Origin of the sequence: Streptantibioticus cattleyicolor NRRL 8057 = DSM 46488 (assembly GCF_000240165.1) — a bacterium.
Taxonomy (GTDB): domain Bacteria; phylum Actinomycetota; class Actinomycetes; order Streptomycetales; family Streptomycetaceae; genus Streptantibioticus; species Streptantibioticus cattleyicolor.
Genome location: NC_017586.1, coordinates 454,573 through 685,258 on the forward strand (window position 1 = coordinate 454,573; position 230,686 = coordinate 685,258).

The 230,686-nt window shown below is 71.4% G+C and carries 167 protein-coding genes and 1 pseudogene (2 of these 168 running past the window's edge); 50 read left to right on the forward strand and 118 right to left on the reverse strand.

Features of this window, described 5'->3' with window-relative positions; translation table 11 throughout:
- Nucleotides 1–22 carry the 3' end of an MFS transporter gene (locus SCATT_RS01855; protein ID WP_014141175.1) on the forward strand. 1,409 nt of this gene lie to the left of the window's left edge, so the window shows 22 of its 1,431 coding nt (coding positions 1,410–1,431); its start codon lies off the left edge, out of view; it ends in the stop codon at nt 20–22.
- On the opposite strand, the gene SCATT_RS01860 is transcribed toward SCATT_RS01855, so the two are convergent.
- From SCATT_RS01860 to SCATT_RS01870, 3 genes are all read right to left on the reverse strand, one after another.
- A protein-coding gene (locus SCATT_RS01860; protein WP_014141176.1) for a serine/threonine-protein kinase crosses the window boundary here: on the reverse strand, nt 1–1,556 show its 5' portion. The gene continues 28 nt to the left of window position 1, outside the view; the window shows 1,556 of its 1,584 coding nt (coding positions 1–1,556); it begins with the start codon at nt 1,554–1,556; its stop codon lies off the left edge, out of view. The two genes, SCATT_RS01855 and SCATT_RS01860, sit on opposite strands and share 50 nt — an antisense overlap.
- Before the next feature lie 113 nt (nt 1,557–1,669).
- Nucleotides 1,670–2,179, reverse strand: coding sequence for a C40 family peptidase (locus tag SCATT_RS01865; RefSeq protein WP_014141177.1), 510 nt, complete (start codon nt 2,177–2,179; stop codon nt 1,670–1,672).
- Between the two features lie 250 nt (nt 2,180–2,429).
- Nucleotides 2,430–3,233, reverse strand: coding sequence for an alpha/beta fold hydrolase (locus SCATT_RS01870; protein ID WP_014141178.1), 804 nt, complete (start codon nt 3,231–3,233; stop codon nt 2,430–2,432).
- Between the two features lie 143 nt (nt 3,234–3,376).
- On the opposite strand from SCATT_RS01870, the gene SCATT_RS01875 reads away from it, so the two are divergent.
- The 3 genes from SCATT_RS01875 to lysA all read left to right on the forward strand — a co-directional run bounded on the left by SCATT_RS01875 (nt 3,377) and on the right by lysA (nt 6,214).
- Entirely contained in the window at nt 3,377–4,252 is an 876-nt protein-coding gene (locus tag SCATT_RS01875; protein WP_014627313.1) for a helix-turn-helix transcriptional regulator, read from the forward strand.
- A gap of 211 nt (nt 4,253–4,463) precedes the next feature.
- A complete protein-coding gene (locus tag SCATT_RS01880) occupies nt 4,464–4,880 on the forward strand; it encodes an SAV_915 family protein (protein ID WP_014141180.1) in 417 nt (138 codons plus the stop codon).
- Nucleotides 4,877–6,214, forward strand: coding sequence for a diaminopimelate decarboxylase (gene lysA / locus SCATT_RS01885; protein WP_014141181.1), 1,338 nt, complete (start codon nt 4,877–4,879; stop codon nt 6,212–6,214). Before SCATT_RS01880 ends, lysA begins: the two co-directional genes overlap by 4 nt.
- A 3-nt stretch (nt 6,215–6,217) precedes the next feature.
- On the opposite strand, the gene SCATT_RS01890 is transcribed toward lysA, so the two are convergent.
- Nucleotides 6,218–6,868, reverse strand: a complete 651-nt coding sequence (locus SCATT_RS01890) for a response regulator (RefSeq protein ID WP_014141182.1) — start codon at nt 6,866–6,868, stop codon at nt 6,218–6,220.
- Nucleotides 6,865–8,004 (reverse strand): sensor histidine kinase, encoded by a 1,140-nt coding sequence (locus SCATT_RS01895; protein ID WP_014141183.1) that lies wholly within the window; start codon nt 8,002–8,004, stop codon nt 6,865–6,867. Before SCATT_RS01895 ends, SCATT_RS01890 begins: the two co-directional genes overlap by 4 nt.
- Before the next feature lie 132 nt (nt 8,005–8,136).
- Here SCATT_RS01895 and SCATT_RS01900 point away from each other — a divergent pair, with 132 nt between their 5' ends.
- The 4 genes from SCATT_RS01900 (at nt 8,137) to SCATT_RS01910 (ending at nt 13,193) form a co-directional block, all read left to right on the forward strand.
- Nucleotides 8,137–8,865 (forward strand): class I SAM-dependent methyltransferase, encoded by a 729-nt coding sequence (locus tag SCATT_RS01900; protein ID WP_014141184.1) that lies wholly within the window; start codon nt 8,137–8,139, stop codon nt 8,863–8,865.
- A 155-nt stretch (nt 8,866–9,020) separates the two neighbouring features.
- A complete protein-coding gene (locus SCATT_RS40540; RefSeq protein ID WP_322972949.1) occupies nt 9,021–9,407 on the forward strand; it encodes a DedA family protein in 387 nt (128 codons plus the stop codon).
- 394 nt (nt 9,408–9,801) lie between these two features.
- Nucleotides 9,802–10,974: an RICIN domain-containing protein gene (locus SCATT_RS01905; RefSeq protein WP_014141187.1), complete on the forward strand. Its 1,173-nt coding sequence runs from the start codon at nt 9,802–9,804 to the stop codon at nt 10,972–10,974.
- Nucleotides 10,975–11,015: 41 nt separating this feature from the next.
- The gene (locus SCATT_RS01910) at nt 11,016–13,193 is read left to right on the forward strand and encodes an SMI1/KNR4 family protein (protein WP_014141188.1); all 2,178 of its coding nucleotides are present in this window, start codon (nt 11,016–11,018) and stop codon (nt 13,191–13,193) included.
- 61 nt (nt 13,194–13,254) lie between these two features.
- Here the strand turns inward: SCATT_RS01910 and SCATT_RS01915 are convergent, their stop codons facing one another.
- From SCATT_RS01915 to SCATT_RS40230, 18 genes are all read right to left on the reverse strand, one after another.
- Complete coding sequence (locus SCATT_RS01915; protein ID WP_014141189.1) at nt 13,255–15,366, reverse strand: hypothetical protein; 2,112 nt, start codon at nt 15,364–15,366, stop codon at nt 13,255–13,257.
- A gap of 97 nt (nt 15,367–15,463) precedes the next feature.
- Nucleotides 15,464–15,712 carry a Smr/MutS family protein gene (locus tag SCATT_RS01920; protein ID WP_014141190.1) on the reverse strand — a complete coding sequence of 83 codons (249 nt, stop codon included), beginning with the start codon at nt 15,710–15,712 and terminating at the stop codon, nt 15,464–15,466.
- 179 nt (nt 15,713–15,891) lie between these two features.
- Nucleotides 15,892–22,641, reverse strand: coding sequence for a hypothetical protein (locus SCATT_RS01925; RefSeq protein WP_042507549.1), 6,750 nt, complete (start codon nt 22,639–22,641; stop codon nt 15,892–15,894).
- A gap of 3,898 nt (nt 22,642–26,539) precedes the next feature.
- Nucleotides 26,540–69,235 (reverse strand): WXG100-like domain-containing protein, encoded by a 42,696-nt coding sequence (locus SCATT_RS01930; RefSeq protein ID WP_014627318.1) that lies wholly within the window; start codon nt 69,233–69,235, stop codon nt 26,540–26,542.
- Nucleotides 69,236–69,513: 278 nt separating this feature from the next.
- Nucleotides 69,514–70,320: a type VII secretion system-associated protein gene (locus SCATT_RS01935; protein WP_014141193.1), complete on the reverse strand. Its 807-nt coding sequence runs from the start codon at nt 70,318–70,320 to the stop codon at nt 69,514–69,516.
- Nucleotides 70,321–70,377: 57 nt separating this feature from the next.
- Nucleotides 70,378–70,746, reverse strand: coding sequence for a hypothetical protein (locus tag SCATT_RS01940; protein ID WP_014627320.1), 369 nt, complete (start codon nt 70,744–70,746; stop codon nt 70,378–70,380).
- Nucleotides 70,739–71,182: a YbaB/EbfC family nucleoid-associated protein gene (locus tag SCATT_RS01945; RefSeq protein ID WP_014141195.1), complete on the reverse strand. Its 444-nt coding sequence runs from the start codon at nt 71,180–71,182 to the stop codon at nt 70,739–70,741. The genes SCATT_RS01940 and SCATT_RS01945 overlap by 8 nt, the downstream gene beginning before the upstream one ends.
- A 147-nt stretch (nt 71,183–71,329) precedes the next feature.
- Nucleotides 71,330–74,722: a hypothetical protein gene (locus SCATT_RS01950; protein ID WP_014141196.1), complete on the reverse strand. Its 3,393-nt coding sequence runs from the start codon at nt 74,720–74,722 to the stop codon at nt 71,330–71,332.
- A gap of 57 nt (nt 74,723–74,779) precedes the next feature.
- The gene (locus SCATT_RS01955; protein WP_014141197.1) at nt 74,780–76,369 is read right to left on the reverse strand and encodes a WXG100 family type VII secretion target; all 1,590 of its coding nucleotides are present in this window, start codon (nt 76,367–76,369) and stop codon (nt 74,780–74,782) included.
- 241 nt (nt 76,370–76,610) lie between these two features.
- A complete protein-coding gene (locus SCATT_RS01960) occupies nt 76,611–77,147 on the reverse strand; it encodes a coiled-coil domain-containing protein (protein WP_014141198.1) in 537 nt (178 codons plus the stop codon).
- A 46-nt stretch (nt 77,148–77,193) separates the two neighbouring features.
- Nucleotides 77,194–77,484 carry a WXG100 family type VII secretion target gene (locus tag SCATT_RS01965; RefSeq protein WP_014141199.1) on the reverse strand — a complete coding sequence of 97 codons (291 nt, stop codon included), beginning with the start codon at nt 77,482–77,484 and terminating at the stop codon, nt 77,194–77,196.
- Nucleotides 77,485–77,535: 51 nt separating this feature from the next.
- A complete protein-coding gene (locus SCATT_RS01970) occupies nt 77,536–77,877 on the reverse strand; it encodes a WXG100 family type VII secretion target (RefSeq protein WP_014627321.1) in 342 nt (113 codons plus the stop codon).
- A gap of 62 nt (nt 77,878–77,939) precedes the next feature.
- Nucleotides 77,940–81,281, reverse strand: a complete 3,342-nt coding sequence (locus SCATT_RS01975) for a right-handed parallel beta-helix repeat-containing protein (RefSeq protein WP_014141201.1) — start codon at nt 81,279–81,281, stop codon at nt 77,940–77,942.
- Complete coding sequence (locus SCATT_RS01980) at nt 81,278–84,400, reverse strand: hypothetical protein (protein WP_014141202.1); 3,123 nt, start codon at nt 84,398–84,400, stop codon at nt 81,278–81,280. Before SCATT_RS01980 ends, SCATT_RS01975 begins: the two co-directional genes overlap by 4 nt.
- A gap of 1 nt (nt 84,401) precedes the next feature.
- Complete coding sequence (gene eccB, locus SCATT_RS01985) at nt 84,402–85,727, reverse strand: type VII secretion protein EccB (RefSeq protein WP_014141203.1); 1,326 nt, start codon at nt 85,725–85,727, stop codon at nt 84,402–84,404.
- Between the two features lie 10 nt (nt 85,728–85,737).
- Nucleotides 85,738–87,147 carry a type VII secretion integral membrane protein EccD gene (gene eccD / locus SCATT_RS01990; protein WP_014141204.1) on the reverse strand — a complete coding sequence of 470 codons (1,410 nt, stop codon included), beginning with the start codon at nt 87,145–87,147 and terminating at the stop codon, nt 85,738–85,740.
- Between the two features lie 56 nt (nt 87,148–87,203).
- The gene (locus SCATT_RS01995) at nt 87,204–91,166 is read right to left on the reverse strand and encodes a type VII secretion protein EccC (RefSeq protein ID WP_014141205.1); all 3,963 of its coding nucleotides are present in this window, start codon (nt 91,164–91,166) and stop codon (nt 87,204–87,206) included.
- 184 nt (nt 91,167–91,350) lie between these two features.
- On the reverse strand, nt 91,351–94,224 hold the full coding sequence (locus SCATT_RS40230) for a helix-turn-helix transcriptional regulator (RefSeq protein WP_014141206.1): 2,874 nt from the start codon (nt 94,222–94,224) through the stop codon (nt 91,351–91,353).
- A 195-nt stretch (nt 94,225–94,419) separates the two neighbouring features.
- Here SCATT_RS40230 and SCATT_RS40235 point away from each other — a divergent pair, with 195 nt between their 5' ends.
- Nucleotides 94,420–97,287 carry an AAA family ATPase gene (locus SCATT_RS40235; protein ID WP_014141207.1) on the forward strand — a complete coding sequence of 956 codons (2,868 nt, stop codon included), beginning with the start codon at nt 94,420–94,422 and terminating at the stop codon, nt 97,285–97,287.
- Nucleotides 97,288–97,330: 43 nt separating this feature from the next.
- Here the strand turns inward: SCATT_RS40235 and SCATT_RS02010 are convergent, their stop codons facing one another.
- From SCATT_RS02010 to SCATT_RS02030, 5 genes are all read right to left on the reverse strand, one after another.
- Complete coding sequence (locus SCATT_RS02010; protein WP_014141208.1) at nt 97,331–98,320, reverse strand: zinc-dependent alcohol dehydrogenase family protein; 990 nt, start codon at nt 98,318–98,320, stop codon at nt 97,331–97,333.
- Nucleotides 98,317–99,180 carry a carbohydrate ABC transporter permease gene (locus tag SCATT_RS02015; protein ID WP_014141209.1) on the reverse strand — a complete coding sequence of 288 codons (864 nt, stop codon included), beginning with the start codon at nt 99,178–99,180 and terminating at the stop codon, nt 98,317–98,319. The genes SCATT_RS02010 and SCATT_RS02015 overlap by 4 nt, the downstream gene beginning before the upstream one ends.
- On the reverse strand, nt 99,177–100,148 hold the full coding sequence (locus SCATT_RS02020) for a carbohydrate ABC transporter permease (RefSeq protein ID WP_014141210.1): 972 nt from the start codon (nt 100,146–100,148) through the stop codon (nt 99,177–99,179). Before SCATT_RS02020 ends, SCATT_RS02015 begins: the two co-directional genes overlap by 4 nt.
- On the reverse strand, nt 100,148–101,512 hold the full coding sequence (locus SCATT_RS02025) for an ABC transporter substrate-binding protein (RefSeq protein ID WP_014141211.1): 1,365 nt from the start codon (nt 101,510–101,512) through the stop codon (nt 100,148–100,150). Before SCATT_RS02025 ends, SCATT_RS02020 begins: the two co-directional genes overlap by 1 nt.
- A gap of 107 nt (nt 101,513–101,619) precedes the next feature.
- Complete coding sequence (locus tag SCATT_RS02030) at nt 101,620–102,381, reverse strand: DeoR/GlpR family DNA-binding transcription regulator (RefSeq protein WP_041824999.1); 762 nt, start codon at nt 102,379–102,381, stop codon at nt 101,620–101,622.
- A gap of 448 nt (nt 102,382–102,829) precedes the next feature.
- Between SCATT_RS02030 and SCATT_RS02035 the strand changes: the two genes are divergently transcribed.
- Nucleotides 102,830–103,459, forward strand: a complete 630-nt coding sequence (locus tag SCATT_RS02035; RefSeq protein ID WP_231905020.1) for a response regulator transcription factor — start codon at nt 102,830–102,832, stop codon at nt 103,457–103,459.
- A 54-nt stretch (nt 103,460–103,513) separates the two neighbouring features.
- On the opposite strand, the gene SCATT_RS02040 is transcribed toward SCATT_RS02035, so the two are convergent.
- Complete coding sequence (locus SCATT_RS02040) at nt 103,514–104,458, reverse strand: amidohydrolase family protein (protein ID WP_014141215.1); 945 nt, start codon at nt 104,456–104,458, stop codon at nt 103,514–103,516.
- Nucleotides 104,459–104,517: 59 nt separating this feature from the next.
- Here SCATT_RS02040 and SCATT_RS02045 point away from each other — a divergent pair, with 59 nt between their 5' ends.
- On the forward strand, nt 104,518–105,033 hold the full coding sequence (locus SCATT_RS02045; RefSeq protein WP_014141216.1) for a MarR family winged helix-turn-helix transcriptional regulator: 516 nt from the start codon (nt 104,518–104,520) through the stop codon (nt 105,031–105,033).
- Between the two features lie 389 nt (nt 105,034–105,422).
- On the opposite strand, the gene SCATT_RS02050 is transcribed toward SCATT_RS02045, so the two are convergent.
- Both SCATT_RS02050 and SCATT_RS02055 read right to left on the reverse strand, forming a co-directional pair.
- The gene (locus SCATT_RS02050; RefSeq protein WP_014141217.1) at nt 105,423–106,013 is read right to left on the reverse strand and encodes an SMI1/KNR4 family protein; all 591 of its coding nucleotides are present in this window, start codon (nt 106,011–106,013) and stop codon (nt 105,423–105,425) included.
- A 158-nt stretch (nt 106,014–106,171) separates the two neighbouring features.
- On the reverse strand, nt 106,172–107,005 hold the full coding sequence (locus tag SCATT_RS02055) for a helix-turn-helix transcriptional regulator (RefSeq protein ID WP_014141218.1): 834 nt from the start codon (nt 107,003–107,005) through the stop codon (nt 106,172–106,174).
- Between the two features lie 117 nt (nt 107,006–107,122).
- Between SCATT_RS02055 and SCATT_RS02060 the strand changes: the two genes are divergently transcribed.
- The gene (locus tag SCATT_RS02060; protein ID WP_014141219.1) at nt 107,123–108,187 is read left to right on the forward strand and encodes an aldo/keto reductase; all 1,065 of its coding nucleotides are present in this window, start codon (nt 107,123–107,125) and stop codon (nt 108,185–108,187) included.
- 6 nt (nt 108,188–108,193) lie between these two features.
- Here the strand turns inward: SCATT_RS02060 and SCATT_RS02065 are convergent, their stop codons facing one another.
- The 7 genes from SCATT_RS02065 to SCATT_RS02095 form a co-directional block, all read right to left on the reverse strand.
- Entirely contained in the window at nt 108,194–108,952 is a 759-nt protein-coding gene (locus SCATT_RS02065) for a fumarylacetoacetate hydrolase family protein (protein ID WP_014141220.1), read from the reverse strand.
- Between the two features lie 10 nt (nt 108,953–108,962).
- Nucleotides 108,963–110,165, reverse strand: a complete 1,203-nt coding sequence (locus SCATT_RS02070) for an enolase C-terminal domain-like protein (protein WP_014141221.1) — start codon at nt 110,163–110,165, stop codon at nt 108,963–108,965.
- The gene (locus SCATT_RS02075) at nt 110,162–111,061 is read right to left on the reverse strand and encodes an alpha/beta hydrolase (RefSeq protein WP_014141222.1); all 900 of its coding nucleotides are present in this window, start codon (nt 111,059–111,061) and stop codon (nt 110,162–110,164) included. The genes SCATT_RS02070 and SCATT_RS02075 overlap by 4 nt, the downstream gene beginning before the upstream one ends.
- Before the next feature lie 48 nt (nt 111,062–111,109).
- Nucleotides 111,110–112,810: a GH3 auxin-responsive promoter family protein gene (locus SCATT_RS02080; protein WP_014141223.1), complete on the reverse strand. Its 1,701-nt coding sequence runs from the start codon at nt 112,808–112,810 to the stop codon at nt 111,110–111,112.
- A gap of 94 nt (nt 112,811–112,904) precedes the next feature.
- Nucleotides 112,905–113,846 carry an NAD(P)-dependent oxidoreductase gene (locus SCATT_RS02085; RefSeq protein ID WP_014627325.1) on the reverse strand — a complete coding sequence of 314 codons (942 nt, stop codon included), beginning with the start codon at nt 113,844–113,846 and terminating at the stop codon, nt 112,905–112,907.
- Between the two features lie 97 nt (nt 113,847–113,943).
- A complete protein-coding gene (locus tag SCATT_RS02090) occupies nt 113,944–114,711 on the reverse strand; it encodes a class I SAM-dependent methyltransferase (protein WP_014627326.1) in 768 nt (255 codons plus the stop codon).
- A gap of 379 nt (nt 114,712–115,090) precedes the next feature.
- Nucleotides 115,091–116,044: a helix-turn-helix transcriptional regulator gene (locus SCATT_RS02095; RefSeq protein WP_014141226.1), complete on the reverse strand. Its 954-nt coding sequence runs from the start codon at nt 116,042–116,044 to the stop codon at nt 115,091–115,093.
- A gap of 496 nt (nt 116,045–116,540) precedes the next feature.
- Here SCATT_RS02095 and SCATT_RS02100 point away from each other — a divergent pair, with 496 nt between their 5' ends.
- Complete coding sequence (locus SCATT_RS02100) at nt 116,541–117,992, forward strand: MFS transporter (protein ID WP_014141227.1); 1,452 nt, start codon at nt 116,541–116,543, stop codon at nt 117,990–117,992.
- 64 nt (nt 117,993–118,056) lie between these two features.
- Here the strand turns inward: SCATT_RS02100 and SCATT_RS02105 are convergent, their stop codons facing one another.
- Nucleotides 118,057–118,596: a DUF1707 SHOCT-like domain-containing protein gene (locus SCATT_RS02105; protein WP_014141228.1), complete on the reverse strand. Its 540-nt coding sequence runs from the start codon at nt 118,594–118,596 to the stop codon at nt 118,057–118,059.
- 169 nt (nt 118,597–118,765) lie between these two features.
- Between SCATT_RS02105 and SCATT_RS02110 the strand changes: the two genes are divergently transcribed.
- Together SCATT_RS02110 and SCATT_RS02115 are read left to right on the forward strand one after the other, a co-directional pair.
- Nucleotides 118,766–119,206 (forward strand): MarR family winged helix-turn-helix transcriptional regulator, encoded by a 441-nt coding sequence (locus SCATT_RS02110; protein ID WP_014141229.1) that lies wholly within the window; start codon nt 118,766–118,768, stop codon nt 119,204–119,206.
- 100 nt (nt 119,207–119,306) lie between these two features.
- Nucleotides 119,307–120,392, forward strand: coding sequence for an FAD-dependent oxidoreductase (locus SCATT_RS02115; protein WP_014141230.1), 1,086 nt, complete (start codon nt 119,307–119,309; stop codon nt 120,390–120,392).
- On the opposite strand, the gene SCATT_RS35900 is transcribed toward SCATT_RS02115, so the two are convergent.
- From SCATT_RS35900 to SCATT_RS02125, 3 genes are all read right to left on the reverse strand, one after another.
- Nucleotides 120,393–120,905, reverse strand: coding sequence for a transposase (locus tag SCATT_RS35900; protein WP_014141231.1), 513 nt, complete (start codon nt 120,903–120,905; stop codon nt 120,393–120,395). It abuts the gene before it with no gap.
- A gap of 38 nt (nt 120,906–120,943) precedes the next feature.
- The gene (locus SCATT_RS02120; protein ID WP_014627329.1) at nt 120,944–121,738 is read right to left on the reverse strand and encodes an SDR family oxidoreductase; all 795 of its coding nucleotides are present in this window, start codon (nt 121,736–121,738) and stop codon (nt 120,944–120,946) included.
- 267 nt (nt 121,739–122,005) lie between these two features.
- Nucleotides 122,006–122,713: an SDR family NAD(P)-dependent oxidoreductase gene (locus SCATT_RS02125; protein WP_014141234.1), complete on the reverse strand. Its 708-nt coding sequence runs from the start codon at nt 122,711–122,713 to the stop codon at nt 122,006–122,008.
- A 103-nt stretch (nt 122,714–122,816) separates the two neighbouring features.
- On the opposite strand from SCATT_RS02125, the gene SCATT_RS02130 reads away from it, so the two are divergent.
- The 4 genes from SCATT_RS02130 (at nt 122,817) to SCATT_RS02145 (ending at nt 126,633) form a co-directional block, all read left to right on the forward strand.
- On the forward strand, nt 122,817–123,665 hold the full coding sequence (locus SCATT_RS02130; RefSeq protein WP_014141235.1) for a helix-turn-helix transcriptional regulator: 849 nt from the start codon (nt 122,817–122,819) through the stop codon (nt 123,663–123,665).
- A gap of 502 nt (nt 123,666–124,167) precedes the next feature.
- Nucleotides 124,168–125,271 (forward strand): polyprenyl synthetase family protein, encoded by a 1,104-nt coding sequence (locus tag SCATT_RS02135; protein WP_014141236.1) that lies wholly within the window; start codon nt 124,168–124,170, stop codon nt 125,269–125,271.
- Nucleotides 125,268–125,564: a 4-hydroxy-3-methylbut-2-enyl diphosphate reductase gene (locus SCATT_RS40545; protein WP_014141237.1), complete on the forward strand. Its 297-nt coding sequence runs from the start codon at nt 125,268–125,270 to the stop codon at nt 125,562–125,564. The genes SCATT_RS02135 and SCATT_RS40545 overlap by 4 nt, the downstream gene beginning before the upstream one ends.
- Before the next feature lie 295 nt (nt 125,565–125,859).
- Nucleotides 125,860–126,633 (forward strand): terpene synthase family protein, encoded by a 774-nt coding sequence (locus SCATT_RS02145; protein ID WP_157894799.1) that lies wholly within the window; start codon nt 125,860–125,862, stop codon nt 126,631–126,633.
- A 30-nt stretch (nt 126,634–126,663) separates the two neighbouring features.
- On the opposite strand, the gene SCATT_RS02150 is transcribed toward SCATT_RS02145, so the two are convergent.
- Nucleotides 126,664–127,503, reverse strand: coding sequence for a LysR family transcriptional regulator (locus tag SCATT_RS02150; protein WP_014141240.1), 840 nt, complete (start codon nt 127,501–127,503; stop codon nt 126,664–126,666).
- 129 nt (nt 127,504–127,632) lie between these two features.
- On the opposite strand from SCATT_RS02150, the gene SCATT_RS02155 reads away from it, so the two are divergent.
- Nucleotides 127,633–128,829 carry a YbfB/YjiJ family MFS transporter gene (locus tag SCATT_RS02155; RefSeq protein WP_014141241.1) on the forward strand — a complete coding sequence of 399 codons (1,197 nt, stop codon included), beginning with the start codon at nt 127,633–127,635 and terminating at the stop codon, nt 128,827–128,829.
- A gap of 28 nt (nt 128,830–128,857) precedes the next feature.
- Complete coding sequence (locus SCATT_RS02160; protein ID WP_014141242.1) at nt 128,858–129,886, forward strand: nitronate monooxygenase; 1,029 nt, start codon at nt 128,858–128,860, stop codon at nt 129,884–129,886.
- Nucleotides 129,887–129,914: 28 nt separating this feature from the next.
- On the opposite strand, the gene SCATT_RS02165 is transcribed toward SCATT_RS02160, so the two are convergent.
- From SCATT_RS02165 to SCATT_RS02180, 4 genes are all read right to left on the reverse strand, one after another.
- Nucleotides 129,915–130,664 (reverse strand): dienelactone hydrolase family protein, encoded by a 750-nt coding sequence (locus SCATT_RS02165; protein WP_014141243.1) that lies wholly within the window; start codon nt 130,662–130,664, stop codon nt 129,915–129,917.
- A 218-nt stretch (nt 130,665–130,882) separates the two neighbouring features.
- Nucleotides 130,883–132,088: an alpha/beta hydrolase gene (locus tag SCATT_RS02170; RefSeq protein ID WP_202446590.1), complete on the reverse strand. Its 1,206-nt coding sequence runs from the start codon at nt 132,086–132,088 to the stop codon at nt 130,883–130,885.
- 382 nt (nt 132,089–132,470) lie between these two features.
- Nucleotides 132,471–133,133 (reverse strand): hypothetical protein, encoded by a 663-nt coding sequence (locus tag SCATT_RS02175; protein ID WP_231905022.1) that lies wholly within the window; start codon nt 133,131–133,133, stop codon nt 132,471–132,473.
- Between the two features lie 239 nt (nt 133,134–133,372).
- On the reverse strand, nt 133,373–133,720 hold the full coding sequence (locus SCATT_RS02180; protein ID WP_014141248.1) for a hypothetical protein: 348 nt from the start codon (nt 133,718–133,720) through the stop codon (nt 133,373–133,375).
- Between the two features lie 231 nt (nt 133,721–133,951).
- On the opposite strand from SCATT_RS02180, the gene SCATT_RS38425 reads away from it, so the two are divergent.
- The 3 genes from SCATT_RS38425 (at nt 133,952) to SCATT_RS02195 (ending at nt 135,941) form a co-directional block, all read left to right on the forward strand.
- Nucleotides 133,952–134,137, forward strand: coding sequence for a hypothetical protein (locus tag SCATT_RS38425; protein ID WP_014141249.1), 186 nt, complete (start codon nt 133,952–133,954; stop codon nt 134,135–134,137).
- 6 nt (nt 134,138–134,143) lie between these two features.
- A complete protein-coding gene (locus SCATT_RS02190; protein ID WP_014141250.1) occupies nt 134,144–135,445 on the forward strand; it encodes a hypothetical protein in 1,302 nt (433 codons plus the stop codon).
- A 298-nt stretch (nt 135,446–135,743) separates the two neighbouring features.
- Complete coding sequence (locus SCATT_RS02195; protein WP_231905023.1) at nt 135,744–135,941, forward strand: hypothetical protein; 198 nt, start codon at nt 135,744–135,746, stop codon at nt 135,939–135,941.
- A 250-nt stretch (nt 135,942–136,191) separates the two neighbouring features.
- On the opposite strand, the gene SCATT_RS02200 is transcribed toward SCATT_RS02195, so the two are convergent.
- From SCATT_RS02200 to SCATT_RS02215, 4 genes are all read right to left on the reverse strand, one after another.
- The gene (locus SCATT_RS02200; protein ID WP_014141253.1) at nt 136,192–136,656 is read right to left on the reverse strand and encodes a hypothetical protein; all 465 of its coding nucleotides are present in this window, start codon (nt 136,654–136,656) and stop codon (nt 136,192–136,194) included.
- A 25-nt stretch (nt 136,657–136,681) separates the two neighbouring features.
- The gene (locus SCATT_RS02205) at nt 136,682–140,605 is read right to left on the reverse strand and encodes a polymorphic toxin-type HINT domain-containing protein (protein WP_161271872.1); all 3,924 of its coding nucleotides are present in this window, start codon (nt 140,603–140,605) and stop codon (nt 136,682–136,684) included.
- Between the two features lie 184 nt (nt 140,606–140,789).
- Nucleotides 140,790–142,361, reverse strand: a complete 1,572-nt coding sequence (locus SCATT_RS02210) for a S1 family peptidase (protein ID WP_014141255.1) — start codon at nt 142,359–142,361, stop codon at nt 140,790–140,792.
- 94 nt (nt 142,362–142,455) lie between these two features.
- Entirely contained in the window at nt 142,456–142,932 is a 477-nt protein-coding gene (locus tag SCATT_RS02215; RefSeq protein WP_014627336.1) for a hypothetical protein, read from the reverse strand.
- Nucleotides 142,933–143,752: 820 nt separating this feature from the next.
- Here SCATT_RS02215 and SCATT_RS02220 point away from each other — a divergent pair.
- The 3 genes from SCATT_RS02220 to SCATT_RS02230 all read left to right on the forward strand — a co-directional run bounded on the left by SCATT_RS02220 (nt 143,753) and on the right by SCATT_RS02230 (nt 146,700).
- Entirely contained in the window at nt 143,753–144,439 is a 687-nt protein-coding gene (locus SCATT_RS02220) for a DUF4328 domain-containing protein (protein ID WP_014141257.1), read from the forward strand.
- A 456-nt stretch (nt 144,440–144,895) separates the two neighbouring features.
- Nucleotides 144,896–145,615 (forward strand): RNA polymerase sigma factor, encoded by a 720-nt coding sequence (locus SCATT_RS02225; protein ID WP_014141259.1) that lies wholly within the window; start codon nt 144,896–144,898, stop codon nt 145,613–145,615.
- Entirely contained in the window at nt 145,612–146,700 is a 1,089-nt protein-coding gene (locus tag SCATT_RS02230) for a CU044_5270 family protein (protein ID WP_014141260.1), read from the forward strand. Before SCATT_RS02225 ends, SCATT_RS02230 begins: the two co-directional genes overlap by 4 nt.
- A 273-nt stretch (nt 146,701–146,973) precedes the next feature.
- Here the strand turns inward: SCATT_RS02230 and SCATT_RS02235 are convergent, their stop codons facing one another.
- Both SCATT_RS02235 and SCATT_RS02240 read right to left on the reverse strand, forming a co-directional pair.
- Nucleotides 146,974–147,183 carry a hypothetical protein gene (locus tag SCATT_RS02235; protein WP_014141262.1) on the reverse strand — a complete coding sequence of 70 codons (210 nt, stop codon included), beginning with the start codon at nt 147,181–147,183 and terminating at the stop codon, nt 146,974–146,976.
- A 580-nt stretch (nt 147,184–147,763) separates the two neighbouring features.
- A complete protein-coding gene (locus SCATT_RS02240; RefSeq protein WP_014141265.1) occupies nt 147,764–148,159 on the reverse strand; it encodes a nuclear transport factor 2 family protein in 396 nt (131 codons plus the stop codon).
- A 116-nt stretch (nt 148,160–148,275) separates the two neighbouring features.
- Here SCATT_RS02240 and SCATT_RS02245 point away from each other — a divergent pair, with 116 nt between their 5' ends.
- Entirely contained in the window at nt 148,276–148,815 is a 540-nt protein-coding gene (locus SCATT_RS02245; protein WP_042507550.1) for a TetR/AcrR family transcriptional regulator, read from the forward strand.
- 238 nt (nt 148,816–149,053) lie between these two features.
- Here the strand turns inward: SCATT_RS02245 and SCATT_RS02250 are convergent, their stop codons facing one another.
- From SCATT_RS02250 to SCATT_RS02255, 3 genes and pseudogenes are all read right to left on the reverse strand, one after another.
- Nucleotides 149,054–149,500: a hypothetical protein gene (locus tag SCATT_RS02250; RefSeq protein WP_014141267.1), complete on the reverse strand. Its 447-nt coding sequence runs from the start codon at nt 149,498–149,500 to the stop codon at nt 149,054–149,056.
- A 29-nt stretch (nt 149,501–149,529) separates the two neighbouring features.
- A pseudogene (locus SCATT_RS37845) lies at nt 149,530–149,712 on the reverse strand (IS5/IS1182 family transposase); the annotation flags it as partial.
- Between the two features lie 37 nt (nt 149,713–149,749).
- Nucleotides 149,750–150,697: a helix-turn-helix transcriptional regulator gene (locus tag SCATT_RS02255; protein ID WP_014141268.1), complete on the reverse strand. Its 948-nt coding sequence runs from the start codon at nt 150,695–150,697 to the stop codon at nt 149,750–149,752.
- Between the two features lie 279 nt (nt 150,698–150,976).
- On the opposite strand from SCATT_RS02255, the gene SCATT_RS02260 reads away from it, so the two are divergent.
- Both SCATT_RS02260 and SCATT_RS02265 read left to right on the forward strand, forming a co-directional pair.
- Nucleotides 150,977–152,395, forward strand: a complete 1,419-nt coding sequence (locus SCATT_RS02260) for an MFS transporter (protein WP_014141269.1) — start codon at nt 150,977–150,979, stop codon at nt 152,393–152,395.
- A 547-nt stretch (nt 152,396–152,942) separates the two neighbouring features.
- Complete coding sequence (locus SCATT_RS02265; RefSeq protein WP_014141270.1) at nt 152,943–153,671, forward strand: tyrosine-type recombinase/integrase; 729 nt, start codon at nt 152,943–152,945, stop codon at nt 153,669–153,671.
- Nucleotides 153,672–153,681: 10 nt separating this feature from the next.
- Here SCATT_RS02265 and SCATT_RS02270 read toward each other — a convergent pair whose 3' ends face one another.
- From SCATT_RS02270 to SCATT_RS02280, 4 genes are read right to left on the reverse strand one after another with little or no spacing between them, the layout of a single operon-like run.
- Nucleotides 153,682–153,960: a DUF6881 domain-containing protein gene (locus tag SCATT_RS02270; RefSeq protein WP_041824354.1), complete on the reverse strand. Its 279-nt coding sequence runs from the start codon at nt 153,958–153,960 to the stop codon at nt 153,682–153,684.
- Between the two features lie 2 nt (nt 153,961–153,962).
- Nucleotides 153,963–154,601: an HYD1 signature containing ADP-ribosyltransferase family protein gene (locus SCATT_RS37850; protein ID WP_322972950.1), complete on the reverse strand. Its 639-nt coding sequence runs from the start codon at nt 154,599–154,601 to the stop codon at nt 153,963–153,965.
- Nucleotides 154,592–154,978 carry a Hint domain-containing protein gene (locus tag SCATT_RS38805; RefSeq protein ID WP_014141273.1) on the reverse strand — a complete coding sequence of 129 codons (387 nt, stop codon included), beginning with the start codon at nt 154,976–154,978 and terminating at the stop codon, nt 154,592–154,594. Before SCATT_RS38805 ends, SCATT_RS37850 begins: the two co-directional genes overlap by 10 nt.
- The gene (locus tag SCATT_RS02280; protein WP_014627346.1) at nt 154,975–157,155 is read right to left on the reverse strand and encodes a ricin-type beta-trefoil lectin domain protein; all 2,181 of its coding nucleotides are present in this window, start codon (nt 157,153–157,155) and stop codon (nt 154,975–154,977) included. Before SCATT_RS02280 ends, SCATT_RS38805 begins: the two co-directional genes overlap by 4 nt.
- Here SCATT_RS02280 and SCATT_RS40240 point away from each other — a divergent pair.
- Complete coding sequence (locus SCATT_RS40240) at nt 157,154–157,285, forward strand: hypothetical protein (protein ID WP_014141275.1); 132 nt, start codon at nt 157,154–157,156, stop codon at nt 157,283–157,285. The genes SCATT_RS02280 and SCATT_RS40240 overlap by 2 nt on opposite strands.
- A gap of 99 nt (nt 157,286–157,384) precedes the next feature.
- On the opposite strand, the gene SCATT_RS02285 is transcribed toward SCATT_RS40240, so the two are convergent.
- A complete protein-coding gene (locus SCATT_RS02285; protein WP_014141276.1) occupies nt 157,385–157,840 on the reverse strand; it encodes a DUF4442 domain-containing protein in 456 nt (151 codons plus the stop codon).
- 116 nt (nt 157,841–157,956) lie between these two features.
- Here SCATT_RS02285 and SCATT_RS02290 point away from each other — a divergent pair, with 116 nt between their 5' ends.
- On the forward strand, nt 157,957–159,231 hold the full coding sequence (locus tag SCATT_RS02290) for an MFS transporter (RefSeq protein WP_014141277.1): 1,275 nt from the start codon (nt 157,957–157,959) through the stop codon (nt 159,229–159,231).
- Between the two features lie 18 nt (nt 159,232–159,249).
- Here SCATT_RS02290 and SCATT_RS02295 read toward each other — a convergent pair whose 3' ends face one another.
- The 3 genes from SCATT_RS02295 to SCATT_RS02305 form a co-directional block, all read right to left on the reverse strand.
- Nucleotides 159,250–160,095 carry a spermidine synthase gene (locus SCATT_RS02295; protein ID WP_014141278.1) on the reverse strand — a complete coding sequence of 282 codons (846 nt, stop codon included), beginning with the start codon at nt 160,093–160,095 and terminating at the stop codon, nt 159,250–159,252.
- A 23-nt stretch (nt 160,096–160,118) separates the two neighbouring features.
- Nucleotides 160,119–160,730 (reverse strand): flavin reductase family protein, encoded by a 612-nt coding sequence (locus SCATT_RS02300; RefSeq protein ID WP_014141279.1) that lies wholly within the window; start codon nt 160,728–160,730, stop codon nt 160,119–160,121.
- A 215-nt stretch (nt 160,731–160,945) separates the two neighbouring features.
- Nucleotides 160,946–161,839: an oxygenase MpaB family protein gene (locus tag SCATT_RS02305; RefSeq protein ID WP_014141280.1), complete on the reverse strand. Its 894-nt coding sequence runs from the start codon at nt 161,837–161,839 to the stop codon at nt 160,946–160,948.
- A gap of 306 nt (nt 161,840–162,145) precedes the next feature.
- On the opposite strand from SCATT_RS02305, the gene SCATT_RS02310 reads away from it, so the two are divergent.
- Both SCATT_RS02310 and SCATT_RS02315 read left to right on the forward strand, forming a co-directional pair.
- Nucleotides 162,146–162,589, forward strand: a complete 444-nt coding sequence (locus SCATT_RS02310) for a GNAT family N-acetyltransferase (protein ID WP_014141281.1) — start codon at nt 162,146–162,148, stop codon at nt 162,587–162,589.
- A 202-nt stretch (nt 162,590–162,791) separates the two neighbouring features.
- A complete protein-coding gene (locus SCATT_RS02315; protein ID WP_014141282.1) occupies nt 162,792–163,229 on the forward strand; it encodes a winged helix-turn-helix domain-containing protein in 438 nt (145 codons plus the stop codon).
- Nucleotides 163,230–163,376: 147 nt separating this feature from the next.
- Here the strand turns inward: SCATT_RS02315 and SCATT_RS35910 are convergent, their stop codons facing one another.
- From SCATT_RS35910 to SCATT_RS02375, 13 genes are all read right to left on the reverse strand, one after another.
- Nucleotides 163,377–164,747: a tyrosine-type recombinase/integrase gene (locus SCATT_RS35910; protein WP_157894800.1), complete on the reverse strand. Its 1,371-nt coding sequence runs from the start codon at nt 164,745–164,747 to the stop codon at nt 163,377–163,379.
- The gene (locus SCATT_RS35915; RefSeq protein WP_014141284.1) at nt 164,744–164,947 is read right to left on the reverse strand and encodes a helix-turn-helix transcriptional regulator; all 204 of its coding nucleotides are present in this window, start codon (nt 164,945–164,947) and stop codon (nt 164,744–164,746) included. Before SCATT_RS35915 ends, SCATT_RS35910 begins: the two co-directional genes overlap by 4 nt.
- 90 nt (nt 164,948–165,037) lie before the next feature.
- Nucleotides 165,038–166,045, reverse strand: a complete 1,008-nt coding sequence (locus SCATT_RS02325) for an AAA family ATPase (RefSeq protein WP_014627351.1) — start codon at nt 166,043–166,045, stop codon at nt 165,038–165,040.
- Nucleotides 166,042–166,911, reverse strand: coding sequence for a bifunctional DNA primase/polymerase (locus SCATT_RS02330; protein WP_014141286.1), 870 nt, complete (start codon nt 166,909–166,911; stop codon nt 166,042–166,044). The genes SCATT_RS02325 and SCATT_RS02330 overlap by 4 nt, the downstream gene beginning before the upstream one ends.
- 104 nt (nt 166,912–167,015) lie before the next feature.
- Complete coding sequence (locus SCATT_RS02335; protein ID WP_014141287.1) at nt 167,016–167,252, reverse strand: hypothetical protein; 237 nt, start codon at nt 167,250–167,252, stop codon at nt 167,016–167,018.
- Nucleotides 167,253–167,265: 13 nt separating this feature from the next.
- On the reverse strand, nt 167,266–167,994 hold the full coding sequence (locus SCATT_RS02340; protein ID WP_203232771.1) for a hypothetical protein: 729 nt from the start codon (nt 167,992–167,994) through the stop codon (nt 167,266–167,268).
- Entirely contained in the window at nt 167,991–168,341 is a 351-nt protein-coding gene (locus SCATT_RS02345; RefSeq protein WP_014141289.1) for a hypothetical protein, read from the reverse strand. The genes SCATT_RS02340 and SCATT_RS02345 overlap by 4 nt, the downstream gene beginning before the upstream one ends.
- Before the next feature lie 367 nt (nt 168,342–168,708).
- Nucleotides 168,709–169,158, reverse strand: coding sequence for a hypothetical protein (locus tag SCATT_RS02350; protein WP_014141290.1), 450 nt, complete (start codon nt 169,156–169,158; stop codon nt 168,709–168,711).
- Nucleotides 169,139–169,375: a hypothetical protein gene (locus SCATT_RS02355; RefSeq protein ID WP_014141291.1), complete on the reverse strand. Its 237-nt coding sequence runs from the start codon at nt 169,373–169,375 to the stop codon at nt 169,139–169,141. The genes SCATT_RS02350 and SCATT_RS02355 overlap by 20 nt, the downstream gene beginning before the upstream one ends.
- The gene (locus SCATT_RS02360) at nt 169,375–169,848 is read right to left on the reverse strand and encodes a hypothetical protein (protein WP_014141292.1); all 474 of its coding nucleotides are present in this window, start codon (nt 169,846–169,848) and stop codon (nt 169,375–169,377) included. The genes SCATT_RS02355 and SCATT_RS02360 overlap by 1 nt, the downstream gene beginning before the upstream one ends.
- The gene (locus tag SCATT_RS02365) at nt 169,845–170,141 is read right to left on the reverse strand and encodes a WhiB family transcriptional regulator (protein WP_041825001.1); all 297 of its coding nucleotides are present in this window, start codon (nt 170,139–170,141) and stop codon (nt 169,845–169,847) included. The genes SCATT_RS02360 and SCATT_RS02365 overlap by 4 nt, the downstream gene beginning before the upstream one ends.
- 80 nt (nt 170,142–170,221) lie before the next feature.
- Complete coding sequence (locus SCATT_RS02370) at nt 170,222–171,466, reverse strand: hypothetical protein (RefSeq protein WP_014141294.1); 1,245 nt, start codon at nt 171,464–171,466, stop codon at nt 170,222–170,224.
- Between the two features lie 80 nt (nt 171,467–171,546).
- Nucleotides 171,547–172,023, reverse strand: coding sequence for a hypothetical protein (locus SCATT_RS02375; protein ID WP_014141295.1), 477 nt, complete (start codon nt 172,021–172,023; stop codon nt 171,547–171,549).
- A 1,024-nt stretch (nt 172,024–173,047) separates the two neighbouring features.
- Between SCATT_RS02375 and SCATT_RS02380 the strand changes: the two genes are divergently transcribed.
- The 16 genes from SCATT_RS02380 to SCATT_RS02455 all read left to right on the forward strand — a co-directional run bounded on the left by SCATT_RS02380 (nt 173,048) and on the right by SCATT_RS02455 (nt 191,043).
- A complete protein-coding gene (locus SCATT_RS02380) occupies nt 173,048–173,449 on the forward strand; it encodes a DUF4259 domain-containing protein (protein WP_014141296.1) in 402 nt (133 codons plus the stop codon).
- 272 nt (nt 173,450–173,721) lie between these two features.
- The gene (locus SCATT_RS02385) at nt 173,722–174,936 is read left to right on the forward strand and encodes a helix-turn-helix domain-containing protein (RefSeq protein WP_014141297.1); all 1,215 of its coding nucleotides are present in this window, start codon (nt 173,722–173,724) and stop codon (nt 174,934–174,936) included.
- Between the two features lie 108 nt (nt 174,937–175,044).
- A complete protein-coding gene (locus SCATT_RS38430; RefSeq protein ID WP_157894802.1) occupies nt 175,045–175,182 on the forward strand; it encodes a hypothetical protein in 138 nt (45 codons plus the stop codon).
- 95 nt (nt 175,183–175,277) lie between these two features.
- Nucleotides 175,278–175,403 (forward strand): hypothetical protein, encoded by a 126-nt coding sequence (locus SCATT_RS40245; RefSeq protein WP_014627355.1) that lies wholly within the window; start codon nt 175,278–175,280, stop codon nt 175,401–175,403.
- Between the two features lie 457 nt (nt 175,404–175,860).
- Nucleotides 175,861–176,499, forward strand: a complete 639-nt coding sequence (locus SCATT_RS02400) for a hypothetical protein (protein ID WP_014141301.1) — start codon at nt 175,861–175,863, stop codon at nt 176,497–176,499.
- 135 nt (nt 176,500–176,634) lie between these two features.
- Nucleotides 176,635–177,537, forward strand: a complete 903-nt coding sequence (locus tag SCATT_RS02405; RefSeq protein WP_014141302.1) for an endonuclease/exonuclease/phosphatase family protein — start codon at nt 176,635–176,637, stop codon at nt 177,535–177,537.
- Between the two features lie 191 nt (nt 177,538–177,728).
- Nucleotides 177,729–178,385 carry a hypothetical protein gene (locus SCATT_RS02410; RefSeq protein WP_231905024.1) on the forward strand — a complete coding sequence of 219 codons (657 nt, stop codon included), beginning with the start codon at nt 177,729–177,731 and terminating at the stop codon, nt 178,383–178,385.
- A gap of 11 nt (nt 178,386–178,396) precedes the next feature.
- Nucleotides 178,397–179,230 carry a hypothetical protein gene (locus SCATT_RS40250; protein WP_014627357.1) on the forward strand — a complete coding sequence of 278 codons (834 nt, stop codon included), beginning with the start codon at nt 178,397–178,399 and terminating at the stop codon, nt 179,228–179,230.
- Between the two features lie 122 nt (nt 179,231–179,352).
- Nucleotides 179,353–180,498, forward strand: a complete 1,146-nt coding sequence (locus SCATT_RS02420) for a methyltransferase domain-containing protein (protein WP_014141305.1) — start codon at nt 179,353–179,355, stop codon at nt 180,496–180,498.
- A 215-nt stretch (nt 180,499–180,713) separates the two neighbouring features.
- Nucleotides 180,714–181,991 carry a methyltransferase, FxLD system gene (gene fxlM / locus SCATT_RS02425; RefSeq protein WP_014141306.1) on the forward strand — a complete coding sequence of 426 codons (1,278 nt, stop codon included), beginning with the start codon at nt 180,714–180,716 and terminating at the stop codon, nt 181,989–181,991.
- A gap of 14 nt (nt 181,992–182,005) precedes the next feature.
- Nucleotides 182,006–182,203, forward strand: coding sequence for an FxLD family lanthipeptide (locus tag SCATT_RS02430; RefSeq protein WP_014141307.1), 198 nt, complete (start codon nt 182,006–182,008; stop codon nt 182,201–182,203).
- Nucleotides 182,204–182,280: 77 nt separating this feature from the next.
- A complete protein-coding gene (locus tag SCATT_RS02435) occupies nt 182,281–185,343 on the forward strand; it encodes a lantibiotic dehydratase (RefSeq protein WP_014141308.1) in 3,063 nt (1,020 codons plus the stop codon).
- Nucleotides 185,340–186,566 (forward strand): lanthionine synthetase C family protein, encoded by a 1,227-nt coding sequence (locus tag SCATT_RS02440; RefSeq protein ID WP_014141309.1) that lies wholly within the window; start codon nt 185,340–185,342, stop codon nt 186,564–186,566. Before SCATT_RS02435 ends, SCATT_RS02440 begins: the two co-directional genes overlap by 4 nt.
- Nucleotides 186,548–188,596 carry a thiopeptide-type bacteriocin biosynthesis protein gene (locus SCATT_RS38870; protein WP_014141310.1) on the forward strand — a complete coding sequence of 683 codons (2,049 nt, stop codon included), beginning with the start codon at nt 186,548–186,550 and terminating at the stop codon, nt 188,594–188,596. The genes SCATT_RS02440 and SCATT_RS38870 overlap by 19 nt, the downstream gene beginning before the upstream one ends.
- 902 nt (nt 188,597–189,498) lie before the next feature.
- Entirely contained in the window at nt 189,499–189,816 is a 318-nt protein-coding gene (locus SCATT_RS35920) for a PadR family transcriptional regulator (protein WP_014141314.1), read from the forward strand.
- A gap of 1,020 nt (nt 189,817–190,836) precedes the next feature.
- Entirely contained in the window at nt 190,837–191,043 is a 207-nt protein-coding gene (locus SCATT_RS02455) for a hypothetical protein (protein ID WP_014627360.1), read from the forward strand.
- Here the strand turns inward: SCATT_RS02455 and SCATT_RS02460 are convergent.
- The 41 genes from SCATT_RS02460 to SCATT_RS02660 form a co-directional block, all read right to left on the reverse strand.
- The gene (locus SCATT_RS02460) at nt 191,024–191,755 is read right to left on the reverse strand and encodes a protein phosphatase 2C domain-containing protein (protein ID WP_014141317.1); all 732 of its coding nucleotides are present in this window, start codon (nt 191,753–191,755) and stop codon (nt 191,024–191,026) included. The two genes, SCATT_RS02455 and SCATT_RS02460, sit on opposite strands and share 20 nt — an antisense overlap.
- Before the next feature lie 122 nt (nt 191,756–191,877).
- Nucleotides 191,878–192,183 carry a hypothetical protein gene (locus SCATT_RS02465; RefSeq protein WP_014141318.1) on the reverse strand — a complete coding sequence of 102 codons (306 nt, stop codon included), beginning with the start codon at nt 192,181–192,183 and terminating at the stop codon, nt 191,878–191,880.
- Between the two features lie 122 nt (nt 192,184–192,305).
- Nucleotides 192,306–193,703: a hypothetical protein gene (locus tag SCATT_RS02470; protein ID WP_014141319.1), complete on the reverse strand. Its 1,398-nt coding sequence runs from the start codon at nt 193,701–193,703 to the stop codon at nt 192,306–192,308.
- An 11-nt stretch (nt 193,704–193,714) separates the two neighbouring features.
- The gene (locus tag SCATT_RS02475; RefSeq protein ID WP_014141320.1) at nt 193,715–194,158 is read right to left on the reverse strand and encodes a hypothetical protein; all 444 of its coding nucleotides are present in this window, start codon (nt 194,156–194,158) and stop codon (nt 193,715–193,717) included.
- Nucleotides 194,159–194,220: 62 nt separating this feature from the next.
- Nucleotides 194,221–194,394: a hypothetical protein gene (locus SCATT_RS38875; RefSeq protein ID WP_014141321.1), complete on the reverse strand. Its 174-nt coding sequence runs from the start codon at nt 194,392–194,394 to the stop codon at nt 194,221–194,223.
- Complete coding sequence (locus tag SCATT_RS02480) at nt 194,391–194,732, reverse strand: hypothetical protein (RefSeq protein ID WP_014141322.1); 342 nt, start codon at nt 194,730–194,732, stop codon at nt 194,391–194,393. Before SCATT_RS02480 ends, SCATT_RS38875 begins: the two co-directional genes overlap by 4 nt.
- A 73-nt stretch (nt 194,733–194,805) precedes the next feature.
- On the reverse strand, nt 194,806–195,219 hold the full coding sequence (locus SCATT_RS02485; RefSeq protein WP_014141323.1) for a RapZ C-terminal domain-containing protein: 414 nt from the start codon (nt 195,217–195,219) through the stop codon (nt 194,806–194,808).
- A gap of 81 nt (nt 195,220–195,300) precedes the next feature.
- Nucleotides 195,301–195,714, reverse strand: coding sequence for a hypothetical protein (locus SCATT_RS02490; RefSeq protein ID WP_014141324.1), 414 nt, complete (start codon nt 195,712–195,714; stop codon nt 195,301–195,303).
- A 10-nt stretch (nt 195,715–195,724) separates the two neighbouring features.
- On the reverse strand, nt 195,725–196,267 hold the full coding sequence (locus tag SCATT_RS02495) for a hypothetical protein (RefSeq protein WP_014141325.1): 543 nt from the start codon (nt 196,265–196,267) through the stop codon (nt 195,725–195,727).
- A 39-nt stretch (nt 196,268–196,306) separates the two neighbouring features.
- Nucleotides 196,307–199,606 carry a hypothetical protein gene (locus SCATT_RS02500; protein WP_231905026.1) on the reverse strand — a complete coding sequence of 1,100 codons (3,300 nt, stop codon included), beginning with the start codon at nt 199,604–199,606 and terminating at the stop codon, nt 196,307–196,309.
- Between the two features lie 128 nt (nt 199,607–199,734).
- On the reverse strand, nt 199,735–199,977 hold the full coding sequence (locus tag SCATT_RS02505) for a hypothetical protein (protein WP_014627364.1): 243 nt from the start codon (nt 199,975–199,977) through the stop codon (nt 199,735–199,737).
- Nucleotides 199,978–200,077: 100 nt separating this feature from the next.
- Nucleotides 200,078–203,527, reverse strand: a complete 3,450-nt coding sequence (locus tag SCATT_RS02510) for a phage tail tape measure protein (protein ID WP_014141328.1) — start codon at nt 203,525–203,527, stop codon at nt 200,078–200,080.
- A gap of 61 nt (nt 203,528–203,588) precedes the next feature.
- Nucleotides 203,589–204,032: a phage virion morphogenesis protein gene (locus SCATT_RS02515; protein ID WP_014141329.1), complete on the reverse strand. Its 444-nt coding sequence runs from the start codon at nt 204,030–204,032 to the stop codon at nt 203,589–203,591.
- A gap of 225 nt (nt 204,033–204,257) precedes the next feature.
- Nucleotides 204,258–204,605 carry a hypothetical protein gene (locus SCATT_RS02520; RefSeq protein ID WP_014141330.1) on the reverse strand — a complete coding sequence of 116 codons (348 nt, stop codon included), beginning with the start codon at nt 204,603–204,605 and terminating at the stop codon, nt 204,258–204,260.
- Between the two features lie 16 nt (nt 204,606–204,621).
- On the reverse strand, nt 204,622–205,860 hold the full coding sequence (locus SCATT_RS02525; protein WP_106433157.1) for a phage tail tube protein: 1,239 nt from the start codon (nt 205,858–205,860) through the stop codon (nt 204,622–204,624).
- An 11-nt stretch (nt 205,861–205,871) separates the two neighbouring features.
- Complete coding sequence (locus SCATT_RS02530; RefSeq protein ID WP_014141332.1) at nt 205,872–206,213, reverse strand: hypothetical protein; 342 nt, start codon at nt 206,211–206,213, stop codon at nt 205,872–205,874.
- 39 nt (nt 206,214–206,252) lie between these two features.
- On the reverse strand, nt 206,253–206,699 hold the full coding sequence (locus SCATT_RS02535; protein WP_014627366.1) for a hypothetical protein: 447 nt from the start codon (nt 206,697–206,699) through the stop codon (nt 206,253–206,255).
- A gap of 83 nt (nt 206,700–206,782) precedes the next feature.
- Nucleotides 206,783–207,703, reverse strand: coding sequence for a hypothetical protein (locus SCATT_RS02540; RefSeq protein ID WP_202446592.1), 921 nt, complete (start codon nt 207,701–207,703; stop codon nt 206,783–206,785).
- Nucleotides 207,704–208,198: 495 nt separating this feature from the next.
- Nucleotides 208,199–208,372, reverse strand: coding sequence for a hypothetical protein (locus SCATT_RS38435; protein WP_014627368.1), 174 nt, complete (start codon nt 208,370–208,372; stop codon nt 208,199–208,201).
- Between the two features lie 277 nt (nt 208,373–208,649).
- On the reverse strand, nt 208,650–208,913 hold the full coding sequence (locus tag SCATT_RS02550; RefSeq protein WP_014141337.1) for a hypothetical protein: 264 nt from the start codon (nt 208,911–208,913) through the stop codon (nt 208,650–208,652).
- Nucleotides 208,914–208,992: 79 nt separating this feature from the next.
- Complete coding sequence (locus tag SCATT_RS02555; protein WP_014141338.1) at nt 208,993–210,738, reverse strand: hypothetical protein; 1,746 nt, start codon at nt 210,736–210,738, stop codon at nt 208,993–208,995.
- A gap of 75 nt (nt 210,739–210,813) precedes the next feature.
- Complete coding sequence (locus SCATT_RS02560) at nt 210,814–212,622, reverse strand: hypothetical protein (RefSeq protein WP_014141339.1); 1,809 nt, start codon at nt 212,620–212,622, stop codon at nt 210,814–210,816.
- Between the two features lie 32 nt (nt 212,623–212,654).
- The gene (locus tag SCATT_RS02565; RefSeq protein WP_157894803.1) at nt 212,655–215,303 is read right to left on the reverse strand and encodes a phage portal protein; all 2,649 of its coding nucleotides are present in this window, start codon (nt 215,301–215,303) and stop codon (nt 212,655–212,657) included.
- A 371-nt stretch (nt 215,304–215,674) separates the two neighbouring features.
- Nucleotides 215,675–217,135, reverse strand: a complete 1,461-nt coding sequence (terL, locus tag SCATT_RS02570) for a phage terminase large subunit (protein WP_014141342.1) — start codon at nt 217,133–217,135, stop codon at nt 215,675–215,677.
- Between the two features lie 63 nt (nt 217,136–217,198).
- The gene (locus SCATT_RS02575; RefSeq protein WP_041824366.1) at nt 217,199–217,486 is read right to left on the reverse strand and encodes a hypothetical protein; all 288 of its coding nucleotides are present in this window, start codon (nt 217,484–217,486) and stop codon (nt 217,199–217,201) included.
- A 208-nt stretch (nt 217,487–217,694) separates the two neighbouring features.
- Nucleotides 217,695–218,285: a hypothetical protein gene (locus tag SCATT_RS02580; protein ID WP_014141344.1), complete on the reverse strand. Its 591-nt coding sequence runs from the start codon at nt 218,283–218,285 to the stop codon at nt 217,695–217,697.
- Complete coding sequence (locus tag SCATT_RS02585; protein WP_014141345.1) at nt 218,282–218,602, reverse strand: hypothetical protein; 321 nt, start codon at nt 218,600–218,602, stop codon at nt 218,282–218,284. Before SCATT_RS02585 ends, SCATT_RS02580 begins: the two co-directional genes overlap by 4 nt.
- 11 nt (nt 218,603–218,613) lie before the next feature.
- Nucleotides 218,614–219,204 (reverse strand): GTP cyclohydrolase I, encoded by a 591-nt coding sequence (gene folE, locus SCATT_RS02590; protein WP_014141346.1) that lies wholly within the window; start codon nt 219,202–219,204, stop codon nt 218,614–218,616.
- Nucleotides 219,201–219,908 carry a 7-carboxy-7-deazaguanine synthase QueE gene (locus SCATT_RS02595; RefSeq protein ID WP_014141347.1) on the reverse strand — a complete coding sequence of 236 codons (708 nt, stop codon included), beginning with the start codon at nt 219,906–219,908 and terminating at the stop codon, nt 219,201–219,203. The genes folE and SCATT_RS02595 overlap by 4 nt, the downstream gene beginning before the upstream one ends.
- A complete protein-coding gene (locus SCATT_RS02600; protein WP_014141348.1) occupies nt 219,905–220,333 on the reverse strand; it encodes a 6-pyruvoyl trahydropterin synthase family protein in 429 nt (142 codons plus the stop codon). Before SCATT_RS02600 ends, SCATT_RS02595 begins: the two co-directional genes overlap by 4 nt.
- 222 nt (nt 220,334–220,555) lie before the next feature.
- Nucleotides 220,556–221,227 carry a 7-cyano-7-deazaguanine synthase QueC gene (gene queC / locus SCATT_RS02605; protein WP_014141349.1) on the reverse strand — a complete coding sequence of 224 codons (672 nt, stop codon included), beginning with the start codon at nt 221,225–221,227 and terminating at the stop codon, nt 220,556–220,558.
- Nucleotides 221,224–222,129: a hypothetical protein gene (locus SCATT_RS02610; RefSeq protein ID WP_014627371.1), complete on the reverse strand. Its 906-nt coding sequence runs from the start codon at nt 222,127–222,129 to the stop codon at nt 221,224–221,226. Before SCATT_RS02610 ends, queC begins: the two co-directional genes overlap by 4 nt.
- Nucleotides 222,114–223,031: a hypothetical protein gene (locus SCATT_RS02615; RefSeq protein ID WP_014141351.1), complete on the reverse strand. Its 918-nt coding sequence runs from the start codon at nt 223,029–223,031 to the stop codon at nt 222,114–222,116. The genes SCATT_RS02610 and SCATT_RS02615 overlap by 16 nt, the downstream gene beginning before the upstream one ends.
- Nucleotide 223,032: 1 nt before the next feature.
- On the reverse strand, nt 223,033–223,938 hold the full coding sequence (locus tag SCATT_RS02620; RefSeq protein ID WP_014141352.1) for a hypothetical protein: 906 nt from the start codon (nt 223,936–223,938) through the stop codon (nt 223,033–223,035).
- Nucleotides 223,935–224,528: a ParB/RepB/Spo0J family partition protein gene (locus SCATT_RS02625; protein WP_014141353.1), complete on the reverse strand. Its 594-nt coding sequence runs from the start codon at nt 224,526–224,528 to the stop codon at nt 223,935–223,937. The genes SCATT_RS02620 and SCATT_RS02625 overlap by 4 nt, the downstream gene beginning before the upstream one ends.
- A gap of 138 nt (nt 224,529–224,666) precedes the next feature.
- Nucleotides 224,667–225,062, reverse strand: coding sequence for a hypothetical protein (locus SCATT_RS02630; protein WP_014141354.1), 396 nt, complete (start codon nt 225,060–225,062; stop codon nt 224,667–224,669).
- Complete coding sequence (locus SCATT_RS02635; protein ID WP_014141355.1) at nt 225,059–225,376, reverse strand: hypothetical protein; 318 nt, start codon at nt 225,374–225,376, stop codon at nt 225,059–225,061. Before SCATT_RS02635 ends, SCATT_RS02630 begins: the two co-directional genes overlap by 4 nt.
- A gap of 1,164 nt (nt 225,377–226,540) precedes the next feature.
- Nucleotides 226,541–226,987 (reverse strand): hypothetical protein, encoded by a 447-nt coding sequence (locus SCATT_RS02645; protein WP_014141359.1) that lies wholly within the window; start codon nt 226,985–226,987, stop codon nt 226,541–226,543.
- Nucleotides 226,988–227,232: 245 nt separating this feature from the next.
- Entirely contained in the window at nt 227,233–228,846 is a 1,614-nt protein-coding gene (locus SCATT_RS02650; RefSeq protein WP_014141360.1) for a hypothetical protein, read from the reverse strand.
- Between the two features lie 284 nt (nt 228,847–229,130).
- Nucleotides 229,131–229,544, reverse strand: coding sequence for a hypothetical protein (locus SCATT_RS02655; RefSeq protein ID WP_157894804.1), 414 nt, complete (start codon nt 229,542–229,544; stop codon nt 229,131–229,133).
- A 139-nt stretch (nt 229,545–229,683) separates the two neighbouring features.
- The gene (locus SCATT_RS02660; RefSeq protein ID WP_014141362.1) at nt 229,684–230,553 is read right to left on the reverse strand and encodes a hypothetical protein; all 870 of its coding nucleotides are present in this window, start codon (nt 230,551–230,553) and stop codon (nt 229,684–229,686) included.
- Nucleotides 230,554–230,686: the final 133 nt, after the last annotated feature.

Consider the following 230,686-nt stretch of genomic DNA (forward strand, 5'->3'; position numbering starts at 1 on the left):
TGGTCGTCCGCGCCGCCCTTGAGGTAGACGTCGCTGACGTACACCCCGCTGTTGCCGCTGTCGTCGTCGGTCCTGGCCCACCACACGTTGGTCCACTTGCCGTAGCTCTCACGGCGGCCCAGATTCGCCTGGCAGTAGAAGTAGTTGGTGCCGGCGTTGAGCGTTCCGGCCCGGGCGCCGGCGGCGGTGTACGACGGAGCGGCGCGCCACACCGAGCAGTTGACCTTGCCGCCGCCGATCGGGGTGCACGCGGGCGCCTGCGGCGGCGGGGCCGGCGAACGCTCCGGGGCGGTGGAGTGCCCGGGGGCGGACGGGTGTGGTGACGAGGGGGGCGCCGACACCGACGCGGCGGATGCCGGGGTGGACGGCCGCGCGCTGGTCATCCCGTGCTTGGGCTCGCCGGGGGCGACGCCTTCGCGTGCGGTGCCGGAGGGGGCGGCGACGGCGACGCCGTGTGCCGCCGGCGACGGGGGGCCGGTGTGGTACAGCCCGTATCCGGCGGCGCCGGCGACGGCCAGCACGACGGCGGTGGCGGTGGCCGCGAGGAGGACACGGCGGCGGTTGCCGCGCCGGGGCGCCGCGGCGGTGGCCGGCGGGGCGGGCGCGGCGGTGGGCGTCGGCACCGTCTCCGGGGCGGGCGGTGCCATAGGTGGCGGCGGGCCGAACGCGGCCGAGGGCCCCGGGGCGGCGGGGAGCGGGTGGCCCGCGGCGACCGCCGTCAGCATCTCGGCGGCCTGCCGCGCGGTCGGCCGGGCCGCCGGGTCCTTGGCGAGCATGGCCTGGAGCACCGGGGTCAGCGGGCCGCAGCGGTGCGGCGGCGGCAGCGGTTCGGTGACGATCGCGGTGAGCGTGGACCACACCGAGGTGCGCTGGAACGGCGAGCCGCCCTCCACCGCCACGTAGAGCGTCATGCCCAGCGACCAGACGTCGGAGGCGGGGCCGGGGTCCTGGCCCTGGGCGCGTTCGGGCGGCAGGAAGTCCAGCGAGCCGACGAGTTCGCCGCTGCGGGTGAGCTTGGTGGCCGCGTCGTCGCCGGGGGCCTCCATGCTGGCGATGCCGAAGTCGGTAAGAACGACCCGGCCGCCCCGGTCGAGCAGCACGTTGCCGGGTTTGACGTCCCGGTGGAGCACCCCGGCCTGGTGGGCGGCGTCGAGGGCGGCCATCACCTCGGCGCCGATCGCGGCGGCGGAACGGGGGTCGAGCGGGCCGCGGTCGCGCAGGACGTCGTCGAGGGAGGGGCCGTCGATCAGTTCCATGACGATCACCGGGCGTCCGTCCTGCTCGGTGACGTCGTGGACGGTGATCACGCCGGGGTGGCGGACGCGGGCGGCGGCCCGTGCCTCGCGCTGCATCCTGGTGCGCAGTTCGGCGAGTTCGGCCGGGCCGGCGTCGCTGTAGGCGCGCAGGACCTTCACCGCGACCTCGCGGCCGAGCACTTCGTCGACGGCACGGCAGACCACGCCCATGCCGCCCTTGCCGAGCCGTTCGGCCAGCCGGTACCGGCCGCCCAGCAGCGTGCCGGTCGCTTCGCCGTCGTCCGCTTCCCCGGTGGGCACCACTCGCTCCGTTCCGTATCCGACGCCGGCCGGTCGCGGAACCGCGCGTACCGGCCGTTGGGCGGCACCAGGTTAGAGGTTGCCGGCGGCGGGCGTGTCCGGCCGACCCGCCCTCAGGTGTCGGCGGCGAGCAGGTCGTACAGGGCCATGGGCGTGACGTAGCCGGGCCAGCGGCCGTCCGCGAAGAGGCGCACGCCGGCGTCCTGGTAGCACTGGTCGGCCAGTTGGGAGCAGATCATGTGGCCGGTGCCGGCGATGTAGCGGCGCAGCCCCGGCACCCACAGCCGGAAGCGGTGCAGCGCGATGGCGAGGTAGTCGAGGAACGAGTACGGCACGCCGACGTACGCGCGGGCCGCGGCGCACACGGCGGTGCGCTGCTCGTCGGTGAGCCCGGGCGGATACACGTAACGGACCACGGCGCCGTCGTACGCGGTGAGCGGGCGCACCCGCGCGCCGCCCGGCTCGGCCTCCAGTATCCGCTCGCCGGGCAGGACGACGAACGCGTGCTCGTAGTCGCCGAATCCGTTGCCGTTGAGCCACTGTCCGAGCCGGATGAGCTTGCCGACGGCACCGGAGATCGTGGTGAGTCCGATGTCTCCTGGAACGGGATGGGGGTGGATCACGCGGCGGCTCCTCATGGCCGTGCCACGCGCCGGCCGGTCACGGACGCCAACAGCCGTGCCGACGCGGCGTGATGGGATGACTCCATTGTGTCACCATCCCGCTGCGCCCGTCGAGGCCCCGGACGGGTCGTTGGCCGAGCCGTTGCGGGAACGTTGCCGGGCCGGAGCCGGACGGACGGGGACGGGGTCCGCCGGGAGCCCGTCGCGGTAGCTCCACAACGGGCGGCCCTCGCCGCCCCGGTGCGCGTCGTCAGCGGCGGACGGCCGTGAGGACGTCGCCGAGGGCGGCGGCGACGGCGCCGGGGGCCTCGACGGGGATGAGGTGGCCGGCGCCGGGGACGGTCGTCAAGGTGGCGTGCGGGATGTGGGGCAGGAGGTGGTCGCGCAGCACGTGCGGCGGCTCCACCACGTCGTTCTCCCCGGCCAGCACGGTCACCGGGACCTCGATCCGCCGGGCGGCCACCGTGATGTCCGCCGCGATGCCGCGCAGCGGCCACTCGGTCCGGGCCTCGTCGTCCGCGGCGAGGCTGTCGCGTTCCGCGGTGGCCCGCGCCGTCCCGGACAGCGGGGTGGCGGTCAGGACGTCGTCGAGGGCGTGGCGCACCGTCGCGGGCGAGTCGTAGGCGTGCGACAGGCCCTGCCGGTACTCCTCGGTCACCAGGGCCGGCGGCTGCGGCGGCGCGGGCGCGACGAGCACCAGGCCGGCGAGTCCGGCCGGCCGGCGGGCCGCGAGGAGTTGGCTCACCTTGCCGCCCATCGAGTGGCCGACGAGGACGAACGGCCCCGGGGCGCACGCCTCGACGATCCGGGCGAGGTCGTCGGTGAGCCGGTCGAGGCCGTAGGGGCCGGGCAGCGTCCGGGAAGTGCCCCAGCCGCGCTGGTCGTAGCGGATCGTCGCCTGCTCCGGCGGCAGTTGGCCGATCACGTCGTTCCAGGTGTCGGCCGAGCCGCCCCAGTAGTGGACGAACACCAGCGCCCGTCCGGCGCCGCCCGCCACGCGCACCTCGATGGACCCGTCCGCCACCGGCACCGCCTTTGTCGTTTCCGTCATCATCGCGCCTCTCCCATCGGCCGCGGAAAGCGGCTGCCGCCGTCTCGCCGCGGCTTTCGCACCAGTAGCCTGAACTGTCTGCCAGGCACGACACCGACGGTATGCGCGGGGCGGCGCGCACCCTGGCGGAAAGGGACGGAGTGCTTGTGGAAAACGGACACACCGCAGTGCGGCAACTGCGTTATCTGCCTGCCGTGGGAGCGACGTACGGGGTGGAGGTGCTGGACTTCGCCGCGCTGCGTGCGATGGACGCCGAGCGCCGGCGGATCCAGCCGCAGCGCCCGGACTTCCACGTCTTCGCCCTGGTCGCCTCGGGTCGCGGCAGTCACGAGGCGGACTTCCACGGCTACCGGCTCCAGGAAGGCAGCGCCGTGTGGATCCGGCCGGGCATGGTGCACCGGTGGAGCGGCATCGACGGCTGCGACGGGCCCCTGGTCCTCTTCCGGCCCGGATTCCTCCCCGGTCTCACGGCGGCGGAGGCCACCGCCCCGGCGTGCTGGCACCTGGACCGGCAGCGGCTGTCCCTCGCCCTGCTCGCGGCCGGACACCTCGGCAGCGAGCACGACGCGGCGGTGCGAACGCCGCGCCTCGCGTCCCCCGCGCTCCTGTCCCACCTGCTGGCGGCGCTGATCCTGCGCGCCCTCCCCGAGGCACCGGCCCCGTCCGGCGCGACTCCCTCCGGCGACCGGCACACCGAGGTGTTCCGCGCCTACCGGGCCGCCGTGGAGGAGCACTTCACCGACCGGCACCAGGTGGCCGACTACGCGCGGGCGCTCGGCTACGACGTCCGCACCCTCACCCGGGCGACGCGGGCCGCCACCGGCACCGGCGCCAAGGCCTTCCTCGACCAGCGCGTCCTGCTGGAGGCCAAACGCCTGCTCGCCCACACCGACCTGCCGGTCGGCGGCTGCGCCCGGCGCCTCGGCTTCCGGGACGCCGGGAACTTCACCACGTTCTTCCGCCGCCAGGCCGGCACCTCCCCCGCCGCCTGGCGCACCGCGTACGGCACGCACCGCCCTTGACCCCCGCGCCACGGTGTTCATCCGAAAGGGGAGCGCCACCGTCGGCGGCAGCGTCGGTTTTCCGTCAGCGGAGCGTCAATTCGGCGCCGTTGACTGTCAACTTCCCATCAGCGGCGGGCCCGAGGGGTGCGGCTCGGGCAATACCGTCGGAGAGGCGCCCCGGGCCTCACGGTCCGGCCCGGGGCCGACGACCCCCGCTGGAGGAGACCTCATGAGCGAGCACCTGTACGGGGACGACCCGGAGCCCTCCGATCGCCCCCCGGCCGGACCGCTGTACGTGCCCGTCCGGCCGGGCCCCTCGGGCTGCGCGGCCCGTATGTTCCGTACCCCGCTGGGCGGTCGCACGGCCGTCGGCTTCACCACCCGGCAGGCGCTGGCCGCCACGCTCGGCCCGGGTCAGGAGTGGATCAGGCTGGCGGAACCGGCGTTGCGGGCGCTCGCCGAGCCGTTGGGGGTGACCACGCTCACCGTCGACCCGCAGTTCGCCGCGCCCGGGGTCGGTGCGTCGGCGCGCGGTGCCGGACGGGTGCGGGACCCCCGGCCGGCCGGGATGGCGCGGGTGACCGGGGCGGCGGCCCTGGTGGACGTGGTGTGCGGCGCCGAGCGGCTGCGGAGGGCGTCGTCATGACCGTTTCGCTCGCCCCGGAACCCGCCCGGTCCCCGAGCCGTGAGCTGTCGGTGTGGCCCGCCTCCGCGCGTACCGCGCCGCACGGGGACGTCACGGTGGCCGGCGTGGCGCTGACCGAGATCGCCGAGCGCTTCGGCACCCCCGTCTACGTCCTGGACGAGGCCGAGGTGCGCCGGCGCTGCCGGGCGTACCGGGCCGCGTTCCCCGACACCGACGTGCTCTACGCGGCCAAGGCGTTCCTGTGCCGGGCGATGGCGCACTGGGTGCGGGAGGAGGGCCTGGGGCTGGACGTGTGTTCCGCCGGGGAGCTGGAACTCGCCGTCACCGCGGGCTTCCCGCCGGAGCGCATGGTGCTGCACGGCAACGCCAAGAGCCCGGAGGACCTGCGGGCCGCGCTGCGGCTGGGGGTGGGCCGGATCGTCGTGGACAGCACCGGCGAGATCGCCCGGCTGGCCGCCCAGGTTCCGGCCGGGACCCGGCAGAAGGTGCTGCTGCGGATCACCCCGGGGATCGCCGCGGGCAGCCACGCCGCCGTCCGTACCGGCACCGACGACCAGAAGTTCGGCCTCTCCCTCGCCGACGGCACCGCGCAGCACGCGGTCGCCCGGGTGCTGGGCCAGCCGCGGCTCGAACTGGCCGGTCTCCACTGTCACTTGGGCTCCCAGATCGACTCGGTCAAGCCCTATCTGTCGGCGGTGCGCCGCCTGGTGGGGCTGCTGGCCCGGATCCGGCGGCAGCACGGCGTCACCCTGCCCGAGCTGGACCTCGGCGGCGGCCACGCGGTCGCCTACCGCCCCGGCGAACGCGCCCTGGACGTCGCCGCGCTGGCGGTACGGGTGCGTGCCGAGCTCGCCGCGTCCTGCGCCGCCGCGGATCTGCCGGTGCCCCGGCTCGCCGTCGAGCCCGGCCGGGCCATCGCCGCCCCGGCCGGGGTCGCGCTCTACCGGGTGCCGTCGGTCAAGCGTGGCGGCGACCGCACGTTCGTCGCCGTGGACGGCGGGATGAGCGACAACCCCCGGCCCGCCCTGTACGGCGTCGGCTACGCGCCCCGGCTGGTCGGCCGCCGCTCCGGTGCCGCCCCGGTGCCGGTGACGGTGGTCGGACGCCACTGCGAGGCCGGTGACGTCCTCGCGGCCGACGTGCCGCTGCCCGGTGACATACGCGCCGGGGACCTCGTCGCCGTCCCGGTCTCCGGTGCCTACCAGGTGTCGATGGCCTCCGGGTACAACCTCGTCGGCCGCCCGCCGGTGGTCGCCGTCGCCGACGGCCGTGCCCGGCTGCTGGTGCGCCGGGAGTCGCTGACGGACCTCAGCAGCCGGGACGTCGGGCTGTAGTGCTCACGGCGTGAGCCCGGCGTCGCGGGCCAGGAGGGCGGCCTGGACGCGGTTGGTGACCTCCAGGGCGGTGAGGATGCGGCTGACGTGGGCCTTGACGGTGCTTTCCCGCATGCCCAGCCGGGCGGCGATCTCCGCGTTGGTCTCCCCCTCGGCGAGGAGGGCCAGCACGTCGCGTTCGCGTGGGGTGAGCCGGTCGAGCCGGGTCCGGGCGGCGGTCGTCCGGGCCCCGCCGGCCTGGTGGTAGCGGTCGATGAGGCGGCGGGCGGCGCTGGGGTGGAGCATCGCGGAGCCGACGGCGACGAGGTGGACGGCGCGCAGGATCTCGGCGGGGTCGGTGTCCTTCAGCAGGAAGCCGTCGGCGCCGGCGGCCAGCGCGTTGTAGACGTACTCGTCGAGGTCGAAGGTGGTGAGGGTGATCACCTTCGGTGGACGGGGCAGGGCGCGCAGCCGGGCGGTGGCGGTGATGCCGTCCATGCGCGGCATGCGGACGTCCACCAGGGCGACGTCGACGCGGTGGGCGGTGGCCTGCTCGACGGCGTGCAGGCCGTCGCAGGCCTGGGCGACGACCTCGATGCCGGCGTCGCCGTCGAGGAGGTCGGCCAGCCCCAGCCGGACCAGGGCGTCGTCGTCGGCGATCAGGACGCGGATCATGTGCGGGTGCCGTTCTGTTCGGGCGGGTGGGGGATGCGGGCGGTCAGCCGCCAGGTGCCGGCGCCGGCGGGTCCGGCGTCGAGCCGGCCGCCCAGGGCGGTGACCCGCTCCCCCAGGCCGACCAGCCCGAACCCGGAGGTGACCGCGCCCGGAGCCGGGGCGCCCGCGGCGTTGGCGACCTCCACGGTGGTGGCCGGCGGGCGGTAGCACACCCGGACGTCCACCGGCGCCCCGGCAGCGTGCTTACGGGCGTTGGTCAGCGCCTCCTGGACGATGCGGTAGACGGCCAACCGGTGGGCGGCGGGCGCCTGTTCGGGCCGGCCGTCCACCTCGGCGTGGACGCGTTGTCCGGCGTCGCGGGCCTGCTCGACCAGTTCGTCCACGTCCCGCAGTACGGGGGCGGGGACGGCGGAGGCGGGGGTGGTGTCGGTGTCGCGGAGGGCGCCGAGCACGTCCCGCAGGTCGGCCAGGGCCTCGGTGGAGGCGGTGCGCAGCAGGGCGAGGCGTTCGCCGACCGGTTCGGGCAGCGTGCCGCCGCGGGCGGCGAGGACGCCGGTGTGCAGGGCGATCAGGCTGAGCCGGTGGGCCAGGACGTCGTGCATCTCGGCGGCGATCCGGGAGCGTTCGGCGGCGCGGGCGGCCTGCTCGCCCAGTTCCCGTTCGATGCGCAGGTGCTCGACCTGGCCGGCCAGCGCCTCGACCAGCCGGTGGCGGCTCCCCAGCCACAGCCCGCCCACCACGGCCAGCAGCAGGAACAGGGAGGCGCCGTACTGCTGCGGCATCCACAGCGAAGTGGGCGGCCGGGAGACCAGGTTGGCGCCGAGCGCGACCGCCGCGCAGCCGAGCGCCACCCGGGCGCGCCGGTTCGCGGCGAGGTCGAAGAGCGCGACGAGCAGCAGCGGCAGCGGCGGCCACCCCCACACGCCGACGGTCGCGGTGGTCATGGCCGGCGCGACGGCCCACGGCAGCCGGCGGGTCAGCAGGGCCGCCCCGCACAGCACGGTCACGGCGCTGCCCGCGGTCAGGTAGTGGCCGCCGGAGACCGAGGCACCGTTCTGCACGGAGTTGGCGGTCAGCAGCGCCACCAGGCAGCACCGGCCGACCGCGGCCCACCGGGTCTTCTCTCGCCAGCTCACCCCTCGGATCCTAAGCGGCCGTCCCCGCTCGTCCCTTCGACGACCTTCGCCGCTCTCCCCCTACTTTCGTCGGGGGAGACGGTCGCACATCGGCCCCTCCGCGGGCTCCGGCGGGCTTCTAGCGTCGCCGTCATGGACGACTGGATCACCTCGCACGACCGTGTCCGCGCTCAGCGCCATGCCGAGGGCTGGATGTTCCTGCTGGAGGCCGCCCGTGACATGCGCACCACCGGCGCCGTCGCCCCCAGCGGGACGGCGCTGGCCCGCGCGCTGACCGCGCCGGTGGACGCCTCGGCGCGGTGGCCCCTGACCGTCCTGGAGGCGGGGGCCGGCACCGGTGCGGTGACCCGCGTGCTGATCCCCCGGTTGCCGCCGGGCAGCCGCCTGGACGTCGTGGAGGCCAACCCGCGCTTCGCCGACCGGCTGCGCCACCGTTTCCGTACCGACCCGCGTCCGGCGGCGGCGCACCGGGTCGATGTCGTGGAAGGGCTGATCGAGCACCTGGAAACCGGCCGCCGCTACGACGTGATCGTCTCCGGACTCCCGCTGACCAACTTCGGCCCCCGCCGAGTGGAAGCGATCATGGATCGGTACCTGGAGTTGCTCCGCCCCGGCGGCACGCTGACGTACTTCGGCTATCTCGGCACCCGTCGGGCGCGCGTGCTGTTCTCCTCGCGCGCCGAGGCACGCCGTCACCGGGACGTCGAGGAGGTGCTGGCCGGCTACCGGCGCCGGTACGCCACCGGCTGCCGGACGGTGTGGGCCAACCTGCCGCCGGCCAGGGTGTGGCGGCTGGAGCGCCCCGGGGTCCCGGGCCCGGTCCGGGTGGTGGACGGCGCGGTGGCGCGGGCCGGGCGGTGACCGGCGTCCTCGCGGTCGTCGGCGGTGTGCCCCCGGCGGCCGTCTACCTCGTCGTGGCGGTTGCCGTCCTGGCCGGGTCGGTTCTGCTGATCGGTGCCTTCGTGCCCACGTTCACCTTGTTGCTGACCGCGGGGGCGCTGGCCCGTGGCGGACAGGTGTGTCTCCCGGGGGTGATCGCGGTGGCGGCCGGTGCGGTGGTGGCGGGTGATTTCGCCGCGCATCGCACCGGGCGGCTGCTCGGTGCCCGGCCGCTCTCCGGCCGCCTCGGCGACCGCGTGCGGGCCGGTGTGTGGCGGCGTGCCGACGCGCTGATGGCCCGCCGAGGCGGACAGGCCGTCCTCGTCGGGCGTTTCGTGCCCGTCCTGCGTACCCTCGTCCCCCCCTGGCCGGGGCCACCGGGTTGCCCTACCGCCGCATCGCCCCCTACAGCGTTCTCGCCGCCCCGGCGTGGGCCACCGCCGAGGTCGGCGCCGGTTACGCGGCAACGGCCTTCTCGCGCCGTGTCCTCACCGTCGGGGTTCCAGTGCTCGTCTGCGTCGTGATCGCGGCGGCGGTGACCGGGGCGGCCGTCCGGCGGGGAGAACGGAAAAGGGTGAACGGCGGTCAGGGAAAAGCCGGTTGCCGCGCGCGGATTCCTCAATTGTGGCTGGCGCCGGCGCCGGACGGAGGACGTCTCGCGGACTCTGCCTGTCCGTACAGCCGCCGATGCATTTCCGTGCACCGGACGAAAGCGGACCCGACCGCCGTGAAATGCGAGGGAATTCCCCGGCACACCGCGCTGACCAGCGATGCCGCCGCGATCGGCGGGGCGAGGCGCCACACGGAGGGAAACCTGACGGGTACCGGGGGCGGGCGCAGCCGCTAACATCCCAGCAGACAAGGATGATTCCGTCTCGATCCGCGACCTGCCCCTCACATTTCCCAAGGAGGCGTACCTTGTCCGCGCAGCGAGAAACCGACGGGAACGACAGGAATTCGGGGGTCCGGCGGGCGGTTGCGCTGCCGGCGGCGAACACCGAGGCGTTCTCCGGCCTCACTCCGGGGCGGGACGCCGGTGGCCGTCCGGAGGCCGGGCAGGCCGGTGCCCCGGTGTCGGCTGCCGACGCCCCGGTTCCGGCCGCCGGGGCCCCCGTTCCGGCGGCGAAGACCACCTCCTCCGTTCCGGCCGTCGCTCCGGCGAGCGGCGGGGGGAACGGGGGCGGCGGCGCGCCGGCGGTGTGGGCGGCCGAGCAGCCGGCCACGGGTGACGACGGTGAGGCGGGCGAGGCGTCGCCGGGGCGGCCGAAGCGGGTGGTGATGGCCGCCGCGGTGGGCGGGGTGGCGCTGCTCGCCATACCGTTCCTGCTGGTGGGCACCGGCTCGTCCAAGGAGAAGACGCACCCGACGGCCGATGTGGGCAACGCGGCGCTCGGCGGCAGCGCCCAGCAGCCGCAGGCGCTGGTGTCGGTGAGCCCCCTCCCCTCGACGTCGTCGTCGGGCTCCCCCTCGCCGTCGGCGTCGGCGTCCTCCGGCGCCCCGTCGTCCCCGGCCGCCGACAGCCCGTCCACCGCGCCGAGCACGGCGAAGCCGCCCGCGACGGAGAAGCGGGACGACCAGTCGGCGGACCAGCAGCGGTCCGCCCCGTTCCCCGTGGTCTTCGCGGGCGCGGGGCACGTGCTGCTGAAGAACGCCGGCACCGGACTCTGCGCCGATATCCCCGGGTTCGGCTCCGGTTCGGTCAACGGGCCGGTCAACCAGTACTACTGCCAGCCCGGCGACGGCGACAACCAGATGTGGGCCCTCCAGGTGGTCGACGCCGGCCACGGCCCTGGCGGCGAGAAGCTGTTCACCATCCGCAACACCAAGGACAGCCTGTGCATGGACCTGCCGAACTACGGTGCCAACCCGGCCGGCACCGCGGTGTCGGAGTATCCGTGCGCCCCGACCACCGGTGACAACCAGCTGTGGTACCTGGCCTCCGGGGACGGCGGCTCCTACCAGATCCGCAACCTCGCCGCGCACGGGCTCTGCCTGTCCGTCCGTGGCGGCGCCGGAGCCGGCCACGACGCACGGCTGATCATCGACCCCTGCGACTCGTCCGCCGACGACTGGACCTGGCCGTCCGGCTGAGCCCCGAGAGCAGAGTGCGACCGAATCGCGAGGGGCACGAGGTGGAGCGGGTCTTCGTCTTCCGTACCGAGCGGCGTTGGGACGGCGCGGACGCGTGGGAGCCCGGCCCGTGGCTGCGCGTGGGCATCGAGCGCGACGAGCGTCCGCCGCTGGACCGGCTCGGCTGGCGTACGTACGACGGCGCGGAGGCAGCGGTCGGGTTCCGGGCGGCGATGGAGGGCTTCTACGGGCACTACCGGGCCGCCGACGGCGCGCCGGCGGAGTATCGCGGCGAGCTGGAACGGTGCGAGGCCGTCCAGGAAGCCGCGGTTCACCGGTTCCGCACGCAGGAGAGCCAGGGGGCGGACTGGCAGGCGGCGGGTGACTGGTGGCTGCTGCTCGAGGACGGCGACGCCCACGTGGAACGCCTGGACTGGCACGACCGGGCGGGCGCGTCCGGTTCGATCACCCTGCGGGCGACTTTCACCGAACCCGACGGTACGCGTGAGGTCACCGCCCTGGTCTGCACGGTACGGGCGCACCACGAGTACGAGGCGGTCGGCGAGATCGCCGACAACCTGCTGAACGACACGCACGCCAAGTGGCTGGGCGACTGGAGGACGGGCGCGTGGCTGAAGTTCCGTCTCGTGCGGCCGACTTTCGTCCAGTATTACGTGCTGGCCTCGGCGAACGACTGCCCGGACCGCGACCCGACGGCCTGGACGCTGTACGGGTCGAACGACGGCCGGCGATGGACCGCGCTCGACTCCCGTACCGGTGAGGTCTTCACCGGGCGACACCAGCCGCGAGGCTTCGCCGTGACCGGCACGGCCGGCGTGGGGTACCGGCACTACTGCCTCGAGATCACCGCGAACGCCGGTGCCGAGCACGTCCAGCTCTCCCAGGTCCGGTTGTTCGATACCGGTCCCGTCGCCGCGTACACCGGCTTCTTCGGCTACCGTCGGCGGGCGGGTCAGAGCCCGTCCGGTTTCCGTGGCACGCCGCCGGCATCCGCACCGGAAGGCGCGGGTTTGCGCACCGTCGAGGAGTGGCGTGCCTATCTGTCCGACTACAGTGCCGACATCATCCGGGTGACCCAGGGCCGCGAGCTGTGGAACGTCAGCGACGAGCAGCGGGCCGCGGGCTGGCTGGGATACGAGGGCGCGAGCGAAGAGCGGCTCGCGGCGCTGGAGGAGCGACTCGGCACCCGGCTTCCGCCCAGCTATCGCGCGTTCCTCGGCGCCTCCGACGGCTGGCTGCGACTGAGTTCGTTCATGTGGGAGATGCGCACGACCGACACCGTCGCCTGGCTCACCGAGACGGACGCCGCCCTGGCCGACTTCTACGACGAGGACGACGAAGAAGGCGCCGTCCTCGGCCGCTCGCTGCTGATCTCACAGGAGGGCGACGCCCAGTACTGGCTGCTCGATCCCGGCGACGTGTCCGACGACGGGGAGTGGGCGGCGTACATCTGGGCGAGCTGGTACCCGGGCCTGGGCGAGCGGCACGCGTCGTTCGCCGAGCTGGTCCGGGCGGAGCGCGCCGTCTTCGAGAGGCTCGAAGGCCACCGGGGCCACGGCGTACACCCGGAGGGCGCCGAGGACCTGGTCGCCCAGGGCCGCGAGCAGGCGCTGCGGGGCGAGGCCGAGCAGGCACTGGCGAGTTTCGAGCGCGCCGCGGTCAAGGGCTCGGGCGTCGGCATGTACCTCAAGACCATCCTGGGCGCCTTCCTCGACCTGGGGTCCGCCCACCACGAGATCCGCAACAACGTCTTCGGCCGGGACCACGTCATCGCAGCGATCGGCGAGGACCAGGTGCGGGCCGAGGCGCTTCCGCTGTACCTGCGCCGTACGGTGGAGGAGCACGGGCCGCTCGTCGGGCTGCCGCGGCTGGAGATCCTCGGTCGGCTCGTCCCCGAACTGGGCTTCTCGGCGGGCGAGTCCAACGACGACTGGATCGACCGCGCTGCCGCCCACGTGCCGCCCCGGCTGCCCGAACCGCCGGCCTTCCAACAGGCCCTGGACCTGGCCCGGTCACTCGCCGCGCGGGGCGACGACGAGGAAGCGTGGGCCGTCGTCGAGGCCGCCCTGCCGCACTGGCACTCCGACGACCCGCACCGCATCGCCCCGGTCATCCTGCTGACGGACCCGGTTCTGCGTGGCGTGGTCACTCCGCACCGGGCCCAGCTGATGGTAAGGATCCCCCGCGGAAAGGCCCTTGGAGGAGATACGCGCTGCTGACCAAGTGGCCCCGTTCGCGGGTATGCCCTCCGGCCCCCTCCCCCAGGCCCGGTCGGCGCGGCTACGCGGTGGCCGTCTCGCCCGCGCGTTCCCCGGCCGGCCCGGAACGTTCGGTGCCGGGCGGGCGGTAGGGGGCCGCGACCTCCGTGGCCGCGTCCTTCGTGGGCGCCTCCTCCGTGGCCGCGTCCTCGGCGAGCGTGGCGGCGTGCCGTTCCGCCGCGGCGCGCAGGCGACGGGCGGCCTCGCCGCGCAGTTCGCCGTGGAGCGCCAGGACGGCGGGGGCCAGGCGGCGGGCGGTCGCCGGGTCGGGGGCGGCCCGCCAGCACGCGTCGGCGTTGGAGGCGGCCCGTACGGTTTCGGGGTCGTCCGCGCCTCGGGTGGCGAGGAGGGTGAGCGCCACGTTCCGGTAGAGCTCGACGGCGAGTTCGTGGTCGCCGCCGAGCCGGGCGACGTGGGCGCGCAGTCGGCGCATCTCCAGCGAGACCGGGGCGTCGGGGCCGTGGACGGCGAACACCTGGCGTTCCAGCGTCTCGGCGAGCGCGGCGGCTCTGGTGTGGTCGGCGGCCTCGGTGGCGCGCACGATGCGGGCGACGGCGGGGCGGTACTCGACGGGCAACTCCCCGTCGCCGGTGGTTCGTTGGGGCTCCGGGGCGGCGGTCACCGCGCGCCGGGGCGGCGGGAGGGCGGCGGGCGTGACGGTGGCCGCGGGGCCGACCGCGACAGCGGTCCGCACCTGCGGCACGGGCTGGGCGGCGGGCGTGGTGGGCCACAGCAGACGTACCCCGTGCTGCACGGCGATGCGGCGCAGCCGCCGTCCGCCGTCCGAGGGGCGCCCCAGTGCCTGGAGGGTGATGTATTCGCGCAGGGCGGGGTCGAGGTCGAGCAGGAGCCGGGAGAGCACGGGGAAGACCGAGTCGTCCAGTGGTTCGCCGGGGGTGCCGAGGTCGATGGCGAGGTGGTCGGCGGTCACCGGGCGGGCGTAGAGCGGGGGTTGGCGGTCCTTGCGGCCCAGGTGGAGGCCGGCCCGCAACACGGTGAGCTGCCAGTCGTCGGAGAGCTGGATGGTGCCCTGCCGGCCGTTGCCGAAGCCGGGGACCGGCGGGCGCCAGCGCAGCAGCAGCGGTTCGGGGGGCGACTGGGCGTCGTCGGCCGCCGGGCGGCAGGTCACGGCCTCCACGAACGGCCGCCAGGTCAGGGCGGCGTCGCGGCCGACGAGGGCGGGGCGGACGGCTTCGGAGGCGTCGTCGACCAGCGGGAGCCCGGTCAGCAGTTCCACCTCGATGCCGAGCGAGTCGGCGACATCCTGCGCGGCGGGCAGCAGGTCCCGGTGGTTGCCGGGGGCCAGCCGCACCTTCTCGCGCAGGGAAGCGGGCAGCGCGGCGAGCAGGGCGCCGAGGTCGTCGGAGGGTATGTCCGCGGTGTCCGCCGCCCCGGGGACGCCGACCACCACCAGCGGGTGGTCGGGGTCGACGGGTGCCGAGTAGCACAGGTCACCGGGGCGCGGCGGACGGGCCCGGGGGGAACGCACCAGCACCCCGGCCGGGATCTGCTCCACCACGCAGCCGGACGCCGTGGTGGCCGGGAGGCGTCCCAACTCGGGCTGCCAGGTCGGCGCGGGGTGGCGGGGTCCGTACGGCTCGGGTTCGCCGCCGGGGGTGAACAGCCGCCAGCCGCGCAGGCCGGTGAGGTGTTCCGGGGCGAACAGCGTGCCGCCCGGCACGATCACGGCCGGGCCTTCCGGGGCGATCACCCGAAGCTGCCAGGCGTCGGCCATGTGCTGGGCCAACGCCGGGCGGTCGGGGCCGCCGGCACCGGCGCCGGAGAGCACCAGGCGGACGGTGCCGACGCCGTCGGCGCGCAGCACGTCGAGGGTGTCGGCGAGCCGCCGCCACAGCGCGGCGGGTGCGTCGCCGTCCACCCCGATCACCACGGTCGCCGTCCGGGCGGCGTCCTCCTGCGCCGCCAGTGCGCGGGCGAGTTCGGCCACGTCCTCCGGTCCCGGGGTGGCCGCCGGTGAGCAGCGGAAGAGCAGCAGTCCGTCCCGCTGGTCGACGAGGACGGGGGGGTCGTCGTCCGGTGCCGTCCCGGCCGTTCCCTGGTCGGGCGTCTCCTGCGGGGTCGTCTCCCGGTCGCCGCGTGCGCGGCGGGAGAAGACCGCGGGCCATCGCGTCATCGGCTGCCTCCGGTGACGGCTGCGGTGCGGCGGTGGTCGTCCCGGTCGCGCGGACCGGGGTCGGCGCCGGGCCCCGTTGACACGGGGTGTGCGCGGCTCACCTGAAGTGGACGACGATCCGGCCCTCGTTGGACGGATCGGCCTCGAAGCGCGTGTAGAGCTTCTTCAGGTGCGGCTGGCGCAGCATGGCCAGCACGCGGGCCTTGAGTTTGCCCGTCCCCTTGCCCGGGATGATCTCCACCCGGTCGGCCTTGGTCGCCGCCGCCTTGAAGATGACTTCCCGGACGGCGCGGTCGACGTCGCGGTCGCTCCGGTAGAGCGGGTGCAGGTCGAGCGTGAGAGTCATCGGTGTCTCCCGTCCGGCTGGTGCCTCGAACACCGCGGTGACAGTTGTGTTGCCGTGGGCAAAAGTACCCTACGTCCGGTGTGGATTCCGCAGGCCATCGGCGCCCTTGATGGGAAACCGGGGGTAACCGGCACGCGCGGGCAGCCGCTGTTGCACGGACGGGCAAGGGCGGCTCGCGTTCACCGGAGGGCCGGTTGCCGGGGCGGTGCGGCCACACGGACGACCGGGCCTTCGCCGGTGCCGTGGCGGTGGATCCGGCCTTCGGGGTCGGACACCTCGACGGTGACGCCGAGTTCGCGGGCGGCCACGGTGGCGGCGACGGCGGTGACCGGTGGCGCGTCGGGGGTGAGGTGGAGCGCCAGGCGCAGCCGGTCGGCGGTGGTGAGGCCGGCCTCGCCGGGTGGGAGGCCGCCTTCCAGGACCGCCTGCAGTTGCTGGGCGCCGGTGAGGGTGATCCCGGCGCGTTCGTAGGTTTCGGCGGGGACGGCCCGGTCGGGGTCGATCAGGTCGGTGCCGGCGGGGAGGTCGTCGTCGCGTATCCGGGCGGCGAGCAGGCGGTACAGGGCGTCGGTGGCGGCCTGACGGGGGCCGGGCGGCACGAGGCCCGCGTCGCGCGCGGCGGGCAGCAGGGCGGCGCCGATCCCGTCGGGGACGGCGAGCCGGTAGCGGCGGTCGTGGTGGCCGAGGACGAGGTGTGGTTGCCCGGTGCGGTCCGGCAGTGCGCCGAACTCCTGGAAGGTGCCGTCCGCGCGGACCACGGTGACCCGGGCGCCGAAGGCGCGGGCGGCGAGTGCGGGCAGCAGGTCGGCGGCGGAGTGGTCGAGGCCGGGGCCGGGCCGGCGCAACTGGGCGGCGGCGAGGGCGGCCCGGGCGTGGTCGTCCAGCTTGAGGGTGTGCGGGATCAGTCCGCCGAGTCCGTCGAACTCGCGGCGGGCCGGGGTGTCTTGGCCGAGGGGGAGCCCGGCGGCGTCGGCCTCGGCCGGGGTGAAGGTGTCACCGGTGTCGGGGGCGGTGAAGGCGAGCAGGTCGGCGTTGGCCGGGTCGGTGAGGGTGGCGGCCAGGAGGTCCGGCAGTCGGGCGGCGACGGTGGCGGGGTCGGCGGGGTCGATCCCGGCGTCGGTGAGCAGCGTCGGGTGGTCGCGGCCCAGCCACGCGGCGAGGGCGTGATGGAACGAGCCGCCGTCGGCGGGGACGTCGTGCAGGGTGTAGCTGGTGTGGTCGGGGGCGAGGAGCCTGGGGTCGGGGCCGCCCGTGGTGGTGTAGGCGGGCGCGGCGGGCTTGGGTGGTTTCGGGGGTTTCGGCGGGGCGTCGTGGGTGACGTGGGGTGGTTCGGGGAGGCCGTCGAGGAGGCGGCGGCCTTCTTCGGTGGCGTTGAGCCGGTGCCAGCGGGTGAGTTGGTCGGTGGCGGCGCGGACGCGGTGGTAGTCGCCGGCGGCGCGGTCGGCGGTGGCGCGCAGCGTGTCCAGTTCGGCGCGGCGGGCGTCGTGGGCCGCGCGGGCGGCGTCGAGGCGGGCGGTGGCGGCGTCGAGCCGTCGGGTGGCCTCCGCGTAGGCGTCGTGCGCCGGGGTCGTCGTGCCGGAGCGGGCCATGACGGTGTCGAGGTCGCGTAGGGTGCGTTGCGCCCAGTCACCGTCACCCGACGCCTGACGGTCCGTCAGTTCCGCGACGAGTTCACGGCGGGCGGTGTCGGCCGCGCGGCGGGCCTCCTCGACGGCTTCCCGGGCGGCGTCGGCCTCCTCGCGCAGCCGTAGCGCGCCGCGGCGCTTTCCCCAGTAGGCCTTGTCCGCGTCGGTCCAGGCCTTGGCGGCGGCGCCGACGGCGTCCCATGCCTTGCCGACGTGGGCGGGGAAGTTGGTGTCGTCCACCAGCCCGAGGTCGCGTGCGATGTCCTCGCGGACCCAGGCGACCGTGTACGCCTCGGCGGCGACGTCCCGGGGGCCCGGCCTGGCGTGGCCGAAGGTGCCGAGGACCAGCTTGCCCAGGGCGGAGTCCTTGACGCCCCGGTGGACGTCGGCGACGCCGAGCCAGGTGGTGGGGACGGCGAAGAGGAAGGCGCGGCCGGTCTTGGGTTTGACGTTGACCGACTGGAGGTGTTCGCCGGCCGCGGTGACCGCGTCGCCGTCCACGGTGTGGGGGCCGGTCGTGGTCGCGTCGTACTGGGTCAGGCCGGTCGCCTCCGACCTGACCGTGGTGCCCTCACCGATCGAGGAGTCCTGCGCGTTGTCGCGGGAGACCGAGGTGGTGGCGCCTTCGGCGCTCTCGCGGAGCACTTCCAGTTTCATGCCGTCGGCGACGGTGAGCAGCACGGCGCGGCTGAAGTCGGGCTTGGAGTGGAGCGTCAGGGCGGCGGTGTCGGTGCCGGCGAGGTGCTGGTGGGCCAGGCCGGGCACGGAGTAGCCGGTGCCGGAGAGGGTGTGGGGCCAGAAGGCGGTCAGCGCGGCGTTGCCGGTGGCGTCCTCCAGGGTCTGCGCGGCGCCGGTGCCGGGGCGGGTGAGGCCGGTGTCCGTGGCGTGGCGCATCACGTCCTGGCGGCTGTCGTGCGGGCCGATGCGGAAGCCGTGGCCGTAGGAGGCGGCGATGGCGGCGTTGCTCGCGGCCCGGACGTTCTCCTGCCCGACGATCCGGCGCACGTGGAAGCCGTTCTCCGGGAAGGTGAACGGCCGTACGCCGCCGTCGCCGTACCGGGTGCCGGGGTCGAGCACCTCGGCGGCGCGGTCGGTGCGCAGCCGCTGGCCGGGGACGAGGCGGGGCGGGGCGAGCCGTGGGTCGGGCGGCGGTGTGCCGTGCGCCGCGTCGGGGGTCATCAGGCTGAGCGGTACGTGTTCGCGCAGGGAGCCGACGTCGCCTTCCTCGCTGATCGTCAGCCGTCCGGTGAAGTCGCGCCACCCGGCGGCGGCCTTGCCGAGCGGGCCGGCACCGGCCGGTGCCGGGTCGTCGGCCGCCTCCAGGGTGATGCGCAGCCGGTAGGGGGTGGTGATCTCGGCGTGCGGTTCGGTGGAGGCGGCCCGGTGGACGGTGGTGCTGGTGCTGGTGTGCGCCGAGGCGCGGGAGCGGCGGGCGGTGCCGGTCTCGCCGTAGACCGGTCCTTCGGCGACGGCCGTGGGGTTTCCGGTGGCCACCCCCTCGCCGACCGTGACGCCCAGGTCGGCTCCGGAGGAGTAGTCGGAGCTGTCCTGTTCGGTCTCGACGGCCCGTCGGCTCTCCTCCATCTCGGTGCCGTGGTCCAGCATCTCGAAGACCGGCTCGCCGGGGACGAGTTCGGCCCGCACCCGCACCGTGCGGTCGCCGATCCGCACCGGGCCCACGCCGTAGCCGCCGGCCCGCGCCGGGACGGACGTTCCCGCGCCGCCCATCTCGCCTCCCAGGGCCCGCAGGACCCGCGAACTGACCAGCGCCCGCACGCTCTCCAGCGTCTCCTGGTCGGGCCCGAGCCGGCGGCGCACCGCCGAGTCGAAGGCGGCGAGCACATCGCCGGGGTCCAGCGCGTTGACCGGGTAGGTGCCGAACGAGGCGTCCTTGAGCCAGGGTTGGGGGCGCCAGGTGGGTTCGGTGTACGTGGGGACCTCTCCCATGCCGTCGTCGATCAGGCCGAGGCGGTGGGCGCTCTTCTCGGGTACGTGGCCGATCCATCCGCCCGGCACCGAGGCGGTCGCCCCGGCGGCACCGGCGAGGGCGCGCGGCACGTACGGCTTGCCCACGGCACGGTGGCCGACGTGGCTGGAGGCGGCGGCGAGCCAGTGGTCCACCGTGCCGTTGACCAGCACCTGGTGGCCGAAGCCCTTGAGGTTCATGTCCGCGACGACGGTACGCGTCACCGACCGGCCGCTCCCCGCCGAACTCGACCAGGGGCTGACCACCACGCCGTAGGAGCCCGCCACGCCGGGGCCGGTGCGCTGCGGCTTGGCGAACAGCAGCCGGCCGCCGAGGAAGACGGTGGTGGCCCGGCCCGTCCGCCCGGACGCCTGGCTGCTTCCGGTGAGCGTCATCTCGGTGTCCATCGGCACCGGTCCGGACAACGCGGTCAGGTCGCGCACCGTGGTGAAGTGGCGGAACGTCGCCCACAACGTCGTGTAGGGGCCCTTGCCCATCAGCCCGGCGGCGCTCCAGCCGAGGGCGCCGGAGGTCTGGTCGAAGTTGGCGGTCAGGTACTGGGGCTGGAAGGCGCGCAGCACCGCCTCCCGGGCGGGCGCCCCCTCCTCGGTGAGCTGCCAGGCGCCGCCGGACGCGGAGTGCAGCACGTCGTCGGCCGCGCGCACCAGGCCGGGCGGCACCACCACGCCGACGGTGACGAACGGGTGCTGCTGGAGGCCGAGGAACTCCGCCGCGTGCCGCTGCCCCGGCCGCCCCGCGCCGCCGGCCGGCCCGAGGACACCCTTGGCGAGCGCCACCGCCCGCTCCCCGGACATGGGCACCGGCTCCACCCCGTCCCGCAGCGCGGCGTACGGGTTGAGGTGACCGGCCCGGTGCGGGTCGACGGCCGGGGCGTGCTGGTCGGGGACGCTGATCAGCACCTGGCCGCGTACCGCGCCGCCACCGACCGCACGGCCGTCCGGCCCCTCCCCGATCAGCACCCCGTCCGGCCGGCTGAAGACGAACGGCTGCGTACCGAGCAGGCCCAGCGAGGCCACCCCCCGCAGCAGGCCGCGGAAGCGCCAGTAACCGCCCCGGCTGACCGTCAGCGACAGGTCGTAGCGGTACAGGTGCGACGGTGTGGTGCTCACCGACATCGGCTCGTTGCCCACGGTCGGCCCGTACCCGGACTCGTGGTCGCTCTGCCGTCCGGAACGCCAACCGGCCTGCACCGTACCGGCGTTGTCGGGGGCGCCGATGCCCGGGACGGCGTCCTTGCGTGGATCGCGCACCGCCAGCGAGCCCTCGACACCGTACTCCAGCGCGCGTCTGCGGCCCCGCTGCCCGTCGCGCCGTTCGGTGCCGGGGGCGCTGTAGCGGATCTTCACGTCGCGCTGGACGCCTTCGTAGGCGCGGTTGGTCAGTTCGCCGTGGAGCCAGACGTAGTGGTGGCCCTGGCCGACGCGTCCTGGTTCGTTCAGCCGGATCCGGATGCCGGTGGTGGTCAGCGCCTCCAGGTTGCCGGACATGCTCTGGTGCGACAGGACGTTGAGGATCTCCAGCGAGTTGGCGAGCGCCGTCTGGTACGCCTCGGCGTTCCGCCACCGTCCGGGCGGCGGCGGTGTGTCGGTGCGGGGTGAACCGCCGCCGAACGCCAGAGCCGTGCGCACCCGGTCGCCCAGGCTCGTCCGCTCCGGCGGCGCGAGCTGGTCCAGGGGCGCGACCAGCCCCGGGTACTCCTCGGCGACGGCGGCGAGCACCCGGTCGGCGAAGTGGTCGAGCAGCGTACGGACCCCGCCGTCGGACTCCCGGACGGCCCGGCCGTCGTCGAAGGAGAACTCCTCCACCCGGTGCATGCCGAGCGTGGGCGGCCGGTCGGCGGTCAGATACGGCGGGGCGAACGGCTCGGGGGCGCCGTTGTCCAGCGCCAGCCGGGTCGTGTCGTCCCACCCGGCCAGCCGGCGCGCCTCGCTGCGGGTCATCCGGTCCACGCTCCAGGTCTGGAACGCGTGCGCGGGACCGGTGCTGCCGCCGTGCCGGACGTGGACCGTCTTGCGCACCAGGTACAGCCCCGTCGGGTCGCCCTTGACCTGCCCCGCGGACTTGACGCCGCCGGAGCCGCCCTGTCCGGCGGAGCGGGTGGCGGAGAGCACGTAACGCGCCGTGGGCCCGAACTGGAGGCGCAGGTCCAGCACCCCGCCCGCCAGGTCCAGCAGGTTGAACGCCGGTCCCCCACTGCCTTCCAGCGTCAGGCTGACGCCCTTGGCGCGGCTGCGTTCGTTGCGCACGGTGGCGGTGCTGATGTCCCGCACCTCGGCCTCGGACGTCTCCGTGACCAGGACCGCGCTGCGCGGCACCACACCCTCGACCACGAAGACACCGAGCGGTGTCTTCGCCTTGTCGTCGGCGAACAGCGGCACGGTGGTGACCCGGCCGTTCGAGAGCGAACGCGACATCCGCTGGAAGCCGTCGGCGGAGAAGAACGCGTCCAACTCACGCCACGCCCCACTGCCCGGCTCCACCCCGATCTCCCCCGCCGCCCAGTCCCGGATCCTCGCCACCGGCCCGAACCCCTCGGTACGCACCAACCGGTAACGGGACTCCGGCCCCAACTCCATCGACCGCGGAATACGCCCCGGCGACACCGACGTCATCAGGCTGTCGGGCAACCGCACCAACAACCCGTTGCGCATGGCGAACCCGAACCCGCTGCCCGGCACCTCACCCCCGCCCGGATCGGTGACGCGCACGTCGTAGTGGACGTGGGTCAGATGGACGTGCGACCCGTCCAGCGAACGCGTCTCCATCTGGCTGACGCCCTGATCGGTCTGGCCGTACGTGACCTTGTCGGTGAACCCCACCCGCCCCGCGATCCGCCCGAAGCCGCTGAACGCCGCGGTCCCGACCGGTCCGATCGGCCCGCCCAGCGCGAACTGCCGGGTGCCCTGGACGGACTTGACCTGCCCGGCGCCCGTGGCGAACCGGTGCATGCCGTCGATCTTCGCCGGGTTGCCGTAGTCGTCGGCGAACCTCTCCCACACCGGATAGTGCCGCGCGGTGATGTCCAGGACGCGGGGTCGCCCGTCCTGGTCGACGAAGGGCAACTGCCGCCCCTCCCCCGTCAACCCCGTCGGCTGCCTCGTCACCGCCCGCCACACGTCCCCCATCACCCCGCTGTCGTCAGCCGGCCGCACCGGCCCACGCCGCAACATCTCGTCGATGTGCCCCACCACCTGCTCCGCCCCCCGCAGGACGACATCGGCATGCCCGAACGTCCCCGGCGCGGCGAGGAGTTGACGTCGTTCCGCCTCCGTGGCGTCCGGCAGCAGCTTCGCCAGATCGTCCACGTACGCGGGCATCCGGCTGCCGTCCGGAAGACGGCGGGACAAGGCAGGCATCTCTTCGGGCGGCCGGGCGCCGGGCATGAGGCGGGTCGGCCGGGTCTGGTCGAGGGTGGTGGTGATCCACTCCTTGGTCCTGGGGGCCGGCTCGGGCGCCGGGCGGGCGGTCGGTGCCTGGTCGGGGTGGGCGCTGCCGCCGGGGTGTCGGACGGGTGCGGGGCGGGGCGCGGGGTTTCCAGGCCGCGGGTGGTGGGGACGGGGTGGCGGGCCGGGTCGGAGGCGGAATCGGCGGAATCGGCGGAACGGGGGGCCGGGCGGACGGCCTGGAGCTGGAGTTCTTCCGAGCCCGGCTGGGCGGGGCGTGGTGGCGCCTCGGCGGGGCGGTCGGTGGCGGGCGCGGAGCGCGGTGCGGGTGGCTCGGCCGGCGGGTGCGGCGCGGGGACGGCGGGCGGCGCCGTCTCCGTGCCGGAACGGCCGGGCGGCGGGGCCGGTGTGTCGTCGGTGATCCGGTCCAGGCGTACGGGGTCGACCGGACGGACGGCGGGGCGGACGAGTTCCTGGCGCAGCGCCGTCGTCCGCTCGTCGTAGGAGAGCGCGTCGTCCAGTTGCCGTTCCAGTTCCGCGAGGCGTTCGCCGCTGCGGGCGGCCTGGTCGGACTCGCCGCGCAGCAGGTGTTCGGTGCGCCGCGCGCTCAGGGTGTCGATGCGTTCGCGCAGGTCGTGTACGCGTGCCTGGCGGCCGTCCTCCTGCCGGCGCAGGTGTGCCTCGTACGCGTCGAACGCGCGCCCGGCGGCTAGTGGTGTCCGGGCGTCGGGGACGCGCCGGAGCAGGGCGGTGGTCCGCTGGTCGGTGCCTTCGTGGAGGGCGTCCAGCCGGGCGCGCAGTTCCGCCTCGTCGGGCGTGTGCCGGTCCGCGTCGTCGGCGCCCAATCGGTCGAGGCGTTCGCGTAGTCGCCGGTCGTGCCGGTGGGTGTGCAGTTCTTCCAGGGTCTGGGCGGCCTGGTGCGGTTCGGTTGCCTGGGCGGCCGACGCGCGGAGCGCGCGCTCGTCGGTGGTGGTGTCGAGCGCGTCCAGCCGTGCGCGCAACGCCTCTTCGGCCGACGTGGTCCCGTCCGCGCCCGGGGGCGTCAGGCGGTGCCACCGTTCCAGCAGCCGGGCGTCCTCCGCCGCCTCGTCGTGGGCTCGCGACCCACCGGAGGCATGCCGCTCGACGTACGCCGAGTAGCCGCGCAGCGCGGCGTCCAGCACGTCCGGGTCGCCGCCGCGCCGGGCGCCGCGCACCGCGTCCACTTCGCGCTGCCACTCCGTGCGCGAAGCGCCCGAGGGACCCAGGCGCTCGAAACCGCCCGCGACGTGGTCACCGAACGCCTCGTACCGCCGGCTGAGCGTCGCCACGTCGATCCGGTCGCGGAACTCCTCCAGATCACGGGCCGCCCGGTGCCATCGGCCCGTCCGGGCGGCGTCGGTCACCCGGACGGACAACTCCCGCCGATCCGCCTCCGGCACCCCCGCCCGCCGGGCCGCCCCGTCCAGCGTGTCGACGCGCTGCCGGACCCACCCCCCCGGCTCCCCCGGCTCCCCTCGCGGCGCGGCGGGCGCCTCGTCGATGGCGTGGTGGGGGACATCGAGACCCTTCAAGGCGGCCAACTCCTCGGGCCGTACCGCATTCCCAGCCCCGACGGACACGGCCGACGACGGCCCGGTTCCACCCTCCGGGACCCCTCCACGAGGGACAGCGGGCAGGTCCGGGAGCGAGGCCGGTGACTCCGCGCGGACATGGGCGTTCTCCGGCGTGGACGTCGGCGACTGCCCCCGGGTGGCGGGCACGGCGTGCGTCGCCTGCCCTGGTTGGGAGGGCGCGGCGACGGAGGTGGTGAACTGCGGGTGGCGCGGCACCGACGCGGACCGCGCGGGCACCGGGGCCGCCGCCTCGGACACCTCGTGCGGTCCTCGCACCGCGACGGGCGCGGAGTCCGGCCCGGCCGGGGTTGCCGGCCGCGGGTGCCACGACGCCGACACGGCGTCGCCCCGCGCGGTGCCGCCCGGCCGACCGGCCGTCCCTTCGGCGCCCGGCGTCCGCGACACCTCACGCGGCGCGAGCCCTGGTACGCCCCCCGGCTCCCGGGTCGCCGTCCGCGGTACCGCTCGCGCATCGCGCACCGGCGCGTCCACCGGGCGGGTCAGGTGCCGTTCGGCCGGTCGCGGGGTCGGGGCGCCGGGCTCCACGGTGTCGAGCCATGTCTCGATCGGACGGCCACCGGTCGGGGAGACGCCGCTCAGGTTCCCGGCGTCGAGGCGTCCACCACCGACATCGGCCGTCTCGAAGCCCGGCAGACCACGCGGAGCGTGAACCTCCCCGTCCCGGCCGGCCGGAGCGTTCCGCGGGATCAACGGCGCGTCACCCGGCCAGATCCCGGAGACCGTCACGTTGTCGTCGAAGGATTCGTCGCCGAGGCTGGACACGTCGTCATGGGCGCGTCGTCCGTCGCCGACAGGCGCGCCGACGGACGACGAGGCCGTCCGATCCCTCTCGAAGCGGTCATCCCAGGGGAACGGCATCCGGTCACCGCCCGCGCGCGGCCCGACGGGGCCGGTGGGGGTGGTATCGCTCTCGGTGGGTACGTGGGCGTATCCGTCGCCGCCCTCACCGCCGATGTCGCCGCGTGGCGGGGTGGGCAGCCCCTCGCCGGGGTCGGGCAGATCGAGGGAGGGAGGCTTGGCGGGGCCTTTCGGGACCTCGGCGAAGTCGTCGTTGGCGCCGTCCTTGCCGCCCTTGCCACTCCGCAACGACCCGAGGTGTCCGATCGCACCGCCCACCGCGCCCGCGACAAAGCCCAGTCCGGGGTTGCCGTCCGTGCCGAACGCCGCGTCCGTGGCCGCCATCCCCGCCATACCGCCGAGACCACCCAAGGCCATCTTGCCCAGCAGCGTCTCCAGCAGCTTCGGCGCCACCGCACCGCCCGCCATGAACAACGCACCCGTGATCGCCCCGTTGATGGCACCCGAACCCAGCGCCATCTCCGTGTTCTTCCAGTCCCACGAATGCCGCTTGCCCTCACCGAACTGGATCAACTGAGCGATCGCGTCCATCAACCCCGCAGCCGCCACATTGACCGCCACCGCAGCCAACAACCGCCACAGGATCATCCCGATCGCGGCCCGCCCCTGCGCGATGATCTCCGGCAACGACTCCGGACACCACCACGCCAAAAACGCGATCTCCGCCGCCATCCACCCCAGCATCATCAAAATCATGATCTTGGAATACTGGATCTGCAACGCCGTCTGATCACACGAGTCCGCCAACTGCTCAGCGGCCGACGCCACCTGCGGCAGATTGTCCTGCAACTTCGCCAGATACTGCTCGAACGCCTCAGCGGTCTCCCCCGAGACCCCCGCCTTCACATCATCGACCGCAGGCTGGAAATCCTTCGCGATCGCCCGGATCTCCTTCGCGAACTCCCGATGAACCTTCGCAAGCTCCCACAGCTTGTCCTCATCGGCCTTCGGCCACTCACCACCCGCCAACGCCGCGACCCACTGCAACTCCGACGGCAACATGATGCTCATCGGCCGGGGTCACCGCCGCGCTGCGGTACTCCGTCCAACCCGGCGCGAGGAACGGGTACTTGGTAGCCGGACACGCCCGGACCCTAGGGATCCGGGGTAACCGGCGATCAAGCCCGTACCGAACACATCGTGAACACATCAGTCGCCCCGATGGTTCACGGACCCCTCACATACGGAAGAGTCTTTCCGCGTTGCCGTGCGTGATCAGGTGCTGAGAGGAACACCGACGCCACCGCCCTGACGAGCGGCTGGGCTTCACGACCCGGAAGGCGGTGACGTTCCGCGGGCCCCGCACGCCGGGTGACGACGAGGGCGGTGCGGGCACGTCGCGACCGCGGAGGTGGGCGTCAGTCTTCGAGCAGGTACAGGTCGTCAAGGTGGCCGACGAGCCCTTCGGCCACCTCGTCCGTGGTCTGCCCGGTGCCGAGGCGCTCGGCGATCACGGCCCAGTTGGCGGCGACGGCATCGCGCACCGCTTGCCTGGTGGGCATCTGATCGATCAGTTTGCTCTCGGTCATGGCGTCGTACAGAGCCGTGTACGGGTCCTTGCCGGAAAGATGGCGGCCGAGTGTCTCGAACAACGACGACGGTGCGACGAACGCCGCCATCGCGCGGTTCTCCGCGAAGTTCGCAGCCCGGTTGTATCCCTTGTCGTGGTTGAAGACCTGCTCGATCCCCGCCTCGTCGTCGAAGAGACCCTCCGGTGCATTGTCGATGACCGCCCACAGGCGGTGCGCCCACTCCTCGAACGCGCCGCGCGTCGCCTGGATGTCCTGGAACCGCTGGACCTGCTCGCTCTCGATGACCGGGCGGTCGAAGGCGCGCCGGAAGCCTTCGGCCACCTCCTCGATGCCGTACCGCTCGATGAGGCCGATCACCGCGTCGGTGCGCAGGCGCAGCACCGCGGAGGCCCGCAGCAGGGCGTGGCCGGCCTCGTGGTGGACGTACACGGTGGGCTGCTCCGCGAGCACGTGGGCGAAGTGCCGCATCCTCGGCGCCTCCTGCCACGCCTCGTCGGCCAGCGCGGCGATCTCCTCCCGCACCGGCGTGGGATCGTCGGCCATCCCCTGTCCCCATCGCCGCGCCGGCTCCGCACGCCTACCGGGGCGCGCGGAGCGCTCCGGCGCCGGCGGCTCGGCTGCGTGCCGCGCCGCCGCCGGGTGGCCGCCCCCAGCGTCGTGCACGGCCTCCTCCTGGGGAGACTGCTTCCGGCGTGGCGACGGCAGCAGCGGCTGGGTCTCGGCGAGGCGTACGCGGACGTACTGCAGACCCGAGGGGTCCCGTTCCGGGCGCTGCGAGAGCACCCGCAGCACCATCTGGCGCGGGAACCACACCCGGCCGGCCGGGGTTCGCGGAGCCGTGGTGTCCACCTCGAAGAGGACCAGGGTGCCGTCCGGGGCACCCTCGGCGTCGAGTCGGCGCAGCGCGTCACGGGCGGCCGATTCGTCCGAGGCCGCCGGGTGGATGGCGGGCACGGCCACCACGTTCAGCTCGGACATCGGCGTGCCGGGCAGGCGGGCGGCCCACCAGGCGCGGGCCGGGGGACGTACGCCGACGAGCAGGTCCAGCGCTTCGAAGGCCAGGCCCTCCTCGAACGGCGTCAGCGACTCCGGGCCCCCCGCGTCCAGCCGCTGGAGCGCCAGTGTGTGCGCCGTGCTCAACCCCTCGTAGCTCGCGCCGGGCCGGCCGTGTCCGGCCGCCAACGCCTGCCGTTCGTAGAGGACTTCGTGGGGCAGGCGCAGCCGTTCCAACAGGTCGGGGTCGCTGGTCCGTTGCGACGGCTTGAACAGCGCGTCCGCGCCGATGTAGAGCTGCGCCGCGCCGCCGGAGAGGGCGGCCACCTCGTGGGCGTTGTGCTGCCCCCCGAAGCGGCCCATCAGATGCTCGGTGGCGCGCAGGATGTCGTACAGCGCGCTGCGGTTCTCCTGCAGCCGCCAGGCCAGCATGGCCTCCAGGAAGCGCCGCGTGCCGACGGAGTCTTCGCCGGCCATCCTCTGGTAGTGCTGCAGCATCCACTCCTCGGTGGGGGCGTCTCCGTAGATCAGCGGGATCCCCAGCTCGGTCACCCAGTCCGCGTACTCGTCGGAGTTGCGGTCCATCTGATGCAAGGGCCGCCGGTCGCCGGTCGGCAGAGCCCGCATGTACAGGTTCATCAGCTTCGGCAGGGGCGTGGCCGTCTCCCCTGCCGTCATGCGCTCCACCTCCGCCTTCAGCGCGTCCTCGGTGATGTCGGCGGGCAGCCCGAGCCAGTCGGCGATCCTGTCCCGGACCTCCTGGTGCGCGCCCCCTTCCGCGTAGGCGAGCCGGGCGGCCTTCTTGGCGACGGCGTGGATGGCCGGGTCCTGGGCCAGCGCCTCGCCGAGGGCGTCCTCCCAGTCCAGTGCGGCCTCCTGCCATTCGCGCGGGTGGTCCCGGTACACCGGCGCCAGCATCCCGGCGGCGTCGGCGACGTCCTGTTCCCGCAGCCGGGCCTCGGACTCCAGCTCCGACCGTTCGCGGGGCGGGGCGAAGACCCAGCCGGCCTTGGGCCCGCCGGGCTTCTCGGTCAGTGACACCTCGTGGTCGTCGGTGTGGGAACCGGTCACCGTGGTGGCCGCGTCGCCGGGGCGGCGTGCTGCGTCGGCGAACCGCTGGACGAGCGGGGGTACGCCGCCGCCCTCGGCACCGGCGTGGCAGGCCACGAGGGCCAGCCGTTTCCTGTGGTCCGTGCCGGTGTCCGCCATCAGGCGGTCGACGAACCGGCCGAGCCGGCGCGGGTCGACGGCGTGCCGTCCGAAGCGCCCGGGCAGATCGTGGAAGTACGCCCCGCTGCTGTGCATGGAGACGACGAAGGTGTCGTCGGCCTCCTTGGCCCACGGCAGGGGGCCCTCGACTCCGGTCGGCCGGCGGTCGGCGTCCAGCACGCGGTAGGTCCCGGCCCGCAGGACGGCCGGGTCGGCCTTGTACATGCGGCTGCCCCACCAGTACAGCGAGCTGAACGCGCTGGCACCGGAGGGCCCACCGGTCTTCGGGTCGGGGACGACCCGGGTGGTGATCTCCCGTTCCCAGACCTGCTCGGGCAGCGGTTGCGCGGTCTCCTCGGCGGTGACGAGCAGGTATTCCCGGCCGGTGCGGAAGTCGTAGCCGAAGTCGATGTCCTTGACGCGCACCGTGGTGTCGGTGGCGTACAGCACGGTGTCGTAGCGCGGGAACCTGGCGAACGGTGCGACGGGCACGCCGGTGGAGTCGACCACCTTCACCAGCACGGCATGCCTGGTGTCGTCCGTCGGCGGCAGGTCGCCGAGGATCAGCCCCCCGTTGGCGGAACCTGGTGCGAGCGCGGGGATGGTGAGCGGGTCCCCCTTGGTGAACCCTTGGCCGCCGCGCAGCGGTCCGGGCCGGGTCATCGCCCACCAGCCCGGCACGCCGTCCGGCAGCACCGGCAGCATGGCGAGCCCTTCCCGCGCCATCGAGGCGTGCGACCGCAGGGTGCGGCGGATGCCTGGCACGAGTCGCGGGACGCGCGCCAGCATGCCGTCGAGGTCGGCGTCCTTCCAGCGGTCGAAGAACTCGTCATCGGCGAGGAGCAGTTGCGGCATGCGTTCCCGGCCGTTGGCGAACTCCCGGCGCACCAGCTCGCTGGCCCGCCGGGTCAGCAGCCGTTCGGTCTCGGCGTCGTCGCCCAGGAACCGGTCGTGCAGCAACGGGCCGTCGGTGCTGGCCAGGCTGACCGCCACCACATGGCTGAGCTGGAGATTTTCCCGCGGGATGCCGGGGATGCGCGTCCGCAGCAGCCAGCGCCGGTAGGCGTCCCGGCGTTCCCCGCCCAATTCCATCCGGGCCCACTGGCCGACCCCGCTGTCCATCCCGGTCAGCGTGCTGATCGCGGCCATCCGGTGCGAGGACATCAGGCCCCTCGCCGTCCGGTTCAGGTACGCGGTGCGGTACGGCGGCTCCAGGTCGCGTTGGTCCTCGGGGGCGAGGCCGTCCAGGTGCCGCTCGTTGGTGTTCGCCATGCCGTTGAACCACGCGTAGAGCCGGGCGGCGTCGACCAGTGACGGGTCCGGGTCGGTCTCGTCCCGGACGCCGGCCTCGTGGGACGCCTGGAGGACCTCCCACAGCGAGTTGCCGTATCTGGTCACGAGGTTGTCGATCAGCAACACCTCTCGGACCATCATCACTTCATGCGGTTCCAGCCCGAGGTCCTGGACGACCTGGAGCAGACGCTTGGTGTGTTCGGCGGAGCGGCCGGTGAGCCGTACGCCGCGCTGTTCGCCGATCACCCGGCGGGTGTGTTCGTCGTGCGGCCGGCCGACCGGTTCGTCGGTGGGTATGCCCCGGGTGTTCAGCTCGGGGTGGTCCCGCCACAGGCGGCTGAGGGTGAACGGCTCCGCATTGCCGAAGCCCACCGCCTTCCGGAACATGCCGAACAGTTCCCCCATCAGCCGGGGCGAGGGCTTCTGCTTGAGCAGGGCGTTCAGTCGGTCCGCCGCGTTGCCGCCGCTGAGGAACGCCTTGGCGGCGTCCGCGCGCCCGTAGTGCCCCGCGAGGTGGTTCCACAGGCGCCGGGTGGCCTTGACCATGAACGCGGCGGCGTCGCCGCTGTGGAACAGCGCCCTGCCCATGGCGTACTCGTGCTCGTCCGCCTCGTCCTCCCACTTCGTCCCGGCGTACAGATCCGGGTACAACGGCGGGAAGTCGTCCAGGCTCGCGGCGTTGTGATGTTCCGCCGCCGGGTACTCCGGCCGCGTCGCCGTGCCGCTGACCGGTGCCTGCGCGACGGGGGTACGTCCGTGCGGCAGCGCGGAGACAAAGGTGGCCGGGGTGCCGTCGGAACGCTCCAGGACGTGGATGCGGGCTGGCTGCTCTCCGGTGGCCGGGGTGACGGCCGCACGCGAGGCGGGGACGTGGGCGGCGATACCGGTGACATCACGGATCCGGGCCGCCGTCGCCGCCAGCTCGGCGGGGGCCGCATCCGGCTGACACGACGTCAGGACGATGTCGGTCGCGTCGGCCGGCAACTCGTCCTTGATCAACGACAGCAGCCCGTCCACATCGAAGACCACCGGCTTGTCATCAGCCGTCGCGCCCCGGAACCTCCCGCCCTCGGCACCGTGCGAACCCCACACCACCACCTTCGCGTCCGCCGCCACCGGCAACCCACGCCGCGCACTGACCAGACGACCACTCCCGTCCCGCCACCACTGCGTGTACTCCCGCGCCTCGGAAGCATCCCGGTACGCGTCCCGGCGCACCGCGGCGTCGGCCCGGGTGAACGACGTCAGACCCGACACCCGTCCGTCACGACCCGGGATCTTCTCGACCACCACCGGGGACGGCGGCGCGTCGTGGGTCGTGGCGGAGGGGGCGTTGACGTACGCCTGCGCCGGGTAGCCGGTCGGGTGGGTCTCCTCGGCCACCGCTGACCGCAGGTCGGCCACGCTGCCGGTGCGGCCGAAGGCGTCGGCCCGGGCCACGTGGACCAGCAGGGTGCCCAGGTGGGCGGCGTTCACCGGGGCGTCGGGCGGCAGGTTGAGCACCTGGCGGGTGAGGGCGGTCAGCGCGGCCCGGGAGCCCGAGCCGGCGAGGCGTTCGGCGGTGGCGACCGCGGCGGTCAGCGAGCGGTGCGCGGGGCTGTTGGTGATGCGCGGTCCGAAGAGCCCTTCCACCACGTCGGCCCGGCGTTCCAGGGCGGCGGTGGGCTCGGCGGGGCGCACGGCCACCCTGCTGTGGTACGTGGGCACCGGGGCCAACGGAGGCAGCGGGGTGCCCATCGATACGGCGGCCGAGCTGAGCACCACGGGGAGCGACTGGGCGAGTTCCGGCTCCGGCTGTCCGACGGCGGCGTGGTAGCGGGCGGAGAGAGCGCGCAGACCCGCCCAGTTCAGCGGCTGCTGGTCGCCGCCCCGGGCCCGCCACTGGTCCAGCGCCCAGAAACCACGCAGCATCGTGTCGAACGTGGCGGGGTCGTCCTCCAGCAGTGGCCCGTAGACCAGCCTGGTGGCCCGTATCCAGCGCAGCACCTGCGGTGCGCGGGCCGGGTCGCCGGTGATCTGCCCGGCCAGCCGGGCGAGTCGCGGGGTGGCGGGTTCGGGGCGGAACCCGGCGAGCCGGTCGTTCTCGGCCAGTTGGAACCGTGCGCCGAGGCCGCGTGCCGGGTCGGCGAGCGCGAGCACGGGTTCGTCCCCACCGGCGGTGGCCCACACCCAGCGGTCCCAGCTGTTGGCGAGGAACTGACCGGCGACCGGCTGCTCCAGCGGATCGTGCGACGGCTCCCCCGCGATGTCGGCACCCATGACCACCACGGCGGTCTCCGGCGGCAGCGTGGTCAGCACGGGATCGGTGGCGAAGAGGAAGTCGACCAGCCGCGCGTAGTCGAAAGTCTCCGTCTCGTCGTCGTTGAGCGTCAGCTCGACGGTGTCGGCATCGCCGCGTACGCCGACGATGTACGCCTGGGCGAACGGCAGTTGCTGCGGGGCGGTCTCGGCCACCACCTCGACGCGGGCGGGGTCACCCTGCACCGGCATCCGCCGCGCCCAGGTGACGCTCCGCGTGAAGGGCAGCAGGCTGTAGGTGTCCTGCCGCTCGTCCCAGGAGGGCCGGGAGGAGACGGCCACCGTCTTCTCCTGCGGATCGGGGTGCTTGGTGATCCGCAACCGGCCCAGCGGGATCCGGTCGCCGTCGTCCGTGACGAGGTGGGCCTGCCACCGTTCCATGGCGAAGGATTCGGCTGGCTCCTGGGCGAGCGCGGGGAGGGCACGACGGGCCGCCTCGACGACCCGCTGTGCCGTCTGCCGCTGGTCGCCGGGGAACTGGCCGAGCCGTGCGTACGCCTCGTCGACCAGGGTCCGCAGCCGCTCCTGGGTCACCATCGGCACCGGCTCGCCCACGGCGTGGAACGCCACCGCATGCGCAAGCCCGTCGGCTTCCGGCCCCCCGATGAGCGGTCCGGCGTCCGGCAGTTGCCGCACGGCCATCGCCAGGAACGGTGCCATGGCCCGCACCGGCGGGTGGCCGAGGATGCGCCGGACGGACTCCTTCAGCACGTCCTCGGGGAGCGGGAGCGGGAACGCCCGCGCCGTCTGGTATGCCTGCCGGCTCTCGTCCACCAGCTCGGTGACGGTCCGGCGGATCTCCTCGGGGGTCATCAGCAGCCGGTTGATCGCCCAGAACCGCAGTTCGGGCAGGACGAGCGGGACCGCGAGCCGGCCGTCGTCGGTGTCCAGCCGGGGGAAGTCGTCCATGCCGATCGTTTCCGACTGGCTGACGGTGCGTCCTTGAGGGGTGCGTCCGGTGAGCACGGCCGCCACGTGGTCCCGCACGGAGGGCGCGTCACCGACCGAGGCGTCGAGCAGGCCGGGGTGGAGCACGGGCGGCTCGGGGTTCCACCGCCTGCTGGACTCCATGGTCTCCAGCACGCCGTCGAGGTAGGCCCGGCTGACCCTGCCGTACTGACTGTTCAGGAACTCCCTGGTACGTGGCCGCAGCCCGGGCAGGACGCGGTCGAACGGGTTGCGGGAGGCCACCGCCACCCAGTTCTTGATGATGCGGTCGGGCAGCATCACGGCGTTCGGCCGGGCCGCGACGTGGCTGAAGGTGTACCAGGCGTACCCCCAGACCTCGTCGACGTCGGGGATGACCGCCAGGAACGGCAGCGCCTCGTACGGTACCTCGGCGCCCATGAGGTTGCGGACGAACTCCCGGGCGGCGTGCTGCCCGACCTGCCGGCCCTTGTCGTACACCTCGTCCAGGCCCTTGGCCCGGGCGCGCCGCTGGTCGGCGACCTCGTGCAGCATCCGCAGGCCGGTCACCGGCCAGCCCGGCGTGGGCTGGGTGTACGCGGGCGGGTTGACGCCTTCGGTGCTGGGCAGGACGACGGCCTTGCGGCCGAGTTCGGTGACCCGCCAGCCGGGCGGCAGGATGTCGGCGAGGCGCAGCGGGGTGCCGTGGGCGTCCGTGGTGCCCAGCGCCGTCCGGCCCTGTTCGAGGTGGCCCACCACAGTCGCGGGCGGTGGCCGGTGTTCGTCCTCGTTGGCCGCCATCGGGACGGTGACGAACTCCGCGATGAAGTGCTCCTCGCCGTCCTCCTCCGGTTCCTGGCCGTCCGCGCCCCGTGCGTCCTGCTTGCGCCGGTGGAGCAGGCCGGTGTCGGGGCTGCGCCAGAACTTCCGGTGGTCGGTGACGATCTGGCCGTCGGGGCCTTCGGCGAGCACCACCTTGGGCAGGTCGGGTCGGGGGTTCCCGTTCTCGTCCCGCGAGACGATCGCCGCGTGCGTCTCGGGGTCGAACAGGATCACATGGTAGTCCTCGACCTCCAGTCCGACGGCGTTGTGGTGTTCCGCCGCCGGGTACTCCGGCCGCGTCTCCGTGTCGCTGAGGAGTGTCTGCGGGACGGGGGTACGTCCTTCGGGCAGCGCGGAGACGAAGCCGGCCGGGGTGCCGTCGGAACGCTCCAGGACGTGGATCCGCGCCGGCTGCTCCCCGGTGGCCGGGGTGACGGCCACCCGCGAGGCGGGGATGTGGGCGGCGATACCGGTGACATCCCGGATCCGGGCCGCCGTCGCCACCAGCTCGGCGGGGTCGGCATCCGGCTGACACGACGTCAGGATGATGTCGGTCGCGTCGGCGGGGATCTCGTCCTTGATCAACCCCAGCAGCCCGTCGACGTCGAACTCCACCGGCTTGTCGTCGGTGGTCGCGCCCCGGAACTTCCCGCCCTCGGCGCCGTGCGAGCCCCACACGACCACCTTCGCGTGCGGCGCCACCGGCAGCCTGCGCGGCGTACTCACCAGACGGCCGTCCGCGTCCCGCCACCACTGCGTGTATGCCCGCTCCTCAGCGGCGTCCCGGTACCCGTCCCGGCGCACCGCGGCGTCGGCCCGGGTGAACGACGTCAGGCCCGACGAACGCCCGTCACGACCCGGGACCTTCTCGATCTTCACCTGGGAACGCAGCACGTGGTTCCCGGGGTCGGTGATGGCGCCGTCGGCCAGCAGTCTCGCGGCCGAGTCGCGGGTCATCCGGATCACGACCGGGTGCGGGATGGGCACGTCGACCTCGGCCTGGGCGTCCTCGATGCCCAGGGCGTGGCGGGCGCTCTCCCGCAGCCGGGCGGCCAGGCGCAGGTCGACGGTGAACTGGACCAGGGCCGACGGGCCGGAGAAGACCGCCACCGACGGGCTGCCTCCGTTGCGCTGGGCGGTCTCGGTGGTGCCGTGACCGGTGGTGAGTGCCAGCGTCGGCTGGTAGTCGTGGAGGTAGGTGACGCCGTAGTCGAGCCAGCCGGGCAGGGGCAGGCCCTGTCCCGCGACGGTGCCGCTGTCGCCGAGTGTGTTGCCCTGTCCGCGCTCCGCCAGCCGCATGGCGCCGGGTGTGTCGGCCACGGCGGCCTCGAAGTCGGCCTGTTCGCCGGCGCCGAGCACCTCGCCGTCGGTGAGGCGGGCGTGGACGAGGACGTCCAGGTCCTCGCTGCCGATGAACCGCTTGACGAACGCGGGCGGCAGCGGCATCCCGCTCGCGGCGAGCACCGGCAGCGCCGAGCCCAGCCACTCGGCGGAGACCTCTTCGCGCACCGTGTACGCCGCCGGCCGGCCGACGGCCCGGAAGTCCGGTGACGCGTCCAGCTCGCGGGTGAGCGCGGCCATCCCGGCGCGTACCAGCGCGGCTCCGCGGAAGCCGTTGGCCTGCGCCTCCCACGGCAGCGGTACCCCGGAGGCACGCCACCGCTCCAGCGGTACGAGCGGCCCCGACGTGGCGTCCGGCGGCGGCAGTTCACGCGGCGGACGCAGTCCGGCCAGCGCCCGCAGGTCCGACTCGGGGAGACGGAGGAGCAGGTAGCGGTCGTCCTCGGTGGGGGTGCCGCTCCGGCCGGCGGGCGGCGCCAGGTCCACCGACATGATCGGCCGGGCGTCCTCCGGCTCCCCGACGCGGTACAGGTCCAGCCGGGCGGAGACCGGGATGCGGACGGTGACCAGTCCGGCCTTGTCCGGGATGGCGGTCCGCACCGAGGTCACCAGCGCCTGGCGCACGGTGTCGGCGAACGAGCGCTGGGCGCCCGTGCCGCCGGCCGGAACGGCGGCGAGTCCGCCGACGGAGTCGGAGACCGCGCCGTCGGCGAGCACCATGGTCTCCATCGTCGGGCCCCACCCGTCCCTGGTGGTCGTCCCGGCGTCGAGCGCGGCCTTGGTGGAGTAGGCCAGTCCACGGCCCCGCGTCGGGTCGCCCTCGACGGTGCCCTCCTGCCGGGTGAGCACCAGCCGGGCCCAGTAGGCGCGGTTGCCGCTGCGCTGGTCGAACAGCTCCACGGAGAGGTCCCCGTCGGCCAGGCTGGTCAGCAGGTTCACGGCGCCGTCGAGCATCGTGCCGAGCCGTTCGGTGTTGTGCCGTTTGTCGTCCAGCAGCTTCTCGGGGAGCAGGTCGACGGGGACGAGGTCCTTGGTGAGCTTGCCGGCCCGGGCGGTGAGCTTGTCGCGCAGCGCGGGCAGCAGCCGGCCGAAGTCGGGTGCGTGGCGGACGTCGCCGAGGCCGAGCGGGCTGTCGGCGGCCAGGCGCGGGGCGGGGGCCGTGACGGGAACGGGCTCCGCCGTGGTCGCGGCGGGCTTCGGCGTGGCGGCGGGCGTGACCTCCGACGTGGCGGCGGGCTTCGGCGTGACGGCGCTGGGCGCCTCCCCGGCCGCCTCGGTCGTCGCGGTCGTCGCGGTCGTCGCGGTCGTCGCGGTCGTCGCGGTCGGCGCGGTCGGCGCGGTCGGCGCCGTGGCCGGCTGCCGGGACGCCACCCGCTGGTCGATCTGCGCGCCGAGGCCCAGCGCCCGCGCGTCTTCCTCGGTCAGCAGCGCGGTGACGGCTCCGGGCAGGAGCCGGCCGCCGGTCTTCAGTTTCGCGGGCAGGAGGCCGACGGTCACCTCGGCGGCCATGAGGGCTTCGAGGTCGGCCTGGACGAGGACGATCCGTTCGTCCGCCCCGGTGGTGACGGTCCGCTCGTTGGCGGCGCTGGACGCCAGGGACGACTGCTTCGACCTGGTGAAGCCGAACCCGGGGGTGACGCCGCCGAGGAGGAAGAGGTTCTCCGGGGCGCCCGCGCCGCCGGACATCGCGGAGAGCTTGACGAACCGGCCGGCTTCCCTGGCCCCGGACGCCTGGTGGCCGCCGGTCAGTGTCCGCTCGGTGGCCGGTCCGTCCAGCACGTCGAGCACGGACGGGTTGACCACGTGGAACCGGCTGCCCACCGCGCCGGACAGGGTGCCCGCCCGGCGTTCGTACCGCAGTCCGTCGACGACCCAGGCGCTCTTGGTGCCGCGCGCCAGACCGGCCGGGAGGGTGTCGGTGCTGAACCGTTCCTCGATCCACAGCGCCGGGTCGAGCCCGGGTGCCGTGAACGCCTCGTCGCCGCCGGCCGCGTCGGTCAGCAACTCCTGTGCCAGGTTCCGGAGTTCGGTGCCGTCCCCGGCGAGTTCCATGGCGAGCCACTGCTTCAGCGGGTGCCTGGCGGCGTCGGGGGCCGCCCACGCCGGGTCGTACATGGTGTTGATGCCACGCAGCGCGGGGACCGGGACGGACCGGGCCCGCCCCGTGGTGCGCGGCAGGGCGTCCCGGCCGTCGGGGAGCGTGAGGGCGGTGGGGGTGGTCAGCCGTACCGGCACCGGATCGGTGCGCACGTCGCGTACGCCGTCCGTGGTCTCCGGGCCGGCGCCGGTGCGGGCGATGACGGTCGTCCCGGGGGCCTGGCGGCCGAAGCGTCCGGGGGTCGCGTACCGCCGCCAGGTCCGGGGGCGGGTGACGGAGGTGATCTCCACGTCGAACGCGAGCACGGCGTGGTAGGCGCTGGTGTCGCCCGCCCCGGCCGTCACCCAGGCGGCCCCCGTGCTGAGGCCCGCCTGGTTGTTGCGTCCCCGGGTGGCACCGGCCGCGGCGGAGAACGTCAGGTACAGGTGGCCGGGGATGGGCTTGACCGAGAACGCGCCGAGCAGCGAGACGCCGTCCTGTCCGCCGCCGCCGCTCAGTGCCGTGTCCGCCAGCTTGGCGGTGCGGCGCAGCTTCCAGTCGGTCAGCCGGCCCTGGTACTCCGGTTCCGTCAGCAGGCGGCCCTTGACCCGCACCTGTACGTATTCGTTGTGGGCCCAGCCCTTGCGGCGCAGCCGGGCGGGCAGGCCGGTGGTGAGCAGTTGGCCCTTGCGGGCGCTCAGGGTGGCCGGGGAGAGGACGGTGGTGAGCGTGCGGTGGTTGTTCCGCATGCGTTCGTGGTCGGCGGTGGTGGTGAAGAAGCCGGACTTGTTGGCGTCGCCGAAGCCGGGCAGGAGCCCGGCGAGCCTCGGGTCTTCGGCGAACACCGCCTCGATGCGCTGGACGAGATGCGCGGTGTCCGGCATGGAGAGCGCGACGTTGGGGCTCGACGGGCCGAACAGCGGGCGGCGCCGTTCCTCGGGGTGGCTCAGCAGCGGCGGGACCTTCGGGTGGCCGCCGGGCAGTTTCAGCCCCAGCGACACGGCCTCCTCGGGGCGCAGGCTGAGCCAGGCGGTGACGTCCTTGTAGGCGGGTCCGCCGGCGAGCCCGGCGCGCATCGCGGTGGACCGGGCACCGGTGCCTTCCGCCCAGATCCGCACCCGGGCGCGGTAGACCACGCGCGGCCCGGTGATCTGCGGGCCGGTCGCCGTGGTCACCGTGGTGCCGACGGACGCCGCGCGGCTGAGGGCGGTCAGCAGCGCGGGGCGGACCGCCAGCCGGAACTGCGGGCCGCCGGACATCAGCCCGAGACCGACCGCCGGGCCGAGGCCGACCTCGCCGCCGTAGCCCGCGCCGACCTCCACCGACCGCTGCCGGCCGGACTCCGCGTCGTGCTGGGAGAACAGGTCGCCGACGGGGAACGCCGGGGCGATCCGGACGATCTCGGCGCGCGCCCGGTACCCGCCGCGCACGCTGCCGCCCTTGCCCACCAGTTCACCGGAGTCGGTCCACCCCTGGAACCAGGCGTGCAGGTCCCGGGTGAGCTGGTCCGAGGTGCCGGCCCGCTGCGCGGCGCCGCGTCCCGGGGCGCCGTGGGCGGTGAGCGCCGGGTGCGTCACGGAGCGGATGACGTCGAAGAGCCCCTTGCCGCCGGGGAATTGACCACCGGTGTCGGTGACCGTCAGCACGTCCAGCGACTCGGCGAACCGCACGGCACGCGCGGTCGCCTCCGGCACCGGCTCCAGCGGCGCGCCGTCCTGCCGTACGCCGTCGGGGACGAGGAAGCGGACGGGGACGCCGGCGGTCACCGTGGTGTCGTCGTGGAAGAGGTGCGGCGCGGGCTCCCCCGCCTTGTGTATCCGCAGTGTGACCGTCACCGTGCGCGGTACGTCCACCGAGCCGCCGGACCCGGCGAGCGCGCGGCCCAGCGCCGTGGTCTCGCTGGTGCCCACCTCGTGCGAGGTCTGGCCGAACGACACGGTGACGCCCACCGTGGCCCCGGCCAGCACACCCGGGACCGGGGTCGGTACGAGCGTGGTTCCGGCCAGCTTGGCCGCCCAGCCGTGCGTCGACGACGTCCCGCGGGCCGTGGTCGCGGTCACCGAGTGCCCGGCGACGACGTCGGGTCCCTCGCCCTTCTCGGGTTCGAGCAGGGTGATCAGCGGCCGGGGTTCGACGCGGGCCCGGGTGATGGAGACGGTCACGTCGTACCAGCCGTCGCGACCGCGTACCGGGAAGGGGAGGCCGTCACCGACGAACGCGCCGGTGTTGGCGGCTAGTTCGTCGGTGATCGTCTTGGGGTCGCCACCGGTGAAGGACCTGACCTGCTCGCCGACCCACCCGATGTTGCCCAGGCCGTGGAACCGGGTCAGCCCGGGGGCCTTCATCGACTCCAGGTAGCTGGGGAGGCGGAGGGTGGCGACCACACGGGTGGGGGTGGCCGCCGGTTCGGTGGCGGGGGGTGCCGCGGTGTCGGCGGAGTTGTGGAGGGCGGGTTCGGGGTAGGCGCGCGGGCGCGCGGAGTTGTACGCCTTCGGGTGCGGTGGCAGGGCGGACGCGTGCGTGGCGGGGGCGGTGTTCGGCGGCGGCGTGGTGGCCACCTCCGACGACGGCGTGACCGGGTCGATCTCCATCGGGTCCGGCTGAGCGGTCCCGGCCTCCAGGTACGCGAACGGCTCGCCGGCCGCGTCGTGCTCCACCTTCGGCTGTCCGTGCACCGGCACCCGGGTGCGCCACGGGAAGACCGCCTGCCGCGCCTCGGGCCGGAACGCGGCGAACGACACGTCCCGCGCCGGCGATCCGTCGATGCGCACCACGACCCGGTGCTGTCCGGCGGCGGGCGGCTCCAGGCGGGCGAGGGCGGCCGAGGGGTCCAGGGCGGCCTGCGCGTACTGCGGCACGTCCAGCGCGTCGACCGGCCGCGACCCGCTCCCGGGCAGGTCCCCGGCGGCCAGGTAGGCGAGGTACACCGGCTCGCCGACCGGCGGCAGTTCGGTGAGCGCCTCCGACAGCACCCCCAGGTGCTCGCCGATGGGCCCGCGCACCGTGGGGGCGAGCGGTCCGGCCAGGGCCATCATCTCCTCGCCGATCTCCCCGTAGCGCGGGTCCGAACGGTCGGTGATGCGGGCGGCCTCCTCCGCGAGTGCCCGGAACCGCGCATCCTCCGCGAGCACGTAGGGGAAGTCCAGCGTCCCGCTGGCCAGGGCCTCGCCGATCGTGGCGCCGATCTCGTGGGCCAGACGGTCGGCCGGTGCGCCGTTCTCCGTGGCGAGTTGGGCGGCCATCAGCCGGTGGTCCGGGCCGTGGGAGGCGATGAAGAGCGTGGTGAGATGGGCGGGCATCAACCTCTCGATCGCCGGTGAGCCGGGGTGGCGGTCGGCCCACGTGCCCAGCGCCTCCCGGCGGGCCGGCCAGGTGGCCGCGCCCATGGTCCGCTCCTCGCCGGACGGGAGGGCGGGTGCCGGGTCGCCGGCGGCCCGGGCTTCGGTGAGCAGCCGCAGGGCGCCCATGAGCCCCATGGGCACCTCGACGCCGCCCGTCGCGCGCGGGGTGAGCCCCGGGACGTCGAGCCGGTGGTGGGGCGGCAGCCCGGCCTCGCCGTGCTCCCGTGCCAGGGCCGCCAGGTCGGTGTCGAACGGCTGCAGTTGGGCCCGGACCCACCCGTACAGGTCGGCCGCGTCGCCGAGCAGGGCGTCCTTGAGACCGTCGACGGCGACACCACGGCCGTCCTCGGCGAGGTCGGCCTCGACGTACTCCGCCAGCGTCTCGGCCACGCTGTGGGTGCCCTTGGTCAGCCGCCAGCCGAGCACCGCCTTGAGGAACAGGGCGTCGTCGGCGCCGGACACCCGTGCCTCGCGGTACGCCTCGTGCAGCGGCTCCATGCTGCGGAAGGCGCCGTCGCGTACGAGCAGCCCGCGAGCCGTGCGCATGTCGAGCGCCTCGTCGGCGTCGTCGGCGACGGTGAACTCGGCGTTGCCGCCGACGGCCTTGTCGATGGCGTCCATGAGGGCCGGCAGCGTGTGGGCACCGGTCGTGTCGACCTGGTACGTCCCCGAGGCGTTGAGCCTGCGGGCGAAGGCGTCGGCGAAGACCACGACCTCCGGCGCCATGCGGAACGCCTCGCCGATGGCGCGCTCGTGGGCCTTGGCGGCGGTTTCCCATTCCTTCGTCCCGTAGCGGTGCCGGAACCGCGCGCCCTGGCCGGCGAGGGGCAGGCCGGCGGTCCGCGGTCCGGCCGTCGTCGCGGCGTCGTGCGGGAACACCTGCCAATGCGGTTGCGGACGTCCCTTCTTCCTGCGGGCGAAAACGTACGGTCTGCGGTCCTGACCGCTTTCGGTATGAGCCCCGGTCGGCGCGTTGGCCGCGACGGTCTCGTGCCCGTCGACATGTTCGGCGGCGATCCGCCGGGCCCCGGGTACCACGCCTTCGGCACCCATCCCCGCCCAGCAGGCGAGCACCAGGTGCCGGGTGCCACGGTCCACCCCGAGCTGCCGGATCAGCCGGGCGCTGCGGCGGCCGACCGCCGCTCCGCCGACGGACTTCGACCCTTCCGGGGTCCAGATTTGGAACAGACCGATGTTGCCGTGCGAACTCCACGCCGTGAAAGCCGGTTTGCCGTCCTCCCGCAGACCGGTGGTGACCGGCACGGGCAGCGAGGTGGACCCCCGGCCCTCTCGCAGGACACCGGGCTTCATGTCGAGCAGCCGCGCGTATTCATCCGCGCGCACGATCCAGTCCGGGCCGCTGAAGCTCGCCTCGCCGAACAGAACGCCGGCGGGCGACCGCAGTTCACGCGTGATGAGCGGTTCCTGCCAGTGCCGCGCCGCGGGCCGCGTGATCTGGTCGAGCGTGACGAGGGTGTACTCCGTGCCGCTCGCCAGGTCCCGGACGAGTTCGTCGTGCCCGACCTGGAAGACCGTTTCCCGGGGGAAGACCACCTGGTCGTCGGGGAAACGGGCGAACGGTGCGAACTCGGCCGCCTCCACGGGCTTGTCGAGCCGGTAGACCACCAGGTGGTGGCCGACGTGCCCGGAGGCGTCCCGCGCCGCGTCGCGCAGAACGGTGTCGAGGCTCGACTTCGCCTGGAAGAGCCGGGGCCGGGCGAACCTCCGTCCCACGGCCGCGTAGGGGCGAGGCCCATGGCCCGTACCGGGCTCCCACTCGCCCCACACCACCGGGCCCTCGGCCTCCGGCAGCACCAACGCGGATCGCGCGGCCTGCTCCTCGTGCTGGGCCAGTTCCCGGACCAGTTCGTCGGTGGCCAGGTCGGCGGCCACCTGGGCGAGCCGGTCCGGGGTGCGCTCCTCGGGATGCCCGAGCAGTCGGCGCACCCCCGGTTCGCGCAGCATCACCAGCGGCAGGGCGGACATCCGGCCGCCGCGGTCCAGGCCGGCCAGGTGGGAGAGAATCTCCTCCCGCAGCCGGTCCCGGCCCTGCGACGCCGCCGCCATGAGCTTGGCATCGTCCCCGCCGAGCAGGAAGAGCGACACGACGTGGGCGCGTTGGATCCTCGGCATGACGCGGCGGTAGGTGGACATCCACTGCCGGAAGGCGTCCCGTCGCCCGTGCCACGCCCGCGTGCCCTCACCGGCGGCCGATCCGCCGTTGAGCCGGTCCGTCACCGCGTTCCGCAGATCGCTCAGGCCGATCCCGCCGGTCAGCCCCGGGTCGAGCAGGTGCTGCGCCCAGTCGTAGTACGCGGCCTGATGCGGCAGGCGCAGCAAGGCCAGCGAGAGCCCGGCGTCGCCGGCGAGCGGCCCGTCGTCGAGCTGGTCGGCGGGGTCGAACAGGAACGGGACGAGACCGTAGAGCTGCGAGGCGTCGGCGTCCACGGAGGAGGCCGTGGTGAAGTCCGGCTCCAGGAGCTGCGATCCGTCGCGCTCGGCGACCCCGGCCCGCTGGGCGGCGGCGAGCAGTTCCGCCAGCGTGGGCGCCGGGGTACGGGAGAGCGTCCAGCCCAGTACGGCGTTGCGGAAGGCGAGCGCGTTCCCGTTCGGGACCTTCAGGTCCTGGTGGACCCGCATCACCAGCTCGGCCTGCCGGACCCGATCCGCCTTCTCCGCCGCGTTCTCGTCGGTGAGCGGGTGGCCCAGCTCGGTCAGCCGGGCGGCGAGCGCCGGATCCGTGGCTGTCGGCTGCGGCAACTGCTTCTCGCCCGCGTAGACCGCCGCGCCCCGGGCGATCGCGGCCATGACCTCGGTGAGGTGGGGCCGGTCCGCGCCGTCGGACTTGAGCAGCCTGGCCAGTTCGCGGTCCGCGCGGAAGTCCTTGGGCCGAGCGGGCGGGAAGAACAGCCGGTACCGGGCAGGGCTGGTGACGAGCTTCACCCGGAGCGCCTTGAGGACCCCCTGCGCCTCCGAGAGCCACGCGGGGTTGGACACCACGGCCCGGCCGAACGCGTTCTCGTAGTCGAGCGCGGTACGGAGCCACTGCTGGCGGTCGCCGAAGTACAGCTGCGGGAACTTCACGGCCGCGTCGCTGACCTTCGGCTGCCCGGCGCCGGCGGGCGGCAGTTGACCCGCATGCTGCTGAGCCGCATCGGTCGGTCCGGCCATCGCGTACGACACCGGGTCCGAATGCGTCCGAGTGCTGTTGGCGGCGAGGCCCATCGGGTGCGCGACCGGCTCGCTCTTCGCGTCCAGCGCGACGACGAACGCCGTCTTGTGCTGCGTGTACTCCACGAACCCGGCCGCGTCCATCCCCCGCGCCTTACCGGTGTTCGGGTCGTACTCGAGAATCCCGTCACCGGTGACCACAGCGGCCTCGGCATGCACATCACTGCCGAACCAGATCCGCGTCCCCACCGGATACGCACCACTCGACACCGCGGCGTGCAGCGTCTCACGGTCGACTGACACACCACCCAGACGCTCCACCGCGTAATCCACCTGCGCGGCCAGACCACCCTCACTCGCCCACTGCCGCACCGTGTCCACCACAGACACCCGCGCGTCCGGAGCCAGATCCAGGAACCGCAAACCTGCCGCGCCATGGCCGTTGTTCAACCAATGCGTCGAGAGGAAGGCACCGAACCGCTCGATACGGAAGAACCCCTCCGGCTCACCACCCGAACCCACCCAGTAACCCGAGAAATCCGTGTACAAGGACGGATTCGCACCCATCCTGTCCGCGAACTCCACCGGGGAGCCGTCGGACAGCACCAACTGGGCTCCGGCGGCGGTGTCGGGGGCCATGACGGCGCCCGGCAGCGGGGCGAGGTTCTGCGGTGCGGCGGTGATGACGGCCCGCACCGCGTCGAGGGCGTGATCACGGTCGGCCTGCGGCACCGGGCGTGCCCTCAGCACCTGGTACGGCTCGCCGGCGGCGTCCGTCGCCGCCCGGTGCGAGACGACGACCAGCCGTGTCGCGACGGGGATCCGGATGTGGCGGCGGCTGGGGTCGTGCGCCAGCGCGGTGAAGTCACGGGCCGGAGAGTCCTCCACCTCGACCACGGCACGCCGTGCCGGGTCCTTGGGGGTACCGAGCTTCGCCAGCGCGTCGGCCTCGTCCGGGTCGAGCTCCTGGAGCCCGCGCATGTCCAGCGTGCGCAGATCCGCGGCGACCCCGGCGGCGGGGAGTTCGATCGGGTAGTACACCAACCCGCCCACCGGCTCGAGTTGCGTCAGCCCCTCGGCGGCGAGCCCCAGCGTCGCGGGGATCACGTCGGCGAGCCGGCCGACCATGTCGTCCGCCGCATCATCCGTGTCGTCCCGGAGGCTTTCGTAGTCGTCGTCCGTCGGATCGGCGTGCGCCAGCGCCTCGACCAGGTCACGAAGCTCCGGGTGGCGCAACAGCAACGGCAGTTGGGGGTCCATGCCCTTGGCGCCGCGTTCCAGCGCCTCGTCGATCTGCTCGTACAGCACCCGGTCGAGCACGGTGATGGCGTGGGTGGCGGGGCGTTCGTCGAGCCACGGTCGCAGGAACGGGCGGCTCGTGTCATGGCTGAGCAGGTACAGCGCGGTGACGTGGGCGGGGTCCAGCCGGTCGAGCGGTACGGCGGAGGCGCGGGCCGCGGTGTACCGGTCCGCCCAGCTGTCGGCGCCCAGGACGCCTTCCTCACCGGCGGGGATGCGCGGCAACTGGTCCGCGGCCGACAGCGTCCGCACGGCACGCGTCAGGCCGTGCGGCACCTCGATGCCGTCGGGCACGTCGGCGAGGTAGGCGGTGTCCTCGGAGTGCAACCGCCAGTGCGGCAGGCGCAGCCCTTCCGCCGTGTCCCCCGGGGGCAGGCCGTCGCGCGGCACGAAGGCGGTGTCGACCAGGCCGTACAGGTGGGCCCCGGTGCCCGCCAGCGCCGCGACGAGCGCGGCCTGGTTGCCGCTCATCCCCGAGTCGCGCAGATCCACCAGGAGAGCGGCGAGCGGGTGGCGCTGGGCGAGCCCCGCGGCGAAGACACCCTTCACGAACGACGGGAAGTGCTCGCTGGGCAGGTCCAGGTCCCGGTAGAGCCAGTACATGGTCCGCGTGCTCGGTATCGGTTGCCGGTTGAGCACGATCCCGCGTTCGCCGGACAGGACCGTCCAGGTGCCCTTGTCGACGCCGGGCAACGGGGCTTCCTGGGGGTACTTCGTGGCCGCCGCGGCGCGGACGGCGTCGGCCAGGTCGGTCAAGGACACGTCGGGCCGGGACGGGTCGAGCGTCACCTTGTACGCCCCGGAGTCGCGGAGCGCCTTGACCGTCCGGCGCAGCGCGGCGAGCGCCGCCGGGTCGTCGGTCAGGTACTTCTCCATGGCCTTGTCGTACTCACGGGCCACACCCGCCCACTCCGGACGGTTCACCGGGTACCGCGCCGCCTGGCCGGCGAGGTACGGCTCCGCCGAGGGCACCGGGGTCTGGCCGGCCAGCGGGCTCCTCGGGTGGAAGGTCTTGAGTGCCGCGTCCTTCGGCGCGCCCCAGCTCGGGGTGATGATGGCGAACGGAAGCGGTGTGGGGAACGTGTTGACGACGACCTGGCCCGCCACCGAGACACGCTGCGGCGGGTGCTCGTCGGCTTCCTGCTGCGCCACCGTCGGCAGGCCGGGGCGGTCGGCCCCCGCCGAACACGACCACTGCACGTAGGGCATGTCCGGCGCCACGCCCGCCGCCGCGAACCGCCGGGCGAAGTCGATGCCGCTCTGGGTGCCGCTGAGGAACTTCCCGCCGAACCGTCCCACCGCGAACTTCAGATGCGGTGAGCCGTGGAGTCCGGTGAACACGAAACGGGGCTTGCCGTTGGCGTCGGTCCCGGTGCGGATCGGCCAGGGTCGCGGGGTGTCGAACGTCTTGGCCTTCGAGCTGGCGAGCCGGTACTCGTTCGTGCCGGGGAGGAACGTGAAGCCGGGGTGGTGGGTGACGGCTTCCCGCGCGTTGAGGCTGGAGTAGCCGAACCAGACACCCGAGGGGGTGCGGACATCGCGCACCAGGATCTCGTCGTCCCAGGCCATCTTGGCGGCGGACCGGGGTTCCTCGGTGGCGACGACGTGCCGGTACCACAGCTTCGTCCGGGGGTCCCACGCGTAGCTGTGACCCCGGATCCGCAGTGTGGTCGGCCACGGGGAGACGACTTCGCGCTTCTCCGGGGTGCGGGAGGCGACCGCCACCTCACGTACCGCCGAGGACCGCAGGACTTCCACGACCACGGCGTGATGCGTGCCCTGCGGCAAGCGGTCCAGCTTGTCCTTGGCGTCCTTCAGCGCGGCGGCGCGGTCGAGCATCCCGGTCCGCATGGCGGGGACCGGTACGAGCTGGCCCTTGGCCATCCGGAGGTCGGGCGGTCCGCCGAACAACGGCCCCTGCCGGGCCATGGTGTACACCACGTTGCGGCCGTCGGCGGGCTTCGCCGGCAGGAAGTCCAGCGCTTCCTCGGCCATCGAGGCGTGGCCGCGGATCTCCGCCAGCAACCGGTCGTCGACCCGTCGTACGAAGCCGTCGACCGCCGCCTTCACCTGATCGGGACGGGCCATCGTCTCCACGACGGCCTGGATGGCCGGGTCGCGCAGCATCAGCAGCGGCCACGAGGTCCGCTTCCTCGGGTCCGCCTGCGCCCCGGCGGCCTGGAAGAGCGCGCGCACCCGGTCCAGCGCTTGCGCCCCCTTCAGCAGGTCGGGGTCGAGGAACTGCGCGTCGGGACCGGTCGCCAGGGAAAGCGCCATCGCGTGGCTGGTCGGCAGTTCGCCCCACGCCTCCAGGGTGCCCGGGTCACGGGCCATGTCCCGCAGCGCCTCCCGGCGCCCGTGCCACAGGGCCGCGCTGTTGCCGGTCGCCGGTATGTGACCCACGTACCGGCTCATATGCACCGGGGAGAACCAGTCGCCGACCCCGGTGACCTGGGCCGACAGCAGCCCGGCGGTGTGCTCCGCGTACAACTGGGCGTGCGGGGGCGCCGCCAGCGTCGTCGTGACCGACGCGGGAGGCGGGGACTCGATGTGGCGCAGCCGCCCCCGGGGTTCGAGGAAGCCGTGGATCCATCCGTGCAGCCGGGCCCGGTCCGTCAGCCACGGGTTGGGCTCGACCTGGGGGTCCCGGAATCCGTGGCGCTTCGCCAGGTCCAGGAACCACTCGAACGGCAGCGCGTCGGCACGTCGCAGGTGGTACGCCGCCACCGCGTCCCGGAACATGAAGGTGCTCGCGCCCGGCACCCGCAGGTGGTTGTGGACGGCCAGCATCGTCTCGATGTCCTTGGCCTGTCGCCGCTGCGCGTCCGACAGGTCGGCCGAGCCGTAGAACCCGCGCCGCCGTACCTCGGCGTCCCAGTCGGGTTGACGCTGCCGGACACCGGCCGGCTTCGGCAGCTTCGCGCCCTGCGCGTAGCCCGGGGCCACCCGTGCGAAGGCGTCCATCAACTCGTCGAAGGACGGCGGGTTGGCGGCGTCCAGCAATTTCCGCTCGGCCGCCGCGGTGTCGAACCCGGTCAGCGACGGCTGGTTGTGCAGCAGTTGGCGGAAGGCGTCCGCCTCGGCGCGGGGTGCCTTGCCGGCGAGCGTCAGCATGTGACCGAGTGTCTTCTGCGCCTCGGCGCGTACCAGCGGGTCCTTCCCCAGCACCCAGGCGGCGGCGTTCTCGTACTGCTCGGAGCGGCGCAGGTAGTCGGAGCGCAACGGCCCGGTGTAGAGAGCCGGATAACGCGGTTCGTGGACGGCCGGGAACGTGGTGGCGGCGGATGTGGTGACCGGTGCCGTGCTCTGCTGTGCCGCCGGTCCGGGCTGCGAGGTGGTGGTTGGCGGCTGGGTCTGCTGCGCGGCGGGCGGGGCCATCGGGTGGGGTACGGGGGTGGGGTGCAGGCTGGTGGCGTCGGGCGCGGTGGTGTGCGGGGCGGCCATCGCATGAAGGGCCGGTGCGGATGCTGACTGCGCGGCGGTGGGCTGGGATCCGCGGGTGACGGTGACCAGGTGATGGGGGGGCGAATGCCGCAGGCGCAACGGCACACCGCCCAGTTCCACGGCGTCGTGGCCGTCCAGGGTGAACGTCGGGGGCTTGGTCACCGTCACCGTGAGCGGCAGGTACCCGGGTGTGCCGCGGTGGCGTTCGTTGAGCGCCTCGATCTGCGCGACGAGCGTGCCCCACTGGCTCTTGCCCGGCATGTCGTTGTCCGTCAGCACCCACGCGACGCTGTCCGGACCCATCACGTGCTCAAGGCACTCCGCCAGTCCGCCGTTCTCCTCCAGGGCCCACGGGCCCGGATGCGGAACGATGACATCGGTGTTGGGCACGTGCCGGCCGAACTCGGTCAGCGAGCCGGAAACCAACGACATCTCTCCGTCGGTCCGCACCGCGTTCATGGTGTCCCGGAAGGTGGACTTCATATCCGGGTCGTACGCGCTGAGGTGACCGTGCCGTTGCAGCGCGCCGGTGAGGAACGCCCTGTCCCCCAGGCCGGCCCCGTCCACCGCCGCCACGACGGTATGACGACGACGGGCGTTCTCCAGCGCCTCGTCGAGCGGTGTGTACGACTCGACCGCGCGCAGTCGAGCTTGCTGCGTCTCGTGCATCGCCTTGAACCACGGCGTCCCGGCGACCTCGGTCTCCCAGTCCAGCACCCGGTAGTCGCCGTCCTCGCCCTCGGTCAGAAGGAGGGGCGGCTCGCTCCCCTCGGTCACCGGCGCGCCGACCGGGCCCATCGTCCGGACGGCGGGCGCCGGCGTGGCCGCGGGCTGCGTCCCCCGGGTGATCATCACCAGGGCGTACGGGCCCTCGTGCCGGAGGAGCAGCGGGATGCCGCCCACCTCTGCGACGTCCCGTCCGGGGAAGTCTCGGAGCCGCGGGATGCCGTCCGGCTTCGTGACATTCCGTACCTGTTCCGCGAAGTCACGGGCCGGGCGGGGAACGACCGGCGTGACGCGCGCTTCAAGGGGGAGGTAGCCCGGGGTGGTGCGGTTGTGCTCGTTGATGGCGGCGATCTGCTCGGTCAGCGCCTGTGACTGGCTGCCGCCGGGCAGTTCGTTGTCGGTGAGGATCCAGGCCCGGCTGTTGGGACCGAGGACGTGTTCGACGGACCACGCCAGGCTGCCGGGCCCGCTCTCGGTCGCCCACGGTCCGGGATGCGGGACGAGGAGGTCGGTGTAGGGCACGTGGTGTCCGAAGCCGGTGACCGAGCCGGGCACCAGGTTCATCGTGCCCCACCCCGCGGCGGGCCGCATGCGTTCGTCGAGCCAGTCCGTCATGGCCGGGTCGTACGCGCTCAGGTTGCGATGGCGGCCCAGGGCTCCGGCGAGGAACAGGACGTCCTCCGCTCCCACGGCGCCGTCCACGGCCGCCACCACGGTGTTGCGCGTGCTGTTCAGGGCGTCCTGGATCATGCTGAACGGCTCGGCGCCGAGGAGCCGTTGCACATGGTCGGGGTGGAGCTTCCCGTACCGGTTGGACTCGGTGATCTCCTCCCAGCTCACGATCCGCTGGCCGCCCCGGTCGTTGAGGTCCAGCAGGACCGGGGGTCCGTCCTCATCGGAGGAGGAGTCGTCCGACACGTCGAGTGGCCGAGTGGTCGGCCGGGTGCTGATGCTGCCGGGCAGAGGCGCACTGCTCTCTTCGGCGGCCGTGATGACGTCCTTGACGCCGCCGAGCGCGGCCTTCCGGTCGGCGGCGGGCATCTCGACGGCCCGCCAAACCTGTTGGGTCCCATCCGTACTGTACGCGGTGACGGCCAGCCGGGTGTCGTCGGGGTACCGGATGTGGTGACGGCCGGTGCCGGGCGCCAGCGAGGTGAAGTCACGGGCGGTGGACTTGTCGATTTCGACCAGGACGTGGCGGGTCGGGTCGGCCCCGCCGCCGAGTTTGGCGAGCGCGGCGGCCGGGTCCAGCTCGACATCCTGGAGGCGCGGCAGGTCCAGCGTGATCGTTCCGGCGGCCGTCGCCGCGTCAGAGATCTCGATGGCGAGGTACGCCGTGCGGTCGATCGGATCCAACTCCGTGAGCCCCTCGGTGGCGAGCCCGAGGGTGGAGGGGACCAGATAGCCGAGATCCCGCGCGGTCTCCCCGATGCGCTGGGCGAGTTCCCGCATGGCGTCATCGTGTCGGGCGTCGGCCGGAGCGGTGCGTACGGCCTTGTCGACGGCGTCGCGCAGGCCCTTGTTGTCCAGCAGCGGCGGCAGTTGCGGATCACCGCCCGCCCTGCCTCGTGTCACGGCCTGGTTGACCGTGTCCCACACCTTGGCTCCCGCGTCCCCGGTGGTGGTCTCCAGGAACGGGCGGCTCGCGTCGTCGCCGAGCAGGTACAGCGCGGTGGCGTGGGCGGCATCCAGCCGGTCAGAGATGGCGGAGCTGCCGCCGCCGGGCTTCGGCAGGCTCTGGGCGAGGTGTGTCGTGGCGTCGGTGTACGCCTGCCAGTGCGGCGGGCGCAGACGTTGCGCCAGATCGCCCGGCGGAAGGCCGTCGCGGGGCGCGAACACGGTGTCGGCGAGGCCGTACAGATGGGTGCCGGTACCGGACAGCGCCGCGGTGAGCGCGGCCTCGTTGCCGCTCATCCCGGAACGCTGAAGGTCGACGAGGAGCGCGCTGAGCGGGTGCCGTTTGCCGAGTCCCACGGCGAAGACGGCTTTCACAAAGGACGGGAACTCGTCGCTGGGCAGGTCGAGGTCGCGGTACAGCCAGTACATCGCGCGCGTGCCCGGTATCGGGTACGCGTGTGCCAGGATGCCGCGTCCGTCCATGAGACGACGCTGCGGGACGACGCCGAGACCGGGCAGCGTCTTCTCGCCGGGGTACGCGTCGCCCGCGGCGGTGCGCACGGCGTCGATCAGTTCGGGCATGGTCACGTCGGGCCGGGTGGGATCGGCCGTCACCGTGTCTCCACGGTCGACGAGCGCCTGTACCACCTTCCGCGCGGTGTCCCACGCCGCCCGGTCCTGGGCGAACCGTTCGCCCAGCGCGGTCTCGTACCCGGCCGCGCGGGCCGGCCAGTCCGGCCGGCCGACGGGGTACCGCGCCGCCTGCCCGGCGAAGTACGGCTCGGCGGAGGGGGCGGGTATCTCCTGGGTACGGGCGTCGCGCGGCCGGACCGTCACGAACTGCGGTGCGGAGGCCCCCCACCCCGGCCGGAGCACAACCACGTCCGGTTCGCCGTCCAAGGTGGCGACCACCGTGGTACCGGCGACGGACTCGCGCTGCGACGAGTGTTCGTCGATCGCCTGCTGGGCCAGCGAAACGCCGGGGCGCTTGGCCGCCGCCGAACACGACAACTGCAGGTAGCGCGTGGCCTCTTCGATGCCGGCCTTCTTGAACCGGCGGAAGGAGTCGACCCCGGTCTGGGTACCGCTGAGGAACCTTCGGCCGTACCGCCCCACCCCGACTTCGAGGTCGGGTGATCCGTGCAGAGCGCTGACCACGAAGTAGGGCTTGCCGTCCGGGTCGAGCCCGCTCTTCACCGGCCAGGGGCCCCGCGCGGTGGACGACTTCCACGTGCCGTAGTCCTGCTTGTTCCGCGCGTCCCAGACCTTGTGGTGCGTCGCCTCGGGGAGCTTCGCGAGGTTGGGGTGGTGGGTTGTGGCGTCCCGCGCGTTGAAGCTGGCGTAGCCGAACCACACGCCCTTGGCGGTGCGTATGTCGCGGACCAGGAGCGGGTCGTCCCACGCTTCCTTGGGGGTGGTCGGCGGCAGTTCCTCGGCGAGAACGTGCCGGTACCACAGGCCGGTTCCGCCGTCGCGGGCGTAGCCCTGTCGTAGCACACGGAACTTGGTGTGCGAGGGGAAGACGACGTCGTACTCGCCCGGAGCGCGGGAGAAGACGGAGGTGTCGTACGCCGTCTTGGGCCCCACGGCTTCGAAGAGCACCGCGTGCCCGGTGTCCGGCGCGGTGTCCTTCAGGGTGTCGGCGAGTTTCTTCAGCGCGCCGGAGCGGTCGAACGTGCCGTTGCGTACGGGAACCGGCACGATCTGGCCGTTGGCCAGCGGGGACGTCGACGTTCCGGCGGACAGTGGCCCCTGCTGGGTCATGGGGTACAGCACCGAGCGGCCGTCCGCGGGCTTCGCCGGCAGGGCGTCCAGCGCCTCGTCGGCCATCGACGCGTGGCCGCGTACCTCGGCCAGGAACTGGTCGTCCACCTTGCGCGCGAAGGCGTCGACTGCCGCCTTCACCTCTTCCGGCGTGGCGGACCGGCCGACGACGCCGCGGATGCCGGGGTCGTGCAGCATCAGCAAAGGCCAGGTCGACCGGTCCTCGGGGTCGGCCTCGCGACCGGCGGCCTCGACGTGCTCGCGCAGCCGGTCGAGGGCCTGCGGGCCCTCCTCCACGACGGCCGGGCGGAAGAAGCGGCTGTCGGGGCCGGTCGCCAGGGTCAGCGCCATCGCGTGCCCCTGCGTCATTTGCCGCAGCGCGTCCAATGTGCCGGGGTCGCGCAGCATGTCCCGCAGGGCTGCCCGGCGGTCGTGCCACAGTGCCTGCGCCGGACCCGACGTCCCGCCGATGTCGCTCAGGTCCTTCCCCAGGCGGGTGGGGGGTATCCAGTAGCCGAGCCCGGTGACGTCCCCGCCCAGCAGTGGTGTCGTCCGCTCCCGGTACAGGCGCAGGTGCGGTGGCTCCTCCAGCGTGTCGGCCATCCCCTTGTCGACGGCCACGCCGGCCTGCCGCAACCGCGTCAGCGGGTCGAGGAAGCCGTGCACCCACCCGTGCACCCGGGACCGGTCGGTCAGCCACGGGTCGGGCTCGACCTGCGGGTCGCGGAAGCCGGTCTCCTTGGCGACGTGCAGGAACCACTCCATGGGCAGGGCGTCGGGCCGCGACAGGTACCAGGCGGCCGCCGCGTCGCGGACCATGAAGTCGGCGCGGTCGGGGACGTTCATGTGGTCGTAGGCGGTCAGCACCGCCTCGATGTCCTCGGCCTGGCGCCGCTGCGCGTCCGTCAGGTCCGCCGAGCCGTGGTAGCCGCGCCGTCGCATCTCGGCGTCCCAGTCGGCGCCGTGCCGGGGCAGGCCCGTGGGCTGCGGCAGTTGCTCGTTCTGGTGGTAGTGGTGGGCGGTCCGGGTGAAGGCGCCCATAAGTTCGTCGAAGGACGGCGGGTTCACCGTGTCCAGCAGTCGCCTCTCGGCGGCGGCGGTGTCGAACCCGGCCAGTGACGTCTGGCCGAACAGTGCCTTCCGGAAGTCCTCGGTCATCCCGCCGGGTGCCGATTTCGCCCGTGTCACCAGGTGGTCGAGGGCCATCTGCACGTGTTCTGCCACCAGCGGGTCGCGGCCGAGCGCCGTGGCGACGGTGGATTCGTACGTGGCCGAGGTGGACAGGTAGTGGTCGCGCGTGCCGCCCTCGAACAGGGCCGGGTAGCGCGGCTGGTGGAGGGCGGGGATGGCGGCCGGGGCGGTGGTCGCGGTCGCGGGCTGGGATGCCGTGCCGCTGTGTTCGGTGGTGGCCGGCGGGGCCGGAGGGGTGTGGTCGGTCGTGCCCGGCGGCGGGGCCATGGTGTGCGCGACGGGCCCGGGCTGGTGGTGGTCGCCGGTCACCGCGCCACGGCTGATGGTGACGATGCGCTGCCCCTGCCGCAGGTGGACGGGGACGCCGCCCAGTTCGGTGGTGGCGTGACCGTTGGAGGTGTCCACCCGGGGTTCGCTGGTGCCCACCCGCAGCGGCTGGTAGCCCGGGGTGTTCGCGTTGCGCTCGTTGAGGGCGTCGACCTGCGCGGCCACGTCCTCGGGCCGGAGTCCCTCTCCCGTTCCGTCGCCGGTCAGGATCCAGGCGCGGCTGTTGGGCCCGAGCACGCTCTCCAGCGAGGCCACCAGGCCGTCCGGGCCCTCGAGCGACGGCCACTGCGTCGGGTGGGCTACGACGACGTCCGTGCGGGGGACGTGCGGGGTGAGGCTGGTGACGGCCTCGGGATCCCGCAGCAGGGTGGCGCCACGGGTAACGGTGACCAGGTGGCAGGGGGGAGAGTGCCGCAGGATCAGCGGAGCGCCGCCCAGGTTGACGGTGTTCGGGTTGTCGCGTTCCCACGCCCGCGGCTTGCCGATCTCCACCCGCATCGGCAGGTAGCCCGGGGTGTTCGCGTTGCGTTCGTTGATGGCCTCGATGTGCGCGGCGAGGTCCCGGTGCTGGCTCTTGCCGGGCATGTCGTTGTCGGTCAGGACGAAGGCACGGCCGCCCGGCCCCAGCACGTGTTCCAGGCAGCCCGCCAGGCCGTCGGCCCCGTCCCCCAGCGCCCACGGCCCCGGGTGCGGAACGATGACGTCGGTGTAGGGGACGTGGTGTCCGAACCCAGTGATCGAGCCCTTGACCAGGGATATCGTCCCCTCCCCCGCGGCAGGCGCCATGGTCTGCTCGAAGCTGTCGACCATCTCCGGGTCGTAGGCGCTGACGTTGTGCCGCAGCCCCAACGCGCCGGCGACGAACTGCGCGTCGCCGACGCTGCCCCCGTCGACGGCGGCCACGACGGTGTTGCGGGTCTCATCCAGCGCCGTCCCGAGGTCTTCCAGGTCCTCCACCCCGCGCAGCCGCTGCTGTTGTCCCGGGTGCAGCTCTTGGTACCACCGGGACGCGGTGACCTGCGGCCACTCGAGGAGAATGCCCTCACCCAGGTCGTCCTGCACGGTCAGGGACGGCAGTTCCTCCCCGGCGGACGGGGGGAACGCCTGGTACCCCGGCGCCATCGCGCGCGGCACGGGAGCGGGCTGAAGAGGCGGACCGGCCACGTCCCCACGGCCCACGGTGACGATGCGGTAGGGGTGGTCGGGGCGCAGGCGGAGCGGCACGCCGCCGAATCCGACGGTGGACGAGCCCACCACGGGCTCGCCGATATCCGCGCGCAGCGGCAGGTAACCCGGGGTGTTGTGGTTGGCCTCGTTGACGGCCCCGATCCGCGCGGCCACGTCTTCGGGCCGGATGCCGTCGCCGGTGCCGTCGGTGAGCACCCAGGCGTGGCTGTTGCGTCCCAGCGCACCATCGAGGGAGGCGGCCAACTCGTCCGGGGTGGGCCACATCCGCGGGTTGGGCACGACGACATCGGTGTACGGCACCCGCTGCCCGAGGGTGGTGTGCGGATCCCGCAGCAGCGTGGCACCGCGCGTAACGGTGACCAGGTGGTACGGCGGATCGTGGCGCAGCAGGAGCGGGGCGCCGCCCAGCTTCACGGTGAACCTGCCGTCCGAGAACTTCGGCGTCGGCTGGGAGACCTCGGCGCGCAGCGGCAGGTAGCCGGGGGTGTGCCGGTTGGCCTCGTTGAGCGACTCGATCTGCGCCAGCAGCGTCTCGTGCTGGCTCTTGCCGGGCATGTCGTTGTCGGTCAGGACGAAGGCACGGCTGCCCGGACCCATCACGTGCTCAAGACCGGCCGCGAGCCCGCGGGAACCTTCGTACTCCGTCCACGGGCCCGGGTGCGGAACGATGACGTCGGTGTAGGGGACGTGGTGACCGAACTCGGTGATCGAGCCCTTGACCAGGGACATCGTCCCCAGTTCCGCGGCAGGCTCCATGGAGGTCGGCAGGCCCGGTCTCATCTCCGGGTCGTAGGCACTGAGGTTGCCACGCAACGTGAGCGCGCCGGTGAGCAGTTCCACGTCCCCGACGGCGGCCCCGTCCACGGCGCCGACCACCGTGTTCCGCGTCTTGCCCAGCGCCTCCCCGAGCTCCGACATGTCCTCCACGCCACGCAGCCGCTCCTGCTGCCCCGGGTGCAGCGCCTGGAACCACGACGACGACTCGACGTCCGGCCACTCCAGCAGATCGGCATCCCCCTGGTCGTCGTGGACGACCAGCGACGGCGCCTCCCCCGAGACCGGCGGAGCCGTGGCGCCGCCGTAGGTCATGGCGCGCGGGTCGCCACCGGGGCCGGCCGGTGCCTGCGTCGCGGTGCCGGTCGACGGCGCGTGCTCGGCGGGGCGGGCCTGCGCGAACTGGCCCGGGTCGTGGGACAACTCGGCGGCGTGTCCGGCCGACCGGACCGCGTCGAGCGCCGTGGAGTGGTCGCCGGTGGGGGCCTCGACGGCGTCGAGTACGTCGGGTGTCGTGCCGTCGGGGGTGGTGATGCGCAGCTCGGTCGCGGTGGGGTAGCGGAACAGGGTGTCGCCGTCGCGGGTCGGGACGGCGCGGGCCGCCGGGTCGGTGACGCGGACGACCAACGGACGGCTGCCGGGCGGCAGTTGACCGAGCGCGGCCAGTGCCTGCTGCGGGTCGGGGTGGAGCTGCTGGAACTGCGGGAGGTGGAGCCGGGTCAGGCCGGCGGGGTCGGCGCCGGACGGGGCGGGGACGGCGAGGTAGCCGGGGCCGGACTTCGGTCGCGCGGTGAGCGCTTCGGCGGCCATGGCCCGGTGGCCGGGGATCCGCTTGGCCAGGTCCGGGACGATCTGTTCGGCGCGGTCCCGGACGGCCTGGTGGTGCGGCTCGACGGGGTCGTTGCTGTAGCGGGCGTTGACGGCGTTGCGGAGGGAGCCCCAGATCCCGGGGTCCTGGAGCAGCAGCTTCGGCAGGCTCATCAGGTCGCCCGCCATCGCCTGGTCGATCATGTCCCGGACGAGGCCCGGTAGTTCACGCGGGTCGGCGGTGAGCAGCGCGCGGTCGGGTTCGCTGTCGAGTAGGTGCAACGCGGTGGTGTGGGCGGGGTCCAGGCCCGTCGGCATGGTGACGGGCGCGTCGCGGAAGAGGTCGCGCAGCGGCTCGGTGTCGTCCGCGTACTGCTGCCAGTGCGGCGGGCGGAGCGCTTCGGACGGGTGGCCGGGGCGCGCTTCCGCCCGGGGGGCGAACATGGTGTCGGCGAGGCCGTACAGGTGGACGCCGGTGCCGGAGAGCGCCGCGCCGATCGCGGCGGGGTTGGCGCTCATCCCGGAGCCGCGCAGGTCGCTGAAGAGCGCGGCGAGGGGGTGGCCGTTGGCCAGGCCCCAGCCGAAGACCGCCTTGACGAACGAGGGGAAGCCCTCGCTGGGCAGTTTGAGCGCGTGGTACATCCAGTACAAAGCACCGGTGTTGAACCCCGAGCCGAGGTGCACCCTCATCCCGCGTTCCCGCAGGAGCCGGTCCTGGACCGCCGGGTCGTCGGTCACCCAGGAGCCGTAGGCGTTCGGGTACCGCTCCATGGCGGCCTCGGAGAGGACGGGCATCAGCTCGTGCGGATGGTGCCCGGGCACGCTGAGGTCGAGGGTCACCTTGTGGAGACCGGAGCCGGCCAGCGTCTCCACGGCCTGCTTGAGGATGTCGTACCCGGCGCGGTCGTCGGTCAGCCAGCCGCCCAGGGCCTTCTCGTACTCCTCGGTGATCTGGTCCCACGCGGGTCCGAACTCCGTGTAGCGGCCCGCCTGGCCCGCGAAGTACGGGTCGACGGTGTTGGCCGCGGTGTGACCGCCGCCCGTCCTCGGGCGGAAGTCCAGGATCGCCAGGTCGGACTCGGGCTCCGACCCCCAGTAGGGGTACAGCGCCTTACGGCCGTCCTCGTACACGGCCGCGATCGTGTTCCCCGCCGCGAGGACACGCTGCGCCGGCTGCTGATCGGCCGACAACTGCGCCACCGACGACAGTCCGGGGACCTTGGCGCCCACCGAGCACTGCCACAGCAGGACCGGGGTCTCCTCCGGGATGCCTGCCTCCGCCAGTCGCGTGGCGAACGCCCGCCCGGACTGTGAGCCGCTGGTGAACACCTGGCCGTACCGGCCGAGCGTCACGGCGGAACGCCTGCTGCCGTGGGAGGTGAAGACCACCGATGCGGGCTGCCCCGAGTGCTTGTCGAAGCCGGTCGGCAGCGACACCTTCTTGGCCGGACCGGCCGCGCGCGTGCCCGAGGGCTGGAGTGGCTCCACGCTGTAGTGGTCGGAGCCGAGGATGGCCCGCAACGCCTTCTGACGGGCCGGCAGGTCCGTCAGCTCGTAGCTTTCGAAGCCGATGAGGGTGCCCTGCCCGTCGCGCACCTCGCGCATCAGGATCTCGTTGTCCCACGGGACCCGCGGCGTGTGCGGCGCGACCTCGCCGACGACGAGGTGCGAGTACCACAGGTCGCCGGAGTCGGCGTGCCCGTGCCCGGGTTGGTCGATCCGCAGCCGCATCGGTCCGGGGGCCTGCGCGGCGAAGTCACCGGGGGTGCGGGAGAAGAGCGCCGTCTTGCGGATCGACACCGGGTCCGGCAGTTCCAGCAGCACCGGGTGTCCGGCGTGCGGCGACACCCGCTTCGCCAGTTCGCCCAGTTTCGCCACGGCGACGTCGCGGCTGGACGTCCACAGCGCGAACGGCGGCAGTTCCTCCTGCCGGCCCTTGAGCGCGTCGAGCCCCGCCTTGGGCGGCAGCGGGCCGGGCGCGACGGCCACGTAGTACATCGGGCCGTGGTCGGCCGGCTCGGCCTGGAGCAGGTCGAGGGCCTCGCCCGCCATGGCGGCGTGCCCGCGCACCTCGGCGAGCAGCCCCTCATCCGCCGCATTGGCGAACGCGTCGACCGCCGCCGCCAGTTCCTCCGGCGGCGCGGAACGGTCGACCGCCGCGCGGATCGCGGGGTCGCGGAGCATCACCAGCGGCCAGGTCGTCCGGTCGCCGGGCCGGGCCTGCGCCGGCACCGAGCGGATGAGGTCGCGCAGGCCGTCGAGGGTGAGGCCGGGCCGGAAGAACGTGCGGTCCGGGCCGGAGGCCAGCGTCAGCGCCATGGAGTGTCCCGACCGCAGGCTCGGCAGGGCCTCCAGGATCCCCTGGTTGCGCAGCGCGTCCGCCCATGCCTGCCGGCGCTGTGTCCACACGTCGGTCGCCGCCGGTTCGGCGCCGACGTGCTGCGCGATCCCCTGGTTGAGGACCGTGGGGTCGGTCCAGTCGCCCTGGCCGGTGACCTCCGCGCCGAGCAGGTCCGCGGTCGCCTTCTCGTACATCGCCACGTGCGGCGGCTGGTGGAGCACGGTGCGCGCCGGGTCGTCGGCGGGCAGGTCCTTGGGCAGCCGGCCCATGGGGTTGAGGACGCCATGGATCCACCCGTGCACCCGGGAGGCGTCCGTCACCCACGGATCGGGCTCAACGTGCCGGTCCCAGACCCCGGCGCGGTGCGAGGTGTCGAGGAACCACTCCCACGGCAGCGCGTCGGGTTGCGACAGGTAGCGGCCGGCCAGCGCGTCACGGAAGAAGAGGAGGTCGTAGTCGGAGGCGCCCAGGTGCCGGTAGACGTTGAGCATCAGCTCGATCTGCCGGGCGTGGTCGAGCTGTTGGGAGGTCAGGTCGCTGAACCCCCGGTAGCCGCGCTGCCGCATCTCGGCGTCCCACACGTCCCCCCGCGGCCTCGGACCGGCCGGCGCCAGCTCCGGGTGGCGCGAGGCGTACCAGGTGGCGCCGCCCAGGAACGCGGCGATCGACCTGTCGTAGTCCCCCGACTTCAGCAGTGGCCGCAGCGCGCTCGCCACGTAGCCGTCGCTGATGCGGGACCACGCGGCTCGTACGGCACGGCCCAGGCCGCCGGTGCGGGGCTGGTCGCCTTCGAACCGGGCGATCATCCGGTCCGGCATGAGCATCGCGTTGACGACGTCCCGCCCCTGGGCGGAATGCCCGTACCTGGCCTGCGCGTCCTCGACCATGTGGTCCAGTGCCTTGTGCGGGCTCAGGCGGATCGCGGGGTCGTTCGCCAGGTTCCGGGCCGTCTGCAACCCGTACTCCGCCGACCGTTCCAGGTATTCCTGCCGCATCGGTGACGTCGGTGCGAAGAACTGCGGGAACCTCGGCGCGTGGACGGCCGACGGGGGCCGGGTCACCGGTTCGGTACCGAAGAGCAGGTTCGTGTCGCGCCGGGTGACGGGACCGGTTTCGGCCGGGGCTTCCTCCTCGGACGGCGGGAGGTCGTGGGGCTCCTGAGCGGGGGGAGCCTCGTGTCCCTGGTCGGGCTGCGGGAGGTCGTGCGACTCGCTCGTGGAGGGCACCTCGTGCGGCTGATCCGTGAGCGAGGCCTCGCGCGGCTCGTTCGTGGGGGCGACGTCGTTGACGGACCCGGGGCGGCTGATCCGGCCGGGGTCGGCGAGCGTGTCGGGGGCGGACGGCTCCGGGGAAGCGGTGATCAGCGACCGGGTGCCGTCGTCGGTGGTGGCGGCCGGGGTGCGGGCGTCGTCGCCGCTGACAGACCCAGAGCGGCTGACCCGGCCAGGGCCGACGGGTGTCTCGGCGGCGGACGGCTCCGTGGCGGCGGTGGTCAGCGACCGGGTGCCGTCGTCGGTGGCGGCGGCCGGGGTGCGGGCGTTGTCACCGGGGTCGATACCGGCGGCGGCGCGGTCCGTCCAGGTGTCGGGAAGCGCCTCGGGAGCCCAGCGGTGCTGGTAGCGGTCGACGAAGGCGTCCCGGAAGTCCGGGTCCGAGGTGAGGTCGCCGAAGGGCCGGTCGGAGTTGACGCTGTCGAAGGTGTGGGCGGCGCCGGACTCGAAGGCGAAGTGGGCCGGGAGCCGGTCGGCCTCGCGGGCCAGGAGGGCGTCCCACTGCCAGATGCCCGCGCCGAGGTCGCCAGGTTTGGTGGCCTTGGCGTCGAAGGCGGTGTCGAAGGCGGAGAGTACGCGTTCGTCCCAGGCCGTCTTGGCCCGGTCGATGTCGGCCTGGGTGAGGGGCTGTTCGGGGTGGGCCGCCTGCCACGTGGCGAGTTGGTCCGTGAAGACCTTGGCCGCCGAGTCCAGCGCGCCGTTGCGGGCGTACTGGCGGAGCAGCCCGGTGTGGATGCGGTCACGATCGGTCAGTTGGGCGTACGCGTTGTGCCACTTCTCCAGGCGCTCCACCAGCGGCTCGGCGCCGCTCATGGTGTTGTCGAACAGGGCTCTGACGTTGGCGGCGACGCCGGTCTGCGTGTCGCGCAGCACGTTGCCGGTGACCTGGCCCTGATGGAGGCCGGGGAACCGGCGCCGGAACGCCGCACCCAGCGAGGAGGTCGCGGCCTCCCAAGTGCGGGCGGCCTCGGCGACGTCCTCCAGGGTGTCACGCAGCGCCTTCTCACGGGCGGCCTGGAAGGCCAGCTTCTCCGGCAGGCCGGAGGCGACATTGTCGAAGTGCCAGGGCCAGCGCTCCAGCGGCTGCTCGGTGCGGTCGAACAGGTCCTTGGGCACCTCGTTCGTTCCGAAGACCTTGGTGAACGCATCGTCCAGTTCCTCGGCGGCCTGGCGCAGCACCGTCTCCCGGCCCGGACGGGAGATCGGCGTGTTCTCCGCGTCGAAGGCTTCGAGGACTCCGCGGGTGTCGTCGTCGAGGTGGTCGTGGTAGGTGTCCGCGAGAGCGTCGAACTCGGCCTTGAGGCGGGCGCGTTGGGTCTCGTAGATGGCGTGCTGGTCGAAGCGGTCCCGCAGGGCACCGATCATGGCCTTCAGCCGCTTCCGAGCCTGGGCCACCATGGCAGCCAGGTCCTCGGACCCGATGTCGAGGCCGCTGGGAAACACCTTGTCGACGGCGTCCCGCAGTTCCCTGTCGAAGCGCTCCGACATGTTCTTGCCGACGGCGTCGGCGATCTCGGGTGTCTTCTCGAACGGGAGGGAGCTCTCCGGTATGCGGTGGTGGTGGTCGTTGAGCCAGGCGCGGAAGGCGTCCACGAAGGCACGCCGGCCGCGGTTGATGGCGGCCTGCCGTATGGCTTCGGCGGTGAAGGTGTTGTGCGGGTCGGGGGCGGTGCCCTCGCCGAGCGCCTGCTCGTGGACGGCCCAGGCGTCCCTTCGGGCCTCGTTGAGCTGGTGGGCGTCGAGTCGGTGTCCGGCCGACTCCGCCCACGCGTCGAAGGCTCGGTCGAAGGGCTCCCGGGCCTCGGCCAGGCGCTTGGCCTGGTCGAATCGGTCGCCGTATTCGGTGAACAGTTCTTCCTGGTCGCGGGCCCAGGCCGGGATGCGCCAGTCCCCCGCCTGGGCGTGCGGCGGTGGCGGTACGTGGGTGAAGCGCGCGCCGGCCGGGGTGTCGGCGGCCTCGCGTTCCTGGACGTACGTCTGGCGGGCGGCGTCGTTCTGCCGGTCGGCCCAGTCGGACGTCGCCGGGGAGGAGACCGGGCCGCGCTCGTCCGGTTGGGCGGCGACGAGCGCGTCGAATTCCTGGTGGTACCGGTGACGGTCCTCCGCGACCCGGGTGAGGTCGGCGGCCTGCCGGTCGAACTCGGCCCGGACGCCGGGCCAGGCGTCCTGTCCTTGTTGTGTCAGCCGGTGCAGCAGCGGCTCGGCGATGGCGGCCTTCTGCTGCTGGTACCAGGAGGCCAGTCGGCTGTCCCAGTCCTCCTGGGGCCGCCACTGCGACTGGCTGTGCCGCTCGAACGTGTCGGTCAGACCGGTGATTTTGGACGCCTGGTCGCGCAGCGCGGTGGCGGCCTGGTTCACCTGCTGGTCCAGCCGCCCAATCTCGGCCGCCGGGTCCTCGGTCGTCTCCGCCGCCCGGCGGTCGGCGAGGTACTGCTCCCGCAACGCGTCCAGCTTCTGCTCGTACCACGACTCGATCCGGCTGTCCCAGTACGGCAGCGGTGCCGTCAGGTCACCGTGCGCCTCGCCGGCGTGCAGTGCGCCGCCGAAGGCGATGTCGTCGGCCGTCCAGGCGTCGCGCAGTTCGTCGTAGCGGTTCCGGAAGTCCTCGACGAGGTGGGGCGGCACCTCGATGACGTCGGTGGACGCGGCGGCGGCCCGGAGTCCCCTCTCGTCCACCACGGCCTGGTGGAAGTCCTCCTGGAGCTGGGCGACTTGGGGCGAGCGGTCGAAGACCAGGGGCCTCGGGGCGGGGGTGCGTCCAGAGGCGATCTTCTCCTGGAAGAGCTGCCGGGTGTTGCTGTGCGCGAGGAAGTCGTCGTTGGCCTGGCCCAGTCGTTGCGTGAGCTGGTCGCCGAGCGGCGCGTGGCTGTCGGCGGCGGCGCCGGTGAGTCTGGCGTCGGCGAACCATTCCCGGACGGCGGCGACCTGCGGGGCGGCGGCGGGATCGCGCAGGTCCGGGAAGGCCTCCAGGTGGCCGTCGAACTCCTGGTTGATCCGGTCGCGGACGGCCAGGGCGTCGTGGGTGGCGGCCAGCGCGGCGGCGGCCTTGGCGTTGGCGGCCTCGGCCGCCTGGGCGCGGGCCTCGGCGGCGGGGTCGGTGGCCTGGGTGTGCGGTTCCTCGGTGGTGTGTGACGTGTCGGCGTGGAGCGGGTCCGGGAGGTCGGTCGTGCTGGACGGGTCGGGTGCGTGGGTGGCATCCGGCGCCGTCGGCTCGTGCGGCGTGGCCGAGGGTGCGTCCTCGACGGGGGGCGGGGAAGTGTCGTGGGCGTCGGGCTGGTCGGTGAGGGCGTCCGTGGTGGCGGCCGGCGCCTCGGGCTCCTCGGCGATCGTTTCCAGGCCCGGGGCGTAACGAGGCGCGCGGGCAGGCGGGTTCGGCACCTCCTGGTGGCTCTGCCCGTCCTGGCGCGTCTCGTCGGGGGTCCGGAGCGATTCCAGGTCGCCCAGGGCGGGGGCGGGACCCGGGTCGGTGGTCCGCGCCTCGGTGGGCGGAGCCAGGCGGTCGGCCTGGAGCTGGTGTTCGTCCGGGCCGGACGGGGCCAGCGCTGTCGCCGTCCGGCCCGGACCGGTGGCCGGGGCATCGGTTCCGGCACCGGAACGAGGGGTGTCCTGCGGGGGGTCCGGAAAGCTCGGGACGTCCGGGAGGCTCAGGGTGTCCGAAGGGGTCCCGGTCTCCGTGCCGGGGCGCTCGGGAGCGTCGCCGGCGTGGGGGTCGCCGTCACCGGCGGGGGCGTCGTCGGAGGACGGGTCGGGCGACGACCCGGTGTCGTCGCTGATCCGCTGGAGGTGTCCCGGGTCGATCCACGGATCGTCGTGCCGGAACGCCTCCGCCCGCAGGTCCGCCCGGTGTTCGTCGTACGTCAGCGTGTCGTCGAGCTGCCGCTCGGCCTCCGTGATGCGTTCGCTGGTGTGAGCCGCACCGTCCGTGTCACCGTTCAGCAGTTGCTCGGTGTGCTGCGCGCTGAGGTCGTCGATCCGGGCACGCAGGTCGCGCACCTGTGCCTGGCGGTCCTCCTCCTGGCTGCGCAGGCCGGCCTCGTAGTCGTCGAAGGCGCGGGCGGCCTCCTGTTGGGACCGGGCCTGGCCCAGCCCCTCCCGCAGGCCGGAACGGAGCCCCGACTTCCCGTCGTCGAGGGCGTCGAGCCGGGCGCGCAGTTCCGCCTCGTCCGGTACGGAGGTGGGCTCTTCACCCAGGCGGTCCAGGCGTTCTTGCAGGTCGCGGAAGGCGTGCAGGTCGTCGAGTGCCTCAGCGGCCTGTTGCGGGTCGGTGGCCTGGTCCACCCGGTCGCGCAGCTCGCGCTCCGTCGTGGGTGACGTGTCACGGAGGGCGCCCAACCGTTCGGCCAGCGCCGCGTCGGTCCGGTCCGCGCCGAGGGAGTCCACCTCGTCCAGTCGTGCCCGCAGGTCGCGGTATGCCTGGAGGTCTTCCAGCGCGCGCTGGGCCTCCTGCGGAGTGCGGGCCTCGTCGAGTCGCTGGCGGAGCGGCCCCTCGTCGTCCGCGTCGCCCGGCCTGGAGACCCGGTTGCGCAGGTTGTCCCGGAGGGTCGCCACCTCCAGGCGGTCCCGCAACTGCGCCCGCAGAGTCTCGACGTCGGTGCCGGCAGGTGCCTTGGCGATCGCCTCGCGGAGCCGTTGGATCTCGGGGTCGAACGCCGAGGCCGCGTCGTCTCCGGTCAGCCGCTCGGCGGGTGTGTGCTGCTCGACGTACCCGGTGTACTCGCGCAGCGCCGCGTCCAGCGTGTCCGGGTCGCCGCCACGCCGGGCGCTTTCGACCGCGTCGACCTTCTGCTGCCACTCGGTGCGTGACGCGCCCTGCTCGCCCAGCCGGTCGAAGCCGCCGTCGGCGTGTTCGCGGAACGCTTCGTACCGCTGGGTGAGCGCCCGTGCATCGACCTCCAGGCGGAACTGTTCCAGGCCGCGCCGGGCCTGGCCCCAGGCGTGGGTGTTCAGCGCGTCGAAGACCGGTTCGGCCAGGGCCTTGCGGGTCTCCTCGGACATCCCGGCCTGCCGCGCCGCCTGGTTCAGGGCGTCGACCCGTTCCTCGGCCCACGCCTCGATGCCCTGCGGTTCACGGCCGGGTGCGGCGGGGGCGTCGTCGAGCCGGGCGTCCGGCTTCTCCTCCTTGCCTCCGGGTGCGGCGGGGGGCTCGCCGATCGCGTCGCGGGGAACGTCGCTCCCCGCGAACATCTCGGCCAGCCGGTCGGGCGGCGTACCGGTGTCTTCGTGCTCGCCGGGGGTGCCCGGTGCCTCCGGTTCCGGGGTTCCTCCGGTGTCTTCCGGGCGGCTCGGAGAGGTGGGTGAAGTGGCTTCGGGACGCGGGGAGTTGGTGCCGTCCGCCCGCCCAGGTCCGGTGGGTGCGGCAGGTGCCTCCGGTTTCGGGGTCCGTCCGGTGACCAGGGAACGCAGCCGGGCGCCGAGCCCGCCGCCGCCGTTCCCCGGCGGCGGCTCGGACGCCGGGTGCCGCGGCACCGGCATGCCCTGCATGGCGGTCAGCGACTCGGGACGTGCGGTCACCCCGGGCCCGTCGGACGCGGTCGCGGTCGAGTCGCCTTCCGTGCCGCGCGGTTCGGCGGGGCCGTCGACGGGCAGGCTCCGCGGTGCCTCGGTGCCCTTCAGCGCCTCCGCGAGCTGACCGGGCGGCGTCTCGGTACGGCCGCGTCCGGTGGAGCCGGCCGTCGTCTCCGGGGTCGGCGCGCCGCCCGTCGTCTCCGGCCGTGCGGCGGGTCCCCGGTCCGCGGGGGCGGTCGGAGGCGTGCCGCTCCGTTCGCCGCGCGGTGTGTCGGACGGGGTCGTGCTCGGGGTCGCCGGTGACTGCGTGCCGCGTGTCGGGGACGCCGGTGCCTGCGGCTCGCCGCCCCGCGCCCCCGTCGGGCCGCCGCCCCCGCCCGGCGGTACGGCCATCGTGCCCTGCGGCGTAACGGCGGGTTCCTGCCCGGCGTCCGGGATGGGCCGGTGATCCGCCGCTGAGGTGTCGGGCCCGGTGGGCTGCGTGCTGCCGGTGCCTTCGTCTTGTCGCGTGGACGAGGACGGAACGCCGTCCGGGGCCCCTTCCGTTCCGGTGGGCCGTTCCTGCGGCGGGATGGAGTGGGTCGGCTGCGGCGCGCCCTGCGTTTCGTGGGTCAGCGGGGTGGGTTCCGACGGTGCCGACGTGTGCGAAGCGCCGCCCGGCTCGTGCGTGGTGGGCGCGTTCACCGGGGCCCGGTCGGTGGGCGCGGTCTCGTGCGTGGTGGGCGCGTCCGCCGGAGCCCGGTCGGACGGCCCGGTCTCGTGCGTGGTGGGCGCGTCCGCCGGAGCCCGGTCGGACGGCCCGGTCTCGTGCGTGGTGGGCGCGTCCGCCGGAGCCCGGTCGGACGGCCCGGTCTCGTGCGTGGTGGGCGCGTCCGCCGGAGCCCGGTCGGACGGCCCGGTCTCGTGCGGAACGTCCTGCGGTCCGCGTGCCACCGGTGCCGGCTCCGAAGTGTGCGGCACGTCGTGGGTGGTCGGCCGGTCCACCGGTACGGAGTGCGGTGGGGCCGAGACGGGCTCCGCCGGGTGATCGTGGGTGGTGGTTCCGGCGGGCGGCTGGTGGAAGGTGCCGGTGTCGGTGGGGTGCGTCGCGGTCGGAGTTCCGGCCGGCTCGGCCGGATGGTCGGCGACGGGCGTGCGGATCTCGGTCTGGGGCACCGGGGCGCCGGGCTCGACCTGGTCGCGCCAGGCCTCGACGGTCCGGTCGGTGGCGTGCGGGATGTCACGCAGCGTCTCGGACGTGAGGTGTGGCCCACCGGTGCCTGCCCGGTCGGTGGGCGCCCCGTGTTCGAGCGTGACGTCTTCGGGTCGTGTGGTGGTCGCGGCGGCGGGCGCATCGCGGAACGTGGTCTCGAAACCGGGGAGTTCACGCGGATGGGTGGCCGCCACCTCGTCGTGGCCGCCGGTCACCGTGGGGCGTGCTTCCGTGGTGAACGGCCGTTCGGTGTCCTGGGAGTTCCGCGTGCCGGCCGGTGCCTCACCGTGGGCACCGCTCGTTCCGTCGGTGCCGGTGCGGGCGTTCCTCGGGATGAGCGGCGGGTCGCCCACGGAGATCCCGGAGACCGTCACGTTGTCGTCGAAGCTCTCGTCGCCGAGGCTCGACACGTCGTCATGCGTGCGCTGTGCGTTGCCTGGCGTGCCACCCGCGTCGCCGCCGAAGGTCTCCGGCAGGGGTGCGCCGACGGAGGAGGTGGCCGTCCGGTCCCCCTCGGCATGTGTGCCGCCGTCCTCGAAGAACGGCACCCGGTCACTGCCGCCCTGCGACCCGAGGTCTCTGTCCAACGGCACGTAACGGTACGTGCTTCCGGAATCCGTACGGTCGGGGCCGGTGAAGGTGGTGTCGCTCTCGGTCGGTACGTGGGCGTATCCGTCGCCGCCTTCGCCCCCGATGTCACCGCGTGGCGGTGTGGGCAGGCCCTCGCCGGGATCCGGCAGGTCGAGGGGGGGAGCCTCGCCGGGTGTTCTCGGTACGTCGGCGAAGTCCCCGTCGTCACCGCCTTTGCCCTTGCCGCCCTTGTTGCCGGTCTTGCCGAGCGCCGTGGGGATGTGCCCGATCGCACCGCCCACCGCGCCCGCGACGAAGCCCAGGCCGGGGTTGCCGTCGATGTCGAACGCCGCGTCCGTGGCCGCCATCCCCGCGGCGCCACCGAGACCGCCCACCAGCATCTTGCCCAGCAGCGTCTCCAGCAGCTTCGGCGCCACCGCGCCGCCCGCCATGAACAACGCACCCGTGATCGCCCCGTTGATGGCACCCGCACCCAGCGCCATCTCCGTGTTCTTCCAGTCCCACGAATGCCGCTTGCCCTCACCGAACTGGATCAACTGGGCGATCGCGTCCATCAACCCCGCAGCCGCCACATTGACCGCGACCGCCGCCCCCAGCCGCCACAGGATCATCCCGATCGCGGCCCGCCCCTGCGCGATGATCTCCGGCAACGACTCCGGACACCACCACGCCAGAAAAGCGATCTCCGCCGCCATCCACCCCAGCATCATCAAAATCATGATCTTGGAGTACTGGATCTGCAGCGCCGTCTGATCACAGGAGTCCGCCACCTGCTCCGCCGCCGACGCCACCTGCGGCAGATTCTTCTGCAACTTCGCCAGATACTGCTCGAACGCCTCGGCCGTCTCCCCCGAGACCCCCGCCTTCACATCATCGACCGCAGGCTGGAAATCATTGGCGATCGCCCGGATCTCGTTCGCGAAGTCCCGATGGACCTGCGCAAGCTCCCACAGCTTGTCCTCATCGGCCTTGGGCCACTCACCACCCGCCAGCGCCGCGACCCACTGCAACCCCGACGGCAACATGATGCTCATGGGCGGCGGCCTTCCGTCGTGATGCTCACGAACGCATCCACGCCGACCTCCACCGGACACCACAACGAGCGGGAGAACACTGCAACTATCGAGAAGACGGGACTATCGAGAAGACGGGGACCATCGAGAACACTGGGAGAAGACAGTCAACCGTCGGATGATCGGAAAGCCAACACGCCCGGGAATGCCATGACCTGACGGACACATGGTTCTGCCTTCCCGTCCACGAGCCGCCGGCTCCGCGCCCGGGTGAGCCGGAGACGGCGGGTCCGCCCTGGTCAGAGCAGGTCGTGGGTGGGGATTTCGGTCGGGCCGCCGCCCGGTGCCGGGGGTTCCTGGGCGGTGGGCAGGATGCCGCTGAGGTCGCCGAGCCAGCTGTTCTCACCGTCGGCGTCGGCGGCGGCGCTGACCGCCTCGCGCAGCACGTCGGGTTCCACCGTCATGCTGACCGGGCCGGAGGCGTTCAGGTAGATCAGGTGGCCTTCCGGGAGCTGGTCGAGCAGGTCGGTGGCCTGGATCGGGGTGAAGGAGAGCCGGCCGGCGGCGTGCAGGTGCTCGGGGGAGCTGAAGACGGGCACGATGGGGGTCTCGTCGTCGGGGGCGACGGCACACAGCAGGCCGCCGCCGGGTGCGCGGAAGACCGCGACCTCGGCGGTGGCCAGTGCCTGGGTGACCGCCTCGGCCGGGCCGTAGCCGGTGGCGGCGAGTTGCACGGCGGCGTCCACCGGGTCGGTGGGGTCGGGCCAGCCGAGCGCCTTGGGGGACGGGCGGTATTCCTCGTTGTCCCGCCACTCGACGATCTCGCCGTCCAGGTCGGAACGCCACTGGCCGACCATGGCCCACTCCGGCGGGGTGCCCTCCCCCGACCAGGTGGGGTCGACCAGGCCGAACCAGTGGTCGGGGGCCTGCCGGGCCGCCTCGCGGATGTGGTCGGGAACGGGCGGCATCTCGTCGGCGCCGCTCGCGGCCGGTGCGGTGGTCTCCTCGGTGCCGGGCGCGGCCGGATCCGCCGGTCCGCCCGGCACCGCCGCCGCCTGCGGGGCATGCTGCTGTGACGGACCGTTCCCGTCCGGCGTGCCGCTCATCTGTACTCCACCGTTCCCATGTCGCCGGTTCGCTCGTTACGGATTCTGACCCGGCGGCTACTGCCCGCCGGACGTGGAGTCCAGCGTGCCCGACAGCCGCCTACCGGTGGCGGTGTTCTGTTCCTCGGTGTCTTCGTAGGCCTTGATCATCTCGGTGATCTGGTCCGCCGAATCCATGAGCCCGGAGCCACCGTACAGCCCGGCGTCGATCAACTGGCTGTGCGGATCCTTGTACTTGTCGTAGAACTTCCCACCGGTCTTGTCGTCACCCCACGGGTGGCCCAGTCGGGAGCTGTCGAGGTCGAGCTTCTGCCCGGCCGCCTGGAGCCTTTCGCCGAGCGCCTTGAGCTTCTCGGCGGCGCTCTTCAGCCGGACGGTGTCGACGTGGACCGTCGTGTCGGACGACTGCTGCTGGTCGTCAGCCATGGTTGCCGCCTCCCTCACGGACGCCGAGTCCGTGGTTGACGTAGGCCCGTACCGCTTCGGGCAGTTCCAGTTCCTCGGGGAAGAGCGACTTGGGGTCGACGCGGCCCTGGAGCAGGTCGGCCGGTGACACCCCGCCGAGCATGCCGCCGAGGGCGACCTCGGACACCTTGCCCAGCGCCTGCGTCCGGGCCTGTTCGAGGGCGGCGAGGATGACCCTGGACAGGTCCTTCGGCGGCAGGTTGCGGTAGGCGCCGGTGGGGAAGTCCAGCGCCTTCACCTGGCCCTGGGCGCCCACGGTGACCTTGACCACCTGGCGGGGTGCCGTCACCGTCACTTCGATCTCGTTGATCCGGCGGCGGGTCTCGGACGCCTGCTCACGAGCGTCGCGGTACTGCGCCAGCAACTCCTCGATCTGCTCGTCGTACGGGGACGACATCCCTGTTTCTCCCAACGCCGTACCGGACCGTTCCACAGATACGTCCGAGTCAACTGGACCCGGCGCCCGCACGCCAACCCCGCACCGTGGGGTATGAACGTCCGTACACCCGCCTCTGCCTGCGTGCGCAAGGAGTGCCGGTCGTGGTCACCCCCAGACCTCCTCGCCCTGGCGCAGCAGGTCGGAGATGCTGCTGCCCTTCTTGCCTTCTTCCTCGCGGTCCCGGCCCTTGCCGTTGGTGGTGGCGGAGGCCGGGCGGTTCTCGCGTTCCTCGGTCGGGGCGGTGGGCTCGTCCTCGAAGGAGCACGACAGTTCCATCGGCGCGGTGGTGTTGGCCTTGGGGCGCCACGCCTGACGGGTGGGTGCGGCGGGGGCCTCCTGCTCGCCGGCGACGGCGCGGGCGATCGGGTAGGCGCCGGCGACGACCGACGTCACCGCGGCGGCGTCCTGGCGGTAGCTGTCGTCGGACGCGTCCGGGTGCCCGGGGGCGGAACGCTGGACGCCGAGCAGCGGGAGGAGCGAGTCGTCCTCGGCGTCCCAAGTCGCGGCGTCGTCGAGGGGTTCGGCGGGGGCCGCGGGGGCGGGTTGGTGCTGTGCGGCCGGGACGGTGGACGCGGGTTGTGCGGGTGCCGCCACCTCCCGGGCCGGGAGGGTGTGTTCGGTGGTGGGCGGCGGTGCGCTCGGGGTCACCGATGCCGCGTCGTGGTGCGCGGTGGCGTGGGAGGGGTCGGCGGGCACTCCGGCCGGGGACGGTCCGGAGGTGCCCCATGTGCCCTCTCCCCACGCCGGGGTGGTGCTGTCCTCGGCCGGACGGGTGCGGTGGTTCGGGGAACCGCCGGTACCGCCGGGGCCACCGCCGGCCGTCGCGGTGAGCGGCATGCCGGCCACCACACCGGCCGCCAGTTCCTCCGCGGCCAGTTCCTCGGCGGACGGGACGGTCGCGGGCGCATGGCCCGTTCCGAAGATGTCGGCGGGCATGCCTTGTCCGTCCGGCGCGCGCAGGTGTCCCTCGGCGGGCGGGGCACCGTGCGGGGTGCTGGTGGCGGAGCCGGTCGTGTCCGCAACGGCGGACCAGGGTTCGGTGGTTCCGGACAACAGGCCGGAGGCGTCGGAGCGTTCGTGCTCGCGTTCGCCGGTTCCGGCCGCGGCGGTCAGACCGCCCATGGGCATCATCGGCATGGTGACGCCCGGCGCGTCCGCGCCCTCCGACGGCACACGGCCGGTCAGCGCCTCGTCCAGCGGCAGCTCCAGCCCGGGGCCGCCGACACCGGCACCGGCGGTCACCTGGTCGGATTCCGACGACGGCGTACCGCTCCACGGGGCCGTATCGCCGTGCAGCAGCCCGGAGGCGTCCGACCGGGTGCCTTCGGAGTTGTCGGCGCCACGCATACCACCGGCGCCCATACCGCCCATCGGCATCATCGGCATACCGCCCGGCACACCACCCACCCCGTCCGACGGCACGCTGCCGGTCGGTGCCTCGTCCAGCGGCAGGCCGAGGCTCGACACATTCTCGTTAGGCAGATGCAGTCCGGGGCCGCCCGCGCCGGCACCGGCCACGACGTCCGACGGGGCGTCCGGCAACAAGGGGGAACCGGTCCACGGCAGCGCGTCACCGTGCAGCAGCCCGGAGGCGTCCGACCGGGTGCCCTCGGAGTTGTTGGCGCCACCCGGGCCGCCGGCACCCATACCGCCCATGGGCATCATCGGCATACCACCCACCCCGTTCGACGGCAGGCTGCCGGTCGGTGCCTCGTCCAGCGGCAGGCCGAGGCTCGACACGTTCTCGTTAGGCAGATGCAGTCCGGGGCCGCCCGCGCCGGCGCCGCCGGTGACGTCCGACAGGGCGTCCGGCAGCGAGGTGGAGCCGTTCCAGGGCAACGCCTCCTTGTTCAGCAGGCCGGAGGAGTCGGAGGGCGAGCTCTCCGAGCCGCCCAGGCCCGGACTCCTGCTGCCCGTCGGCATCATCGGCATGCCGGGGGTCGTCAGCCCCGTGTCACCCGGATACCCGGCGACGTGCGAGTCCGGGGAGGCGACGTTGTCGAAGGAGGGCAGACCGGGCCCGTTGGTGGACAGGCCGGTGTGGGGATAGTTGGCGAGGGACGGCATGTCGCCCACGGGCGGGGCGTCGATGCCGTGGGTGTTCGGCAGGCCGGCGCCCTGGTAGGGGGAGACGGGGGAATCGGCCGGGTTGGCCGAGTGGTCGCCGAAGGCCCCGGGAGAGTCCAGCCCCAGATTGCCGCCGTACGGCTTCACCGACTTGTCGAAGGCTTTGGAGTTGTCGGCGGCGTCACCGGTCTTACCGAGGCCGGGGAACGGCGCGAGGGCAGGAGGGGCGTCGGGGTTGAGCGCCTTCTCCATGTAGGGATTGACCGTTCCGCCGTCGGGCAGGTTCCCCGAGTCCGGGCCCAGGGAGTTGTTGGGGTACGAGGCGGGGGCGGTCTGGTCCAGCGGGTTGTCGAGCGACTTGTTCGCGGTCCCGGGGCCGCCGCCGGGCAGGTCGGACAGCGGCGGGGCGCTGATCGGCTCGTGCAGACCGCCCGGGCCCTGCGAATCGGTCGACCCCCCGTAGGGCTGCGGGTTGGTGTCGAGACCGTTGAAGTCCTTGCTCCCGCCGGGCCCGTGGCTGTCGTAGTGGGGTACGTTCGGGCCGTTGCCGGGTGCGTTGGCCCAGTTCTCCGGGCTGTGCGGGTACGGCTGGAGGTTCGGCGTGTGGTTGCCGTAACCGCCGGTCGGAGGCTTGTTGAAGTACGGGAGGTTGGGCCCGTAGTACGGCAGCCCGCCGCGCGGGTACGGCATCGCGTTGTACGGGATGTTGGGGCCGGAGCCGGGGATGTACCCGTTGGGGTTGTGGGTCGGGTCGGTGGGCGGCGTGGGCTTGGCGACCGAATCCTTGGTCACCGTGTAGTGCGTGGCGAGGGTCTGGAGCACCGCCAGCATGTCGTTGGTCATCATCCTGACGACCTGCGGCAGCTTGTGGACCTCGACCAGCCCATTGGACATCTGCAGGCTCGGATCGATCTTCAGCGCCTGCTGGGCGTACCAGTAGTTGATGTCCTGGATCTTGGCCTTGGCCTCGCGGAGGTGCTGGGCGTTGTTGGCGAGCTGCTGCGGGACGTCGTTGTCACCGGTGACGCCGCCGGACAGGACGTTGGCCATGTCGCCGACCTGCTTGGACAGGCCGGTCATCGCCTTGTTCAGGGCCTGCGCCGCCGCTCCCCGCCACGGACCGTGCTCGCCGGTCAGCGCCTTGGTCTGGTCGGCGATGCCCTCGGCGACCTCCTTGAGCACCTGCTCGGTGTACCAGAAGGCGTTGGCGGCCTCCTGGAGGGACTCCGGATCGGAGATCGCCTTCAGTTTGCGGTCGACGGAGGCGTCCTCGACGTAGGCGGCACCACCGTTGATGGCCGCCATGATCTTCTTCCAGCTCCAGTGGCTGTAGTCACCGGTGGTGTTGCCGGTCTGGGTGGCCCAGACGCCGTCGCTGTTGGAAATGGAGCCATCGGAGTTGTCGTCGCTGTAGTTGTCCGTGTCGCCCATGTCTTCCCGCTCCCATCCCCCCTGAACGCTCCGCGGCTCTACGAGCCGCCCACCGGACTAGAAGCCGGGGAGGGTGTCGTACGTCTCCGCGTCCCGGTTCCTGACCCGGACCTCCTGCGGCGGCAGGTTGGCCTCCATCGGGAGCAGACGTCTGAACTCGTGCGGCTGCTGGGAAGTGTCGTGGACGACCCGGAATTCCTGCCGGCCCGCGGTCAGATGAGCCGGGACCTGCTCCACCCTCAGTGCCTCCATGCGCAGCGGCTGGTTCGTATCGTGGTGCACGACCAACTCACGCTCGTGACCAGGCACGTTCTGCCCGGCGGGGTCGTACTGCGGCGGAGCGTAACCAGGCACGTTCTGCCCGGCCGGGTCGTACTGCGGCGGAGCATAGTCAGGCACGTTCTGCCCGGTGGAGTCGTACTGCGACGGAACGTAGGCGGGCACGTTCTGCCCGGGGATGTTCTGCGTCGGGGCGTCGTACGGGCCGGGGGTCGCGTAGGGGTCCGGCGGTGGTGCGTCGCCACCGGTGCTCCCGTTCGTGCCGCCCCAGTCGTACGGGGTGTTCGTATCCGTCGGTCCGTTGCCGGTGCCGTACGCGTACGCACCGGGCACCGCCCCGCCGTACTCGGCGGGTACCGCCGCGCCGTACGGATCGGCGTTCGGGCCCTCCGGGTCCTCGTAGGGGGTGTACTGCCCGCCGGTGGTGCCGTAGGGGCTGTACTGCCCGCCAGGAGTGCCGTACGGGCTGTACTGCCCGCCAGGGGTGCCGTACGTCCCGTACCCGGTGTACTGGCCGTCGGTGGGGCCGTAGTTGCCGTAGGGGGTGGTGTTGCCGTAGCCGCCCGGGGCGTTGCTGTAGGGGTCGTTCGGGTCGTACGGGCCGCCGCCGGAGTAGACGGGCTGGTAGGCGGGGTAACCGCCGGAGGTGGTGTTGCCGGGGTCGTCGGAGCCGCCGGGGTTGCTGTTGGTGGGGTCGTTGGGGGCGTCGGGCTTGGCGACGTTGTCCTTGTTGACCTTGTAGTGGCTTGCCAAGGCGGTGAGCACCTGACGCATGTCGTCGCTCATCATCTTGACGATCTTCTCGTTGTTGTTGACGTGGACCAGGCCGTTGTCCATCTTGGCGTCCGGGTCCATGTCGACGGCCTGCTGGGCGTACCAGGTGTCGATGTCGTGGACCTTGGCGATGGCCTCGCGCAGGTGCTGGGCGTTGTCGGCGATCTGCTGCGGGACGTCGTTGTCACCGGTGACGCCGCCGGAGAGCACCTCGGCCATGGCGGTGACCTGCTTCGCCAAGGTGGTCATCGCCTTGTTCAGGGCCTGCGCCGCCGCTCCCTGCCACGGACCGTACTCCCCGGTCAGGGATTCGGTCTGGTCGGTGATGGCCTCGGCGACCTCCTTGAGCACCTGCTCGGTGTACCAGAAGGCGTTGGCGGCGTCCTGGAGGGTCTGCGGGTCCGAGACCTGCTGTGCCCGGTGTTCGTTCGAGGTGTTGTCGACGTAGGCGGAGCCACCGCAGATGGCCGCCATGATTCTCCGCCAGTCCCAGTTGCTGTAGTCGCCGGTGGTATCGCCCTTGTTGTCCGCGAACGTGCCGTCGTCGTTGGTGGTGAAGCCACCCGAATTGTTGTCGAGGTAGGTGTCGCCCATCCCGCCCGCCCGTTAGTCCCGAAGCGCACCGCCCGCACCACGGACACCGCGCCGCCATCGCCTGTGCCGGTCCCCCGCCGGACGGGGTACCCGCTGTTGTGCTGTTGTGGGCCCGGCGCGGCGGTGGGGGCGCCGCGTCAGGGCCGAAGGCCCGGTGACGCGGCACCGGGCCACGTGCCGGCATCCGCCCACGCGCCGCGCCAGGCCGGCCCCGCGACGCGCCGGATCACGGTCACCGCGATCAGAGCGGGTCCTTCTGGAGCTTCTGGACGTCGCTCTGGGCCTCGGTGATGAGATCCCTCAGTTCCTGGCCGGCGTTCTTGTTGAGCTCTTCGATCGTCGCGTACTTGTCCGCCAGGTCCCGTATCTGCTGGGCCACCTTCTTCAGCGCCTCGCGCAGCTGGTGCATCGCGTCGACGTAGTGCTGCTGCAACCCGTCCTTGGGGTCGCTGATGGTCTTCTTGAGGTCTTCGGCCTCCTTGAAGGCACCGGGCGCCAGCGCCCGGAGGTGGAAGACCTTGTCCCTGGCCGTGCCCACCATGTCGCACAGCGTGTCGAGGTTGTCGGCGTACGTCTTGAGCGCCTTGGTGTCCACCGACGTGTTGCCGTTGCCGTCCCGGATCCGGATCCCGGGGATCACCGGAGTGGGGGGCAAGGGGTCGTGGTCGACGTGGCCCTCGCTGCTGTCGGTGTACAGGCCGCCGTTGTAGGCGTCCGGCTCCGTCTTCGTCGTCGACGACGAAGACGAGTGGTGATTCGACCCCGCTCCACCGTTCATCGTTCACCCCCTTCCCTCGCGCCGCTCGGTCGCGTTCGTCACCGGGTCACTGCTCCCAGAGGCTGACGCCGTACTTCTCACCCCGGGTGTAGTACTCGCCGATCTGGCCCAGCGCGGAGGTGGCCGCGGCCGACTGCTTCTGCATTTCGGCGGCTGCCGCGTCCCACTTGGCCTTGGCCTGGTTGTAGGCTTCCCGGGCGTCGCTGGTCCACTGGGAGAGGTTCTGCTTGGCGGCGTCGTCCAGGTTGGACAGGGTCTGGGAGATCTGCTGGGTGATGGTGTCCATCTCACCGTGGACGAACTGCATCTGCTCCAGGCTTACCTGGTACGAGGTCACGGTCGTTTCCTTTCGGCGGGATCTGCTGTTCGACTGGCAAGGACGGGGAGGTCAGAACCCGGGCAGACCCGCGGACATCGCCTGCTGCATGTGGTTGGCCACATCGCTGGTGTTCGTCTGCACGTGCTGGTAGTTGCCGGTGTTGGCCTCGAGCTTGTCGGTGACCACCTGGAGCGCCTGCCGCACCTTCTCGCAGTTCTCCAGCCAGGTGTTGAGGGCGCCGATGAAGGCCGGGGCGGCGCCGTCGGAGTCACTGGTCCAGCTGCTCTCCAGGGTGGTGGCCTGGTCCTGCATGCTGGAGTGGGCGCGGCCGACCTCGGAGAGCGCCTGCTCGAAGTGCGGCTGCGCCGCCCGCATCCCTGCAATGTCAACTGTGGTGGACGCGTTGGCCATCGCTCAGTCCCTTCGTTCGCATCGGGTGCCGCGGTCTGGTGCGCGGTCGATTACCGTTCTCGTCAATCGTGACGTGGTGCCGCGCCCGCGAGGAACGGTGCGCGCTCGTCGTTGCCTTCCGATACACGGAGCTGTGCCTGCCCGTCCGGTGCCGGGGCGGGCGCGGGGGGCGCGGGCTTGGTGGTGGTGTCGCGCAGGCGCAGTACGGGGGAGGGCGCCCGCTCGGCGATGCGGTCGGCGAAGCGGTGGACGCCCCAGGCCCCGTCGGCGGGCGGACGGTCGGCCAACTGGGCCGCGAGGATGGGGTGGTTGGCTCGGTCGACCTGGTAGCCACGGGCGGCGAGTCTGCGGCACACCAGCTCGGCGAGTTCGTCCGCGGTGTAGTCGGGGAACCGCAGGTATTCGGCGAAGCAGCGGGCGATCTCGTGGTGTTCCCGCAGCGCCTGGCTGAGGGCGGCGTCGGTGCCGCGCAGGACGAGCGCGGTGTGCGGGACGCGGGCGGCGATGCCTGCCACGGCCTGCCACACGGTGGTGCGTTCGGCTCCGGGGCGGTCGGCGAAGGCGGCGTCGAGTTCGAGTTCCAGCACGCCGCCCTCGGCCTCGGCGAAGAGCATCGCGGTGTAGGCGGCGGCCTCCTCGGGCCAGCGGGTGGGTACCGCGGACAGCGGGGCGCGGCGGACCACGCCGTTGCCGAGGACACGGGCCTCGGCGAGGCATTTGGCGTACAGGGTGGACACGGCGCGGCGTCCGCTGCCTTCCGGGCCGGCCAGCACGATGTTGGCGGCGGGGATGACGGGTGCGCCGTCCCGGGTGCGGGCGACCAGTTCGTTGACGCGTTTGAGCAGGGCGGCGCGCACGTCCCGCAGGCCGCACAGCGCGGCGAGGCGGCGCATGGCGGGCGGCGGTTCGGCGGGGGCCTGGTGGGCGGCGGGGCGCGGGGGCGCGGGCGGTTCCGGCGCCGGCTCCGGCTCGCTCTCCTCGCCCTGCGGGATGGGGCCGATGTCGACGGCCTCCAGGCGGTTGAGGGCGGCGGTGTCGTGCGGCGGGTCCACGGCGAGCCGGGACGCCTGGTTGCTGATCATCGCCTCGAAGACCGACCGGGCCACCCGGCCGTTGCCGAACGTGGGTCCCTTGGGGATGTTCTCGAAGTACCGGGTCAGCGCGTCCAGGGCGGCGTCGTCGAGTTCGTAGTAGTGCTTGGCGCACAGGCCCTGCACGATGGTGACGAGTTCGGAGACCTCGTAGTTGGGGAACTCCACGGTGCGGGAGAACCGGGAGGCCATGCCGGGGTTGGACTCCAGGAACTGGTCCATCTGCTCGGAGTATCCGGCGACGATGACCACGATCTCGTCGCGGTGGTCCTCCATCAGCTTCATCAGCGTCTCGACGGCCTCCTGGCCGAAGTCGGGTCCGCTGCCCTTGGACTGGTTGGTGAGGGTGTACGCCTCGTCGATGAAGAGGACGCCGCCGATGGCCTTGTTGAACACCTCGGTGGTCTTGATGGCGGTGCCGCCGATGATCTGGGCGACGAGTCCGGAGCGGGACACCTCGACGATGTGGCCCTGGCTGAGGATGCCGAGTTCGGCGAGGACGGCACCGTAGAGGCGGGCCACGGTGGTCTTGCCGGTGCCGGGCGGGCCGGCGAAGACCAGGTGGCGGCTCATCGGCGGCATGGGCAGGCCGAGTTCCTCGCGGCGCTGGGCCATCTTGTTGAGGTTGATCAGCCCGGTGACTTCGCGCTTGACGCTGCTGAGGCCGACGAGGGCGTCCAGTTCGGCGAGCGGGCCGGTGGCCGCGGGGGCGCCGGAGCGTCTGCCACCGGAGGACGCCGGTGCCTGTTCGGCGGTGCGGGCGGGGGTCTGGTCGCGTACCGGTTCGTCGTCGTCACGCAGCCGGTTGACGCCGGAGCCGCCGTTGTTGGTGACGTCGCAGCGTTCGACGTTGACCGGTTCCTCGGAGTTGCTGCGGATGCCGTCGCCGACGTTGTCGAAGACGGCGCACTCGGTGAGGTCGGCGCGGGCGGACGCCTGGACGTTGACGCCGTGTGCCTTGGCGTCGTGGATGCGGCAGCCGGTGGCGGTGAGGCTGCCGCCGCCGAGGACCCGGATGCCGTCGCCGCCGGCCCCGGACAGGTCGGTGTCGCGCAGGACGGCCTCGCCGTCGGTGCCGACCAGGACGCCGGCGTCGGCGACGGTGGAGGAGGTCAGCTGGGCGCGGGCGCCGCCGGAGACGGCGATGCTCCAGTCGCCCGTCGTGCGCAGCCGTACCCCTTCGAGGGCGGCCGTGGCGCCGTCGTTCAGCTCCACGCCGGTGGCGCGGCCGGTGTCGAGGTCACAGTCGCGCAGGTCGAGACGGGCCTGGCCGGACGCCTTCAGGCCGCCGGAGCCGTCGGCCACCGACAGTTCGCGGAACTCGGCGGTGGCGCCGCCGCCGATCTGCACCGCGGCCTGCCCGGCGCCCTGGACGCGCAGCCGCTGGAAGGCCGCCTGGCTGCCGTCGTCGATCAGGACGGCCAGCGGGGTGTCGGTGATCTCGCAGTTCTCCAGCCGGGGCTTGGAACCACCGGTGATATGCAGGGCGTTGGAGGCCGCGGAGGTGAGCGCGCACCCGGTCAGCAGGGGGCCGGCTCCCCCGCTGACGTGGACGGCCTGGCCGCCGGAACCGCTGAGGGAGCAGTCGGTCAAGGTGGTCAGGCCGCTGCTGGTCAGGTAGGCATCGAGGTTGGCGGAGCCGTTGACGGTGACGCGGAGCAGTTCCGCCTTGGCCTGCTGCTCGACGACGAGGGCGGGTTTCTCGCTGCCGCTGACGGTGGTGGATTCCACCGTGATCTGGCCCTGGCCGTTGACGCAGATGCCGTTGCCGTGGACGCGTTCCAGGGTGCTGTCGCGCACCGTGAGGCGGCCGTTCTCGGCGACGACGACGGCGGAGGAGCCGAGGTCGGTGACGGTGGTGCGTTCCATGGTGTTGGCGGTGGCGGCGGTCACCACGATGCCGGCGCCGCGCGGATTGGTCACCCGGCAGTCGCGCAGGGCGAGTTGGCCCTGCTGCCAGGCGATGACGCCGGCCCACGCCTCGCCGGTCAGGGTGCAGCCGTCGAGCGCCGCCTGGCCGCGCCGGACGTCGACGACGGCGGCGTTCTGGTCGGATCCGGCCAGGGTGAGGCCGGAGAGCTGTACGGCTTCGGCGTCCACCACGACGGCGCTGCCGACCGGTGCCCGCAGCTCGACGCTGCCGGGGTCGCCGTCGGCGGTCAGGGTGACCGCGCGGGTGACGGTGACCGACTCGGCGTAGGTGCCGGGCGCGATGGCGATCAGCGCGCCGTCCCCGGCCGCGGCCAGCGCCTGGGAGACGGTGCGGTAGGTGCCGGATTGGGTCGTGGAGACCCGCAGGACCTGCCGGTTCACGGCTTCGCCCCTTTCTGCGGCTGCTGCGGAGTGGTTCCGGCCGGGGTGGCGGGGTGACGCGGCCCGGCGGGTGGGTGCTGGGACAGACCCGGTGCCGCCGCGAAGGCGTCGGCCGCGTCGTCCGGGAGCGGGTCGCCCATCAGCTCATCGGGGTTCTGCTCCGCCTTCTGCCAGAAGTCGTGGACCTGTTCGAGGCCGGCCAGGGCGATCTCGTCGAGCGGTACGCGTCCGCCCGCCACGCCGCCGTCCGCGCCGACCTCCGCCGCGCCCAGCTCGCGCAGCATCACGACGGGACGTTCGCCGTCCACCGCGCGCAGCACCTTGAACCGGGTGCCCGGGGCGAACAGCACCCGGTCGGGCACCTCCGGCACCACCAGCGCGGTCCGGCGGGCCGTCAGCGACCACAGCAGGACGTCCGTGGTGCCGGCCAGGTCCCGGCGCACCGTGGTCAGCGCGGCGAGGAACGAGTGTTCCGTGACCACGGCGCCCTCCCGGTACCAGGCGCGTTCCGCCGGGTTCAGCGGGGCGCGCAGCAACGCGGCGCCCCGGTAGGACGGCAGGCGGCGTACCCCGCAGGCGGCGCACCGGGCCAGCGGGACGTGCGGGCCGGTGGATCCGGCCCGGATGGCGGCGTCGATCGCGGCGGTGGCGCCGGTCAGGTACAGGCGGACCGCCGCGAGGTCGGTGAGGGCGTCACCGGCGGAGGCCCGGGGCCCGCCGTGCAGCCCCGGGGTCTCGGAGAGCACCCGGGAGACGAACGCCGCCGCGGTGTCGTACCGCCCGCCGAGGCTCCGGCGCAGCCAGTCACGTTCCCGCTCGACGCCCTTCTCCGGCGGCACCACGGTGGCGGCTGCCGACGGCTCGGGCTGGACGCGTACCGTGCCGCCGCCCCCGCCGCCGGGCCGTGGGGCGGCAACCGGCGGGCGCGGGGCCGGGGCGGCCGGAGGTGCGGCAGCCGGAGGTGGCGGCGTCGCGGGACCGGGCGCGGCGGGGCGCGGCGTCGGCGGCTGGGTCGGTGACGACTCCAGGCGGATCCGCGGCGCGCTCGAACTCGGGCCCGGGGTCGGGCTGTTGCTCGGGCTCGGGCTCGGCGAGGCCGCCGCCGGTGGCGGTGCGACCGGCGGCGGCTCGTCGGGCGCCGACGCCGGCAGGGGGGTGGCCGGCGTCGGCGGTTCGGGGGCGACCGGCGCCGCGGGCGGCGGACCGGTCGGGGCCGGCGCCGGCACGGGAGGGGCCGGCGCCGGCGGTACGGGGGTGGCCGCCGGGGGCGACGGTACGGGCGGCTGCGGTGCGCCGGCCCGGGCGGTGGTGGCCGTTCCGGGCGCGGCCGGGCCGGGGCCGGGGGCCGCCGTCGGCACGACCGGTGGTGGCACCGACGGTCCGGTGAACTCCGTTGTGCGCGGCGGCAGTTGGGCCGGGCCGGCGGACTCCGGCACCGCGACCGGCGGCCGGGCCGGCGGTACGGCCTGCGGCCCGGGCGCCGCGTCCCGGGCGGATCCGGCCGGCCCGTCCGTCCACGTCCCCGGATCGGGCGAAGGCGACGGCCCCTCCCCCGGCACCAGCGGCGCCGAGGGGCGCGGCGCGGGGGCGTCCGTCCAGGTACCGGTACCCGCCGAAGGCGACGGATCTGCCGTCTCCCCCGGCACGGACGGCGCCGAGGCGCGTACCGCCGGGGTGTCCGTCCACGTACCGCTGTCCGGGGCGGACGGGGTGGCGGCCTCGCGTTCGGCGGCGGGCTGTTGGAGGCGTCCGCCGGCCTGGGCGGGGGCGGCGGGGAGGGCGGGGTGGCCGCCGCCGGGGCCGCGGCCGGCCTCGCTGGAGGGCATGACGCGGCTGTGCCGGCCGAACGAGGGGTCGAGGCCGCGCAGCAGTTCGTAGGCGATGAACCGCATGCGGTCGGCGGCCATCGGGTTGGTGCCGTCGTAGAGGACGGCCGGGGAGGCGGGGTCGGTCGGGGCGGTGCGTACCGCGTGGCCGTCGTGGGGTTCGGCGGGCGGGCGGACCCACAGGCCGCTCTGGACGACTTCGAGCATGACGTCGGGCGCGTACTGGTACACGCCGGGGGCGACGGCGGGGATGGAGCCCACCGGCGGCCGGGTGCCCAGGGCGACCGGGGCGGCGGCCACGCCACCGGTGCGGGCTCGGGGCTCGAAGCCGAACTCGGTGGCGTACGGGCGCCAGCCGAGGGTTCCGTCCCGCTGGAGGGTGTGCACCTCGGTCGCCGTGCCGTCCTGCGAGGGCACCGGGATCCCGGCGTAGACCGCGACGGGTTCGCCGAGCAGGTCGGCGAGGGCCTGGCCGAGCGGTGCGCCGTCGGGGACGGCGACCGGGCCGTAGGGGACGAACCGCACCAGGGGGCGGGCGCTGCTGGGCAGCGTCTCCCAGAACGCGGCGATCTCCTCCAGCGGCAGCGCGGCGGCGCCGGGGCTGCCGACGGCCACGCCGAGCAGGTCGGGGTGGGCGGCGAGGAGTTCGGCCAGGCGCTTGCGGTGGACGGCCGCCGCCGCGTCCTCCCAGGTGCCGCGGATCCATACGCCGCCGGGCAGCGGTTCGATCATGCCCCCGGCGCCGGTGGGGCGTGGCTCGTCGGGCACCGAGAACTCCCACTGCGGCTTGGGGAAGCGCCGGGAGTCCGGTACCGAGGGCAGGTTGGGCCGGTAGCGCAGCCAGCCCATGCCGTGGTGGGCGGGGACGAAGAGGGCGCCGCCGGCTGCGGGGAGCACGGCGCCGTCGGGGGCGACCACCACGCAGTCGAGGCGGTCGGCGAGGCGCTGGGCGGCGTTCTTGACGTCCTCGCGGGAGCCGCGGCCGGGCACGATGCGGAAGCTGGTGCCGCGGCGGTCCAGGGCGCGGGCGACGGTCTCCCACACCGCGTCCTCGGGGCTGGCGGGCAGGTCGAGGACGACGAGGGTGTGCTGGGGGTCGGCGGCCAGCCGCTGGGTGAAGGTCAGCGCCCGGCCGTCGACGAAGCCGCGCGGGTGGACCAGGACCGCGTTGCCGACGTCCCTCGACTCCAGCGACGGGCCGCCGGGGCGCAGCGCGGCGCGGGCGAGCCGGGCGGAGAGCCGGTGCCCGAACTCGGTGTGGATCTCCGGTCGTCGGCCGGACGGGCGGGCCATCTCAGTGGGCTCCCGGTACGGCGGCGGCGGCCTGGGCGCGGCTCAGGTCGGGGCCGGAGGGGATCTGCCGCAACGTGACGTCGGGCAGGACGCGGGGCCGGACGCCGCCGTATCCGAGGGCCTGGGCCGCCTGGCCGAGGAGGCGGTACTTCACGCCCTGGTCGGTGATCAGGTAGGACTCGGCGGTGGTGGTCGCGTTGCCGGGGGGCGCCGCGAGCACGGCGTGCGCCGGGGGGACGAGGACGGCCGGGCCGGAGGCGGCGGGGCCGTCCTCCCGGACCACCGTGACCTCCTGCCGGGTCGGGTCCGGGGAGTGCAGCAGGCACAGCGCGGTGCCGCCGTCGGCGGTGGCGTCGGTGCCGGTGAGGACGTCGGGGACGCGGTGCATGAGGGAGTCGTCGGCGGAGGAGGGGACGGCGGCGATGTCGGCGGGGCTGACCTGGCGGGGCGGCTCCCCGCCGGGTGCGGCGGCGAGCAGTGCGCTCTCGGTGGCGGTGAGGGGGGCCATGCCGTCGGCGCGCAGGACGTAGTAGTGGGCGGTGCCGCCGACGGTGGTGCGGAAGAGCCTGCCGATGGTGGCGGTGGCGCCGGCCACGGTGCGTCCGCCGGTGCCGTTGCCGGGGATGGCGGCGGGGCCGAGGGCGGTGCCGGCGGGGACGTCGGCGAGCCAGGCGGCGGTGGCCTTGACGGGCTGTTGGGTGTCGAGGCCGAGCGCGATGAGCGAGGCGCGGTCCTTGACCTGGTACTTGGTGCCCTGCCACAGCACGTAGCGGGTGCCGTCGGGGCCGGCGACCAGGACGCGGGCGGCACCGGCCACGTGGCGGGCGCGGGCCGGGTCGAAGTCGAGCGCCTCGCCGCCGGTGCCGGGGCGCAGGCAGTCCGCCCACCCGCCGGTCAGCAGCGCGGAGGGCTGGGCGACGTCGTCGGGGGCGCCGGGGATGCCGAGGGCGGGGCCGCGGGGTACGTCGGCGAGGGCGGCGCGGGAGACCTGCTGGACGGCGGTGCCGCCGCCGAGGGCGAGGAGCGCGGAGGCGTAGTTGGCGGTGGGGTGGAGCTGGCCGCGGGCGTAGATGTAGCGGGTGCCGGTCTCCTTCTCCACGATGAGCGCGCCGGGCCGGGCCCAGGAGGTGGTGCCGGCCGGTTTGAGCAGCCCGTAGACGACGGAGGCGAGCAGCAGCAGCACGGTGACCATGACGCCGAAGGCGGCGCCGAGGCCGGAGCGGCGCATGGGTGCCTCGCCGGTTCCGGGGTCGCCGGAGACGAGGGCGGAGGCCAGTCGGCCGGTGGCGAACTGGTAGGCCTGGAGGTGGTCGCGTCGGCTTTGCACTGCGGTCCCCTCAGCTGACCAGGGCGCGGAAGTAGGCGTAGGCGTGCAGCAGTTGGAGCAGCAGCGGCAGCAGGGCCAGCGCGGTCAGCAGCTCCAGGATGTCCGCGGTGTGCCCCCAGATCGGCAGCAGCCGTGCGGTGGGCAGCCGCCAGGCGCCGACGAGCAGCAGCACCACGCCGATCAGCAGGCCGATCAGCAGCGCGCAGCGCTCGCCGGCGGAGGAGGCGGACGCCGTCCAGGACAGCACCGTGACGAGCAGGCCGAGGGCTCCGCCGACCGCCGCCGGCACCCGCTGCCAGGTGGCCTTCAGGCTCTTGGAACGCAGCAGCAGCGCGCCGGAGAAGACAAGGGTGAAGACCGGCCCGATCCAGCCGGTGGCCGAGGTGAGCAGGGCGAAGGCGGCCACGCACAGCAGTCCGGTGCAGACGCTGGTGACGGTCAGGATGGCGTCGGCGGTGGTGGAGCGGCGGCGCAGCAGGCGTTCGGGCTGGGGGTCGATGTCTTCCTGGAGTTCCTCGGCGTTGCGCGGGAGTTGGGGGACACGGATGCGGGCCAGCCGCAGTGAGGCGCGGGGGGCCATATGGCCGAAGAGGAAGAAGACCACGGCGACGGTGGCGGTGCTGCGGACGGCGTCCCAGTCGCAGGCGGTGGCCAGCAGGGCGGTGACGCCGGCGAGCGCGGCGCCGAGCAGCGCGGTGCCGGTGACCGCGAGCGGCAGGCGGGGGCTGGAGAGCAGGACGGCGGAGACGACGAGGGCGCAGCCGGCGCCGATGAGGACGTCGGTGCGTCCGGGTGCCAGCAGTCCGGCGGTGCCGTGGGCGGCGGTCAGTCCGGCCAGGGCGGCGAGGACGACCGAGCCGATCCCGGTGATCAGTGCGGTGGCCTGGTCGGCGGGGCGCCTGGGGTCCAGGGCGCAGCACGCGCCGAGGACGATGGCGGCGACCCCGTAGACCACCGGGACCAGCGGTCCGTGTCCGGCGGCGGGGACGGCGGCGGCGAGCGCGGCGAGGGCGAGCCAGGCCAGGCCGAGGAAGAGGCGGCGGGTCAGTTCGGGGCGCCAGCGGTCCAGGTGGGAGCCGACGGTGTGGGCGACGCCGTCGGATACGTCGTCGAACTCCAGCTCCGGCAGCGGGTCGTCGGCGGGGCGCAGGTAGAGCACGTCGCCGTGGTGGAGGCCGGCGCTGAGCGGGGTGGCGTCCAGGCCGAGCGGGGCCTCGCCGAGGCGTTGCAGCGTCCAGGTGCCGGCCGGGCGTCCGGGGTCGGTGGGGATGTGGCGCATCAGCACCGGCAGCAGCGCGGAGACCGGGGTGTTGACGGGCACGGCGAGGTCGGCGCGGCCGGCGGGCCCGGCGATGGTCAGCCGGCACACCTCGGTGCTCACCGCCCGCGGGTTGCCGGGGGTGGGGAGTGCGGTGGTCATAGTGCTCCTGGAGGGCGTGGGTGCGGCGGCGCCGTGGGCGGTGTCGGGTGGGGCCGTCACGGTCCGGCGTGGCCGACCTGCATCAGCCGCACCCCGCGCCGGGTGACGAGCTGGGCGCGGCCGGGTGGCAGGGTGCGCGGCCTGGCCTCGCCGATGAACTTGCCTTCCTCCTTGGGGTAGGAGTGCAGCAGCGCCGGGCTGCCCAGTTCCCAGATGCGGCGCAGCACCGGGTCCATCATGGCGCGGGTGGCTCCGGAGGTGGAGCGGGAGATCACCATGTGCAGGCCGATGTTGACCGAGTGGGCGAGCATCGGGGCCAGGGCGTTGAGGGGTGAGCCGGTGCCCGGGCCGGTGGCGTACAGGTCGTAGTCGTCGACGAGCATGAAGAGCCTGGGTCCGGTCCACCAGTCGCGGCGGGGCAGGCGTTCGGGGGCGATGTCGGCGCCGGGGACGCGTTTGCCCACCGAGACGGCGGCGCTTCCGGCGAGTTGGCTGAGGCTGTCGCCGTCCACCGCGAAGCCGACGCGGTATTCCTCGGGGACGTCGCCGAGGAGGGCGCGGCGGGTGTCGGCGAGGAGGATACGGGCCTCCTGCGGGGTGTAGCGGCGGGTGATGGCGTCGATGGCCAGGCGCAGGACGTTGGTCTTGCCGGTCTCGCTGTCGCCGAAGACCATCAGATGCGGGGTGGTGGCGAAGTCGTGCCAGACGGGGGCGAGCCGCTGTTCGTCCCAGCCGAGGCAGAACCGCAGATCGCCCTCGGGAGCGGGGAGCTTGGCGACCGGCAGCTTGGCGGGCAGCAGGCGCACGCCGGGGGCCGGGCGTCCGGTCCAGAAGGTGTCGATCTCGGCGACGGCCGCCTTGGTGGCGGCGGTGAGGTCATCGGTGCGCGAGGAGCTGTCCAGCCGGGGCAGGGCGCACAGGAAGTGGTGCTTGCTCTTGGTCAGGCCGCGGCCGGGCTGCTGCGGGACGCCGGCGGCGACCTTGGAGCCGAACTCGGACTCCATGGTGTCGCCGAGGCGCAGTTCGAACTTGGTGCCGAACAGGTCGCGGGCGCGGGGGCGGATCTCCGACCAGCGCACCGCGGAGACGATCACGTGGAGTCCGAAGGACAGGCCGCGGGCGGCGAGGTCGATGATGCGCGGTTCGAGGTCCTCGTAGTCCTGCTTGATGGTGGACCAGTTGTCGATGACGAGGAAGACATCGCCGTAGGGGTCGTCGATGCGGCCGGCCTCGCGCTGCTGGCGGTAGGCCGTCATGGATTCCAGGCCGAGGTCGGTGAAGCGCTGTTCGCGCACCTCGAGGAGTTGGGTGAGTTCTTCGACGGTGCGTTGTACGCGGTCGCGTTCCATGCGGGTGGCGATGGAGCCGACGTGCGGCAGTCCGGCGGTGGACTGCAGGCCGCCGCCGCCGAAGTCGAGGCAGTAGAACTGGACTTCGCGCGGGGTGTGGGTGAGCGCGAGGGCCAGCATCAGGGTGCGCAGCATGGTGGACTTGCCGGTCTGCGGGGCGCCGGCCAGGGCGAGGTGGCCGTCGGCGCCGGACAGGTCGGCGACGAGGAGTTCCCGTAGCTGTTCGAAGGGGCGGTCGACCATGCCGAGCGGTACCCGCAGCGCGCCGAGCGCCGGGTAGTCGCCCGCGCTCATGCCGCGTTGCGGGTCGGGGACGATGCCGGGGAGGAGCTGGTCGAGGCTGGGCGAGGACTCCAGCGGGGGCAGCCAGACCTGGCGGGCCGGCGGTCCGGCCCCTTCGAGCCGTCCGACCAGGACCTCCAGCAGGCTCTCCTCGTCGTCGGAGGCGGGTTCGGGGGCGGCGGGTTCGGGCTGCGGGGCGAGCTGGTCGTCGGCGGGTTCGAGGGCGGGGGCCGGGGCGCGCTGCTCCATGCCGAAGGCGACGACCTCCTCGGCGCCCGCCACCGGTTCGGCGGTGTGGACGGTGGCCGGGGAGGCCGGGCAGGCGCCGGAGACGTAGGCGGCCTTGAAGCGGGCGAGGTTGGTGGTGTCGACCTTGAGGTAGCCGTTGCCGGGGGCGGAGGGCAGCTCGTAGGCGCTGCCGACGCCGATGACGCTGCGGGACTCCATGGAGGAGAAGGTGCGCAGGGCGATGCGGTAGGACAGGTGGCCCTCGACGCGGTGGATGCGGCCCTCGTCCAGCCGCTGGGAGGCGAGCAGCAGGTGCACCCCGAGCGAGCGGCCGAGGCGTCCGATGCTGACGAACAGGTCGACGAACTCGGGCTTGTTGGCGAGCAGTTCGGAGAACTCGTCGACCACGATCACCAGCGAGGGCAGCGGGGTGAGCGCGGCGCCGCCGAGGCGTGCCTTCTCGTACTCGAACAGGGAGGTGTAGCCGCTCTCCCGGAGGAGTTCCTGGCGGCGGATCATCTCACCGTTGAGGGAGTCGCGCATGCGGTCGACGAGGTGGAGTTCGTCGGCGAGGTTGGTGATGACGGCGGAGGTGTGCGGGAGGCGGTCCATGTTGAGGAAGGTGGCGCCGCCCTTGAAGTCGACGAGCACGAAGTTGAGCACGTCGGAGGAGTGGGTGGCGGCGAGCCCGATGACCAGGGTGCGGACCAGCTCGCTCTTGCCGGAGCCGGTGGCGCCGATGAGCAGGCCGTGCGGGCCCATGCCGGCCTGCGCCGACTCCTTGAGGTCCAGCTCCAGCACCTCGTTGTCCTCGGTGATGCCGATGGGCACCTTCAGCCGGGAGCTCTGCGGGGTGCGGGTGCGCCACAGGGCGGCCACGTCGAAGGAGCGGGGGTCGCGGATGCCGAGCAGGGCGCTGAGGTCGAAGTCGGCTTCCAGCGGCTCGTCGACGAACTCCACGGCGCCGCTGGTGCGCATCGGGGCGAGGATGCGGGCCAGCGCCTCCGCCTCGGAGACGGTCAGCGCGTCGGCCTCGGCGGTGACCAGGGTGTCGCCCGCCGGGTACTCCACCTCGCCGTCGCGCACGGTCAGCCGCAGCACCTGGGGGCCGCCGGTCATGGCTCCGGTGGCGTCCAGCAGCACCAGGTTGCGCAGGCCGCCGCCGAGCAGCCGGGAGTCGTCGGGGATGTGGGCGCGGTAGGCGAGGACCACGACGAACGGCTCGGTGGTGCGCGGGGTGGCGTCGGGGTCGTGGTCGGGGCGGTCGGAGACCTCGCTGCCGAGCAGGTCGAAGAGGGCGTCGTGGTCGTCGGCGACGAGCCGCAGGGGACCGGCCGCGTCCTCCTCGTAGGGGTGGGCGTTGTGCGGCAGCCACTTGAGCCAGTCCCACTCGGCCCGTCCCACCGCGTCGGTGAGCAGGGCGATGCGCAGTTCGTCGGGGGCGTGGGCCACCGCGAGCTGGGCGATCATCGCGCGCAGCAGCGCCAGCGCGGCGAGGCCGTCGCCGGCGAACTCCACGCTGGTGAAGGTGGGCAGCGGCACCGGCAGCGGAAGGTGGCGCACCGACTGGTAGGCCTTGGTGAAGCGGCGCAGCGAGACCGCGGAGAGCGGTTCGAGGTCCTCGACCGGCTTGGTCTCCGGGGGGATCAAGACGAGGTTGGCGCGGCGGGTGCCCAGGCCGATGCGGACCGAGGCGAAGTCGTCGTGGCCGCCGCGGCGTTCCCACAGCCGGGGGCCGGACGCCATCGCCCACAGGTCCTGCGGGCGCGGGTTGTCCCAGTAGGCGGCGGCGCGCTGTTCGGCGGCGGCCTGCCGGGCACGTTTGCGCAACTGGGCGAGGTAGCGCAGGTAGTCGCGGCGTTCGGCGCGCATCTTGCGTTTGCGTTCGGCGCCGCGCCGGCCGAGCTGGCCCAGGCCCATGCTCATCATGGCGACGCCCATCATCCCCGACATCATGTAGGTGGACGGGGAGCGGGCGCCGACGGTGAACATCATGACCATGGCGCCGACCCCGAGTGCCATCGGCAGGTAGACGAAGGCGGAGGTGAAGTCGGCGGTGGCGGGCTCGCCGAGGACCGGCGGCTCGGCCAGCTCGATCTGGCCCTCTTCCGCCTCGGGGCCGGGCACCCGGGGTGAGCGCTTGACGACCACAGTGCTCATCGGCTGTTCTCCCGCGGGCTGGTGTGTTCCTGGGTGCCGCGCCGCCCGCCCCGGCGCGGTGCACGGTCCGCCGCGGTCGCGTGGCCGGACGAGGGCTGCCTGGCCAGCCTAGGAACCGGAACCGGTCATGACAGGTCCGGGGCCGGAAGGTTGTCCGTCCGGACAGCGGATCCTGCCTGCCGGGTCACCAGCCCGGGGTGGCGGCCGCGGGGTCGGCGGGGGGCGTGGCCGGGGCGCCGTCGGTGCCGGGGCGGGCGGCTCCGGCGGGGAGGCGGCGGGCCAGGCTGCCGTCGAGCCAGGCGGCGGCGAGTTCGACCCGGGAGCGGCATCCGGTGCGCTGGAAGAGCCGGGTCAGCCGTTGCTCCACGGTCTTCTCGCTGCACGCCAGACGGGCCGCGATCTGCCGGTTGGTGGCCCCTTCCGCGACGAGTCCGATCAGCCGCACGTCCTGCGCGGTCAGCCCCTGGCGGGTCGGGCGGCGCCGGGGCAGCGGGACGTTGCGCCGTTGCGCGGTGCGGCCGAGCTGGGTGCGGGCGTGGCGTCCGATGTGCAGCCGGTGGGCGATGCGGGTGGCCTCGGCGAGCCAGGTGCGGGGGTCGTCGCCGATGTCGGTGAGGTGGTTGCAGCACAGCCACGCCAGGTGGAGGTCGCCGCGGCGCTGCACCAGCCGGTGGGCGGCGAGCAGGCTGTCGGCGTCGCGGTGGACCAGGCCGCGGACGATCAGCAGGACCTCGTGGCAGAGCGGGGAGGCGGTCTGTTCGTACAGGGTCTCCAGTTCACCGAGGGCCCGCCGTGCCTCGTCGGGGTCGTCGCGCATCAGGCCGAAGGCGGCGATCCGCATCAGCAGCCGTTCCAGGCCGGCCAGGAGTCCGGCCTCGCGGGCCCGTGCCACGTCCCGCCACGCCTGGTCGCGGGCGGCGTCCGCGTCCCCGGACCAGTGGCGCACCACCAGCCGGGCGCGGGCCGCCAGCGGGTGGGCGACGGTGTCGGGAACGAGGTCGAGCCACGCCTGGGCGCGGGTGAAGTCACCGCGGAAGCAGTGGATCTCGGCGGCGAGCGCGCGGGCGAGGTGGGCGACGCCGGGCGGGCCGCCGGACCGGCCGCGGGCCTCGATGCGCACCGCGGCCGGCAGCGCGTGGTCCCAGTGGCCGGCCAGGTAGTTGCGGATCATGGCGTGGTAGCGGCCGGCGGTGCTGTGTCCGGCGCCGGGGTAGCGGTCGCCGAGCACGGTCTGGAGGGCTCCGGCGAGGTCGCCGTAGGCGGCGGCGAGGCGCAGCCGCTCCAGCGCGTCGTCGCTCAACGCCTCGGCCGGCAGCGCCCGCCGGGCGTCTTCGAGCGCGGTGGCGGGGCCCGCGGCGGCGGCGAGCAGACGCAGTTCGGCGGGCGCGGGCAGCGGTCCGGTACGGGTCGCGGTGGTGCGGGTGGTCTCCTCGGTGGCGTCGGCGGCCGGTTGCCCGGAGGGGGTCGGCCAGATCCCGTACTGGTCGCCGAGGGCGGCGAGTCGGGCGGCGGCGGGGACGGCGGTGAGTGCGGCGCGGTAACGGGGGTCGGTGTAGCCGCCGCACGGGGAGCGGTGTTCGTGCAGCGACGCCAGCGCCCAGGTGCGGGCGGCGAAGACGAGTTCGGGCTGGTGGACAGGGTGCGCGGCCAGGCCGGCGAGGAGGGGTTCGCCCAGTTCGAGGACGCCGCCGTAGTCGGCGTGGCGCAGGCCGAGGCCGGCGGCGTCGCGCAGGGCGCCGGGGGTGCGGGCGTCGTGCGGGGGCAGCCGGCGCAGCGCCGAACGGTAGGCGCGGGCGCCGCGCGGCCAGCGGATCCTGGCGTCGGCGCGGGCGGCGGCGAGCAGCAGCGGCACCGCGAGGGCGTCGTCGAGCAGGGGTCCGGCGGCGGCCACGTGGTCGGCGATGCGGGGTTCGAGTGCGCCGGTGGCGGCGGCGCCGAGGCGGTCGGCGCGGGCCTGGGCGACGCGGGCGTGCACGGCTCGTACGTCCTGGCGGGTGGGGCGGGTGCGCAGCGCGCCGGCGAGCGCGGGGACGGCGAAGGCGATCAGGCCGTCGGCGTCGGTGGTGAGCACCCCGTCGGCGACCAGCCGGTCGAACCGCCGGGCGACGGCGAGGACTTCGGGGCCGTCGTGGCGGGGCGGCAGGAAGTCCAGGTCGGTGAGGCGGAGTTCGGCGTGGTGGAGCAGGCGGGCCAGGACGGCGGCGAGTTCGAGGGTGTCGTCGTCCACCGCCGGGTCCGGCCAGGCCGCGCGGGGGACGGCGGTGGTGAAGCGCAGCCGGTCCTCGGGTTCGGTCAGGCAGAGCTGGCCGTCCAGTTCCAGCAGGGTGCCGCGCTCCCCCAGCGCGGTCAGCACCGACAGCACGGCCTCGGGGTTGCCGGCCAGCGGGCCCAGCGACCGCAGCACGGCGGTGACGAGGTCGGGTTCCACCGGGCCTTGCAGCCGCTGCTCGATGAGGGCGGCCACGTCGGCGGGGGCGAGCGGCGCGAGGTGGTGGACGCGGTCGACGGCGGCGAGGAGCTGGGCGTGGCCGGCGTGCTCCGCGCGCGGTGGGCGGCCGACCGTCACCACCGGTACGCCCGCCGGGCGGAAGACGCGCAGCAGCAGACCGAGCGCGTCGGCGGTCCGCTCCGGTATCCGCTCGACGTCGTCGACGGCCAGGGCGAACGGGACGTACTGGGCGGCGTCGGCGAGCATGTCCCCCAGGACGGAGAGGACCGGCAGGTCGCCGTCGCGGTCGGCGGTGCGCAGTTGCACCCGGCGCACGGCGGTGATGCGGGCAGGGAGGCGGCCGTCGTGGATCTTGGCGAGGACCCGGCAGACCGCGTCGGAGAGCGCGGTGGCCCCGGCGGGTCCTTCGGCCTCTTCCCAGTCGAGGCGCAGCACCTTGACGCCGTCCTGGACGGCCGCGGCGCGGGCGTGTTCCAGCACGGCCGTCTTGCCGGTGCCGGCGCCGCCGGTGAGCAGGAGGGTGCGTGCTCCGGCGCCGGTGGACCGCAGGGTCTCGGCCACGTCCTTGACGTCGTCGTCCCTGCCGATCAGAGGTGTACGGTGCTGCACGGCGACTCCTCGCTCGCTTCCGTCCGCGTGCTGAACACTGGTGTGGGGGCGGCGGCTGCCCTGGCCCCGACCAGGTGGGTCGTGGCGGAGACGGCCATAATGGCAGCCGGTGGGCCGGGTTCCGTTACCGGGGCCGCCACGGACGCTCGGGCGCCCACGCCCGTCGGCAGGGATCGTCGAAGGGTGCGGTGGACAGTGGCTCCTCGTACGGACACCGAGTTGGTCCGCGGCGGGACGGCGGCGCACCTGGACCACGCGGAGGAGTGCCTGCTCGGCCGGGAACGGGAGTTGGCCGAGGTCGCCGGGTGGCTGGAGGCCGATGACGGTCCGCGGCTGGTGCTGCTGCGCGGGGAACGGGGCGTGGGGCGCAGCGCGTCCTTGCGGGCGCTGGCGGGGCGGCTGCGCGCGGCGGGCGGGGCGGCGCTGTCGCTGACATGCGTCCCCGGGGACGCGGAACGTTGGTTGCTGCTGGCCTGGCGGCTGGTGTCGGCACTGGAGGAGCACCGCGCGGCGACGGTACGGCAGCGGACCTCCGGCAATCCGGCCGCGGAGGCGCTGACCGCCGTCGAGCAGGGCGATCCGGCGGCGATGGCCGACGCGCTCACCGCGGCCCTCTCCCAGCAGGTGCCCGTGGTCGTCCTGGTCGACGACGCGCAACACGCCGACGCGGGGTCGCTGGCCGTGCTCGGCGGCCTGGCGGTGGAGGGGCTCATCTCACCGGTCCGTCTGGTGGTCACGGCCGTCGAGCAGCCCGCGGCGGTGGCGGCCGTGACGGCGCTGGGCGGCAAGGGGTGGGCACGGTCGCTGACGCTGGCCCCGCTGGAGCCGGAGCAGGTCGCCGAGGCGGTGGCACGCCGGCTGCGGGCGGTGCCCGACCCGGATCTGGCGCGGCGGGTGCACCACCTCAGCCAGGGCATCCCCGGCGCCGTCGACACGGTGCTCACCGGGTGGGCGGAGCAGGGCGCGATACGCGTCGCCGACGGCCACGCCTTTCTCGGCCCGAACGCGCCGGACCCGGTGCCGTCCGACGGCGACCGGTTCGTCACCGCGCTGCGGGCGCTGGGTGAGCCGTGCTGGACGGTGGCGTCGGCGCTGAGCGTGCTGTGGCCGCTGGGCCAGGTGGCCGAGGAGATCACCGCCGCGCTCACCGGGCTGTCCGCCGAGGATGTCGCGGCCGGCCTGGACACGCTGGCCGGGGCCGGTGTGGTGCGGCGGGTTCCGGCGCGGGAGGCGGCCCCGGCGGGCTGGGCGTTCCGGGTGCCGCTGACCGCGCACGCCGTGGCCGCGCGGTTGGGGCCGCTGCACCGCCGCCGGCTGGCCGCCGCCGCGGTCGAGGCGCTGTGGGCCCGGTACGACGCGGGCACGAAGCCGGTGCTCCTGGAGGGGGTGGACCCGGGCACGTATCTGCCCGACCGGATCGCCGACGCGGGCCCGGCGGTCGACCGGGAGCGCGCCGTGGCGGATCTGACGGCGGCGGCGGAACGGGCGCACCCCGGCTACGACGGGCCGGCCACACTGCGCCGGCTGCGGGCGGCACACCGGCTCACCGAGGATCCGGCCGGGCGCGAACTGGCCTGGCTGCGCTACGCGTTGACCGCCTTCGCCACCGGTGACCTGCCGATCGCCCGGACGGCGACCGAGAAGATCCTGCGCAACCCCGCCGAGTACCTGACCACGCCGATGCTCCAGGACGCCGTCAGCGTGCTGGTGGCCGCGACCGCGGCGGGCGAGGACTGGACCAGGCTGTCGCGGATGACCTCGGCCCGCTGGTGGAAGCGGTTCCTGCTGCCGGCGCCGGTCGCCCTGTCGGGGCAGGTCCTCGCGCTGTGCCTGGTGGAACGGTGGCGGGAGGTGCTGGAGCTGCTGGACCGTACCGAGCCGGTGTGGACCGCCGATCCGCACGGCCGGGCCATCCTGGACTGGGCGCGCACCACCGCGCTGGAGATGCTGGGCCGGGCCGACCGCCGCCGGGGCGAACTGCCCCGGCTGGACATGCCGGGGCTGCCGCCGGACACCGTCTACTCGCTGACCGTCGCGCAGACCGAACGGCTGCTGGGCGAAGGGGAGTTGGCCGGCGCGGTCGAGCTGCTGTCCACGCGCGGCCTGGCGCCGGAGGCGCTCCCGGGGACCAGCGCCTTCCTGATGCTGTATCTGCGGGGCCGGTGGGACGAGGCGCTGACGCTGGCGCGCCGGATGCTCGCCACCGACCGGGCGTTCACCGCGGCGCCCAGCCATCATCTGCTGCCTTCGCGGACGGCCGGGATCATGCTGGCCCGGGGGCGTACCACCAGCGCGAGACGGCTGCTGGAGAGCGTGCGCGGGCGCCAGGAGGGCCCGTTGCAGCACCACCTCGACCACGTGGAGGCGGAGGTGCTGCGGACCCTGGGCGACCCGGACGCCGCCGAGGAGGTGCTGCGCCGCGGCCTGGACGCCGCGCGGGAACGCGGGTACGTGCACGGCACCGCGGAGTTGTGGGCGTCGCTGACCGAGGTGTGTCTGGAGACCGGGCGGGCCGAGGAGGCGGCGCGGTGCCTTCGGCGGCTGGAGGAGGCCGACGAGCGGTTGCGGACCGGCCGGACGCGGCTGCTGTGTCTGCTGACGTCGGCGCGGGTGCTGCGGGAGGAGGACCCGCGGGCCGCGCGGCTGCGGTTGCGGGAGGCCGTGGAGCTGGCGCGGGAGCGCGGCCAGCCGTTCGAGACGGCGGTCACCCTGACCGCCGCCGTCGCCCAGGACGCGGCCCCCGAGACGGCGCTGGGCGAGGCGTACGAGCTGTTCGGCGCGACCCGGGCGGCGTTGTGGCGTTTCCACACCAGGACGGCGATGCGCGCGGCCGGACTCGCCGTGCCCGGCCGCAGACAGGCCACCGAGGAGAACGAGCATCTGCTGGCCACCTTGATCACCGAAGGATTGACGAACCGTCAGATCTCCGCCGTGCTGCGGCTGAGCGAGGACGCCGTGGCCAACCGCCTGACCCGGCTGTTCACCCGCACCGGACTGCGGTCGCGCACCGAGGTGGTGACCGCGGTCCTGACCGGAACGCTGTCGCGGGAGCCCGGCCGCTGACCACGCCGTCGTCGGCGCCGCCGGCGGCCGGGGCCCGAGGCTGCTACGGCTCGACCACGATCTTGCGGCCCTGCCCGGCCCGGAACTTCTCCAGCGCGGCCGGGTACTCCTCCAGCGGCAGCCGGTCGCTGATGAACACCGCCGGGTCGAGGACCCCGGTGGCGAAGAGCGCCGCCGCCCGCTCGTAGCTGTGCAGCACCGCCATGGAGCCGGTGATGGTGATCTCCTGGTTGTAGATCCGGTACGGCTCGATCACCGCCCGGGCCGCGTAGTCGGCGACGCCGAACTGGAGGAAGGTGCCGGCCTTGGCGACCCGGCCCAGGCCGTCCTGGATGGCGTTCTGGTTGCCGGTGGCGTCGATGACGACGTCCCAGCCGCGCGGCTGGTCGAGCTGGTCGGCACCGGCGGCCGAACGGGAGCAGCCGAGCCGCTCGGCGGTGGCCAGCCGGTCGGGGTTGATGTCGACCACGTCGACGCTGACGGCACCGGTGCGCTTGGCGAGTTCCAGCATCATCAGGCCCATCGTGCCGCTGCCGTAGATCAGCACCTCGGCGGCGACCTGGCTGCCGAGCACGTCGTAGCCGCGCACCGCGCACGACAGCGGCTCGATCAGCGCGGCGTCCCGCACGTCGACGTGGTCGGGGAGCTTGACGCAGTTGGCCACCGGGGCGAGGGCGTACTCGGCGGCGCCGCCGGCCGTGGTGACGCCGATGGCGTTCCAGCGGTCGCACAGGTTGCCCCGGCCGGCCCGGCAGTAATGGCATTCGTGGCAGTGCAGCGAGGGGTCGACGGCCACCCGGTCGCCGACCGCCACCTCGGTGACGGCGGTGCCCACGGCGGCGACCCGGCCGGCGAACTCGTGCCCGGGCACCACCGGCAGGGTGGGCGCGAACTCCCCTTGCAGGATGTGCAGATCGGTGCCGCACAGACCGCAGGCGGCGACCTCCACCACCACCTCGCGCGGCCCCGGCGTCGGGTCGGGCACGGTGGTGACGGTGACCTTGCCGGGGGCTTCGATGACCGCGGCCTTCATTTGACGGCTCCAAGCGACAGGCCCTGGACCAGCTTGTCCTGGGCGGCGAACCCGGCGACGAGCACCGGCAGGGAGATGACGGTGGACGCGGCGCAGACCTTGGCCAGGAAGAGCCCCTGACTGGTGACGAAGCCGGTGAGGAAGACCGGCGCGGTCTGCGCCACCACACCGGTGAGCACCCGCGCGAACAGCAGCTCGTTCCAGCTGAAGATGAAGCAGATCAGCGCGGTCGCGGCGATCCCGGGGCCGGCGATGGGGGCCACCACCCGGGCCAGGATCACCGGCAGCCGGGCGCCGTCGATCTGCGCCGCCTCGATCAGCGAACCGGGCACGTCGGAGAGGAACGACTGCATCATCCACACCGCGATCGGCAGGTTCATCGAGGTGTACAGGATGATCAGCAGCCACACGTTGTCCAGCAGCCCGGCGCTCTTGGCGAACAGGTAGATCGGCAGCAGGCCGGCCACCACCGGCATCATCTTGGTGGACAGGAAGAAGAAGAGCACGTCGGTCCACTTGCGGACCGGCCGGATCGACAGCGCGTACGCCGCCGGGAGCGCCAGCAGGAGCACCAGCAGCGTGGAGATGAGGCTGGCGGTCAGCGAGTTGATCAGCGCGGGCCACGGGTTGGCCCCGCCGGTGGCCCCGAAGAACTCCCGGTAGGCGTCGAGGGTGAGCGGCGCGCCCAGCGACGGCGGGTTGGTCGCGGCGTTGCTCTCCGAGTGCAGTGAGGTCAGCACCATCCACAGCACCGGCAGGACGAAGACGATCCCCACCAGCCAGGCCAGCAGGCCCAGCGCGGCCGACCGGCGCTTCGCCCGGCGCAGGGCGGGCGGTGGTGCGAGCGTGACGGCGGTCATGCGCGGGACATCTCCTCACGGAACAGGGACGAGACCACCCGCAGCGCGAAGGTGGCGATGGCGATCGAACCGATCACCACGAGCACACCGGCCGCGGACGCCTGCCCGTAGTCGTGGGCCTGGTAGAAGGTCTGGTAGATGGTGTAGGGCAGGTTCGCGGTGCCCAGTCCGCCGGAGGTGATGGTGAACACCGCGTCGAAGTTCTGCACGATGTAGATGGAACCGAGCAGCACCCCGAGTTCGAGGTAGCGCCGCAGGTGCGGCAGGGTGACGTAGCGGAAGATCTGCCAGCTCCCGGCGCCGTCCAGCCGGGCCGCCTCGATCACGTCCAGCGGGCGGCTCTGCAGTCCGGCGAGCAGGATGAGCATCATGAACGGGGTCCACTGCCACACCAGCGCGGTCTCCACGGAGATCAGCGGCATGCTGGAGATCCAGTCCGGCTGCGCCGCCGACCCGGCGCCGAAGAGCCGGGCCAGCCACGTCAGCACGCCGTTGATCAGCCCGTACTCCGGGTTGTACAGCGCGTGCTTCCACAGCAGCGCGGCGGCCACCGGCACCAGCAGGAACGGGGCGATCAGCATGGTGCGTACCACGCCGCGTCCGAAGAACTTGCGGTCCAGCAGCAGCGCGATCAGCAGGCCCAGCACCACGCTGACGATCACCACGGCGGCGGTGAGCACCACGGTGGTCACCACCGAGGAGCGCAGCGCCGGGTCGGTGGCCACCGCCAGGTAGTTGGAGGCGCCGGTGAAGTGCCGGTCGCCGGGTTGCAGCGCGTTCCAGTGGAACAGCGAGATCACCAGGGTCACCACGAAGGGCAGCTGGGTGACCACGATCAGGAAGACCAGCGCGGGCAGCAGCGGCGCGCGGGTGGCCCACGCCCGCAGGCGGGACACGGCCGGGCGCGGTGCCGGGGCCGGGGCCGGGCCGGTGCGGCGGGGCCGCACCGTCAGCTCGGTGGTGGTCATCAGTGCTGGTACCCCTTGGCGGTCCGCTCAGCGAGCGCCTGCGAGGCGCTCAGCGCCTGGTCCACCGACTCGTGGCCGGCGATGGCCGCGCTGATGTGCTGGGAGACCTTGGTGCCCAGGTCGGAGAATTCCGGGATGTCGACGAACTGGATGCCCATGGTCGGCCGGGGCTGGACGCCGGGGTTGATCGGGTCGGCGCTCTTGATGGACTCCTCGACGACCCCGGAGAATGCCTGCGCGGCGGCGCGGTAGTGCGGGTCGGCGTAGAGCGAGGCCCGGGTGCCGGGCGGCACGTTGGCCCACCCGGAGTGCTTGCCCACCAGCTGCGGGTATTCCTTGCCGGAGGCCCAGGAGATGAACTTCCAGGCGTTGTCGGCGTTGCGGGACGCCTTCTGGACGCCCCAGGCCCAGCTGTACAACCAGCCGGAGCTCTTGGTCTTGTCCACCGGCGCCTGGACGTACCCGATCTTGCCCTTCACCGGCGAGTCGGCGGCCTCCAGGGAGCCGGCGGCGGCGGTGGAGTCGTACCACATGGAGACCTTGCCCTGGGTGAGGTCGTTGAGGCATTCGGCGTAGCCGGACTCCGCGGCGCCCGCCTCGCCGTGCTGCCGGACCAGGTTCACGTAGAACTTGGTGGCGTTGACGAACTCCGGCGCGGTGAGCTGTGCCTTCCAGTCCTTGCTGAACCAGGTGCCGCCCATGGTGTTGACCATCGTGGTCAGCGGTGCGATGACCTCGCCCCAGCCGGGCTGGCCGCGCAGGCAGATGCCGCGCATCCCCGGCTGCGCGCCGTCCGCCTTGGCCGCCAGGTCCGCCACCTGCTGCCAGGTGGGCTTGGCCGGCATGGTCAGGTGCTTGGCGGCGAAGACGTCCTTGCGGTACATCAGGAACGACGACTCGCCGTAGAACGGCTCCGCGTACACCTTGCCGCCGGTGCTGAGCGAGTCGCGCATCGGGGCCAGGACGTCGGACTGGTCGAACGCCTTGTCCTTGGCGATGTAGGGGTCCAGCGGCAGCAGCCACTGGTTCTTGGCGTAGAACGGCACCTCGTAGTTGCTGACCGTCGCCACGTCGTACTGGCCGGCCTGGTTGGAGAAGTCCTGGCTGAGCTTGTCGCGCAGGTCGTTCTCGGGCAGCACGGTGAAGTTGACGTGGACGCCGGTCTCCTTGGTGAACTGCGGCGCCAGCTTCTGCAACTCCATCATCTGCGGGTTGTTCACCATCAGTACGTTGAGCGAGGTGCCGCCGGAGGAGGACTTCGCGGCGCCGCCGGCTCCGGCGCACCCGGCGAGCAGCGCCGTGGCGGCACCGGCGGCGAGGGCGATACGGACCGCGTGACGGGTTCTGGTGGTTGGCGACGTCATGGTGGAAGGCTCCCGGTCGGGTCGTCGGTGGGTAGGTGTTGTCATCAAAGGGGAAGTCATCACGGGGAGGAGGGGGTCGCGCGGATGGACCTGCGGGCGGCCACGGGTCACACCCGCAGCACCTGCGGACCCATCAGCGAGTAGCGGTGGGCCTCGGAGGTGGACAGCCCGGTGTCGGTGACCACCGCCTCGAAGTCGGCGACCTGCGCGAAGCGGCAGAAGCTCACCGCGCCGAACTTGGTGTGCACCCCGGCGAAGACACACCGCCGGGCGCTCCGCATCACCTGGGCCTTCACCTCGCACACCGCGGGGTCCGGGGTGGTCAGGCCGTACTCGCGGGAGATGCCGTTGGCGCCGACGAAGGCCAGGTCGATGACGAAGCCGGACAGCATGCGCACCGCCCAGTGCTCCACCGTCGCCAGCGTCGAGCCGCGCACCCGGCCGCCGAGCAGCAGCACGGTGGTGTTGTCCCGGCCGGCCAGCGCGCCGGCCGTCGCCAGCGAGGCGGTGACCACCGTCAACGGCCGGTCCTGCGGCAGCGCCTGGGCGATCAGCAGCGGAGTGTACCCCTCGTCGATGAAGACCGTCTCCGCCTCGCCGATCAGCTCCGCGGCGGCGGTGGCGATCCGCGACTTCTCCGGGACGTGCATGGTGGTGCGGAAGGCGAGCGTGGTCTCGAACCCCGCGCTCTCCACCGGGTAGGCACCGCCGTGCGTGCGCCGCACCAGCCCGTGTTCCTCCAGCACGTGCAGGTCACGGCGGACCGTCTCCTTCGACACGCCCAGCTCCGCGGCGAGCTTGCCGACGTCGACCGATCCGGTGCGGCGGGCCAGGTCCAGAATCCAGCGCCGCCGTTCCTCTGTTTCCACGGCGTACCTCACGTTCGCCAAGAAGGTGCCCGACACCTGTGTCCGTTCGGGCTTGTTCAGGTGTTTTTACAAGCACGCAACGGCGCTGGCCAGCGTTGGAACACGATTGATCGCGCCCGGGTATGCCCGTTTCAGGTCCGTTATACGCACTGGTCACCGCCGCGGGCATGTCCGCCGGGTGCCCGAAGGGGTGCCTGAATCCCACCGCCGGAGCGCCCGTTCGTTGCCCGTTCGGCTTCCGAAGGTGCCCGGGTGTGCCCTTCCGATGTCCGCATCCGGGCTCGTCAGGGCGCCGCGCCGGCCTTCGGGCCACTCGCGCCAGGTTTCCCTGTCGTTAGCGTGCTGGGGGGTATCGGCAACCGAAAGGTGCAAACACACGTGCCAGGATCGCGTCCTGTCCTCAAGGAGTGATCGCAATTCCCAGTGGGGAGGACGTATGCCTCAGTCGATGCTCACGGACACGGTGCGGGTGGGTATTCACGTACCCGACGCCGTCATCCGGGCGGGACTGGCCAGCTACCTTCAACAGGACCGGCGGGTGCGGGAAATCCCGTCGGACCGCATGCACGAGGCGGACGTGATCGTGGTCGCCGTGGACACCGTGGACGCCTCCGCCCTGGAGCAGTTGCGTGCCGTGTCCAACCGGGCGGACGCGCGGTTCGTGATGGTCGTCGGCAAGCAGTGGCAGGCCGACATCTCGACCGCCGTCGACCGGGGGGTGCGCGGGGTGCTGTGGCGTGACGCCTTCACCCCGCCGATGTTCCTGCGCACCCTGGTCACCGTGGCCGAGGGCGGCGGCAGCTTCCCCCCGGCCCTCCAGGGCACCTTGATGGAACAGGTCCAGTGGACCCAGCGCGAGGTCCTCACCCCACGCGGTCTCAACGCCTCCGGCGTCAGCGCCCGCGAGGTCGACGTCCTGCGCCTGGTCGCCGAGGGCGAGGAACTCTCGGAGATCGCGGTGAAGCTCTCCTACTCCGAACGCACCGTCAAATACATCCTGTACGGCCTGATGAAGCGCATGCAACTACGCAACCGCGCCCACGCCGTCTCCTACGCCATACGTTCGGGTCTGATCTGACCGGGGTGTCTCCGGGCTGACGGGGGCCGGAGACACCCGGATGATCCCAGCGGGTCAGCGGGCGAGACGGGGGAAGAGGACTTCGGCGTTGCCGCGGTCGATCGCCTCGGCCTGGCCGGGGGCGAAGCCGGGGTACGCCTCCAGGTAGCCGTTGTAGTAGGAGCCGGCTTCCTGCGGGGCGAAGGGCCAGTCGCTGCCGTAGAGGACGTGGCCGGGTTCGGCGAAGGCGAGCAGCGCGGGCAGGGCGCTGGGGCTGGCGGACAGCGCGGTGTCGAAGTAGAACCGCCGCAGGTCGCGCAGGATGTCGTCGGCCGTACGGCCGGGGTCGACGACGATGGAGGTCAGGCCGGAGAAGCGGTAGGCCGCGTACGGCAGGAACCCGCCGCCGTGGGCGAGGATCACGCGTACGTGCGGGTGGCGGCCGATGACACCGTTCAGCACGAGGTTGAGCGCGGTGCGGGTGGTGTCGAAGACGAAGTCGGCGAGCGGGGCCGGGGTGCCGGGCAGCCACGCCATCGGCGGCTGGGCGGGGTGGACGAAGACGGTGGCCCGGCGGCGGTCGAGTTCGTCCCAGAGCGGTTCGAAGCCGGGGTCGCCGAGGTAGCGGCCGTGGACGTTGGACATCAGCACGACGCCGTCGGCCCCCAGGGTGTCCAGCGCGTAGGCGGTCTCGGCCAGCGCGGCGTCGACGTCGGGCAGAGGGACCGAGGCGAAGTGGCCGAAGCGGTCGGGGCGGTCCTTGACGACTTCGGCGCCGTATTCGTTGACGGCGCGGGCGAGGGTACGGGCCCGCGTGTCGTCGCCGAGGTGGACACCGGGGGCGGTCACGGAGAGGACGCCGGTGGCGATGGACTGCTCGTCCATCATCGCGATGGCGCCCCCGGTGCTCCAGGCGGGGACGGCCCAGCCGCCGGTGTCGTGGCCGATCGCGGCCAGGGCGTCGGCCCAGACCGGCGGTACGAGGTGCTGGTGGACATCGATGCGGGCGGGGAAGGACATGGACGCTTACCCTCCTAGTACTTAGCTTGCTAAGCAATCTCGGAGGTAAGCTAACAGCCGTGCGAGACAGCAGCAAGGACATCCCCGGCCGGGGCCCGGCGCCCGGCGGCCAGGAGGACGTGGAGGAGTTGGCGCACGCCGCCGACCGGCTCTTCTACGCGATGCGCCGGTCACGGACGGCCACCGCCGGGCAATCGGCGGTCGGGCTGTCCATGGCCCAGCTCGCCCTGCTGGTCCCCCTGGCCGACGACACCCGGGGCGAGGGGCTGCCGGTCAGCCGGCTCGCCGCCGGGGCCGAGATCAGCGTGCCCACCGCGACCCGCATGCTCCAGCAACTGGAGGCCAAGGGCGTCGTCACCCGGCGGCGCTCCCCCCACGACGAACGCCGCGTCCTCGTCCGCCTCACCGAGGACGGCGCCGCCCGCCTCGAAGCCATGCGCGGCGAACTGCGAAGCCGCCAGTTCCAGGCGCTCTCCCACTACACCCCGGGCGAACGCCGAGCCCTCGCCGAGCAGTTGCACCGCCTCACCGACGTCATCGGCGGCGCGGCACCGGGGCCGGAGCGGGACCGGTAGCCGGCGGAGGGTCTGGCTCGACGGTCTGGCGATACTGCCGGGAGTGTGCAGATCCGCTGTCGTCGTCGATGGCGGCTGAGGCGGTGTTCTGCTCGGGTCGGTACGGGCCACGGCGGTGGCGGAGGCTTCAGCGGACCCGGCGGCGGGTGGTGTTGTTGAAGCGGGGGGAGACGGCGGAGTGTCCAGTGTGCGGCCGGTCCTGGGCGGTGGGGGTGGGCCGTTCGAGGGTGGCTGTCTACTGCTCGCCGCGTTGCCGAGTTCGCCGTGACCCAGGAGTGACCTCTCCGACGCCGGCCACGGGCCGCCCCGACACGGAGATCCCTCCTCCGTCTTCCTCTCGCTCTCACAGAAAGGCCTGGGCCACGACCTCGCTGGTCGCTCAGGAGAAGTCATTCACTCTCGTCCGCCACGAAGTTGTCAACTGCGTCAGCCGCCATGACGGAAAAGTTGTCATACGGCTCAGGGTCGCCGCCCTCGCCCGGCCACCATTCGTACGCGGTCCACTCGCCGTCCTCCCCGACGCCGTCCGCATGCAGTAGCCAATTGCCACCGCTGCCACCGTTGTCGTTTGAGATCAGCAGGCACCGCTTGAGCACCTCAAGGTTCTCGGCGGAGAATTCCGTGTCAGGCGACGACCACCATTCGAAGACCTGGGGGCTCAGGTCAGGAAACCACCCGATCTCATCGACCGTGAGAAGATCGAGTTCGCCGATGGACTTCCAGCCATTGCTGGTCAGCAGGAAGTTCCGGTACGTCGGCGGCAGCCGGACCCCGAGTCGCTCTTCAGCGGCCAGCACCGCCTCCTCGCTCGCCGGCTCGTAGCCCAGCCATCCAGCCTTCCGTTGGGTCCGACTCAGCATGTACTTCGCTCTCCCCTCCGACTCGGCCTCACGGAGATAGCCTGAGTTCAGGAACGTGGAGCTGTAATCACCGAGGAACTGGCGCCACTCGGTGACAGTCAGCAGCCGGGAATCAGACATTGGCGAACTCCTGTCACTTTCTTCTTTTTCTCTCTCAGCCCGCAGGGGAAGCCCGGCATCAGTTCAGCCTGATGTGGGCACCGTGGTATCTACGGCGTTCAGCCAAGCCCGGTTCACACGGACCGATGCCCAACAAACCGCAGGTTCAAAAAATCCACTCACCGCGCGCACAACCTCTCCAGCGCCGACCGGCTCTCGTCGTCCGCGGCGCGGAAGACCAGCAGCCGCTGATCCGGGTCCTCCAGCGGCACCAGCACCTCGAAGCGCACGGTGATCACACCGGCGTCGGGGTGGCGCATCACCTTGTCGCCGCGGCCGTTGACCTTGATGTCCCGTTCACCCCACAGCCACGCGAACTCCTCGTCTCCGGTGAGGAGTTCGGCGATGAGGTCGGTCAGCGGCCGGTCCTCCGGATGCGCGGCCCACGCCGTGCGCAGGTGGGCGACGCCTTCGCGTACGACGCGTTCCCGGTCGGCGTAGAGCGCGCGGATACGCGGATGCATCAGGCAGAGCCACATCGCGTTGCGCCGCGCCGAAGGGAGGGTGTCGAAGTCCAGGAGGAGCCTGGTCATTTCGGGGTTCCAGGCCAGGATGTCGAAGCGGTGGTTCATCAGCATGGCCGGCAGTGGTGACAGGTCGGTGACGAGCCGGGCCAGGGGCGGCGGGGCGGTGGTGGCGGGCTTGTCGGCGGTAGAGGGGCGTTGCCCGGCCAGGTTGAACAGGTAGGCGCGTTCGGCGGGGGTCAGGCGCAGCGCGCGGGCCAGCGCCTCCACCACGTCCGCCGAGGGGCGCGTACCGCGGCCCTGTTCCAGCCGGACGACGTAGTCGACGCTGACCCCGGCCAGTTCGGCGACGTCCTCGCGGCGCAGTCCCGGGGTCCGCCGGGCCTGGCGGCGCGGGGGCAGGCCGAGGTCGTAAGGGTCGAGCCGTTCGCGGCGGCTCCGCAGGAAGGCGGCCAGTTCGTGGGTGGTCTCCAGGGTGCGGGTCGTCATGGTCGTTGCAACAGCGAGGGTGGGACCGGCGTTCCCAGGATGCCGTCTCCCTTACCCCCGCCTCGTGGTCGTCGCAGCCTTGTTCCCGGCAACGGAACACGACCACAGGAGGACACGATGGCGCTCACCCTCGACACCTACCGGCTGCTGGGCCGCTCCGGGCTGCGGGTGTCACCGCTGGCGCTGGGGGCCGCCACCTTCGGCACCGAGTGGGGCTGGGGAGCCGAGCGGGACGAGGCCCGCAAGCTGTTCGACCTCTACACCGGGCAGGGTGGCAACTTCATCGACACCGCCAACACCTACACGGGCGGCAGCTCCGAGCGCATGCTGGGCGAGTTCGCCCGCGGCGACCGGGAGAGCCTGGTGCTGGCGACGAAGTACACGACGCTGCGCCGGCCCGGCGACCCGAACTCCGGTGGCGCGCACCGCAAGAGCCTGTTCGCCTCGGTGGAGTCGAGTCTGCGGCAGCTCGGCACCGACTACATCGACCTGCTCTACCTGCACGTGTGGGACGCCACGACCCCGGTCGAGGAGATCCTGCGCGGCATGGACGACCTGGTCCGGCAGGGCAAGGTGTTGTACGTGGCGATCTCCAACGCCCCCGCCTGGCAGGTGTCGCGCATGCAGACCATCGCCGACCTGCGCGGCTGGTCCCCGCTGGTCGCGTTGCAGATCGAGTACAACCTGGTCGAGCGTTCCGGGGAACGCGACCTGATCCCCATGGCACGGGAGATGGGGCTCGGTGTGGTCCCGTATTCGCCGCTGGCCGGCGGGGTGCTCACCGGCAAGTACACCCGTGACGACCTGACCGCGGCGAACGACGCCTCCGGAGACGGCACCCGCAAGAGTTTCAACCTCGCCCTGGGCACGCTCACCGAACGCAGCCTCGCGATCGCCGACGTCGTCAAGGAGGTCGCCGCCGAGCTGGGCCGCTCCCCCGCCCAGGTCGGGCTGGCGTGGGCCCTGCGGAACCCGGCGGTGACGGCACCGGTCATCGGCGCCCGTACCCCCGCGCAACTGGAGGATAATCTGGGCGCCTTGGAGGTCGACCTCACCGACGGGCAACTGGCCCGCCTCGACGCGGCCGGCGCGATCGACCTCGGCTTCCCGCACGACATCCTCGCCAGTGACCACATCCGCACCGTGACCACGGGCGGCCTGCGGATCGAACCGCGCCGCTGATACCCCCTACCGCGTGGCGACCGGGTTGCGCAGGGTGCCGATGCCTTCGACGGTGACGGTCACCTCGTCGCCGTCGGCCATGGCGGCGCTGCCTTCGGGGGTGCCGGTGAGCAGCACGTCACCGGGGAGGAGGGTCATCAGGTGGCTGACTTCGGAGACGAGTTCGGCGGTGCCACGGGTGAGGTGGGCGGTGCTGCCGTGCTGCCGGAGTTCGCCGTTGAGGTGGGTGGTGATGACGGCGGCTCCGGGGTCGGCGTCGGTGGTGATCCAGGGGCCGAGCGGGCAGAAGGTGTCCATGCCCTTGGCCTTGGTCCACTGGCCGCCGTCGGTGCCGATGTCCCAGGCGGTGACGTCGTTGGCGCAGGTGTGGCCGAAGACGTGGGCCGCCGCCTGGTCGGGGGTGACCGAGCGGCAGGTGGTGCCGATGACGACGGCGAGTTCGCCTTCGTACCGGACGTCCTTGGCCTCGGCGGGGAGCAGGATCGGCTCGCCTGGGCCGATGACGGCGGTGGGGGGTTTGAGGTGGATCACCAGGGTGCCGGAGGCGTCGCCGCGTCCGCCGTAGTTGCGGCCGATGACCACGATCTTGCCGGGGACGACGGGCGCCAGCAGGCGGGCGTGTTCCAGCGGCAGGGTCTCCCCGGTGAGGCGCGGTGACGGTCCGGGCGGGAAGCGTTGGTCCGCGAGGACGCGGACGGTCCTGTGGTCCGGGTCGGCGATGGCGTGGCGGGGTCCGTCCGCGGTCATCACGCGTGCGAGGTGCATGGCGTTCTCCTCATCGTCCCGGCTGCGGCTGGGGTCGCGCGGCCGGTGTGTCGTGGAGGTGGGGAAGGAGGGCGGCGGCGGGGCGCAGTCCGTGTCCGGGGCCGGGCGGCGGCGGGGCGAGGTGGTGTTCGCGGTCGACGCTGTAGGCCGGTTCGGTGAGGGGCTGCGGGAACCATTCGTCCTGGCGTCCGCACTCCACCGCCACCAGGTCGGCGAGGCGTGCGGCGAGGGTCCGCCCGGCCGACCACAGGGGGCCGATCTCGCCGACCTGTACCCCGAGTTGTACGCGCAGCCCTTCCTGGTGGGCGAGGCGGGCCAGGCGCAGGGAGGGCAGCAGGCCGCCGCACTTGGAGACGCGTATGTTGATCAGGGACGCGGCGCCGGTGGCGGCGGCCCGGGTGATGTCGGCGGCGTCGACCGCGGATTCGTCGAGCATCACCGGCATGCCGCCGTCCTGGACGCGGCGCAGGGTCGTCCAGTCCCTGGGGGCGGTCGGTTCCTCCAGCCAGTCGACGGCGGCGGAGTGCGACAGCAGGCAGGCGCCTTCCTCGGCGTCCCGTGGTGACCAGCCGCCGTTGGCGTCGACGGAGATCCGCACACCCGGTCCGAGCAGATGCCGGATCTGTCGGGCGTGTTCGGCGGTCTCCCGTGGTGAAGGCAGCGCCTTGAGCTTGACGTGGCGCAGCCGGGAGCGCACCTCGGGCGGCAGCGCGCCGAGTTGTTCCTCCGGGGTGCGGCTGGTGTCGACCACCTCGCTGACGGGACGGGGCCGCGGGGCGGGGGTCAGTACGGGTGCGGCCCACGGGCAGGCGTCGAGCACGTCGGAGAAGGAACGCCCGTGGATGCGGCACACCGCGTCCAGCAGCGCGGTCTCCAGCGCGGCGGCGGCGGCCGGCGCCGGACGGGCGCCGCCGAGCAGACGGGGCAGGTCGACGGCGGCGAGGGCGTCGATCGCGGCGTCGAAGTCACCGGTCGGCAGCAGGCGCGCGAGCCGGCCCGGGTCGAAGGCGCGTAGGCGGCGTACGACGCTCTCCGGCGTCTCACCGGTCACGTAGGGGCGCGGGGCGCCCTCGCCCCAGCCCTCCACACCGTTCAGTTCCACGGTCACCAGGACCGAGGCGGTGGTGGTGTGGCTGTGGCGGGCATGGGCGAAGGCCCGGCGCATGGGGACGGTGGCGGTGTGGACGGCGGTCACCCGCGGCGCGGCGGTCACCGGTGGTCCGTCCGTCCGGCCGGGTCGGGAACGGCCGGGTCGGGTACGGCCACGCCGGCCAGCCAGTCCCACAACGGTTTGCGGGCGGCGGAGAACTCCAGGTAGTGGTGGTCGGAGCAGAACCGCACCTCGGTGAAGCCGGGGCTCAGCCGGGCCAGCACCTCGGCGGAGGTCTCCAGGTCGATCACCGCGTCCCGCTCGGGCCGTACGAAGTACACCGGGACGTCCGGCCGGCCGCCGTGCCAGGGGCCCGCCTCGCGGTACAACGACTCCAGGTCGACCATGACGGCACGGAAGCCCTCGGTGACCTGACGCAACATCAGGTGGTCGTTGGCCATGAAGGACAGGTAGGTGTGGTCCCCGGTGTAGTCCTCGTCCCGCAGGGTGACCGGGGAGCGCCGCAGCCCGCGCTGCCGCTGGATGCGGGCCGTGCCGTCGCTGCCGTGCCGGCGGTGCTGCTGGCCGAGGGCGGGCGCGCACAGCACCACGGCGTCGGGCGCGATCCGGCCGGTGGACAGCAGCGCGGCCAGGACGCTGCCGCCGAAGCTCTGCCCGACCGCGACGACCGGCACACCGGGGCAGCGGGCGCGTACCGCCTCGAAGTGTGCCGCGTAGTCGTCGAGCACCTCCCGCGCCGAGGTCAGATGGCCGCGCGGGCCCCCGCTGGACCCCGAGCCACGCCGGTCGGCGGCGTACACCGCGCAGCCCCGCGCGGCCAGTTCGGGCCCGGTTTCGAAGAGCCACCCGGCGTGGCTCTGCAGTCCGTGCACGTAGAAGACGGCCGCGCGGACGTCCTCGGGCTCCCATCGGCGCACCGCCAGCGGAACGCCGTCCGGGGCGGCGGTGACGGTGGTGGTGGCGGGGTGGAGGGTCGCGGGGGGATGCTGGGTGATCACGGCGGTGGGGTCACCTTTCGGCGAGGTGTGCGCGGCCTGGGACAGGGGTCACTGCGGCAGGGCGAGTCCGAGTTCGTCGATCAACTCCAAGAGGGCGCCGTCGCGTTGGATCCAGTGGTGTTTGATCTGCATGGCCGCCGCGCCGCGCCGCCGCTGCTCCTCGGCGAGGGCCACGAAGCCGCCCGGGGCCAGCGGCAGCAGGCGCAGCGGGCGCAGCCGTTCGGTGCGGCGCTTGTCGGCGTACTCCGGGTTGCACCGCTGCAAGGCCGCCTCGGCCGCGGCGGCGAACCCCTTGCGTTCGGGACGGCCGAGCCGGGCCGGCCACTCCACGGCGAGCACGTACCCGGGCGGGGCGCCCCAGGAGGGGACGCAGGTGAAGACCGGCAGGCTCCCCCACGCCGGGTCGTACGCCTCGCGGACGGCCTGGTGGACGTGGTCCTCGGTGAGCTTCTCACCGGTGAAGGAGCTGCCGAACCCGGCCCGGCCGGCGAACTCCAGCCGCGGCAGCTCGCCCACCGTGCCGACGGCGGTGTACACGTCCTGCACGTCGTACCGGTACAACCCGTTGGCCTGGCTCATCACCAGCCGGTAGGAGCGCCCGGTCTCCAGCTCGAACGGGGAGAGCGTGGGCGTCCACGGGTCCAGCGGCCCTCCGTCGTCCCCGTCCTGGTACGGGACGAACTCGTAGAACCCCTGGTCGGCGGCGAGCGGGCCGGCCGAGGGGTGGCCGTCCACCGGGATGGTGACGATCCCCTCGGTGCCGGTGGTGCTGAACGGGAGTTTGGGGACGCCGGGGGTGACCTCCTCCAGCCAGTCGCGGTAGAGCCCGGCGGAGGCGGAGTTCCAGCACACCACCAGCGACAGCCCCGGCCACAGGTCGTACAGGCGCAGCCCCTCCGGCCTGCGCCGCAGCACGCTCTCCAGGGCGCGGGCCCGCCACGGGTCGGCCGTCATCCCCGCCTCCGGCCGGCCGCACACCGTTCCCTTGGCGACGTCCTCGACCAACTCGGCGCCGCGCGTGGCCAGTTGCTCGGCGAGCCCGACGATCTTCGACGGGTTGAGCGTCACCACCATCCGCACGTCCGACGCGGCGAGCAGGCACAGCTTGCGGTAGAGGGTGTCGGCGTACCCCTCCCCGTCGTCGCCGCGCAGCCAGGGCGCGTCGTACCACGGCGGCACCCAGTCCTGCGCGCCGACGGCGGCCGGACGCCGCGAGATGCTGTACACCGGGAACCCGTGCAGGCTGCGCGAGACCGGGGTGCGCTCCCACGACAGGTCCAGCACGTGATCGGCGACGTGGTGGAAGACCTCGGTGCGCTCGAAGTACAGCCCCCACTGGGCGTACAGGCCGCGTCCCCGGTACCGGTCCCGCCAGTGCCGGGTCGTCGGCACGTACTTCGGCCGTCCGCTCGATCCGGAGGTGGTCAGGAACGCGTAGGGCGCGCTGCGGGTGAGGACGTCGGCCTCGCCCGCCAACTGCCGTTCCACGTAGGGCCGTAACTCCTCGTAGGAGCGAATGGGCACCGCCCGCCGCCACTCGGCCGCCGTGGTCACCTTGGCCAGTTCGTGGTCGCGGCCGAACGCCGTGCCACGGGCCTGGTCCAGGAGATCACCCAGCACCTCCGCGACGACCGGGCGGGGGTCCCGGCACAGCGCCCGCTGCCGGGCCAGGGCTCTGATCGTCCGGGCCGCGAAGTCCTCACCGACCACGCCCCGTGCGGGCGCGGGCGCAACGTCGGGCAAAGCCATCGGTAACCCCCTTCGTCGTCCACCGCGGCCGGGCCGGATCAGGCCCGGTCACGGTGTGGTCCATGCGGTCATCCGGCGGCCCGGGGCCCACCGGTCACACAAGCCGCCTCACCGGCGCCGCGTCCGCGTCCCCGGTGGCGGCGAACGCCAGGGCCGCGGAGACGAAACGCGTCACGGTCTCGTCGGTCATCCACGCCATGTGCGGGGTGACCAGCACCCGGGGGTCGGTGCGCAACGGGTCGTCCGGCGGCAGCGGCTCGACGTCCGCCACGTCCAGGGCGGCGCCGCCGAGCAGACCGGCCGCCAGCCGACGGCGCAGCTCGGCCATGTCCACCAGGCCCGCCCGGGCGGTGTTCACCAGCAGCGCCTCACGGCCCAGCAGCGCCAGCCGTCCGGCGTCCAGCACCCCACGGGTGGCCGGTGCCTCCCGCAGATGAAGGCTGACCGCGTCCGCCGAGGCCAGCAGTTCCTCCAGCGGCAGGCGGCGCGCCTCGGCGTCGCGCGCCGTCTCCTTCCCCAGCGACGGCGACCACGCCGTCACCCGCATCCCGATGCCCCGTGCCAGCCGGGCGGTACGGGCGCCGATCCGTCCCCACCCCACGATCCCCAGCGTCTTCCCCGCCAACTCCCGCCCGGCGAACGGCATGTCGGAGGCGGCGCCCATGGCGCTGGGCACCCGGTGCGCCAGCATCAGCAGCAGGGTGAGGGTGAACTCGGCCACCGAGTCCGCCGCGAGCCCCGGGGTGTCGTACACCTCGATCCCCGCCCCTGCCAGCGCCGGGAGGTCGAGGCCGGCGCCGGGGCCCGCCACGACCACCCGTCCGGGGCGTTCGGCCAGCAGCGGTGCGGTGGGCAGCGGTGGCGCGTGGAAGAAGTGGAGCACCGTGCCGGCGCCGCGGATCCGTTCTCCGAGGATTTCCGGCGTCGGGCACGGGTCGGTGAAAAGCTCCGCCTCGGCACCACCGGGGCAACTCCGGACGAGTTCGGATAACCGGGGGTAGCCCCGGCACTCCGGCATGACGACGCGTTCTCCCACGGCATTTTCCTTGTCGGTGCGTACCCGTTCGGTTTCGTCCCCGGTGCCGTTTCCGCCGCGATGTGCGGCTGTTTTCCCGGCGGTATGGAACGGTCGGTCAGCGCACCGCGAGCCGGACCCGGCAGGTCCACCACCAGGTGGTTCGTTCGGTCATGCGGCGCGCGGTGACCTCGCGCAGCCGGGTCAGACCGAGTTCGTCCTCACCGACGCCTTCCTTGAGGAGTGCGACGACGCCGCCCTGGCTGGTGGCGAAGTCGACGAAACGCTCCGCGGAGCCGGTTTCCTTCATGTGCAGGCACACTTCGTTCACGTGCCGGAACAGGCCGCTGCGGCGCAGCCTTTCGAGGTGTTCGTGCTTGGGTGAGAAGGTGGGGCGCAGGCCGCGTTCGGCCTCCATCGCGGTGTGGGTCGCCTCGAAGTCCCGGTAGGCGGCGTCCACTTCGGGGTCGACGGCCGGCGGCCAGTCGTAGTCGAAGGCCGCGAGGACCGCGCCGGGGCGCATGATGCGGGCCAGCTCCGGGAAGGCGCGGTCGGCGTCGAACCAGTGCAGCGCGTGGCTGACCGTCACGATGTCGGCGCACGCGTCGGGGAGCCCGGTCTCCTCGGCGGAGCCGGCCACGACCCGCACGCCACGCCTGGCGGCCACCGCCCGCATCTCGGCGGACGGCTCCACACCGGTCACCTCGGGCCAGATGGTGCACGACAGACCGGTGCCGCAGCCGACGTCCACCACGGAGGGTTCCGCGACCCCGGCCCACTGCCGGAGAAAATCCGCGAGTTCCTGCGGCGGACGCGGACGAACACTGTCGTACCGTTCCGCGAAAGCACTGAACCGATCTGCTGCGTCAGGTAATACGTGCGTCATGTCAAAAATACTAGCACCGGATTGTCGAGCCCTTCCAGAGTGGCGAAGAACACAGCAAAGCAAAATGGTCGAAAATACGGGAAAATCCGACTCGGAGTAAATCGTGAAAACCGACTGTCGAGCGGTTGACCAGGAAAAATGGTACGAGAAATTAACGGGTCGCCGCGACCGGCGCGGCGAGCAGAACCGTACCGGGCACCCGGATTCCGAGTACGCCGAATTACGGAAACAAGATCGAGCCGATTTTGTTTCCGTTTTCCGGCCGGGTACGGCACGCGGAGTACCGCAGATGGCGTACGGCACCTGCTGCGGGATATTCACGGAATAGCCGGGACGGCTTCCGGGGAAGGACGGCGGACGGACGCCGCCGGCCCAGCGGTCAGCAGGGGGTCATGGCGCTCCCCGTCCGGCGGATGGTGCGCCGCGACGACCGTCCGGCCGTGGCCCGGGACGCCTCCTGCGGGTCCTGCGGAGCCTGCGGGTCCTGCGGGGCCGCGCCGCGCGCGAGACGCAGCAGGGCGTCGTGGTCCGGGGTGCCGGGAGCGGCCTGGTAGACCACGAACCGCTGGCCGTCACTGCGGGCCACGTCGAACGCCTCGTACGTCAGCGTCATGTCGCCGACCACCGGGTGGTCGTACACCTTGTGCCCGTTGGTACGCGCCCGTACGTCGTAGCGGCGCCACAGGTCGGCGAAGTCGGCGCTCGCCTTGGTGAGTTCGTCCACCAGTTCCTGGAGGTCGGGGGCGCCGGGGTAGAGCACCGTCGCCTGGCGCAGGTGGGCCACCATGCCCCGGGCGACGTCCTCCCAGTTGGCGTACAAGCGCCGGGCGGCCGGGTGCAGGAAGGCGTAGCGCGCGGTGTTGCGCCGCCGCTCCGGCCACTCCTCCACGCCCGGGAAGAGCGCCATCGCCGGCTCGTTGGCGGCGAGCAGATCGCTGGACCGGCTCAGCACGCAGGCCGGGTAGGGCAGGACGATGTCGAGCATGCGGCGCAGTTCCTCCCGCACCGTGGTGGACGCCCGGCGCTGCGGTGTCCGGCCGGCCGTCTCCGGCGGGCGGGGGCGGGAGAGTTCGGACAGGTGCCGGTGCTCGTCCTCGCTGAGCCTGAGCACCCGGGCGATCGCCGCCAGCACCGCCGGGCTCGGCCGCTGCTGCTTCCCCTGCTCCAGACGCCGGTAGTACTCGATGCTGACCCCGGCGAGGATGGCGACCTCTTCGCGGCGCAGCCCGACGGTGCGCCGGTTCCCCGCGGACGACGGCAGGCCGACCTCCTCCGGCGTGATCCGGCCGCGCCGGCTTCGCAGGAACTCCCCCAGTTCGCTTCTGCTGCCCACCCGTGCAGTATGCATCGAGCCGGGCCATGACTGGAGGGCCCTGTCAGGGCCCCCCTGACGGGGGTCTCCCCGAACCGGGTGCGGGGCCGCAGGCTGAGGGCACCGCAGAGCCCTGCGGCGACCGCCCGGCCGCGCGGGCCCGCGCGGCCGGCCACCACCGGCCCGCGCGCCGCGCGGCGGACTACCAGGGGAGCGACCGGAAGTGACGCACGCACGGGGGCGCGGACGCCCGCAGCGCGACGGCGGGACGGCGGATGCGGCGGATGCCGCCGCCGCGCATGGCGGGGACGGGGCCGGCGGTTCGGCGCCCGTCGACGGACAGGGGTCGGCGCCCGCGCGTGGCGTGGGGTCGGCGTCGGTACGGGGTGGTTCGGGGCCCGGTGTCGCCAATTCCGCACTTGTGGGCGACGGTTCGGCGTCGGCACGGGGCGGGTCCGTCGGCACCAACTCCGCGCCCGCAGGCGGCAATTCGGCGACCGTCGGCGACGAGGGGCCGATGGAGCCCGGCGAGCGGCGACGGCGGCGCATGGTGCTCGCCGTCTGCTGCACCAGTGTGTTCATTGGGAACCTCAACAACACCGTGCTGAACGTGGCGCTGCCGGCGATGCAACGCGACCTGCACAGCTCGCTGTCGGGGCTCCAGTGGACCACCGACGCCTACCTCATCGTGCTGGCCGCGTTGCTGATGCTCGCGGGGTCGGCCGGCGACCGGCTCGGCCGCCGCCGGGTCTTCCAGACCGGCCTCGTCGTCTTCACCCTCGGCTCGCTGCTGTGCGGGCTCGCCCCGGGCCTCGGCTGGCTGACCGGCTTCCGTGTCCTCCAGGCGATCGGCGCCTCGATGCTCAACCCGGTGGCGATGTCCATCATCACCAACGTCTTCACCGGGCGGAGCGAGCGCGCCCGGGCCATCGGTGTGTGGGGCGCGGTGATGGGTGTCGCCATGGCGGCCGGGCCGCTGGTGGGCGGCGTGCTGGTGCAGGCGGCGGGCTGGCGCTCGATCTTCTGGCTCAACCTGCCCATCGGGCTGGCGGCCGTGGTGTGCGCCGCCCGTTTCGTCCCCGAGTCACGCGCCGCCGTCCCGCGCCGGATGGACCCGGTCGGACAACTCCTGGTCGTGGTCCTGATGGCCTCGTTGACCTACGCCATCATCGAGGCTCCGGCCACCGGATGGGGCGCCCCGGCCACCCTCGGCTGCGCGGTGGCGGCCGGGGCGGCGCTCATCGGCCTGATCGGCTACGAGCGGCGGCGCTCCGAGCCCCTGGTCGACCTGCGGGTCTTCCGCAGCGCCGCGTTCAGCGGGGCCAGCGCCATGGCCGTCTGCTCGTTCTTCGTCCTGGGCGGCTTCCTCTTCCTCAACACGCTCTACCTGCAGAACGTGCGGGGGCTCAGCGCGCTGGCCGCGGGGGCGTACCTGCTGCCGATGGCCGGGATGAACATCCTCACCTCACCCGTCTCCGGCCGGCTCACCGCGACCTGCGGCCCACGGCTTCCGCTGCTGCTCGCCGGTGCCGCCACCACCGGCGGCGGCCTGCTGCTCGCCGCCGCCGACGCCGAGACCAGCAACGCCCTGCTCTTCCCCGCCTACTGCCTGATCGGCATCGGCGTCGGCCTGGCCAACACCCCGGTGACCAACGCCGCGATGACCGGCATGCCCACGGAACAGGCCGGGGTGGCCGCCGCGGTGGTCTCCACCTGCCGGCAGTTCGGCCAGGCACTCGGCGTGGCTGTCCTCGGTGCCGTGCTCGCCGCCGGCCTGCACGACGGCGGCTACGCCCGCTACGTTCCGGCCGCCCGCCCCGCGTACTGGATCGTCACCGCGTGCGGCGCCGCCATCCTCGTCCTCACCCTGCTCACCACCGCCCGCCGCGCCCCGGCACCGGCGACCGGCCCGGACCGTCCCGCACCGCGCCCCGCGGCCTACGCGGGCGGCACCGAGCCGACGCGGTAACGGCCCCGCTCCGAAGACCCCCGGATCACGGTCCGGGGGCTCCGGGCGCTCCGCCTGCCGGGGCTCAACGCCTCGCGTGACTGATCCTCAGCCGCCCCATCCCCGTGTTCCCGGAGATCCGGATCGTGGGCCCGCCGTCACGGGGGCGTCGCGCGGCCCGGTAGTGCGGGGGCTTCCACGCGGTGCTCAGTCCCTCCATGTCGACCACCGCGTCCCGGGGCACCGTGATCCTGGCCCTGCCGGTGCCCAGTCGCAGCTCGATGTCGACCACCGGATACTCGATCAGCGCCCTGGACAGGTCGAGGCGCACCCTTCCGAACGCCGACTCGACCTTGAGGAACCTCGGCACCCGCCATCCACCGCGCCGCCGGATCACCCCGCCCACGGCGCCGATCGCCGACGTGACCCCGCTCTCCTCCGGAAGCGCGACCAGCGCCGACACCAACTCATCGCGCGTCCTCGCCGCGAGCACCTGATCCAGCCGCTCGTCCATCTCCTCGTGGGAGATGTGCCCCCGCGCGTACGCCTCCCGCAGGCGCTCCACGCCCAAGTCGCGGTCGGCCTCGCTGATCGACGACAGCGGCTCTTCCGGTAAACCGTTCACCTCACCACCCTAGCGGGAGGCGAAACCGAGGCATCGCGCTCGGCGGTGCCACGGAAGGCACCGAAGCGCGAGAGGCGCGGAAGCGGCGGCCCCAGGGACCCACGGGTTCCGGTGCGGTCGACATACCGGAGACTTGATTGTTAACCATGCAATGGTTAGCGTGTTAACTATGAGCGAGCCGAAACGGGAGAGCACGTTGGAGCTGATGCGGTGGGTCGTGTGGGGGCAGCGACGCATCGCCGATGACTGGATACGGGACCGCGGCCTCACCCACGAGCAGAGCGCCGTGCTGGCGTATCTGTCGAAGAACCCGGATGCCATCCAGCGGGACGTCGCGCGGGCCACGCGCAGCAGCGCACCGGGCGTCTCGCGGCTCCTGGCCGGGCTGGAACGGCGCGGACTCGTGGAACGCCGGACGCAGGAGGACGACACACGCAGCCGTCGGGTGCGCATCACCCCGGCGGGCTCGGAGCTGATCCAGGGTTTCGAAGAGGCCATGGACCGTGTCGAGGAGTCGATCCTCGCACCGCTGGGCGCAGCGGGGCGGGCGCGGCTCCACGACCTCCTGGAGCAGCTCGCATCCAGGGTGGAGCCGCCCAGCTTCCCCTGACCCTGACCATGACCCGGCCCCCGCCCTGCTGCGCGCGGGGCCGAGAACCCCCTCCGGACAGGACCGCCGGTTTCATCCACCACCAGTAAGGAACGCGTGCATGACGCAGATAACGATCATCGGTGCCGGTCTTGCGGGGCTGACACTGGCACGGACCCTGGCGGTTCACGGAATCCGGTCCACCGTGTACGAAGCGGAGACGTCCGCACAGGCCCGCGGCCAGGGCGGCATCCTCGACATCCACGACTACAACGGACAGCACGGTATCCGTGCCGCCGGCCTGATGGACGGCTTCCGCTCCCTCGTCCTCGAAGGCCGCCAGGCATCCCGCGACGTGGCACCCGACGGCACGATCCTGGCGGACCAGCCCGACGACCCCACCGCAGGCCGCCCCGAAGTGCAGCGCGGCGAGTTGCGACAGCTGCTGCTGGAATCCCTCCCTGCCGACACGGTCGTCTGGGGCCACAAAACTCACAGCGTTCGGACCCTCGCGGACGGCCGTCACCAGGTGACCTTCGCCAACGGATCGACGATCGCCACCGACATCCTCATCGGTGCCGACGGTGCCTGGTCGAAAGTCCGGCCGCTCCTCTCCGACGCCACGCCCGCCTACGCCGGACGCTCGATGGTCGAGACATACCTGCACGAGAGCGACACCCGGCACCCTGCCACCCTGGCGCTGGTCGGCAGCGGATCGATGACCGCCTACGACGAAACCACCCGCATCGGTATCGGCGTGCAGCGCGAGCGAGCGGACACCCTGCATGCCTACGCCATGTTCGACCAGCCTCTCGACTGGTTCGACGGCATCGACTTCAACGACGGCCCCGCGGCTGCCCGCACGGTCGCGGCGATGTTCGACGGATGGGCGCCGGAACTCGTCGCACTGGTCGCGGACAGTGATGTCCCGCCGGTGTTCCGTCCCCTGTACGGGCTGCCGATCGGGCACCGTTGGGAGCACGTACCTGGCATCACGCTCATCGGAGACGCCGCCCACCTGGCACCCCCGGACGGCGAAGGAGCCAACTGGGCACTCTTCGACGCCGGCCAGCTCGGCAACGCCATCGCCGGACAGCCCGAGGACATCGACGCGGCCATCCGCTCCTACGAAACCGCGCTGTTCCCGCGGAACGTCGACACCGCCACCGCAGCGGCGGCTTACTACCCCGACTTCACACCGTACTGATCACAGCAACCACACGCGTTCGACCGCCCATCCACCCACGGTCGAGCCCGACCTCACGACGGCGTCGGTCACGGCCGGCCGCTGGGGTCTGTTGTGAAAGTGCTGGTCACAGCCAACTCCCGACTCGAACTGAGGTGAATCACCCCGCTGTCCGGCGGTGATCACCACCGATAGTGACTTCTGACCCTGCTCGACGGCGAGGTGGATCTTCCTGGTCAGGCCGCCCGGGAGCGTCCGAGCCCGTGGTCGGTCGGCTCGACGGTGATCCCGCCGGGCGGTTCCTTCCGGAGATCCCCTTTTCGCCGCCCCAGCCGCGTGCTGGCGGGCCCGGCAGACCGTGGAGTCGATGTTCACGTCCCAGGTGATCAGGCCCTTGGCATCCGCCTCGGCCTGCGGCCGAGTGACGATCCGGGCCCAGGTGCCATCGCGCTGCCGACGCCGGAACAGGTCGTGGACCCGGTCCCACGGCCCGTAGCGTTCCGGCACGTCACGCCAGGGAGCACCCGCCCTCAAGGATCAAGATCAACTATCGCGAACAGACCCTGGGCGGCCTACGCGGTTGTGGCGATGCCGCCGTCGACGGGGATCACGGCGCCTGTCAGGTATGCGCCTGCCCGGCTGGCGAGGAACACGGCGACACCCGCCATGTCGTCGTCGCGGCCGATCCGGCGTAGTGGGGCCGACGCCGCGATCGCCTCGCCGAACTCGTCGAGGGTTGCCGCCATCATCGTCGAGGGGAACGGTCCCGGCGCCACGGCGTTCACGGTGACGTGCTGCGGTCCTAGTTCCTTGGCGAGCACTCTGGTGAGTTGATGCAGTGCGGCCTTGCTGCTGGAGTACGAGTAGTTGGGCCGCTGGGGGATGTGGATGGCGGCGATGCTGCCGATGTTGATGATCCGCGCGGGATCGTCGGCGGTGCCCGCCCTGCGAAGTGCGGGCAGCAGCGCCTGGACCAGCCAGAACGGCGACTTCAGGTTGAGGTCGACGACCGTGTCCCAGGCCGCGTCCGGGAACGTCGCCAGCGGCTCGTCCCATATGGCGCCCGCGTTGTTGACGAGGATGTCGAGACGTTCCGAGTCGGCCGTGACGAGGTCGGACAGTCGCCGACACTCGTCGTGGCGGGACAGGTCGGCGGGGATGGCCCGCACCTCACCGAATTCGGACAGCCGTTCCTGCGCCTGAGCGCACGCTTCTGCGTTGCGTGAACTGATGACCACGCGGGCGCCCGCCTGGAGAAGGCCACGCGCGATCATCATTCCGATGCCTCTGGTGCCACCGGTGACGAGCGCGCGCTTTCCACACAGATCGAAAAGTTCCGCATGCGTTGTGAACTGGTTGTCTACCACTTGCCGCCATTCTCGTTGGTCGTGCGGGATGATGCGTCGACGCGTCGAGTGTTCGGTTCAGCTGTCTCGACGCTATGACCTTGGAGTGCACTCCAGGCAAGCGGATCCCGGTCCCGACGGACCGCGTCAAGATCCTCCGCCGTCGCCTCGTCGTCGGCCTGACCTCGCAGACTCACGGCCACCATCCCGCCGCAAGGTGACTGAGCGCTCTGTCGGCGGCACGCGAAGCGCTCAGTCACCCTGCCGTAATGGTCTGGGCTCAGGGGCTTACCAGGGCAAGGGCCCCTGCGCGTCGAAGTAGCCTCCAGTGGGGTCGTCGGGGCCCGCCTGCGCCATGCGGACGATGATCTCGGCGCCCTGTTCGACGGTCTGGATGCCGGTGTTCCCGTTGAGGTCCGTCTTGGTGTAACCGGGCTCCACCGCGTTGATGCGCATGTTCGGGAACGCCTTCGCGTACTGCACGGTGATCATGTTGAGTGCCGTCTTCGAGGCCGGGTACGCGACGCCCGGGTAGGCGTGGGTCGGGGTGCCGGGGGTGGTGACCCGGGTGAGGGAGGCCAGACCGCTGCTGAGGTTGACCACGACCGGGGAAGCGGAACGCTGCAGCAGCGGCAGGAAGGCGTGGGTGACCCTCACCGTGCCGAAGACGTTGGTCTCGAACACCTGCCGCATCATGTCCGCGGTGACGTCCGCGGCACCGATCACCCCGTTGTCCTCGTCTCTCCCTTCGACGCCGGCGTTGTTGACCAGCACGTCCAGTCCGCCCTCCGCCTCGATGGTCTTGGCCGCGGCCGCGACGGAGGCGTCGTCGGTGACATCGAGCTGTACGGTCCGCGCGCCCAGCAACTCGGCGGCCCGGCGGCCGCGCTCGGGGTCCCGGCTGCCGATGTAGACGGTGTGGCCTGCGGCGATGAGGCGGCGGGCAGTCTCGAAGCCGAGCCCCTTGTTCGCCCCGGTGATCAGTGTTCTCGTCATGTCTCCACCGTGCCTCCGGACCATTCGCCCAGCCAGGCGTCCGTCCTTCCTGGGACTGGCAGTACCAGGCGGGCCGGACGACGAGTGGTGCACACTGGCAGGCATGGCGACGACGGAATTCGGGCAGGCGGTGCGTCGCTGGCGCGACCGGATACCACCCGAGGCGGCCGGGCTGCCCGTCGGCGCGCCCCGGCGCGCGGCCGGGCTGCGCCGCGAGGAGTTGGCGATGCTCGCCGGGATCTCCGTCGACTACGTCACCCGGCTCGAACAGGGCCGCGCCACCCATCCCTCGCCCCAGATCGTCGAGGCACTGGCCAGGGCACTGCGGCTGTCGGGGGACGAGCGCGCCCACCTGTTCCGGCTGGCCGGGCACGCACCGCCGGGCCCGCAGACAGTGCCGGCACACATCACCCCGAGTGTTCAGCGGCTGCTCGACAGACTGACGGGGACGCCCGTGGCGGTCTATGACGCGTCCTGGACCCTCCTCATGGCCAACGCGCCGTACGCGGCCCTGATGGGGGATCCGTCCGGTTGGCGTGACAACGAGCGCAACGCCGTGTGGCGCCACTTCCTCGGCCCGGGCACCCGGGCCCGCCACACGCCTCAATCCCTGCGCGACTTCGAGGCAGCGCTCGTCGCCGACCTGCGCACCGCGGCCGGCCGTTACCCGGCCGACCGGCGGCTGCAGCGGCTGATCGCGGAACTGCGCGCGACCAGCGACCGATTCGCCGCACTGTGGGACGCCGGCGCCGTCGGCCACCACGAGGCCGCACGCAAGACCATCGACCACCCCCATGCAGGACCTTTGACACTCGACTGCGACGTACTCACCGTGGCGGGCAGCGACCTTCGGATCATGATCTACACGGCCGAACCCGGCACCGAGGACGCTGAAGGCCTCGCCCTGCTGACCGTGCTCGGCACCCAGACGCTTGCCGATACCGCCAACTGACACGCTCCACCACCCCGTCGGGGGCCGGGATGTCAGGCCCCGGCCCCCGATTCCGTCGCCGGACTTTTCGGCAGCGTCTCCGCGTGTGCTCGGCACGGGCCAATGCCCCGCACGCCCTTGTGCGAGCGGAAATGGCGACGTTCACCACCCGAAGGGCATGCGAAAGCGTGCCGGGGAGCACAACTGTGCTCCGCTGCGGCAGGTGTGCGCCTGGAAAATACCTGGGCCTTGCCGGACGATTGGTACGAGCCTGCGGTCCATGGCGGATGGCCATGTGGATCCGGTGTCTCTCCTCGCGCAGCGCGTTCCGCCGTCCCCGTGCCGGACGTCGTCTTCTGCGCCCGCTGACACATCCACAGCCGCACCCCGTGCTTACGCCGTGCAAGGGCCGGCGGTAACCGGGAAGCTCGCCGAGACCGCCGACACCACCGGCACCCACCGGCGAAACCCCGTAGCGCGCCGCCCGACCGCACCGGTCACGGCACCCGGAAGGCCCACAACCATGCCCCCTGCACCGACCACGGCCACCCTTGGCACCGTGCTGCCCGACCTGGACACTACACGCCAGGACATCGAGGCGATCCTGGACGAGTTCCTGCGTACCAAGTCGGCGCAGGCCACCGCGCACAACATGCCGCCCACGGCCGCCTCCGTCCTGGCCGACTTCCTCCACGCCGGCGGCAAACGGCTCCGTCCCCTGCTGTGCGTGCTCGGTTGGCACGCCGCCGGCGGCCCGGCCCCCGCACCCGCCGAAGTGCTCCAAGTGTCCGCCGCGCTGGAGATGTTCCACGCCTTCGCCCTCATCCACGACGATGTCATGGACGACTCCGACACCCGCCGCGGCCACCCCACCGTCCACCGCGTGCTGGCCGTCACCCACGCCACCGGCCGCCGACCGCGCACCGCCGACCGCATCGGCACCGGCGCCGCCATCCTCATCGGCGACCTCGCCCTGTGCTGGACCGACGAACTCATCCACACCGCACACCTCACCGCACGACAGCTGCGCCGGGTGCTCACCCTCCTCGACGTCATGCGCACCGAGGTGATGTACGGCCAGTACCTCGACGTCACCGCCAGTGGAGCACCCAACCCGGGCCTGGAGAGCGCCCTGGCCATCGTCCGCTACAAGACCGCCAAATACACCGTCGAGCGCCCCTTGCACATCGGTGCCGCCCTCGCCGGGGCCCCGCAGCGGGTGCTCGACGCCCTGACCGCCTACGCCATGCCGCTCGGGGAGGCGTTCCAACTCCGCGACGACCTGCTCGGTGTATTCGGCGACCCCGAGGTCACCGGGAAGTCCCGCCTGGACGACCTGCGCGAGGGCAAGCACACCGCCCTGATCGCCCTCGCCCTGCGCGAGTCCCGGCCCGACCAGGTCACACTGCTCCGCGAACTGCTCGGCCGCCCGGACATCGGTGAGGACGAAGCCGCCCGGATCGGCCGTATCCTCACCGCCAGCGGCGCCCGCGCCCACGTCGAGGAACTGATCGCCGACCGGCGTGAGACCGTGCTGCGTTTCCTGGCCGACGACACCGCGCTCGCCCCCCAGGTTCTCCCCCACCTGCGCCGTCTGGCCGACACCATGACCCGGAGGACGTCATGACGGCATCCGCCCCGCGCGGCTGCGGCGCCGACGTCGTCCCCGCCGCCCGCGCCGTCCGCACCGTCGAGAAGGCACTCGAACAGTACGGACCGCCCGTCCAGGTCCGCCACGAGACCGTGCACACCACGCACGGCGTGGCGGCGCTGCGGCGACAAGGCGCGATCTTCGTCGACGAGACCGTCTCCCTCCCACTCCCCCAGCGGCTCCGCCGCCTGTCGTGCCCGGCGCCCGGGAACCCGACGGGCTCCACGGCGCCGGCACGCGGCCACACCGGACAGGACCCGAGCACATGACAACAGCAGACATGCCGCCCGTCTTCTGCCCGATCCCGTCCGCCATCCACCCCGAGCTCGCCCTCACCCTGCAGCGCGCACTCGCCTGGCTCGACCGGACGGGGGTCTGCGGCGACGACGTGGAGCGCGCGTGGGTCGCCGGATCGCACAGCGCCGAGTTCTACGCCCGTTTCGCCCCCGAGGCCGACACCGATCGGCTGTGGATCGCCGCCTGCTGGGTCTACTGGGGTTTCGCCTTCGACGACGCCTGTTGTGACGAAGGCCCCTGGCCGTCGACCCGGCCGCCTTCGCGCCGGTGGCCGCTCGCGTCCAACGCGCCCTGGAAACCCCGGGATTGTGCCCCTACGCCGACGACCCGTACGCGGTCTCCCTGCACGACATCAGCGAACGTTTCCGGTCCTGCGCCACCCCCGTCCGGGTACGCCGGTTCGCCCACGCCCACCACGCCTGGCTGAACGGTGTGACCTGGCAGATCGCCAACCGCGCCGGCGGCCGGATGCCCGGGCTGGACGACTACCTCACCATGCGCCTGCACTCGGCCGGCGGCGAACCCACCTACGCCATGCTGGAGATCGTCAACGCCGCCGAGGTCCCGGCCCACGAGATGGACTCCCCCGCCGTCACCGCCCTGACCGAGATGGCCATCTGCGTCGACGCCCTCGACAACGACCGCCACTCCCTCGCCAAGGGAGCCGCCCGCCGCCAGACCGACCAGAACGTCTTCACCGTCCTCACCCACCACCACCGCCTCACCGAACAGCAGGCACTCCACGAAGGCATCGCGCTCCGGGACCGCGTCCTGGTGCGCTTCCTCGACCTGCGCGAGAAGGTCATGCCCCGGGCCGGGCGGGAACTGCGCCGCTACCTGACCGACCTCGGCCACGGCATCCGCGGCAACACCGAATGGGCGCTGCGCGTCCCCCGTTACCTCAGCCCGCGCGACGCCACCACCGCGCCCGGTGACGTCACCGCCCCCGAGACCCCGCCGTTCACGGAGACACCGCTGGCCGAGGGGCCGCCGACGCACCACCTGCCGACCATCGGCTGGTGGTGGGACGACCTGGCGTAGCGGCGTTCATCCGGAGAGGCGGGCCACACCTCACCGCGCGGCGGCCTCCAGGAAGCGGCGGATCAGGGTGGGCCGGGTGTCGGGCAGGTGGACGAGGCTGACCGGGCTCGGTGGTGCGTTGGTGAGCGGCACGAAGCGCAGCGCGGGGTGCCGGGTGCGGCGCCGCGCGGCGTCGGGGACGATGCCGATGCCCCGGTCGGCGGCCACCGTCTCCAGCCACTCGTCGTAGTTGGTGGTCTCGATGATCCGGGCCGGGCGCTGGTCCACGGGCCACGACCAGGGGCCGGTGGTGCCGCTGACGACGTTGACGACGAGCGGCCAGTGCTGGACGTCCGTCCAGTCCAGATGGCCGAGGCGGACCAGGTCGCAGTGTTCGGAGCAGACCGCGACGCGCTGCTCGTCGCAGAGGCGTACGACCCGTGCCCCACGGGGTGCGTCGACGTCCCCCCGGACCAGCGCGATGTCGACGGTGCGCTGCCGCAGCGCGTGGAGCGGGTCGTCGGTGCGGGTCAGGGCGACGGAGGCCCCGGTGGTCTCCTCGAATCGGCTGACGGTCCGCTGGGCCCACGGGTCGGGCAGCAGCCAGCTGAAGCCGAGCCGCAGTGTGACGCGGTGGCTCACCACGGCGAGGGCTTCGTCCAGGGTGGCGAGCACCCGCTCGGCGTGGACGAGGAATTCCGCGCCGGTGTCGGTCGGCTCGACGTGGCGGGACGAGCGGTCGAGCAGGCGGACGTCGAGCCCGCCCTCCAGCTGCGCGATCGTACGGCTCAGCGCCGGCTGGCTGATCAACAGCTCCTCGGCGGCACGGGAGAACGAACGATGGCGGGCCACGGACACGAAGGCCCGCAGGTGACGCAGTTCGACGTCCATGCTCCTCTCTCTCCCTCGACCCCATCCATGCATGCCACGCATAGCGGCAGCGTAACCGGCATTTCACAGACATACACCCGCTCCCTAGCGTGAGAGGTGGCCACCCACGCGACCAGGAAGGCACCGACCGTGCAGTCATCAGCCCCGCCCCGCGCCCGGGCGGACTCCCCCTGGACGACCGTCGCCCAGGCGGGCGCGGCGCTCGCCGCGGGGATGGGGATCGGGCGGTTCGTCTACACCCCCATCCTCCCCCTCATGCACGCCCAGGCCGGACTCTCCGCCGGGCTCGGGGCGAGCCTGGCCACGGCGAACTTCATCGGCTACCTCGCGGGCGCCCTGGCCGGCATCGCCGTACCCGCCGTCGTACGGTCGGCCGTGGCGCTGCGCGGTTGCCTGGTCGTGCTGGTGGCGACGCTGGCGCTCATGCCGGTCACGCGGGACGGCAGCGCGTGGTTCGTCCTGCGTCTGGTGGCGGGTGCGGCCAGCGCGTTGGTCTTCGTGATCGCCGTCAGCGTGATGCTTTCGCGTCTGCGTGCCCACGCCCACCATCTGGTCGGCTGGGCCTTCGGCGGGGTCGGTGCCGGGATCGCGCTGTCCGGGCTGCTGGTCGTCGCCGTGCAGGCAGCGGCCACCTGGCAGGCGGCGTGGTGGACCTGTGCCGTGCTCGCCGCCGTGCTCACCGCGGTCGCCTGGCCGCTGGCCCCGCGCCCGGAAGGCACGGACGGGACGGGTTCGACGGCTCAGGCGCGGGCCGAACGGCCCCGTACCCACCGGTGGTTCGTCGCCCTGCTCGCCAGTTACACCTTCGAAGGCATCGGTTACATCATCGCCGGTACCTTCCTGGTCGCCGCGATCCAGCAGGGGGTGGGGGGCCGGCTCGGCTCCGCGTCGTGGATCGTGGTCGGCCTGGCCGCCCTTCCCTCCTGTGCGGTGTGGGCCCGACTGGCCCGCCGCTGGTCCAGGCCGGCGCTGCTGCTGGTCTCGCTGACCGTCCAGGCCGTCGGGATCGCGCTGTCTGCGGTGCTGGGTGGTGCGGCGCCCGCCCTGGCGTCCGCCGTGCTGTTCGGTGCCACGTTCATGGGTGTCAGCACGATCGCCCTGTCCATCGGCACCCATCTGCAAGTGCCCCGCGCGGTGGCCCTATTGACCGCCGGATACAGCGCCGGCCAGATCCTCGGCCCGCTGCTCGCCGCCCCGTTGCTGAGTCGCGGCTACCACCAGGCGCTCCTGCTCGGCAGCGCCATGGTCCTCGCCGCCGCGGTCGCGTCCGCCGCCGTCTGCGTCCGCTTCCCCCACCACCTCGCCCCCACGGCCTCGGCGGCCTGACGCCCGTATCCTCACCAAGGAGTCACCGATGAAGACACTGCTGTCCGGGCTCGGCGCCGACCTGCCGGTGATCGCCGCCCCGATGGCCGGCGGACCGAGCACCCCCGCGCTGGTCACCGCCGCCGCCCGCGCCGGGGGCCTGGGCTTCCTCGCCGGCGGATACCGGACGGCACAGGCGCTCGCCGGTCAGATCCACACCACGCGCGCGGAAGGCGTCCCGTTCGGCGTCAACCTCTTCGTCCCCAACCCGGTGCCCATCTCGGCCGACGCGTACCGGAGTTACGCGCGGGCGGTGCGGGCGGAGGCCGACCGCTACGGACTCACCCTGCCGGCCGGACCCGTCGAGGACGACGACCACTGGACGGACAAGATCGACCTGCTCACCTCCGCCCCGGTGCCCTGGGTGTCCTTCACCTTCGGCATCCCGGACCGCGCGGTCGTCAGCGCCCTGCGCACGGCCGGGATCACCGTTCTGCAGAGCGTCACCTCGGCCGACGAGGCGTGCCTGGCCGCCGCGTCCGGCGTCGACGCGTTGATCGTCCAGGCGCCGGAGGCCGGCGGGCACTCGGCCACGCTCACCCCGGCTCGGCCGCCCCGGCCTGTCCGGCTCACCGATCTGGTCACCGCGGTGCGCCGCGCGGTCGCCCTGCCGGTCATCGCCGCCGGTGGTATCACCACCGCCGCCGACGTGCGGGCCGCCCTGGCCGCGGGCGCGGAGGCCGTCATGGTCGGCACCGCCTTGTTGCGTACCCACGAGAGCGGGGCGTCCGCACCGCACAAGGCGGCCCTGGTCGACCCGGCCTTCACCACGACCACCGTCACCCGTGCCTTCACCGGACGCCCCGCCCGCGCCCTGCGCAACCACTTCACCGATCGCTACGACGCCGTCGCCCCGGCCGGGTACCCCGCCGTCCACCACCTCACCGGCCCGCTCCGCAAGGCGGCCACCGCGGCCGGCGACACGCGTCTGATCCACCTGTGGGCGGGCACCGGGTACCGCCACGCCAGGGCCGAACCCGCCGCCGACACCCTCGCCCGCCTCGCGGCCCGGCTGTGAGCCCGCCGGGCCTCGGGCACGCGCCCGGTCACCGGCGCAGGGTGCGGTCCAGGAGGGCGAGCAGGCGGTCCCAGTGGAGCTCCAGCCCGGAGGCGCTGAAGGCTTCGGTGTCGGCCATGGTGAAGCCGTGGGCGGTGCCTGGGTAGATCTCGCAGGTGTGGCCGGCACCGGCGGCGTCCAGGGCCCCGTACAGCTCGCTGATCACCTCGGGCGTCAAGTCGCCCTCGGCGAGGCCGAGATGGACTTCGGCGGCCAGCTCGGGTATGAGGCGGTGCGGGCTGTCAGGCGCGTCGGTGACCACGAAACCGGGGTGGAACCCGGCGACGGCGGCCACCCGAGCGGGGTGGGCCGCCGCCGCCCGCAGCGCCAGCAGGGTGCCGATGCAGTAACCGGTCACGGCGACCGGTCCGGCGCCGACCTCGGGCTGAGCGGTGAGGAACGCGAGGTAGGCGTCGGCGTCGCGCAGGCCGTGTTCGGCGCGGACGCTGTCCTTGAGCAAGGGCATCAGCTGGGCGACGACCGAGGGCCGGACGTCTTCTCCGATGTACTCGGGGAGTTCGACCACCGGCGCCGGACCGTGCCGGTAGTGGACGTTGGGGACGAGCACGTAGTACCCGTGCCCGGCCAGCTCCCGGGCCATCTCCTTCACCACGGGGCGCACACCGAAGGCATCCGTGTACATCAGCACCCCGGGGTGCCGTCCGCCCTGGTCGGGAAAGGCGGCGAAGGCGTCGGCCCGGCCGTCCGCCGTGGGGATCGACAACGTCTTGGTGGGCATGCGTTCTCCTGTCGTCGTTGATGTGTCGAACCTGTGATCAACACGGCGGAGGCGGAGCCCGCGCCCCAACGCGACGCCCTCGACCCGACAACGGGCCCGCACCGGCCCGTACGGCGCTCAGAAGAGCACCGGGTCACCGATCCGTGTATGGCGCGAAGCCGTCCCGGTAGTCATCCCGCACAACATAGACCACCGCGCGTAGCCGCCGCCAGGCGAACTCACGGGACGAACGTCACCGCCGGGAACGCCGGGGACGGCCCGTCCAGCAGGTGCTCGTGGTGGTGCCGATGGCGCAGGTGCGCGTCGAAGAACGCGAGCGGGTACGCCTGTTGGATCCGCACCGCCTGGCCGGGGTCGAGGGTGCCGATCCAGTTCTGGAGCTGCTGCGCGTTCCACCCCAGTACCTTCGCCACCTGGGGAAAGAGCGCCTCGTCGTCGCCGTACGACACGTGGGCGGCGCCCTCTGCCCGGATGTTCAGCCGCCAGCCCCGCAGGTGCGACCAGAACTGGGCGGCGGCGGGGTCCTGGTCCCGCGTGAACACCGCCGACATCATCATGAACGGCCGGTCCAGGTCACCGGCGAGCGGCGGGTTCATCATCATCGGGCCGTCGAGGCTCAGCCCGGCACGGATCCGCTCGTCCGCGAGCGTGGCGCAGGCGGTGGCCGTCCCGCCCTTCGACCAGCCGAACGCGCCCATACGGTGCGGGTCGAGGGAACCGAGCAGGCCGGCCGGCAACTCCCGCCCGTCGACGTCCGGATTGCGCCCGGCGGCGATCTGCTCGACGCAGTCGAGGACGAACCGCAGATCCGCGGCGAAGTCCCCCGGGTACGTCGGCGCCTTCGGATCCTCGCTCGGCACACCGACCCGGCCGTCCGGGTACTCGGTGTACGTGTCGTACTGGTGGGCCACCGTCACAACCGCGTACCCGTGACTGGCGAGTTCCTGGACCATGACCGTGTGGTCACCCTGATGGCTGTGGGCACCGTGCGCATACACCAGCACCGGCAGCCGCCGCCCCGTCCGCCGCACCGGAGCCCCCACGTGCCCGGACGTGTACGGCGCCATACCCGCCACCGCGCTGAACCCCGCATCGGCCAGGAACGCCTTCAGCGCGCCGTCCGGCATCCACGGCGCCACCGGATACCTCTCGACGTTCCGGGCCGGGTACCACACCGTGGCCATCAACTCCCGGAAATGCCCAGGCCCCGCGATCCCGTCCGGACGCGACCGGTCCACAAGATGCAACGGAACCGTCCCCACCGGGTACGGCCCGGTCGGCTCCGGCAGCGTGAGCCTCGTCCCCCCGCCCCCGGACTCCCCCACATCCGCCCAGGCGGAACCGGCACCGACAACCAACGGCGCGGCAACCCCGGCAGCCAGCGCGGCTCCCAACACGTGGCGGCGCGTCATACCCTGCGTCATGCCCTTCCGCCCGACAGACGGCGTGGTGGTCACGGTCCCTCCCCTTGTTTCGCCCTACCTGATGGATCGTCACTCATGCTGACACGGCCGGTCCGTGGGCACCGGGGAACGATGTCATCCGCGCGTACCGCATGGCGTCAACCCACGGATTGATCACGCCGGGCGGGCACTCGGTCCACGGGTCTAGCTCCGGAGGCCGACGCGGTCGGGAGCCCGGCTTCGCGGTGGTGTCGCGTCCGGTGCTCGTGCGCGCAGGCGTCGTCGCGCGAACTGCGGGTGATCGTGCCGGGCCCGGCGTGACTGCCATCCCTGCGGCGGACTTTCCGTCAGGGCTGCCTTTTGCTCCGCCACCGGCTGTGAGCCACGGTTGCGGCGCCGGGCGTTACCGGTTCCGCCGCCGCCAGAGGCCCGGTCCCTGGCAGATGCCGGCGCCGCGCAGGACGCGCCCTCGATCCGGGAAGGACGCCGAACACACCACGCGGACCCGCTCCTGGGGCGCGTGGCGGGCCACCGCCTCCATGACCGCCTCCAACGCCACCGGCGGGGCGAGCCGGCCCCGGCCGCCGCCCACCACGTCGACGAGAAGCCCGGCCGGGCCGTCCGGCAACCGGGCCCAGTACGCGCTGATCCGCCGGGCTCCAGCGGCCCTGGCCTGATCCCGCGCCTCCGTCAGCAGCGGGCGCAGGTGGCGCGGGGCGGGCCGCAGCGCGAGGAAGGGCTCGTCACCGCGAGGAGGCTGCGGACCCCGGAACCCGTCGACCTGCTCCGGGGTGAGCAGCCGTCGACCCGCCGTGGCACCGTCGACGACCAGCCCGTAGCCCCCCGGCACCCCGGCCAGCAGCCCGGTCCGGTCATCGGCCCGCACAGCCACGGCCCCGCCGGGGGCACCGGCCGCGTCCGGGCTGACCATGGTCGAGGCGAGGGCGTACGGGGTGCCGTCGACCACGCTCGTACACGCCTCACCGCAGGCGTTGGTCCACAGCCAGCCACCGTCGACCGGAGCCGGCGGCCGTCCCGGCCAGACCAGGGACGGCACCTCGCTCATCCGGCCGCGGCAGGGCGGCGGCCAGCAACCCCTCGGGTTCGCGTGTTTTCGTCCTGATCCACACCCGCGCGCCCGCCGGGAAGGGAACGGCCGCGGCGAGCACGTCGTCCCGTTCCTCGGCCGCCACGTAAAGCGGCGACTTGTCACGGGGGTTGATGACCAGACCGCACACCGGCGGTGGCTGGGTCACCTGCTGTCCGCCAGACGGTGAGCGAGGGAGGACCCGGTGGGACGCTCGCTCACAGTTCGATCTCCCTGTCGACGGTGGGCCGGCCTTGCGGCAGCGGCGCCGTGATCCCGACGAAACGGCCATCTCCCATGCCCATCTTCGGCTCCTGCCCACCGGCGTGGTGTCCGATGGTGAAGAGCTTGACGTTCGGCGGGAAACGGAACGTGCTGCGCAGCAGCTCCACGTGGAACGGCCGTTCCAGCCGCAGATCCCAGAAGCCGAAGTGCCAGTCGGTGATGTACCAGTCCCTGACGATCCGGTTGCCCCAGGAGACCTCCGCGGCGACGACCGGGTCCAGATGGGCGTGCGGGCTCTCCTCCGTTCCGGATGCCGCGATCAGGAGGCGCGTGTCGGCCATGTGCTCTGCCCTTACCTGCTCGGGGTGGTGACGCGTGCGGTGCCGACGGCGCCGATCATGACTCCGTTGACGATCCGCGCTCCGCCCCTGGCGGTCGCATCGGTCTGCCCGTTGGTCAGGAGCGACGACCCCTTGGGCAGGTCGAGCCGAAGACACCCTCACCGTCCGGAAGCCGACACCACGCGCACCGCACAGCTGGCCTATTCCAGCATAGAAGGCGGCGTTGTCGAGGTGTACGACGACGGCTCCCTGCGCGCCATCATCGGCCAGCAGGACGACGGCACGACGGCGGTCAACATCGTCAACGGGCCGCCGCCGCCCCGGCCGACGGCGCCGTCCGTTACCCCGTCGCTCGGCGGCGTGCACGTCACGTGGGACGGCCGTTTCGCCGACGGCAGCCCCGTCCCCCTGGACTGAGCCCGCGTGGAGATCCAAGCCGCGCAGGCTGCGGACTTCGCGCCGGACGCGACAACGTTGCGTGCCACGATCGAGTCCCCACGTGGCGGCGCCTTCGCCATCGTCGCCGACCGGCCGCTCCACGTGCGGCTGGTGGCCCGCAGCACCTCCGGTGCCGCCTCCGAGCCGTCGGTGAGCGTCGGCCCGTTGGTGCGTGAACCCATGGTCGCCGAGGCTATCCGCGACGGCATCGTCACCGACCTCGCTCTCGCCGAAGCCGCGGTCACCCGGACCAAGCTGGCCATCGGCGCGGTCGACGCCGACCGGCTCGCCATCGGCACCGGCAACCTCATCCCGGACCCCAGCTTCGGAGGCCCATACGCCGAGCACCTGGTCGCCGATGCCCCGCCATGGCGGATCGACACACCAGGGCGCGCCTCGGAGCGATGCCTGACCGTCGAGGTGACGGCCGCCGAGCCCGCCACGCAGAACCAGCGGCTCACCGTGCTCCCCGTCCTGCCGGGCGATCACCTCTACCTGGCGGTCGACTACCGCACGAGTCCCGACTGGGACGGCTCGGCCGCCAGCGTCGTCCTGGAGTGGCTGGGCCCTGACGGCACCACGCTCGGGCGCGGCGCCCTTCACGGCCCGCCCGGGGCCCGTACGGAGTGGAGCAGGATCAGCGGGCAACTCCAGGCGCCGGACACCGCGGTGAAGGCGGCCGTGGCCCTGGAGTCCGCCTCGGCGACCAGAGGCAGTGTCTCCTTCGACAACGCCGAGGCGCGCACCGTCGTGATCGCCGGCAGCGTGCTGGCCAGGTCCATCGGCACGCTGGAGCTGGCTGCCGAGTCGATCACCGGTGAGAAGGCCGCCGCCCACACGATCACCGGCCGTGAGATCCAGTTCCAGACGCTCACCGGTGACCACCTGGACGTGGAGTCGGCGAGGGTCGCCCTGCTGGCCGCGGGCGTGGTCACCGCCGACATGCTCAGCGCCGATGCCCTCAACGGTAAGACGATCAGCGGTGGTGTCATCGAAACCGCGGGAACGGGCCAGCGCACCCGGCTGGTTCCCGCGCTGAGCTTCGACATCGCCAGCACCTACGGGAAGCTGATCCGGCCGCCGGGCATAGAATTCCGGTCGAGCAATCCCGATGAGAAAAGCCCGGGATACCTCGTCTCCTACTCGGACGCCGACCTGGGAGGCACGGTCACCGAGCTTTCCACCCCGGACATCGGAGCGGGAACGGCGAACATCCAGATGATCGCCGGGGAATCCACATACCGTGGCCCCAGCTTGACCGGAGCTGCCGGAACCGCAGTGACCTGACTCGACCCCAAAACGTGGGTCGTCCGGCTGACGGACGGCACGCAACTGGCGGTCGGATACCCCTTACCGGGAAACCCGGCCGAACCGTAGGGTGTCGTTTTGCAATCTGCGCGATGCCAAAAAGCGGCTCGATCTCGCAATCGCCGGTTCCGTGGTTTACGCCCCGGGCGGGGTCATGGAACGCTGACATTCACCCGCCTCCTTCGGCTCGAACTGGGCCGGCGGACCGGTGGGAGGCTCCTACCAGCCCGTCCGCTTCCGGCGCGACGCCCAGGACAACGTCCACATTCACGGGACGATGCACACCACCTCAACCGGCGCAGCCGCCACCGCCTGGACCCTTCCCGACGGCTACAAGCCCGCCGGCCCCCAACGCATCCCGGTCGTCATCGCCGTCTCCTCCACGATCACGGCGGGCATGGCCACCACCACCGTCAGCATCACCCCGACCCCGCCGGCTTCCGCCGATGTGCATTTCAACGTGTTTATGCAATAGGGAAGCACTGTGTGATCGAAGCAACGCGCAACCCGCCGAGCGGCAACCAGGTAGGACATAGGTCGATCGCTCCATGCCCCATGTCTGAGATGGCGATCCGGAACCTGCTTCAGGTTGCGCCCTACGGAAAGCGCCTCCCTGCAGGGCTGAGCGGCACCTTGGACAGGTTCCGTCACCTTGCCAGGAAGGCACTTCCTGCTGTTCCCGGAAATTACCGGTAACAGCAGGATCAATGTCCGCGTGAGATATCTTACCGCGGGCCGATCTGCTGGATTACTGGATTATCGACGAGTCCTGGAATGTCGCTGATCAGCTGGCGGTAGACCGCGCGGACAAACTGGGACAGACTCTCAAGGAGCTCGTCACGTGACACGGTCGACTGTTCCGATTTGCGGGAAGACTCAATAGTGACCGTCTCTCCGGATGAGTGAAATAGGATCACTTCCTCGCTTTCCGTGAAGCCGATCGCGGCGTCCTCTCTGCGGGAAATGCGACTAGCGGCATCGTGCAGCGATAGTGCAAGGTCGGCGAGCATCACGAATTTGCGGGTAGAGATGATCTCGACGCCATTCGCGATGAACTTGACAGCGCCTCCGAAAAGCTTGTACCGGAGGTCGATCTCTGGGATCTCTGCAGGGTTTACCTGGAGGGCCCTTTGCCAGGTCTTCCTTCGAGGTGAAGCTGGGTCTGGGGCCGAGAAGGAAAGTTCGATCATCTTCTTCCTTGGGCGAGGCTGTTCGCTAGTAAGGAAATGCCGTGACGACTTTACCGTCGTTTACGATAACGCGAATGTTTTCTAGATCCCCGCCGCCGTTCGCAGGCCCGGCCTTCCCTACAGGGAATCCAAAGTTCCACTCGTAGACTTGGCCCGGCCGGGGGGCCCCGGTTTTGGGGTCAGGGGTGTTCGGCTTAGGCGTTCCTCGGTTGATCGTGTCGATGATCCTCCGTCGAACAAGCTTCTCCTTGCCAGTGAAGATTCCTGCTTCGTCGTCAACCTCCGCGCCTCCAGGGCGGTGGCGGTCCAGGATGTGCTGCCAGTCCCCTTCGTCCAGTGCCGTCTTCCCGCAGATGCCTGCGTTGTGGACGAGAATCGGCGTGTCGCCAGCCAGCACATAGTACGTGTGGAGACTGTCGACGGTGAGGTTGTAGGTACGGGCAGTAGCGTCGTAGGGCTGGTTGGCTTGTACCCGGACGGTGGTTCCGTTAGTGCCGAGAAGGGTAGCGCCGGGACGGAGGTCCCGAGCTTTGATCCACCGGTGGGCGGTGGGGGACCAGAAGGGGTGCTCGTAAGTAGCGGTGAGAGCAGCCGAACCCTTGGGCGTGTTGATGGACAGACGGTCAAAGTGCTTGTCACCGTCAGTGACGATGAGACGGTCGACCGTCCGTGGCCCAGTACTACCGGTTACAGGGTCGGTAGCGAGGACTTCGTCGCCGACCTGGATCGTTTCAATGTTCTTGGCGGTCCCGTCGGCCATGAGGACCTTGGTGCCGGCGAGGAAACATTGAGCGCATGGCTCTTCAGTAGTGTTCTCTTCGTCTCTGGCTTCCCTGATGGCCTTCTGCAGGCCGTCACTGACGCTGTGGATGCCATCAGTGATGCCGGCGATGCCGATTCCGACGGCAGCGATGCCTGCGCCGACTGATCCGACGGAAAGCACACAGCCCAGTCCTACGGTTTCGAGGCACGAGCCGACGCCGAGCAACGCGCCGCCTATGCCTTCGAGCGCGCCAAAATTGGTCCCAAAGACACCTGCGAAGGTCTCGAGCAACCCACCTAGGATCTGTCCTCCGTTGTCTCGGAGCCCATCGAGGTAGGGACTGACCTTGTGCCACGCGGACTTCGCCCAGTCTGGAATCCAGCTGTTGTCGTCATCGTCCTTGGTGTTCTTGTCCTTCCAGTCTTCGTACACCAACCACTGGTTGGACATCTGTCGCACTTGTTTGGCAATGACGGCTTGGTAGGCATCGGCTTCCGCAGCAGCAGCGGCGTTCGCATCCTTGCCAGCGGCCGTGGCCGAGGCACGAGCCTGTCGGCCGGCTCTCCACGCAGCAGCAGCGGAGGCTGACGCCCAACTTGCCGAATTCCGTGCGGCTGTTGCGGAGTGGAGGGCGTTGGCGGCTGACTGTTCGGCGTCGGCTTGGGCCTTGCGGGCGGTGTTGGCGGATTGTGCTGCTTGGGCTGCGGAGGCGTCGGCTTCCTTGGCGTACTTCCTGGCCTGGGCCGCGTAGTCGCCAGCTTCCTTGGCGTGTTTCCTGGCCTGCTCGGCGTATCCGGCGGCTTCGGCTGCTGCCTTGGCGGCGGTGTAGGCCGCGGCGGCGGCCTGGGCGGCGTTCTTCTGGGCGTTGGCCGCGGTTTCGGCGGCGTTGGCGATGAGTTGCTGGACCTGGGAGATGTGGGTGGCGGTCAGCTGGTCCTGGCGTTGGGCCGTGTACTGGCCGGTGGTGATGAAGGCGTGCAGCAGGTCGGAGGGGCCTTCGAGGGCGATGCGGGCGGCGGAGCTGAGCTGGGTGTTCTGGCTGTTGGCCAGCTGGGCTGCGCGGACGCGTTCGTCCTGGGTGCGGGCCTGGTCTTCTCCGGTGGCGATGAACTGGGCCATCTTCTGCGGGGAGTCGGAGTCCAGGGCCGCCCGGCCTTCCTGCTGGACCACAGGGCCGCCGGCGTTGATGACCTGGGCGATGTAGACCCGCATCTGCTGCGCCATGGCCTCGTACTGGCCGGTGGACAGGAAGGTGCTGATCGCGGTGGCGTCACCGGCCAGCGCCGTGCCGGCCGCCTTACGAACCTCCGCGGAACCGGCATGCAGAGCCAGATCGTTGACCTGGTCGCGGTCGTCCTGCTGGGCGGCGAGTTTCCAGCCGGTGCGGATGTAGACCATGACGTCGGCGTCGGTGCCGGCCAGGGCGTTCTCGGCGGCGATGGCGCTCCAGGGCCTGCCGGTCTTCATGATGCCCAGGGCGACCTTGCGGACCTGCGGCACGATGTCCTTGGCGTCCGCGTCGGCGGTGTTGGCCTGGTCGCTGAGGTGCTGGGCCTGGGTGGTGAGGTCCTTGACCTGCTGGGCGGCTGTTTCCTGGGCCTTGTCCTGTCGGTCCTGCTGGGCCTTGAGGTCCTTGGCCTGGTCGATGCCGGCGTTGGTGCGGGCGGTCAGTTCCTCGGCGTCGATGCGGCGGGCGAGGTCGAAGACCTTCTTGGCCTTGTCCACCGCCGCGGTGGCGACGTCGGCGTCCTTCTGGGCCTCCTGGGCGTGGGCCTTGGCCTGGTTCGCGGCGGTGGCTGCTTCGCCGGCGTGCTGGGCTGCTTCGTCGGCGGCCTTGGCGGCTGCTTCGGCGTGCTCGGCCGCGGACTCGGCGGCGTCGTGGGCGTCGCCGGCCGCGGAGGCGGCTTCGTCGGCCAGGGCTCGGGCGGCGTCGGCGGCGCGGGCGGCTTCGCGGGCGTAGCGGTGGGCGGCGGCTGCTTCTTCGTCGGCGAGGGCGGAATGGGCTCCGGCCTGGTCGGCGTAGGAGTTGGCCTGATCGGCCGCGCTCGCCGCCGCGTCCGCGTTCGCACCGGCACTGGAAGCGGCCTTCGCCGCGGCCGACGCGTCGTGAGCGGCGACACCGGCCGCTGCGGCGGCATCGGCGGCCAGACGCGCACCCCGGGCCGCATCACGTGCTTGTTGCGCGGCTTGACGGGCGGCGGATGCCTGGTTGGCGTTGATGGCCGCGTCGGCGGCTGCGTCGCGTGCGCGGGAGGCAGCCTCGGAGGCGGCGGCGGCTGCGCTGGCGGCCTGTGAGGCGGCGTCGGCGGCGATGCGGGCCGCGGTGTTGGCCGCGGCGGCGGCGTTGATCGCGGTCTGGGCTGCTGCTGCGGCCTGGCTGGCGGCGTCGGCGGCGCGGGCTGCGTCGGCGGCGGCCTTCTGCGAGTCGTTCCTGGCAGCCTCGGTCTGCGCGGCGGCCTCCTGCGCGGCCTTGCGCGCCAGCGCCGCTGCCTTCACCGCCCGCTTGGAGGCGTCCTGCGCGGCCTGGGTCTGCTGCCGGGCGAGCTTGCCGGCTTTCTGGGCCTGGTCGGCCAGCTGCTCGATGGTGGCCCGCTCCTGGTCATGAGCGCGCGCCACGTACTGGCCGACCTGCAAGAACTCGTGGATGTCATCCGCGCTGCCGTTGATGGCCAGGCGTCCGGCGGCACGGACGTTGGGCCCGCCGGCGTTGATGATCTGCGCGGTCAGCACCCGCTCGTCCTGCTCGCGCATGTCGAACTGACCGTTGGCCAGGAATGCCTTGATGTCGTCCGGCGTGCCGTTGAGCGCGGTCTCGCCGGCCTTCTTCACCTCCGGCCCGCCCGCGTCGATGATCTGCGCGACCTTGACGCGCTGGTCCTGCTCGAGGGGGGCTTTCCAGCCGTCCTTGAGGAAGGCTTCCAGCGCCTGGGGGGTGTCGCTGTCCAGGGCGGCGCGGGCGGCTTCCTGCAGGTTGGTGCCGCCGATGCTGGCGACCTGGGCGGCGGTGACACGCTCGTCCTGGAACTGCAGGTCGGACGCCTCGGCCAGGAACTTCCTGACATCGTCGTCGCTGCCGGCCACCGCGACCTCGGCGGCGGCCCGCACCCCGGGCCCGCCGGTCTCCCACAGCTTGACGACCTTGCCCCGGTCGGTGTCGGTGAGCGTACCGGTGGTTTCCCCCGCCACCGGTGCGCTCCCCTCCGCCACGGCGCGGGACGGGGACGGCCCGAGCAGCCCCAGCACCATGGCCGAGGGCAGGACCCCCAGACACAGCAGGCGCAACCCCGCTGTGCTGACTGTGCGTTTGTTACGTCTCAACGTTCAACCTCACTTCCGTTTCACGTCAGTTGTCAGTCCCGGCCCCGTATGGTCACTGCTTGGGGGTCAGGACGGTCTCGTCGTGGGTGCCCTTGGCGTCGACGCCGGTGAACAGGGACAGGTGGCCGTCGCTCCAGCGGACCAGCACGTCGTCGGACACGTTGTTGTCGCCGAAGGCGCCGGCGGCGACCACGGTGGCCTGGGCCCAGCGCGACTTGGGCAGGGCGATCCGGTCCTCGGCGGGCAGCCGGCTGGTGGTCATGCCGGGGTAGATGGTGGTCTCGCCGTCCTTCCAGCGCACCAGCACGTCATCGGTGGCCTTGCCGGTGAACTGGCCGGTGGTGAGCTGGTCGGCGTAGGGCCAGGTGGTGGTGTTGGGCTTGACGATCTCGGTCTGCTTGTTCAGGCCGTTGGCGGCCAGGTCCGTGAAGGCGGAGACATTGCCGTCCTTCCACACCACCATCAGGTCATCGCTCTTGCCGCCTGTGGTGAACTTTCCGGCGGTCATCAGGCGGGCGTCGTTCTGCCAGACGGGGGTCTTGGGCTTGGCCAGCTGCTTCTCGCCGTGGAAACCCTTGGCGTCGACGGTGGTGTACTGGGTCATCTCCCCGTCCACCCAGCGCACCACCAGACCATCGGTGGCACCCCCGTTGAAGTTCGCCCGGGAGATGTTGAGCGCCTTGGCCCAGATGCTCTTGGGCTTGGCCAGCTGGTACTCCGCGGAGAACGGGTGCGCGGGATCGTTGTTGTCACCGCCCTGGTAGAGAGTGACCTCACCGTCGTTCCAGCGGACCACCAGGTCCATGTGCCGGGTCCCGGCCGCCGACCCACCGGTGTAGTAACCGGCTGTCATCTGCTGCGCGTTCACCCAGGGAGCCTTGGCGAAAGTGGTGCTGTACGAGATCTGCCCCACCCAGCCGGCGATGTCGTCCACCCGCGCGTCCACCGCACCGGTACGCGTCTCGGACGCGTCCGTGCCCAGGCAGCCGCCCTGCCACGACAAACTGTGCACCGCAACGACCTGAGCCCGGCCATCAACGGTACGCAGCGCGGGACCACCGGTGTCGCCCTTGCAGATCGCACCCCCACCGCTGGCAGCGGCCAGGTTGATAGTGGTGCCGCCGACCGCACCGACGGTGAACGGCGCGGTGTGAGCCTGGCCGGGAACCCACTCGGAGCTGGTGCGGCCGAAGCCGACGGCCTGCACCTCATCACCCGTGGCCGGAGCCGTCGTGGCGACGGTGGCGGGAGTGATGCCGGTGACTGGGGCGGCCAGGCGGGCCATGACCACATCACGGTCCGAGCGCGGGACCACCTCGGTCACCTGCTGCTGCACGCCGCCGGCGAAGGTGGCGGTGGTCTTCAGCTTCGGCGCCCCCGCCTGGACGTGGTAGCCCTGCGACGGGGTGTCGGCGAAGCAGCTCGCGGCGGTCAGCAGCCACTGCGGAGCCACCAACGTACCCGAACAGCCCTCCTGCCCACCGACGTTGAGCGAAGCGGTGGATGCCGCGGAGGCATCCGTGGCCTGCGGGCCGCTGACCGCGTCCGCCGGAGCGGCGGTCACAGCGGCAGCGGTCAGCGTCGCCGCGGCAAGGCCGGTGGTCCACGCAGTACGTGAACGCATGACAGACATAGGTGATACCTCAAAGAGTCGAGCGCGAGGAGTGGGCGCGTGCCGTCCCCGCGGGGATGTGACAGGTTGTGGTCGGCGTGGTGCGTCAGCCGGTGACTCGGATCTCGACCAGCACCGCGGGCGCACCGCCGGCCACGCCCTCGCCGACGCTCTGGTAGCCGTTCTTGTCCACGCTGACGGTCGTCGCCGGGGCCTGCTGGTTGCCCTGCGGGGTCAGACGGGCGCTGATCGGGTGGTCGTCGGTCTCCAGCGCGAAAACCCGCGGCAGCTCCAGCGTCAGATACCCGTTCTTCGCGGTCGCCTTGAAGCAGTAGGCACCCTGCTGATTGGCCGTCGAGCTCTTGACGGTGAGGACCTTGATCTGCTGGGCGGAAGCGTCGCAGTCGGCCAGCATGATGTGGCCGTCGCCCTTGATGAGCTTGATGCCCTTGACCTGCTGGATCTTTGCCGCGTTCGGGTAGGAGAAGTCCTCCACCGCCGACGGCGGAACGTCGCTCCCCGGAGCGGCAGAAGCCGACGGCGACGGGGACGGCGCCGGGTCGGCGGAGGCCAGCGTCGGCACGCCTACCAACGCGGCACAAGCGGCAACACCAGCCGCAACGAGCAGCTTTCGGGCACGGGATATCACGTAGCAGCACCCCTTGGTCACACGGGGGCCAGGCAGCACACACCCACCCCCGCATGGATGTAATGGGAAAATAAATGCGGCGCGAACATATCGGGCGAGAAGCCGCAACCGCAAAGTGACCAAAGCCACAGCAGACACATAGGTATCGCTGACGAGACGCATAGCTGCTGCTCACGCCCCTCTCAACGGCAGGTCGCCGCCAGATACCACCGAGCGCCGAAGTAGTGGACGACCGAAGGAAGTTACTGCAGCTCAAGCGACACCGCACACGACAACCGCCCACCCAGGCCAACAACGGGGCAACCGTCGGGCCCCTTGTTGGCACCTGGGAACCGGAGGCTGACCAGCATCCTGCGTCTGGTCGCATCACCCGACATCAAATTTCGGACATCGGCCGAAATCTGGTTCCCAGGCACAAGTTCTTCACAGGTAGGATGCCTGCGACGCGCCAGCAGCTACTCCTTGGGCCGCGGCAGGGCATACCCCCAGTCACACGTTCCGCTGACCGCCGGCATGGCGTTCGCGGCCACGAACTGGGCCTTACCTCTGCTGTCCGGAGGCGGCACGGTCCACCGCTCTGACCAAGCGGTAGGGGCCAGGCCAGTGAGCACGCATCAGCAGGCCCCGTTCAACCGGTGGCTCAGGTGATGTCCGCAAGGCACCTCGTGTTCGGCCACCCCGTGGAACCCGGAGCGCGCGTCTGCTGGTCCCCGCCCGCCGGCGGGGACGTAATCCTTGCCTGGGGGGTTGTTCCATGTCCTACGGTGCTGTCGGCAGACCGGTCGGCGGTCCTGTGCTGCGTTCGGTCTCGGGACTGGCAGCCGCGGTTTCGGTGCTGCTGGGTGTCGCCGCCGCGGTTGATGTCTTCGCGATGTGGGCGGACGCCGCCCTGTACAACCACATCGGCACGTTGCTGACCAGCGGTACCGACCAGGTCGTCCACGACGCGCACGTCCTCGACGTCGCCGGGAAGGCACAGATCGGTGCGGTCCTGATCACCGGGGTCGTCTTCATCGTCTGGTTCCACCGGGTACGCGTCAACGCCGAGTACTTCTCCCAGGCCGTGTGCACCATGGGGCGCGGCTGGGCCATCGGCGCCTGGTTCGTCCCCGTCGGAAACCTGTGGCTGCCCTACCGTGTCGCCAAGGAGGTCTGGGACGCCAGCGCCCAGTCCACCCCCGACGGCTCCTGGCGCCACGTCTCCAAGGCCCCGGTCACCGCCTGGTGGACGCTGACCATCGCCTCCTCCATCGTCGCCCGGGTCGGCTCCAGCCTCACCCGCTCCGCGACCACCGTCGACGGACTGCGCCACTCGGTGGCCCTCACCGGACTCGGCGACCTCCTCAACACCGTGGCGGCCGTCCTGGCCATCGTCTTCGTCCGCAAACTCACCCGCATGCAACAAGCACCGCACACCGCTCTTCCCGAAGCCCTCACCTGACCACAGGCACGGCCAACAGCACGCGCCCGGAGCCACTGCCTCACAACGTCCTTGCAGCACACCAGCGATGCGGAGAATGGCGTTCGTCGGGGCGTCAGCAACCCGGGCCCATGACGCACCGCTTCTCAGCGCGACGCCGCTGAGAGCGAGACGCCGGCACGCGGTGGATGCCCGGCTCCGGACGCGCCAGTGTGGCGCGGGACGATATCGCTCACGGTCCGGCTGTTCCTTCCCGCAGTGACCTCCACCGCTGTCGTCCAAGCACTCGACGGGTCCGTGCCGATGAGCGCCACGCCCTGCGGGCGGAGCGTACGACCGCGCAGGTCGTCGGCCAGGGAGTGCAGTCGGGCCGGCTGCGGACGATGACGGCGAAAGGGGAACCCGGCGCGCGGCGTGTGAGGTACGTCACTGGAAGGCGGGCCGAGGTCCAGACAGCTCATAGAGGTGAGCATTGACATGCGTGCCCGACTACGGGCCGGGGAGCCGGCCGCGTTCGCCGAGTTGTTCGACGTTTACGCCCGCGGCGTGTACAACCACGCTTTCCGTCTGACCGCCAACTGGTCGACGGCCGAGGACGTCATGGCCACGACCTTCATGGAGGCGTGGCGGCTTCGCGACAGGATCGACGCCGAGGGCGGTTCACTGCGGCCCTGGCTGCTGGGCATCGCCACCAACACCGCACGCAACCAGATACGCAGCAACCGCAGCTACCGCCGGGCAGCGGTGGCCACAGCGGCGGCCGAACTGCCCGTTGTGGACCACGCCGACGAGGTCGCGACGCACATCGACGACCAGCGCAGGCTGGCGGCGGTCCTTCGGGCGCTCGGATCGTTGCGCAGGGCCGAGCGGGAGGTCGTCGCCCCCTGTCTGGGGGAAGGGCTCGACTACGAGGCGGCGGCGAAGGCGCTGGGGATCCCGGTGGGCACAGTCGCGTCCCGGCTCTCCAGGGCCCGCAAAAAACTCCGGTCCCTGACGGAGGCCGAGTTCGCACAGCACGGCGACGCCGCGACGGCCGACCGGCACGTGCCAAGCGGCCCCGTCCGGCCCGCGCCGCGGACCCGAAGCGTGGACGCAGCCGAAAAAGTCCGGAGCAGACGGGAAGCCGGGGCGGCCGACAGACAGATACCAGGTGACCGCGTCAAGACCGTCCGGCCCGCACAGGAAGGAAACCGATGAGCGCGAACACGCCCCGGCAGAGCCCGGGCGCTCCGAAGGAAACCGTCGCAGGGCTGCTGTCCCGCACTGCGCGTGACCTGCCGACGGGCCGCCACGAGCACCACAAGGAGCGTCTGATGGCACACATCGAGCAGGCACATCACACGCAGGAGACTGCCTCCAGCACCCCGAAGACGCGACGGCTCCGGCTGCCCCGCCCGGCCGTCACACTGCCCGCCCTGGCCGCGGCCGTGGCCGCTGCCGTCATCGCCGTCCCGGCGATGACCAGCGGCGGCGGAAACGGCCTCGCCACCGGACCGGCCCTGACCACACAGATCGGCGCCGCGAACCCGCACGGGGTCACCCAGCTGCTCGACCAGGTCTCCCTGGTCGCGGCACGGGACGACCACCCGACCGTCAAGGCGGGCCAGTACGTGTACATCGAGTCCAAGACGGCCGACACCTTCGTCAAGACCGTCGACGGCAAGAGCCGCCTCGCCAGCCACGAGCTGCACAAGCGCCAGGTGTGGCACTCGCCCGACGGAACCAAGGGGTGGCTGATCGACCCCACCGTCACCGACAGCCCCGAGGGGGAGACCCTCAGCCTCCCCGACGAGCGGGGCAACACCCCCGTCGCCTACCTCAACAACCCCTCCTACAACTACCTGACCAAGCTGCCCACCGACCCCGACACGCTCCTCGCCAAGATCTACAAGGAGACCAAGGGACACGGCAACTCCCCGGACCAGGAGGCGTTCACCACGATCGGTGACCTCCTCGGCGAGAGCTATCCGCCGCCCGCCCTGACCAAGGCACTGTTCAAGGCCGCCGCGAAGATCCCCGGCGTCGTCACCGTGAACGACGCCGTCGACGCCGTCGGCCGACACGGCGTGGCGGTCGCCCGGCTGGACGGCAAGAGCGGCCAGCGCGAGGAATGGATCTTCGACAAGAACACCCACGTCTTCCTCGGCACACGCATCGTCCAGGTGAGCAAGACCGGCGGCCCGGAAGACATCATGAAGCCCGGCACCATCCTGTTCACCAGCGCCGTCACCCAGCGGACCATCGTCAACGCCATCAAGCAGGTCCCCTCCAAGGACAGCTGACACGCGTCCAGAACCGCGAAGTTGCGGAGCTGCTCGGGGAACGTCCCTGGGCAGCTCCCCGCGTTCCTGCGGCCGATCAGCTTCCGGCATGCCCTCGCGGGGATGAACCCCGCAGGTCCTCGGGCTCGTAGCAGCATATGCAGCGTTGACATAGGGCCGGACGGGCATCGCCTGGCCGGACATGGTCTGCTCGTCGATCTACGACCCCAACAGGAGCAACCCGTACCAGCAGTGGGTGTCCACCTACTCCGGGTCGCAGGCGGACACCATCCGTCAGATCGCAACGGGCAACTGCCTGTACCTGGGACCGAGCGGCAGCATTCTCTCGTCGAGCTTCGCATGCGGAGCCACCGACGAGGGAGCCACCACCGCGCCGGCCACTGCCAGCCGCCAGAGACCCGCCCACCGGCCCATGGCGGTGGAGGTGGCGCCCAGGGCGATGGCGATGACGACGGCCATGAGGGCGGTGAGGGTGCTGTGCATCAATAAAGGGACGACGCGCGGAAGGAGCCCGATGCGGGCGCCCGGCCGCTTCAAATGCAGCGTACCTGCCTCAGTGGGTGACCGGTCGGCCGATTGATGTCAGCGCGGTGGACACCGTCCTGTCCAGGGCCTTGGCATCGGCACCGGCGCGCGAGCACAGGCTGACACCGTGGACGAGCAAGGCCAGCAAAGTCGACCCCCGATCCCGGATCTGCTCCGGCGGCTGCCCTCGCACCTCAGCCATGACGAGCGCCGGGGGCGTGGGTCCGGGCGGCGTTGCCGCGACCGGCAGGGGCTACCCCGGCTGCAGCGCCCAGTGCCGGGAACACGCCCGGCAGCGGGACGCGGCGGCCGGCCCGGTACACACGCTCCGCCCGCAAGGCACCGACTCCAGCGAACGACTCGGCCGGCGACGACGGGTCACCGAACACCCCCAGTCCTGGCCGACCGGCTGCCGCCGACTCAACCACCGTTACGAACGCAACCCGGGAAACCACCTGACCTTTCCCGGACCCGTCGCAGCCGTCCGCTGTGACGAACAACTTCTCGGACTCACCACACAGGGCACGGTCTTATTGCCTCAGATCGCCGAGATTTCGAGTGGGTTCATGTAGTCGCGGAACCGGGTCACCTGACCGTCTTGCCGTGTGATGAACCAGACGTAACTCAGGTCGACCGGCGAACCGTCTGTGGAGCGGTGGTGGCGGGCGACGGCCTCGACGATCAGTTCGTCCCCGGCCTCGTAGGCCCGGACTTCCGTCAGGGAGCCGTAGCGCAGCAGACCGCCGTCGAGCAGGCCGCGCATGAAGGCCTCGATCTCCTGGCGGTTCTCGAGACGCACCGGGCCGTTGGGCGTGAAGGGAATCTCGTAGAGCGCGTCCGGAGCGAAGATCGAGGTGAAGCCGTCGAGGTCACCGGCCCACAGTGAGGCGAGTGCGCGTGCAAACCACTGCGGGAGGGTGGATGATGCGGTCATGATGTCTCCAGGAAAATCTCGAACCAGTGCGCTCCGATCAACATAACACCGTTACGGACCGACAGTCCGAAAATAGAGGAGCGAGGCGCGGCCGTCCTTCGACCTCGCCCGCCGTCGTGCTTGCCGCCGCGGACGAGCTCTTCGCACGGGCCGACCGGCGCGACGTCACCATCGACGACATCGCGGCAGCGGCAAGTGTCGGCAAAGGGACGATTTTTCGGCTCTTCGGTAGTCGCGACGGTCTCCTGGACACACTGTGGGCGACCAAAGCCGATGATCTGCGGGATCAGGCAGAAAACGGTCCTCCACCGCTCGGGCCCGGAGCCCCTGCCCGGGACCGGGCCGTGGCCTTCCTCGATGCGGTGCTCTCTTTCAAGCTCGACAACCGCAACCTGCTTCGAGCCCGGGAAGTCGCCACACCAGGACTGCTGCAAAGCGAACAATACCGGTGGATGCGGGACCTGTTGACGCAGATCGTGTCGGAAGCCAAGCCCGCCCTGACGGCCGAGGACGCCGAATACCTCGCACACGCCCTGCTGGCAGCCGTCCACATCGACCTCGTCGAGGAGCTTCTGGCCTCCGGACGGACGCCCTCCGCCATACGCCGCATCCAACGAGCCCACGTACTGGCTGTGTTGAGCAGCCAGCTCGACTGAGCCCCCCTGGACAGCCCTCGCATCCCCCTGCGCTCCCCTCCTCGTCCCGCACCGGCCTGGCCGCCACAGCCTGCGGGCGACCGCGAGAGCGGCAACAGAGGGTGGAGCGGCGGAACTTCGTCGATGCACGGGAAGGCGCGCACCGGCGAAGGCAGGGGGTGTGAGTGAAGGGGCGGAGGGGCGTGGAAAGGAAACCTGCTCGGCACTCGTTCGCTCGCACTACGCTTTGGACGTTGTTTCAGGTGGCGACGAGCCGGAGGCGTGAGCGTACGAAGGGCCCGGTGAGAAACACGAGGAGGGTGAAGGCCGTCAGCCTTTGCAGCCCTGACTGGGTGGACAGGGTGGTGTGCTGGATGCCGTATGTCGCGTACCAGTTAGCGGCCAGATCGGTTGCCATGATGCCGCAGGTCAGGTCCACTCCGACTCGCTTACCGCACACCAGAAGCGCCGCTGCCAGAGAGTCGAAGATCGTCAGGGACGACCAGAACAGGTTCAGCCACTGCGGAGCCCACGGGTAAGGGTGCAGGCCGCTCCGGAAGAGGGCTGCGACGTGCGACGCGGCGCCAACGAAGACCAGGACGATGACGTACAGCACGATCAGTCCCACTGCCCACCATGGGGTCTGGCGTATCCATCCGATCACACCGCTGAGCATGCCAGGACCGCTGATGCCGCTGCGCGTCATCTGGCGAGTCGACGGTAGCCGATGGGGGCTGCGGCCAGCCGGGCGAAGGCGCGCTCGACCACCCACCGCACCTCGCCCAGTCCTGGGCCGTGGGCGACACCGCGTCGGGCGATCACCGGCTTGACGCCGCACGTCCACAGCAGGCGGCGGTACTTGTCGACGTCGTAGCCCCAATCGGCGTACAGCCGCCGATTGGGGCGCTGCGAAGCCCTCCACCCAGCGTGATTTTCCAGTCCCTGTGACCGTCGATCACTGATACGGGTGACGGTGCGGGCGATGAACCTCGGGTCCCCTGTGCGTCGGGGCTTCTGAGGGGGATGGCCGCAGGGAGCGGGCAGCCGTGTTGGAGGTGGTGAAGCTGCTGAGGAAGTTCATGGCCTCCTCAGCGGGGCTTCCGGGCGGGGCCGTGTAGATGACGAGGAGGTGGTGGGCGGCGCCGGGGACTTGGAAGGTCTCGTAGTTCAGCGTCACGTCTCCGACGGTGGGGTGCCGGAAGCGCTTGGGTCCGTGGGTCTTCTCGTGAACGTGGTGGCTGGCCCACAGCTTGGGGAAGGTCTCGCTGCCCAGTGACAGTTCGCCGACCAGGCGCACGAGTTCCGCGTCGTGCGGTTGGCGCCCCGCGGCCATGCGCAGGATGCCGACCGTGGTGTGTGCGGCTTCGTCCCAGTCGAGGTGGATCTGTCGCGCGTGCGGGTCCAGGAAGATCCGGCGGGCCATGTTCCGCTCGCGGGGCGCGAGGTTGGGGAAGTCGGCGATCAGTGTGGCTGCCAGTCGGTTCCAGGCCAGGACGTCGTTGCGATCGTTCATGATCACGGCGGGTGCGGTGGGGATGGCCTCGACGGCGTGTCGCAGGGCGGAACGCAGCACGTCACCCCGTGTGGTGGCCGCTGTCGTCGCGCCGGCGCGGCGGGGTGGTCGGGCGAGGTCGCGCAGATGGGCGCGTTCGGCGGACCCAAGCCTCAGTGCCCTGCTGAGTGCGTCAAGGACCTCGTCTGAGGGGTGTTGGGCGCGTCCCTGCTCCAGGCGTACGTAGTAGTCGGTGCTGAGCCCGACCAGTTCGGCGACCTCTTCGCGTCGCAGGCCGGGTACGCGGCGGCGGCCGGTCGGCGGCAGGCCCACGTCCGCCGGTGACACCAGAGCCCGCCGGGCGCGGAGGTAGTCGCCGAGGCTGTTGGCGATCATGCTGGTGTCGGCCATGCGTTCCAGTATGGGGGGTGTCTGCTGGGGTGCGGCGGCCGGATGGTGGCACTGTCAGTCCCAGGGAACCGCGTTCTCTTCATCCACCGGTGGCCCTCGCGAACGATCGAGGGCATGCCCACTTCTTCGTCTCTCGACGGCTCACTCCGACCCGGCCCGGACCGCTCCCGGCCGAGCGGCTCCCCAACCGTCCCGTCGCCCGGACCGGCCCAGGAACCGCCTGCACGCGACAGCGGGCGCGGCTACTGGCCCACGGCGGTCGCGGTAGCGTCCGCCGGCATGATGCTGCCGTTCTCGGTGACCGGGGCCGCGATGGCCCTGCCGAGCATGGCGGCGCACCTGGGCTCCTCGGCCGGTGCCGGGCAGTGGATGCTCAATGCCTTCAACATCACCTTCGCCGCCGTGCCGCTCGCAGCCGGTGGTCTCGCGGACCGGTTCGGCAGACGCCGCGTGCTGTTGACCGGCATCGCACTGGTCGGTGTGGTCTCCCTGCTGGTCGCGCTGGCGCCTTCGATGGCCTTGGTCGATGTGGCCAGGGCGGTCCAGGGTTGCGGGGCGGCGGCCGTGTTGTCCTCGGGGGCGGCGGTGCTGGCCCACTCCACTTCCGGGCGGCGCCGGCAGTTGGCCTTCGGGTTCCTCGGTACCTCCTTCGGTACGGGGTTGGCGATCGGACCACTGGTCGCCGGGGCCCTGGTCGAAGCGGCCGGCTGGCGGTCGGTGTTCATCCTTGTCGCGGCTATGTCCATGCCCGCATGGCTGTGCGCGACCCGGGCTCCGGAATCCCGCAACCCCGATCAGCCTGCTCTTGACGCGGCCGGGCTGGTCACCTTCACCGCCGGGCTGGCCTGCTTGTCCTTCGCTTTCGTGCGGGCTGGAGCCGCGGGCTGGAGCGCGCCGGGCACCCTGCTGCCGCTCGCCGCGGCCGTGGCGTTCGTCGCGCTGTTCGCCGTGGTGGAGGTCCGCCTGGGCGACCGTGCGGTGTTCGACGTCCGCCTGTTCCGCAGGCCCGAGTTGGTCGCGGTGGTGTGCCAGCCCTTCACCGTCACCCTCGGCTTCGTCATCCTGCTGGTGTACCTGCCCGCGTATCTCCAGGGCGTCGCCGACCGCTCGATCGTGGCCAGCGGCCTGCTCCTGCTGCCGATGACCGCCCCCGTCCTGCTCCTTCCGCTCGCCGCCGGCCATCTGGCCGCGCGCACCTCCGTGCGAGCGGTACTGACCGGCGCATCCGCACTGATCGTGGTCTGCGCCCTGCTCCTGACGACCCTGCGCAGTGACGGATCATGGCCGGCGCTGGCGCTTCCACTGCTGCCCCTCGGCGCCGGCGTGGGTCTGGCGTTCGGAGTCATGGACAACGCCGCCGTCAGCACCGTACCCGTCGAGAACGCCGGAGCCGCGGCAGGCATCTTCAACACGATGCGCAGCACCGGCGAATCCGTAGCCGTCGCCGGCGCCGCGGCCCTGCTCACCACCCTCACCGCCGCCCAGTTGCACGGCAGCCACCTCCCCTCCGATTCCGCGACCCGAATCGCCGCGCAGGCCGTCCAAGGCCAGGTGCCCGCAGCACATCACGCCGCCCTGGCCGCGGGCTTCACCCACGCCTTCCACACCCTCGGCCTCCTCCTCGCGGCCCTGTCCACACTAGGCGCGCTCCTCACCTACTTCACGCTCGCCCCGCAGCGCTCCCGACGGCCGGAATGACATCCGTGCCTCACCGCGGAACGCCGCTGTCCGGGGGCGTCCTCGTGCCGGATGATCGACAGGGGATACCCCGGGCGCGGACATCGCGGACGTTCTTCATCCGGAAGAACGAGGGGCGCAGGACGAGGCAGCCGTCGCGGATGCCGACGGCTCCGTTTCGAATGGGGATCCTCAGTGGGACAGACAACACCTCTCCGGTACTCGTTCGGCAGTGGCGGACTCGTTTACAGTCGCGAGTCGGTTGCCTTTCTGTCTTCGGGGCGTGATCCCGGAGTGGGTTCGGCCGCACACAGCATCCGGCCACGCCGTTGGGCGCGCTGTCTCCAGCTGAAACGACTATCCGCGGGCACCTGACCGTCACCTCACCCCACACCGCCACGGAACCCAGGACCGTCCCTGTCCGACCAGTCCGCCTCCCTGCGCCGTCTCCACACGGCATACGCCGCCGCAGCAACCCGCGCCTGACCCGCGGGACCGCCCGCACAACGGCACCAGAACGAAATCCTCCAGCCGGGGCAGTCTGCACACGCCACGCCTATGGAGAACGTTGCCCCTCACCACCGATGAGCCCCGACGCCTTCTCACCACCCCTCAGGGCCGCCAGCACGCCGCACAGTTCGAACTCCCCCTGTGCAAGGGCGACATTCTCGGCCTGCGCTGGGTAGACCTCAGCCTCGACGCCGGCACCGCCACCGTCCGCCGCACCCATACCAGCGGTCTGGCCACCTTGCCGACCAAAACCATCAGCTCCGAACTGCGCATCGCCCTGCCTGCCTTCTGCGTCGTCTCACCGCGCGGACACCGCGAACTCCAGGCACGGGAGAAGGAGCAGACGGGCATTGACCGGCAGGACAGCGGATACGTCTTCACGCGTCCGGGCGGGCACCCGATCGAGCCCGCCACCTTCACCCGGCACTTCAACACACTGCTCCGCGACGCGCAGCTGCAGCCGATCCGGATCCGCGACCTTCGCCACGTGACCGCGACGCTGCTCCTGGAGCAGGGCGTCGAGTTCGTCGTCATCAAGGAGCTCCTTGGACACGCCCACACCGGGGTGCCCGCGACGGTATGCACACACGTCCGCCTCCATCTTCAGCGCCAGGCCATGGACCTTCTCCGACACGCCCTCGGCAACCTCAGCCGGGCCACAGTCGGGCCCGACGACGGAGTCGCCCCGCCGCTTTGTGCAGCCGCCCGCCCGTTGACATTGCCGTCAACTACTGCAGTCAGACAGCTCATGGGCCCTACCGGAAACATGTTCCGATGGGGCCCATGAGCTCAAATCGCTAAGACTCCCTTGCGCGAATCCATGCCTGTTCGAAGTCTTCCGCAGAAATCAGCGACGACACGAACTCTGACTGCGAGTCAATCTCCTCCAAGGAGAGGAAAGGAATCTCGGACAGCCCCACAGTGGCAGTTTCATGCTCCGCGTCCGCCCATTCCGTCCGGCCATCGCGGAAGATCTGAACCTTGCGGATCTCGTAGCGACCCTCACCAATTTCGCTCAAATAGGTGACTGGCTCGTCTTCAAGCTCATGAATCCAGTCGACACGGATGTATTCCACGACTAATTTGGCCCCCATCTCGCGATGCGTCCGGTCAGGTCGAGGTTTCCACTGTTGGGTATCAGGAATACCCCTGGGCGACCCTCGACAATGTCAAGGCCGGTCACATCAATCTCGATGAAGTGTGTGAATTTCTGTCCAGCCCACGGCACTCGCAAGAAGGCCGCCGAGAGCTGACCTTGTGTCTTGGTTCCCGGCGCAATATCGGTGAGATACTGCCCATCACCGTACCGGGCATCCTTGGGGTTGTTCGCCTTCAACGACGGAGACAACTCCTGGCTATCCACGATCTGCTTCGCTCGATCCTCCGTGGTGTAGTGATAAAGCGCCCGCGGCGTCTGTGCAGGATCACCTTCACTGTCCAGCCCGCAAGAATTGTGGACCAAGACCGGCACGCCGCCCGCCAGCACATAGTACGTGTGCAACTGCTGGACAGTCAGGTTGTCGCGGTCCGCAGCGCCCGGGTGGCGGTGGACGCTGACGACGTAGACCTTCTGGCCGCTCTCGGTGGTGAGGGCGTGGCCGGCCACCAAGGTGCCGGCGGGGATCCAGGCGTGTTGGGTAGCGTCCCAGAACGGGTGCTTTGACGTGGTGTGGAGGGTCGTGGTGTGGCCGGGGCTGGTCCGGATGGTCAGGTCGATGAGATCGCGGTCGTGGTTGACCCAGGTCGCCGTGACCGTACGGGCCCCGGCGTGTTGCCGGTCTTGGGGTCGGCGGCTTCGACCTTGTCGCCGGGCTTGACGTCCCCGATGGGCTTCGTCTTGTCTCCGGCCATCACCACGGGCGTGACCGGCGAGAAACTGCAGCCACCACCCTTTTCGCCGCCACCGGATGCCCCGACCTCAGGTGCGCTGGGGGCTTGCGATGCCGTCGCCGTTTCCTCGGGGACTTCTCTGACGAGGTTCTTGACCTCTGCCGCAGCCGCGAGGGCTTCCTCACCATCGCGGGCGGTTGCGACAGTTTCCGTGATCGCTGCAGGAGCATCGTCGCCGCCGCTGAGCGCGACCTCTGTGATCACCGCGGCGGCACGGTTACGCCCTGTGGGCCGGAGTAGTACCGCAGAGCGGAAACGGCCTTGGTGCTCGTGGTGAGGGTGAGTTGTTCACTTCCACCGAAGAGGTAGAGGATCTTGCTTGTGGGTGTGGTTTGGATCAGCAGGCTGCCGCCCGCGTCGTACAGGTAGCCGGTCGTCTGGTCGGTGCCTCCGGAAGGTGTGGTGACCGAAGCGGTGCGGCCCTCGGCGTCGTAGCTGAAGCTCTGCGTGGCCCCGGGCAGGACATTGCCCATCGTCACGTTCGTCCACCGCTGGGCGGTGGTCTTGTTGCACGTCCAGATCTGCAGTTGCGTGCCGTTGGTCGTCGACGAGGACGGATCGTCCAGGCACTTGCCCGAGGCCGTGTTGATCAGGGAGGCGTTGGCTGCCGCCTTCCATTGCTGGCCGGCGTTGCCGTTACAGGTGTTCAGGACGGCCTTCGTGCCCTTGGCTGTGCCACCGCCCGCCACGTCCAGACACTTGCCCAGCACCCGGACCGTTCCGTCGGTACCGATCACCCACTTCTGGGCGCTGCCGCCGTTGCACGTCGTGATGTCGATCTTGTTGTCGTCGGCCGTGCCCGAGGAGGAGGCGTCTGCGCACAGCTTGGTGCCCGAGCGGGTCAGGCCGGACACCAGTGGACCGTCGGTGATGACGGTCCGGCTGGTGGTGTTACCGGCACCGTCGCCGTACGTGGGCACCATGGTCGCCGTGCCGTTCGGGCCGGTGGTGGTGATCTGGGTGGCCGCGTTCGGCAGTGTGGCGGCGCTCCCGTCGGCGCTCGGATACGTCGCTGCCTGGGTGACGTCGTTGGCACTGTTGCCGCCGGTGTCGTGCTTCACCTGTTGGGTGCGGTCGCCGAGCAGGTCGTAGCTGTAGGTCTGCCAGTAAGGGGCAGGGCCACCAACCGTGGCGGCGGTGGGTGTAGTTGTCTTGCAGGCCGCCACCGAACCGACGCCGGGGGGTGTGGTGCCCGCGGTGTCGGTCCACGCGGTGACCAGACGCTGGAGGCGGTCGTAGGTGAAGCACTGGGTGTCGGTGGCCGCGCCGCCGCTCTGGCTGTCGGAGACCGAGGTGAGGTCACCGGCCTGGTCGTAGGCGAACGTGGTGTTGTCCGGTGCGGTTTTGGCGCTGGTTTGGAGGTTGACGCTGCTCGTGGCGAGACGTCCGGTCGCCGGGTCCCAGGTCTGGGTGGTGTTGAGCTGGGTGCCGTACAGACCCCATGTGGCGTCCAGGGGCTGGCCCATCGGGCTGTAGTTGACGTTGTCCAGGTAAGCCTTGGTTCCGCCGAAGCCGGTCAGCAGGCCTTGCAGGTCGTAACCGTAGCCGACCGTCTCGTCCGGTAGGCCGCCGTCGGCGTTGTAGTGGGTCTCGGCGAGGAGACCGACATTGGTGGAGTACACGTTCGTCGAGGTGTACGTGTTCGAGTAGCTGCCGGTGCCGTTACTGGGGAAACCAACGCTGGACGGGATCGTCACCGACGAACCCAGCGGCCGGTAGGCCGTGTCGTACCCGGTCACCGCCTCGGTGTACGCCGCGCCACTCGCTCCGCCCACGTATCGGGTGGAGGAGGTGGGGTACCCCTGGGCGAGCGTGTCGTAGGCCCATGAGGCGAGTTCCTTGGACGGGTCGGGCGTCGCGGACCACGCTCCGGAGTACTCGGCGGTCTTCCGGCCCAGGTCGTCGTAGGCGTAAGAGAGGGTCTGGCCGCGCGCGTCGGTGGTCTGCAGCAGATCGCCGGTCTCGCTGTACCGGTCGAACGTCGTGGTGCCGGTGTCCGGATCCGTCTGCCGGGTCTCCTCACCGAGCAGGTCGTAGTCGTAGGCCCACTTGTTGCCTGCGTTGTCGCTCATCGTGGCGACACGGCCTGCCGGCGTGTAGGTGTAACTGGTGATCACCGCGTCCGACGGCTTGCCGGTGGGTGTGGCCGTGTCGTCGTACGCCCAGTTCGCGGTTGTCTGGCCCAGCGCGTTGGTGAACACCGTCTTCGCCGTGCCTCCGGCGGGCGGTGTGGTGTCGATGCGGTCGACTCCGACGTACGCGGTGGTGCTCTGCCACTGTTCGACTGCCTTGGACCACTGCTGTGAAGCGGTCACTCGGCCTTGGCCGTCATGGACGGTGACGGTCTGCGACGGTACCTGGTTGGGGTCGGCCACCCACATGGTGGTCGACGGCTACGATCAGTACGCCCACGCGCAGATCAGCGACATCGAACTCTACGGCACGGCACTCGACGCCGCAGGCGTCGAGTCGCTCACGGGGAACCCCGTGCCACTGACAAGTCTCAGCTGACCTGCGTCATTCCATCTGCCGGCCCGGTGCGAAGCTCCGCACGCGGGCCGGCGGCACGATCACCCAACACCGGTCCAGCTTGCGGTGACGGCTTTCCCCTCAGGAATTCGGCCTCAACGTCCACACCACCGTCATCACACCCGTCACCGCCCCATCGCTCTCCCGCTGGATCTCGATGGTCACCGGGAACTCCGGACGCCCGCCCGCGTCAAGCTCGGCCACCACATCCACGGCGGGGCGGCCGAGGGTCGCTGTGGCGGTCACGGGGCCCTTGGCGACCTTCTTGTAGTCGATCTCGGCGCGGACGGCCAACGGAACGGCGCGGGAGAGCTGGTCGCCGAAGGCGGTGAGGACGATGGCGCCGCTGGCGGATTCGGCGAGGGTGAACATGGCGCCGGCGTGGGGGCCGGCGATGTGGTTGTGGTAGTCCGGCTGGTCGGGGAGGCGGAGGACGGCGCGGTCGGCGGTGGTCTCCAGGAATTCCAGGTTGAGGGTGCGCACCATGGGGACGGTGGCGGCCAGCATGTCGCCGATCGGCATCTGCTCGGTAGTCATGGCAGGGATGTTACCGACTGGTAATGAGGGTGGCCAGGGTGGGGCGGGGTCGGGAGGGGCGGGGTCGCCCGGGAACTCGCTGGACACCGGTGTCGTCGGGCGACGATAGTGCGGCGGTGAGTATCGAGAGCCCCGACAACGACATCACGTCCGAGCGGCCCGGGGAGGGCGGGAGGCTTGCGGGTGGCGGTCCGGAGGCGTGGGAGTGGCGCAATTTCGCCCTGCTGACGGCGTCGACGGTGGTGACCACCGTCGGGAGTTCGGGGGCGGCCATCGCGTCGGCGTTCGCGGTGCTGGAGGCCGGGGGCGACGGCACCGGGGTGGGGATCGTGGCGGCGGCGCGCACCGTGCCGTTGGTGGTCTTCCTGCTGGTCGGCGGCGCGCTGGCGGACCGGTTGCCGCGGCACCGGGTGATGGTGGGCGCCAACGTCCTCAACTGCCTTTCGCAGGCGGCCTTCGCGCTGCTGGTGCTCACCGGGCACCCCGCGCTGTGGCAGATGGCGGCGCTGGCCGCGCTGGGCGGCACCGGGCAGGCGTTCTTCCAGCCCGCCGCGCAGGGCATGGTGCTCTCCAGCGTGTCGGGTCCGCGGGCGGGGCGGGCGTTCGCGCTGTACCGAATGGGGGCCAACACCTCGTCGATCCTGGGCACCGCGTTGTGCGGTGCGCTGGTGGCCGCGATCGGGCCGGGATGGGTGCTCGCGGTGGACGCGGCGGGGTTCGCCGTGGCGGCGCTGATGCGGGCGTTCCTGCGGGTGCCGCCGGGTACGGAGCGGGCGGGGACGTCGGGCATGCTGGGTGATCTGCGCGACGGGTGGCGGGAGTTCGTCTCGCGGCGCTGGCTGTGGGGCATCGTGGTGCAGTTCTCGGTGGTCAACGCCGTGATCACGGCGGCGGAGGCGGTCTACGGTCCGCTGGTGGCCAAGGAGCATCTGGGCGGGGCGCGTCCGTGGGGGCTGGCGCTGGCGGTGTTCGGGGTGGGGACGCTGGCGGGCGGGGCGTTGATGACCCGGTGGAAGCCGCGTCGGCTGCTGTTCGCCGGGACGCTGGCGGTCTTCCCGCTGGTGCTGCCGACGCTGGCGCTGGCCGCGTTGGCGCCGGTGCCGGTGCTGGCGGCGGCGATGCTGGTCGCCGGGGTGGGCGTGGAGGTCTTTTCGGTCGCCTGGATGACCGCGCTGCACCAGGAGATACCGGAGGAGAAGATGTCCCGGATCTCCGCCTACGACTGGTTCGGTTCGGTGGCGTTGACGCCGGTGGGCACCGCGCTGGCCGGGCCCGCCGCGGACGCGTTCGGGATGTCGGCCGCGTTGTGGGGCGCCGCGGCGCTGGTGGTGGTGCTGACCTCGGCGGTGCTGGTGGTGCCGGAGGTACGGCGGCTGGCGCGCACGGCGTGACGCCGTACCACCGCCTCCTCACCCCACGCTGAACGCACCCGGCGGCGGCTGCGGCGAGGGCACCGCGTCGGCGTCGGTCACCGGGCGGGAGTCGGCCGCCAGCTTCCGCAGGGCGGCGCCGTGTTCGACGCGGGCCGGCAAGGCGTCGCGCGCGGCGTGCCGGGTCAGATGGGCGAGCGGCAGTTCGCGCGCGGCGGCCACCAGCACGGCGTTGCCGAAGCGCCGGCCGCGCAGCACGCCCGGCTCGGCGATCAGGCAGACGTGCGGGAAGACGGCGCCGACGGTGGCGATCTGCGGCCCGAGGAAGGCGAACGGCGCGGCGTCGGCGAGGTTGGCCAGGTAGAGCCCGTCGGGGCGCAGCACCCGGGCGGCCTGCCGTAGGTACTCCACGGAGGTCAGGTGGGCGGGGACCCGGGAGCCGCCGAAGACGTCGGCGACGAGCACGTCGGCCGAGGCGCCGGGGGCGGCGGCGAGCCAGTCGCGGGCGTCGGCGGTGTGCACGGTGATGTCCGCGCCGGGCGGCGGCGGCAGGTGTTCGGCGACCAGCCGGACGAGGCCGTGGTCGGCCTCGACCACCTGCTGGCGGGAGCCGGGGCGGGTGGCGGCCAGGTAGCGCGGCAGGGTGAGCGCGCCGCCGCCGAGGTGGACCGCGTCCAGCGGCTCCCCCGGGTCGGCGGCGGCGTCCAGGGCGTGCGCGAGGCGGCGGACGTACTCGAACTCCAGGTGTCCGGGGTCGGCCACGTCGACGTAGGACTGGGGTGCGTCGTCGAGGGTCAGCAGCCAGCCGCCGGGGCGGTCGACGTCGGGCAGGAGTCTGGCGGTCCCGAAGTCGACCTCACACCTGACGGGGGTTCTCTCGTCCACCCGCCCATTGTCCCCCGGCGGCGTTACTCGCCGCTGCCGGGCCAGTCGGCGAAGCGGATCCGCTTGATCTCCCGCACCTCGCCGACCGTTCCCCACTCGTCCTTGCCGAGCCGGGCGAGGGGGCGCAGGCGGCGCACCTCCGGGTGGCCGTCGTCGAGCACCGCCTCCGACACCGCGACGTGCACCACCCGGCCGAAGACCACGGTGCTGTCGCCGAAGCCGACGGTGCTGTGCACGACGCATTCCAGCGCGACCGGGGAGTCGGCCACCCGGGGCGGCTTGACCCGGAGGCTCGGTTCCCTGGCGATCCCCACCGCGTCGAATTCGCCGGTGCCCCGGGGGAAGTCGGTGGCCGTGGCGTTGATCTGCTCGAAGAGGTGCTCGGGGGCGAGGTTGACCACGAACTCCCCGGTCTCCTCGACGTTGCGCAGCGAGTCCTTCCGGCCCACCGAGCTGAACTGCACGATCGGGGGCTGGACGGAGGAGACGGTGAAGAACGAGTGCGGGGCGAGGTTGGCGGTGCCGTCCGCGGAGACGGTGGACACCCAGGCGATCGGGCGGGGCACGACGACCGAGGTGAGCAGCTTGTAGAAGGCGTTGCGGCCCAGGGCTTCGGGATCAAAGTCAACACGCATGGTGCCAGTATCCCTACCGGTCCGCGGCGCTTCGCGGGGCCCTCGGGGTCCGGCCCGGGGCGGGCGCACCGCGGGGCCCGGCCGTCACTTCCCGCGTCCGCGGACCACCACGGTGTCGGCACCGAGGAAGACCTGTTCGGTGGGTTCCGACCATGCCCCGGTACCGGTCGGCGGACGGAACGGGGACGGTGCGTCGCGGCATTGCTCCGGGCGGCTCACGCGGACGGTGCGGCGGCCACCCGCAGCCGTGCGGTGGTGACGATTTCCGACGGCCGGCAGGCCCACACCAGGAGGCCGCCGAGCGCCCGCGTGACCGGCGCGTCCCACCCCGCCCGCACCGCGCGGGGCCGGTGTATCCCGAGGCTGTCGCGCGCCCAGTCGGGCAGCAGCGCGATCGCGCCGTTCATCAGCACCGTCACGGCGGCCCGCTCCGCCCGGTCCCGCCCGAAGGAACGCAGGAAGCGCAGCGCTTCCAACGCGGCCGGGGTGGCGGCCAGTTCGGGGCGGACGCGGTTCAGGTAGCGGGCGACCTCGCGGGCGCTGCGCGGTACGTCACGGGCGCCCAGTTCCTCGGCGGTGACCGCCACCCGCGCGTAGTAGTCGTCGCGTTCGGCGGCGGTGAGCGGGGCGGCCGCGTACCGCTGGTATCCGGCCAGGAAGCAGGCGACCTCGGCGACGTGCACCCAGGTCAGCAGGTGCGGGTCGCGGGCGTGGTAGGGCCTGCCGCCCGGTGCGGTGCCGGTGACGCGGGTGTGGACCCGGCGGACAGCGGCGATCGCCTCCCGGGCGGCGGCGGTGGAGCCGAACGTCGTGGCCGTCACGAAGCCGACGGTGCGGTGGAGCCGTCCCAGCGGATCGGTGCGGAAGTCGGAGTGGTCGTCCACCGCGGCCATGGCCAGCGGGTGCAGCGACTGGAGCATCAGCGCGGCGAAACCGCCGGTCAGCATGGCTGCCGGGTGGCCGTGCACCCGCCACACCACGCCGTCGGCGCCCATCAGCCCCGGGTCACCGGGCGGCCCGGAGTAACGCTCCAGGTGCAGGTCGCCGCCGTGCACCCGGCTGACGACCGCGGTGCGGACCGTTGCGCGTATCCAGGGCAGGGACGTCACGTTGCGAGTATGGCAGAGCGGGTCCGTGGTGACCGAGGTGTGTGCGGCGGATCAGGGGCGGGTGAGGGCCTGCCGGGCGGGATCCGGGGCCGGTGGTCCGGCGGCGTCCGGGCGGCGTCCGGCAGCGGTGCGGTGCGTACGGTGGCGGGCGCGATACGGACGGTGGCGGTGACGGGCGTGACTTCGGGCGGTGGTCGACGACCCGTTCGACCAGGGAAAACGCGTGTCCCGCGGGGGGGTGCGGCGCATAGGGTCGGGGCGGACGCCGCATCACGCGGTGACCTGACGCTCTCAGGAGGGGACCGGATGATCACCACAGGCAGGCTGGACGCGTCCGAACGGGCCGCGTGGGAAGGGTTGTTCCGCGCGTACATGGACTTCTACCAGCGGGAAGAGCCGCAGGAGACGTACGACAGGGCGTGGCGGGAGTTCCAGCAGGACACCCGCGTGCACGCGCTGGGGGCACGGCTCGACGGCGAACTCGTCGGCATCACCCACTTCCTGGTGCACGCCAACACCTCCGGCCCCGACGTGTGTTACCTCCAGGACCTGTTCACCGCCCCGGCGGCGCGGGGCAAGGGCGTGGCCCGTGCGCTCATCGCGGCGGTGACCGAGTGGGCCCGGGAGCGCGGCTGCTCGCGGGTGTACTGGATGACCCACGAGTCCAACGCCACGGCGCGGCGGCTGTACGACGCGGTGGCCGACAACCGTGGTTTCATCCGCTACCAGATCGACCTGCCCGGGGTGTGACCGCAGATCCGGCCATTCGCGCGGGGCGGGGTGTGGTCAAGGTTGCGCTAAGGGACATAGTGCGCGCAAAGGTGCGTCTCTAGACTCGGTCGGGTCGCCAGGCGTCACGCCGCGCGCACTGCTCATCGACCCGGTGGCTGATGTGCCGTCAGGTACGCAACGCCTCGCCCGGTCGTCCGTCCCGCCCCGTGAGGAGCGCCCCATGCCCGTGCGGTACCCGCGCGCGTCGCACACCCACCACCGCGAGGAGCAAGGGCGCTGTCCGGCCCCGGCGCAGCCGCCGGCACCGGGACGGACCGCCCCGTCGGCCACGGGTACCCCGGTCCCCGGCGCGGGGCAGGGGCCGGTGGTGGTGGACACCGAACGCCGCGTCGCCGCCGTCGCCGGCCGCCGACTCACCCTGACCTACCTGGAGTTCGAACTGCTGGCCCACCTCGTGGCCCACCCCCGCCGCGTGCACAGCCGCGAACAACTCATGGCCGTCGTCTGGGGCCAGCCCCCGGTCGGCGACACCCGTACCGTCGACGTCCACATAGCCCGCCTCCGCCGCAAACTCGGCCCGGCCTACCGCGACGCGATCGTCACGGTGCGGCAGGTGGGGTACACCTACGACCCGTGGCGCCGGTCGAAGACGGGGTGACATCGCCGCCGGTGGAGAGGGTTCGGCCTGGTCAGCGCGGCAGCGCACGGCCGGACTCGCCGCCGGGGGCGAGTCCGGCCAGTGGCGGCTGTCACCGGGTAGTTTCGGCTGTCCGCGGGCAATACGCGGGCAAGTTCTGATCGGCCGTCAGCTCGCGCGGAGCGCGCCCTGCGCGGATTCCAGCCTCGCCTTGAGCTGTTCGAACTCACCCTCGACACAGTGCACGTACGTCATCAGGAGTACCGGCACGCTGTTCCCGGCCCAGTAGGCGACCCGGGCCGGCGGGGCGCCGTTGTTCAGCCATGTCGTCAGACAGGTGTGGCGGAGGTCATAGGGCCTCTTACCCAGGAGCGACGCGTACTCCGCGGCAGAGAGCACCGCCTTCCGCGCCTGATCCCAAGCGCGCCCGATCACCGTCGGCGACACCCTTCCGCCCTTCACTCCAGTGAAGACGAGCTGACCGGGCTTCTTGCCCCGGACATGTTCACGCAGGATGGTGGTCAAGTCCGGGTGACATGGCACGACGCGGGTGTCCCCCTCGTCCCTGCCCTTCAGTTGCCGCTCGTCGTAAGGGTCTCCCGAGTTGGTCCAGCCCCGGCCAGCCAGGGGGGCCGCCCTGTGCAGCACCAGCTCGCCCCACTGATCGTCTGCGTCCTCCGCCGGTAGGATCACGTCGCCGACGACCAGGGCAGACACCTCCTCGGGCCGCAGCCCGGCGAAGTACATGGTTGCCAGGTATCCATGCAGCGTCTCGCCGTTGGGTCTGTAGTCCCGGACTTCGTCCAGCAGCTTCCCAGCAACTACTCGGTTGACCAAAGACCGCTTGTCGACCGGTTTCGGCTTGACCCGCCCCTTCTCTTTAGGGATAGGATTACCGGAAAGCACGCCGCACTCTGTCGCATAATTGAAGATTAGCTTCAGATGGCGAGTGATCAACCGTTTATGCGAGTGGGCTACAGGTTTCCCGTCGAGACGGGTGTAGATCTTGGCGAGAATCCCATCAATTCGATCAGGGGCCTCCCATACGGCCATTGTCGGACTGAGCCGCTTAACCGACCGGAGTATTTGCTCGACTGATGATGACGCCTGCTCCCGCTTGAGCTTGTTGAAAGCGAATGAAATCAGTGCCCGCCGCAGCATGTCGGGGTCGACTTTTGTTGGCTGGCGCGGCAGCAATGCTATTGTCGTCCGGGCGAGGATTTTGGCTGTCGTCCGACGAGTTGTAGCGGCACTACTGTCCCACTTCCGGTCTGCATACTTGATGGCGAATTCATACCAGTTGACTGTTGCGGCCTTGGCTACGAGCGACTTGGGCAGGCCGTTGTACGCGCTGAACCCCTCGCCTTTGCGAGCAGCGGTGAGCAGCTGAGACCGGAACGCGTCAGCCTGCGCCCGCTTTGAGAAGGTGTCCTGGAACGGCTCCCCTGCCACCAGCCAACGCACAACGTACCCAGTTCCGCGAGCCCCTTTTCTGGCGCGAATTCCCCAAATTTTTACATCGTGCGACAGGTCATTCAAGGCAGTTCCTCGATGCTTTCGAGCCATTGATCGAGATCACCACGGCGCACGCGCAAGTCGCCGTTCGGGAGCCTGATACAGCGAGGTGTGCGGCGCTTTTGCCGCCATTCGTAAAACGTCGATTTGGAGACTTTCAGCTCCTCGCACACTTCGGTGATCGTGAGGAGAATGCTGCTCTGCCGCGTAGCGGGCGATGGCATGTTTCGGTCAATCCTTTCGCCGTCGGCGCCGCCCGGGCACGTCGACGTACAGGGGTGAGAGGCAAGCGCCGGTTCCAGACCGGGCGCTTGTCACCGGTGGGCTGCATCCGGGAGGTAGTACGTGGCATTGGGCCCTCGTCGGAGTTGGTGATCGTCCGCCATGCGGGCACAGGTCTTGCGGACGAGTCCGATATCGAGGCCGAGAGCGTCAGCGACCTGCTTGGGCCGCACTCCGGGGTGAACGCGTACGTGCCGCAGGATCGCCGCGCGGGTGTCGCCGATGAGGTGATCGGACACGGGGCCGTCCAGCAGGTGCCAGGCTCCACTGCTGCTGTCGAAGGAGAGGGCGTGCTCGGACTCAGCGACGTCCCGGCCGGTGATGAGCAGCACCCCGTCAGCCTGGCCACGCCCTCGTTTGAGGACGAGTGTGGAGTCGGCGGCCCCCGCGATCCCGTTGGTGCCCGACACTTCGGTCAGCCAGTCGTCGGAGCTGGCCTTGCGCAGATGGTGGACGAGTACCACGGCCACGCCGTAGCGGTCGGCGATTCGCTTGGCGTGGCCGACTGCTGCGTAGTCAGCGTCGTAGGCCGAGGCGCCGACGGGCGGGGCACCTCGCACTTTGGCGAACACGTCGATGATGACCAGGCGGGCTGTGGGGTGGTGGTCCAGCCATCCGGCGATCTGCGCGGCGCCGCCCTGGGGCAGCGGCGGGCAGTGGGTGGCCAGGGTCAGTTCGGACGGGGCCGGCTGTCCGCCGAGGAGCCTGCCCATCCGGGTCTGTAGCCGTCGGGCGGTGTCTTCCAGCGCCAGGTACAGGGCCGCGCCGGGGGCCACGGGGACGGCGCCGAGTGCTGTGCCACCGGAAGCCACGGCCAGGGCCAGTGAGAGGACGAGCCAGGATTTGCCGATCTTCGGCGGGCCGGCCAGGAGGTTGACCCCTTCCGACAGGATGTCCGGTACCGCCCAGCGGGGTTCGGGGAATCGGGTGGACATCAGCTGGTCGGCCGTCCAGGTGGAGTGGCCGTTCAGCAGTGGGTTCTCGGCTGGGTTGCTGAGAGTGGGGTACGGCGGTGGCGGGCCGACTGGTGCTGAGGTCATGCTGCCACCGTGCGGGGGCGCTTGGTGCCCGCGCGTAGTCCGGAAGCGATCGTAGCGTGGGCCTCCCGCGTGCCTTGGCCTACCTGGGCCGCGGCAGTAGCAAGCCACTCGGTGACGTCGGCGGCTCGCAGTGCCCCGCCGGCCACGAGTTGTCCGAGTGCCACGGCGGCGATGTACAGGGAGTTGTTGTGGTTGCCGGGGTGGGAGCGGGTCACGCGCTCCAGTTCGGCGGCCACGGCCTGTCGTAGGTAGGCCCCATGCTGGCCGGGCATCACTGGAACGAAGAAACGTTTCTGCGGAGGAGCGGCTGCCGGGCGCAGCAGCGCTGCCAGCCAACCGGGGAGGGGAGCAGGCTGGGTGTTGTGGACGATGGTGTACCAGCTGTGGTTGATGACACTGCCGGGGCCGACGACGTAGCCGCCGTTGGCCCTGCTGTCGATCTTCCAGCCTAGGCGCCCGGCTGTGTTGCGCAGTTCGAGCCCTGCGGGAGCTTCAAAGTACAGGTGGGTGCCGCCGCGCGTTGTCCGCACGGTGTAGGTGTCGGCGGGGTACGGCTGGCCGTGACGTTCGGCAAGGACCGCGAGGACGTCTTCACCACAGGTGATCCCGCGCTGTCGCCACGCTGGAGCCGGAGCGTCGTCTGGGTCTTTGGGCACATCCAGGTCGAGGACGACCAGTCGAGCCGGTCCCGTGGCGACGCCGATGTTGTACGGGCCAGCCTGCCAGCACTTCTGGATCCGGTCAGGGTCGGTGGTAGCGCGCTGCTCCCAGTTGCGGATGGCAGGCCGCTTGGTGCCGGGCCAGAGCGGGAAAACGGGCCAGCCTTGTGTGGCGGCGGTGAGTGCTGCGGCATGGAGAGGGGCCATGCTGGCGTGCTCCTGGTCTCGTTGCTGACGGGAGGGGGGTGCAGACATGCAGCGGCCCGGTGTCCAGGGGAAGGACACCGGGCCGGCGAAGTGCTTGAGGGAGGTCAGGTTGTTGGGTGCCGTCCAGCGCAGAGGGCCATCATGGTCTGAAGCCACGGCAGTACTGCGGCCTCGGCGGCGGTGGGTGACCAGCCCCGCTTTTCCAGGTCGGCGCGGAGGCCGTCAGCGGCCTCGAACAGAGGGGTCATCTGGTCGCGCATCACCATCAGCGCGCGGGCGAATTGCTCGCGCAACTCGTCAGGGTCAGGCGGGTCGGGCGCGGATCTGTCGAACAGGGACACGTGGTCTCCGTGCTTACGGGCTGGTGAAGTCGGGCAGGTGGGCGGCGTCATCCGGTGTGAGCAGGCCGGCGGCCAGGCTGATGTCGACCCACTGCTGGTGGCCGATGATCTGGCGGCAGGAACGGCAGCGGAGCCGGTTGTGGCGTGGCTCGAACCACAGGGTTCCGCCACAGACGGCCGGGGTGCCGTCGGGGTCGGTTCCCGTGGAGGCTGGGCAGGGCAGGCTGAGTGCGTGCGGTCGACGACGGTCGCCGGTGATCGCGCCGGTCATGTCCCACAGCAGTTCGTACAGGTCGGTGCTCAGCATGTCGAGGTGGACGTCGTGCTCGTGGGCGTGGCAGGCCCAGTGCAGGTTGTCGCGGAGGAATCTCAGGACCCCGGCGAGGGTTTCATCCTGGTCACCGCGCCAGGGTGTCAGCGTCCAGCCCAGTTGTCGGCGCCAGTCTTCCTCGTGGACGAGGAGTTTGCTGGTGACGCCTCCGGCCCGGAGGCTGATCACCGCAAGGTCGCCGGGGGCCTGTGAGCCGGTCGGGCCGGGGTGCCGCGGGAGGTCCGGGTCGGTGCGTACACCGGTGAGGCGTTCCAGGTGTTCGCCGAGCCGGACCCACAACTCGGCGACCTGCGCCAGGTCTGCGTCGAGCGCTGTCTGACACCGGCGGCACACCTGTCGCCCTGTGTTGCCGTCGCCGCGCAGGTGCCATCCGCAGCACTGGCACTGACCTGCCGGTGATGTTCCCGTCATGTGCTCGTCGCTCTTTTCCTCTTGGGGCGGTGGCTCTCGTTCCACGCAGCGAATCGGAAACACCAGGTGGTCAGGTCGATGGGCTCGGGTGGGGAGCTGGGGGCCTGGGTGATCCACAGTCCGGACTGGTGGGCCAGCAGGGAGGCGGTCGCCAGCGCGGGGCGCACCGAGTCGGTCGTGGCGAGTCCCCACCGGGCCCGACCGCTGCTGGTCATCAGCCGCCAGGTGTGGAACTCAGCGTCCGCTTCCCACCGCACGTTCCAGGCGGCTTCACAGACTGCTGTGATGATGCGGAACAGGGCAGCGGGCGCACCGGTGAGGGGCGGTGCCGCAGGTGCGTGGTTCATGAGGTGGCTCCTTACGGCTGAGCGGTGGAGGAGCGCCGGCCCGGTCGGCTCCTTGCGGGGCCGGCGGCCGGATGGATCGGCGGCGGGCTCGTCGAGGGCGGCGCGCTCGTGTTGCGGCCCTGCGACATGTGGCATGTCGACATCGGAGGTTGGCGAAGCAGGACCCCTGTGCCGTGGCCCGGTCTCCGTGCTCCCCGCCGGGCGGCCTTGGCCTCTTTGAAGCGCCGCGCGAGTTCTTCGTTGCTCGTTGGGAGGTCGTAGACCGTGCTGCGGCTGCCTGGGTGCTGACCAGCCTTGGCGACCGGCAGACCGGAGGTGACCAGCCGCAGCAGTTCTTCCTACGCCCTACCCGTGGTCCAGGGGGCCGTCACCCGGTCTCCGGCCGGTTGCCGAAGACCTTGGAGGCGCGGGCCATGAGTCGGCCCATGGCAACGAATCCGGCTGCCTCGCAGTCGGCGATGGCTGCGTTCAGGTCTTCGGTGGTCCACCCCCCGGTGCGGCGGTTCCGGCGGAGTTCCACGGCCTGCCCGGTGATTGCGCCCGCGAGGAACAGGGCGCGATCCCTCTCGTCTCCTTGGGCGGTGGGGTACAGGACATCGACCAAGCCGACGGCGCTGCCAGCGTGTTCGAGCAGACCGAGGACCATCAGGCCGGCGAGGACGTGAGCGGTGCCGATCAGGAGCTGACTGCCTGCGGCGTCAGCCTCGGGTATGGAGACGACGTCGGGGGCCTGGGTGCCGAAGAGGGTGTAGGGGTCGAAGGCGCGGTCGTCGCCCGGTGGTGCGGTGGGTACTTGGTCACTGGTTGGGGTGTCCATGGTTGTCCTGGTTGTTCAGGGTGTGGTGCAGGGTGGTGGCGATCTGGTGTGCTGCGGCGGCGGCTGGGGTGGGCCACCGCAGTGCCGATTCGGTCTGGGTGCGGTACTGCTGCCGGGCGACGGCCTCTTGGGCACGGGCCAGGCGGCGACGTGCGTGTCGGTACCACTGGGTGAAGGCGATGATGGTCGCCAGGTCGGCGGCCAGGAGCAGCCACATCACGCCGCGCCGCTTCGCACGGAGGCCAGCCGGTACACGGTGATGCCATGCCCCTTGGTGCGGGGGGAGGTCGAGGGGACCTTGCGGCCTGTGTTGATCAGCACTCCGCGTTGGTGACTCAGTGCATTGAACGTCGGCGCGATCAGCCAGTGCAGGTGGGGCTCCAGCAGGTCGCGCAGCGTGTTGGCGGAGACTTCCCCAGCGGGGTCTTGGCGGGCCGCCGCCAGCGTCACTGCCTTGACGCGGTCGACGTCCCAGGGGTTGGCGGAAGCCAGCAGGTCAGCGAGTGTGGCGTCTCGGACGGTGGCCGCGGCCCGTTCGGCCTCAGCGCCACTGAGTCTGGGTGTGGTATCAGAGACCCGGCCGAGGGGAGGACGGGAGGCGGCGCGGGGACGACGGCGGGGCGGGGTGCAGGGGTCTTCACCGCCGTCCAGCCGCAGTTGCCGCGGCTGGACGGTTTCGGTGTCGGTCATGCCACTGCCTGGTCGGGCTGTGCCCGGGACGCACGCTGGCGGCGGCGCCGGAGCAAGCGCCGTTCGTCCGGTTCCAGTCCGCCCCAGACCCCATGCTGCTGTCCGGTGACCAGAGCGAAATCGAGGCATGCGTCCGTCACGGGGCAGCGCTCGCAGACCGCCTTGGCTTGTCTGAGCAGCAGCGTCTTGCCCGTGTTGTCCAGGCGGCCGTCGGGGAGGAAGAACAGCTCAGGGTCACTGTGGAGGCACGCGGCGTGCGTCCTCCAGTCGTCCTCGGCGGCTCCGGACTGGATGCCAAGTTCCGGGACGCGGACAGAGTTGTCGGCGGGCCACAGGGACGGCCACTTGCTGTGTGGGTGGTGGGGGGCCAGTGTCACGATGCTGCTCCTCGGTGCCTGCGGCGGCCGGTGGTGGCTGCCGTGCGTGCGGTGGTGGGCGGCATGTTGAGGTCGTCGATGAGCTGTTGTAGTGCCTGAGCGATGGTCGGTCCGGTGGGTTGTCCGGTGTCGGCGGGGTAGCCGTCCACCTTGGCGCGTTGAGCTTCGCCGAGTAGGTGCGTCAAGGCGGCTACGTCGGTGGCCTTCTTCGGCGCGGTGTCGCGTATGCGCTCGGCCACCTGCTCCGGTGTCTCCCCAAGTCGTTCCTCGGAGGCCGGGCGGGAAGTGGGAGCGGAGACCACAGGCGGGATGGGAGACTGGCCTCGTCGCACGCCCTGCTCAGCCGCTACTTGCGCTGCCGCGGTGGCCTTGTCTGCCTCTGCTTGCGTTCGCCGTTCGGCGTATGAGCGTTCCCGTTCGAGCAGCGCCTCGATACGCTCATCGATCATCTGGCCGATGGTCCAGTCGCCGCCGCCCGGGACCGGGCAGTCCATCAGGTCAGCGGCCTCGGCCTCGGCGCGTGCGCCGCGTAGCCACCCGACGGAGTTGTTGAAGCCCGTGCGCAGCCGGGCGACGAACTCCTCGACGGGGGAAGGTTCAGTGTCGTGCAGGTCGGTGGATGCCCACAGGTCCAGCGCAACACCGAACCGCATGCTGGCGTTACGGATGCCGTCGCCGATGATCTCCTTGACTGCTGTAGTGGTCATGTCCTTGCCGGTGGCGTCGCCGTAACCCAGGCGCGTCACCCCGCAGATGGTGACCTTCATCCACATGCCACCGCGCGCGTCGAGCTTGGGCAGCCCGTTCTCGTCGTACGCCAGCGGCTCCCAGTTCCACGTGGGGTCGACGTCCAACAGCCGGTCCGTGGCTTCAGCGTGCCCCACGTAGTCCAGGTGCACGTGCGCGTTGCTGATCTTCTGCTTGCACGCACTGCACCACGCCCGTTCGTGCCGGTCGCACACCTTGTACGTCGCCCTTCGGCAGTCAGGGCAGTTGAGCTGTGGGCGCTTACCGATCGCCGAGGCCGGGAACGGCTCACGCAGCTTCTCCAGGCCGGAGAGTTGCTGGGGGGTGACCTGCTGCGTGTGGCCGGTGCGTGGGTCGGTCAGCTCGGCGGCCTGCGTGATGGCGGCCAGTTCCTCGCTGCTCAGAAGTTCCCGGAGGCGGGCGGCGAGCTGTTCCGGGGCGTGCTTGGTCGAGCCGCTGGCGTTACGCGTGCCAGCAGCCTTAGGGGCTGCCATATGCGGTTTACTCCTTGGGGCTGATCAGCCCGGGGCGGGGCCGGCGTCGGCTGCGGCCACGCTCGCCCCGGGCCAGCGCGCTAGGTGCGCGATGGGGCGGGGTATTGGTGCTCCAGCCACGCGACGGCTACCTGGGCGGGTGATGGCTTCCACCCGAGGTCGTCCGCGTGTTCGTTCACGTAGTCGGCGACCTGGGCTTGACGGGTGGCGGAGAGCCTGATGCTGGTGGTGCCCTTCGGGTCGGCGGACCCGGCAGGGGCCTTGGGCTGCTTGGTGGGCTTGAACTGGCCGGCGAGCAGCGCGGTGAAACCAGCGTCCACGATGCCCGCGACGGTCTGGCCGCGCTCGCTGGCGTCCCGCTGGGCCGCCTGCATGGTGGACTTGCGGATCCACAGCGAGAGGACAGCGTCTCCGCCTGGGCCGTCCTCCTCGTAGGTGACCGGGGGGAGGACCTGCCGGACCGCTTCTGCAAGTTGCGCTTCGCCGACCTCGTTGAGCTTGTCCGCAGCGCGGACGAGCAGCGCTCGCAGTTTCGGATTCCTCTTCTGGCGGGCCACGCGGGTGGGTCCTCTCGGCGGGCGCCCACCCCGTGGACGCGCCGAGGGCGGACGCGAGCGGCTCGTGTCCACGCCACGTTCCTCCATTCCTATTGCACGTGCAACCGAACGCATGTCCGATCACCAGGCGGAGCGGTGATCCGATGCGGCGATCATACCTCCACCCCTCTTGCAGTAGCAATAGGAATCAGGAGGCGTTGCGATCCGCCCCAAGACGCAGAAAGGGCACCACCCGACTTGGGATGGCGCCCTGCACAGGGGCGATTGTAGGCACACTTTTCGGCAAACGTAAACCTCTCCCGGAGGAAGCGGCGCCCCCAACTCCCTCTCGCCCCAGGCAGTTCGACGTCATCGACCGCCCCTCCGCAACGGCGCCTGCGCCAGATGCAGCTCGGGTCAGTCCGGCACAGCGCTGTGGGGCGTGGTCACGCTTCCTCCGTGGCGGCGAATGTCGAAGACGATGGCGGTTCCGCCCTCTCAGGGCCGCTCAGACAAGCAGCCGCGTATAAGGGAAATTACACGAAGCTACTACCGGGTAACCTCGTAGGGTGGGCGCCCTGACACCGCGTCGGCGGCCGGGGCGGAGCTGTACTCGGGTCGGACACACCTGTTCATCCCAGGTCACCACCGGTGGTCGGAAATCCACCGGCGGCTGAGCCGCTAGCGGGTGACCGCCCCCATAAGAAGATCAAGTTGAAGAAGACCAGAGAGGAAGAACACCCCCCCTTCCCCCTGGCAAGCCCCTCCGAGACAGCCCGCTGCGGGTAGAGCGGACCCCGGTGGCCAGCACCAGCCCTGCACTGGAGGGCTCCTTCCCCGAAGTCGGCGTCGCGGGCTCGCCGGCGGCCGGCCTCAGGCCGAGCGAGTGCGCCGCCGGTGCAAGTCGGCGGGGTGCATCTCCTCGCGCCGGGCCTTCCCCGCGGCGGCGTACCGGACTGCCCACGCATCACCCGACGCATGCAGTACCCTCCCCCAGGCGCCCGTCGGCCGCCATCCGTCCGTCAGCGCAGGAAAGGGGACCAAGGTGGGGGCTTGGGGGCCAGGTCCGTTCGACAACGACGAGGCCGCCGAATTCGCCGTCGCGCTCGACCGGGCGCCCGCCCAGGACCGCGCCGCGCTCGTGCGCCACGCCCTGACCCGGGTCATCCACACCCCGGACCGCATCCGCGAGGACACCTCGGTCGTCGCAGTCGCCGCCGCCGCCCTGGTCGCCGCACAGCGGCCGGACGCCCCGCCCGTCAGCGCCCTCCACGCTCCCGCACAGCCGATCCCAAGGCTCCCCGACGACCTTACCGATCTTGCCGTCCGCGCCCTCGACGCGGTACTCGCCGCACACGCCGACACCGCGGCGCAGTACGGGGAAACGGAGCTGGGGGCGCAGTGGCGAGAGCAGACCGCCGCCTTGTACAGCGTGCTGCTGGACTGACCCCGGACATGAAGATGGCCCCGTCATGCACGACCAAATGATGACGGGACCACCAAGCTACATTCTGCCTCATCCGCAGCGGTGATCTACGACAACCAGCGACGAGCGCGCGCCGGATAGGCCACTTCGCGCACATTTGCCGCAAAGATGGCCATCGGCCAGCAACGCGTCGGCCCCCAAGCACCGGAGCACCCGGTGCCGGGGGCCAACGTCGTTCCCCGAGCGCGGCCCGGGGGTACCGTTCTGGTGTCGAGTCAGAACGGGAGTTGATTATGCCCGAATCACCGGAAGAACACATCGGCGCGCGGATCGCGTCCTACCGCAAGCTGGCTGGATACACGCAACGCGAACTCGCCGAAGCGGCCTTCATCTCACTGGGTTGGGTCCGGAAGGTCGAACGAGGAGAGCGCGTACCCAGCCACGGCTTCCTCACCGCAGCAGCACGTACGCTCCACGTGTCCGTAGAGGAGCTGACCGGCCAGCCGTACCGGGGCGAATCACGTTCAGACCAGAGGGTTCACGCACCTATCCCCGGTATCCGTGCCGCAGTACGCCACTACGACCTGCCGGCCGACTGGTATCCACAGCCGAAGCCGCTGCGGGACCTGGAGAGGGACGTGCGGACGGCCGGGGACTACCGGGCAGCGGCCCGGTACTCGCGGCTGGGCCAGATGCTGCCCAAGCTGCTGGAAGAACTCACGGCCGCAGTGCATCTGTCCGCAGAGCAGGAGCGGCGCCGCGCTGCGGGGCTCCTGGCCTCGGCCTACTACATGGCGCACAGCCTGACGATGAGGCTCGGGTACCCGGACCTGATCGGGCAGCTGGAGGATCGGATGCAGTGGGCAGCCGATCTCTCGGGCGACCCGCTGATGCGGGCTCTGGCCGGCTGGACGCGTTCCTACTCGTTCGACGCCTTCGGTGACTACTCGGGGGGCTTGAAGGTACTCGCATCCGCCCGGGAGGAACTGGAGTCCGACGATTCGGTCCGGAACGTCGATCAGGTCGTCATGGTCGGCAGTCTGCATCTCCGCGAGTCCTCTCTCGCCGCGTTCGCCGAGGACGCGGATGCAACGGCACACCACCTGGAGAAGGCCACCTACTGGGCGAAGAAGATGCCACGCGGTACGGACGAACTGCATTACCACATGACGTTCGGGCCGTCGAACGTCGGCGTCCACGAAGTCGCTGCCGCAGTGGAACTGAAACGGCCTGATGAGGCTGTCCGAGTCGCCAAGAAGCTCAACTTCCCCGCAGACATGGCACGCACGCGCCAAGGGCACCACTACGTCGCCGTCGCCCGTGCTTACCTATCTCTCGACAACAAAGACAAAGCACTCAAGTACCTGCAAGATGCCCGCAGGGTGGCCCCAGAGCAGACCAAGTACCACCCGATCGCGCGAGAGACAGCCCGGGTACTCACCCACAAGTACCGCCGGACCACGGAGGAACTGCGCTCGATCAGCTCCTGGCTTGGCGTGAAGTCCTAGACGAGTCAAGCGGTTTGCAAGACCGGAAGTACCCCAGCCCGGGGTACTTCCGGTCTTTTCATGGCGGCAATCTGTGAGCGTAGCCACACGGATCGCATGGAGCCGACCATGACGAACGAGCACAGCGCCACGCCCGGCGACAAGGGCGTCTCACCGACCAGAACCACACCTCCTTCCCCTTCCCCCCGCGCCGAGCGCCCCTCCGAACTGCCGATGGGCATCTTCCGTCGTGGTGGCGTGCGGTGAGCCCCGAAAAGCCGTCCTGGCTTCGTATGGGCAAGCCGGTAATCGATGCCGCGACCGGCCGTGAGGGCACGGTGAGCGGTATCGGGGAGCCCTGGATGACCAACAGGCCGCCGGACGTGGTCTACGTGCGCCCGGTGGGCGGCGGGATCGAGTGGCGCGTCCCCATCGACCGGGTCCGGCCTGGCCCGGTGCCGTCACATCCGGCGGGAGGCGGCCGGTGAGCACCGTCTTACCTCAGCGTCTGACCCGGGCAACCTCCGGCGTCCACGGCCGACCGAGCGTCGCGGCGGGGGCTCCCGACGAAGCGTTGCTGCGGCGGGTGCTGGCGGGCCTGCGTGCCTGGGACCGGCCCGAGCAGCCCGTGCCCGCCACCGCCGAGGACCGTACCGCCGCGGTGTCCATCCTCGCGCCGCCCCGGCCTTCGGGCCGGGCACGCCGCGGGCGGCCGTACCTGTTGGCGGGACGCGGGCGCCACCGCAAGGGAGGCCGGCCGTGAAGTTCCGCTGGCATGCCTCCGGCCGGTACACCGGGCTCCTGGTGATCCTCACGCTCCTGGCTCTGGTCGTCCTCATTGTGGCCCTGGCCGTCGCGGGTGCCCCGCCGTCTGCGCGCCCCGCGTTTCCCTGACGCCCACACCACCCGGCAGCCGTCACCCCCTCCCTTTACGACGAAGAAGAGATGACACCGACCAAGCGACCTCTCGTCGTCCCCTACATCGCGCCCTGGAGCGGCGAGCGCACCGCCGCCCACCTGCTGGTGCACGACGCCCGAGGCACGGGCATCGTCTACGCCGACGAGCACCCTTTCGACCGTGACTCCCATGGAGTGCTCTACAAGCGCACCTTGCACCGGCCGGGCGTCGGTGACCCGTTGCTCGGGGACGTGCACGGCCCCCGGCAGCGCCGCGCGATGCGCAAGCTGCTGTGCCAGGTGTGCGGCCGGGCGGCGGACCGGGACGCGCGCGGCTGGCTGTGGCTGCTGCGCGCCGACCCCCGGACGCCGGAGTGGCCGGAGGGCGAGATGACCACACACCCGCCGCTGTGCCGGCGGTGCGCCCGCATCTCGGTGCGGCAGTGCCCGCACCTGAACGACCAGGCGGTCGCCGCACGCGTCGGCCGGCCCGAGATCGACCACGTGCTGGCCGTCCGCTACCGCAAAGGCGGCACCGCGCCCGAGCCTGCCGGGCACGCGGACGTCGTGCCGATCGCCGATCCGGCCATCCGCTGGTACCTGGCCACCCAGCTCGTCGCCACCTTGACCGGCTGCACCGTCGTGGACCTGAAGACCGAACTGGGCGACCGATCGTCGGCGGTGTGAGCGGCGCGCCGATGGTGCCGCTCACACCGCCATCCCCCCGGGGGGCCTCACGACGACAGCGCACCCCAGGACCCCTGCCATTCGCAGCCACCTGCTGCTCGCCGTAACCAACCACCCCACCGACAAGGACACCTCATGAAATCCGTGGTGACGTTCGCGACCTTCAATCTTGAGCAGAACGGATTCGGCTGCCGTGAGCGCCGGGAGCAGGCGTACGCGCTGATCAACAAGGTCCGTCCCGACGTGCTGTTCCGGCAGGAGATGCCCGGTGCGGACGCCGACTACCACCAGCACGTGCGGGAGGCCGAGCAGGCCCTGGCCATGGTCGGCTACCTGGGAGAGGGAAGCCGCACCGCGCTGTTCGTGCGCCCTGGGCTGTTCGACGTGCTCAAGGGATGGCCGAGCCCGCAGCCGGTGACGATGTCGGCGCCGACGGCACTGACTGTCCAGCTACGCGCGGCCGGCCCCGCCTCCACGCCGCTGATCCTGGTCGCCGACCACCTCAGCTACAGCACGCCGACGCTGCGCCTGATCGGAGCCGGGGAGCTGACGCGGTTCAACGACAAGTGGGTGGTGCTGCCGGACGGGACACGTCGCCGGGGACTGGCCGTCGCCGGTCTGGACGCCAACTCCTACCCGAGCGGGGAATTCCTGACCGCTGAGCCGCGGCTGCCCAGGGTGGAAGAGATCCAGGACCGGCCGCACCGCGCCCACCGCACCGTCCTGGCCGCCGACGGCCGGCGCGTGATGGACCAGGCGCCGCACGACTTCCTGGTCACCGCCGGGCTGGACGATGTCGCCCGCGTGTGCGCGGCACACTCCCCGGGCGCCGTCGCCGCGACGATGGGACCGAGCATCACCCACGGGCCGGCGACCCGGGTGGACTGGGTGATGGCCTCCCGGCACCTGCGGGACGCCTGGGTCGGCGGTGAGGTGATCGACGCCTCTACCGTCTCCGACCACAACATCTTCGTGGGCCGGGCCGATCTCCAGATCCTCGTGGACATCCTGTCCGGTCCCCTGCCGGAGTTCGGATGATGCCCGGCGTCTCGAACGGCCTGCCCCGGCGCAGAGTTCCCCATGCGCTTTTCGGCCCACGCCTGTCTCGTCCGCAAGGCAGTGCCCCGGCCCGCATCCGCTTCGGGGTATGGAACCTTCACGGTCAAGGGGACCCGGGCTGCCTGAAGCGGGCGGTGGACAGTGACGCCGATGTGTTCGTGCTGCATGACGTGCCGAACTGGCCTCAGGAGGACCTGGACTGCCTGGCCCGCTCCGGCTACCGGCTGGAACGTGCGGTGATGACGGACCGGCCCGGTTACCACACGCTGCTGCTGTGCCGCCCGCCGTGGTACACGCGCGGCGTGTGGAACCTGGCCGGCCGCCACTTCCACCCGGGGCTGGTGCGCATGCGCCTGATCCACCTGCCCCCGGATCCGGGCCAGGACCTGTACGGGATCTCGGGCCTGCGCCCGGCCGAGGAGGGCGCCGAAGTGCTGCTGATGGCCCTCCACATGTCGGAGCGCGGCCGGCGTCTGATGCGTCGGGCGACCGCCGCGCCGGGCCTGGCCGGTGGAGAGCTGGTGGCCGCGGTCGAGCAGCTGAGCGTGCAGGCCGAGGCCGAGCACGGCCCGGACTGGGCCCGCTGGCCCGAGCCCCCGCACACCCGGCCCGCCGGCCAGCCGGTGGACCCCACGTTCGGCCTGCACGACCCCGCCGCCCCGCGCGTGCTGATCCTGTCCCACTGCACCACCGACGACGACACCGGTCCCGAGACCGCAGACCAGGTAGTGATCAGCGGCGCCGCCAGCAGCACCGTGCACTGCCCGCCCGCTCCCACATCCGCCGACGATCAGATGTGCCTGGTGGACCTGGAGATACCGCGATGACGAGCACCCGTATGCCCACGACAACCGCCGTCCCCGACCACGACTTCCGTGCGCTGATGAGCAAACGTGCCGCCGGGTGGTCCCGCCGCAAGCCGCCGTCCGCGTTCAGATACGGCTTCCCGTTTCACGCCGTCCCCCAGGTGCTCGCTCACTTCACAGCCAAGCAGCACTCCGAACCCTGGCTCGCCGGACGCCTGGTGCGCTCCCTGGCCGCAGACATCGCCCGCTGGCAGGGCGTCTGGTCTCTGCACCAGCCCAGCGGCCTGTACCGCCTGGACGACCGCGGCCCCGGTTCCCTGTGCCACGCCCTGCTGATTGATCCCGCCGGCGTCATCCTCGCCTACACGACATCCCACTCCGACGCCGCCTGCCGCCGCACCGGCATCCCCGCACCGCCCGCCGGCCAGCCGTGGCTGGCCAGCACCACCGAGCGCATCCCCCCGGACGGGGCGGTCAACGTCTGGCGCCACATCCTGCGCGTCAGCACCAGCGCGCCCATCGCGGTCAGCGGGGCCGCCTACAACGGATACAAGGACTGCCGCACCCACGACCCGGGGACCCATCCGCTGCCGCAGACCATGCCCAACTGGTACCTCGCCGCCCAGGCCAGCGCCACCCGCCTCGCCCCGCTCATACCCCACTCCCCGGGTCAGACGTACCGCATCCACGACGGCACCGGCCTGGCCTGGCTCATCCGCATCCCGACCCACCCCGGTCGCAAACCCACCGCGCTGCGCGTGCAGATGTCACCGGCCGACGAGCCGAAGATCATCCCTCTTGCCCCGCGCGCCGCAGCACAAGCCATGACCGACCCGCAGGTGAGCCTTCAGGACGCAGACCGCTGACCGACTCCCCCTCTTCCCGCCCCGCCGGGCGGCGCCCGCCCGCCCGGCCTTCCCTCTTCCGCCTCTTCTGCCCCGCCCCCTCCGGGAGGCCGGCAACTCACAACTGGACGGACGGTGTACCGATGACCTGGCGTGACCGCGCCCGTGACCTGGCTGCCACGCTGGAAAAGACCGGCGACCTGCACGACCACCGCTGGCGTGCCGCTGTCGAGGAAGTCCCCCGGCACGAGTTCGTGCCCGCCTTCTACCTGCCCGGGGACGACGACCCCGGCGTCTGGCACCGCGTCGGGGTCGACCACGACGGCTACCTGGACGCGGTCTACACCGACCAGACCCTGGTCACCTACCTGGACCCGCACACCGCGGCGAACGCCGGCACCGGCCTGGCCGGCGTGCCCAGTTCCTCCAGCACCCGTCCGGGCCTGGTGGTCCGCATGCTCGAAACCCTCGGCGTCGAGGCGCATCACGCCGTGCTGGACATCGGCACGGCCACCGGGTACCAGGCAGCGCTGATCGCCCACCGGCTCAACGCCTCCGGCCGGCTCACCACCGCCGACATCGACCCGTTGTTCACCACCCACGCCCAAGCCGCTCTCCAGCTACTCGGTTACACCCCCGAGGTGGTCACCTGCGACGCCACCACCTACCTGTGGTCAGAGATGTTCGACCGGATCATCAGCGGCTGTGCCCTGCCCCGCATCACGGACACGCTGCGGGCCGCACTGCGGCCGGGCGGCCGGCTGATCGCCCCCTTGATGCCGCCGCTCGGCTGCGCGCTGGTCGTGCTCACTGCCGAGGACCACGGCGTCCTGGAAGGCCGCTTCCTGCCCGGGCAGGTCGCGGTCATGCCCGCCCGCCAGCACCCCGCCAGCTACCCCGCACCCGCCGCCGGGCCCGGTGTGACGGCCGCCACGATCACCGGGACCAGCACCGTGCCCGTCGAGGCGTTCGACGACCCGTGCTTCCTGTTCCTGCTGGCCGGCCACCTGCCCGGTGTCGATCTCCAGACCGGCGACGGGGATACCGTGCCCGTCCGGCGGCTGGTGATGCCCGACGGCTCCTGGGCCGAAGGCCGCTTCGCGCCCCACCAGCCGGTCCTGTGGCGCGAGGTCGGCGACCACCGCATCCGCCGCACCCTCAACCGCTGCTGGACCTGGTACCTGCAACACGACCGCCCGGCCTTCGACCGCTTCGGCCTGACCATCACCTCCACCGGCACCCACCGCCTATGGTTCGACAGCCCCAACCACGTCCTCACCTCCTTCTGAACGCCTCGAACGGTCGGCGTGGTATCAGACGGAGCAGGCCAGGACCCCTCGTCAGGGTTGATTTCCGGCCGAACTCGGGCGCGCCGCAGCGGAAACACTCATAGTCGCCTCGAAGGCGAGACGCCCTGGCTAGCGTCGTGCCCACCGCCCCCCAAGTTCAAGTTCCGTCGCCAGACGGACAGTTCCCCGACGAAGCACGAAGGAAGACCCGCTCGATGACTGATGTGACCTCTGACCACGAGCATGCTGCGCGACTGCGCGACGCGGTCGTGGACGAGCTTGTCGACCGCGGCGAGATCGTTTCAAAGGACGTCGAAGCCGTGATGCGCAAGGTCGCGCGGCACGCGTTCACCCCTGAGGCGAGCCTGGAGGACGCGTACCACACCTACAACGCAGTGGTCACCAAGAGGAACGAGCATGGCAGGGCTGTCAGCTCGGTGTCCGCCCCGCAGATCCAGGCGTTCATGCTGGAGCAGGCCGAGGTCCGACCGGGCATGCGGGTGCTGGAGATCGGCTCCGGCGGCCTGAACGCGGCCTACCTGGCCGAGCTGGTCGGGAACACCGGCGAGGTCACCACCGTCGACATCGACCCGGAGGTGACGGAGCGTGCCGCGCGCCTGCTGGCGCAGGCCGGCTACCCGGACGTGCGCGTGCTGCTCGCCGATGCCACCGAGGGCGTTGCGGCTCACGCCCCCTACGACGTGATCATGGTGACGGTCGGGTCGTGGGACATTCCGCCCGCATGGATCGAGCAGCTCACTGCAACCGGGCGCCTGGTCGTGCCGCTGAGGATCCGTGGTCTGGTGCGCTCGGTCGCCTTCCAGCGCCAGGGCAATCGACTAGTCAGCACCTCGGCGCGGATCTGCGGGTTCGTGTCCATGCAAGGTGCCGGAGCGCACGAGGCCGATCTGCTGCTGGTCAACGGCACTGAGGAGATCGTCCTGCGGTTCGATGACGGTCTGCCTGCTGATCCGGGCCAGTTGAACAACGCGGTGCGAAGCCCACGTGTCGAGATCTCGACCGGGGTCCTGGTCCGGCGGATGGAGCCGGTGGACACGCTCCAGCTGTACATGGCCACCGTCCTGCCCGGCTTTTGCACCATGTCCGTGGACGCGGGCCTGGACACCGGGCTGGTCGCTCCGCGCAACAAGGGCTTTTCGATGGCCTGCGTCGAGGGGGCGAACTTCGCCTACATCACCACGCGTATCGCGGAGGATGATGCCTTCGCGGAATTCGTGGTCCATGCCTTCGGTCCGGGCGGTCCCACGCTGGCCGAAGCGATCGCCGACCATGTGCGCACATGGGACAGGGAACACCGCGGCGGCCCGGGCCCGCGCATCACCCTTTACCCGGCCGGCACCCCCGATGACCAGATCCCTGAACTTCCCGGCGGACGGGTGATCGACAAGACCCACTGCCGGGTCACGCTCTCCTGGTCCCCGACCGCGACCGCCGCCGAGGACCGGGCAACCCAGCACCACACCACCGAGTAAAGAGAGAGGTCACCATGCCCGACGTCCTGCTGCCGGACAACACCCGCTTAGCCGACGACCCGGCCGACGACGACTTCACGCTGGATGTCCGAATCGTCGTGGCCACCGGGCCCATGGCCGGCTACGCGGACTGCCCGACCGACGACGGCTGCGGCAACACCTGCGCCAACGGCGCCAGTGCGTGCGACTCCTACATCGGCGACCCGGCCTGACGGATCGGCGATGGTCCGGGGTGCCGGGTACCTCCCGGCGCCCCGCCACCCTCCTGTCACCGCTGCGGAGGCGACCTGTGACATCAGACGTCAGCTACCAGTGGCTTCCCTGTGCACTCCTGCGCGCCACCACAGCACCCGGCACACTGGACCTGCCACGCGACCTCGACCTCGCCAGCGACACAACGGCGGCCCGGGAATGGCTGGCCACGGTTTGGCAACGCCAAGAGGTTCGCGACACCCTCGCCGTGGCCAGTCCTGCGCTGTGCCGACGCATCAGCGAGGTACTGGCGGGGGAACGCTGCCAGCCGCGGCAGGTGCGCCGAGCCGCGATCTCCATGGCCAGCTACCTCCTGCGCTGGCAGCAGCGCCCCACACCATTCGGTCTTTTCGCGGGGGTCGCCGCGGTGCGCATCACCGACGCCGCGAAGGCGGCCTGGCGCGGTACGCACCGCACCGTCGCACGTGCTGACGCGTGTTGGCTCGCCGGCATCATCGAGCGCCTGAACGGCTGTCCCCCGCTTGTAGACCGTCTGACCGTAGTCGCCAGCAACGCCGGACAGGTCCGCGGAGACCGCTACGTGGTACCGGGCCTGCCGGGCGAGCAGCCGCAAGAGCTGGCCCCCGTCGAGGTCTCGGTGCGTCACACCCGGCCGGTGGCTGCCGCACTCGACGCCGCACGGATGCCCATCCGGTACGGGGAGTTGCGCGCGCTGCTGGCACAGCAGTTCCCCGCCGCGCCCGTCGGCCGGATCGACGCGATGCTGGGCGGCCTGGTCGCGCGGGACATCCTGATCTCCAGCCTACGGGCCCCGATGACCCGGCTGGACGCCCTCGGGCACGTATGTGATCTGCTCGAAGCGGCCGAGGCCCACACCATCCCTGACATCACCGACCTCGTCACCGAGTTGTACGCCCTACGGCACGAACTCTCCCGCTCGGTCGTGATCGACGCGAGGCCCGCGCGGTCGGACCTGGCCGACCGGATGCAGGCACTCAGCGACGTGGCCTCCGTGCCGCTGGTGATCGACACCGGCTTGGACTGTGACGTCGAGATACCCGAGCACGTGGCCGTGGAGGCCCAGGAAGCCGTCAACGTCCTGCACCGCGTCTCCGCCCACCCATCCGGCTCTCCGGCGTGGCGGGACTACCACGCCCGGTACCGCACGCGGTACGGCCCGGACGCGGTCGTGCCCGTACTGGACCTGGTGGCCGACAGCGGGCTGGGCCTGCCGGCCGGATACCTGGGCTCCGCCTACAAGACCGCGGCCCGGCAGATGACCGAGCGCGACGAGAAACTCCTGGCGCTGGTCCAGCAGACCATCCTCGACGGCGCGCCCGAGATCATCCTGACCGAGTCCCTGATCACTGAGCTGTCCGACGCCGACACGCCAACCAGGTGCGCACCCTACGCCGAGGTGGCGGTCGAGGTTCACGCCGCCTCGCCGGAGGACCTGGCGCGCGGAGCGTTCCGGCTGCTGGTCACCGGCACCCCGAGACCCGCCAGCAGCATGGCCGGACGCTTCGCCCACCTGCTGCCCGCCCAGACCCGAGCCCAGCTGGCCGACGCCTACCGGGCCGCAGCACCCGGAGCCCTGGCGGCGCAGCTGTCGTTCGTACCGCGCAAGCGGCGCAACGAGAACGTCGCCCGCACCGAGCGGCTGCTCCCGCAGGTGATCTCCCTGTCCGAACACCCCATGCCCGACCAGAGCGTAATCCCCCTGTCGGACCTCGCCGTCACCGCGGACACCCGCCACCTGTTCCTGGTGCGGCTCTCCACCGGCATGCGCATCGAGCCGCGAGTCGCGCACGCTCTGGAAGCCGGCGTGCACACCCCGCCGCTCGCCCGGTTCCTCGGCGAGATCAGCACCGCCCGGTGCGCGGTGTACAGGTACTTCGACTTCGGAGCCGCCGCCCGTCTGCCCTACCTTCCCCGGGTGCGCCACAAACGCACCATCCTGGCGCCCGCAAGGTGGCTGCTGACCGGACCTGACCTGCCGGGACCCGGTGCCCCGGGGCACGCCTGGGACGCCGCCTTCGAGGCGTGGCGGACCAGGCGGCGCGTACCCGACCTGGTCACCCTGGCCGAACACGACCAGCGATTACGCATGGACCTGACCCACCCGGTGCACCGCCTCGTGCTGCGAACCCGCCTGAACGCCACCGGCCACCTCGAACTGCGCGAAGCCGCCACCGCGCGCGACCTCGCCTGGCTCGGCCGCGCCCACGAACTCCTCCTCCCCCTGGCCCTGGCCAACCCCACGCCCGCCCGCATCCCGGAACGCACCCTGGTGCCCACGGTCACTGCCGACGCCGGACACCTGCCCGGGCACTCCACCGTCCTGGCCGCCCACCTACACGCGCACCCGGACCGCTACGACGAAATCCTCACCGGCCACCTGCCCAGCCTCATCGACAGCCTCCAGGGCACACCGCTGTGGTGGTTCAACCGGCAGCGCACCACACCCCGACCGGACGCCGACCAGCACCTCGCCTTGTACCTGCGGCTGCCGGAACCGGACGACTACAGCCGCACCGCTGAACAACTCCACGCCTGGACACGGCAACTGCGCCGGCAACGGCTGGTCGCCCAGCTCACGCTCGCCACCTACCAGCCCCCGACAGGACAGTACGGCCACGGCCCGGCGCTGGAAGCCGCGTACGAGGTGTTCGCGGCCGACTCCGCCGCGGCCCTCGCCCAGATCCGCATGACGACCCGGGGCGGAACCGACCCCCTGGCCCTCAGCGCGGCCAGCATGGTCGATCTGGCCGCCCGCCTCGCGCCATCCGCCGCCGACGGCCTCACCTGGCTCACCGAGCAACTCCCGCACGAGCCGGGACGGCTGGACCGGTCACTGCGTGAGCAAACGCTCGACATCGCCGACCCCTACGGACGCAGGACAACCCTGCGTGCCCGGCCCTGCGGTGACGAGGTAGCGGCGGCCTGGCAGGCGCGTGCCGCCACGCTGGCCGCCTACCGAGAGCACCTGGCCGGCCAACGCCAACCCTTCACGGTCCTTCGTCCGCTGCTCCGCCTTCACCAAACACGCACGCTCGGCCCCGACCCCACTCTCCGGCGGATCACCGCCCGCCTCGCACGAGCCTGCGCACTGCGCTACACCGCCGGGACGACCCAATGACCACACCCGTGAGCCTGAGCACAGCCGAACACCTCGCCCGGTACCTGGCGCTCCCCGAACCGGCGAGCCTGGATAAGCCCGGAGAGGCGCAGTCCCTCGCCCGAGGCCCGGCGGGCATCGCTCTGCTCCACATCGAACGCGCCCACACCGGCGACGGCACCTGGCAACAGGCGCACGCCTGGATCACCCGTGCGGTAGCCGGACCGATCAGCGCCGCCGAGAACACCGGCCTGTACCTCGGCGCGCCAGCCGTCGCCTACATGCTGCACACCGCCGCCATCGGCTCCACCACCCGCTACCGCGGCGCACTTCAGGACGTCGACAAGCACGTCACCGCCGCCGCCCACCAGCACACCGATGCGGCCATGGCCCGTCTGGGCGGCGGTCAACTCCCCACTTTCCGCGAGTACGACATCTTCTCGGGTCTGACGGGGACCGGCGCGCTGATCTTGCACCGTGCCCCGGGAAGCAGCGCCCTGGGACGCATCCTGGACTACCTCGTCGCGCTCATCAGACCGGTGACCATCGACGGCCAGGAGCTGCCCGGCTGGTGGGCCTGCCACGACCCACGCTTGCGCACCTCCGCCCGCTACCCCGATGGGCACGGCAACTTCGGCGCCGCGCACGGCATCACCGGACCGCTGCTCCTGCTGAGCCAGGCCGCACGGCGCGGGATCACCGTCGACGGCCACCACGAGGCCATCGGCACTATCCTAGCCTGGCTCGATACCTGGCGGCAGGACGGCGACGCCGGCCCGTGGTGGCCGGAGCACATCACCCTGGGCGAACTGCGCACCGGCCGCGCCCGGCAGGCCGGACCGGCGCGGCCGAGCTGGTGCTACGGCACCCCAGGTATCGCCCGCGCCGGGCAGCTCGCCGCGTTCGCCACCGGCGACCGGCGCCGCCAGCAGCTCTACGAGGACGCGCTCCACCAGTGCCTCGCCGACCCGGTACAGATGGGCCGCCTCACCGACGCCGGCCTGTGCCACGGATGGGCGGGCGTCTACCAGACCGTATGGCGCGCAGCCCGCGACGCCACCACCCCCGCACTCGCCACCCACCTGCCGCGCCTGGCCGAAGCCCTCGTCGAACACGCCGGATCCGGCGGCGAAGACGAGCCAGGTTTCCTCAACGGCGCCGCAGGAACCGCTCTCGCGCTGACCACCGCCGCGCGTGACGCCGCACCGATCTCCGGATGGGACGCATGCCTGCTGATCAACTGAGCCCCGCCGGCACCCCTGCCGCCGGTCCCGACGCCGTACCGCAGGACGGTGACTGGTGGCAGCTGTACCTCCACTTCACCGACTGGGCCGAAGCCGAGAACGTCGCGGCCAGCCACCTCGCGCCGCTCCTGCACCAGGCCGAGGCGGACAACACCGTGACCGGCTGGTGGTACATCCGCAAACACCCCTGCTGGCGGGTGCGCGTGCGCATCCGCGCCCAGGAGCACAGCGTCAAAGCCCGCGTGTCTGCGGTCCTGGACGGCCTCACCGCCGCAGGACACCTGGACCGCTGGTGGACCGGCATCTACGAACCCGAAACCGCCGCGTTCGGCAACACCATCGGCATGAGCCTGGCCCACGCCCTGTTCCACGCGGACAGTCGCGCCATCCTCGACCTCCACCACCGCGGCGAGACCGCGCTCGGCCGACGCGAGCTGTCCATCCTGCTGTGCACCACCATGATGCGCGCCGCCGCCCTGGAGTGGTACGAGCAAGGCGACGTGTGGCACCACGTCGCCCAGGAACGCCCGCTTCCCGCCGACGTACCGCCCGACCGGCTCCAGGCACTCACCGCTGACCTGCGGCAGATCATGGCCGCCGACACCGCCCCGGATGGCCCGCTGCTCGGGCCCGACGGCCCTGTGGCGTTCGCCGCCGACTGGGCGGACGCCTTCCGCCGGACCGGCCGGGACCTGGCAGCAACCGCTCGCAACGGATCCCTTGACCGCGGCTTGCGTCAGGTCCTCGCCTACCACGTGATCTTCCACTGGAACCGCCTCGGACTCCCGGCACGCACCCAGAGCATCCTCTCGTGGGCCGCCCGCGCATACATCCTCGGCCCTGCCGCCCAGCCCGCACGCTCCGCCATCCCCCACCAAACCCGGCCCCAAAGCCCGGCACCGACCTCCGCAGACCGCATCGCACGCCGGTTCCCGCTGGTCTACCGCCCCCACCTCACCTGCCCCGACCTGCCAACCCGGGTCGCCCAGGTCCGCCGGCACGCGGACGCCGGCCAGCACCAGCCGGACCCCGAAGCCGCGATCGACCGCGCCTGCGCGGCCTGGAACCTCGCTGCGCTGATCGCTGCGGACTGCGGCATGCCCGGCCTGGCCGCAGACCTGTGCACGCGGCAGTTCCGCGTCTTCCACGCCGCGTGGCCGGTGGCCGGCCGCACGGCCATCGCCTCACTCCAGCCACTTGCCAACCTCGCCCGCCTCACCCACCGGGCCGGCGACCCCGAAGGCGCCTTCCAGACGCTGCACGCTCTCGACCACGCCGTGCACCACGGCGGGAGCACCGTCATCCACGGCATACCGATCTCCTTCGACCGCTTCACCGCCACCGGCACGGACAGGAAAGAGGTCTCCGCCTGGCTTCGCACGCTCCTCCTGGACGACGGCACACGCTTCCTGGCCGCAGCCGGCCAGTGGACCAGAGCAGCAGCACACGCCGCCATGCACGACGACCACGCCGAACGCCTCCACGAAGCCCGGCAGACACAGGTCATCACCCAACTCCAACAGGGGCGAGCCGACTCGGCGCTCGAAACCCTCAAGACCGCGACGCGCACCGAACCCTGGGAGCAGGCGGTCGCAGCCTGCCTGCGGACCTACCACGACGCGCTGAACCACCACCTCACCACCGACGGCGCCGCCGCGACCCTTAACGCAATCCAGCAGGCACACCGGTCCCTCGCACCCAGCGGCATGCTCTTCAGCATCCGGCTCGCCCTCATCGCGGCCGACCTCACCGCCGAACACGCCCCGCAACAGGCACAGACCTTACGCACCAACCTCATCCAAGCCGCCGCAGACTCCCAAGACGCCTACGCCGCCCGGGAAGTGCTCCACCACCCCAACGTCAGCAAGCAAGCCGACCCGGCGACCACCCAAGCGCTCAGGACACTCCTCGACAACGCCGGCCTCGAACAAGGACACATGCCTACACCGTTGCTCACCGACCTGATGGCATCGCTCGACACCGCTGAGCCCGCCCTCACCCGGGCCCTCAGCGCTAGAACAAGCGAGTAGCAATGAGGTTCGGCACCCGGGCCTGGAACGCGAAAACCCCTCCCGACTTCGGCCGGACGGGGCACTGTTACAACCGGTTCCGCTTGAGGGACCAGAAGATCACGCCAGCCGACTCGGGCGCCCCTACCGTAGTGCGGGTGTACTCCAGTACCTCGTGGAAGAGGTCCTGCCGAGTGGTACCGGGCCGCTGGACCGTGATGATCCCTTGTCGCCCCCTGAGTAGCGTTTGGTCCCCCTGCACCCACATCAGGGTGACCACCCAGTGATACTCGTCATGCTTCATCGCACCTCCCGTGCCTCACCGTAGCGGAGCGCCCCGAGTTGAGAGCCCGCCTCACTGGCTATGACGGCGTCCGGCAGCTGCGGCGAAGCAGCAACCACGTAGGGCAGTCAGCCCACATCCCAGAGGATGGCCCACCGGTCCTGCTGCCTCCGAATAGCCCCGCAGCCTTCATGGGCACTACACGGGGATGTCGATCCGATTTCCCAACTGAATGACGCTGGGCGACGCCCAGAGTAGAATCCAAGGTCAGCAAGTGTCGTCCCCGCCAGCGCGGGGGTAGCCCGTGGGGTATGTGTGTCCCACTCCGCCAGGTCGAGTCGTCCCCGCCAGCGCGGGGGTAGCCCGAACCGAGGGCGGCGCATGCCACCCGTGCGATCGTCGTCCCCGCCAGCGCGGGGGTAGCCCCATCGCCACCCGGCCCCGCACGCACGAGCGCGTGTCGTCCCCGCGAGCGCGGGGTTAGGTCGCCATGCGTACGCACCCCGAGCCGGTCCCCAGTCGGTCCCACGAACGCAAGATCGCAACCCGGCAAGTCAGGGTTGGCTCGGGGCACAGCAACACCACCCTGCCCGCGTATGTCGTCCTCGACATACGCTCACCCTAGTGCTTAACTGCCGCCATGGCATCGATTCGCCTCACCAGACCGACACTTGAAGTACTCCAGGTACTTCTGGCGTCGACCGACGACGACCCGGCCTGGGGCCTGCGCATCTGCGAGGAAGCCGCTCTCGGGTCTGGCACGGTCTACCCAATCCTCGACCGGCTGACAGAACGTGGCTGGATCGCCAGCCAAGAGGAAGTCGTCCCCCACCCCGGGCGCCCAGCCCGCCGCTTCTACACGTTGACGGGGACTGGCCGGAAACTGGCCGAAGAAGCAGTCCGAAGCCGTCTGGGTCAGCGCGGTACGCCGTCCCCCGCCTTGGGGGCAGACGCATAATGGGACTGCGGAAGAAGGCGGAATTCCATAGCTCACCAGACCCAACCACCCCCCTGACCATCAATGTCTCGGTCGAGCCTCACGACACCGAATCTTTGCGGATTACCATGAGGGGCACAGTGGCCCGCATGGCCCGCGCCTTACCACCGGACGACTTCGTAGTCCTACTCTCAATGATGGCAGAATTTCGCCATCCGAATTGCACGATGCCCCTAAGCGGGATAGTCACAATCGTCCGCGCAATAGAAAATGGGCAAGGTCGCATCGAAGCACAGATTTGTGTCGCTGGCCTTTCAGCCGAAGTCACGAGACTTGTGCGCTACCCCGAAAATCCCCTGCATGGCCGCGATTCCCTCCACAGCGGTGTGCCGCGCCCGACCATGTGTGCCGCCTCACTAGCTGCCCGTCTGGCAGGTTCCGGGCGGCCGAACCTCAGCGAAGAGTGGGCAGCGATCCTCGCTGGCGAACCGGAGAAGGGCGTGGTTCTCTCTACCCGCCGTCAATGGACGTATGTCTGCGGGTTCCTCTGGGCGGCGCTTCGTATGCGCCTACACGATGTCCTTCAGCCAGCATGGGCACCGGTTGATTGGATACTGGCTACGCAGAGCCGATCACACGGGTTCGTATGCAGCGGCGTAGGAGCACTCGCCATCTACATCGACTGGCACGACGGGCTACATTCCTTGTTGACCGATGGCTGGGAATGGTGTGGCGCGTGTGGCACGTCGCTCGCCCTCTTGGTCCGCTGGTTGCGTCGAACGCGAGGCATCGAATTGGCCACCGCCGCACAACACAATGACCCGGAGGCCCGATAAGGTTCACCCGGCCGTTCTCCGTCATTCCGGTCCGCCGCCCGCGCGGGTCGGCCGGGAAGGGCCGACCTTCCGTCTCAGCTCAACGTCTAAACTCGATCGCGTGAACAGCGCCACGCCACGCGAGCCTGATATCGCGCCGCCGTGGCGGCCGGAGATGGGTCCGGAGCCACGCGTGCGGACTTGGCCGCCCGGGCGCCGGCCAGCCATGCGGGTCTACGCCGAGGGTGCATGGCGACGGGCCTGGGTACTCCAGCGGCAGGACTGGCCGGACGGCCGCACGGCCTACATGCTCGATGTGCTGTTGCCGTCCCGGCCGCCCATCCCGGGCGACCCCCATAGCCAGGACTACTTCGTGCGCACCTACTGGTGGGGCACCGGGTCCATGACCCCCGTCAAGCGGTCGTCGTCGTGACCAGGACCACCGCTGTCGCGTCATCGCGGTAGCCGGTCTCATCAGGCTCGGCTACTTCCACTACCGCCTCCACGAGAGCCTGCGCGTTCTCGGCATGCTCGCGGACCAGTGCCTCCAGCACCTTATGCGGGATGTGATCATGGACGCCGTCGCTCGTCAGGAGCACCAGGCGAGCATCGGTGCCGACGGTGTGCACGGTGGAGATGGAGCTGCGGCCCAGCGAGGCTCTGAGCCAGTTGTCGTGAGCCTGAGCCAGCAGCTCCACCGGCCCGCCCCCACCGCTGTTGGCCCGCAGGTACTCGCCGACGGTCTGGTCTGTGGTGAGCTGGGTGAGCGTGGTCCCGTCCCAGCCGTAGGCGCGGGCGTCTCCGGTCCACGCGATGCCCGTGCGGCGGCCGGGCTCGGCGACCGCGGCCACGGCGACCGCGTCGGGGTCGATCGGATTACGGTCGGCCGGCGCCGCGACCAGTTCAGCAGCCGCGAGGATGCCGAGGACCGGTGTCTTTCGCGGGGCGACCCGGGCGATCACCTCGGCCGCGATCTCGGCGAGGCGTGCTACGGCTGGGTTGCTGCCGATTCCGTCCACGACGGCGGCCCCGATGAGGCGGGTTCCCGGCACGCGGTGCACGGCGGCGGCGTCCGCGTTGCACGGGCGGCTGCCCTGGCGCGTGGCTGTGGCCGTGGTGACCGTCTGAGCTCTGGCAGTGGTCATGGCGAGCACAGTAGGTGCGCTCGCTGCCCGGCGTCTGCGAATCACGAAAAGGCCCCCGCCCGGTCCGCAGGGACCAGGCGGGGGCGGTACGGCTCTTCGGGCAGAGCAGGAGCGGTGCGCGGTCAGGTCTTGAGGAGTGAGGCGACGGTGGCGGCTGCGAGGATGAGCGTGGCCAGGGTCGGGATCAGCCACCGGCGCCAGTCTGCGCGCTTCTCCTCCAGCTCTCGGTGGTGAGTCTGGGTGGCGATGTGCTCCTCGACCCTGTCCATGCGTACTTCCAGTGCCTTGACCGTGACCGAGTCGGCCTTGCCGTGCAGCAGGGTCATGAGGCTGTCCAGCTTCCGGTGGAGGCCCTCGATCAGCTCCTTGACGCTGTACTGGATGGTGACGCCAGCCTCGGTCTCGCCGTGCGGGTTCTCCGGGGTCACTGGCTCCCCTCCTCCGGTACAGCGGTTGATGCGTAGCGGGTGAGAGCGCTGCGCTCGGCGAGGGTGAGCCAGCGGACAAGCGCGAGCATGGCGGGTCCGTTCTACGGGCGCGGGTCAGGAGTTCACCAGGTCTCGACGGCGTACGCGAGCCCGGTCGTGGTGGTCTGGAGCGATACCTTGACGGCGCCGGTCACATCGACGTCTACCGTGGACCCGGCTGCGGTGACCTTGACGGTGGACACGGCTCCCCAGCGGATGCCGTTGTGGACGGCGACGCGGACGGTGGCGGTCGCCGCGGGGGCGCCGAGTTGATCCATGCCCAGGTGCAGGGTCCGCTTCGGTGCGGCTTGCCAGGCGTTGCCGTGCGGCACGAGGACCACGGTCGGCTCGGAGCCGGCGGTGATGGGACCGGTGTGCCACTGGGGCATGTCGTCCTCCAGGACAGGGGTGTTGGACAGGATGGCGGCGATGGGGAAGACACCCGGGTCGCCGTGGTCGTTTTGGGGTACGTGCATGTGACCTGCGTGTCCCCGGAACGCCGACCACGCGGCGGCGTCCATGCGCACTCCGTTGTTGGCGCCGAAGGAGGCGGGGTACGGCAGCCAGCGCAGCCCGGAGGTGAGCGGAACACCGTGGGTGGTGTGGGCCCAGCGAGCGCAAGCAGCCAGATCGCGCACGGCCCAGCCGGGCAGGGCAGGCATGTACAGGTGCTGGATGCCGGCTTGGGTCCATGCCGCGTGCGTGGCGGGGTCGCAGGTACCCACGATCTCGATCTGTGCGACGTTGAGGGTGTTGGTGCCGATCAGGGCACGGTCGTGGACCAGGGCCCGGGCGCTGGTGTCGAAGGGGAAGTGCTGCCACCAGTCGAGTCGCTGTTCGCGCCAGTTGGGGACCGCGGTCAGTGTTGGCGCGATGCTGCCGCCACCGTAGTCCGGCAGCACCGTGGTCTCCGTGGAGTGCCAGATGATCGTGTTGACGCGCATCGGGTCGCCGGGGTACGCCTGCTCATACCAGTGGGAGCGGTTGGCGCCCGGGTAGAACTCGCCGCCGGGGGGCGGGCTGGTGTCCACGCCGGGCCAGTAGTCGACGACGGCGCTCTTGTCGTAGCCGTGGTAGTCGCCCAGGTACTGCTTGGCGATCGCCCCGGCCGGGATGGTCGGGTCGCCGTCGTAGGCGGCGACCCAGTAGTTCGGCTCGGTTATCCCGGCAGCCTGGAACGCCGCCCGAACGGACGGCCACTGAGAGGTGTTGCAGTAGACGGTCAGCTCGTGGTTGGGCGTGTCGGCCATGGTCTGGGTGCACCACTGCACGGCCTGCTCAGGGGTGGCGTCGCCGCTTTCCACGTCCAGCACCTGGGCCCTGGTGGTCCACCGCACCGCGATGCTGATGATGGTCGCTGCCGGGAAACGGGCCCGCAGCTCGTCGAGGTTGGCGTACCGGCCGTCCGCGTAACCGGCGACCATCGTCGCGTTGGCGGGGATGTTCGCGGGCGTCACCGCGTCGTACATGGTCCGCGGCATTGCAGGCTCTCCTAGCTGATGAGGTGGGGGACGTACAGTTGCGCGGACCAGTCGGCGTGTGAGGCAGTGTGGGCCCCGCCGGCTCCTCGGTGGTGGTACGCGCAGAGCCAGCGGAACTGGCCCGGTGAGGATTCGGCCCACTGGGCTATCTCCTCAGCGGTCGCGTCTTCGCGTACCTCGGGGAAATCCTTGTGGAGTGCTGCCGCGTCGACGGCGTTGACGACCGCGAACTCCAAGACAGAGTGGTGGAGCTCCAGGTCGCCTGCGCACTGGTCGTGCCCGGCGCGCTCGCCGACGTAGCACACTGCCCCCTGGCGGTGGTGGCGCCGGTACAGCTCGAAGGCGCGGTAGTGGGGGTCTCCTTCGCGGGGTGCATGGGCTGGGTAGTGCATGACGTACCGGTGGGTGACGGACTGGTCGTGTGCGGCGACCTGGCGGTGGGGATGGGTGGGCACGCGTCTTCTCCGACGGGCGAGGGCCCCGGTCAGCGATGCCGTCCGGGGCGGGTGCGGTGGGGTTACGGCTCGGGGTGGTCTCGCATCGACACGGCCCGGCCCAGGCGTGTGACGTCGCGCTGGAGGCGCGTCAGGCGGTTCTCGACCGAGGTGATCCAGCGGCCTGCCTTGATGGCGGCAGCCAGTACGCCGATTACGGCTGCGGTGATCGACAGACCGGTGACCACGGTCGTCATGACGGCTCCGGGCTGTGCACGGCGTCGTGCTTGGCGTGCAGGGCGGCAACCAGTTCGGTGACGCCTTCCAGTTGCTGGAGCACCGCGTCGTGGGTTTCGCGGAGGGTGGCGGCCCATCTGCGGGTCTGCTTGTCCTGCCCGGCGCCGAGGACGGCGAGGGCCACGAGCTGGATGAAGGTCTGCGCGGTCCATGTCACCGTGGGGGCGATGCCTCCGGCGAGGGCCTGCGGCAGCGAGACCAGAGCGAGCCCTGTGAACAGGTAGGCGGCCCACATGGACGACAGCGCGGCGGTGATCCAGTCGGCCAAGCGCTCGTTGAAGGCGCGGATTCGGTCCATGGCCCTCCCCGGGCATGAAGATGCCCCGTGCCGTTCGGCACGGGGCGAGAGTGATGAGGACGGAGGAACGGTGCTATTCGATGACGGAGGCGTGGATGTGCAGGTGCTCTACTGCGGCGGGAACGTCGTCTATGTCCAGGTACTCAGCTACCTGCTCAGCCATGACCACGGAGCGGTGACGGCCTCCGCTGCACGCTAGGGTCACGGTCACGGGGTCCTGGTTGCGGTTGGCGAAGCTGTACAGCTGTGCCTTGGCGGCTTCCGCGATCTGCACAGCGAGATGCGTGGCGCCCGGAGTGCTGAGGACGTGTGCGCGAACGTCCTCGGACAAACCCGTCTTGTAGCGCATGATGCGGTCGGCGTGCGGGTTGCGCAGGTGTCCGAGGTCGAAGTACAGACCGGACCGAAGCAGGCCGATCGCGTCGGGATGGCGCGTGCCGATGGACCGGACGACGACCTTCGCCGACGCGGTGTGGTGAGGGGTCATGGGTTTGAGCATTTCGGGTGCCGGGCGCGCGCGGTAGAGGGTCTTCGAAGTTTCCTGTTTCCTCTTTGCCGCGCCCCCTTTTTACGGGCCGGACGGGGCGCGCTCCGCAGGGGCGGGGACGACCCATCCGGTGGGCAGGGTAACCATGGTCCCGGGGTCGCCTGGTCGCGGTTGCGGCTTGGGGGGTGGCTCGGGTGTGCAGTCGCACTGCGGCAGATCACTCTCGTGCGGGGCGGTGCAGGTGCTTGCGTGGATCCGGGTGGCCAGGTCGAGGGTGATGGTGTGGGTCGAGCACGCGTAGACGGCCACGGTGTGGTCGGTGGCCTCGGTAAGCCCGGGGCCGATCGGCGGGGGCCGGTCGGGGTCGGCGAGTTCCAGTATCTCGGCGCGGCGCTGCGCTGCGGTGGCGTTGATCGCGGTGTGCTCCCCGGGAGTGGGGCGGCGCAGCCACTGCACCGCGGAGGGGGCGCCGCAGCGTGCGCAGGTGTGAGTCATGGGCGGCTCCTCAGCTGTGGGAGAAACGCAGGTAGAGCATGCTGGCCTGGTCGGCGGCATACTGGGTGGACAGGGTGCCGCCGGAGGACTGCCAGCCGTAGATTTCCACGTAGTCGCCCTGGTTGAGGTAGACGTCTCGCGCGGGCAGTGCCACGGCGGTGTTGTAGGTGGGGCCGGCGGGGACCTGTGCGGCGCAGCCCTGGATGGGGTTGCTGGCTCCGTTGACGCACGCGTGGGCGCCGCGCATGCCGGTGGCGTTGGCGGTGTAGACGACCGTTCCGGAAACGGTGTAGTACCCGGGTTGCTGGCAGACGTAACGGGAGGTGGAGAAGCTGGTGCTGTGGCCGCCGTAGAAGTCGATCACGTTGGTGTCCAGGTTGATGGCCGTGGTGGCGGTGTTGGCCAGGCTTTGTGTCGCTGCGCCCTGGACTCCGACGAACACCGGCGGGCCGAGGAGGAACGTGAGTCCGTTGGCGACTTGGCTGTTCCACAGGGCCCCGGTGATGAAGTTGCCCGGGGCTTGGGTGGCGATGACTGGCGGGGCGAGTCCCACAGGTCCTCCTTCCCTGTCGTTGGGCACGGGGTGTCCGGGTCAGTAGCAGAAGACCGCGGTGTCGAACCGGGCCACCTTGTCCCATGTGGCGGGGTCGTTGACGCCGGCGGGCAGCGGCTCGCACACCGTGTCACCGGCTGCGTGTGCCTTGCTCGTGGGGCCGGTCAGGACGATGGCGGCCGTGGTCCATCCGGGGCTGGTGGCGCCAACGGCTTTGACGGTGACGGTCTCGGCGGTGGGTGTGCCCAGCCCGAGGACGAGTTGCTGGCCGGCGCCCAGTTGGGCGGCGGCCGGGTTGGTGGTGTCCGTGGTGGCTGTGATCGTGATGGTGCTGGTTGGTGCGGTGGTTGCCGTGGCCAGGGTGGTGTGGAGCGATGCGAACAGGGCGTAGGGCGCCGGGTCCGCGGGTGAGCACTGGAGCCTCCAGGTGGCTTCGCCGTCGTCGCGCATGTCCACCTGGATGCGTTCGATGAAGACATCCAGGGTGATGGGGGCAGCGCCGGGTGGTCGACGGTTGATGCGGATCCGCATGCCCAGTTCCAGGCTGAGGCACACCGGCCACAGGGCGGGGTTCGCCGATGGATCGAGAACCAGCGTGCTGACGCGTGTCAGGGGGGTCTTGTAGCGGGACAGAAGGTAGTTGGCCGCGTCGAGGCATTCCAGTGGCGAGGTGGGGTCGATGCTGCGCGTCAGGGTGCGCGGGAAGTACGCGGCCTGGCTGGTGGTGTCCTGGACGGCGCAGACCTGTCCCGTGCTGGTCTGGGTGACGGTGACGAGGTTCGCCAGGTGGGTCGGGTCGTAGTCGAGCTGGCAGTCGGTGTACGGCCACTCCCCCATCTCCGCTCGTTCCCCGAACGTGTAGGCAGGGTTGATCGAGTTGTACCGGGCGGAACGGGCGCGGAACGTGATGGTTCCGGCTCGGTCAGCGAAGTGCTCACCGTTCTCCGTATCAACGACGCTCTGGAGGCACGACAGGGCGTCCTCCCCGGCGAGCCGGGCGGGGCCGATCGATGTAGTGAGCCCCGTCTGCACCTGTGCCAGGCCCTGGTAGCCGGCGTAGCTCAGGATGCGCTGGTACCGCACTCCGCTCGGTTCTCCGGCGAACGCTGTCCGCCACGCTGTGTAAATGGTGTTCATGTCGGAGGTTGACAGCGCGGTGGGGAACTCCCCGGCGAAGGCAAGGTCTCCTTGCCAGTTACCGGAGGAAAGGTAACCGTTCCCGGGGTCGGCGAACGCTCCGATGGTGTCGCTGACCAGTAGTCCGGCCGGGTTGCTGTTCGACAGCAACCCACCGGTCCAAACGGTTGTCTGACCATCGAGGTTGATGGCGAGCTGAGGTGTGGCGTTGTCCCAGGAAACAATGGCCAGGTGCCAGTTGCCGTCGGCTGCGTTCCCCGGCACGGCGTAAGCGCCTTGGGAGGTGATGCCGTTGACGTTGAGCTGGAATGCTCCGGAGGCATTGATCTGGAATGCCAGATAGGTGTGCAGGCGGGTGACGTAGACCTTGCCGATGCAGCCCCACATCGTGGATACGGACGACGGGTTGTTCGCGGCCGTGAACCGGAACGCGATCATGCGGGTCCACGAGAGGGTAGCCGGTCCGGTGATGCCGGCCTGGCCCAAGTCCAGGAAGCTGGCTCCGGCGTTGATGCTGCTCCCAGGACTCAGGTTGCTGATGTTCACGACGGTGCCGGTGGCACCGGCGAAGGTGCCCTGGGGAGACAACGCGGTGATCGAGGTACCGAAGGCCACGGTGCCGCCGCCCAGGGCTCCCTCCGCGACCGGGGCACTCGGGTTGCCGCCGAGGGCGTCGGCAGCCGCCGTTGAGGTCTGCGGGTCTCCTAGGGTGTACAGGAACCGCGCGTGGTGCTGCTGTACCTCCTCGGTGATGGTCTCCTGGAGAACGACCTGCGACAGCAACGCCATCGCATCGACGCCCGCGGGGCTGACGATGCCGTAGGTACCGGACAGCTCCCACTGCGTCGACCACCGTTCCATGTACCCGGCGTAGATCGGTTCCCAGTTGCCGGGGCACTCCCAGGGGCACACTGTCGCACCGGTGTTGAGCATCCAGTCGTCCATCTGCACGAAGCATGCGGCTGATGGTGCGGCGGCTGCCTGTACGCCTACGGACATGTAGGCCGCGTTGGCCGGTGCGGTGACGGTAGCCGACAGTGGCGTCCACCCGGCAGTTGAGGCGCCGGTCAGGGTGGTTGGGGCAACGGAGTAGGTGGTGCCAGATCCTGCGGTGACGTCCCAGAAGAAGTAGGCCGGCTGCACTGCGACAGTGGTGCCGGCTGTGATGTTCCGGACCTGGATGGTGGTGGTGTACGTCTGCCCAGGCTCGACCGCGGTCTGGCAGGTCCACATGATCCACTGGCCGGTCTTCGCTGCGGAGGTCACGCTGAACTGCATGACGGTCCCACCGCGCCAAGCCGAGGCGGTGGCGACGAAACTGCCGCCGCTGGCGTCAGTCTGGGTGAGGATCGCCGGGCCTGTCCTGCTGGAGTCGATCGGGCCGAGCTGTTGCCCGCCGAGGTCGCCTCCAGTGGCCTGCGTCTGGGTGAGGAGGTTCCGCGTCGGCGGCCACGCGGCCCGCTTCCGGTACGGCTGGTAGGGGGCGATGTGGCCGGAGTAGGGCCCGGTGCGGTTGGTTGGGTCGAGGCCCCCGTCGGGGTCGGCCAGCTCCAGCGACGCTTCGCCCGCGCGGATCTGGTCCAGCTCGTACTGGCGGCCCCGGGCGGTGGAGGTGGCGCGGCGGGTGCGGTCTGATAGGTCCACGTACCGGTCTTGCGGCAGGTCGCCACCGCGGCAGTTCCAGTACGGGCCCCACGCTTCCTCGACTCGGGGCCAGGCGGCGTTGTAGGGGGCGCCGAGGGGGGTGTTGACGTGGGAGATGACCGCGGCCATACCGGGCGGCTCGGTGTCGGTGGCCGTGACTTGGAAGTACACGCCGACGGCGGTCGCTGTCCAGGCGTAGGAGACGGTCGCCACGGAGGTCCAGGTGTAGCCGTCTGCGCTGGTGGAGAAGGTGAAGGTGCCGCTGTCCTCGGCGAGGCGCCAGTACCGGTGGGTGTCCGGGTTGTAGGTCGGCAGCGTGGCGCTGGCGGTGATGATGCCACTGCTGAGCACCTGCACGGTGAACGCACCACCGGAGGCGACCTGGGCCAGGACAGCGTTGCCGCTGCCGGCGTCCAGGCGTAGTGCGGTCTGTACGCCGCCGTTGCCGTTGGGAGCGGCAGTGAGCCGTGCCGTCACCGCGGAGTTGGTGGCGTTGTACGGGCCTGCGGCTCCCAGGTTGTTGGTGGCGCCTGCCGTGGTGGGAACGGTGACGGCCACGCAGCCCTCGGTGGGGTAGGCGGTGTACTGGCCCGGGGTGGAGGCGTTCCACACCGCAGTGTCGACAGGCACGGTGAACGGGTCTCGCAGCGTCGAGAGCAGTGGATTCGCCACCTGACCGTCCCTTCTCAGGCATCGAGTAGGTGTGGTTCGGGGTCGTCCCAGACGATGCGGGTGTACCCGCCGTGGCCGTGGACGGACTCGGCATCGGCGATGCCCCCGCCCCAGAAGACGACGGAGGGACGGGGGCCTCGCCAGCGGACGGACGCGGTTCCATCGGGCCAGAGGACGCCGTCGGCGACGCGGCCGGTGCCTGATGCTCCGGTGATGTCGGTGTCGCGTTGAAGATGGAACCGGCGGGGCTGGGTCACTTCGGGCCTCCTGAAGGTCGGGTCGCCCCGTTGCGGCGGGGGGATGGGCAGGCTTGCTGCGCTCGTGCTCGCGGTCGCTGCTCGCTGCGGAGACTGGGGACTACCGCCTGTAGGCGGGCCAGGTCTGGGAGTTCCGCGCACCCAGCCGCAGTAGCTCTGTCTGCACGGTGTCCCGCAGGTCCCGCTCGGCCAACACCGACCCACGGACGTGGATGTGGACGATGGGCTGGTTGGGGTATTCCGGCATCAGGTTGACCTGCCCGAAGCTGGCGCCGAGGGCGGGGCCGGCGTACCCGGCCGAGGTAGCCATGGCCGCCGGGCCGCCGAACGCAGCGGCGTTGCCGGCTTGCAGGGTGGCCACGGCCATGCGCCGGACCGCGTGTATCGCTGCCTGGGTGTTCTGGGTGACGCCCATGCCGACACCGGCCGGGATCCACTGGCCGACGTCCTGAGCGAAGGCACGCGACGGTGAACTGATGCCGAGGAAGTCCTTGGCTGCCTTCAAAGCATCACCGGCGAGGTTCTTCAAAGAGCGAAAAAGAGAACCGGCGGCATTCTCAACACCCTGAACAATTCCGTCTATGATGTTCGCGCCGATACTCAGGAATTTCGATCCTATATTGGATACAGCGTTCCAGGCCGACTGGAGGCCATGGCCGATGGTGTCAGCGATCCGCCCGACCGTGCCGGTGATGGTGTGCCAGGCGCTTTCGAGCGGGTTGATGATTGCGGACTTGATGCCGTTCCACACTGTGGAGGCCACCGATTTGATGCCCTGCCACTGGCCGCCGAGCCAGTGTGAAACGGAGTTCCACACCTGCTGGAGGACGTGCCAGGTGGCCTGGATCGGCTCGACGATCACGGCCTTGATCGCAGCCCACACCACAGAGGCGACGGCTTTGATCCCATCCCACAGCACCTTGAGGAATGACGACACCGCGTTCCACACCGCATGAACGACGGCCATGATCTCGGTATGGAAATGGTTCCAGATGGCCAGCAGTGCGGCGATCGGCGGCGCGAAAATCACCAGCAGCAATGGCCACCATTTTTTGAAAAATCCAACGATGGCGTTCCAGACAGTGCTGGTAACTCTGGCAACGGCGTTCCAAGCAGTCTCGATCGCATGCCAGACGGCTTCTACGGCACCGATGACGCCGTTCCAGGCAGTCACCATGGTGTGCCATACAGCCAGTGCTGCCTGTCCAACCGCGTGGAAGACCGTGTCGACGATGTTGCGGAACCAGGAGAAGTGGTTGTAGGCGTAGATCAGCCCGGCGACCAGCGCGGCGATGGCCACCACGACCAGCACGATCGGGTTGGCGTCCATGACCGCGTTGAGGACGGCCTGCGCGCCGGCCATGACTCGTGAGGCGACGGCGGCCAGTTGCTCTGAGGTGGCGAGCGCCTTGATGGCGCGGCCTGCCTCCATCAGGCCCGTTCCTGCTTCCTTCAAGCCCTTGAACGCACCGGCCACAGCGTCGATCTGCTTGACCGGGAACCTCACGATGTTCGTGGCCAGGCTCGTGATACCGGTCGCGGCCTTGATGCCGCCGATCACCGTCAGCTTGGCCGCCAGGCCGCCGAGGATGACCTCGCCGAAGGTCTTGACCAAGCCCTGGTTCTTGGCCAGGAACTCGGAGAAGCCCTTCAGAGCCGGTCCGACGACATTGGCGAGGATCCCGCCGAGTACCCGTAGCGCACCGAGCAGCGCGCCACCGACTACCGCCAGCACCGGAGCAGCTGCGGATGCTACGTTCCGCATGGCCTGCGCCGCCTGGCGGCCGAAAGCGGTGAAGTCGTTTGCAACCGCGCGAAGCTGCTGGCCGACGCGCTCCCAGCCGCTCACTTGCGGTGCCTGCTGCCCCTCCTGCCCGCCGCGCTTGCCCTGCTGTCTGGGGGCCTGGCCCGAGAACCCGGAGGTGATACCGGAGATGGCCTTCGAGAACCCCTCGACCACTGGCTTGCCGCGGGATTCCAGCAGGGTGATGAAGCGGGACACCTGTGGGATCAGCGCAGTACCGAGGCGGATCATCAGCGCGTCGAAGCCGGCGCGAAGCTGCTTGACTTGCTGCCCAAGGGACTGCTGCACGAGCGCGAACCCGAGGACCTTGTTGCCGGCCTCGGTGGTGCTCTTCCCGACGGCGGATATCGTTTCCGCAGTGGCCTTGTAGTTCTCGCCGACCGTGGCCAGCGCCGCGTTGGCACCGGGGGCAGTGCCCATCAGGCGCTTGAGCGCGGCGGCGAACTCGGTGGTGCCTTCCTTCCCGCCCTTTGCCGCTGCCTGCGACAGGTACTCCATCGCGTCCGTCAGGCCGTTGGGGCCGTGCAGCTTCTCCTTGAGGACGTCAGCGTCGACGCCGAACTGCTTGAAGGCGTCCAACATCGGGCGTGTGGGGTTCAGCAGGCTCCGTAGGGCCTGTGCCAGGTTCTGGCTGGCGCGAGTCGCCGTGAACCCGTGGTTGGTCATCTGCGCGAGCGCCGACAGCACGTCCTGGAACGAGATTCCGGCCGCGCTCGCGGCAGGCACGATGCTGGCGAAGGCGCCGGAGAACTCCTGCAGGTTCGTTTTGCCGTGAGCGACGGCGGTGATCATCTTTGAGGTGACGTCCGCTGCGGCCGACGCCTTCAGGTGGTAGTCGACCAGCACGTCCGTCAGGGCCTTGGCGACGGTCGTGGTGTCGGCGCCTTCGGCTGCCGCACCCTGGGCTGCGGCTTTGACGACGGTCAAGCCGTCAGCGGCGTGGTAGCCGGCGGCCTCGATGTAGTACATGGCCTTGGCCAGGTCGGTGGCGGAAACACCGACCTGGCCAGACATCTTCAGAAGCCCCGAGCGGACCAGATCGAGGTTCTGTTCCAGCTCACCGGCGGAGGTGACGAGCTGGGTCGTGGCGGTCTGGAACTTGCTGGCCATCCGCACCGACTCGATGCCCACACCGGCCAGGCCGATGCTGCCCCACTTGGCGACCTTCTCGAACACTGGCGCCAGGCCGAGCCACTTGGCGCCCAGCACGTCAGCGCTGGCCGCCGACTCCCCAGCGGTCGTCTTGGAGGTAGCGGCGACCTTCTCCATCGAGGCCGCTGCCACCTTGGCCGCCTCGGTGAGCCGGGCCAGTGCCGCCGCGGCTTCGTCACTGCCGGCCACGAATGCGGCTCCCACCGCGGTGGCGTCTTCGTCCAGCGACGCCATCGCCGTGGCGGTGGCCTCAGCGGAGGTGGTGACGGTCTCGGCCATGCGCTCGGCGGCGGCGGTGATCGTGGTCATCGCCTCGTCGGTGGCGACGGCCGCGGTGTCGGCTGCCTGCCCCACCGTGCGGGTCGCGCGAGCGAACCCCTGCATGCCGGTCTTGGCTGCTTGCGAAGCGTCCGCGACGGCGGACAGCGGCTCCGCTGCCGCCTGTAGGGATGCGGTGGCGGTATCCAGTCCCTCGGTGGCGAGGAGCGCAGCTTCTCCGACGGTCGTCAGCGTCTTGGCAAGCTGCTGGAGCGTCTTGAGTGCCTCGGCGGCGTTGGCGGTGAACTCGATCCCGATGGGGGGAAGCTGCGGCATGGCACACCCCCTCCGTCAGCAGGCCGGGGGCGTTCCCCAGAGGGTGTGATCAGTGCTGGTGTCACAGACCGAGAGCCGCACTCCAGGCGCGTGCGAAGATCCCGGTGATGTGGGGGTCGTGCATGGCCTCATCGGCGGTCGGCCGCAGGTAGGGCCGGGCGGGCAGGACCGCACCGTGGCCAGCAGTACCGCCGAGTTCCTGGATACGGGCGTACGCGGTGTTCGGGCCCATCACCGACGTCCAGACGCCGGTTCCCTCGCTGGTGGGCCCGGCCAGGTCGAACGAGCCGCGCAGGCGCCCGGTGACGAGCGCCGGGGGCTGCCCTGGTGGCGAGGGAGTTGGGGTGTCGGGCTGGTGGGAGTAGCGGGAGAGGTGGGCTCGGGCCCGGCCGGCGACAACGGACTGCGCCGTGCTCAGCGCTTCGCCGGTGGCCTCGTCGAGTCGGGCGGCCATCGCCGTAAGTCCGGCGATGGCCTCGGACAGGCCCGTGAACGATGACGGCACCCGGTCACCTCTGGGCCTGTTTCATCTGCTGCTCCTGGACGTAGGCTTCCACCTCGTCGTGGAGGCGGGCCAGGGCTGGCAGGCGGGCCTCCAGCCACCACGGCAGGGCGTCTACCTGCTCAGGAGTCCAGTGGTACCGCTCGGCGTACCACAGGTAGCCAGCAGCCTCCTCCTCCAGCGTCCACGGGTGAGCGCCGGGAATCGGTTCACCCCTCCACCGCGCGGCTATGCGGCGGAAGGCACGGAAGGGGATGCCGGATCGGCGTCCTCGGTGTCGACGGACGTCGGCACCAGCCCCTGGATGGCGGGCAGAACAAGGTCCATCAGCGGCTGGTCGTCCTCGATGGGCAACAGGTCCAGGGACTCCGGCGATGCGGAAGGCAAGGGGAGTTGGTAGGACCAGGCGGTGATGAGAATCGTCAGGAGCGCGTCGGCGAGTTCGTAGCCCGCCGCGACCGGTCTCGTGGTGTCGGTGACGTCGGACAGCGCGCGCTTCTTGTCGCCACGGCGCAGTTCGCGCCAGTCACGCAGTTCCACCCACGCGCCGGATGGCAGGGTGTGACGCTCAGCCATGAAGGGGCCTTCCTGGTCAGTAGGTGTTCGGCGGGACGTTGTTGGTGACGGAGACCCGGATCGGGGACATGCCGCCAGAGCCGCCCGCGTTGCTGGTGTTGAACAGGGCCTTGAACTCGTCCTGGTAGCCGACAGCGGTCTTGCTCGTTTCCGCTTCCGCCGTGGTGAACGCGGCGATTTGCATGTCGAGCTGGACCACGCAGAGGCTGGCCCCGGACAGGCCGTTGGAACTGATGATCTGCACCTGCGGCTGGGTGTTGTTCAGCATGTACAGCAGAGCTGACTCATCCGAGACCGCCCCGAAGTTCAGCTTGCCCTCGACGGACAAGCCGCCCCGCTGGATGACGTAGGGCGTCGGGACGCCGGTGGTGGTGTAGTACACCCCCAGCTCGCGCTTGATCGTCACTTCGCCGTCGGTGACGGTGTTCACCAGCGTGCCGCCGGCCGCTGGCCCGCCGATGCCGACGGTGGTTCGCCATGAGGCGATCGGCAAAGTGCTGGTCGGGTTCGCAGGCGGAAGGGTGGTCGCCGGGACCGAGGGCCAGGCGGAGCCCTTGCCGGTCCACTTGAGCAGCTCGGACTCGGCGTTGAACTGGAGGACGAGCTCGGACAGGCTGGCGCCGGGGTACTGGCGTGCGCCAGTCGTGGCCGTGGGGCCGAGGTAGTGCGTCAGAGTGTGGCTGACGGGTTGCCCGCTGCCGGAGTTCAGCAGAGACCAGGCGTAGGTGTACGGGCCGGTGACGGGCGTGACGGCCTGTGCGGAAGCGTGCTGGTACGCCAGTCCCCCGGCTGGTGAGGTGATGGGGATGGTGTAGGGGCCGGAGCCGGCCGGGGTACCGGTCGTGACGCACTCTGCTGTCGGCCCGGTACCGATCTGCACGAGCGTGCCCGCGGGGATGCTGGCGGCGGTCTGGATGCTGGTCGCCCCGGCGGCTGCTGCGGTAGCGAGTGTGGTGGCGCCGGATCCTGTCGGGGTGCCGGTGACCGCGAGGTCTCCGAGGATGTTACGGAGGAAGAACGGGAGGCTGTCGGCGTAGACGGGCCCGCCGACGTCGAACTCGGACGCCTTGACGCCTTGGATCTCGGCGAAGGCTTCGGTACCCATGGAGCCGCGCCAGGACTTGTCCTCCAGCCACTTGGGGGTGTCCTTGGGCTTGAGGCTGTCGACCAGCACGGTGAATGCGCCGGTGACGGGCTGGCCTTGGGTTGTCTCCGGCCCGATCAGCAGGTACTGCTTCGCCGGAGCGTAGGTCATGACCACGGCTGTCACTCCTCTCCGGGCAGCACGTTGTCGGCCTGCTGGTTCGGTGGGCTGGCGGTGGGTTCCCACCTGCCGTCGTCCGGGGCGCCGGCGGCCCAGTTGAAGACCGTCGCTGGAGTGGTACCGGTGGCCGGGTGAGCGGTCAGGGGGACGTCGAGGTACACGGTGGTGTAGGGGGCGGTGTAGGCGTACACCCCGGGTGCGAGCCGTCCCGGCGGCGTGGGCTTCGGGGCCGGTGGTTCGGTGGCTGGGACGGGTTCGGGCACGTCGGTGGCGGTGATGGTGGCTTCGGGGGCGGTATCCGGCGGTGACGTGTTCGCCGGCTTGGCGTCCTTCGCGGTGGGCATGGGTACCTCCCGGGAGCTGGCAGGCCGGGCAGTGCCCGGCTACGCCTGGGGAACGATTTCGCAGGCGCTGAACTGGACGGACATGAAGCTCTTGGTCAGCTCGGCGCGCGACTCCGGTTGGCCGTATTCGATACGGATGGCGGCGTTGCCGTGGGTCATGTGCTCGCCGGCCTGGAATACCGCGCTGCCGAGGGTGCGGTCTGCTCGCAGGTGCTCCAGGAGCGCGTCTTGCAGGGCGTACACGTCGTCTTGGGCGTCCTCGGCATGAGGTGTGCGGGAGCGGATGTAGCAGGCCAGTTCCACCTCGAAGTTCCGTTGCTTCTGGCCGGAGTGCTCGCCGCCGAGGGCGATGCGGAACTCCTCTTGGTGGTAGATGGTGACGATCAGCTGGCAGCCGGTACGCGTAGCGGTCGGCATGCCGTGGAAGTAGTCGGCGTGGTCGTCTCGCTTGGCGAACGCCCGGCGGACGACGCCAACCCCTTTCACCTGCGCTGTCCGGTAGGTGCGGGTAGCGGGGTCGTATGGCCCGCCGAGGTATCGGCAGATGCCGTCGAGGGCGGTTTGTACGCTCACCGGACCCGCCGGTACTTCTCGATGATGCGCTCGGCTTCGGTGACCAGGCCGGAACCGTCCTGCCGGGTGTCGCCTTGCCGGGTGCCGACGGCCATGTGGGTGTCGGGGTAGGAGTCCTCAGCCGCGGTGTCGGGGCGCAGCAGCTGGGACACGGCGTAGTTGATGACGGCCAGCCGCAGGTCGGCAGGCATGTTGGTGACGTCCTGTGCAGCGGTGTGAGCCCACTGGGTGGGGGCGGTCAGGGGCACGGCGGTGGCCACCGGCGTGGTGGGGGTGGCGCTGATCGGCGGCGGCGTCCAGCTCGGGGAGACGGTGACGTTCTCCTCGGCACCGGGCTCCCAGATCCGGTAGGTGCCCCCGGGCTGGATTCCGGTTGGGTCGGACAGCGTCAAGGTGGTGGCACCGGCCGGTGTGGTCCCGGTGGTCTGGGTGGCTACCCACCCTGCGGCGTAGGCGGCCTCCACGAATACCTCCTGCCCTGCGGCCGGGTACCCGATCTGGAGAGTGCCGGCCCAGGGGCCGGATGCACCGGCGATGGGTACGAGCAGGTTGTTGTTCTCTTCCCACACCTGTTGCCCGGCCACGGTGGTCAGTGCGGTGGGCGTGTATCCGTAGGCGATGGTCCCGGCCGCGATGTACGGCCGGTCTTGCAGGTGGATGTGCAGCCGGCCGTACCGGTCGGTGCGGGAACGGCCGCGCTGCACCACGATGTGGGCGCCCAATGGCTGCTCTGCGTAGTTGTCGGCCCATTCGGTGGCCATGAGCAGGATGTTGTACAGCTCTGCGGTCTGGTCCCCTGGGGTGGAGTCGCCGACGCGTAGGTCGTCCAGGTCCAGGTACGTCGGGTGGGCGGTGAACGCCGCGGTGGACACGTAGGGGGCCAGCGCCACCGGCGCACCTCCTCTCTGCTCGGTCATCGGTGGCGGCGGTGGTGAGGCGCCCGGGCGCGGTGGACGCGGTAGCGCGGCCCGAAGCGGCTGTTGTGCTGGCGACGACGCGGTCCGAACCTCAGCTTGAGTTGGTGGTGTCGTGGTCCGAAGTGCGTGCCGAGACGGCCGTGTCGGACGGCGCGGTGCTGATGACGGCCATGCTCCCGAGGGCTGCGGGTGGCCGTGCGGCGGCGTTGGATACTGCCGTGGCCGTGCCGTAGGTGTCGGTGCTTGGTATGGCGTTCGTTGTGCTGCTTGTGCCTCAAGTGGTGGCGACGACGCCAGTTGTGTCGACTACGGGGCTTTATGCGGGGTTTGTGCCTCGGGTGGTGGTGGCGGCGCGTGTGCCTGGCGTGGATGTGCTTCGACCGCTTACGGTGCTGAGGGCGGCGGAGGCGGGCACGCCGCTGTGCATGGCGTTTGTGCTTGAGGTGGTAGTGGCGGTGGTCATGGCTGCCGCGTCGGTGGTGCCACGACACCTGATCACGTCCGCTCGGCGGCCAGCCAAGCTCCGGGGGCAAAGAGCGCGATCGTCTGCTCGTCGCGGCCGTCACCACGGGACAGCACGAGGGTGCCCGAGTCGTCTACGTCCAGGTCATCGGCGGCGTACTCACGCCGCGGCTCACGGGCGTTGGGGGTCTGCACGATGACCGGCATTACGCCTCCCCTCGCACGCGTACCCACTGGGAATGGGCGCAGCCGATGACGCCGACGCCTTCTGGGGGCCCAGCGGGAAGGCAGATCTGGCAGAAGGAGTGGGTGGGCTCCCCGCCGACCTGCACCCATCGGTCGGGCGCCGGTGCGGCAAGGGTCTGCTCAGCAGCAGCGGGCTCGGAAGCGGCTGGGTCGATCGTGGCAGCGAGGGGGGTCGTCGTCTCGGGTTCGTTCGGGTTGGCGGATTCAAGGATGGGGGTCTTGCGTGTGCGCGGCGGCATCATGCCTCCCGGGTGCAGGTACCGCCGCAGCGGCTACAGGTCTTCAGGTAGGCGGCAAACCCGCATTCGGGGCAGCGGTAGCCGCCTGAGCGGGTCCGGCCGCCGATGTTCACCGTGAAGGCGCCCATCGCGCGCAGTGCACGTGCGTGGCGCGGGTTGTCCACATCCACGATGCGACCCGTGTAGCGGGTGACGCGGCCGGTCCGGGCGCCTGCGACTTCGATACCGGTCACCGCGCCGTCGGGCATGGCCAGGCGTGCCACAGGTCCTCCTTCCGGAGTGAGGGGGCAGAGGGAACTGCGTGGGCCCCGGCGCTGGCCGGGCCCGGGGCCCACCAGCCGGTCAGGGCTGGCCCGCGTAGCTGATGCCGGAGATGCAGCCGTTCCAGGCTGGGGCGTAGCACACGAAGGTGCCGTACCAGTAGCTCGACGACTCGTAGGCGAACTGCGTGACGGGCCAGTCGATCCCCATGAAGTCCTGGACGTTGAAGACCTGCCAGACGTTGCTGACCTGGGTGTCGGGGATGGGCAGGGTGTCCGACAGGATCGGCGCGACGCCCTGCGGCATCCACGGGTGCACTTCCATCTCGACGCGCTTGCCGGTGACCTCGTTGATCACGGCTACGGCCACGTCGCCGAGGGTGACCCCGGTGATCTCGTCCTGGGTGATGCGCATCTGGTAGTTGGTGTTGGACCCGGACTTCAAGGTGTCCGACAAGGTCTTGCGGTCGGCGCCGTTGAACAGGACCCGGTCGGGGTCGGCCTTCACGGAGTTGTACAGCGACACGAAGGCGTTCTGGAGCTCGATGCCCGGGTTGGTGCTGCTCCAGGCTCCGTTGATCTTGGCGTTGTAGCCGGACTGCGGGCCCATGCACCACGGGAGGATGCCGTCATACCCGGCCTGGTAGGCGGAGGTGTCGCCGGTCGGAACGAGCTTGCCGGAGGTGGGCAGAGCCCCTTGGAGGACAATCTGCCCGGCGGCGTTGAGCCCGGGCACGCGCAGCATGAAATGCCGTGCGGTGTCACCGGGGTCGGTGGTGCCGGTGGACACGTACACGTTGTAGCCGAGGGCCTGCGCTGAGTCGGTGAGCTGGAGGATCACGTTCTGTCCGGCCGCCACCGCCACCGACACCGCGGCGGTCGGCGCGGATTCACCGAAGGCGCCCGCGTCCGCGGTTACCTTGACGTAGATGGTGGGCGTGGAGCCCTGGGCGCCGGTCAGTGCGGTCTGGCCGGCAGCCGGAGTCTGCGCAGTCGCGGTCAGGCCGGTGGGGGCGGGCATGGCGCCGGCGAATCCCGTCTGGGTGCCGCGGCCCATCAGCAGCATGCGCTCCTCCATCAGCATGGAGGCGTACAGCAGGCTGGTGCGGGACAGTTGGCGGATGTCCTGGTACCCCTGGCCGGCGTACTGGGCGGACCAGGTCACCTCGTCCGACATGCTGAACTGGCTGTAGGCGAAGGTCTGGTCGTACCCGGCGTAGGAAATCTTCGGGCCACGGGCGTAGTACAGGGCGTTGCTCGACCCGGACGGGGCGAAGTTGTTCTGGGTGGTGTCCTGGATGCCGGGGTGGATGTTACCGACGCCGCCGGTACCGGTACCGGTGTACCCGGAGATCACCTTGATCCGGTGCGAGGTGCCGATGCCCCTGCCGCGCGGGATGCGGTTACGCAGCGGCGTCGGCCGGGGCGCGAGGAGCTTGGCCGGGGCCTCAAGGTCGAAGGCGACCAGACCGGTGGGCAGGGGGCTGGTCAGGTTGAGGTCCTTGACCAGATCCGGGGTCTGTGCCTTGAGGGCGTCCAGGGTCTCCTGTACGGAAGCCAGGGCGTCCGGTGACAGGTTCTTGGCGATGTCCGGGGTGATGGCCTTGGTCAGTGCCTCGTACGCGGTGGTCGGCTGGCTGCCCTGGAAGTTGATCGCCTGGCCTGCGCCGAAGCTGGTGACGATCTCTTCCTTGCTCAAGGCTCTGGTCGGGGCCGCGTCGATCGACTTCATCAGCTCGTCGAAGCGGATCGATACCTCGGCGTCCGACAGGCGCGCGGCATCGGGAGTGCCGCCGAACATGATCTCGGTGTTCGAAGGCAGAGCCACAGCTCTGCTCCTTTCAGCAGGCCGCCCCGCCGCAGCGGGGCGAAGAGGGAAGGTCTGGGCGGATGGGCCGACGGCTCAGGCAGCGGCCTTGTTCAGCAGGTCCCGAGCGCGGGCGCGGTAACCGTTGGCGAGAACGGAGTTGGGCGGCATGGAGTCGGCCTTGCGCAGCAGTTCCTCGGCCTGGGTGCGTAGCGCCGCGGCGTCGCTGGCTACCGCTGCGGCCTGCTGTCCCGCGGTGCGGGTCAGCACGGGGCCGCCGGGCATCGGCAGCTGCTTGATGGCTTCCAGGTCGCCGGTGGCCTTCGCCAGGTCCGCCTCCAGCGCCTGTGCGCTCTGTCGGGCGGCCTTGGCCTCTGCCAGGGCGGTCTTGACCATGTCGGTGATGTCGGCTTTGGTGACGGGCTCCGGCTCGGAGGCCGGAGCAGGAGGAGTGTCGGGGAGCAGCTCGGCCAGGGCGGCGTTGACCGCCTCGCGGATGCCGGCCTCGATGTCAGCGCGTGTCATCAGCGTGCGATCTGCGGCGGGCTCCGGGTCCGGGGCGCCCTCGGTGGTTTCGTCCGGAGGTTCGGTGGCAGACGGCTCGACTGGTGTGGTGGTCGGCTCGTCTGCCTTGGGAGTATGCGGCTGATCGGTCAGGTTCATGGTCTCGCCGGTCTGCTCGGATTCCTCCGAGCATTTGAACCACCGGAGGGCCCGTACCGCGTCGAGGAGGGTGGCGATGTCGTACGCCTCGTTGAGGTTGCCCATGGCCAGGCTCTCGGCCTCGCTGACGATGAGCTTGGCGATCAGGGCGATCGCCTGCTCGGCGCCGGAGATGTCGCCGGACTCCTCCTCGCCGCCCTCGGACTCGTCACCGTCGTCGGCCTTGGCCAATTCGGGGACGAGACTGCGCACGTCTCGCAAGATCGTCTCTGCTGTCTCCGCGAGCTGTTCGTGTGGGCTGGTGTCGGCCTTCGTGGTATCGGGGTCGGCCTTGAGGCTGCCGTCGGGGTTCCAGTTCTCGGGCACCATGCCCTCCAGTCCAAGGGCCTTGGCCCGGGTGATGATGTGCTTCCTGATGGCGTCGTGGTCGCTTCCACCCCGGCCGACCGCGCGGATCGCCTTGCGCAGCTCGGCCTTGGAGCGGATGGGGTAGGAGCCGTCGGACATGGCTGCGCCGGACGCGGCTGCTTGGCGGCGCCCAGCGGCGGACAGGTCGGCTTTGGCCGCCTCAGGGTGCACGGAGACGTTGACGATCAGCGGCGTCGCGGACTCGTCGGTCTTGACCACCTCTGCACCGATGCGGGCGCCTGTGCCCGCCAGCGTCGCCAGCGCGTCCTTGACGGGCGCAGCGAGCCGGTTGTACAGCTCCGCCGGGATCCCGTAGGTGTCCGACCGGGTGATGACCTGGGCGTCCTCCACCGGGGCCAGGCCACCGCCGGCTTCGTCGGCCTTGGCCAGCTCGAACAGACACTCCGGATTGGCCGGCCGGTCAACGACGGACACCTCGATGACTTCGCCGCCGGTGATCAGACCGTTGGGTGCATCGGTTTTGCCCATCTCCACGACGGGGTTCTTGATACCGACGCTGAAGCCCCGCAGCACCTTGGCTTCCACTTTCTTGACCGCCACCGGGTCCACGATGTGCGCGGCGATGTGGTGGGCGCCGTCGTCGCCTTTCGACAGGCCCACACCGACGCCTACCGCGCGTTTGGCGTCGTGCTGTTCGCGGACGGCGCCGCCTTCGGCCATCCAGCGGGGCATCGCGGTGTCGAGCCATGCGCTGTCGAGGCGCTGCTGGTCGCGGTCGAGGGCGCTGGTGGCGGCCGGTCCGTAGACGATGAGCGTCCCGTCATCGCGTCTCTCGGCCTTGGTGATGGGTGCCCAGACGTAGCTGACGGACATACCGAAGACCCTCCTTCCATCGGGGTGCAGTGTCAGGCCGGGACGAGAGCGCACCTGCACCTGGGGTGCGCGGGCGGCTGGGTGTCGCCCGTGGGCCAGACAGCGCCGAGCGGCAGCGGACCGGCTTGGTGGTTGGCGACGCAGGCTGGGCAGGCGCCGGGTTCGATGGCCCAGTCGCAGGCGTTGACCTGGCCGGTGCGATAGGCGTCCACGGCAGCGGCGAGCACGGCTCGGGCCACCTCGGTCATGGCGGTCATGGCGGCCCAGGAACGGTCACGCAGCAGGTCGCGCAGAGCCTCGGCGAGTTGGGCTGCCGTCTGGTGCCCCGCTCGCGCGCCGCCAAGGACACGGCCGAGCGCGGCGAGACGGCCGGCGGCGATGCTGCGGACGAGGGGTGCGGACTGCTGCCGGAACACGGCCAGAGCCATACGTGTGGCTGCTGTGAGGCCACGGGCAGCGTCGGCGGCATCACCGACGGCCCAACCGTAGAGGGCCTTGGCGCGTCCGGACATGATGGCTCGGGCTGCCGCATGCCCAATCGCCCACCCTTCCGTCCACAGGTCGTTGAGCAGGGGCGCGAGGATCCCGGTGAGATCGATGCCCTCACTGGTGAGGAATGCGGCGGCGAGCGTGGCGGCCCACTCGTCGCTGTCAGCCCCGTCCTGGCCGGGGTCGGTCCGGTCGGTCGTGTCAGTCTTGACCAGCTCACGAGCGAGCCACCGCTCCGCCAGCGCATCGGCGGGCACCGCGGCCATCAGGTGGCGGACGATCCTGGGCTGCCACACTGCGGCGGTGGCCTCGTCGCGGTCCCAGCCCGGCCACACCGGGCTGGGGTCACCGGCTTTTGGGCGGTCATCACCTCCAGGAGCGGCGAAGATGACCGGGGCGCCGTCAAGTTCCGGAGCGTCGGCTTTCGTGAGGTACGCGAAGCGGAAGGGCCGGGCAGGGGTGGCGTTGCGGCGGATCCAGCGGCGGTACGCCGCCAGTTCCTGGCTCTTCTTGGCCGCGGTTTGTTCGCTGTCGTCGTCGCTGCCACTTGTGGCCGGGTTGCTGATATCGGTGTCGGGGCCGTAGGGGGCGTCCAGCTCCCCGTCGGCGTCGGCGTCGTCCTGGGGTGGTGCCTGAACCGGTCCGATGAGTTCGCCCGGTTCGGCGACTTCGGAAGCGCCCTCGAGGAAGACCACGCCGCGGGTGGTCATCAGCATCGGCATGTCGGCCTCGGGGAAGGCGTAGCGGGGCAGCCCGAGCCGGTCTCGGTCTTCGTTGAGCGTCATCCGGCCCCACTGCACGCGGCTCTGGGCGACCATGTCCGCCGCTGCCTCGTCCTCGCTCTCCAGTCCGAGGATCCGGAATTCCAGCTCCGGCGCCATGCCGAGGTGCCGGCGGCTGATCTGGGTGACCAAGTTCTGGATCCACCGGTAGGTCGGCATGGTTGCCGACCGCTCCTTGATGTCTGCCTGGCCCTCGTGGTAGCCGGACGAACCGAGGCCGCCCGGTTCGGTGAAGTTCAGCTCCGCGATGGTTGTGGCGAAGTGGCTGGCCAGCTGCTTGAGGAGGAACAGGTCGTACTCAGGGCGGTACTTCTCGGCGACGTCGGCCATGGACTCCAGCTCGAAGCCCGGGGGCAGGATCCGTAGGCGGTGCCGCTCCAGCGTCTGTCCACTCCAGGCATCGTTGAGTGCGGTTTCGTACTCAAGGACCTGCTGTGGGGTCCAGCCGTTCGCCGCTGTGTTCCGCAGCACTCCGGCCGGGATCGCACCATCGGTGAACTCGGCGCGGATCCACTGGCGTCGTCGCAGCCAAACATCCAGGTCCTCAAGGGCCTGCTCGACTGCGCTGTACCCGTAGGGTGTGAACGCGCGGACGTTGCGCCGCTTGTAGATCAGCTGGTCGGCGCTGTACCCGTCGGGTACGGCCCCGTCTGGGTCCACGTCCGCCACATATTCCCCTCGGGGGAACCCCCACAGGTGCTGTTGGAAGGCAGGCTGCGGTGGTACGGGCCGGCCCCCACGGTAGTCCCGGAGTACCTTGATGGTGGAGCCGTCCAGGATTTCCAGCGCGTACAGGTCGCCGCCGTAGGTCCGGCGTGGGTAGATCGCCACAGCGTCGAGGACCAGGTGCTCTTCCAGCAGCTTGCCGATCCAGTCCGGCCACTCTTCGTCCTGCCCGGGGTCCGGCTGCTCCCAGAACGCGGTGCACCGTGCGATCTCCGGGGACAGGCGCTTACGCAGGTCTGCCTCGATGTCTGCGCGGGCCATTGACGGGTGGTCGGCCTCGGCTTGGGCGATGGCCGACTTGGTGATGGTGATGGCCCACTCAAGGGTGGCGATGTCGGCCTTGCGGATCTCGATGCACCGCCGTGCGATGCCCCCTGCTGCGGCGGCGTCACGCAGCACCTTCCAGGGCACCAGTCGATCGGTGATGCCCGGCAGGTTGGCGCTGACCGGATACTCGTTGAAGCGGGGCTCAGGCCGGCCAGTGTCCTGGCGTACCGGGTCGATCTGCGCCGGGATCAGAGGCAGGCCGGGTCCGAAGGCCACCTGCGGGTCGGTGCGTGGCAGCGGGTTGAAGCCACCGGGGATCTGTGGTGAGGCGCTGATGGAGTTCAGCATCGCCGCTACTTGGGCGGCGGTGTAGACCTGGGCGCCCGCGCCGACGCCGGGCACCTGGGTTTTCGTCATGTCCGCCGGGGTACGCCGGGGGCGGTGACGGTTGCGGTTACGGCGGGGCACCATGTCTCCTTCCCGTCGATGACAGCCCGGTGGTAGGCGGGGAGATCAGGCACGGACCGCCCGTCTGGTACGGCGCTGTGCCTCGGCGACAGCGGTGCGCAGGTACGCGGCCGTACCAGGTCCCATGCACAGGGCTTCGTGAGCGTCACGGACAGTCCAGTGCTCGGCCAGCTCTTGAGCGCTGTTGGCGACCCAGCCACGGCCACACCAACCGCCGGCCTCGGGACAGGCCCGGCACAGCAGCGCCCGGAACGTCGGGCGGTTACGGCGGTGGCTACAGCGAGGCGCCAGAAAGTAGATCACTTGAGCTCCTTGGCAGGTCAGGTACCGGGCCGGTAGTCGCGCAGCCAGTCCATGGCCTGCGCGGCGCCGTTCTGGCTACCCAGGAGGTACAGCAGCGCCTGGCTGGTGGCGTCCACCTGGTCGTCGTGGGGGGCGTTCGGGAAGGAGGCGGTCTCCTCGACGTACTCCGCGATCCACGGGGCGAGGTCGGGGGCCGGCAGGTGGACGTTCCCAGCTTCCACGAAGGGGGCGACGGCGGAGGCGCGCGCGTACTTGCTGCCTGCCGGGTTCACCGGGATCAGGCCGGGCACGGTGGCGCGCAATTGAGCGACGATGGCGGGCCCGTTGGCTTTGTCTTCGACGAGCTTGGCGTGGCTCTGGGGCCACTTCGCCGAGAGAGCTTCCACGGCGCGACATGCGGCGGGGAAGTCGAGGCGGTCGCGGACCTGGTCCAGCAAGAACACCTGCGCGCCGATCTTCGCCCACACTTGTCCGACTACGAAGTCGGCTTTCGCGGAGTCCTTGAAGGTCATGTCCCACGACTGGATGACCTGGTGGGCCGCGGGTACCCACCAGGTGCCGTCCGGGCGGCGCTCTGCCCGTAGCGCGGTGTACCACTGCCAGTGTGCGCGCTTGAACAGCCCCCCTTCGGCCGGCGCCGGGCGCCCTTGGTACAAGGCATTCCACGTGCGGGCGCCAACGTCCTGCTTGGTGTCCTCCCAGTCCTTGATGGTCCGGCCCCGCGCTGACAGCAGGTACTCACCGGGGGCGCGGCCGAGCGGGTCGTCGTCGCTCTCAGCCTGTGCCGGGATGTTGATGTGCCGCCAGTCACCGCGGGTGTCCTGGGCGAGCAGTCTCCCGGCGAGGTCGTCTTCGTGCCAGCGGGTGAGGACGACGATCACCACCGCCTCGGGGGCAAGGCGTGTGCGAGCGGTATCGGTCCAGAAGTCCCACACCCGCTCGCGGAACACTGCGGACTCGGCCTGGGCGCGGTCCTTGATCGGGTCGTCGATGATCAGTACGTCGACCGGGCGGCTCGTCAGCGCACCGGCCACGCCGACGCTGTACACGCCACCGATGTGGTCCCGGAGCTGCCATTCCTGCGCGCTGGAGGTGTCGCCTCGGATGTACAACCCGAGGGCATCGGGGTGGGACCTGATGTCGTTGCGGATCGCGCGTCCCCAGCGCATCGCGGTGCGCTGCTCGTAGCTCGCGATGGCGACGCGTAGGTCCGGGTTCCGCGACAACATCCACGCCGGAAAGGCCCGGGAGACACGCTGTGACTTGCCTTCCTGGGGAGGCATCGTCCAGATCAGCCGCCGGCAGCGACCGGCGGCGACGTCCATCAAGTTGGCGTCCAGGAGTTCAAGGGCGGGCGTGGCCACGATCCGTGGGTCGAGGGCCTTGGCCAGGTGGTGGGGGGCGGGGTATCGGTCGGCGGCTGCATTGCGGCCTTCGAGCCGGTCGGCCGCGCGCACGAGCGCGTTCAGGTCGGACATGTGCAGGTGCCTCTGGCCGAGGGTGCAGGGGCTTGTGAGAGGGGGTGAGCGCGGGACCGAGGGTCACGGGGCGGTGGGTAGGGCGATATGGAGGCTGTCGAGGACCATCACGGCGTCCGGGACGCTGATGTAGGCGAACTCCCAGTCGGTGCGGCCGTCTCGGTCAACGGTGGCGGTCCACTCGGCGGTGGTGGCCTCGTCGTACCAGTAGTACTCGCCGGGGCCGGACTGAGCGATCCCTCGGGGCGCGTCTTCGAACAGGCCCGGCAGCAGCCTGTCCAAGACGACGCCGGCGACGTGTGGGAGGCCGGTGAACTCAATGGTGGCGCGGGTGTGATCGTCTACGCACACGGTCCCGGATCCGACGCCTGCCCGTTCCCAGCGCAGGCGTGTGGGGCAGCAACCGGTCGGCGGCGGCACGTCCACGAGCAAGGGGAAGGCGGTGCGAAGCGCGGTAGCAGCACTCTGGTGCTGGCGGGTGAACGCCTCTCGCCAAATGGCGAGTGCTCGTGCGGCGTCGGGCTGCACAACACCTCCCTCCCACTCGGAGCACCCGTCTTCACGCCACAGAACGCAGGTGCCGGGCAGCGGCTTGGCGAGCCGCCACGGCGGCGGCTCCGGTGATCCCCGCAGCCGCGAGGCCGGCTTCGAGCGCCGACACCAGCGCTTCGGCCTGGCGCTCGGTGACGCGTGCCATACGGTCTTCGATGTTCAGCCGGGCGATCATGCCGAGGATCTGTCCGGCCCGGTCCATGGCCCGCTCGTACAGGGCGATCTCGGCCCGGAGTTGCTCGGTGCCTGCCGCTCCCTCGTACCGGATGCGGTCGCCGAGGCGCTGCACCATGCCGCTGATGGCTTCCTGCCAGGCGACGGCCTGGCCGGCGAGCCGGGCCAGCGCTGCGAAGGGGTCAGCGACTGCCTCGACATTCAGGTCGGCGAGAACGGCGCGGGCCTCGGCTTCGGCCTGCTCGGTGCGTGCTGCGGCGCGCTGGTTGCGGGTGTTCCCACCGTGGAGGCGACACCGGCCGAACCCCACGTGATCGGTACCCCAGCCCGCCACCAGGCTGCAGACGTCACCGGGAGCGCCCTGCCGCTTCTGGGCGCCGCACTGGGGTGTGCCGTCCGCGGCCTGTTCCGGCTTCAGGCTCACTCGTCACTCCGGCGGTGCAGGCGTTTGATGCGCTGCCGGCGGTCGGCGATAGTCAGTACCCGGTCGACCGCAGCCAGGTCTCCCTTCATCGCCGGGCCCCACAGGGCCGCTTGCAGTCGGTCATACCGCAGGGCTTCCAGCATGCGCTCCGGGTCGAGCGGCGGCCCGTCGTACTGCTCGTCAGCGATCTCCCCTGCGGCGAGCACGGCGTCGGCCACATCCGGGTACCCAAGCTTGGTGGCGATGGTCTGCCAGTCCACTCCGGCCAGCTTCAGCGCGAGGGCTTGACTGGCGCGTTCACGGTCGCGGGCATCCATCGGCGGGCTCCCTATCGGGTCAGGAGGGTATGGAGGTCAGCACGCGCCTGCGGGTCGGTCAGGAATCGACCGGTGTAGGAGGCGGTGACCATGGACGCCCCCGGCTTGCGGGCGCCGCGGTGCGCCAGGCAGCCGTGTTCGGAGCGGATGATGCAGGCCGCGCCAAGGGTGTCCAGATGCTCGTCCAATGCGGCGGTGACCTGCCGGGTCAGCTGTTCTTGGGTCTGCAAGCGGCGGGCGTACACGTCCAGTACCCGCGGCAGCTTGGACAGGCCGGCGACCGACGCGCCGGGCTTGGGCTGGTACGCGATGTCCGCAGTGCCGCTGAACGGGAGCAGGTGGTGTTCGCACAGCGAGGTGAACGGCACGCCGGTGACGGCGATGGGCTGCCCGGCATGGTCGGCCGGGAAGGTCCGCGACAGGTGGAATGCCGGGTCGTCGCGGTACCCGGCGGTGAATTCGCCGAGCGCTCGCAGCACTCGCGTGGGGGTCTCGGCCAGAGCCGGGCTGTCGGGGTCCAGGCCGATCGAGGCGAACCATGCGGTCAGGCCGGCGGTGAACCGGCGGGCGGCGACGCGGAGGGAGGGGTCGGGGTTGGTCATCGTGCCCTTTCGTTGCCCCAGGTGAGGACGTGGAGCCGGGTGGTCAGGTTGTAGCCCGCGCGAATGGCGGGGTCGGCGATGACGGCCAGGTGGCGGCCGATGGTGGCGGCGTCGGTACCGCGCGGCATGATCCACACCTGCTCCGGGGGAATGCCCAGCGCCTGCACCCACTTCTCGGTCTCGGTGACGTCCTCGGCCGAGGCGCAGACGTACTTGAAGGTGGCTTGGCCGGTGTCGCGTAGCGCGTGGATGGCGTCTTCGCGGATGCGTCTGCTCTCGCGGTCACCGGCGCTGGCGAGTTTCGGCGAGACGTTGAACCGCGTGGCCCATGCGGTGGTGAGCGGCGTCGGCGCGATCGTGCCGTTGGTCTCGATCTCGATGTCCACCCCGGCGTCGGCGAGACGGTCCAAAAGATCCAGCCAGCCCGGCTGGTGCTGGTGCAGCAGTGGTTCGCCGCCGGTGATGACGACCACAGCGGGAGCGCCTTCCAAGGCGCGGGCGGCGATGTCGGCGGTGGGCTGGCGGGTGAGCTGGGTGCGCAGGTCGTAGCGCGTCGCGTCCCACGTGTAGGGAGTGTCACACCAGGAGCAGGTCAGGTTGCACCCGCCGAGCCGTATGAAGGCGGCGCGCCGGCCGGTGGAGGGACCTTCCCCCTGCACGGTCGGCCCGAAGACCTCCGCGACGACGAGGGTCGGGCCGCTCATGATGCAATCCAGGTAGCGGCGTTGACGTGGGTCTCGGCCAGGTGGACGCGGGTGACGCGGGCGCCGGGCGCTCGGACCAGGTCCCGGAGTACGCCGGCGGCCATGTCGGCGAGCAGGGCGGCGACGTTCTCCACGGTCGGCCATCCGGTCACCTCGTAAGCCTTGCAGTCGAAGGAACGCAGAACGGGCAACAGCGGGTCGTTAGGACCGAGCATGACCCCGTGGTCGAGGTGGGTGTCGATCCACTGGCGCAAGGCCCGCTTGAATGGCCCGAACTCGACGACGAGGCCGGCGGCGAGCTTGGGCGCTTCGACGGTGACTTCGGTCCACCAGGAGTGGCCGTGCAGGGAGGTGCACTTGCCCGGCAAGTGGGGCAGTCGGTGGGCCGTCTCGAAGTTGTGGCGGACGGTCACGCTGTGGGTCATTCCAGGCGTCCTCTCATGATGATGCGGGCCAGGATGACGCTCTGGTCTCCCGAGCCTCGGGTATCGGCGAGGGGGTAGGCCGCTTGCGGCCTCACGATCCGGGCAAGGGCGGAGTACCTGTTCGGCGCCGGAACCGCGGCGTGTTCGTGGTCGGCGCACCCGAGGGCGCGGCCTGGGGCGACTTACGTCGACTACAGGCGATGACCACCAGGTCAGGGGAGGTCACACCGCATAGTCGGTGGGGTCGGGTACGCCAGCGTCAGCGAAGGCTTCGCGGCGTTCGGTGCACGTACCGCACGTGCCGCAGTGCTGCTTTTGGCCCTTGTAGCAGCTCCACGACAGGCCCAGTGGGGCACCGAGTAGATGTGCGTGCTCGGCGATCTGCGCCTTGGTCCACGTGATGAACGGCGCCTCGATGCGGGGGGTGTGGTGGCCCTCAAGTGCCCGGGTGACGCAGGCCCTCAGGGCGTCGAGGAACGCCGGGCGGCAGTCGGGGTAGATAGCGTGGTCACCGGCGTGGATACCGAGGCCGACGAGCTGTGCTCGGCGAGCGGCGGCGATCCCGACCGCGATGTTCGCCATGATCGCGTTGCGGTTGGGCACGACGGTGACGCGCATGGATTCGGCCTCGTAATGCCCGTCCGGTACCTCGATCGCTGGATCGGTGAGGGCGCTTCCGGGCATCAGTGCGCCGACGGCCGTCAAGTCCACGACCTGGTGTTCCGCGTCGAAGTGCTGGGCGACCCGCCGAGCGGCGAGAAGTTCGCGGCTGTGCCGCTGGCCGTAGTCGAAGCTCAGCAGCATCATCTCGTAGCCGCTGTCGTGGTAGTGCGCGGCGAGAGTGGTGGAGTCCATGCCGCCGGAGAAGGAGAGCACGGCGAGGGGGCGACTCATGAGGTGTTGTCCTTCCGGGCGTCAGCGGCCAGCGCGCGGGCGGCCACGGTGAAGTTCTTGGTATCGGTGTCGGCGAGGAACAGGCCGGTGCCGGTGCTGGTCCACCCCGGCGGCGGGGCCACGTGGTGACGGCGTTCGAGCCAGCGGCCAAGGCGCCCGTAAGCCACTGCGGGGGTGGCGCGGATCATGGTGTCCTCGGCCTGGAACTGCTCCGGCGGCTTGCCTGCCTTGGTAGCGAAGCCCCGTCGGCCGACGACTGCGGGGTCTGCGCCGTGGGTGCGCAGGAGCCCGGCGTGCTTGCGGGCTTCGGCTGGCCGGCCCACGGTCAGCTGCACGATGCGGGAGTGCTGGCTGTCCCACAGCGACATCACTCCGAAGCGTGCGCCGGACGCCCAGCTGGAGGAGTCCACTGTGTAGAACGGCAGCGCGGCGATGGTGGCGAACCGGGTCTGGCCGAAGCCGTGGTAGACCGCGCCGTGGTGGCGTGCGATGCGGAAGGCTCGGATCAGCCAGCGCATCACGTCGTCGGTGCGTCGGGCGTAGGGCACCATTCCGCCCAGCGCGATGTACCGGTAGGAGGCGCACAGTGCTTCGAGGCGCCGCCAGGGGGATCCGATGTGGAATACCGGCAGGACCCGGATGCCCTGGTCTTCGAGGGCGAGGGTGTTGCGGTGGGTGGCGTCGGGGTCGCCGATCACGTCAAGGGTCGCGGCGGTGGTGATCACGTGGCGCCACTGGTGCAGCCAGGCCGCGTAGTCGGCCAGCTTGATGGTCGAGCCAGTCGTCGCGGCGGAGAATGCCCCGGAGTCAGCGAAGACCTCGTAGGGGCCGCCGTAGGCGGCGCCTATCGCGGCGAGGTCGGTCTCGCGGTGGTAGTGGAAGCTGGTCAGGTAGCGGAACACGGGGCTCCTGGTGCGAGGGTCCGGGCGGCGAGGCGCATCTGCTCGTCGTCGGTGCAGGCGAGGAACAGGCAGGTGCCGGTATCCGACCAGCCAGCCGGTGGAGGAACACGGTGGCGTCGCGCGAGCCATGTCTCCAGGCGGTGGAACGCGGTCATCGGGGCGGCGCGCATCATGTCGTACTCGCGAGCGTGCTCAGCCGCAGTGCGATGAGCGGTGTGGGCGAACCCTGGTCGGCCGACGACTGCGGGGTCTGCACCGTGGGTGCGCAGGAGCGCGGCGTGCTTGCGGGCTTCGGTTGGTCGGCCGACCGGCACGGTGACCAGGCGGCAGCGCCGATCGTCCCACAGCGTGATGTTGCCGTACCGGGCGCCGGATACCCACGCGGAAGAGTCCACGGAGTAGAACGGCAACGCGGCGATGGTGGCGAACCGGGTCTGGCCGAAGCCGTGGTAAACCGCGCCGTGGTGGCGTGCGATGCGGAAGGCTCGGATCAGCCACCGCATCACGTCGTCGGGGCGCTTGGAGTGCGGGACCATGCCGCCGAGGGCGAGGTAGGCGTGGCGGCTGCACAGGTCCTCCAGCATCGGCCAGGGGGTGCCGACGTGGAAGGCGGGCAGGACGTTCAGTCCGGCATTCAGCAGCGTGGCGGTGTTGCGGTGGGTGGCCTCGGGGTCGCCGATCACGTCCAGGGTCGCGGCCGTGGTGATCACGTGGCGCCACTGGTGCAGCCAGGCCGCGTAGTCGGCCAACTTGATCGTCGAGCCAGTCGTCGCGACGGAGAACGCCCCGGAGTCAGCGAAGATTTCCACCCGGCCGCCGTGAAGGGCTTGGAGATCACCGACGAGTTCCCCCATATCGGTGTCGCGCCAGTACGCGTACGACGTCAGGCAGCGCAGCGTCATCTCACCGCACCCCCTCCTCCAGCAACATCCGCAGTGGTGCGATGTCCTGGTCCCGCGCTCCGGAAAGAGCGAGGTACACCTTGGTGCCCTGGTCGGCGGCGCGGGGCAGCGGCGGCGCAGGTACACGGTGGCGGGTGGTCAGGGACCCCTCCATGAACTGGTAGGCGCGGGCACAACCGGCTGTGAGCAGATCCCGGTCGGCTCCGGTGGATCCGGCGGCGGGCCGCATGAAGTTGCGGTCCAGCAGCCGGTGTGGCGGCAGGCCGTGTGCGCGGACCAGCGCAGCGTTCGGCAGTACGTCGGCGGGGTTGCGGAAGAACAGGCTGCGCATACGGAGAGTGCGGGCGTCCCACAGGTAGACCAGACCGAAGCGTTGTCCCATCGTGTAGGAGCTGCTGTCGATCGAGTAGAACGGCAGGTGGCGGACGAGATTGGCGGAGGTCAGCCCGAAGCCGTGGAGCGCGGTGCCGTAGGGCCGAGCGACTTTGAAGGCGCGGATCAGCCAGGCCATGAGCGCCTTCTGCTTGGCGGCGCCTGCGGCGTGGAGCGCCAGCCCGCCGAGGGCGATGTACCGGTGCTGGGCGCACAGCCCTTCCAGCACGTCCCAAGGCTCACCTGTGTGAAACACCGGCAACACGCTGCAGCCAGCCTCGGTGAGGCGATCCAGGTTCGCGGCGGTGGCCCGGTGGTCACCGATCACGTCAAGGGTCGCGGCGACGGTAATCAACGGCTGCCAGTGTCGTAGCCAGGCAGCGTAGTCGCCCAACTTTATCGTCACGCCGGTCGTCGCAGCGGAGAACGCCCCGGAGTCGGCGAACAGGTCCACGTTCCCGCCGAGATCGTGCACCAGGGCGGCCAGGTCGGTATCGCGGTGGTAGTGGTAGCTGGCCAGGACCCGCAGCGTCACGCCATCGACCGCAGCTTGTTCATGAGGTGGATGAACCGTGCCGCGTCGTCGTCCGGTGTCTCGCACCCGGACGACAGGTCGTAGAAATCGTCGCGTACGTTGGGCGGGACCTTGAACCGCAGTACGGGCCACAGGTCGTCGTCCTCAGGCTCGCCGAACTCGGCGGCGAGTGCGTCCAGGTCCGGCGGTGGTGTGATCAGCATCTCGACGTCGGTCTCGGTGTAGCCGGTGCCGGTGTAGTCCCCGTCGAGGTAACTCAGCAGCTCCGCCAAGGCGTCGTTGTCGTATGTGCCCAGCTCCGCCAAGCGGTTGTCCGCCAGGTTGATGCGCCGGGCCTCGGCGTCATCGCACCTGACAATCTCGCACCGCGCGGTCTGCGCGCCTTCGGCGGCGAGAGCCTGCAAGGTGTGGTTTCCCGCGAGGACGATCAGCGGTCCGCTTGGTATCTCCCGGACGATCAGCGACCGGTACTGTCCGTTCCGGCGCAGGCTCTGGCGGATCGCCTCGACGTCCCCCCTCTTGGCGTTGCCGGGGAACAGCATGAGTTCGTCCAGGGGAACGTCGCGGGTGGTGACGTACTCGGCAGGCATGAAGGGCTCCCGGGGGACGGGGACGGTGCACTACGTGAGGGTGGCGCCCAGGCGGGTGGACCTCGGCGAGGGCCGCGCCACGGCCTTCTCCTGGGGGCCGGCCCGGCCGTGGAGTCGGCGGCTGGGCCGACGTGCGGGTCAGTCCGTCGGACGGACCGGGCCTGCGGACGCGGGCTTCTGTCCCAGGGCCAGGGGCGTGTCGAAGAGTCCGCGCACGGCCTTGATGGCGTCGGCGAGAGCCTGCTTGGCGTCGGTGCCCGGGCCAGCGAAGACCGGTTCCACCGCGTTGAGGACGGTAGCCAGCAGGCGCCCCACTTCGCTGACGGCTTCCGTCTTCAGACGATCGAACTCGGGTCGCACCGCTTCCGTCAGAGACTCCACAAGGGTCTCCAGAGCAGTCTCGCTGCCAGCGCTGACGTGATCGATGTCCGCCCGGAGCCGGGCGGCAACGGCGCGGAGCCGGCCGGCCAAGGCGTGGCCCTCGTCCTCCAGGTGCGCGATGACGGTGTGCAGCTCGTCCAGGATGTGGCTCATGCGGTGTCCTTCTGGGCTCGGGCGGCGCGCAGCGCCTGGGTGAGGGTTTCGGGGAAGTCGTCGCTGGACGCGTTGACTACCTGGATCACCACGGATCCCCGGGACGCTCGTTCCTGATCGGGCGCCGGATGCGCGAGGACCGCGGTGAACTCCATGCGCACGGTGACCGGGCCAAGGGAACCATCGGTGTGACCGCCGCGCGGGGAGGTGTACTCCAGGGTCCAGTTGTCGGGGCGCAGGACCTGGCCGTCGATCTCGATCCCGTCGGCGACGGGATGGACCCGCGGGAATGTCGGTGGGGGATGCAGGGACAAAGGCAGCTCCGAGGGGTGGGGGCTGCCCGCCGCCGCGCACCCCTCAACACGCGGCGGCAGGCAGCATGAGGCCCCGCCGCAAATCAGTGCGCGCGGGGCCGGCCTTGGGTTGGTCAGCTCCGGGATGGCCTGCCGCTTCGAGGAGTTGGCAGCCGTGGAGGGCACGTGATCCGGCCAGCGGCTACATCGCGGAGTTCCATCCAGTCGTATCGGCCGTCATGGCTCGTGAGTCGGCCTTCGTGCGCCCAGCGCTTCACCGTGCCGATAGGGCGGCCGAGGAGGTGAGCGGTGTCCGCCGGGCTGAGGAGTACGGGGCGGGTAGTCATGGCACGCGCCCTCCGGAGACGCGGAAGGCCGTCCCATCAGGGGACGGCCTTGGTGCACGAGTTCCAGCAGACCAGATGATCGGTTCGCTTCCCTGCGGAAGTCAAGTCGGGCGTGCGGTCCGGGGTCAGCGGCGCTTGGTGATGCTGACGGTTGATCGGCGAATCACGGTGGTTGTGTGCCGGGTCGCGGGAGCCCGGCGGGGTACCGGACTGACGACGTGCACATGGGTGTCGTGGTGGACGACGACCACAGTCGAGTGGTGGGGACCGGTGGCTGTGCTGTCGCATGCGACGGCAGCACCCATGACCGCGGCTAGCCCGACGGTCCCTACGGTTACGGCGAGTAGAGGCTTCACTGTTCTCATTCTCTGGACGGGTCTGACACTGCTCGCCAGACGCGTTTGCGGATTCCGGGGCGGTAGACGGTGATGGGATCGGGGATGCAGCGCCAGGGCGGGGTACGGCCCTCCCGTGCACGAGTTGCGTTCATCACCGCGTCCGTGGGGACGATGGAGCCGGAGTCGTAGACTTCACTGGCGAAGCACCGCAGCATGTCGCGGCGTACCCCCGGCTGGACCGGTCAGCCACGGTCGTACTCGGTGCGCCATGCCCTCCACGGCTCGGTGGGGATGTCAAGGCGCCATTGCATCCGCAGCATGATGCGGTCTTCCACGATGGAGGCTGGTAGACCCAGCCACCGGTCTCCTCGTGCCGGCGATGTCGGTCACGAGCGCCGACAGGTAGTAGCTCAGCTCGACGGGGCCTCGCTCGACAGCGCAGCCGATGGAGTCCACCCACGAGTCCATGCCGACCGACCAGTGGGTGAACAACGAGGCGATCACTGGCCGGGCTCCGGGGCCCCGCTGATCGTGATCCCGTAGCGGGCCGCGCGGTCCCGGCAGACGCGGCAGGTCACGGCCGCGTCCGGAGTAAGTGCCAGGTCCGAGAACCGGTCTCGCGGCTTGCACAAGGCCTCTCCGGTGTCACGGCGGAACCGGTCGACCGTGACGGGCTGGTTGAGCACGAGGTGGTACCCGCCACTGAATACGTCACCTTGGCGGGGCTTGGAGGCATGACGGACATGCGCGGTGAGGGGAGCGGCCGGTGCCGCCGGTGTTGCGAGGAGGATCGGCCCGGTGGAGGCCGTCTTGCGCACCACGATCCAGTCGGCGGCCTCCAGTGTGGCGGCGTACTTGGCCACCATGTCGCGGCGTTCGGCGGCTCGTTCGGCGCTGGTGGGCCGGTCGGGGTCGCACAGGTCGATGCCCGGTTGCTGATGGTGCACACGGGCCTGTCTGGGGAGTGGGCCGAGGCCGACGCTGTACCCCGCGGTGGTACAGCGGCCGTACTGGTTGAGACCAGCAGGGCTGTGTTGGCGGGACAAGACGCTGGCAGCTTGGCTGACGATCGGGTCAGTGATGAGGGGCTTCACAGTACCTACCGGGGTGAGCCCGGCCGTCGTGATGACGGCCGGGGACAACTGAGGAAGGCGGGGCGGCTGGGTCGTGCGCAGTCCCCGTCCTGGTTGGGTCAGCGAGGGCCGCGCACCGGGCGCCCATGGCGGTCGACGGCTGGCCCGCGCCAGGCGAGCCGGACCTCTTCGTCGTTGTCGAGGAACAACGCCGTGTCCTCGTCTACCGTGTAGATCGCACGGCCGTGTGTGGCGGGAGTGTTGAGCCAGACCGTGCGCAGAGTGCCACGCAGGTGTGCCCGGTCGCCGGAGCGCAGATCACGAGCCGGGACAGGTTCGGGGTGGGCGTAGGCCGCCAGCCGCGGGGTGAGACGCGGCAGCACGGTACGGGTGCGGCGGGTGCGGATCACGCGGTATGCCCACTCAGGTGAGAGGGCTTCCCGCTCTTGGGCCTCCCGCTGGGCGTGGGTTTCACCGTCCAGCGGCGGGTGGCCGACGCGCTCCCACGTCTGTCCGTTGTCGGCGCTGACCTCGAGGACGTACGTGTCCTTGCGGTAGATCTCCTCTTCGGTTGGTTCTGCTGGTGTGCGCTCGGGAGCAGGGGGTGGCGGGGAAGTGACGAGTGCCACACGGCTGGCAGGCCAGGTGACGCCGTTGACGACAGCTCGCGGGTAAGGGCCGACCATGCGGAGGTGTACCGTGCCGAGGTCTCCGCGCGGGGTGCGGACGGTGGCGCCGCTGTCGATGACGGCCGGTGTATCGGTCGTGGTGGTTCGCCGGGCGGTGAGGTACGTCGAGCCGGTGTTGGCCACGGACCACCCCCATCGCTCCAAGTGCGCCCCGACGATGTCGAGTTGGGAATCCCAAGACTTTCGCTCGGGTGTGAGGTGCTGGCCGCCTTCGAGCCAGTAGACACGCACTGCGCCGTCTTCCTCGGGGATGACCACGACCCCCCGGGTGTCGGGAGCGTCGTACTCGTCGTAGTAGTCGCCGGTCAGTTCAGCGTGAGCGAGACCGACGAGGGCGGTGAGTGCCGCGCGGACATCGGGGTGGTCTGCGTGCTTGGGCAGGCTCCCGACAGCAAAGCCAGCATGAGTGACGATGACGCCTTCCATCGGCTGGCCCCCGCTCGTGGGGGCTGCCTCAGTTGGCACGCTCGGAGTGCCCGCCTGCGTCTGGGCGTACGGGGAGTCATCGTCGTGGTAGTCGCAGCGTCCGGCTGCCAGTTGGATGACGCTGGTGTTCTGGAGCCTCGCCGTCACGTCATCCTTGATCTGCTGGATGCCAGCTCGTTTGGTTCCGAACTCGGCGTCGGCGGCCCGCTCGCCGGGCCAGGTCAGCATCCAGCGCGGACCCGAGGGAAAGCCAGCGCGTACCGCGTCGGGGTCGGCTGGACAGTTGTCGAGACTGTAGGTGCCGTAAGGGGTGTGGACCCGGTAGCAGCCGGAGGCCACGGGCCGGATGTCCAGCAGGTCGGTGACATCTGAGGCTTCCCCTGCGGCAGCGGACTGCAACGCGGCGTGGACTTGCTCGCCTTTGCTGGTCAAGACCCACCCGTCCCCGAGGCGCAGCATGCCGCGCTCGAACAGAGCGCGCAGGGTGCCGCTGTCACCGCGGACTTCTCGGCCTTCCCCTCCGGTGGAGATCGCGCGGCCCATGCGCTCGCTGATGCAGTACCGCGTCATGAGGTTCTTGCGAATGAGCGTGCTGATCGGACCTGCGTCGACTTCCATGATGGCTCCCTTCGGTGGCGGTGAACGATCCCATCGTATTGCCTGCCGACTCTAATTACAAGCCGGTACCGGCTACATGTGAAATCTGATTCAAAGTCAAACGAATCTCCGCTCGATCATGAAATGGGAGGTACCGTCGCCCATGAAGTCTCGGCACTCGTGCCGGATTTCCCCTCCGGCGGTGGTCGCTACAACCACCGCCCGCCCCCGCCTCACGAGCGAGGAACCCGTGAGGCGGGGCGCCTACGCCCCGGGCTGGTCGCGCGACCCCGGGACTGCGGCGGTCAGCTGCGGGCGTCGAGGGTCACCCAAGCCCGTTGGGTGCCGACGCTCAGCCGGTAGCGCACCCGGTCACCGGTGACGGGAACCCGCTCAACGCACACGGTGAAGGCAGCCGTCCAGGTGCGCACCTCAGGCGAGATACAGTCCCCGCTGTAGTGAGCGGATTCCCAGTGCCGGGCGTAGTCGACGATGGTGCCGCAGGCCAGGTTCCCATCAACGAGGAACACGAACTGGGTCAGCTCGTCAGGGGTGTTGTCCGGCTGCCAGTCCCCGGCCGGCAAACGCCATACGGCGGTCATGTGCGATGCGTCTGCTGCGAGTTCGACGGCCACTTCGCGGCTGGTGACGGGAAGGAAGTGAGTGACAGTGGCCAGCACTGCCCATTCCCGCGGGTCTTGTTCAGGTGTTTCAGTCATGGAGCGCCTTTCCGGGCCGACGTCCCCCTGCCCCCGAGATACGCCGGAACGACGGAGCCGGGGGCAGGCGGCGACAGGGGTCGCCTTGTGCGATCACCACCCTTCCAGGATATTCGGTGCCGACTTAGATAGCACGTTGCTAACGCTCTCGATGGTGCTTGGCCCTCTTCAGGGCCCGCAAGGCAGCCCGGGTACGGGCCAGCTCCTCAACGGGCGGCGGCGCTCCCTTCCCGGCGGGTTCTACAGCACGCACCCGCCCGGCGGACCGGCGGCCGGCCGGAGCGTCCGGCAACTCCCCCGGGGCGAGCCTGTACTGGTACACCGCCAGCAACGACTCGGCCCCGGCGGTTTCCCTCGTAAGCTGCGCCCGCAACTCCGCGTCGGTCCAGCCCGCAGCGAACGCATCTGTTACACGGCCCACCAGGTGCAGACGAGCCGTGCGGCCGGGCCTGCGTCCCCGAAACGGCAGCGAGTCCACGAAGTCCGCAGCCCGCTTGTCCTCACAGCCGGGCGCCGTCTCATCCTCACTCGCGCCCTGCTCGCGGCCAACACCCGCGCAGTCGACGGACTCAGCCGTCCGGGAGGGGGAAGGGGGTGTCCTTCTTCTGGTCTTCTTGGATTTGATCTTCTTATGGTGACGGTCGTCCGCTGGCGGGTCAGCCGCCGGTGGATTTTCCACCGGCGGTTGTGAACTGGGCATATCCGTGATGCTGTAGGTCATCGGCCCGTGCGTGCCATCCGGCCGACGCTCCTGGTCGCGCACCAGGTAGCCGTACCTCTCCAGCTCGCGCAAGCCGGTCTTCACTGCGGTGACACCGTCGGTTGAAGATGCGGCTATCCACTCCGGCGTGACGCCGTACCCGGTCCGGTGTGTGCTGATCAGACCGAAGATCCCCTTCGCTTTGAAGCTGATGCGGGGGTCACGGAACAGGCGGTTGCTGATCTGAGTGAAGTGTCGCTGGATCACGTCAGCGGCCATGTCGCCGCGGCGTACCCGGGCGTAGGTCACCGCAGCACCCCCGCCGCAGCCGGGACCGGGCGCAGAGCATGGTCGTGGAGCAGTGTTTCGCAGGGGAGCCCTGCAACCAGTACAGTCATGGACGTCTCTCGTTGCACACGGTGGGACACACGCTCAGCGGGGT

Bases quoted from the DNA above. Each gene is read 5' to 3' on its own strand.
- SCATT_RS02090 (WP_014627326.1), bottom strand. From the start codon at position 114,711: ATGACGCACGTATTACCTGACGCAGCAGATCGGTTCAGTGCTTTCGCG.
- SCATT_RS01935 (WP_014141193.1), bottom strand. From the start codon at position 70,320: ATGAGCGGCACGCCGGACGGGAACGGTCCGTCACAGCAGCATGCCCCG.
- SCATT_RS02340 (WP_203232771.1), bottom strand. From the start codon at position 167,994: ATGACGGGAACATCACCGGCAGGTCAGTGCCAGTGCTGCGGATGGCAC.
- SCATT_RS02285 (WP_014141276.1), bottom strand. From the start codon at position 157,840: ATGACTACCGAGCAGATGCCGATCGGCGACATGCTGGCCGCCACCGTC.
- SCATT_RS02330 (WP_014141286.1), bottom strand. From the start codon at position 166,911: ATGGCCCCTCTCCATGCCGCAGCACTCACCGCCGCCACACAAGGCTGG.
- SCATT_RS01995 (WP_014141205.1), bottom strand. From the start codon at position 91,166: ATGAGCACTGTGGTCGTCAAGCGCTCACCCCGGGTGCCCGGCCCCGAG.
- SCATT_RS02630 (WP_014141354.1), bottom strand. From the start codon at position 225,062: ATGAGCCACATCCTGGACGAGCTGCACACCGTCATCGCGCACCTGGAG.
- SCATT_RS01890 (WP_014141182.1), bottom strand. From the start codon at position 6,868: ATGATCCGCGTCCTGATCGCCGACGACGACGCCCTGGTCCGGCTGGGG.
- SCATT_RS02615 (WP_014141351.1), bottom strand. From the start codon at position 223,031: ATGACGCTGCGCTGCCTGACGTCGTACGCGTACTGGCGCGACACCGAT.
- SCATT_RS02350 (WP_014141290.1), bottom strand. From the start codon at position 169,158: ATGGACACCCCAACCAGTGACCAAGTACCCACCGCACCACCGGGCGAC.
- SCATT_RS02455 (WP_014627360.1), top strand. From the start codon at position 190,837: ATGCGGGTCTACGCCGAGGGTGCATGGCGACGGGCCTGGGTACTCCAG.
- SCATT_RS02520 (WP_014141330.1), bottom strand. From the start codon at position 204,605: ATGGCTGAGCGTCACACCCTGCCATCCGGCGCGTGGGTGGAACTGCGT.
- SCATT_RS02440 (WP_014141309.1), top strand. From the start codon at position 185,340: ATGACCACACCCGTGAGCCTGAGCACAGCCGAACACCTCGCCCGGTAC.
- SCATT_RS02490 (WP_014141324.1), bottom strand. From the start codon at position 195,714: ATGACTCACACCTGCGCACGCTGCGGCGCCCCCTCCGCGGTGCAGTGG.
- SCATT_RS02625 (WP_014141353.1), bottom strand. From the start codon at position 224,528: ATGCCTGCCGAGTACGTCACCACCCGCGACGTTCCCCTGGACGAACTC.
- SCATT_RS02470 (WP_014141319.1), bottom strand. From the start codon at position 193,703: ATGCCGCGGACCATGTACGACGCGGTGACGCCCGCGAACATCCCCGCC.
- SCATT_RS02650 (WP_014141360.1), bottom strand. From the start codon at position 228,846: ATGGAAGTCGACGCAGGTCCGATCAGCACGCTCATTCGCAAGAACCTC.
- lysA (WP_014141181.1), top strand. From the start codon at position 4,877: ATGACCGTTTCGCTCGCCCCGGAACCCGCCCGGTCCCCGAGCCGTGAG.
- fxlM (WP_014141306.1), top strand. From the start codon at position 180,714: ATGACTGATGTGACCTCTGACCACGAGCATGCTGCGCGACTGCGCGAC.
- SCATT_RS38435 (WP_014627368.1), bottom strand. From the start codon at position 208,372: ATGCCGGTCATCGTGCAGACCCCCAACGCCCGTGAGCCGCGGCGTGAG.
- SCATT_RS02130 (WP_014141235.1), top strand. From the start codon at position 122,817: ATGGCGACGACGGAATTCGGGCAGGCGGTGCGTCGCTGGCGCGACCGG.
- SCATT_RS02175 (WP_231905022.1), bottom strand. From the start codon at position 133,133: ATGAGCGAGGTGCCGTCCCTGGTCTGGCCGGGACGGCCGCCGGCTCCG.
- SCATT_RS01920 (WP_014141190.1), bottom strand. From the start codon at position 15,712: ATGACTCTCACGCTCGACCTGCACCCGCTCTACCGGAGCGACCGCGAC.
- SCATT_RS02220 (WP_014141257.1), top strand. From the start codon at position 143,753: ATGTCCTACGGTGCTGTCGGCAGACCGGTCGGCGGTCCTGTGCTGCGT.
- SCATT_RS40245 (WP_014627355.1), top strand. From the start codon at position 175,278: ATGACCAACAGGCCGCCGGACGTGGTCTACGTGCGCCCGGTGGGCGGC.
- SCATT_RS02195 (WP_231905023.1), top strand. From the start codon at position 135,744: ATGCACACCACCTCAACCGGCGCAGCCGCCACCGCCTGGACCCTTCCC.
- SCATT_RS01980 (WP_014141202.1), bottom strand. From the start codon at position 84,400: ATGGCCCGCCCGTCCGGCCGACGACCGGAGATCCACACCGAGTTCGGG.
- SCATT_RS02115 (WP_014141230.1), top strand. From the start codon at position 119,307: ATGACGCAGATAACGATCATCGGTGCCGGTCTTGCGGGGCTGACACTG.
- SCATT_RS02200 (WP_014141253.1), bottom strand. From the start codon at position 136,656: ATGATCGAACTTTCCTTCTCGGCCCCAGACCCAGCTTCACCTCGAAGG.
- SCATT_RS40240 (WP_014141275.1), top strand. From the start codon at position 157,154: ATGGTGGTCGACGGCTACGATCAGTACGCCCACGCGCAGATCAGCGAC.
- SCATT_RS02360 (WP_014141292.1), bottom strand. From the start codon at position 169,848: ATGACCGACACCGAAACCGTCCAGCCGCGGCAACTGCGGCTGGACGGC.
- SCATT_RS02325 (WP_014627351.1), bottom strand. From the start codon at position 166,045: ATGACCTCAGCACCAGTCGGCCCGCCACCGCCGTACCCCACTCTCAGC.
- SCATT_RS02600 (WP_014141348.1), bottom strand. From the start codon at position 220,333: ATGACCCACAGCGTGACCGTCCGCCACAACTTCGAGACGGCCCACCGA.
- SCATT_RS02565 (WP_157894803.1), bottom strand. From the start codon at position 215,303: ATGACGAAAACCCAGGTGCCCGGCGTCGGCGCGGGCGCCCAGGTCTAC.
- SCATT_RS02525 (WP_106433157.1), bottom strand. From the start codon at position 205,860: ATGACCTACGCTCCGGCGAAGCAGTACCTGCTGATCGGGCCGGAGACA.
- SCATT_RS02370 (WP_014141294.1), bottom strand. From the start codon at position 171,466: ATGGCAGCCCCTAAGGCTGCTGGCACGCGTAACGCCAGCGGCTCGACC.
- SCATT_RS02255 (WP_014141268.1), bottom strand. From the start codon at position 150,697: ATGGCCGACACCAGCATGATCGCCAACAGCCTCGGCGACTACCTCCGC.
- SCATT_RS02150 (WP_014141240.1), bottom strand. From the start codon at position 127,503: ATGGACGTCGAACTGCGTCACCTGCGGGCCTTCGTGTCCGTGGCCCGC.
- SCATT_RS02480 (WP_014141322.1), bottom strand. From the start codon at position 194,732: ATGGACCGAATCCGCGCCTTCAACGAGCGCTTGGCCGACTGGATCACC.
- SCATT_RS02050 (WP_014141217.1), bottom strand. From the start codon at position 106,013: ATGTCTGATTCCCGGCTGCTGACTGTCACCGAGTGGCGCCAGTTCCTC.
- SCATT_RS02540 (WP_202446592.1), bottom strand. From the start codon at position 207,703: ATGACCGAGCAGAGAGGAGGTGCGCCGGTGGCGCTGGCCCCCTACGTG.
- SCATT_RS02040 (WP_014141215.1), bottom strand. From the start codon at position 104,458: ATGTCCTTCCCCGCCCGCATCGATGTCCACCAGCACCTCGTACCGCCG.
- SCATT_RS02595 (WP_014141347.1), bottom strand. From the start codon at position 219,908: ATGAGCGGCCCGACCCTCGTCGTCGCGGAGGTCTTCGGGCCGACCGTG.
- SCATT_RS02485 (WP_014141323.1), bottom strand. From the start codon at position 195,219: ATGACCCCTCACCACACCGCGTCGGCGAAGGTCGTCGTCCGGTCCATC.
- SCATT_RS02010 (WP_014141208.1), bottom strand. From the start codon at position 98,320: ATGAAGGCCGCGGTCATCGAAGCCCCCGGCAAGGTCACCGTCACCACC.
- SCATT_RS02210 (WP_014141255.1), bottom strand. From the start codon at position 142,361: ATGCGTTCACGTACTGCGTGGACCACCGGCCTTGCCGCGGCGACGCTG.
- SCATT_RS02655 (WP_157894804.1), bottom strand. From the start codon at position 229,544: ATGACTGAAACACCTGAACAAGACCCGCGGGAATGGGCAGTGCTGGCC.
- SCATT_RS02585 (WP_014141345.1), bottom strand. From the start codon at position 218,602: ATGGATGCCCGCGACCGTGAACGCGCCAGTCAAGCCCTCGCGCTGAAG.
- eccD (WP_014141204.1), bottom strand. From the start codon at position 87,147: ATGACCACCGCACTCCCCACCCCCGGCAACCCGCGGGCGGTGAGCACC.
- SCATT_RS02300 (WP_014141279.1), bottom strand. From the start codon at position 160,730: ATGCGTGTTGACTTTGATCCCGAAGCCCTGGGCCGCAACGCCTTCTAC.
- SCATT_RS02420 (WP_014141305.1), top strand. From the start codon at position 179,353: ATGACCTGGCGTGACCGCGCCCGTGACCTGGCTGCCACGCTGGAAAAG.
- SCATT_RS02315 (WP_014141282.1), top strand. From the start codon at position 162,792: ATGCCCGTGCGGTACCCGCGCGCGTCGCACACCCACCACCGCGAGGAG.
- folE (WP_014141346.1), bottom strand. From the start codon at position 219,204: ATGACCAACCCCGACCCCTCCCTCCGCGTCGCCGCCCGCCGGTTCACC.
- SCATT_RS02080 (WP_014141223.1), bottom strand. From the start codon at position 112,810: ATGGCTTTGCCCGACGTTGCGCCCGCGCCCGCACGGGGCGTGGTCGGT.
- SCATT_RS01880 (WP_014141180.1), top strand. From the start codon at position 4,464: ATGAGCGAGCACCTGTACGGGGACGACCCGGAGCCCTCCGATCGCCCC.
- SCATT_RS02250 (WP_014141267.1), bottom strand. From the start codon at position 149,500: ATGACGCGCAGCGGCATCAGCGGTCCTGGCATGCTCAGCGGTGTGATC.
- SCATT_RS02025 (WP_014141211.1), bottom strand. From the start codon at position 101,512: ATGACGTCGCCAACCACCAGAACCCGTCACGCGGTCCGTATCGCCCTC.
- SCATT_RS01940 (WP_014627320.1), bottom strand. From the start codon at position 70,746: ATGGCTGACGACCAGCAGCAGTCGTCCGACACGACGGTCCACGTCGAC.
- SCATT_RS02125 (WP_014141234.1), bottom strand. From the start codon at position 122,713: ATGACGAGAACACTGATCACCGGGGCGAACAAGGGGCTCGGCTTCGAG.
- SCATT_RS02160 (WP_014141242.1), top strand. From the start codon at position 128,858: ATGAAGACACTGCTGTCCGGGCTCGGCGCCGACCTGCCGGTGATCGCC.
- SCATT_RS02345 (WP_014141289.1), bottom strand. From the start codon at position 168,341: ATGAACCACGCACCTGCGGCACCGCCCCTCACCGGTGCGCCCGCTGCC.
- SCATT_RS02110 (WP_014141229.1), top strand. From the start codon at position 118,766: ATGAGCGAGCCGAAACGGGAGAGCACGTTGGAGCTGATGCGGTGGGTC.
- SCATT_RS01945 (WP_014141195.1), bottom strand. From the start codon at position 71,182: ATGTCGTCCCCGTACGACGAGCAGATCGAGGAGTTGCTGGCGCAGTAC.
- SCATT_RS02260 (WP_014141269.1), top strand. From the start codon at position 150,977: ATGATGCTGCCGTTCTCGGTGACCGGGGCCGCGATGGCCCTGCCGAGC.
- SCATT_RS02020 (WP_014141210.1), bottom strand. From the start codon at position 100,148: ATGACCACCACCGAGCTGACGGTGCGGCCCCGCCGCACCGGCCCGGCC.
- SCATT_RS02055 (WP_014141218.1), bottom strand. From the start codon at position 107,005: ATGACGACCCGCACCCTGGAGACCACCCACGAACTGGCCGCCTTCCTG.
- terL (WP_014141342.1), bottom strand. From the start codon at position 217,135: ATGTCCGACCTGAACGCGCTCGTGCGCGCGGCCGACCGGCTCGAAGGC.
- SCATT_RS02225 (WP_014141259.1), top strand. From the start codon at position 144,896: ATGCGTGCCCGACTACGGGCCGGGGAGCCGGCCGCGTTCGCCGAGTTG.
- SCATT_RS02280 (WP_014627346.1), bottom strand. From the start codon at position 157,155: ATGTGGGTGGCCGACCCCAACCAGGTACCGTCGCAGACCGTCACCGTC.
- SCATT_RS02015 (WP_014141209.1), bottom strand. From the start codon at position 99,180: ATGACCGCCGTCACGCTCGCACCACCGCCCGCCCTGCGCCGGGCGAAG.
- SCATT_RS02100 (WP_014141227.1), top strand. From the start codon at position 116,541: ATGGAGCCCGGCGAGCGGCGACGGCGGCGCATGGTGCTCGCCGTCTGC.
- SCATT_RS02165 (WP_014141243.1), bottom strand. From the start codon at position 130,664: ATGCCCACCAAGACGTTGTCGATCCCCACGGCGGACGGCCGGGCCGAC.
- SCATT_RS02180 (WP_014141248.1), bottom strand. From the start codon at position 133,720: ATGGCCGACACGCGCCTCCTGATCGCGGCATCCGGAACGGAGGAGAGC.
- SCATT_RS40250 (WP_014627357.1), top strand. From the start codon at position 178,397: ATGCCCACGACAACCGCCGTCCCCGACCACGACTTCCGTGCGCTGATG.
- SCATT_RS02235 (WP_014141262.1), bottom strand. From the start codon at position 147,183: ATGCACAGCACCCTCACCGCCCTCATGGCCGTCGTCATCGCCATCGCC.
- SCATT_RS38430 (WP_157894802.1), top strand. From the start codon at position 175,045: ATGACGAACGAGCACAGCGCCACGCCCGGCGACAAGGGCGTCTCACCG.
- SCATT_RS02170 (WP_202446590.1), bottom strand. From the start codon at position 132,088: ATGACGCAGGGTATGACGCGCCGCCACGTGTTGGGAGCCGCGCTGGCT.
- SCATT_RS02430 (WP_014141307.1), top strand. From the start codon at position 182,006: ATGCCCGACGTCCTGCTGCCGGACAACACCCGCTTAGCCGACGACCCG.
- SCATT_RS02560 (WP_014141339.1), bottom strand. From the start codon at position 212,622: ATGTCCGTCAGCTACGTCTGGGCACCCATCACCAAGGCCGAGAGACGC.
- SCATT_RS02405 (WP_014141302.1), top strand. From the start codon at position 176,635: ATGAAATCCGTGGTGACGTTCGCGACCTTCAATCTTGAGCAGAACGGA.
- SCATT_RS02460 (WP_014141317.1), bottom strand. From the start codon at position 191,755: ATGACCACTGCCAGAGCTCAGACGGTCACCACGGCCACAGCCACGCGC.
- SCATT_RS01955 (WP_014141197.1), bottom strand. From the start codon at position 76,369: ATGGGCGACACCTACCTCGACAACAATTCGGGTGGCTTCACCACCAAC.
- SCATT_RS01870 (WP_014141178.1), bottom strand. From the start codon at position 3,233: ATGATGACGGAAACGACAAAGGCGGTGCCGGTGGCGGACGGGTCCATC.
- SCATT_RS01900 (WP_014141184.1), top strand. From the start codon at position 8,137: ATGGACGACTGGATCACCTCGCACGACCGTGTCCGCGCTCAGCGCCAT.
- SCATT_RS01925 (WP_042507549.1), bottom strand. From the start codon at position 22,641: ATGCCCGCGTACGTGGACGATCTGGCGAAGCTGCTGCCGGACGCCACG.
- SCATT_RS02230 (WP_014141260.1), top strand. From the start codon at position 145,612: ATGAGCGCGAACACGCCCCGGCAGAGCCCGGGCGCTCCGAAGGAAACC.
- SCATT_RS02400 (WP_014141301.1), top strand. From the start codon at position 175,861: ATGACACCGACCAAGCGACCTCTCGTCGTCCCCTACATCGCGCCCTGG.
- queC (WP_014141349.1), bottom strand. From the start codon at position 221,227: ATGAGTCGCCCCCTCGCCGTGCTCTCCTTCTCCGGCGGCATGGACTCC.
- SCATT_RS01970 (WP_014627321.1), bottom strand. From the start codon at position 77,877: ATGGCCAACGCGTCCACCACAGTTGACATTGCAGGGATGCGGGCGGCG.
- SCATT_RS02135 (WP_014141236.1), top strand. From the start codon at position 124,168: ATGCCCCCTGCACCGACCACGGCCACCCTTGGCACCGTGCTGCCCGAC.
- SCATT_RS02065 (WP_014141220.1), bottom strand. From the start codon at position 108,952: ATGCACCTCGCACGCGTGATGACCGCGGACGGACCCCGCCACGCCATC.
- SCATT_RS02035 (WP_231905020.1), top strand. From the start codon at position 102,830: ATGCTCACGGACACGGTGCGGGTGGGTATTCACGTACCCGACGCCGTC.
- SCATT_RS35920 (WP_014141314.1), top strand. From the start codon at position 189,499: ATGGCATCGATTCGCCTCACCAGACCGACACTTGAAGTACTCCAGGTA.
- SCATT_RS02385 (WP_014141297.1), top strand. From the start codon at position 173,722: ATGCCCGAATCACCGGAAGAACACATCGGCGCGCGGATCGCGTCCTAC.
- SCATT_RS38875 (WP_014141321.1), bottom strand. From the start codon at position 194,394: ATGACGACCGTGGTCACCGGTCTGTCGATCACCGCAGCCGTAATCGGC.
- SCATT_RS01930 (WP_014627318.1), bottom strand. From the start codon at position 69,235: ATGAGCATCATGTTGCCGTCGGGGTTGCAGTGGGTCGCGGCGCTGGCG.
- SCATT_RS01950 (WP_014141196.1), bottom strand. From the start codon at position 74,722: ATGGGCGACACGGACAACTACAGCGACGACAACTCCGATGGCTCCATT.
- SCATT_RS02060 (WP_014141219.1), top strand. From the start codon at position 107,123: ATGGCGCTCACCCTCGACACCTACCGGCTGCTGGGCCGCTCCGGGCTG.
- SCATT_RS35915 (WP_014141284.1), bottom strand. From the start codon at position 164,947: ATGCCATCGCCCGCTACGCGGCAGAGCAGCATTCTCCTCACGATCACC.
- SCATT_RS02355 (WP_014141291.1), bottom strand. From the start codon at position 169,375: ATGTGGCTGCTCCTGGCCGCCGACCTGGCGACCATCATCGCCTTCACC.
- SCATT_RS02310 (WP_014141281.1), top strand. From the start codon at position 162,146: ATGATCACCACAGGCAGGCTGGACGCGTCCGAACGGGCCGCGTGGGAA.
- SCATT_RS02530 (WP_014141332.1), bottom strand. From the start codon at position 206,213: ATGCCCACCGCGAAGGACGCCAAGCCGGCGAACACGTCACCGCCGGAT.
- SCATT_RS40545 (WP_014141237.1), top strand. From the start codon at position 125,268: ATGACGGCATCCGCCCCGCGCGGCTGCGGCGCCGACGTCGTCCCCGCC.
- SCATT_RS02240 (WP_014141265.1), bottom strand. From the start codon at position 148,159: ATGACCGCATCATCCACCCTCCCGCAGTGGTTTGCACGCGCACTCGCC.
- SCATT_RS02510 (WP_014141328.1), bottom strand. From the start codon at position 203,527: ATGCCGCAGCTTCCCCCCATCGGGATCGAGTTCACCGCCAACGCCGCC.
- SCATT_RS01915 (WP_014141189.1), bottom strand. From the start codon at position 15,366: ATGACGCGATGGCCCGCGGTCTTCTCCCGCCGCGCACGCGGCGACCGG.
- SCATT_RS01960 (WP_014141198.1), bottom strand. From the start codon at position 77,147: ATGAACGGTGGAGCGGGGTCGAATCACCACTCGTCTTCGTCGTCGACG.
- SCATT_RS38870 (WP_014141310.1), top strand. From the start codon at position 186,548: ATGCCTGCTGATCAACTGAGCCCCGCCGGCACCCCTGCCGCCGGTCCC.